At 58.3% G+C, this 167,527-nt stretch carries 161 protein-coding genes, 5 tRNA genes and 1 pseudogene; 81 read left to right on the forward strand and 86 right to left on the reverse strand.

Annotated elements, in window-relative coordinates; translation table 11 throughout:
* The first annotated feature begins 283 nt into the window (after positions 1 to 283).
* Positions 284 to 538 carry a hypothetical protein gene (locus Q1A75_RS06390; protein ID WP_299639263.1) on the forward strand — a complete coding sequence of 85 codons (255 nt, stop codon included), beginning with the start codon at positions 284 to 286 and terminating at the stop codon, positions 536 to 538.
* Here Q1A75_RS06390 and Q1A75_RS06395 read toward each other — a convergent pair.
* The 6 genes from Q1A75_RS06395 to Q1A75_RS06420 all read right to left on the reverse strand — a co-directional run bounded on the left by Q1A75_RS06395 (position 535) and on the right by Q1A75_RS06420 (position 7,720).
* Positions 535 to 1,965, reverse strand: coding sequence for a terminase family protein (locus Q1A75_RS06395; protein WP_299545821.1), 1,431 nt, complete (start codon positions 1,963 to 1,965; stop codon positions 535 to 537). The genes Q1A75_RS06390 and Q1A75_RS06395 overlap by 4 nt on opposite strands.
* On the reverse strand, positions 1,962 to 2,426 hold the full coding sequence (locus tag Q1A75_RS06400; protein ID WP_299545823.1) for a hypothetical protein: 465 nt from the start codon (positions 2,424 to 2,426) through the stop codon (positions 1,962 to 1,964). The genes Q1A75_RS06395 and Q1A75_RS06400 overlap by 4 nt, the downstream gene beginning before the upstream one ends.
* A 1-nt stretch (position 2,427) precedes the next feature.
* Positions 2,428 to 2,709, reverse strand: coding sequence for a transposase (locus Q1A75_RS24270; RefSeq protein WP_366142183.1), 282 nt, complete (start codon positions 2,707 to 2,709; stop codon positions 2,428 to 2,430).
* 511 nt (positions 2,710 to 3,220) lie between these two features.
* Complete coding sequence (locus Q1A75_RS06410; RefSeq protein WP_299545827.1) at positions 3,221 to 3,673, reverse strand: hypothetical protein; 453 nt, start codon at positions 3,671 to 3,673, stop codon at positions 3,221 to 3,223.
* Positions 3,674 to 3,986: 313 nt separating this feature from the next.
* Positions 3,987 to 5,936, reverse strand: a complete 1,950-nt coding sequence (locus Q1A75_RS06415) for an AAA family ATPase (RefSeq protein ID WP_299545829.1) — start codon at positions 5,934 to 5,936, stop codon at positions 3,987 to 3,989.
* Between the two features lie 545 nt (positions 5,937 to 6,481).
* Positions 6,482 to 7,720 carry an integrase family protein gene (locus tag Q1A75_RS06420; RefSeq protein ID WP_299545831.1) on the reverse strand — a complete coding sequence of 413 codons (1,239 nt, stop codon included), beginning with the start codon at positions 7,718 to 7,720 and terminating at the stop codon, positions 6,482 to 6,484.
* 363 nt (positions 7,721 to 8,083) lie between these two features.
* Here Q1A75_RS06420 and Q1A75_RS06425 point away from each other — a divergent pair, with 363 nt between their 5' ends.
* On the forward strand, positions 8,084 to 8,755 hold the full coding sequence (locus Q1A75_RS06425; protein WP_299545833.1) for a hypothetical protein: 672 nt from the start codon (positions 8,084 to 8,086) through the stop codon (positions 8,753 to 8,755).
* Between the two features lie 258 nt (positions 8,756 to 9,013).
* Here the strand turns inward: Q1A75_RS06425 and Q1A75_RS06430 are convergent.
* Positions 9,014 to 9,500 (reverse strand): annotated as a pseudogene (locus tag Q1A75_RS06430) (transposase); the annotation flags it as partial.
* A gap of 305 nt (positions 9,501 to 9,805) precedes the next feature.
* On the opposite strand from Q1A75_RS06430, the gene Q1A75_RS06435 reads away from it, so the two are divergent.
* Together Q1A75_RS06435 and Q1A75_RS06440 are read left to right on the forward strand one after the other, a co-directional pair.
* Complete coding sequence (locus Q1A75_RS06435; RefSeq protein WP_299545835.1) at positions 9,806 to 10,723, forward strand: galactose mutarotase; 918 nt, start codon at positions 9,806 to 9,808, stop codon at positions 10,721 to 10,723.
* A 218-nt stretch (positions 10,724 to 10,941) separates the two neighbouring features.
* Entirely contained in the window at positions 10,942 to 11,271 is a 330-nt protein-coding gene (locus Q1A75_RS06440) for a TfoX/Sxy family DNA transformation protein (protein ID WP_299545837.1), read from the forward strand.
* 297 nt (positions 11,272 to 11,568) lie between these two features.
* Here the strand turns inward: Q1A75_RS06440 and ndk are convergent, their stop codons facing one another.
* Both ndk and Q1A75_RS06450 read right to left on the reverse strand, forming a co-directional pair.
* A complete protein-coding gene (gene ndk, locus Q1A75_RS06445) occupies positions 11,569 to 11,991 on the reverse strand; it encodes a nucleoside-diphosphate kinase (RefSeq protein WP_299545839.1) in 423 nt (140 codons plus the stop codon).
* 59 nt (positions 11,992 to 12,050) lie between these two features.
* A complete protein-coding gene (locus tag Q1A75_RS06450) occupies positions 12,051 to 13,244 on the reverse strand; it encodes a multidrug effflux MFS transporter (protein WP_299545841.1) in 1,194 nt (397 codons plus the stop codon).
* 45 nt (positions 13,245 to 13,289) lie between these two features.
* On the opposite strand from Q1A75_RS06450, the gene Q1A75_RS06455 reads away from it, so the two are divergent.
* The 3 genes from Q1A75_RS06455 (at position 13,290) to Q1A75_RS06465 (ending at position 16,464) form a co-directional block, all read left to right on the forward strand.
* On the forward strand, positions 13,290 to 15,137 hold the full coding sequence (locus tag Q1A75_RS06455; RefSeq protein WP_299545843.1) for an ABC-F family ATP-binding cassette domain-containing protein: 1,848 nt from the start codon (positions 13,290 to 13,292) through the stop codon (positions 15,135 to 15,137).
* A gap of 93 nt (positions 15,138 to 15,230) precedes the next feature.
* Positions 15,231 to 15,851: a MarC family protein gene (locus tag Q1A75_RS06460; protein WP_299545845.1), complete on the forward strand. Its 621-nt coding sequence runs from the start codon at positions 15,231 to 15,233 to the stop codon at positions 15,849 to 15,851.
* A 31-nt stretch (positions 15,852 to 15,882) separates the two neighbouring features.
* Positions 15,883 to 16,464 carry a TIGR02281 family clan AA aspartic protease gene (locus Q1A75_RS06465; protein ID WP_299545847.1) on the forward strand — a complete coding sequence of 194 codons (582 nt, stop codon included), beginning with the start codon at positions 15,883 to 15,885 and terminating at the stop codon, positions 16,462 to 16,464.
* Between the two features lie 35 nt (positions 16,465 to 16,499).
* Here the strand turns inward: Q1A75_RS06465 and Q1A75_RS06470 are convergent, their stop codons facing one another.
* Both Q1A75_RS06470 and Q1A75_RS06475 read right to left on the reverse strand, forming a co-directional pair.
* Positions 16,500 to 16,955 (reverse strand): DNA polymerase III subunit chi, encoded by a 456-nt coding sequence (locus tag Q1A75_RS06470; RefSeq protein WP_299545968.1) that lies wholly within the window; start codon positions 16,953 to 16,955, stop codon positions 16,500 to 16,502.
* Between the two features lies 1 nt (position 16,956).
* Entirely contained in the window at positions 16,957 to 18,429 is a 1,473-nt protein-coding gene (locus tag Q1A75_RS06475) for a leucyl aminopeptidase (RefSeq protein ID WP_299545849.1), read from the reverse strand.
* Between the two features lie 184 nt (positions 18,430 to 18,613).
* Between Q1A75_RS06475 and lptF the strand changes: the two genes are divergently transcribed.
* From lptF to rsmA, 6 genes are read left to right on the forward strand one after another with little or no spacing between them, the layout of a single operon-like run.
* On the forward strand, positions 18,614 to 19,720 hold the full coding sequence (lptF, locus tag Q1A75_RS06480) for an LPS export ABC transporter permease LptF (protein WP_299545851.1): 1,107 nt from the start codon (positions 18,614 to 18,616) through the stop codon (positions 19,718 to 19,720).
* The gene (gene lptG, locus Q1A75_RS06485) at positions 19,717 to 20,814 is read left to right on the forward strand and encodes an LPS export ABC transporter permease LptG (RefSeq protein ID WP_299545853.1); all 1,098 of its coding nucleotides are present in this window, start codon (positions 19,717 to 19,719) and stop codon (positions 20,812 to 20,814) included. The genes lptF and lptG overlap by 4 nt, the downstream gene beginning before the upstream one ends.
* Before the next feature lie 7 nt (positions 20,815 to 20,821).
* On the forward strand, positions 20,822 to 22,999 hold the full coding sequence (gene lptD, locus Q1A75_RS06490; RefSeq protein WP_299545855.1) for an LPS assembly protein LptD: 2,178 nt from the start codon (positions 20,822 to 20,824) through the stop codon (positions 22,997 to 22,999).
* A complete protein-coding gene (locus Q1A75_RS06495; RefSeq protein WP_299545857.1) occupies positions 22,996 to 24,225 on the forward strand; it encodes a peptidylprolyl isomerase in 1,230 nt (409 codons plus the stop codon). Before lptD ends, Q1A75_RS06495 begins: the two co-directional genes overlap by 4 nt.
* Positions 24,222 to 25,184: a 4-hydroxythreonine-4-phosphate dehydrogenase PdxA gene (gene pdxA / locus Q1A75_RS06500; protein ID WP_299545859.1), complete on the forward strand. Its 963-nt coding sequence runs from the start codon at positions 24,222 to 24,224 to the stop codon at positions 25,182 to 25,184. Before Q1A75_RS06495 ends, pdxA begins: the two co-directional genes overlap by 4 nt.
* Entirely contained in the window at positions 25,181 to 26,023 is an 843-nt protein-coding gene (gene rsmA, locus Q1A75_RS06505; RefSeq protein WP_299545861.1) for a 16S rRNA (adenine(1518)-N(6)/adenine(1519)-N(6))-dimethyltransferase RsmA, read from the forward strand. The genes pdxA and rsmA overlap by 4 nt, the downstream gene beginning before the upstream one ends.
* A gap of 52 nt (positions 26,024 to 26,075) precedes the next feature.
* On the opposite strand, the gene Q1A75_RS06510 is transcribed toward rsmA, so the two are convergent.
* The 3 genes from Q1A75_RS06510 to prfA form a co-directional block, all read right to left on the reverse strand.
* The gene (locus tag Q1A75_RS06510) at positions 26,076 to 26,636 is read right to left on the reverse strand and encodes a DUF4167 domain-containing protein (RefSeq protein ID WP_299545863.1); all 561 of its coding nucleotides are present in this window, start codon (positions 26,634 to 26,636) and stop codon (positions 26,076 to 26,078) included.
* Between the two features lie 201 nt (positions 26,637 to 26,837).
* On the reverse strand, positions 26,838 to 27,653 hold the full coding sequence (gene prmC, locus Q1A75_RS06515) for a peptide chain release factor N(5)-glutamine methyltransferase (RefSeq protein ID WP_299545970.1): 816 nt from the start codon (positions 27,651 to 27,653) through the stop codon (positions 26,838 to 26,840).
* A 17-nt stretch (positions 27,654 to 27,670) separates the two neighbouring features.
* The gene (gene prfA / locus Q1A75_RS06520) at positions 27,671 to 28,720 is read right to left on the reverse strand and encodes a peptide chain release factor 1 (protein WP_299545865.1); all 1,050 of its coding nucleotides are present in this window, start codon (positions 28,718 to 28,720) and stop codon (positions 27,671 to 27,673) included.
* A gap of 65 nt (positions 28,721 to 28,785) precedes the next feature.
* Here prfA and Q1A75_RS06525 point away from each other — a divergent pair, with 65 nt between their 5' ends.
* Positions 28,786 to 29,073 (forward strand): hypothetical protein, encoded by a 288-nt coding sequence (locus Q1A75_RS06525; protein WP_299545972.1) that lies wholly within the window; start codon positions 28,786 to 28,788, stop codon positions 29,071 to 29,073.
* On the opposite strand, the gene Q1A75_RS06530 is transcribed toward Q1A75_RS06525, so the two are convergent.
* From Q1A75_RS06530 to Q1A75_RS06545, 4 genes are read right to left on the reverse strand one after another with little or no spacing between them, the layout of a single operon-like run.
* Positions 29,011 to 29,451 (reverse strand): DUF1499 domain-containing protein, encoded by a 441-nt coding sequence (locus Q1A75_RS06530; protein WP_299591946.1) that lies wholly within the window; start codon positions 29,449 to 29,451, stop codon positions 29,011 to 29,013. The two genes, Q1A75_RS06525 and Q1A75_RS06530, sit on opposite strands and share 63 nt — an antisense overlap.
* Before the next feature lie 24 nt (positions 29,452 to 29,475).
* On the reverse strand, positions 29,476 to 30,423 hold the full coding sequence (gene speB, locus Q1A75_RS06535; protein WP_299545869.1) for an agmatinase: 948 nt from the start codon (positions 30,421 to 30,423) through the stop codon (positions 29,476 to 29,478).
* The gene (gene speB, locus Q1A75_RS06540; RefSeq protein WP_299545871.1) at positions 30,413 to 31,381 is read right to left on the reverse strand and encodes an agmatinase; all 969 of its coding nucleotides are present in this window, start codon (positions 31,379 to 31,381) and stop codon (positions 30,413 to 30,415) included. Before speB (Q1A75_RS06540) ends, speB (Q1A75_RS06535) begins: the two co-directional genes overlap by 11 nt.
* Positions 31,381 to 32,547 (reverse strand): M20 aminoacylase family protein, encoded by a 1,167-nt coding sequence (locus tag Q1A75_RS06545; RefSeq protein WP_299545873.1) that lies wholly within the window; start codon positions 32,545 to 32,547, stop codon positions 31,381 to 31,383. The genes speB (Q1A75_RS06540) and Q1A75_RS06545 overlap by 1 nt, the downstream gene beginning before the upstream one ends.
* A gap of 63 nt (positions 32,548 to 32,610) precedes the next feature.
* On the opposite strand from Q1A75_RS06545, the gene mazG reads away from it, so the two are divergent.
* Positions 32,611 to 33,432 (forward strand): nucleoside triphosphate pyrophosphohydrolase, encoded by an 822-nt coding sequence (gene mazG, locus Q1A75_RS06550; RefSeq protein ID WP_299545875.1) that lies wholly within the window; start codon positions 32,611 to 32,613, stop codon positions 33,430 to 33,432.
* Here mazG and Q1A75_RS06555 read toward each other — a convergent pair.
* Positions 33,419 to 34,288 (reverse strand): hypothetical protein, encoded by an 870-nt coding sequence (locus tag Q1A75_RS06555; RefSeq protein WP_299545877.1) that lies wholly within the window; start codon positions 34,286 to 34,288, stop codon positions 33,419 to 33,421. The two genes, mazG and Q1A75_RS06555, sit on opposite strands and share 14 nt — an antisense overlap.
* A gap of 119 nt (positions 34,289 to 34,407) precedes the next feature.
* On the opposite strand from Q1A75_RS06555, the gene Q1A75_RS06560 reads away from it, so the two are divergent.
* From Q1A75_RS06560 to Q1A75_RS06570, 3 genes are read left to right on the forward strand one after another with little or no spacing between them, the layout of a single operon-like run.
* The gene (locus Q1A75_RS06560; RefSeq protein WP_299545879.1) at positions 34,408 to 35,349 is read left to right on the forward strand and encodes a nucleoside hydrolase; all 942 of its coding nucleotides are present in this window, start codon (positions 34,408 to 34,410) and stop codon (positions 35,347 to 35,349) included.
* On the forward strand, positions 35,346 to 35,795 hold the full coding sequence (locus tag Q1A75_RS06565) for a GNAT family N-acetyltransferase (RefSeq protein WP_299545881.1): 450 nt from the start codon (positions 35,346 to 35,348) through the stop codon (positions 35,793 to 35,795). The genes Q1A75_RS06560 and Q1A75_RS06565 overlap by 4 nt, the downstream gene beginning before the upstream one ends.
* Before the next feature lie 32 nt (positions 35,796 to 35,827).
* Positions 35,828 to 37,225 (forward strand): protein adenylyltransferase SelO, encoded by a 1,398-nt coding sequence (locus Q1A75_RS06570; protein ID WP_299545883.1) that lies wholly within the window; start codon positions 35,828 to 35,830, stop codon positions 37,223 to 37,225.
* Here the strand turns inward: Q1A75_RS06570 and Q1A75_RS06575 are convergent.
* Positions 37,222 to 38,097, reverse strand: coding sequence for a DMT family transporter (locus Q1A75_RS06575; protein WP_299545885.1), 876 nt, complete (start codon positions 38,095 to 38,097; stop codon positions 37,222 to 37,224). The genes Q1A75_RS06570 and Q1A75_RS06575 overlap by 4 nt on opposite strands.
* A gap of 120 nt (positions 38,098 to 38,217) precedes the next feature.
* Here Q1A75_RS06575 and Q1A75_RS06580 point away from each other — a divergent pair, with 120 nt between their 5' ends.
* Complete coding sequence (locus Q1A75_RS06580; RefSeq protein ID WP_299545887.1) at positions 38,218 to 39,033, forward strand: DUF533 domain-containing protein; 816 nt, start codon at positions 38,218 to 38,220, stop codon at positions 39,031 to 39,033.
* 19 nt (positions 39,034 to 39,052) lie between these two features.
* On the opposite strand, the gene Q1A75_RS06585 is transcribed toward Q1A75_RS06580, so the two are convergent.
* The gene (locus Q1A75_RS06585; protein ID WP_299545889.1) at positions 39,053 to 40,333 is read right to left on the reverse strand and encodes a DEAD/DEAH box helicase; all 1,281 of its coding nucleotides are present in this window, start codon (positions 40,331 to 40,333) and stop codon (positions 39,053 to 39,055) included.
* Positions 40,334 to 40,409: 76 nt separating this feature from the next.
* Between Q1A75_RS06585 and Q1A75_RS06590 the strand changes: the two genes are divergently transcribed.
* The 6 genes from Q1A75_RS06590 to Q1A75_RS06615 all read left to right on the forward strand — a co-directional run bounded on the left by Q1A75_RS06590 (position 40,410) and on the right by Q1A75_RS06615 (position 44,386).
* The gene (locus Q1A75_RS06590) at positions 40,410 to 40,832 is read left to right on the forward strand and encodes a Fur family transcriptional regulator (protein WP_299545891.1); all 423 of its coding nucleotides are present in this window, start codon (positions 40,410 to 40,412) and stop codon (positions 40,830 to 40,832) included.
* A gap of 90 nt (positions 40,833 to 40,922) precedes the next feature.
* Complete coding sequence (locus Q1A75_RS06595; RefSeq protein ID WP_299545893.1) at positions 40,923 to 41,798, forward strand: DMT family transporter; 876 nt, start codon at positions 40,923 to 40,925, stop codon at positions 41,796 to 41,798.
* Positions 41,799 to 41,865: 67 nt separating this feature from the next.
* A complete protein-coding gene (gene eno / locus Q1A75_RS06600; RefSeq protein WP_299545895.1) occupies positions 41,866 to 43,140 on the forward strand; it encodes a phosphopyruvate hydratase in 1,275 nt (424 codons plus the stop codon).
* Complete coding sequence (locus Q1A75_RS06605; protein ID WP_299545897.1) at positions 43,137 to 43,448, forward strand: hypothetical protein; 312 nt, start codon at positions 43,137 to 43,139, stop codon at positions 43,446 to 43,448. Before eno ends, Q1A75_RS06605 begins: the two co-directional genes overlap by 4 nt.
* A complete protein-coding gene (locus tag Q1A75_RS06610) occupies positions 43,439 to 43,954 on the forward strand; it encodes a GNAT family N-acetyltransferase (protein ID WP_299545899.1) in 516 nt (171 codons plus the stop codon). Before Q1A75_RS06605 ends, Q1A75_RS06610 begins: the two co-directional genes overlap by 10 nt.
* Positions 43,955 to 43,963: 9 nt before the next feature.
* Complete coding sequence (locus Q1A75_RS06615; RefSeq protein WP_299545901.1) at positions 43,964 to 44,386, forward strand: cupin domain-containing protein; 423 nt, start codon at positions 43,964 to 43,966, stop codon at positions 44,384 to 44,386.
* Here Q1A75_RS06615 and Q1A75_RS06620 read toward each other — a convergent pair.
* Positions 44,377 to 45,480: an anhydro-N-acetylmuramic acid kinase gene (locus Q1A75_RS06620; protein WP_299545903.1), complete on the reverse strand. Its 1,104-nt coding sequence runs from the start codon at positions 45,478 to 45,480 to the stop codon at positions 44,377 to 44,379. The two genes, Q1A75_RS06615 and Q1A75_RS06620, sit on opposite strands and share 10 nt — an antisense overlap.
* Before the next feature lie 64 nt (positions 45,481 to 45,544).
* Between Q1A75_RS06620 and tyrS the strand changes: the two genes are divergently transcribed.
* Entirely contained in the window at positions 45,545 to 46,786 is a 1,242-nt protein-coding gene (gene tyrS, locus Q1A75_RS06625; RefSeq protein WP_299545905.1) for a tyrosine--tRNA ligase, read from the forward strand.
* A gap of 40 nt (positions 46,787 to 46,826) precedes the next feature.
* On the opposite strand, the gene lpxB is transcribed toward tyrS, so the two are convergent.
* The 11 genes from lpxB to frr form a co-directional block, all read right to left on the reverse strand.
* A complete protein-coding gene (gene lpxB / locus Q1A75_RS06630; protein WP_299545907.1) occupies positions 46,827 to 47,993 on the reverse strand; it encodes a lipid-A-disaccharide synthase in 1,167 nt (388 codons plus the stop codon).
* Positions 47,981 to 48,880 (reverse strand): UDP-2,3-diacylglucosamine diphosphatase LpxI, encoded by a 900-nt coding sequence (gene lpxI / locus Q1A75_RS06635; RefSeq protein ID WP_299545909.1) that lies wholly within the window; start codon positions 48,878 to 48,880, stop codon positions 47,981 to 47,983. Before lpxI ends, lpxB begins: the two co-directional genes overlap by 13 nt.
* Positions 48,880 to 49,668, reverse strand: coding sequence for an acyl-ACP--UDP-N-acetylglucosamine O-acyltransferase (lpxA, locus tag Q1A75_RS06640; protein WP_299545910.1), 789 nt, complete (start codon positions 49,666 to 49,668; stop codon positions 48,880 to 48,882). The genes lpxI and lpxA overlap by 1 nt, the downstream gene beginning before the upstream one ends.
* The gene (gene fabZ, locus Q1A75_RS06645) at positions 49,665 to 50,129 is read right to left on the reverse strand and encodes a 3-hydroxyacyl-ACP dehydratase FabZ (RefSeq protein ID WP_299545912.1); all 465 of its coding nucleotides are present in this window, start codon (positions 50,127 to 50,129) and stop codon (positions 49,665 to 49,667) included. The genes lpxA and fabZ overlap by 4 nt, the downstream gene beginning before the upstream one ends.
* 78 nt (positions 50,130 to 50,207) lie before the next feature.
* Entirely contained in the window at positions 50,208 to 50,747 is a 540-nt protein-coding gene (locus Q1A75_RS06650) for an OmpH family outer membrane protein (protein WP_299591942.1), read from the reverse strand.
* Between the two features lie 4 nt (positions 50,748 to 50,751).
* Positions 50,752 to 52,998, reverse strand: a complete 2,247-nt coding sequence (gene bamA / locus Q1A75_RS06655) for an outer membrane protein assembly factor BamA (protein ID WP_299545916.1) — start codon at positions 52,996 to 52,998, stop codon at positions 50,752 to 50,754.
* A gap of 461 nt (positions 52,999 to 53,459) precedes the next feature.
* Entirely contained in the window at positions 53,460 to 54,809 is a 1,350-nt protein-coding gene (gene rseP, locus Q1A75_RS06660; RefSeq protein ID WP_299545918.1) for an RIP metalloprotease RseP, read from the reverse strand.
* Between the two features lie 4 nt (positions 54,810 to 54,813).
* Positions 54,814 to 55,980, reverse strand: a complete 1,167-nt coding sequence (gene dxr, locus Q1A75_RS06665; RefSeq protein WP_299545920.1) for a 1-deoxy-D-xylulose-5-phosphate reductoisomerase — start codon at positions 55,978 to 55,980, stop codon at positions 54,814 to 54,816.
* A 1-nt stretch (position 55,981) separates the two neighbouring features.
* A complete protein-coding gene (locus Q1A75_RS06670; protein ID WP_299545973.1) occupies positions 55,982 to 56,734 on the reverse strand; it encodes a phosphatidate cytidylyltransferase in 753 nt (250 codons plus the stop codon).
* A gap of 29 nt (positions 56,735 to 56,763) precedes the next feature.
* A complete protein-coding gene (gene uppS, locus Q1A75_RS06675) occupies positions 56,764 to 57,483 on the reverse strand; it encodes a polyprenyl diphosphate synthase (protein ID WP_299545975.1) in 720 nt (239 codons plus the stop codon).
* Between the two features lie 115 nt (positions 57,484 to 57,598).
* Positions 57,599 to 58,162, reverse strand: a complete 564-nt coding sequence (gene frr / locus Q1A75_RS06680) for a ribosome recycling factor (RefSeq protein WP_299545922.1) — start codon at positions 58,160 to 58,162, stop codon at positions 57,599 to 57,601.
* A 182-nt stretch (positions 58,163 to 58,344) separates the two neighbouring features.
* Between frr and Q1A75_RS06685 the strand changes: the two genes are divergently transcribed.
* Entirely contained in the window at positions 58,345 to 59,037 is a 693-nt protein-coding gene (locus Q1A75_RS06685) for a hypothetical protein (protein WP_299545924.1), read from the forward strand.
* On the opposite strand, the gene pyrH is transcribed toward Q1A75_RS06685, so the two are convergent.
* Positions 59,018 to 59,749, reverse strand: coding sequence for a UMP kinase (gene pyrH, locus Q1A75_RS06690; RefSeq protein ID WP_299545926.1), 732 nt, complete (start codon positions 59,747 to 59,749; stop codon positions 59,018 to 59,020). The two genes, Q1A75_RS06685 and pyrH, sit on opposite strands and share 20 nt — an antisense overlap.
* 72 nt (positions 59,750 to 59,821) lie before the next feature.
* On the opposite strand from pyrH, the gene miaA reads away from it, so the two are divergent.
* From miaA to Q1A75_RS06715, 5 genes are all read left to right on the forward strand, one after another.
* Positions 59,822 to 60,697 carry a tRNA (adenosine(37)-N6)-dimethylallyltransferase MiaA gene (gene miaA / locus Q1A75_RS06695; RefSeq protein WP_299545928.1) on the forward strand — a complete coding sequence of 292 codons (876 nt, stop codon included), beginning with the start codon at positions 59,822 to 59,824 and terminating at the stop codon, positions 60,695 to 60,697.
* A 79-nt stretch (positions 60,698 to 60,776) separates the two neighbouring features.
* Positions 60,777 to 61,565, forward strand: coding sequence for an AraC family transcriptional regulator (locus Q1A75_RS06700; RefSeq protein WP_299545931.1), 789 nt, complete (start codon positions 60,777 to 60,779; stop codon positions 61,563 to 61,565).
* A gap of 365 nt (positions 61,566 to 61,930) precedes the next feature.
* Complete coding sequence (locus Q1A75_RS06705) at positions 61,931 to 62,977, forward strand: ABC transporter permease (RefSeq protein ID WP_299545933.1); 1,047 nt, start codon at positions 61,931 to 61,933, stop codon at positions 62,975 to 62,977.
* Between the two features lie 12 nt (positions 62,978 to 62,989).
* Entirely contained in the window at positions 62,990 to 64,441 is a 1,452-nt protein-coding gene (locus Q1A75_RS06710) for an ABC transporter permease (protein ID WP_299545935.1), read from the forward strand.
* A 101-nt stretch (positions 64,442 to 64,542) separates the two neighbouring features.
* Positions 64,543 to 66,630, forward strand: a complete 2,088-nt coding sequence (locus Q1A75_RS06715; protein ID WP_299545937.1) for an ABC transporter ATP-binding protein — start codon at positions 64,543 to 64,545, stop codon at positions 66,628 to 66,630.
* Here Q1A75_RS06715 and Q1A75_RS06720 read toward each other — a convergent pair whose 3' ends face one another.
* Positions 66,631 to 67,116, reverse strand: a complete 486-nt coding sequence (locus Q1A75_RS06720) for a hypothetical protein (protein ID WP_299545938.1) — start codon at positions 67,114 to 67,116, stop codon at positions 66,631 to 66,633.
* Between the two features lie 126 nt (positions 67,117 to 67,242).
* On the reverse strand, positions 67,243 to 67,830 hold the full coding sequence (locus tag Q1A75_RS06725; RefSeq protein ID WP_299545977.1) for a lytic transglycosylase domain-containing protein: 588 nt from the start codon (positions 67,828 to 67,830) through the stop codon (positions 67,243 to 67,245).
* 172 nt (positions 67,831 to 68,002) lie between these two features.
* Between Q1A75_RS06725 and ssb the strand changes: the two genes are divergently transcribed.
* Entirely contained in the window at positions 68,003 to 68,509 is a 507-nt protein-coding gene (ssb, locus tag Q1A75_RS06730) for a single-stranded DNA-binding protein (protein ID WP_299545940.1), read from the forward strand.
* Between the two features lie 66 nt (positions 68,510 to 68,575).
* On the opposite strand, the gene Q1A75_RS06735 is transcribed toward ssb, so the two are convergent.
* Genes Q1A75_RS06735 through Q1A75_RS06745 form a run of 3 tightly spaced genes read right to left on the reverse strand, consistent with a single transcriptional unit; the run spans position 68,576 to position 70,889 of the window.
* On the reverse strand, positions 68,576 to 69,172 hold the full coding sequence (locus Q1A75_RS06735) for a pyridoxamine 5'-phosphate oxidase family protein (protein ID WP_299545942.1): 597 nt from the start codon (positions 69,170 to 69,172) through the stop codon (positions 68,576 to 68,578).
* 24 nt (positions 69,173 to 69,196) lie between these two features.
* Positions 69,197 to 70,309 carry a 3-dehydroquinate synthase gene (gene aroB / locus Q1A75_RS06740; RefSeq protein WP_299545944.1) on the reverse strand — a complete coding sequence of 371 codons (1,113 nt, stop codon included), beginning with the start codon at positions 70,307 to 70,309 and terminating at the stop codon, positions 69,197 to 69,199.
* Positions 70,302 to 70,889 carry a shikimate kinase gene (locus tag Q1A75_RS06745; protein WP_299545946.1) on the reverse strand — a complete coding sequence of 196 codons (588 nt, stop codon included), beginning with the start codon at positions 70,887 to 70,889 and terminating at the stop codon, positions 70,302 to 70,304. The genes aroB and Q1A75_RS06745 overlap by 8 nt, the downstream gene beginning before the upstream one ends.
* Before the next feature lie 93 nt (positions 70,890 to 70,982).
* On the opposite strand from Q1A75_RS06745, the gene Q1A75_RS06750 reads away from it, so the two are divergent.
* Genes Q1A75_RS06750 through Q1A75_RS06760 form a run of 3 tightly spaced genes read left to right on the forward strand, consistent with a single transcriptional unit; the run spans position 70,983 to position 73,619 of the window.
* Positions 70,983 to 71,132, forward strand: a complete 150-nt coding sequence (locus Q1A75_RS06750; RefSeq protein WP_299545948.1) for a hypothetical protein — start codon at positions 70,983 to 70,985, stop codon at positions 71,130 to 71,132.
* Positions 71,122 to 72,660: a hypothetical protein gene (locus Q1A75_RS06755; RefSeq protein WP_299639300.1), complete on the forward strand. Its 1,539-nt coding sequence runs from the start codon at positions 71,122 to 71,124 to the stop codon at positions 72,658 to 72,660. The genes Q1A75_RS06750 and Q1A75_RS06755 overlap by 11 nt, the downstream gene beginning before the upstream one ends.
* Positions 72,657 to 73,619, forward strand: a complete 963-nt coding sequence (locus Q1A75_RS06760) for a site-specific tyrosine recombinase XerD (protein ID WP_299545952.1) — start codon at positions 72,657 to 72,659, stop codon at positions 73,617 to 73,619. Before Q1A75_RS06755 ends, Q1A75_RS06760 begins: the two co-directional genes overlap by 4 nt.
* Here Q1A75_RS06760 and Q1A75_RS06765 read toward each other — a convergent pair.
* A complete protein-coding gene (locus tag Q1A75_RS06765) occupies positions 73,559 to 74,509 on the reverse strand; it encodes a metallophosphoesterase family protein (RefSeq protein WP_299545954.1) in 951 nt (316 codons plus the stop codon). The genes Q1A75_RS06760 and Q1A75_RS06765 overlap by 61 nt on opposite strands.
* Between Q1A75_RS06765 and Q1A75_RS06770 the strand changes: the two genes are divergently transcribed.
* Entirely contained in the window at positions 74,436 to 75,746 is a 1,311-nt protein-coding gene (locus Q1A75_RS06770; protein ID WP_299545956.1) for an HlyC/CorC family transporter, read from the forward strand. The genes Q1A75_RS06765 and Q1A75_RS06770 overlap by 74 nt on opposite strands.
* A gap of 6 nt (positions 75,747 to 75,752) precedes the next feature.
* Here Q1A75_RS06770 and Q1A75_RS06775 read toward each other — a convergent pair whose 3' ends face one another.
* Together Q1A75_RS06775 and Q1A75_RS06780 are read right to left on the reverse strand one after the other, a co-directional pair.
* Positions 75,753 to 76,583: a LytTR family DNA-binding domain-containing protein gene (locus Q1A75_RS06775; protein WP_299545958.1), complete on the reverse strand. Its 831-nt coding sequence runs from the start codon at positions 76,581 to 76,583 to the stop codon at positions 75,753 to 75,755.
* Between the two features lie 154 nt (positions 76,584 to 76,737).
* Positions 76,738 to 79,149 (reverse strand): FAD-dependent oxidoreductase, encoded by a 2,412-nt coding sequence (locus tag Q1A75_RS06780; RefSeq protein WP_299545960.1) that lies wholly within the window; start codon positions 79,147 to 79,149, stop codon positions 76,738 to 76,740.
* Positions 79,150 to 79,640: 491 nt separating this feature from the next.
* On the opposite strand from Q1A75_RS06780, the gene Q1A75_RS06785 reads away from it, so the two are divergent.
* Positions 79,641 to 82,049 (forward strand): FAD-dependent oxidoreductase, encoded by a 2,409-nt coding sequence (locus Q1A75_RS06785; RefSeq protein ID WP_299545962.1) that lies wholly within the window; start codon positions 79,641 to 79,643, stop codon positions 82,047 to 82,049.
* Between the two features lie 36 nt (positions 82,050 to 82,085).
* The gene (locus Q1A75_RS06790) at positions 82,086 to 82,685 is read left to right on the forward strand and encodes a nucleotidyltransferase family protein (protein ID WP_299545964.1); all 600 of its coding nucleotides are present in this window, start codon (positions 82,086 to 82,088) and stop codon (positions 82,683 to 82,685) included.
* Here Q1A75_RS06790 and Q1A75_RS06795 read toward each other — a convergent pair.
* The 4 genes from Q1A75_RS06795 to Q1A75_RS06810 form a co-directional block, all read right to left on the reverse strand.
* Positions 82,678 to 84,555, reverse strand: coding sequence for a Hint domain-containing protein (locus Q1A75_RS06795; protein ID WP_299591936.1), 1,878 nt, complete (start codon positions 84,553 to 84,555; stop codon positions 82,678 to 82,680). The two genes, Q1A75_RS06790 and Q1A75_RS06795, sit on opposite strands and share 8 nt — an antisense overlap.
* 312 nt (positions 84,556 to 84,867) lie before the next feature.
* A complete protein-coding gene (locus Q1A75_RS06800; RefSeq protein ID WP_299546271.1) occupies positions 84,868 to 90,750 on the reverse strand; it encodes a cadherin-like domain-containing protein in 5,883 nt (1,960 codons plus the stop codon).
* A gap of 377 nt (positions 90,751 to 91,127) precedes the next feature.
* Entirely contained in the window at positions 91,128 to 91,454 is a 327-nt protein-coding gene (locus tag Q1A75_RS06805) for a hypothetical protein (protein ID WP_299546269.1), read from the reverse strand.
* A gap of 270 nt (positions 91,455 to 91,724) precedes the next feature.
* Positions 91,725 to 91,810, reverse strand: a tRNA-Leu gene (locus Q1A75_RS06810).
* Between the two features lie 88 nt (positions 91,811 to 91,898).
* Between Q1A75_RS06810 and Q1A75_RS06815 the strand changes: the two genes are divergently transcribed.
* Both Q1A75_RS06815 and Q1A75_RS06820 read left to right on the forward strand, forming a co-directional pair.
* On the forward strand, positions 91,899 to 92,477 hold the full coding sequence (locus tag Q1A75_RS06815; RefSeq protein WP_299546268.1) for a YqaA family protein: 579 nt from the start codon (positions 91,899 to 91,901) through the stop codon (positions 92,475 to 92,477).
* Entirely contained in the window at positions 92,474 to 92,944 is a 471-nt protein-coding gene (locus Q1A75_RS06820; RefSeq protein WP_299546266.1) for a disulfide bond formation protein B, read from the forward strand. Before Q1A75_RS06815 ends, Q1A75_RS06820 begins: the two co-directional genes overlap by 4 nt.
* On the opposite strand, the gene Q1A75_RS06825 is transcribed toward Q1A75_RS06820, so the two are convergent.
* Positions 92,925 to 93,350 (reverse strand): Lrp/AsnC family transcriptional regulator, encoded by a 426-nt coding sequence (locus tag Q1A75_RS06825; RefSeq protein ID WP_299546264.1) that lies wholly within the window; start codon positions 93,348 to 93,350, stop codon positions 92,925 to 92,927. The genes Q1A75_RS06820 and Q1A75_RS06825 overlap by 20 nt on opposite strands.
* 104 nt (positions 93,351 to 93,454) lie before the next feature.
* On the opposite strand from Q1A75_RS06825, the gene rocF reads away from it, so the two are divergent.
* Together rocF and Q1A75_RS06835 are read left to right on the forward strand one after the other, a co-directional pair.
* Positions 93,455 to 94,375 (forward strand): arginase, encoded by a 921-nt coding sequence (gene rocF, locus Q1A75_RS06830; protein ID WP_299546262.1) that lies wholly within the window; start codon positions 93,455 to 93,457, stop codon positions 94,373 to 94,375.
* Between the two features lie 8 nt (positions 94,376 to 94,383).
* Complete coding sequence (locus tag Q1A75_RS06835; protein ID WP_299546260.1) at positions 94,384 to 95,430, forward strand: ornithine cyclodeaminase; 1,047 nt, start codon at positions 94,384 to 94,386, stop codon at positions 95,428 to 95,430.
* A gap of 284 nt (positions 95,431 to 95,714) precedes the next feature.
* Here the strand turns inward: Q1A75_RS06835 and dksA are convergent, their stop codons facing one another.
* Entirely contained in the window at positions 95,715 to 96,137 is a 423-nt protein-coding gene (dksA, locus tag Q1A75_RS06840) for an RNA polymerase-binding protein DksA (protein WP_299546275.1), read from the reverse strand.
* Between the two features lie 184 nt (positions 96,138 to 96,321).
* On the opposite strand from dksA, the gene Q1A75_RS06845 reads away from it, so the two are divergent.
* The 7 genes from Q1A75_RS06845 to Q1A75_RS06875 all read left to right on the forward strand — a co-directional run bounded on the left by Q1A75_RS06845 (position 96,322) and on the right by Q1A75_RS06875 (position 102,648).
* Complete coding sequence (locus Q1A75_RS06845; protein WP_299546258.1) at positions 96,322 to 97,161, forward strand: MoxR family ATPase; 840 nt, start codon at positions 96,322 to 96,324, stop codon at positions 97,159 to 97,161.
* 260 nt (positions 97,162 to 97,421) lie between these two features.
* Positions 97,422 to 97,877 carry a GNAT family N-acetyltransferase gene (locus Q1A75_RS06850; protein WP_299546256.1) on the forward strand — a complete coding sequence of 152 codons (456 nt, stop codon included), beginning with the start codon at positions 97,422 to 97,424 and terminating at the stop codon, positions 97,875 to 97,877.
* Positions 97,878 to 97,882: 5 nt separating this feature from the next.
* Positions 97,883 to 99,241: a DUF2927 domain-containing protein gene (locus Q1A75_RS06855; protein WP_299546254.1), complete on the forward strand. Its 1,359-nt coding sequence runs from the start codon at positions 97,883 to 97,885 to the stop codon at positions 99,239 to 99,241.
* 34 nt (positions 99,242 to 99,275) lie between these two features.
* Complete coding sequence (locus tag Q1A75_RS06860) at positions 99,276 to 99,446, forward strand: apolipoprotein acyltransferase (protein ID WP_299546252.1); 171 nt, start codon at positions 99,276 to 99,278, stop codon at positions 99,444 to 99,446.
* Position 99,447: 1 nt separating this feature from the next.
* Positions 99,448 to 100,635, forward strand: a complete 1,188-nt coding sequence (locus Q1A75_RS06865) for a VWA domain-containing protein (RefSeq protein ID WP_299546250.1) — start codon at positions 99,448 to 99,450, stop codon at positions 100,633 to 100,635.
* A 113-nt stretch (positions 100,636 to 100,748) separates the two neighbouring features.
* Entirely contained in the window at positions 100,749 to 101,912 is a 1,164-nt protein-coding gene (locus Q1A75_RS06870) for a cytochrome P450 (protein WP_299546248.1), read from the forward strand.
* A gap of 40 nt (positions 101,913 to 101,952) precedes the next feature.
* Positions 101,953 to 102,648: a M48 family metalloprotease gene (locus tag Q1A75_RS06875; protein WP_299546246.1), complete on the forward strand. Its 696-nt coding sequence runs from the start codon at positions 101,953 to 101,955 to the stop codon at positions 102,646 to 102,648.
* Between the two features lie 84 nt (positions 102,649 to 102,732).
* Here Q1A75_RS06875 and Q1A75_RS06880 read toward each other — a convergent pair whose 3' ends face one another.
* The 5 genes from Q1A75_RS06880 to Q1A75_RS06900 all read right to left on the reverse strand — a co-directional run bounded on the left by Q1A75_RS06880 (position 102,733) and on the right by Q1A75_RS06900 (position 108,352).
* Positions 102,733 to 103,281, reverse strand: coding sequence for an RSP_2648 family PIN domain-containing protein (locus tag Q1A75_RS06880; RefSeq protein WP_299546244.1), 549 nt, complete (start codon positions 103,279 to 103,281; stop codon positions 102,733 to 102,735).
* Positions 103,278 to 104,486, reverse strand: a complete 1,209-nt coding sequence (locus tag Q1A75_RS06885; protein WP_299546242.1) for an RSP_2647 family RNA methyltransferase — start codon at positions 104,484 to 104,486, stop codon at positions 103,278 to 103,280. The genes Q1A75_RS06880 and Q1A75_RS06885 overlap by 4 nt, the downstream gene beginning before the upstream one ends.
* A 39-nt stretch (positions 104,487 to 104,525) precedes the next feature.
* Entirely contained in the window at positions 104,526 to 105,197 is a 672-nt protein-coding gene (locus Q1A75_RS06890; RefSeq protein WP_299546240.1) for a DUF6778 family protein, read from the reverse strand.
* A gap of 126 nt (positions 105,198 to 105,323) precedes the next feature.
* Complete coding sequence (locus Q1A75_RS06895; protein ID WP_299546238.1) at positions 105,324 to 105,599, reverse strand: hypothetical protein; 276 nt, start codon at positions 105,597 to 105,599, stop codon at positions 105,324 to 105,326.
* Positions 105,599 to 108,352, reverse strand: coding sequence for a glutamine-synthetase adenylyltransferase (locus Q1A75_RS06900; protein WP_299546236.1), 2,754 nt, complete (start codon positions 108,350 to 108,352; stop codon positions 105,599 to 105,601). The genes Q1A75_RS06895 and Q1A75_RS06900 overlap by 1 nt, the downstream gene beginning before the upstream one ends.
* A gap of 78 nt (positions 108,353 to 108,430) precedes the next feature.
* Between Q1A75_RS06900 and Q1A75_RS06905 the strand changes: the two genes are divergently transcribed.
* The 4 genes from Q1A75_RS06905 to Q1A75_RS06920 all read left to right on the forward strand — a co-directional run bounded on the left by Q1A75_RS06905 (position 108,431) and on the right by Q1A75_RS06920 (position 110,823).
* A complete protein-coding gene (locus tag Q1A75_RS06905) occupies positions 108,431 to 108,901 on the forward strand; it encodes a YbaK/EbsC family protein (RefSeq protein WP_299546234.1) in 471 nt (156 codons plus the stop codon).
* Positions 108,902 to 109,036: 135 nt separating this feature from the next.
* Positions 109,037 to 109,444, forward strand: coding sequence for a DUF2852 domain-containing protein (locus Q1A75_RS06910; protein WP_299546233.1), 408 nt, complete (start codon positions 109,037 to 109,039; stop codon positions 109,442 to 109,444).
* Between the two features lie 57 nt (positions 109,445 to 109,501).
* Positions 109,502 to 109,936, forward strand: a complete 435-nt coding sequence (locus Q1A75_RS06915) for an RDD family protein (RefSeq protein ID WP_299546231.1) — start codon at positions 109,502 to 109,504, stop codon at positions 109,934 to 109,936.
* 68 nt (positions 109,937 to 110,004) lie between these two features.
* Positions 110,005 to 110,823, forward strand: coding sequence for an arginyltransferase (locus Q1A75_RS06920; RefSeq protein WP_299546229.1), 819 nt, complete (start codon positions 110,005 to 110,007; stop codon positions 110,821 to 110,823).
* Between the two features lie 157 nt (positions 110,824 to 110,980).
* Here the strand turns inward: Q1A75_RS06920 and Q1A75_RS06925 are convergent, their stop codons facing one another.
* The 3 genes from Q1A75_RS06925 to Q1A75_RS06935 all read right to left on the reverse strand — a co-directional run bounded on the left by Q1A75_RS06925 (position 110,981) and on the right by Q1A75_RS06935 (position 115,564).
* Entirely contained in the window at positions 110,981 to 113,335 is a 2,355-nt protein-coding gene (locus Q1A75_RS06925) for a TRAP transporter large permease subunit (RefSeq protein WP_299546227.1), read from the reverse strand.
* Between the two features lie 74 nt (positions 113,336 to 113,409).
* Positions 113,410 to 114,366, reverse strand: coding sequence for a TRAP transporter small permease subunit (locus Q1A75_RS06930; RefSeq protein WP_299546225.1), 957 nt, complete (start codon positions 114,364 to 114,366; stop codon positions 113,410 to 113,412).
* Between the two features lie 112 nt (positions 114,367 to 114,478).
* Positions 114,479 to 115,564 carry a TRAP transporter substrate-binding protein gene (locus Q1A75_RS06935; protein ID WP_299546223.1) on the reverse strand — a complete coding sequence of 362 codons (1,086 nt, stop codon included), beginning with the start codon at positions 115,562 to 115,564 and terminating at the stop codon, positions 114,479 to 114,481.
* 251 nt (positions 115,565 to 115,815) lie between these two features.
* Between Q1A75_RS06935 and Q1A75_RS06940 the strand changes: the two genes are divergently transcribed.
* The 5 genes from Q1A75_RS06940 (at position 115,816) to ilvN (ending at position 121,380) form a co-directional block, all read left to right on the forward strand.
* On the forward strand, positions 115,816 to 117,246 hold the full coding sequence (locus tag Q1A75_RS06940) for a cache domain-containing protein (RefSeq protein WP_299546221.1): 1,431 nt from the start codon (positions 115,816 to 115,818) through the stop codon (positions 117,244 to 117,246).
* Entirely contained in the window at positions 117,243 to 117,887 is a 645-nt protein-coding gene (locus Q1A75_RS06945; RefSeq protein WP_299546219.1) for a response regulator transcription factor, read from the forward strand. Before Q1A75_RS06940 ends, Q1A75_RS06945 begins: the two co-directional genes overlap by 4 nt.
* Positions 117,888 to 118,016: 129 nt before the next feature.
* Positions 118,017 to 118,754 (forward strand): methyl-accepting chemotaxis protein, encoded by a 738-nt coding sequence (locus tag Q1A75_RS06950; protein ID WP_299546217.1) that lies wholly within the window; start codon positions 118,017 to 118,019, stop codon positions 118,752 to 118,754.
* A gap of 242 nt (positions 118,755 to 118,996) precedes the next feature.
* Complete coding sequence (locus tag Q1A75_RS06955; protein WP_299546215.1) at positions 118,997 to 120,748, forward strand: acetolactate synthase 3 large subunit; 1,752 nt, start codon at positions 118,997 to 118,999, stop codon at positions 120,746 to 120,748.
* Positions 120,749 to 120,819: 71 nt separating this feature from the next.
* On the forward strand, positions 120,820 to 121,380 hold the full coding sequence (gene ilvN / locus Q1A75_RS06960; protein ID WP_299546213.1) for an acetolactate synthase small subunit: 561 nt from the start codon (positions 120,820 to 120,822) through the stop codon (positions 121,378 to 121,380).
* Here the strand turns inward: ilvN and Q1A75_RS06965 are convergent.
* The gene (locus Q1A75_RS06965) at positions 121,377 to 122,174 is read right to left on the reverse strand and encodes a helix-turn-helix transcriptional regulator (RefSeq protein WP_299546273.1); all 798 of its coding nucleotides are present in this window, start codon (positions 122,172 to 122,174) and stop codon (positions 121,377 to 121,379) included. The two genes, ilvN and Q1A75_RS06965, sit on opposite strands and share 4 nt — an antisense overlap.
* A gap of 142 nt (positions 122,175 to 122,316) precedes the next feature.
* Between Q1A75_RS06965 and Q1A75_RS06970 the strand changes: the two genes are divergently transcribed.
* The 3 genes from Q1A75_RS06970 (at position 122,317) to Q1A75_RS06980 (ending at position 124,239) form a co-directional block, all read left to right on the forward strand.
* Entirely contained in the window at positions 122,317 to 122,763 is a 447-nt protein-coding gene (locus tag Q1A75_RS06970) for a hypothetical protein (RefSeq protein ID WP_299591926.1), read from the forward strand.
* A 97-nt stretch (positions 122,764 to 122,860) separates the two neighbouring features.
* Positions 122,861 to 124,021 carry an aromatic ring-hydroxylating dioxygenase subunit alpha gene (locus Q1A75_RS06975; RefSeq protein WP_299546209.1) on the forward strand — a complete coding sequence of 387 codons (1,161 nt, stop codon included), beginning with the start codon at positions 122,861 to 122,863 and terminating at the stop codon, positions 124,019 to 124,021.
* Positions 124,018 to 124,239: a hypothetical protein gene (locus Q1A75_RS06980; RefSeq protein ID WP_299546207.1), complete on the forward strand. Its 222-nt coding sequence runs from the start codon at positions 124,018 to 124,020 to the stop codon at positions 124,237 to 124,239. Before Q1A75_RS06975 ends, Q1A75_RS06980 begins: the two co-directional genes overlap by 4 nt.
* Here Q1A75_RS06980 and Q1A75_RS06985 read toward each other — a convergent pair.
* From Q1A75_RS06985 to Q1A75_RS07015, 7 genes are all read right to left on the reverse strand, one after another.
* Positions 124,236 to 125,024 (reverse strand): DUF2189 domain-containing protein, encoded by a 789-nt coding sequence (locus Q1A75_RS06985; RefSeq protein ID WP_299546205.1) that lies wholly within the window; start codon positions 125,022 to 125,024, stop codon positions 124,236 to 124,238. The genes Q1A75_RS06980 and Q1A75_RS06985 overlap by 4 nt on opposite strands.
* Entirely contained in the window at positions 125,024 to 126,439 is a 1,416-nt protein-coding gene (locus tag Q1A75_RS06990; RefSeq protein ID WP_299546203.1) for an amidase, read from the reverse strand. The genes Q1A75_RS06985 and Q1A75_RS06990 overlap by 1 nt, the downstream gene beginning before the upstream one ends.
* A gap of 39 nt (positions 126,440 to 126,478) precedes the next feature.
* Positions 126,479 to 127,603 carry a peptide chain release factor 2 gene (gene prfB, locus Q1A75_RS06995; RefSeq protein ID WP_299546201.1) on the reverse strand — a complete coding sequence of 375 codons (1,125 nt, stop codon included), beginning with the start codon at positions 127,601 to 127,603 and terminating at the stop codon, positions 126,479 to 126,481.
* Positions 127,604 to 127,745: 142 nt separating this feature from the next.
* A complete protein-coding gene (locus Q1A75_RS07000; protein WP_299546200.1) occupies positions 127,746 to 128,018 on the reverse strand; it encodes a hypothetical protein in 273 nt (90 codons plus the stop codon).
* A gap of 114 nt (positions 128,019 to 128,132) precedes the next feature.
* Positions 128,133 to 130,643: a PBP1A family penicillin-binding protein gene (locus Q1A75_RS07005; RefSeq protein ID WP_299546198.1), complete on the reverse strand. Its 2,511-nt coding sequence runs from the start codon at positions 130,641 to 130,643 to the stop codon at positions 128,133 to 128,135.
* A gap of 102 nt (positions 130,644 to 130,745) precedes the next feature.
* Positions 130,746 to 131,954, reverse strand: a complete 1,209-nt coding sequence (locus tag Q1A75_RS07010; RefSeq protein ID WP_299546196.1) for an N-acetylmuramoyl-L-alanine amidase — start codon at positions 131,952 to 131,954, stop codon at positions 130,746 to 130,748.
* Positions 131,955 to 132,017: 63 nt separating this feature from the next.
* Positions 132,018 to 133,160, reverse strand: coding sequence for an aminotransferase class I/II-fold pyridoxal phosphate-dependent enzyme (locus Q1A75_RS07015; protein ID WP_299546194.1), 1,143 nt, complete (start codon positions 133,158 to 133,160; stop codon positions 132,018 to 132,020).
* A 21-nt stretch (positions 133,161 to 133,181) separates the two neighbouring features.
* On the opposite strand from Q1A75_RS07015, the gene Q1A75_RS07020 reads away from it, so the two are divergent.
* Positions 133,182 to 134,513 carry a M48 family metalloprotease gene (locus Q1A75_RS07020; protein WP_299546192.1) on the forward strand — a complete coding sequence of 444 codons (1,332 nt, stop codon included), beginning with the start codon at positions 133,182 to 133,184 and terminating at the stop codon, positions 134,511 to 134,513.
* A 3-nt stretch (positions 134,514 to 134,516) separates the two neighbouring features.
* Positions 134,517 to 135,263, forward strand: a complete 747-nt coding sequence (locus tag Q1A75_RS07025) for a DsbA family protein (protein WP_299546190.1) — start codon at positions 134,517 to 134,519, stop codon at positions 135,261 to 135,263.
* 52 nt (positions 135,264 to 135,315) lie between these two features.
* On the opposite strand, the gene ispG is transcribed toward Q1A75_RS07025, so the two are convergent.
* From ispG to hemA, 3 genes are all read right to left on the reverse strand, one after another.
* On the reverse strand, positions 135,316 to 136,449 hold the full coding sequence (gene ispG, locus Q1A75_RS07030; protein ID WP_299546188.1) for a flavodoxin-dependent (E)-4-hydroxy-3-methylbut-2-enyl-diphosphate synthase: 1,134 nt from the start codon (positions 136,447 to 136,449) through the stop codon (positions 135,316 to 135,318).
* A 73-nt stretch (positions 136,450 to 136,522) separates the two neighbouring features.
* Entirely contained in the window at positions 136,523 to 137,728 is a 1,206-nt protein-coding gene (locus tag Q1A75_RS07035) for a helix-turn-helix domain-containing protein (protein ID WP_299546186.1), read from the reverse strand.
* A 112-nt stretch (positions 137,729 to 137,840) separates the two neighbouring features.
* On the reverse strand, positions 137,841 to 139,064 hold the full coding sequence (hemA, locus tag Q1A75_RS07040) for a 5-aminolevulinate synthase (RefSeq protein WP_299546184.1): 1,224 nt from the start codon (positions 139,062 to 139,064) through the stop codon (positions 137,841 to 137,843).
* 219 nt (positions 139,065 to 139,283) lie between these two features.
* Between hemA and Q1A75_RS07045 the strand changes: the two genes are divergently transcribed.
* Positions 139,284 to 140,654, forward strand: coding sequence for a M20/M25/M40 family metallo-hydrolase (locus Q1A75_RS07045; protein WP_299546182.1), 1,371 nt, complete (start codon positions 139,284 to 139,286; stop codon positions 140,652 to 140,654).
* On the forward strand, positions 140,651 to 141,505 hold the full coding sequence (locus tag Q1A75_RS07050) for an alpha/beta hydrolase (protein ID WP_299546180.1): 855 nt from the start codon (positions 140,651 to 140,653) through the stop codon (positions 141,503 to 141,505). Before Q1A75_RS07045 ends, Q1A75_RS07050 begins: the two co-directional genes overlap by 4 nt.
* 27 nt (positions 141,506 to 141,532) lie before the next feature.
* On the opposite strand, the gene Q1A75_RS07055 is transcribed toward Q1A75_RS07050, so the two are convergent.
* On the reverse strand, positions 141,533 to 142,405 hold the full coding sequence (locus Q1A75_RS07055) for a hypothetical protein (protein WP_299546178.1): 873 nt from the start codon (positions 142,403 to 142,405) through the stop codon (positions 141,533 to 141,535).
* Between the two features lie 129 nt (positions 142,406 to 142,534).
* Here Q1A75_RS07055 and Q1A75_RS07060 point away from each other — a divergent pair, with 129 nt between their 5' ends.
* A complete protein-coding gene (locus tag Q1A75_RS07060; protein WP_299546176.1) occupies positions 142,535 to 143,248 on the forward strand; it encodes a hypothetical protein in 714 nt (237 codons plus the stop codon).
* Between the two features lie 112 nt (positions 143,249 to 143,360).
* On the opposite strand, the gene Q1A75_RS07065 is transcribed toward Q1A75_RS07060, so the two are convergent.
* The 4 genes from Q1A75_RS07065 to Q1A75_RS07080 all read right to left on the reverse strand — a co-directional run bounded on the left by Q1A75_RS07065 (position 143,361) and on the right by Q1A75_RS07080 (position 145,070).
* A tRNA-Asp gene (locus tag Q1A75_RS07065) sits at positions 143,361 to 143,437 on the reverse strand.
* Positions 143,438 to 143,484: 47 nt separating this feature from the next.
* Positions 143,485 to 143,561, reverse strand: a tRNA-Asp gene (locus tag Q1A75_RS07070).
* A gap of 40 nt (positions 143,562 to 143,601) precedes the next feature.
* Positions 143,602 to 144,135 (reverse strand): GNAT family N-acetyltransferase, encoded by a 534-nt coding sequence (locus Q1A75_RS07075; protein WP_299546174.1) that lies wholly within the window; start codon positions 144,133 to 144,135, stop codon positions 143,602 to 143,604.
* A complete protein-coding gene (locus Q1A75_RS07080) occupies positions 144,132 to 145,070 on the reverse strand; it encodes a pirin family protein (protein WP_299546172.1) in 939 nt (312 codons plus the stop codon). Before Q1A75_RS07080 ends, Q1A75_RS07075 begins: the two co-directional genes overlap by 4 nt.
* A 367-nt stretch (positions 145,071 to 145,437) precedes the next feature.
* Between Q1A75_RS07080 and Q1A75_RS07085 the strand changes: the two genes are divergently transcribed.
* Positions 145,438 to 146,355 carry a lipase family protein gene (locus Q1A75_RS07085; RefSeq protein WP_299546170.1) on the forward strand — a complete coding sequence of 306 codons (918 nt, stop codon included), beginning with the start codon at positions 145,438 to 145,440 and terminating at the stop codon, positions 146,353 to 146,355.
* A 101-nt stretch (positions 146,356 to 146,456) separates the two neighbouring features.
* On the opposite strand, the gene map is transcribed toward Q1A75_RS07085, so the two are convergent.
* Entirely contained in the window at positions 146,457 to 147,314 is an 858-nt protein-coding gene (map, locus tag Q1A75_RS07090) for a type I methionyl aminopeptidase (RefSeq protein ID WP_299546167.1), read from the reverse strand.
* A 111-nt stretch (positions 147,315 to 147,425) separates the two neighbouring features.
* On the opposite strand from map, the gene Q1A75_RS07095 reads away from it, so the two are divergent.
* Positions 147,426 to 147,632 carry a ParD-like family protein gene (locus tag Q1A75_RS07095; protein ID WP_299546165.1) on the forward strand — a complete coding sequence of 69 codons (207 nt, stop codon included), beginning with the start codon at positions 147,426 to 147,428 and terminating at the stop codon, positions 147,630 to 147,632.
* A 79-nt stretch (positions 147,633 to 147,711) separates the two neighbouring features.
* Here the strand turns inward: Q1A75_RS07095 and Q1A75_RS07100 are convergent.
* From Q1A75_RS07100 to Q1A75_RS07110, 3 genes are all read right to left on the reverse strand, one after another.
* A tRNA-Val gene (locus Q1A75_RS07100) sits at positions 147,712 to 147,787 on the reverse strand.
* A 35-nt stretch (positions 147,788 to 147,822) separates the two neighbouring features.
* Positions 147,823 to 148,404: a histidine phosphatase family protein gene (locus Q1A75_RS07105; protein WP_299546163.1), complete on the reverse strand. Its 582-nt coding sequence runs from the start codon at positions 148,402 to 148,404 to the stop codon at positions 147,823 to 147,825.
* 9 nt (positions 148,405 to 148,413) lie between these two features.
* Positions 148,414 to 149,220, reverse strand: a complete 807-nt coding sequence (locus tag Q1A75_RS07110; protein WP_299546161.1) for a LysR family transcriptional regulator — start codon at positions 149,218 to 149,220, stop codon at positions 148,414 to 148,416.
* Between the two features lie 85 nt (positions 149,221 to 149,305).
* Here Q1A75_RS07110 and Q1A75_RS07115 point away from each other — a divergent pair, with 85 nt between their 5' ends.
* A complete protein-coding gene (locus Q1A75_RS07115) occupies positions 149,306 to 149,608 on the forward strand; it encodes a YciI family protein (protein ID WP_299546159.1) in 303 nt (100 codons plus the stop codon).
* A gap of 72 nt (positions 149,609 to 149,680) precedes the next feature.
* Here Q1A75_RS07115 and Q1A75_RS07120 read toward each other — a convergent pair.
* The 3 genes from Q1A75_RS07120 to lon form a co-directional block, all read right to left on the reverse strand.
* Positions 149,681 to 149,755: transfer RNA gene (locus Q1A75_RS07120), tRNA-Val, on the reverse strand.
* A 59-nt stretch (positions 149,756 to 149,814) separates the two neighbouring features.
* Positions 149,815 to 150,315 carry an HU family DNA-binding protein gene (locus Q1A75_RS07125; protein ID WP_299546157.1) on the reverse strand — a complete coding sequence of 167 codons (501 nt, stop codon included), beginning with the start codon at positions 150,313 to 150,315 and terminating at the stop codon, positions 149,815 to 149,817.
* A gap of 199 nt (positions 150,316 to 150,514) precedes the next feature.
* Complete coding sequence (gene lon / locus Q1A75_RS07130; protein WP_299546155.1) at positions 150,515 to 152,923, reverse strand: endopeptidase La; 2,409 nt, start codon at positions 152,921 to 152,923, stop codon at positions 150,515 to 150,517.
* Positions 152,924 to 153,234: 311 nt separating this feature from the next.
* Here lon and Q1A75_RS07135 point away from each other — a divergent pair, with 311 nt between their 5' ends.
* Positions 153,235 to 153,627, forward strand: coding sequence for a DUF4149 domain-containing protein (locus Q1A75_RS07135; protein ID WP_299546153.1), 393 nt, complete (start codon positions 153,235 to 153,237; stop codon positions 153,625 to 153,627).
* Positions 153,628 to 153,856: 229 nt separating this feature from the next.
* On the opposite strand, the gene tgt is transcribed toward Q1A75_RS07135, so the two are convergent.
* Positions 153,857 to 154,984, reverse strand: a complete 1,128-nt coding sequence (tgt, locus tag Q1A75_RS07140) for a tRNA guanosine(34) transglycosylase Tgt (protein ID WP_299546151.1) — start codon at positions 154,982 to 154,984, stop codon at positions 153,857 to 153,859.
* Positions 154,985 to 155,169: 185 nt separating this feature from the next.
* Between tgt and Q1A75_RS07145 the strand changes: the two genes are divergently transcribed.
* Both Q1A75_RS07145 and rimK read left to right on the forward strand, forming a co-directional pair.
* Positions 155,170 to 156,081 carry a hypothetical protein gene (locus Q1A75_RS07145; protein ID WP_299546149.1) on the forward strand — a complete coding sequence of 304 codons (912 nt, stop codon included), beginning with the start codon at positions 155,170 to 155,172 and terminating at the stop codon, positions 156,079 to 156,081.
* 82 nt (positions 156,082 to 156,163) lie between these two features.
* Entirely contained in the window at positions 156,164 to 157,540 is a 1,377-nt protein-coding gene (rimK, locus tag Q1A75_RS07150; RefSeq protein ID WP_299546147.1) for a 30S ribosomal protein S6--L-glutamate ligase, read from the forward strand.
* A 50-nt stretch (positions 157,541 to 157,590) separates the two neighbouring features.
* Here the strand turns inward: rimK and Q1A75_RS07155 are convergent, their stop codons facing one another.
* Positions 157,591 to 158,037: a GNAT family N-acetyltransferase gene (locus tag Q1A75_RS07155; protein ID WP_299546145.1), complete on the reverse strand. Its 447-nt coding sequence runs from the start codon at positions 158,035 to 158,037 to the stop codon at positions 157,591 to 157,593.
* A 179-nt stretch (positions 158,038 to 158,216) separates the two neighbouring features.
* On the opposite strand from Q1A75_RS07155, the gene Q1A75_RS07160 reads away from it, so the two are divergent.
* A complete protein-coding gene (locus Q1A75_RS07160; RefSeq protein ID WP_299546143.1) occupies positions 158,217 to 158,579 on the forward strand; it encodes an SUF system Fe-S cluster assembly protein in 363 nt (120 codons plus the stop codon).
* 89 nt (positions 158,580 to 158,668) lie between these two features.
* On the forward strand, positions 158,669 to 159,874 hold the full coding sequence (locus Q1A75_RS07165; protein ID WP_299546141.1) for a glycerophosphodiester phosphodiesterase family protein: 1,206 nt from the start codon (positions 158,669 to 158,671) through the stop codon (positions 159,872 to 159,874).
* 83 nt (positions 159,875 to 159,957) lie between these two features.
* On the opposite strand, the gene Q1A75_RS07170 is transcribed toward Q1A75_RS07165, so the two are convergent.
* Positions 159,958 to 160,104 (reverse strand): hypothetical protein, encoded by a 147-nt coding sequence (locus Q1A75_RS07170; RefSeq protein ID WP_299546139.1) that lies wholly within the window; start codon positions 160,102 to 160,104, stop codon positions 159,958 to 159,960.
* 84 nt (positions 160,105 to 160,188) lie between these two features.
* On the opposite strand from Q1A75_RS07170, the gene Q1A75_RS07175 reads away from it, so the two are divergent.
* From Q1A75_RS07175 to Q1A75_RS07185, 3 genes are read left to right on the forward strand one after another with little or no spacing between them, the layout of a single operon-like run.
* Positions 160,189 to 161,058 carry a LysR family transcriptional regulator gene (locus tag Q1A75_RS07175; RefSeq protein WP_299546137.1) on the forward strand — a complete coding sequence of 290 codons (870 nt, stop codon included), beginning with the start codon at positions 160,189 to 160,191 and terminating at the stop codon, positions 161,056 to 161,058.
* 14 nt (positions 161,059 to 161,072) lie between these two features.
* Entirely contained in the window at positions 161,073 to 161,453 is a 381-nt protein-coding gene (locus Q1A75_RS07180) for an iron-sulfur cluster assembly accessory protein (protein WP_299546135.1), read from the forward strand.
* 1 nt (position 161,454) lies between these two features.
* A complete protein-coding gene (locus Q1A75_RS07185; protein WP_299546133.1) occupies positions 161,455 to 161,778 on the forward strand; it encodes a TfoX/Sxy family protein in 324 nt (107 codons plus the stop codon).
* A 23-nt stretch (positions 161,779 to 161,801) separates the two neighbouring features.
* Here the strand turns inward: Q1A75_RS07185 and Q1A75_RS07190 are convergent, their stop codons facing one another.
* Complete coding sequence (locus Q1A75_RS07190; RefSeq protein WP_299546131.1) at positions 161,802 to 162,434, reverse strand: HD domain-containing protein; 633 nt, start codon at positions 162,432 to 162,434, stop codon at positions 161,802 to 161,804.
* Entirely contained in the window at positions 162,431 to 163,336 is a 906-nt protein-coding gene (locus Q1A75_RS07195) for a 2-oxoglutarate and iron-dependent oxygenase domain-containing protein (RefSeq protein WP_299546129.1), read from the reverse strand. Before Q1A75_RS07195 ends, Q1A75_RS07190 begins: the two co-directional genes overlap by 4 nt.
* A gap of 86 nt (positions 163,337 to 163,422) precedes the next feature.
* On the opposite strand from Q1A75_RS07195, the gene tpiA reads away from it, so the two are divergent.
* Complete coding sequence (gene tpiA, locus Q1A75_RS07200; RefSeq protein ID WP_299546127.1) at positions 163,423 to 164,169, forward strand: triose-phosphate isomerase; 747 nt, start codon at positions 163,423 to 163,425, stop codon at positions 164,167 to 164,169.
* Between the two features lie 38 nt (positions 164,170 to 164,207).
* On the opposite strand, the gene Q1A75_RS07205 is transcribed toward tpiA, so the two are convergent.
* Both Q1A75_RS07205 and Q1A75_RS07210 read right to left on the reverse strand, forming a co-directional pair.
* A complete protein-coding gene (locus Q1A75_RS07205) occupies positions 164,208 to 164,393 on the reverse strand; it encodes a hypothetical protein (RefSeq protein WP_299639341.1) in 186 nt (61 codons plus the stop codon).
* A gap of 129 nt (positions 164,394 to 164,522) precedes the next feature.
* Positions 164,523 to 165,395 (reverse strand): DMT family transporter, encoded by an 873-nt coding sequence (locus Q1A75_RS07210; RefSeq protein ID WP_299639343.1) that lies wholly within the window; start codon positions 165,393 to 165,395, stop codon positions 164,523 to 164,525.
* A gap of 97 nt (positions 165,396 to 165,492) precedes the next feature.
* Between Q1A75_RS07210 and Q1A75_RS07215 the strand changes: the two genes are divergently transcribed.
* A complete protein-coding gene (locus tag Q1A75_RS07215; protein ID WP_299550206.1) occupies positions 165,493 to 166,167 on the forward strand; it encodes a YafY family protein in 675 nt (224 codons plus the stop codon).
* Between the two features lie 576 nt (positions 166,168 to 166,743).
* Positions 166,744 to 167,400, forward strand: coding sequence for a transglycosylase domain-containing protein (locus Q1A75_RS07220; protein ID WP_299639346.1), 657 nt, complete (start codon positions 166,744 to 166,746; stop codon positions 167,398 to 167,400).
* The last annotated feature ends 127 nt before the right edge of the window (positions 167,401 to 167,527 follow it).

Below are 167,527 nucleotides of genomic sequence, written 5' to 3' on the forward strand. Positions count from 1 at the left end.
TCCGACCAGCTTCGACGCTTCCGTCGCTTACCCATAAACCCGCCTCTAAGTGTCCACTTGTTTTAATGGACACTTAGCGCACACCGAATGGCACCGTTAGGTCGGGTTCAACGGACGCTCACGATGCCTGCGGTTTTGGCGTGCGTTGATCTGGTTCGCAGCCGTAGCGTGTAGCACCGTGGCCGCAAGCTCAATCGTCTCAGATTTCGGTTGGCCTGCCCCGGTGGTTGCTGGCCTAACTCTGGCGGGCGTACTATTACCCGCAGTTGTTAAGGCATTGAAATTGGATGAAACAATCGAAGCCTACTCGGAGCAAGCCGCAAAATTCAAGAACGTCGAAGGTCGGCTTGGACGCGCGGGCCGGGTTTGGAGCGAAGGTTCTCCAGAGTTGTTCGAAAAAGAGGCGCGGTCTGCGTTTGATGATCTGGATAAGGCTCGATTGGTTTCGCTGACGCCACCAGAATGGTGCTTCAAGCGTGCCCAAAAGAAAATTCAAACAGGAGACTATGATCCCGACCCAGTGGATCAAGAGTCCTAAACCCAAACGGCCCGTTCCACCCCTTCAATCTCTCGGGAATGGGCCGTGCGACCATAGTATGAGCCAATCTGCTTTTTCTCGACCGTGCCCGACCCAAGCAAGGCGTAGCGCACTGCGTCCGCCGCGTGGTCTGGCCCGTCGCTGCGCACATCATCGCTGCGGCGTGGATCGCGGGGCAGAAACGGGATTGTAGACAGCGCGTACCCGGCCAAGTCGGTGAAATACAGCCCCGGCTTGTCCGTCCCGGCGTTGCTGAGCATAGAGCGCATCAATTCCCAACCACCACGCCGGAACCCTTTGCCCGCTTTGTTGAACGTCACCCCGCAGTTTCGGAATTGATCAGCGACCGACGGCGCATTGCGACCACCGAACTTGGCAAAGATACCATCATCGCAAACGCCCTTGGGTCGCCCGGGCAAACCCCAAGACTCCCACATGCTCATAATGGGCACGGCGAACTCTTCGACCGTTGAGCCGTCGCCGCTATTCAGATCGTCACCGCTTTGCGTGTGGACCTCATCGACCAAGATAATTGACCCCTTGGCGATGTGCTGTGAACCCATCTGTATGGGCCTCAGAGCGCGGGCAAACAGGCCACAATAGGCTGGCTTGGACGTGCCCCAGTCAGCCCCCAGAAACGGCTTACAATAAGCTGGGAAAGCCTCTTCGCTGGGCACCACGTTGCGGGTTTCGTCGAAGGTGGACGAAAAGAACAGATCGGACAGGCCCGACTCCCAATCGCCATCCAGCCACGCCGCCAAACGCCCCTCATCCCCCGCACTAGATTGCCGCAGTTGGGTTTCGTATTCGGCACGGTTCAAGCGGGGATTGTCGCGGAACGTGCTGGGACAATGGATGATGCGTTCGGCAATCCCGGGCAAAGAACTGATTTTCCACGGCTCCAGTTTGCGCACATAGCGTTTGAGAATGCCGCTGTGGTTGGCCCCGTTTGGGTTGGCGGCAATGACCATTCGCGTGGGCACCCCCTTTGACGCACGCAGGTTGGATCGAAGCGTGTCCACCACAGAGAAATCCGGGTACAAGCCCAGCTCATCCACCATGACCATGCTGAAACTGCGGCCCTGCAATTTGCCGTAGCTCTGCGTGATCGTCGAACATTGGCTCATTTCGATGGTTGCACCGTTCGGGATGCGCCAGATCATGTCTTTCAGATTGTAGGTCGCATCCGGGTACGCGGCTTTGACCAGCTCCAAGAGCACCTTTTCAAAGTCGCGCAGCCCCGGCCATTCCTTCCGCACGTAGAGGATTGAGGCGCGTTGCTCATAGGCTTGGATGTGCTGCAACATGAGCCATGCCAGTGCCCAACTCTTGCCGCCACCCCGCCCGCCCAAGAGGGCAATGTCGCAATCCACAGGCACGCTCAGCACGCGCGTTTGAAACTCGGTTGGCCTATAGACGGTGCTCAAATCAAATCCTCCCCGTCCAACTGGGGCGGTTCACTCACCAACACCGCGTCTTCGATCACTTGTGTAGGTTCGATGTAGCTAGGCGGATTGATCAGCCGCGCAAATTCAGCGTCTGACTTGGCCGGGGGCGGCAACATCACCTGCACGTTGACCTTTGTTTCGGTCGGTTCCGGTTTGTGGTTGTCAACAAATCCGTGACGGCTCTTGGCCAAGAAAATGGCCCCAGTGACGGCGTGTTGCTTGCTGGTCTTGATGGTGTTCAAGAGCAATTCTTGCTCTTTGAGTGCCAGCATGTCCAACACGTCACGCAACGCCGCGTCGTTTTCCACGACAATTTCCCATTGTTTCACCGTCAGCTTTAATTCGCCCAAGACGAAGGAAAGCGGCTTTTCCTCTTTCAAGAGCCACTTTTCGACTTTGCGCAGCAAACGCGCATCCAGCTTTTTCCGGGGTCTGGCCATGTCAAATCATCCCCATTGCATCGGATTGGGCTTCCAGCTGGGCAACTCTGGTTTGCAGCGCCCGGTTTTCGGCCTTGATCGCGGCAAGGTGCCGGGAAATGGCTGGGGGTATCTGCCCAGATCGCTTGAGGCGCTGCCATTCGTCATGATCGCGCAACCACCCATGAATGGAAGCCCGAGTAATCCCGTGCTTTTCGGCAAGTGTGGTCACTGACACCCCGCGTTTGACTGCGGCGATTATTTTGCTGCGCTCTGACGCGGGATAGTGTTTGACGGTCGGCATTTTGCTTTTGTCCAGCTTGAAAACAACTTGGCTGGATCGTAACAAATCGACCTACTCGATAGCGAATCTGCGGTGATCGCGGGGCACATGACGGCCTAACGGGGCCGTTTGAGGCGTGCAAATCTGGACTTCGGAGGGTCTTTTAGGGCGTTTCGCGTTCAAAGATTGAAGGACCCTAGGCAAAATAGAGCTTGACAAATTTTTAGGGGTATACGCCTGTGATTCGACAAGATCGGGAACCCGAATTGAACCTCAATATCTATAACTTATTGATATTCAGAGATTAAACCTCAAAACCATTTAACTATAAATCATTCGTCTGATTCGACTTGACCGCAAGCGATTCGAAATAGCGTCAAGTAAATTGATACAATAAATATTATTAGGTGCAAAAATGTATCATTTTCAGATGTAAAGCTGATTCACATAAAACAGCTCCAACCTAGGTAAACCGACCCCGCCAGCAGAGAAAAGAACGCGCGGGCACAGGTGAGTTTACCTTTCGAATTGCTCAGCGCAACGGCTGGTACATGTTGCCACCCCACATGCGCCGCCCGAACCTCGATTGCTCTTCGTCTTCACGCTCTTCGATACGCTCCAGCAATGCCGGATCAGAAATGCCCTGAAACATTGGATCGTCAATCTTGTCGGCAGAACCAACCATCCCAAGCAATTCAACGGCGTCAGATATAGCGTTATTGACGCAAGCCCATGCGCCAATCGAATTGTCATTCAGTTCGGCGCACGCTTCCACCAATCGCCCGCCTGCCTCACCGTAGAGCTCTTCTGATTGGGTCGCAGCAAGCATCGTGATTGCAACGTCAGTAGCGGGCAAACAATCAGCGACACTGGTGAACCGACTGTTCGCAGCCTGACATTCGGCCAAAGCCTCATCAGAAACGGTTTGCCCAATGGCTGTGGACCCAATGACCGACAGCAACGCAACTGAGATGTAACGCCTCATTTGCCCCCCTCTGTTGATGACTTGCGGGGATAGAATGCCCTTTCCCGCCCAAAATCAAAATCCATAATTTTCACCCTGCTTTGAGTGTGCGGTGTGGCTTCTATGGAAGCCACACACTTCGCACACTTCAAGATTGCCTTGGGCGTAAGTGTGCGGGCTTGTTTCGCACACTTCCACACACTTGATCTGAGTATCTCGTAACATGTTGTTTAGGTTGAATTTAAGTGTGTGGCGAAGGGTTTGCACACTTCGCACACTTGCACGATCAAATCCCGAAACGGGGACAAAAAGTGTGTATCACCGCCCCGCACACTTAAATCATGGCCTCCAAGATAATTTTACAACCGCCCTTGTTCCCGGGGATAGATCGCAAAACGCAATCGTTCGACGTGAGCACGCCGCCTGCAAGTTCATCGGAATACACTGCATCGCGTACCGCCGAACTGGATGCCCCAAACGCCCGGGCATTGCCGCAGATCGCACGCGGACTCATCGGGCCTTCATCCCGCGCCAACATCCAATCCGCGAGCGCGTCATAGACACCTTGATGCTCCAAACGGCTTGGCTCTGCATCAACACCAGAAGTGACGACAACGCCCTGCACAAAGCGTTCTTCCCCCTCTTCGTCCACCCCGTCGGGAACAGTGACCAGCTCTGACGCGAAATGGTGCTGCACCCCGCTGACGCCGCGCAGTTTGTCCTTTTGAATTTCGACACAGCCGCGACCAGAAACAAAGAGCTGGTTATCGACGTTGCCTGTGAGCGCACCGCTACCCCGCGCGTCACGCGGGTTAGCCTTGGTCGGGTGGTGCAAAAAGATCGCGCAAAGGTCATTGTCATTTGCCAGCTTTGTGAGGGCGGACAGGAAGCCCACAGCGCCTTGGCCGTTTTCATCCTCCCCGCCAATAGCCTGAGACAGCGTGTCGATGATCACCACCTTAACGCCCAATGCCTTCACATGCTTGCCCAGCTTCTTCCAACCATCTGAATCGCGGGTGCGCAGGTCATAGTCGGTTCGTGGCAAGAACAGGGTTTCCGGCTGAGTGCCGAAATGGGTCGCGTGTGCGATATGGTGCTCATCCAGCAACGCCCGCCCTTCGAATGGAAGATACAGCACAGGCAAGGGGCCGTTGCCGCGCAAACGTTTACCCATGAACTCTTTGCGGCCCTCAGCAAGCGCCCATACCAGCGAGTAGACCCAAGTTGACTTCCCATCACCGGGCTTGCCGAACACGTTCACAACGCCTTGCGCAGGTATCATGTTGTCCAAGAGGTAGCGGGCACGCTTTCGGCCTTCGACAAAACGGTGATGCGGCTGCGGCAGATCGCTTTCGGTTTGGGCCTGTGTTTCCTCTTCGCCCTCCAATTCGGAAAAGTCGGAATCCAGATCGGGAAGCGGTATCAGGTCATCGCGCCGCACACGCTTCAATTGAGCAAACAGGTAGGAAGCCGTGACCGCCCCCGGCTTGTCCGACAGGCTGTCCCATCTCTGGCCAATGACTTCGCCTTGATCGCGGTATTCGGGGTCCGAGATTGACCACGCAATGAACTCTTCGCGGCCTGTCCCCGCTGTTGCATGGTGGCAAGCCTGCATCAACGGTAGCCAAGCGGGTTCGCCGTGCGCCGCGTCATGTGCTCGGAAACCTACGGGGTCCAGCCCGGTAAGCATGTCGCGCAGCTGGTCCGAGTTGTAATCGCCACCTTGGCCAGAGACGGCGTCAGTATCAGCGCGTTGCAGCGCCTTTAGGAGCTTTGCAGGGGTGTCGCCCGCGTCACACAGATCAACGGTGCTGGTCACGCGGTAAAGCTTGCCTGTGTTTGGATGTATCGACCCCGGGGCCACGCATTGGCCGGACCCGGATTTAATGTCAAAAGCAGGGTGTCCTTTCACCTTGCCGCACAGCTTCAAGCCAAGCGGAGTCCTGACATACCAGTGTTTGCCACCCGACCCCGTGGTGACTTCGAAATACTTGGCCGGATCAAATCCGAAATCATGGCAAAACGCCTTGAATGTCCGCTCTGCGTCATCCGCATTGCGCGGATCAAAGTCGATAACTGCCCAGCCCTCGGGCGGCTGAATCCCGACATTCTGGCCCGCATCCAAACGAGCCTTGGCCTCTTTGAGCGTCAGCCCTTTGGATGTGTTCCATTTCTTTGAAACGGGTCGCTTTCCGTCAAGCGGCACAAAGCGCCCCTCAAATTCGGGAAACTCGCCAAATGCCGCCAGCAATTTGGCTTGGTGATTTTGACGATCTATATTCATGGATGTCTTCCTTTGCAGGTTGTTTCAAGATCACTTCCTGTCTCGGGTTCTCCATTGTTCGCCCTCGCAGCCCTTGTCATAGCTGCGGGGGCTTTTCTTTGATCTGTCATTGCATACACCCGTTGAGCTTACGGCTTGCCCATGCCGCCACATGATCAGCGCGGTAAAAGTACCGACCACCAATCTTGATATGCTGCGGGCAATCAGCCTGCCCTTTGCGACCGCGTTGCAGGGTGCGCACACTGCGCAAAATGCCAAGCGCAGACAATCGCTCAGAGCATTCTGTTTCGTTCCAAAGCTGTGGGGGTGTCTGAGCACGTGACTCAGTTTTCAATGCTGTATCCAGCATTCTGCTTCCTTCTCACATTTGGCCCAGAGACCATTGACGATCTGGATTTGGGCCGGGTCATGGCAGGATTGCCTTGCCACGTCTCATCCGCAGCTTTTGACCGGAGAAGGAAACTTGAGATCGAAGAGCTTTAGCGTCGGTCGGCGACAGGATAACACGCCACGATCTGCCATAGCAAATCAGCGGTGATCGCCCCTTAGATCATCTGGTGGGCAAGCACGTCGTCTTGAGCAAAACGGTAGTCAGCGCCAAGCCCCGCTTGCTCTAGCAGGTAAGCCGACATTTTTTCTTGCTGGGCCACAAGGTAATCGTGGGCTGCATCGTCGGACTCATAGCCCGCGTGGGCGTCTTGCTGAATGCTATGATCGACCAAGCGTTTGCAGTCATCGCGGCCCACCCCAGCAGCGCGGGACAGCGAAATATAGGTGTCACGAAAGACGTGAGTGCCCACCTCTTTCGATTTGATGTCTCGGGATGCCCGATATTCAGCCATGCGCTTGCTCTGCGGCAACGGCATTCGCACGTCTTCGACGTGGCCCTCTTTCGTGAACGCCGGAAAGATGAACTGGGCATTGGCTGGCACCAGCTCTTTGCGCATGTCCAAAAATGACACCAGCGCGTCGGACAGCCTGACTGTGTGCGGCTTGCCCTTGTGGTTGGGCAGATAGAGCGTGCGCCCCTCGCGGTCATAGTTGTCCCATGTCGCTGATTTCAGAGCACCGCCACGACACCCGGTTAGGAATGCTAGCAAATGGACGTGAGCGCGGGTCTGGCGGCGTCCATCAATCTCAAGCAGGCTCTTGGCCACGTCCGGTAGTTCATCAGGGCTGTACGCCGCTTTCACAGGTTTGTCCTTGTGCCACTCAATCACGATGGTTGGGGCAACGGGTAAATTGGGATAGCGGCGCATGGCGTAGGTATAGACAGCGCGGAATACGCGCATGACGGCATTGGCCATGCTGGGGCCGCTGGTGTCAGTCACCTTGAAGAACCGTTGCTCGACCCGTGGGCGGTCATTGCCTAGCTCTATCAACGGCACATCCAGCCAGTCAGACAGGTGCTTTTTAGCATGGCTGCGATAGCCCTTGATCGTGACAGGTGAGCGGTTCTGTTGCTCGCAACGGACCAAGTACATTTCAAGCGCCGTGCCGAATGTCAGCGCATCGCCCTTAACTTGTTTGGTCGATTGCGGTTGAGACTTTAGCAACTCGCCAATCTTGATCTGTGCCGCCTTGCGGGCCTCATCAATGCCCATCTGGTCAGCCCGCCCAATGGTCGCGACCAACACCTTTTTGCCAATCGAGACTCGCACACGGTACGTGCTCCACTTCGCACCCGCCCGAACATGAAACCCGGTCAGATCGGTGTCGAACCAGTCACCGGACCCCGGCGCAATCTTGGACACGCTTGCTTTTGTCAGCTTCAATTTTGGCACGTCGAACCTCGCAATTGACTTTGCACAAAACGAAAGTTACCAATTAACTATCGTGAGTCAAGGTTCGACGTGATCGCCGAATTAGGTACGGGGAAAGGCCAAAATCAATACTCGCAACAATGGGGATAAGCGCAGCCAATATCCACATAAAATACTGATTTACCGTCGTTTTACTTGAAATTACGGGGATACCCACACAACCTATCCCCGCGCCTTTGGCTTTCTGTTAATCAATTGGTCGTAGGTTCGATCCCTACCGCCGGAGCCATTTTCCTCCATCTATCCCATTGAAAGCCGTAGAAACAAAGGCTTGCGGTGTCCCCGAGGGCCACATTGCGGGATACATTGGGGATACATCCAATCATGGCACTGCTGATGAAACTAGACAACGTAACGACCAACAAAGGGAAACTCGTCTACAACCGACGCATCCCTGTAGACCTAAAACACCTATACCCTTCGTCGAAAGAGCCGTATTTTCGCTGCCGTCTGCGAGTTCAGAAAGAGAGTGCCGCAATGGTTGCAGAGCACGGCGCCCTGCAGGCCGCCTTCGCGCGGTTGGTGGAAGATGCTCGTGATGGTTCGCCCGAGGCCTTTGGCGATAGTGGCATGGCACGCTACAAGCAAATGGCATGGTCTAGCATCGATGACCCACGCACTGAGCGTGAAAAATGGGAAGACATGCGGGCTGAGGCGGAAGACTTGATTAGGTCCGTGAGAGTTGCAGTTGTTGACCAACTTGGAGACGGTGGAGACGAAGAACGTAGACAGATCGCGGCGGAGCAGATCGAGCGCGATAAAGGCGAACCCCTTCTATATCGTGCCGTCTCACAGCCGCACGCCGCACCGCCCCCGGCAACACTAGCGGATGCCGCCAATGTGTATGAGAAAAGAGCGCCTCGGGGAGAACCCAAGCAAGTCCGCAAGAAACACCTTCAACAAGATCAAGCATCGGCTCGAAACCTCGTTGGGCCCACTAGCAAGTCTGCCTCTGATCGCTCTTACACGAGAGCATGCCCGGAAGGTTCGAGATGATCTTCTTTCCGCTCGCAAGGCCAGCGGCAAGGGTGTTCTCTCCCCGGCATCGGTTGCAAGAGAGATCAACAGCATTAAGGCGATGATCACCGTCGGCATCACGGAGTTCGACTTACGCGGCCAAGCATTCAATCCCTTTGAGAAACTCACGTTGCCCGCATCTGTCGTCAAAACTGCTCAGAGCGAATGGGAGGAGCACGACCCGCTGCCGGACAAAATTCTTTTGGCTGTTCGCCGTCGCGTGCTGACACGCATCCGTAAAGGTTCAAGAAGTGCCGTTGAACGGCCAACCCCATCGGCCATCGTGGAACGATCCAGATCAATGCCTTCACGGTCATAGATTTGGCTTTGGCGATAGAGCGCATGCAGCTTTGTGTTCATACCGCCTTTGGTCCGGCCAATCAGACGCCCGCGTGCCCATTTTTGACGCCCATGCTGGTCGCGGTGCGGTGTGCCTTCAAATAGGTAGCATCAATCATGACCGTCTTTTCCTCGCCGTGTTCAGCGGCCAGGCCCATCATGATCTGGGCAAAGACACCCTTCTCGTTCCATCGCTTCCAGCGATTGTAGCGGGTCTTATGAGGACCATATTCCTTGGGCGCACACCGGCATAAACCATTGCGATTGAAGAAAATAATCCCGCTGAGTACGCGTTGATCGTCGACGCGAGGTTTGCCATGGGACTTGGGAAAGTAGGGGTCAGGCGTGCCATCTGCGCGTCATTCAGCCAGTATAGGTCGCTCATATCACCGCTCGATTTTCGACCCGTGAATCACGCCGCACTAAGGAAATCAGTGGGTCCTGACCCCAAGTAAGGCATATTCCAGATCCACTCAGCTATAAGGAAGTGATAGAACTCATACGTTTTGTTTGGTGTCGACTTTCGGAAGCGGTCATTGGTGCGCCCACAGCGAAGGGGTGCTCCGTCCCGCAACGCCAACGATTGCAAACAAGCAAGGGTGTGCGTGATTTGCTGCCGTTGGACATGGCATCGCTCTGCAAACCCAAACCATATTTGCACCCCACCGCCCACTTTGCCATGGTGCGCGGATGAGCAGCACCTACACGATCCGGTCCAACCGCCTTATCGCCACCTTCGATCCCGATGGCGCGCGGATGCGCAACCTGTATTTCGACAAGGGGCCGAACCTTGTTCTTGATGTGGATGACGCAGTAACCCAGGATCTGCGCGATACCTATGGCGGCACCATCGTCGGCCCACTGGCAAATCGCGTGCGTGGTGGGCAGGTGCCCATCGGCGGTAAGGTGCACCATATGCCCTGCAACGAAAACGGAAGCACTGCGCTGCACAGCGGCCCGGACGGGCTGGACCGTGCCGTCTGGACGGTCGCAGCACAGGACCGTGCCGCCCTGCAGTTCACCCACCACCTGCCCGACGGACATGGCGGTTTGCCGGGAAACCGGGACATCGATCTGTGGTTCGAGGTGGCGGACAACACGCTGACGCTGCGGATCACGATGACGACCGATGCCCCCACGCCTGCCTCTATCGCGCATCACCCCTATTGGCGCGTCACGCCCGATCATCAGCTGCTCATCGACGCAACGCATTATCTGCCCACGGATGACGCCAACCTGCCGACCGGCACCATCGCGCCCGTTGCCGATACGCCCTTTGATCACCGCACGGCGCGGGCGATAAACGAAAACACTGACCACAACTTCTGCATTGCAAAGGAGCCGCGAGAGCGCCCCGTGCCCATCGCAATCCTGACAACGCCCTCTCACATTCTGCAGATCGCCAGTACCGAGCCGGGGCTGCAGGTCTATTCCGGGGCCTTTCTCCCGACGATCCCCGAGGCAGACATCGCACCGTTGACCGGCGTGGCGCTGGAACCGCAGGGTTGGCCCGATGCCGTCAACCATCCGGGTTTCCCGAATGTAATGTGCACGCCCGATCACCCTTATTCACAAACAACACAATACACGCTGCAACACGCCACATAATTGCCACATTTGAACCATCCCAGCGGCACAGTTCCGTGCTGGGCTGTGATGACCGCGCGCACGAACGCGGTGTGTTCAAATGTATGAGGTGTAAAATGTCGAGCAAAGAGCGTCCAAAGCCCCCCAAGAAGGGTCCCAAGCCGACCCCCTACTTCACGGACTACGCCAGTATCTGATCGCCGGGTGACAGGGCCCCGCGCTGCGGCTAACCTGCCGGCATGAGCGACCCTGTTTCCTCGATCCGCAACCTTGGACCTGCCATGGATGCCGCCTGTGCCAAGGCGGGCATACCGGATGCAGACACGTTGCGCACCCTTGGTGCCGACGAGGCCTATGCCCGCCTGTTACGGTCCGGCGTGCGCCCGCATTTCATCGGCTACTACGTGTTGGTCATGGGATTGCAGGGCCGTCCCTGGAACGACTGCAAGGGCGATGAGAAAAAGACGCTGCGCAAACGTTTCGATGCGATCAAGGCCCAAGCCTTCGACAAGGGCCTGAGCGATTTCGAGCGCACATTGAATGAAATCGGCGTCATTGCCAAAGCCTGACCCCGTGCTGCGTTGCGGGAAGCAGTGGCGTGACATAAGTCCGAACATCCAACAACTCTCGCACCGCCATATCTCGTGGTCTGGGCCGTCTTTCCCCCAAGACCGGTGTATGAGGTGCGCAAGAGAGGCTATAGAAGTACATTATCTGCAGACACTTACGAAGCTTAACTCATGTAATCCCTGACAAAGCAACAACCGTTGCGCGCACGCTGGATTGACCTTTGATCAGCCACAAAAAAACCGGCGCACCCGTGGGGTACGCCGGTGTCTTGTCTCTGCACGGCATGTGCGGGTGATTTAGCCCACCAGCTCCAGACCCGAGAAGAAATACGCGATCTCGACCGCGGCCGTCTCGGGCGCGTCGGAGCCGTGGACCGAGTTCTCGCCAACGCTCTCGGCAAAATCGGCACGGATGGTGCCGGGGGCCGCATCGGCAGGGTTGGTCGCGCCCATCACTTCACGGTTCTTGGCAATAGCGCCTTCGCCTTCCAGAACCTGCGCCACGATCGGGGCCGAGGCCATGAATTCGCACAGCTCGTCATAGAAGGGACGCTCGGCGTGCACCTTGTAGAACTCGCCCGCCTGCGCCTTGGTCAGGTGGATGCGCTTTTGCGCCACGATGCGCAGACCGGCGTCTTCGAACTTGGCATTGATCTTGCCCGTCAGGTTGCGGCGGGTTGCATCGGGTTTGATGATGGAAAAGGTGCGCTCGAGGGCCATGAGTGTCTCCTGTCAGCCGCAGCCGGGACCGTCCCGGCGCGAAATTCTGGGCCCCCGTATCATGGGGTTTTCGGCTTGGAAACCCCTGTCTCGTCCTGCTCCCAGACGGCGGCGGCGACCGCCATTGCCAACGCCAACCCAAGGGTCCCAAGCATCAACAACAGCAAGCCCTCGGGCGTGGCACCCTCGCCCAGCACGGCCGTTGTCAGCCAGCTCAGCCCGGCCCCAAGACCAAGTGCCACCGCCCCGCTCAGACCCGAAGCACTGCCCGCCAGGTCGGGCCGAACGGACAGCGCGCCCGCATTGGCATTGGCAAGCGACAGCCCGTTTCCAATGCCCACCGTCACAGTGCTGAGGAACAGCGGCAACACCAACGCGCCGCCATCGGCATAATAGAGAAATGCCGCACCCAACCCCAGGATCGGCAGCACCCGCCCGACAAGGATCAGGCGCATCGGCCCAAGTCGCTGAACCAGCCGCGCAGACACAGCAGCCCCCGCCATGAAACCCGCGGTCGTTGAGCCCAATGCGATCCCGATCTGCGCGGGCTCCAGACCAAATACATCCGCAGCGACGAATGGCGCCCCGGTCAGGAACATGTAGAACGTGCCGACACCAAGTGCCTGCACCCCGACATACGCCCAGAACAGCCGCGCGCGCAAAAGTGCGCCCACCTGCAGCCGCCGCCCCGGTCCCGGTGCATGCGTCTCACCGAGATCGCGCAGGCACCACAGCAGCAACCCTGCCCCAAGCAGCGCATAGGTCACGAATACCGACCGCCAGCCAAACGCCGCCTCGAGAAGCCCACCCAACATGGGGGCGAGCATCGGTGCGATGGCCATGGCAGACGCAATCAACGACAGCTTGGCCGCCGCCAGGCGGTCATCATACATGTCGCGCACGACGGCAGAGGCGAGGATGCCGCCGCCCACCGCCACCGCCTGCCCGGTCCGCGCGATGAGGAACAGCGTGATGTCCTGCGCCAACAGGCACAGCACCGACGCCAGCACATACAGTGTCAAAAGACCAAGGATCACAGGCCGCCGCCCAACACGGTCCGATAGCGGGCCAAGCAGCAGCTGCAAGACCGCCGCTGCCATCATGTATAGCGAAATGGACCGCCCGATCACCGCATCCGACACGCCAAAAGCTTCGCGCATCGCCGGCAACGCCGGCAGGAACATGTTCAGTGTCAGCACGCTCAGCGCCGTCAGCAAAACAAGGGTCAAGAGATGGGGCGCTGGCTTGGTCATCCGCAGGGGCTAGCACGGCCCGCAACGCTCTGCTAGAGCGCCGCCATGCTGCGAATATCAAACATCAACTACGCCATTGCCGGTCGCCCCCTGTTCGAAGGGGCCAGCGCCGTGATCCCCGAGGGACACAAGGTTGGCCTTGTGGGCCGCAACGGCACGGGCAAGACCACGCTTTTCCGCCTCATACGCGGCGAATTGGCGCTGGAATCGGGCGATATCGCCCTGCCCTCCGGCGCGCGGATCGGTGGCGTGGCACAGGAAGTGCCCGCGTCTGACACATCCCTCCTGGATACCGTGCTGGCCGCTGATACCGAGCGTGCCGCCCTTCTGACAGAAGAGACGGACGACGCCACACGCATCGCTGAAATCCAGACGCGGCTGGCGGACATCGACGCCTGGTCCGCCGAAGCGCGGGCCGCGACGATCCTGAAGGGCCTCGGCTTTGACGACGAAGATCAGCTGAAACCCTGCGCCGACTTCTCTGGCGGCTGGCGGATGCGCGTGGCCCTCGCCGCCGTGCTCTTTGCCCAACCCGACCTGCTGCTGCTCGACGAGCCCACCAACTATCTCGACCTCGAAGGGGCGCTGTGGCTTGAATCCTACCTTGCCAAATACCCGCACACGGTCGTCATCATCAGCCACGACCGTGGTTTGCTGAACCGGGCGGTGGGCGCGATCCTGCACCTCGAGGACCGCAAGCTGACCTACTACCAGGGCCCCTACGACCAGTTCGCGCGGCAACGGGCCGAAAAGCTGGCCAATGCCGCCGCGATGGCCAAGAAACAGGAAGCCCGGCGCGCGCACCTGCAATCCTATGTGGACCGCTTCCGCTACAAGGCCGACAAGGCGCGGCAGGCGCAGTCGCGGCTCAAGGCGCTGTCCAAGATGCAGCCGATTACAACGCCACAAGAGGCCGGGCTGAAACGGTTCGACTTCCCCAACCCCGAGGAACTGTCGCCGCCGATTATCCACCTTGACGGGTCCAGCACCGGCTACGGCGACACCACCGTGCTCAGCAAACTGAACCTGCGCATCGATCAGGATGATCGCATCGCGTTGCTGGGCAAAAACGGCCAAGGCAAATCCACCTTGTCCAAGCTGCTCAGCGATCGCCTGCCATCCATGTCCGGCAAGATGACCAAATCATCCAAGCTGCGGATCGGATACTTTGCGCAGCACCAGGTGGATGAGTTGCACATCGACGAAACCCCGCTCGATCACCTGCGCCGGGAACGACCAGCCGAGACACCTGCCAAATGGCGCGCGCGCCTGTCCGGCTTCGGACTGATGGCCGAGCAGGCAGACACAGTTGTCGGCAAGCTGTCAGGCGGCCAAAAGGCAAGGCTGTCGCTGCTCTTGGCGACGCTCGACGCCCCACACATGCTGATCCTCGACGAACCCACCAACCACCTCGACATCGAAAGCCGCGAAGCGTTGGTGGAGGCGTTGACCAACTACACGGGTGCCGTGATTTTGGTCAGCCATGACATGCACCTTCTGGAACTGGTGGCAGACCGCCTGTGGCTGGTGTCAAACGGCACAGTCAAACCGTTCGAGGATGATCTCGAGGCCTATCGCAAACTGCTGCTGAGTGACGGCAGACCGGCCAAGAGCACCAAACCCCAAACGCCCAAACCACAAAAACCCAGCCGTGACACGATCCTCACCCTTCGGTCGGAAGCACGTAAATCGGAAGCGCGGGTGGAAAAGCTGAACCAGATGCGCGACAAGCTCGCCAACAAGCTGGCGGACCCCGAGCTCTACGAGGACAGCAAGATCGGCGAAATGGAAGTCTGGCAAAAGAAATACGCCGAGGTCATGGATGCGCTCGACCGCGCAGAAAGCCTTTGGATGCAAGATATGCAAAAGCTGGAAACAGCCGAGCGCATGTAAACATCTTCATCTTGCCCGAAAAACTCCGGGGTTTGGGGCAGAGCCCCAATACCAAAAATCGAATGCGCCGAAGGCGCCCAATCTGAAAACATCATGATCGACACCGCCTTTCTTATCACCGCCTTTGTGACCATGTTCGTGGTGATCGACCCCATTGGCCTGGCGCCTCTGTTCGTGGCCCTGACCCAGGGTGTGCCCGAACGCCAGCGTCGCGCCATCGCCTTGCGGGCCTGCACCATCGGGATGATCATCCTGATCGTCTTTGCCCTCTTTGGCGAGGCTGTTTTGGGGTTTGTCGGCATCTCCATGCCCGCCTTTCGTGTCGCGGGCGGCGTTCTGCTGTTTCTCACTGCGCTCGACATGCTGTTCGAACGACGGACCAAACGGCGCGAGGATCAATCCGAAGAGAACGAGGATGACCCCTCGGTCTTCCCCCTCGCCATACCATTGATCGCCGGCCCCGGTGCGATCGCATCCGTCATCCTGCTTACCGGTCAGAAACCGGGGGTCGAAGGGTTGGCGCTGGTGCTGGCGATCACAGCACTGGTTCTGGGTGTATGCATGTTGCTGTTTCTTGCATCGGGCATGCTGGAACGCGCGTTGGGCAAGACGGGAATCACCGTGGTCACGCGCCTTCTTGGCATGTTGCTGGCAGCACTTTCGGTTCAGTTCGTTCTGGACGGTCTGCGTAATTTCGGGCTTATACCGGGCTGAAACATCTTCCAACTTGCCTTATATGAGCTTCATGAGCGGCGATAACATTGCACAACTGGTCTATCTGGGAACCTTCGCGCTGGTGCTGGGTGCCGGGTTTCTTCTGACCTCGAAACTCAAACTCGGGCAGACACTGCAAATGGCAGCGATCTGGGCACTGATCTTTATTGGCGCCGTTGCGGTTGTCGGCCTTTGGGGCGACATCCAGGACGACCTGATGGCCAACCAGACCCGGTTCGACGACAACGGCACCATCACGATCCCGCGCAGCTTTGACGGGCATTACTATATGACCCTCGACATCAACGGTCAGTCCACCGATTTCATCGTGGACACCGGGGCCACGGATATCGTGCTGAACCGCACCGATGCCGCCGCCGCCGGACTGGACCCGGCGAATTTGCATTTTCTGGGCCGCGCCGCCACGGCCAACGGTGAGGTGCGTACTGCCCCCGTACGTCTTGATACGGTGACGATCGGGGCCCACGAAGACACGAATGTCCCCGCCGTCGTCAATGATGGCGAGCTGGGTCAATCATTGCTGGGAATGGGGTACCTTCAACGCTGGGGCCGCATCGAAATCACGGGTGGAGAGATGAGGCTCAGCCGCTAGACGGCCAAGATTTTCTCAGGACAATCTCGCACCCATCAGGTCTCGGCCTTCTTCTCCCACCGACCGCTTTCTTCGGACCAGTATTGCGCGGACGCACCCGCATCCTTCAACGCCTTCCATTGCGCGCGGGCGACGTCCAACGCAGCCGGATCATTGCCATCGAACAAAACGCACACGCGATCCAGCTTTGCCACTTCCTCGGCCGTGATCTCGGCCCCATCAATGGTCATCACGCATGTGGCATCATTGGACGCAGGTCCGGTGGTCAGCAGGACCGGCTGATCTGCATCATGCGGACTGCCTGCCATGCCATGCGGCAGGAACCCTTCGTCCGCACCCAGCCACAGTTTCTCATCCAGCCACCCAAGACGCCCCGCATCCGGCCCCCGCACGGCAACGCGCCAACCCGCTTGCAGGGCCTTGCCCAGAAGCATGCTCAGCGTGTCCTCGAGCGGTCGACGCGTCAGATGATAGAAATAGGCAGCCCCCATATCACTCCGTCTCGTATCCATCGGCCACAAGGCGATTCAGTGCCATCACCCCCCAGCCCGTCGCACCCGCGGGTGCCAACGCCGTCGTCGACTTGACCGAGGCAACGCCCGCAATATCCAGGTGGATCCAGGGTGTGTCCGGTTTCACGAAACGCTGCAGGAACTGTGCCGCGGTCACCGACCCTGCAGGTCGACCACCAATGTTCTTCATGTCTGCGATCCGGGACTTCAACATCTCATCATAGGCTTTGCCCAATGGCATCCGCCATGCGCCTTCGTGCTCTTTTTGCGCCGCCTTCAGGAAGGCGTTGCAGAAGTCATCGTTGTTGGAAAATACACCCGCATTCTCGTGGCCCAGACCGATGATGATCGCCCCGGTCAACGTGGCCAGATCAACCATGCCTGCAGGCTCGAACCGCTCTTGCGCGTACCACATCACGTCACAGAGCACCAAACGCCCCTCGGCATCGGTATTGATGATCTCGACCGTGTCACCTTTCATCGAGGTCACCACATCTCCGGGCCGTGTCGCATTGCCCGACGGCATGTTCTCCACCAGCCCGACCAGCCCCACGACATTGGCCTTGGCCTTGCGTTTGGCCAGCGCGCGCATTGTGCCTGCGACCACGCCGGCACCGCCCATATCCATGGTCATGTCTTCCATGCCAGCCGCAGGTTTCAGACTGATACCGCCTGTGTCGAACACGACACCCTTGCCGACCAAAGCGAGTGGGGCGTCCCCCTTCGCGCCGCCATTCCACTGCATGACGACCACCTTTGACGGGCTGTCAGAGCCCTGCCCCACGGACAAGAGCGTGCGCATGCCCAGTTTCTCCAACGCGGCCTCGTCCAGAACTTCGACATCAAGTCCAAGATCCTTCATCTCGACCAGACGATTTGCGAACTCGGTCGTGGTCAGCACGTTGGCGGGTTCGTTGACCAGATCACGGGTCATGAATGTGCCTTCGGCAATCGCCATGAGAGGGCCTGCGGCCGCCTCGGCGTCATCCGGTTTCGAGCACATGACCGTGACGCCGGTATCGTTGCCCTCGGCGTCGGTCTTGTGGGCCGAAAAATCGTAGTCGCGCAGTGTCAGACCAAAGGCGATTTCTGCCACCCGCCGTGCGCCATCGGCAGCAAACAGTACGGCTTTGCCGCCCCGCACCTTGCCCAAGGCGGAACCGGCCTTGCGGGCCTCCTCAACGGAATGGTTGCGCGGCAGGCAGATCACATCAAGCGCCTCTGCCGCCAGCCCGACAGGCCAGCTGAACGTGGTGACCTGCCCCGCCTTGACCTTCTCAAAACCCGCACTGTCGACGAACCGCTGAACCGCCCCCTTGGTCAGCCGGTTTGCGCGGCGCGCGCTTTGCTCCAGCTTGCCTTCAGGCGTGACAATCACGGCCACCCGCCCTTCGTGGCCTGCAAGGGCGTCCAGATCTGTTGCGGTGAAGGTGACGGGGGTCAGGTCAGTCATCATGTGCTCCGGTGTTCTGTTTGGAACAGACGTAACCCGGCGTTGCCGGGCTGACCAGCACATTGGACAGTTTAGGAGTTTTCCCCGCCGATCCCTTGGGGTAGGTTCGCGGCACACGCTGCCGCGTCCAAATGCAACAAGAAGACACAACCGGGGGGGGCCCTTGGTCAGATTTGACCGCTATATGTTGTCACAGCTTCTGTGGCTCTTTGGCTTTTTCGCCCTTGTGCTGGTGGCCGTGTTCTGGATCAACCGGGCCGTACAACTGTTTGATCGCCTGATTGGCGACGGTCAAACGGCGCTTGTGTTTCTGGAATTCTCGGCCCTTGGCCTGCCACGCCTGATCACCACCGTTCTGCCCATCGCGACCTTTGCCGCCGCCGTCTACGTGACCAACCGGATGAACAATGAAAGCGAGCTGACGGTGATGCAGTCCACGGGATCATCCCCGTGGCGGCTGGCAAGGCCGGTTGCCGTCTTTGGACTGATTTCCGCACTGATGATGTCCGTACTCAGCCACGTGCTTGTACCCGCCGCCAGCGAACAGCTGTCCGAGCGCGAAATCGAAATTTCGCGCAATGTCACCTCGCGTCTGTTGACCGAAGGCGCATTTCTGAGCCCCACCGCAGGCGTTACGTTTTACACCCGTGCCATCAGTGAAGATGGCGTTCTGAAGGACGTCTTTCTCGCTGATCGCCGCGCTCCCAATGAGCGTGTGATCTATACCGCCGCCGAGGCATATCTGATACGAAATGGCGAGGGCACATCGCTGATCATGGTGGATGGTCTTGCCCAGCGTCTTGCGACCTCGGACAATCGCCTGTCGACGGCAAAGTTCCAGGATTTTTCCTTCGATATCTCCACGCTCATGAGCACGGACGAACAAATCGCCCCATCACTGCGATTCCTGCGGACCGACCTAATGATGACTGGCTGGGATTCGCTGGCGGATTCCCTTGGAACGACCCCTGGTTCCATCGCTGAGGAAGTGCACAACAGGTTCGCACGTGCTGCATTTTGCTTCGTGACAGCGATGATCGGGTTCGCGACACTTCTGGTGGGCGGCTATTCGCGCTTTGGCGTGTGGCGCGAGATTGTGATCGCCTTTCTGCTACTGATCGCACTCGATGGCATGCGCAGCACGCTGTCAGGTCCGGTGCTGGCGGATGCGCGCATGTGGCCAATTCTATACACACCGTCGGCCATTGGATTGGTTCTGATCATGGGACTGCTCTGGTTCACCGCGGGCGGTGGTGCTCGACTGCGCAGGAAGCGAGGTCGGGCCGCATGATCCTGCACCTTTATTTTGCGCGACGTTTCGCACTGGCCTTGCTGTCAATTGCTGCGGTTCTCATGGCCTTGGTTGTTCTGGTGGATCTGATCGAACAGACGCGCGACTTCGCGGGCTACGGCGTTGGGTTAGGACAACGCATTGGGCTTACCCTGCTCAACGTCCCCAAAACGCTCAATCAGATTTTACCGCTGATCATGATCCTTGGCACGGTCGCACTTTTTATTTCGCTGGCCCGATCATCCGAACTGGTGGTTACACGCGCTGCCGGAAGGTCGGCATTGCGCTCACTTCTGAGCCCTGTGGCCGTGTCCATCGTTATCGGCATTCTGGCGACCACGACGCTGGGTCCCATCGTGGCGGCCACGTCCAAGCAATATGCCACTCTCGCCGAAACTTACCGGTCAGGCGGCGTCTCGGCGGTATCGATCTCCAAAGAAGGGCTTTGGCTGCGGCAAGGGAGTGACATGGGCCAGACCGTCATCCGGGCCGCACGATCAAATGCCGACGCGTCAGTGCTTTATGATGTGACATTCGTTGCCTATGCGCGCGGCGGCGGCCCCATTCGCCGAATAGAGGCCGACAGCGCGGCGCTGCGGAACGGTGCGTGGTCGTTGCGCAATGCAAAGGCATGGCCGCTCGCAACCGGAATCAATCCCGAGGCAAATGCAGTTGAGCAGGCGGTCCTCGAAATTCCCTCGACGCTCACGCTTGAAGGCATACGTGAGCGTCTTGGCACACCGGCAGGCGTGTCAATCTGGGATATGCCTGAGTTTATCGCACAACTTGAGCAGGCCGGTTTTTCCGCACGCAAACATGTCGTGTGGATGCAATCCGAACTGGCCCGCCCATTCTTCCTCATGGGCATGGTTCTTGTTGCCGCAGCGTTCACGATGCGCCATACCCGATTTGGGGGCACCGGCACTGCTGTGCTGGCTGCGGTGTTGCTGGGGTTTGGTTTGTATTTCATCCGGAGCTTTGCACAGATACTGGGCGAAAACGGCCAGATACCAGTGCTTTTGGCAGCATGGGCACCACCCGTTGCTTCCATTCTGCTTGCGCTGGGCCTGCTCTTGCAGGCCGAAGATGGGTGACGTGCGGATGATCATCAGACATATCATCACCGTTGCACTTCTACTGCTCGGTGCAGCTGGATACGCCAACGCACAGGCGCAGCCAGATGCACCAACACCCCAGTCGGCGCCGGCTGTACTGGTTGCTGACGACATCGAAGTCACACGTGATCGCAGATTGATCGCCCGCGGCAATGTTGAGGCCTTTCAAGGCACCACACGGTTGAATGCCCAGTCGATCGAATACAACGCGGACACCGGGGCACTGACCATCACCGGGCCCATCGTGATCGACGATGGTGCGGGCATCGTCATATTGGCCAGCCAGGCGGAGTTGAGCGAAGACCTTCAGAACGGGCTGCTGACGGGCGCCCGGCTTGTCCTGAATGATCAGTTGCAATTGGCATCGGTGCAGATGAACCGTGTGGGCGGACGTTACACCCAACTTTACAAGACGGCCGTCACGTCCTGCCGAATTTGCGAGGATGACCCGCGCCCGCCCCTTTGGCAGATCAGAGCCAAGCGCGTTGTGCATGATAAGGAGGCGCGCCAGCTCTACTTTGATGGCGCGCAATTGCGTGTGCGGAACACGCCAATCATGTACCTACCGCGCCTGCGGCTTCCAGACCCGACGCTCGACCGGGCATCCGGCTTCCTGTTTCCCGAAATACGGTCGAATTCGCGCCTGGGCACCGGCCTGAGGGTTCCGTATTTCATCAAGATTGGCGATCAAAGGGATTTGACGCTGACACCCTACTTGGCGAGCAACACCCGAACGCTTGAATTCCGGTACCGTCAGGCATTCAAGCGCGGGCGGATCATCGTGCAGGGCGCATATTCGGACGACGAACTACAACCCGATGATCAGCGTGGATATCTGTTTGCAGCAGGTGAATTTGCCTTGAATCGTGGTTTCGTACTCGAATTCGACCTCGAATCCGTATCGGATGATTCCTACCTCAACGACTACGGCTTCTTTGGCAAAGACCGGCTGGATAGCACGATCCAAGTTTCCCGCACACGTCGGGATGAGTTCATCGAGCTCTCGTATGTCAATTTCAAGTCGCTGCGGGATGATGAGGATGACGATCTGCTGCCCTCGGATGTGGTTGATGTGCTCTATGAAAGACGCTTTCACCCAAGCCTTATTGGTGGCGAGATCCGCTTGTCAGCAGAAGCGCATGGGCACGAGCGACCCTCGAATGTGAACTTCGACGCCAACGGAGACGGCATCGTTGATGGGCGTGATGTCCTGCGTTTCAATTTCGAGGCGGAATGGCTGCGCACATATCAACTGGGCGGTTTGCAACTACAGACCGATCTTGGTGTTGCAGGCGACGTTATTCGGGTCACCGACGATGCCACCTTTGACGACGATAGTGGACTGGCCCCCAAAGTCGGTGTGACCCTGCGCTACCCGCTTGTGCGGCGCGGAAACAACGGGGTGCGCCAGTTCTTTGAGCCGCTCGTTCAGTTGTCATGGGTTGGTGGTGATGGCCTGAACGTTCCAAATGAAGAAAGTACCCGGGTTGAGTTCGACGAGGGCAACCTGCTGTCGCTCAGCCGCTTTCCAGCCCCGGACAGACGGGAACGCGGCTGGGCCGTCGCCTATGGCGGCACCTGGGCGCGGCTTGATCCGGATGGATGGTCTGCGTCCGTGACGGCAGCACAGGTGCTGCGGGAAGAGGCACAAGCCGATTTCAATGAAACCTCGGGGCTTTCCGGCACAACGTCTGACTTTCTGCTGGCCGGAAAACTGGAATTTGACGGCGGACTTGCGATGTCGGGTCGTACATTGTTCAACGAAAGCTTTGACGTGGCCAAAGCGGAGATCCGCGGCGATTGGAGCAGTGAGCGCTTGGACATCGGCGGCAGCTACGTGTGGATCTCGGAAGATGAGGACATCGACCTGCCCTCCCCGATTGGTGAAGTCACGTTTGACGGCGCGTACAAGATTGACCGGTTCTGGACCGCAAGTGCCAACTGGCGCTACGATTTGGATGAGGGGCGTGCCGCGACCGCGGGCGCTGGAATTGCCTATACAAATGAATGCGTACGCGTGGGGCTGTCAGTCAATCGCAGCTTCGCGGACTCGACAACTCTTGAGCCCTCGACCAGTCTGGGGTTATCAGTGTCCTTGCGCGGGTTTTCGGTGAACACCGGGGACCGGGTAGAAACACGATCATGCGGAAAGCGGGCGAAATGAGCGGTAAGAGAATTCGGCAATCGGTGATTGCTGCATGTGCCTTGGCACTGTGCACGGTGCAGGTGTCTGCACAGAACCTCTTTGCCCCGGTGGCGCAGGTTGATCAGCGCATAATCTCGGAATTTGAAGTGCAGCAACGTCAGCGATTTCTGCGGGTGCTGGGCGCAAGCGGCAGCAGTCGCGCCGAGGTCATCGAAGAATTGATCCGGGACCGCCTGCGAGAGACTGAAACGCGCCAGGCGGGTATCGTTCTTGGCCCGGAAGAGTTGGCACAGGGATTAAGCGACTTTGCGGCACGCGCCGAGCTTTCGACCGAGGAATTTGTGCAAGGCCTTGCGAGCGAGGGCATCGCCGAGGAAACCTTCCGCGACTTCGTGAACGTGTCTTTGGTCTGGCGCGACTACATCCGGGCCCGCTTTGGCAGTCGGGTGCAAATCGATGATCTTGAAATCGACCGCGCCGTTGCAACCGCACGCGGCAATTCCGGCATCGAGGTGTTGGTGTCCGAGATCATCATTCCTGCTCCGCCAGCCGAAGCCGAGCGCGTTCTTGAACAGGCGGAGTCCATTTCACAAACCACATCGGAAGCAGAGTTTTCGAACTTTGCACGCCGCTTTTCTGCAACCGCGTCACGTGGCGCCGGTGGCCATTTGCCTTGGACCCCGATCAGCGACCTTCCCTCGGTCCTGCGCCCCCTTCTTTTGGCATTGGGTCCAGGTCAGGTGACCGCGCCACTGCAGATCCCCAATGCAGTTGCGCTGTTCCAGTTGCGCGATATCCGCGAAACCGAAGCACCTCAGCGGACGTTTGCATCCATTGAATACGCGGCCTACTACATCAATGGCGGTCGGACGCCTGAGGGGCTGGCAAAGGCCCGTGCCATTTCTGCCCGCGTGGATCGTTGCGATGACCTTTATGGCATTGCGCAGGGCCAACCGGAAAACGTGCTGGACCGCGGCAGCCTGCCGCCCGAAGAGATTCCGGACGACATCGCCATCGAACTCGCCAAGCTTGACCCTGGCGAAGTATCGACAACGCTGACCCGTGCAGGTGGCAACACGCTGGTCTTCCTCATGCTCTGTGGCCGCACGCCGGCGCTGGAAGAGGATCAGGTCATCGACCGCAATGCCATCGCCACACAGTTGCGGAACCAGCGCCTGAACGCGTTTTCCGAAACGCTGCTGGCCGATCTGCGCGCCGAAGCAGACGTCCGCATCCTGGAATGACCCCCCCTCCCGTCGCCATCTGTTGCGGCGAACCTGCGGGTATCGGCCCCGAAGTCGCAGCCAAGGCGTGGGCAGCGCTCCGACATGATGTGCCCATGGTCTGGATCGGTGACCCGCGCCACTTGCCGGACGGCATCCGATGGACTGAGGTAACACAATGCGCGGAAGCGGGTAATGCCGAAGCGCTTCCAGTCCTGCGACATGATTTCCCGGCCACTTCCACGGCTGGTCAGCCCAATTTGGAAAACGCGCAAGGTGTCATTGACGTGATTGCGCGCGGTGTGGACCTTGTCACCAGCGGGATTGCTTCTGCCCTGTGCACGGCCCCCATCCACAAGAAAGTGCTGATGGACGGCGCTGGCTTCGCCTATCCCGGCCACACTGAATATCTAGAGGCGCTGACACAGGCGCCGCGCGCAGTCATGATGCTGGCCTCGGACGCATTGCGTGTCGTCCCGACCACGATTCACATCGCGCTGGAGGATGTGCCCGACGCCCTGACGCCCGACCTGCTGCGCACCACGATCTCGATCACCGCGCAGTCCCTGCGCGACCAATTCCACATTCACGATCCCCGCATTGCCGTCGCGGGCCTGAACCCTCATGCTGGCGAGGGCGGGAAAATGGGACGTCAGGAGCTGGACTGGATCGAAGCACTCGTTGCCGAGATCGCGTCTGAGGGTATCGCGGTTACCGGCCCATGGCCTGCCGACACGATGTTCCACACCGCAGTGCGCAGCAGGTATGACGCCGCCATCTGCATGTACCATGATCAAGCCCTGATCCCCATCAAGACACTGGACTTTGACCGCGGCGTGAACGTGACGCTGGGCCTCCCCATCATCCGCACCTCACCCGACCACGGCACGGCCTTTGACATCGCCGGGCGCGACATCGCCAATCCGACCAGTATGATCGAAGCAATCAAGCTGGCCCACCAGATGGCAGGTGGCACATGAGTGCGATTGATGATCTGCCCCCCCTGCGCGATGTGATTGCGACCCACGGGCTGAGCGCGCGCAAGTCGCTGGGGCAGAATTTCCTTCTGGACCTGAACCTGACAGCCAAGATCGCCCGGCAGGCTGGAGATCTGAGCGGATCAGACGTGCTCGAGATCGGTCCCGGCCCCGGCGGGCTGACCCGCGGTCTGCTGTCCGAAGGCGCACGCAAGGTGCTGGCCATTGAAAAGGACGCGCGGTGCCTGCCTGCATTGTCCGAGATCGCGGAACGCTATCCCGGGCAGTTGCAGGTGATCGAAGGCGACGCGCTTGACATTGACCCGTTGGCGCATCTGACACCACCGATCCGGGTGGCGGCAAACCTGCCCTATAATGTCGGCACCGAGCTTTTGGTACGTTGGCTGACACCCCCCACTTGGCCACCCTTTTGGCAGTCGCTCACGCTGATGTTTCAGCGCGAGGTGGCCGACCGGATCGTTGCGCAACCGGGTTCGAAAACCTATGGGCGCCTGGCTGTGCTGGCGCAGTGGCGGTCTGACGCACGGATCGTCATGTCGCTGCCGCCGGGTGCGTTTACACCACCGCCCAAGGTGTCCAGCGCCGTTGTGCATCTGACGGCCCTGCCCGCCCCGAGGTTCGAGGCAGATGCGGCCGTTCTGAGCCGTGTGGTCGCTGCCGCCTTCAATCAAAGGCGCAAAATGCTGCGTGCCGCGTTGAAGGGCACGGCACCGGACATCGAAGACCGGCTGATCACTGCCGGGATCAAGCCGACAGACCGGGCGGAGCAAGTGCCGCTTGAAGGGTTCTGCGCCCTTGCACGTGAAGTGGCCAAAGGCTGAAACAAGAAAGGGCGCGCCACTGGCACGCCCCGTTTCGAATATCTGGCAAGACTTACTCGGCAGCTTCCGGCGCTGGACCATCCGCGTCAGGTTGCGGTGTCTCAGGCTGCTCCGCCACTGGCTCAGCCTTGGGCTTGCGCGTGCGGCTGCGTGTGGATTTCGGTTTCGGTTTGGGCTGGCTTTCCGGTGTTTCCACCAGAGCGCTTTCGCCGTCTGCTTCGACAACGTCAGGCTGCGGCGCCTCTGCGGGATCAGCAACGTTCGATTCCTGTTCCTGCCGGGCGGCACGCTCGCGGTCACGTTCCGCCTGACGCTCGCGGTTCTGCCGCTCCTGTTCTTCTCGGCGGGTTTCAATTTCGCGTTGGGCTTCGGCCAGCATGCGCAGGTAATGTTCAGCGTGCTGCTGGAAGTTCTCGGTTGCGACGCGGTCACCGGCCAGTTGCGCATCGCGCGCCAACTGGTTGTACTTGTCGATGATTTGCTGCGGTGTACCGCGCACCTTGCCCTCGGGGCCGGAACTGTCGAACACGCGGTTAACGACGTTGCCGCCACCTCCACCGGAATTGCGGTTGCGGTTGCTCTTGGACCGGGACCGGGATCTCGAAGACTTCATGGATATATAGCTCTCTGGCATAACTCTTTATGATCGCCCGTGCCGCATCATCTTGGTTGCGTGTCACAGTCTCTTGGCGATCTTGTGGATGGGACGCTGTTGCAAGGCAGAAGCTCGTGCATCTGCGTCTGATAGATGAATAAGCACGGACATGGCCCGCCGACAAGGGTTAAAGCCGCATTTTCATTATTTTTGATCGTTTCATGCCGGATTCCGCGCAAGAATAACACGGTTGCGGCCATCAAGGTCCGGCAGTACGTCCACTGTGCCCCACCCGCTGCGTTCAAATATGCTGCGCACCTCCGCGCCTTGTTGCCAGCCGATCTCGCACAGAACACGGCCATTGGCTGTCAGATAGCTGCCCGCTTCATCCGCAATGGTCCTGTAGGCTGACAGCCCGTCGCCCTCATCCGTAAGCGCCATACGCGGTTCATGCTCGCGCAACTCGGGCGATGCCTCCTCCATCTCGAAGGCGGACAGGTAGGGCGGATTTGCCACGATCAGGTCAAAACGCCCCTCTGCTGGCGCGAACCAATCCCCCTGCATGATCTGCGCACGCGCCTCGACATTATGCAGCACGACATTTGTAGATGCTTGCAGACACGCGGCTTCGGACAGATCGACCCCCATACCGGTTGCGTCAACGCGCTCGGCCAGAAGAGTGACCAGCAAACACCCCGACCCGGTGCCAAGATCCAGCACGCGTTCAAAGTCTTCGCTCAACGCCGCTTCGACCAGCGTTTCGGTTTCAGGCCGGGGATCCAACACATCGGCACTGATCTTGAAACGGCGGCCATAGAATTCGCGCTCACCTATCAAATGACTTACCGGAACGCGCACAGCGCGCAGGGCGATCAGGTGGTCATATCGGGCAGCGATATCCGGCGCGATATCTTCGGGAGCAATGAGGGTAACCCGCGCAGCGTCAACCTGTGCCGCATGGGCCAACAACACGCGCGCATCACGTGCGGGGTCAGGCACCCCTGCTGCGCGCAGCCGCGCAGTAGCGGCCACCATGGCTTCTGCAGCGGTCGTCACGTCCCCATCTCGGCCATCTGTCGGGCCTGTGCATCGGCCGTGAGCGCGTCAATCACATCATCCAGATCACCCTGCATCACCTGATCCAGCTTGTAGAGCGTCAGGTTGATCCTGTGATCTGTCATGCGGCCCTGCGGGAAATTATAGGTCCGAATACGCTCTGATCGATCACCGGACCCAACTTGTGCCGCCCGGTCGGCAGAGCGTTCACTATCGACCCGGCTTCGTTCGAGATCATACAGGCGCGCGCGCAACACCTGCATGGCCTTGTCGCGGTTGCGGTGCTGGGATTTCTCGGAACTGGTGACAACGATACCAGTGGGCAGGTGCGTAATGCGCACAGCACTGTCGGTCGTATTCACGTGCTGCCCACCCGCACCTGAAGATCGCATGGTATCGATGCGGATATCCTGTGCCGCAATCTCGATGTCGACATCCTCGGCCTCTGGCAGAACAGCCACCGTTGCGGCCGACGTGTGGATGCGCCCGCCACTTTCAGTGGTTGGCACCCGTTGCACACGGTGCACACCGCTTTCATACTTCATACGGGCAAAGACATTGTCGCCGGTTATATGCGCCACAACCTCTTTGATACCACCAAGTTCAGTTGCCTGCTCTTCGACGATGTCGATCTTCCAGCCCCGTGTTTCGGCATAGCGTTGATACATGCGCAAAAGGTCACCGGCGAAAAGCGCGGCCTCATCCCCACCGGTGCCAGGGCGGATTTCCAACATCGCAGGTCGCGCATCGGCAGCGTCCTTGGGCAAGAGCGCCAATTGCAAGGCTGCCTCCGCATCAGGCAACGCTGCCTTGAGGCGGGGTAACTCCTCTTCTGCCAGTTCGGCCATATCGGGATCCGAAAGCATGGCCTCGGCCTCTTCCATGTCGGTCACGATCTGCTGATAGGCGGCAATCTGATCAACAACAGGCTTGAGGTCCGAATATTCCTTGGCCAGCGCAGCGATATCACCGGACCCATCGGCCATTGCTGCCTCAAGATACTGAAAGCGCTGGGTGATCTGCAAAAGGCGGTCGTAGGGGATCATAACGCCGGTTTGATCCAAGGCGGGGTATTGGTCAAGGGGCGCACCGTGCTATATTACCCGCCATGATGCGTAACGCCTTGATATTCCTTCTTATGACCGGCCCGGCGCTGGCGGATGTCACATCGCCTTCAGGCAAAACCGTCGAATGCTACTGTACTGACAAGTCTGGTGCCCGGATCGAACTTGGTCAGACCATCTGTTTGCAGGTCGACGGCCGTATGTTCATGGCTCAATGCCAAATGTCGCTCAACTCTCCGATGTGGCGCGAAGTACAGGAAGGGTGCCTCAGCTCATCCCTCTTGGGCGACGACAAGCAACCGCTCCAGTCTTTCCCTGTTGACGCCAAAATCTGATCGACCGAACCGCAGCCGTGCGTGCATTTTCAGCAGCCCGTCGGAGTACTCAATCGTCGTGTAATCCGGGAAACCGATCCATTTGGAACGCGTGACATAGGTAACGCGCCCGTCATCAACGGAACCCGCCAGCACGTCGGTGCGAGGCAATGCCCGTGCAGCAGCGTCAACACGCGCCAAAGCGGCCTCGCTCACTTCCGTAACGCGGATTGAACCACCCATCATATTCCGACTGTTCGTCTCTGTAATCGGCATATGCCATCGTGCAGGATCACTCGGTGCAAAACGCACGAAAGCAAGCAAGCCAACACCGATGATACAAATTAAAACAAGCAGATACATCGTGAACTTCATTTCACTTTCTTCATGTTGCCCCACGTATTTCCAAAGAAACTCTTCGTCTCAACGGTAGGTCACACCTGGAAGGATACACAACAGCTCATAAAGGATGTTTGCCCCGGTCAGCGCAGTATTGCCGGACGTATCGTAGGGAGGAGAAACCTCAACCAGATCACACCCGACGACATTCGCCCCTCTCAGCGCGCGGATCAACTGCAAAGCTTGCGGCGTCGTGAGCCCTGCGATCTCGGGCGTGCCCGTGCCGGGGGCATAGGCAGGATCAAGGCTGTCGATGTCATATGTGATATATGTTGGGACATCCCCGATATCGCGCCTGATCTCGGCACCCAACTGGCTCAGATCGCGGCCCCATAGCTCATGCCCGGGGAACTGCTGGAATCCCCAGCCTTGTGCCTCGGTAAAGTCTTCGGAGGTGTATCCGGTCCCGCGCAGCCCAACCTGATAGACTTTCGAAGGCTGGATCAACTCTTCTTCATAGGCGCGCCGAAACACCGTGCCATGCGTCTCGCGCTCCCCGAACATCTCGTCATTTACGTCGGCATGGGCATCCACATGAACCAGCGCCACAGGTCCATGTCGCTTGGCGATGGCACGCAAGATCGGCAGCGTAATCGAATGGTCACCGCCGATTGCCATTGGAATGGTATCAGAATTGAGGATCGTCTCGTAACTCTCTGCAATAATACGTAAACTATCACTGAGAGAGAATGTATTTATGGCCAGGTCACCGATGTCAGCCACATGCAGACTGTCGAACGGTGCCGCCCCTGTTTGCAGGTTGTACGGGCGGATCATGGCGGATTCGGATCGCACCTGCTTGGGGCCGAACCGCGTGCCCGAACGCCAGGATGTGCCAATGTCCATGGGCACCCCCAGAACAGCCACGTCCAGCTTGTGCAATTCATTCGAGAACGGCAGGCGCATGAATGTGTTGGGGCCCGAGAACCGAGCCAGGTCATTGCCGCTGAGCGGTTGATTCTTAGGCGCCACCGCGCATCCTCCATCCCAAAAGCTGGCAAATTTCGGTCGCGACATGCGCGCCTGCGATAGCGGTGGCCCCGGTTGTATCAAAAGGCGGGGACACCTCGACAACATCGCCGCCTTGAATGTTGATCCCGGCCAGCCCGCGCAGCAAGGCCGCTGCCTGCGCCGAACTCAGGCCACCCCACACAGGCGTGCCTGTACCGGGGGCAAATGCAGGGTCGAGACCGTCAATGTCAAAGCTCAGATAGACGGGCCTGTCGCCAACGATCTCACGCGCGCGCTTGGCCGCCGCAGCGGGTCCAATACGATGAAATTCGGGGGCGTCGATGATGTTGACGCCAAGCGTGTCTTCGTTCGTGGTGCGAATGCCGATCTGAACCGAGGTCGCAGGGTCCACGATGCCGGATTTCACAGCCTTGTAGAACATGGTGCCGTGATCCACCCGGCTCATGTCATCATCCGCCCATGTATCCGTGTGCGCGTCAATCTGGATCAGTGACATCGGACCGTGTTTTTCAGCATAGGCTTTGAGGATCGGGAACGAGATGTAGTGATCCCCCCCAAGCACCACGCTCGCTGCACCGGCGTCCAGAATACCGCGTATATGGGCGGTCAGAGTGTCCGGAAAGGCGGGGATGTTGGCGTAATCAAACGCCATGTCACCATAGTCGATGATCGTGCGTTCGCTGAGGACGTCAAAAGGCCAGCCATAGGGCGCATCCGGTGCCTGCAGGCTCGATGCCTCGCGGATCGCGCGAGGGCCTAACCGGGTACCCGGCCGGTTCGTAACCGCCTGATCAAACGGCACGCCGGTCACTGCGATGTCCACACCGGTCAAATCCTTGGTGTAACGCCTTCGCAAAAAGGATGTCGCCCCGCCAAAAGTCAGTTCAAACGACGGCCCGCGCGGATCATCACGTGTAAACGCATGATCCATCTGGTTCTTTGCATCTTCCAGAGCCATCAGCGCCCCACCGGCTGCGCTGTTTCGACAAGACGCGCAAAGAACGATGCGCCGATGGGCGCAATCTCGTCATTGAAATTGTATTTCGGGTGGTGAACGCCTGCGCCGTCACCCTGCCCCAGCATCAGATAAGCGCCAGGCCGCGCCTCCAGCATGTACGAAAAATCCTCGGCGCCCATGACGGGCTCGACATCTGGATCAACCCCCGGGTCGCCTGCCACATCGGCGGCGATGCGCGCCGCAAACTCTGCCTTGTCCGCATCGTTTACCGTGGGGGGATAGCCAAACTCGAACTCCAGCTTGGCCTCGCACCCGTAGGCTGCTGCGGTGCCTTCAACCACTGCTTCCATGCGACGTACAACCATGGCCTGCACCTCTTTGCTGAAGGTCCGCACCGTTCCGTTGATATAGGCGGTCTCGGGGATCACGTTGTCAGTGGTGCCGGTGTGGATCTGGGTGGTGGAAATCACCAGCTGCTCCAACGGTTTATGATTGCGGCTGACGATCGTCTGCAAGGCCGTGACAATCGCGCATGCCGCAACGACTGGATCGACCGTGTCATGGGGCCGTGCCGCATGCCCACCTTTGCCGGTGACATTGATATGAAACGTGTCCGCTGCGGCCATGATCGGCCCGCCACGGGTATGGAACTTACCAAAATCCTTTCCGGGGGCGTTGTGGATGGCATAGACTTCGCCGATCTCGAAACGCTCCATGATACCCTCCTGCACCATGACCTCTCCGCCGCCGCCATCTTCCTCGGCAGGTTGAAAGATCAGCGCGACCCGGCCCGAAAAGTTCCGCGTCTCGGTCAGGTACTTCGCTGTCCCAAGCAGCATCGCCGTATGTCCATCATGGCCACAGGCGTGCATCCTGCCTGGATGGGTCGAGGTATAGTCGACGCCGGTCTCTTCTTCGATCGGCAAGGCATCGAAATCAGCGCGCAAGCCAATCGTCGGACCATCCTCTTGGCCGTTGACAATGGCAACGATGCCTGTCTGCGCGATGCCTTCGTGCACTTCATCCACACCAATCTCGGCCAACCGTTCTTTGATGAAGGCTGACGTCTTGGGGCAATCAAAAGACAATTCCGGGATCGAATGCAGGTGTTGGCGCCACGCGGCCATGTCGGGCGCAAGATCGCCGATGCGGTTGATGATGGGCATGGGTGGACTCCGGTCCCTGAGATACGTCACATGTCAGCAAACCTGAAACCGCGGGGGGCTGCAATGGGTGACGATCTGATCCACGATCAAACAGCGGGTATTGAACGGCTTTTGGAAATCATGCGCCGCCTGCGCGACCCGGAAACGGGCTGCCCCTGGGACATTGAGCAGACCTTTCGCACCATTGCACCTTACACAATCGAAGAAGCTTATGAGGTTGCAGATGCGATTGAGCGGGGGGACTGGGCCGAACTTGAAGGCGAATTGGGCGATCTATTGCTCCAATCAGTCTACCACACCGCGATGGGTGAAGAGGCAGGACATTTCAGTTTCCAGTCAGTTGTGACCAACATTTCGAACAAGATGGTGGACCGTCATCCACATGTGTTCGGAGACGAATCTCGGGACAAATCCGCGGATCAACAGACCAGAGACTGGGAAGCCATCAAAGCCGCCGAACGCGCTGGCAAGGCGCAGCAAGGTGCGTTGGATGGTGTTGCGCAGAACCTGCCCGCGCTTTTGCGGGCTGTTAAGCTGCAAAAGCGCGCGGCCCGGGTTGGTTTTGATTGGCCCCAGACAGCGCAGGTTCTGGACAAGATTATCGAAGAGGCGGCCGAGCTCGTTGAAGCGCGCGACACGATGGGTCACGAGGAAATGGTGGATGAGATGGGCGACCTGTTGTTTGTCGTCGCCAATCTTGCACGTCACCTTGGGGTTGAGCCGGAAGAAGCCTTGCGGCGCACCAACGCCAAGTTCACACGTCGCTTCGCAGCGATCGAAACAGCACTATCCGCGCAAGGCAAAGCGCCACAGGACAGTTCGCTTGAGGAAATGGACGCCCTTTGGGACGCGGCAAAAGCCAACGAGCGGGTCAGGCAAAGCTGACGCTTGTCATCCACTCTATCTGCTTCAAGTCAGACTCATAACGCGCTGAAAGCTCTGCGATTTCGGTCTCGGAAAAGGCGGCAAACCCCTTTGGATCGGTATCGTCAGCATATTGCTTGATGACCGCCTGCCAATCATGACGCGACAGGTTTTCGCCGCGACGATAGCGCTTCTGCAAAGCCAGAAGCGCGGCATCGGTGGCGCTTTGGTTTACAAGCCGCTTCGGTTCAACCAGTGCCTCGGCCTCAAGATCGCGCACGAGCAGCTTGAGCAGATCCACATTTGTTCCCCGTGACGCATAGGGTACGACGGTCATGCATTCAGGCTGCAATATGTCTTGCATGAGGGTCACCAGGTCCGGCCACCCCCGATCCATGTTCATATAGCTGTCTCGCACGTCATCGAAATCACGCATCTCATTGTCTTCCGCCCGCTTGCGAAAAGATGAAACAAACAGCTGATCGTAGGGGCGCACCACAAGCATCACATGCGCGATGGGACCCGCCCAGGCCGATCTGAGCGCAGCACAGCGCACGTTCGCGAACGGATAAAACTGCCCCTGCATGAAGTGAAACATACGACCAGGTACATTCTCTTCCGCCAAAATGACTGGACGGCCATCGCGGTAGGCATCCAACCCCCTCGCGGCCTTTTTCGCAGCAGCTTCGGGGTCCACGCGGCGACCAGACGGCAGACGAAGAGCAAGATCGCCGGACGGTATTCCGTCACGACCAGGATAGGCTGTTGTCCACCCGCGCGCGTCCAGAACGTGCCGATTTTCATGCAGACACATCTGAAAAGAGGATGTTCCCGTGCGGTGCGCGCCAGCGTGAATATAGATCGGGGCGTCGGCCATGGTTACAGCCCATACGTCAGCCGCCCCCGGGCACGCAAGGATTTGCGCACATGTATCCGCGACTTCTGGACAAGAGTTGCCAAAGAGGCCACGTTGCGCCGAAATCGGCAGGAGACATCATGGCACCGCGCAAGATCATCATCGACACGGATCCTGGACAGGATGACGCGGTCGCCATCTTGTTGGCTTTGGGTAGTCCCGAGGATGTTGAAGTGTTGGGTATCACGGCCGTTGCTGGCAACGTACCTCTTGATCTGACTGCAAAAAATGCCTGTATTATATGCGAATTGGCGGGCAAAACCGATATTCCTGTCTTTGCCGGATGTGACCGACCGCTTGGTCGGGACTTGGTGACCGCAGAGCATGTTCATGGCAAGACCGGCCTTGATGGTCCAAGCCTGCCAGCCCCTGTAATGGCAGTGCAGGAACAACATGCGGTCGACTTCCTTATCGATACAGTCCGCGCCCATGATGCTGGCACGGTAACCGTGTGTCCGTTGGGTCCGCTAACAAACATTGCAACCGCCTTTCAGCACGCACCGGACATTGTCGAAAAGGTTCAGCAAATCGTGCTGATGGGCGGCGCGTACTTCGAAGTCGGCAACATAACGCCCGCCGCGGAATTCAACATATATGTCGACCCGGAAGCTGCTGATATCGTGTTTAAAAGTGGCGTTGATATCGTGGTGATGCCACTGGACGTCACACACAAGGCGCTTGTAACGCAGCCGCGCAATGACGCTTTTCGCGCCTTGGGCACTCCGGTCGGCATTGCTGTCGCAGAAATGACCGACTTCTTCGAACGGTTCGACAAGGAAAAGTATGGGTCGGCTGGTGCGCCGCTGCATGACCCCTGCGTCACTGCATATCTGATCCGTCCCGATCTGTTTACAGGGCGTCATATCAACGTCGAAATTGAAACCAGCTCTGATCTGACGATGGGCATGACGGTGGCCGATTGGTGGCGCGTCACCGACAGGTCCGCGAACGCCATGTTCATCGGCGACATTGATGCAGACGGTTTTTTTGACTTGTTGACCGAACGGCTGGCCCGGTTGTGAGCGCGGCGCTTACCCTTGCGACGACCGAGCATTTTGCACGGCTCGATGCGTTGGTTGCCGCCTTTCACGCGGAAGAGGGGATCGCCCTGTCCGACGAGGCGCGCGCCGCAGGACTGCAACCGTTGCTTGACGGCATACCGCACGGGGTTGCGTACCTGATTGGCCCACCCCGAGCGCCCATCGGGTATGTGGTTGTTACGTTTGGCTGGTCGATCGAATTCGGCGGCATGGACGGGTTCGTAGATGAGATTTACATCCGGCCCGGCGTGCGGGGCCGTGGCATTGCCACCGAAGTGCTGCTGGCCCTGCCCCGAGCTTTGGGCGATGCCGGGGTCAAGGCCCTGCATCTTGAAGTCGGGTCAGAGAACGCAACCGCGCAGCGGCTATATGCCCGCGCGGGCTTTCGTCTGCGCGACGGATATCACTTGATGACACGGATGCTCTAGTCACACAGGGCTTCTCCACCTATCTGAAGACCATGAGCCTGCACATTCCCTTCGACAACAGCTATGCGACATTGCCCAACGGGTTTTACAGCCGCTTGGACCCCACGCCCGTCAAGGACGCCCAAATGCTGGCGTGGAACACGGCACTGGCGACAGAACTGGGCATCAAGGGCACCGATCCAACCGTGTTCGCCGGATCCCGGGTCCCCGATGGCGCTACACCTCTGGCGCAACTTTATGCCGGTCATCAGTTCGGCAGCTATAACCCGCAACTGGGCGATGGGCGCGCCATCCTTCTCGGCGAAGTAATCGACGCAAATGGTCGGCGACGCGACATACAGCTCAAGGGGTCGGGCCCGACACCGTATTCCCGCATGGGCGACGGGCGCGCCTGGTTGGGCCCGGTTCTGCGCGAATACGTCGTCAGTGAGGCGATGCACGGCCTCGGCATACCGACCACACGCGCCCTTGCCGCCGTGGCGACAGGTGAGCCTGTGTACCGCGAGCAAGGCGCGCTGCCCGGTGCCGTCCTTACCCGCATAGCGGCAAGCCATCTGCGCGTTGGCACGTTTCAGATCTTTGCACACCGAGGGCAGATCGACGATTTGCGCGTTTTGACAGACTACGCCATTGCCCGCCATTATCCGGAGGCCGATGGCCCGATGGGTCTGCTCAGCGCTGTGTGCGCTGCCCAAGCCGAACTGGTCTCTGCGTGGATGTCCGTCGGCTTTATTCACGGCGTCATGAACACCGACAATTGCACCATCTCGGGCGAGACCATCGATTATGGACCTTGCGCGTTCATGGATGCTCATCACGAAGGCCGCGTTTTTTCGTCCATCGACCAGATGGGCCGTTATGCCTTTGGCAACCAGCCACGGATTGCAGTGTGGAACATGGCACAGCTGGCGACCGCGTTGATTCAGTTGTTCGACGACAAGGACAAGGCAGTCAAGGACGCCACGGCGATTGTCCATGCGATGCCGGAGCAATTGCAAGCGGCATGGCTGCGCCGTTTCGGGGCCAAGTTAGGTCTGGCAAATGCCACACCCGATGATCAGCCGTTGATCGAAGATCTGCTAACCCTCATGCAAGCAGACGGTGCCGACTTCACCAACAGCTTTGCTGCCCTGAACACCGATACGGCGCATGATCAGTTTACCAACCGCGCTGCATTTGACGCCTGGGCACAGCGTTGGGCGCAACGTGCTCCGGACATCGACCTGATGAAACGCACCAACCCGCAGATCATCCCCCGCAACCATCGGATCGAGGCGATGATCGAAGCCGCCGTTGCCGACGACATGGTGCCTTTTGAACGGCTCATGAACGCGCTGACGACACCGTATGATGTAGGGAGCGACTTTGACGACCTCCGCCGACCGCCGACGCAAACCGAAATCGTACCAGCCACATTCTGTGGCACTTAACGTCGGTTGATTAGAACCAAACCAATTGCCACCAACCCCAGCGCAATCCAGATCGTGATCGAGATGTCTTCGCCCAGTATCAGCCAGCCAAGAACCACCGCAAAGACCGGCGACAGAAAGCTGAACGATGCGACGCCCGAAGCCGGATAGACCTTCATCAGGAAAAACCAGAACAGGAAGCCGAAGCTCGCGATGAACACGATCTGGTAGGCGAGGCCCACAATGTGGATCACGTCCAGATCACGCAGAAGCGGACCAAAGGCGGGGGCAAGGATCAGCAACACGGGGGCCGAAATCAGCAGCTGCCAGAACAGCTGTTGTTCTGCTGGAATGCGGCTTAGCGGTGTGACGCGTACGCACAAAGCGATGCCAGCCCAGCACAAGGCCGCCCCGAGTGCAAAGACATCGCCCAACAGGTTCCCCTGCCCTGCATCACGATCCGCAAGCGCCAGCACCACACCCGCCATGGCAAAGGCAAGGCCGATAACACGCGCACCGTTCAACCGTTCGCCGGGGATCAAAACGTGCGCACCGAGGGCCAGCCAGACCGGCATCGAGTAGAACAGGATCGATGTGCGCGCGACGCTGGTCAGGTCCAGCGCGATGAACAGGCAGATGAATTCCACCGCAAACAGCACGCCAGCAATAATTCCACCCGTCCGACCTTCGACCGGCAAGCGCAAGGGAATCCCCCGCGCCCGCATCCAAAGGCTCAACAGCACAAGTGCACCGAGCGAGCGCAGACCGGCAAGGAAGACCGGCTGAAACCCCGCGTTAGACACTTTGATCACCACCTGGTTGAAGCCCAGGTTCAAAGAAAACAGGGTCAGTGCCATGGCACCGATCACGTCTATATGTGGCTTCCGGATCATCGGCGCAGAACGGCTGGTTTAATGGTCAATGTCAATCGCGCACCAACATTCCCCCCCGTTTGGTTCCAAAACTATGCAAGACTGCTTCCCGACGATTCCCCGGGGAGATGGAGAACCAACATGAGCTTGATGAAAACACTGGCGAAAGTAGCGATTGGTGTCGCGGTCGCGAAGGGCGCGAGCGCGATGATGAAAAACCGTGGCAGTGCTGGTGGCGCGTCGGCTGGTGGCGGCCTTGATGGGTTGCTCGGCGGGCTGGCTGGTGGGCAAGCACAGAGTGGTGCAGGCCTGCAGAACATGCTGGGCGGTCTCATGGGAGGCGCGCAGGGTGCCGGATCTACAGGGGGCGTAGGTGGCCTTGGCGGCTTGCTTGAAGGGCTTGGCAGCGCAGGCGGTCAAACCCAGGGATTGCAGGGCATGCTCGGCGGTTTGGCAGGTGCTGCGGGCGCTGGTGGCCTTCTTGGCGCCTTGGGCGGTGGTATGGCGGCAAGGCCAGCAGACAATGACGCCAGTTTCGGCCAGGTCCTGAACTCGAACTTCGACCAAACACCCGAAGATCCGATCGAACCCACTGCGGATCAGGAAGCCGCCGCGGCCCTCATGCTGCGCGCGATGATCCAGGCGGCAAAGTCCGACGGTCAGTTGGACGACGCCGAGCAGGAAAAATTGATGGGTCAATTGGGCGGAGATGTGGATGCGGAAGAAGCCGCATTTCTTCGGTCCGAGATGCAGCGGGACGTGGACGCAAACGCACTGGCACAAGAGGTTCCGAACGGGATGGGGCCGCAGGTCTATGCCATGTCGGTCATTGCCATCGACCTCGATTCACAGGCCGAGGCGAAGTATCTGCATAGTCTGGCCCAAGCCCTTGGCATGGACGCGGGCGCAGTAAACGATATCCATGCACAACTTGGCGTGCCGTCGCTTTACGCCTGAACGAAAAACCGGGCCGTGGTTATGTCCGCGGCCCCTTTGGCTTGGGTTTGCGCCGCCGTCGGTTCGAAGGCTTTGAATGCCCGGGTGCGCCGGGACGTCCACCGCCAGGATTGCCACCGGGGCGGCCCCGGCCGCGCCCGCGCCCACCGGACGGTTTCGCATCCGGATCTTGCACCGGCTCCCATGCGCGACCCGAAAGGATTGGAATGGTCATCTTCATGACCTTCTGAATGTCCTTGAGGTGGTCCATCTCTTCCGGCGCGCAGAACGCCACCGCAGAACCATCCTTGCCTGCACGCGCCGTACGGCCGATGCGATGCACATAGGCCTCTGGCACGTTGGGCAGCTCGTAATTGTATACGAACTTGACGTCCGGAATATCCAACCCGCGCGCCGCAACATCTGTCGCCACCAAAACGCGCACCTCGCGCGCCTTGAATGCGGCAAGCGCGCGTTCCCGCTGGCCCTGCCGCTTGTCACCATGAATGGCGGCAACGGCAAATCCCTTGCGCTCAAGTGCGCGCGCCAAACGGTCCGCTCCATGCTTGGTGCGGGTAAAGACCAAAGCCCGGTTTTCCCGGTGCTTGTCGAGCAGCTCAATCAGAAACGCCGACTTTTCGGCCTTGGCGATGAAGTGCACCCCTTGGGTGACTTTATCAGCCGCCTTGCCGGGTGGGTTCACCTCGATCCGCATGGGCTCGTGCAGATAGGATTGTGCAATCTCGTTCATCTGCTTTGGCATCGTGGCCGAAAACAGCATGGTCTGCCGGTCATCTCCCATCAATGACGAGATCTTGCGTAGGGCATGAACAAAACCCAGATCCAGCATCTGGTCCGCCTCGTCGAGAACGAGGAAGCCCGTGTGCTCAAGCTTGATCGCCTTGCGCTCGACCAGGTCCAGCAAACGGCCCGGCGTTGCCACAAGAATGTCAGCGCCTTTTGCAAGCCGCTGAATCTGTGGATTGATGGACACCCCACCAACGACGATCTGGACACGCATCTGGGTCATGGCGCGCAACACTTGCGCGATCTGACCGGCCAATTCCCGCGTCGGAGCTAGGATTAGACCGCGCGCAGTCTTGGGGACGGCACGCCCGCCCTCCTCCATCAACCGTGCAATCAACGGAATACCAAAGGCGGCAGTCTTGCCAGTGCCGGTCTGCGCCAAGCCCATCACGTCGCGCCCGTTCAGCGCGTGCGGAATCGCCTGCGCCTGAATAGGGGTCGGTTGGGTCAAGCCCATCTCTGCCACGCGCTTTGCAAGCTCCGCGGGCAGGTTCATCATGTCAAAATCGCTCATGACCCCCAGTGGACCCATACCATGCCAGCGTCAACCGCAATTGCCCCTGCCTGCAACCTTCGTTAAACCCCGGGACATGACCGCAAATCGTGCCAGCATCCGCGACCGAAGCGAAGCCAAGGGGCTGCGTATGACCCATCCTCGCAGGGTCATTGCCCAGGTGCTTGAGGAGTCGGACGATCACCCGGATGTAGAAGAACTATACAATCGGGCCAGCGCGGTCGATCCGGGCATTTCCATTGCAACGGTATACCGGACCGTAAAGCTGTTCGAAGAGGCCGGTATCCTCGACAAGCTGGAATTTGGCGACGGTCGTGCCCGCTATGAGGACGCAGAGCGCGAACATCATGACCACCTGATCGATATGAACTCTGGCGAAGTCATTGAATTCGTCGATGCAGAGATCGAAGCCCTGCAGGAAAAGATTGCCGAAAAGCTGGGATACGAATTGCGCGGCCACCGGCTGGAACTCTATGGCGTGCCGCGCAAACGTCCGTAAACCAGCGCATTTTTCTTCGTCTTGGTCGCGTGCCTCCACGCCACTCGCATAAACCCGGCACATTTGCCAAAAGACTAAGGGCTCCACCATATGGAAAACTTGCGTGGCGCCGGGTTGATGGTTTTGGCGATGCTGTGCTTCGCCATCGAAGACATGTTCATCAAGCTGCTGGGCGGCGTGATCCCGGTTGGTCAATTGCTGGCCCTTCTGGGCGCGGGTGGCGCCGCGATCATGGCGTGCGCCTGCGTGTGGAAAGGACAACCACTGGTCAGCCGTGCGCTGCTGGGCCGTGCCATGTTGATCCGCAACGCGGGCGAAGTGATTGGGTCATTGGGTTTTGTGACCGCCCTGGTGTTGGTGCCATTAGCCACCGCCTCAGCGATCTTGCAAACCACCCCGCTGATGGTCACGCTGGGTGCTGCCGTCTTTCTGGCAGAGCCGGTCGGCTGGCGACGGTGGGCGGCTATTGTCGTTGGTTTATGCGGCGTTCTGTTGATCGTGCGTCCCGGGCTTGATGGGTTTGATTGGAACGTCTTGTTTGCAGTTCAGGGCATGATCGGCTTGTCCATCCGCGATCTGGCAACACGTCGCGTGCCAGCGACACTGTCGGCACTCCAACTGAGTTTTGTCGCCTTTGCATTACTTGTACCGGCGGGACTGGGGCTCATGGTGGTCTCGGGCGTACCTTTTGTTGTGCCCACTCTCAACGAATGGGGTCTGCTTGCCATTGCTGCGGTCATCGGCGCCATTTCCTATCGTTTCATTGTCATGGCCATGCGGATGGGCGACGTCAGTTTCGTGACACCGTTTCGCTATACACGCATGGTGTTTGCACTGATCATCGGCATCCTGATCTTTTTCGAAATGCCAGACAGTCTGACGCTGATCGGCGTGGCAATTGTCATAATGTCAGGCCTTTTCACCCTATGGCGCGAACATATCAGGAAAACGCCGGATGCGGCGTAAAGCCTCTTGTTGTTAGCGCCACCATCACGTTAGACGCTGGATAACTTTCTGCTACAGGAGCCATCCAATGAGCACCATTATCGACATTCATGCCCGCGAAATCCTCGACAGCCGGGGCAACCCCACCGTCGAGGTCGACGTGACACTTGAGGATGGCACCATGGGCCGCGCCGCCGTTCCTTCCGGCGCATCGACCGGTGCGTATGAAGCGGTTGAAAAGCGCGACGGCGACAAGGCGCGTTACAAGGGCAAGGGTGTACTGGAAGCTGTCACGGCTGTGAATGGCGAAATTGCCGAGGCACTGGTCGGTATCGATGCCACCGAACAGGTCGAGCTGGACCAGGCCATGATCGAACTCGACGGCACGGACAACAAAAGCCGCTTGGGCGCCAATGCCATCCTCGGCGTGTCGCTCGCGGCTGCCAAGGCTGCCGCTGACTGGACGTCGCAACCGCTTTATCGCTACGTCGGCGGCACATCGGCTCGCATTCTGCCCGTCCCGATGATGAACATCATCAATGGCGGCGAACATGCCGACAACCCCATCGACATCCAGGAATTCATGATCATGCCGGTGGCCGCCACAAACATCCGCGAGGCTGTGCGTATGGGTTCGGAAGTCTTCCACACGCTGAAAAAGGAACTCAGCGACGCGGGCCTGTCGACCGGTATCGGCGACGAAGGCGGCTTTGCCCCCAACATCAGCTCGACCCGGGACGCATTGGATTTCATCCTGAAATCGGTTGAGAAAGCAGGGTATACCCCAGGTGAAGACATTCACCTTGCCCTTGACTGCGCCGCGACAGAATACTTCAAGGATGGCGCCTATGTCCTTTCAGGGGAAGGAAAAACACTTTCGTTGGATGAGAATGCTGCCTATCTGGAAGCACTTGTGAATGACTATCCCATCATCTCGATCGAGGATGGGATGGGCGAAGACGATTGGGACGGCTGGAAGGCCTTGACCGATGCAATCGGCGACAAGGTTCAATTGGTCGGCGATGACCTGTTTGTCACCAACCCTGCGCGTCTGGCCGATGGTATCGCCAAGGGCTGCGCCAACTCTATGTTGGTAAAAGTCAATCAAATAGGCACCTTGACCGAAACACTTCAAGCTGTCGATATGGCGCATCGCGCACGCTACACCAATGTCATGTCACATCGGTCCGGCGAGACGGAGGACGCAACCATCGCCGACCTCGCCGTCGCCACGAATTGTGGTCAGATCAAAACCGGATCACTGGCCCGCTCGGACCGGCTCGCCAAGTACAACCAGTTGATCCGTATCGAGGAGATGCTGGGCGAAAGCGCTGAGTTCGCCGGCCGCTCCATCCTCAAATGATCCGGTGGACTGTTCCAATTGTGCTGAGCGCCATAGCGCTTGGCACGCAAGTGCACGCACAGGACGCCCTGCAAACCTGTTCGAAAATGCAGGCCGAGGGTCGTTTGGGTCCCCTGACACTGCTGCAGTGCCAGTGCAACTACGCCGTTGCGGAACAGGAGCTGGACCCGGACATTCGCGCACTGTTGTTTGATGCGTGGCACACCGGGAACAACAACATGGCCAAGGTTGAGGCCCTCAAACCCCGATCACGCGTGGAAAAACAATTCAAAGCCATGGAACGCGCCCTGCGGAAGACATGTCAGTGACGCTCACGATACGCTCCGCCCACCCCGCCGACATGGAGGATGTCGCCCGCTTGTGCTGGGCCTACCGCGACCTTCTGATCGAACGATCCGTTGATCTACCCCAGATGGTCGAAGCCTACTATGCCAAGGACAGCTACGCTGCCCTCATTGCAGACCTGCCACGCATCCATGCGCGTCCCAAGGGTGATATTCTGGTTGCGACACTTGGCGATCAGACCGTTGGCTGTGCCATGTACTACCCATTGCCCGCACCCGCCACGACAGAAATCAAACGCGTCTACGTCGCCCCGTCAGCACGTGGCACAGGCGCGGGTAGAGCCCTGATGCAAGACGCCATGTCACGCGCCAAAAGCGATGGCTACGGCCGGGTCGTTCTGGATACAATGAGCAGACTGACAGAAGCCATCGCACTGTATGAACGGCTCGGCTTCCGGCCTTGCACGCCATATTATGAAGCTGACCCGGCCTTCATCCCACATCTCCGCTTTTTCGAGCACCCATTGTGAGCCACGCACATGACCGCTGACGAAATCATTGCCCACCTGAACCTGCAACCGCATCCCGAAGGCGGGCATTACCGCCAGACCTGGGTTGCCGAAAACAACGGGCGACCGACGGGGACCTGCATCTACTTCCTGCTGGCGGCGGGTGGACAAAGCCACTGGCATAGAGTCGATGCAACGGAAATATGGCTGTACCACGCAGGCGCGCCATTGATCCTGTCCATGAGCAGCAGTGACGATGGACCAGCAAAGGATCACGTGTTGTCCCCCGATCTGAACCGAGGTGCGCCGCAGATCATCGTGCCCGAGCAGTATTGGCAAGCCGCACGCAGCACCGGTGACTACACGCTGGTCAGCTGCACTGTCTCACCGGGGTTCCAGTTCGAAGGGTTCACGCTTGCGGAACCCGGCTTTGACATTCCTCGTCAGGGATAGCTTACGGTCCCACCGCCCACAGCGGCCCTGACACCCGTCGTGCCGGGGCAAGATGTCGGCAAACCGCGGGCAACACGAACAGCCAGATAGGCAAACGCCTGCGCCTCCAGCATGTCACCGTTCAGCCCCACGTCTTCGACCGGAAGCACGGGACAATCCAGAGACACGTCAAGCATCTTCATCAGAACCGGGTTATGCCGTCCGCCCCCGGTTACCAAAACCCTCGAAGGTGGACGTGGACAGTGCTGCATCCCTTCTGCCACCCCTGCGGCACACATGGCGGTCAGAGTGGCGGCCGCATCCGCATCACTGAGTTCGCCGACCAGTTCCACCATCTCGGCAAAGTCGTTCCGGTCGAGTGATTTTGGAGGGATGCGGGCAAAGTAGGGTTCCGCCAGAAACAGCTCAAGCGCGCCAGTCTCAACCGTTCCAGATGCGGCGACACGGCCACCTTTGTCGAAAGACAGACCAAGCCGTGCCTGCATCAAGTCGTTGACAGGCGCGTTGGCAGGCCCGGTGTCAAAGGCCAAGAGCGCGCCGTCGGCCTCGGGCACATCCGCGCTCGGGTCGACCCAGGTCAGATTGCCAACGCCACCAAGGTTCAAAAACGCAACCGGGTCATCAGCCCCCATCCACTTGGCGCAGGCGAAGTGAAAGAACGGCGCAAGGGGCGCTCCTTCTCCGCCAAGTTCAACGTCGGCCGATCGAAAATCCCAGACGACGGGCGTGCCAAGCGATCGGGCCAGTGCGGCACCGTCGCCAAGCTGGAGCGTTCCGCGGGCGCGCGGCGCATGCGCCACGGTCTGACCATGAAACCCAACCAGATCGACACCATGGAAGCCACTCAAAAGCGCCTGATGTACAGACATCACGACATCCGTCGCCGGGTCCAGCGTTGCTCCGGACCAATGCCCAAGGGCTGCGCGCAAGACGGTCTGCTCCTCGGCCGTGTATGCACGGTAGTCGTCCGCACCAAAGCTATCAATCACTACGCCATCGGTCCGTAAATCGGCTGCATCAACCCCGTCCAGAGACGTCCCAGACATCGCACCCAGAGCGGTAATGACCGCTCCCTTTTCTCTGACCTTATGCATGGTCTTTTCCTTTGCCCGTCCCCCGCTTATAGACTGCGACGGAGCCGATCCAAGGACAAGCCAAATGACTTACACACCCCGATCCGATTTTTTGCACGTGATGCAAAGCCGCGGGTTTCTGGCCGACTGCACAGACATGCAGGCGCTGGACGACGCATTGCTGGTTCCGGGGCAGACCGCCTATATCGGCTTTGACGCGACAGCCAAATCGCTGCACGTCGGTTCGCTTATCCAAATCATGATGCTGCGCTGGTTCCAGAAAACCGGGCACAGGCCCATTACCCTGATGGGCGGTGGCACGACCAAGGTGGGCGACCCGTCCTTCCGCGCCGATGAACGCCCCCTGCTCGACGCTGCCGCGATTGATGCGAATATCGCCGGGATCAAACAGGTGTTCTCGGCCTACATCGACTATGACGATGGCGCGCAGATGTTGAACAATGCCGAGTGGCTGGACGACCTGAACTACCTTGATTTCCTGCGGGACATCGGGCGGCATTTCTCGATCAACCGGATGCTGTCGTTCGAAAGCGTGAAATCTCGGCTAGACCGCGAACAGTCGCTGTCGTTCCTCGAATTCAACTACATGATCTTGCAAGCCTATGACTTCATGGAGTTGAACCGCCGCTATGGGTGCATCCTGCAGATGGGCGGCAGTGATCAGTGGGGCAATATCGTCAACGGCATCGACCTGACCCGCCGGGTCATTCAGAAAGAGGTGTTTGGTCTGACCTCACCGCTTCTGGAAACCTCGGACGGCAAGAAGATGGGCAAGTCACAATCAGGCGCGGTCTGGCTGAATGCGGACATGCTGTCGCCCTATGAGTTCTGGCAGTTCTGGCGGAACACGACGGACGCGGATGTGGGTCGGTTCCTGAAACTCTACACCGAACTGCCACTTGACGAATGCAACCGTTTGGGTGCCCTAGAAGGGCCCGAGATCAACGAGGCCAAAGCTCTTCTTGCAACCGAGGTGACAACCATTCTGCACGGTGCTGAAGCGGCAGCGGCAGCGGCGCAGACGGCGAAAGAAGTCTTTGAAAAAGGTGGCGTCGGTGATGACCTCCCTACCCTGACGCTCAGCGCGGCGGACGTAGGCGACGGTATATCCATCGTGCAGCTGATCGTGAAGTCCGGTCTTGCCGGGTCCGGGAAAGAAGCAAAACGTCTGATCGCGGAGGGCGGAGCACGCCTGAACGACGCGCCGCTGACCGAAGCAGGCACGATGATTGATCAGGCCGCTCTGGCTGCACCGATCAAGTTGTCAGCGGGCAAAAAGCGCCACGCGCTGGTCCAAATTGGTTAAGGTTTGACCGTACGGTAAACTCTGTCCCCGCGGGGACAGACTACCCCATCCGCGCCAGAACGGCCCGCGCGGCACGCAAGCCGGGATCATCGCCACCGCGTCCGAGCTGATCCATCGTGAGTTCCATGGCCGCACGTTGATCCTCCGAACCCGCGAGCAGGTTCTCCATAGCCGACACAACGTTCTCAACGTTGAAGTCTTTGCCAACCACTTCCGGTACAACGCGCGTATCTGTTACGTGATTGATCAAGCTACCCGTATCCGTGGTCACCATTCGACTGATGATGGCGCGACTGAGCCAATGCAGATCATACGCACTGACCATGGGTGTGCCTGCTGCAGCCAATTCCAGCGACACGGTCCCCGAGGTCGCCAGAGCTACATCCGCCGCTGCAAAAGCGGTCCGTTTTTCAGCCAGAGCCGCGTCCTGATTCTGTCCCGTGGGATCAAGAACAAGGGGGGCGACCGGCCAGCGTGCCACCTCTTCACGCACCAGACCGGCAACCGATCCAGCAGCGGGTAGAACCATCTTCAAATCTGGCCGCGTGGCTGCAAGCCGCCCCAGCGCTTCCCCGAAAACCGGGCTCATTCGCGTGATCTCCCCCCGGCGCGAACCGGGTAAGACAAGCACCAATGGATCCGCATCGTCCAATCCATGGCGCGATCGGAAGTCAGCCTGCTCGGCAACCGTGGCGCGCGGAACCGTGGCCGCAGGATGCCCCACGAAGTCGCACGCCATCCCTTCCGCTTCCATGTATGGGGGTTCGAACGGGAAAAGCGCCAGAACATGATCAATCATCTTGGCCATTTTCTTGGCCCGGCCCGGCCGCCATGCCCACACGGTCGGAGCAACGTAATGCACGGTCCGAATATCTGAGCCTGCCTTGACCAACTTGGCAACTCGCAAGGAAAAATCTGGGCTGTCGATGGTGATCAGCACGTCGGGCTGGATATCGATAACGGCCTGCGCAGTCTCCGCTATGCGCCGTTTCAGATGACGGTACTTCGGCAGCACCTCAGCAATGCCCATGACTGTCAGTTCGGACATGTCGAACCGGCTTACCAACCCTTGCGCCTGCATGAGTGGCCCGCCTATGCCATCGAAGGTCACGCCCGGCGCTTCCTCGTTCAGACCCGCCATCAATGCGCCACCCAAGGCATCACCCGAAGGCTCGCCCGCAAGGATAAAGATCTTTAACGCACCCAAAGGAACAGCCCCGCTTCGTCCAGAAGGTGCAAGACCTCTTCCCTCTCAAGTACCATCACACCGTCCGCCGCAACAACCATTCCATCAAGGCGGGCGTCAATCACCGCCCGGGCAGTATCTGGTCCGATAGTCGGCAAATCAATCCTTCGATCCTGTCCGGGCTTGGGCGCCTTGAAAAATACTCCACCGGAATGCTTCGCACGCGCTTCGGCCACCGGGCCAGAAAGCCAATCAGCGGCGCCATCCAGCACATCCCCCACAAAGTCCATCGCCGCACCAAAAGGATCTTCATCCGGTACGGGCATCGGTTTTGCCGGGCGGTCTTGCAGACCGCGCAACATCGCATCCGTACCACGCGCGTCCTCGCGTGCGATGACTTGACCATCACGGATGACACAGGACTGACCCTCATCTGCTCGACCTTGTTCGATCGAGACTTTCTCGGCCGCAGTTACGTGCGCATCAATCCCGTCTGGCACGTCAGCTCGCGTCAGAACCCCTGAGGGAGGAAGTAGCTCTGGCACAAGCGCGTGCGCCCCTTGGACCTTCATGCCTCGTTTCTCGAATAGACCAAGGATCGCCCGCAGCGCTGCATCCTCACCGTCCTTGACCGCCCTTGCCAGCGTCGGAACCAGCGGCATCGTTCGCGCATCCAGCTTCAGAGGGTTAAAGCCGGGGCGTTGAATGGCGCCGCAGAAACAGACATCCGTCACGCCTTGCGCGACCAATTTGTGCAACAAGGTGCCTATGGTTTCGAGCCGGAACCAAACGTCCACCTCCAGCCCCACGGGCTTGTGCCCATCCAGTGCACATATGATTGGCGATGTCCGCTGATGCGCTGCAACAACAGCCGGTAAGGCACCAGTTCCGGTGATCAGGGCCAACATCAGGTCGGGGTCAAGAACGACCGATCACTGTCGCCCATGACGAAATCGACAATTTCGCGGACGTAGTCACTATCGGTTTCGCTACCCAATCGTTCAGCCCGACTGTGGAACGTGCCTTCACCTTGCGCCAACATCTGGAAAGCCGCGCGTAGTGCAGTGATGTCACTGCGATTGACGCCGCGGCGCTTCAGGCCAACCAGGTTCAAGCCATCAAGCTCTCCCCTCGGTGCCTGAACCAGCCCGTATGGGATCACGTCATTTGTGACCATCGTCACGGCGCCTATGATTGCACCTCGACCAATACGCACGAACTGGTGAATGCCCGACAGGCCCCCGACGATCACATCGTCCTCAAGTACACAATGCCCAGCCACGGCGGCTGAATTCACAACAATGACCCCGTCGCCGACACTGGCGTCGTGGGCAATATGGCAGCCCGCCATAAACAGTCCATCGTCACCGATCCGCGTGACGCCGCCGCCGCCCTCAGTGCCACAGTTCATGGTCACGTGTTCACGGATGCGGTTGCGCTTGCCAATGACCAGGCGGCTTGTCTCACCTTTGAACTTGAGATCCTGAGGCACCTCGCCAATGACAGCGAAAGGAAACACGATTGTGCCCTCACCCACTTCGGTGTGTCCGGTAACCACCACGTGGCTTTTCAAAACAACGTCCGGGCCGATGACCACACGTGGACCGACGACACAAAACGGCCCGATGAACGCGGTCGGGTCGATCTGCGCACCGGGTTCTATGACAGCCGAAGGATGAATGCCTGCATCGCTCATGTGGTTGGCAAATCCATCATTGCGGTGAACTCGACCTCGCAGGCCATTTCACCATCGACCTCCGCAACACCGGCGAATTTCCAAACTTTCCCCCCCGGTTTGCCGCGGGTTGTTTTGAGGTTCAGTTTCAAAACATCGCCTGGAACAACCATCCGGCGGAATTTGCATTTGTCGATGGCCATAAAGTAAACAAGCAGGTTCTTGTCAGCCAGATCAAGGGCAACGCCGACCATGACAGCCGCGGTCTGCGCCATCGCTTCGACAATCGTCACGCCGGGCATGATGGGCCGTCCGGGAAAGTGTCCCTGGAAATGCGGCTCATTCATCGTGACATTCTTGATGCCTGTTGCAGACTGGTAGCCGTCAATGTCCTCAACCCTATCGACCAGCAGGAACGGATAACGGTGCGGGATCAGCCGTTGTATCATCCCGATATCCGCGGATTTCAAATCTGTAGTCATGGAATGCCCCAGCCCCTGCTTTTGGTCTTTTCATCGAAACTTGCCTAGCAAGACAGGCGCTGCCTCGCAAGCGCGCGCCTACTGCGGCTCGGTTCCATCTCCCAACGCTGAGTCCATCCGGGAAATCGCCAGATCGGTTATGTCGATCGCATTTGCACTTACAAACACGCTGCGCTGCTCGAGAATAACACCCGCGCCTGCTTCACGCATGATAACTTCAAGAACCGGTGCAGCAGACACCAGAAAACGATCGCGGTTTTCCTCCAGCAGGTCTGCAATGCTGCGACTTCTGGCCTCACGTTCGCGCCGTATGACCTCCACCCGCGCATCAAACGCATCTGCCAGCGCGCGAAAGGCCTCTGGTTCCATATCTGGGCGTTGATCCGTCAACGCCTGCTCTTCCGATTCAAGCTCTGCTTCGATGCGTCGGTTGTCTTCTGCAAGTATCGTTGTCTGTTCCTCAATGTCGGCGAGCACACGCTGCCCGAAGGCACTGTCACGATAAAAACGCTCGCTATCGATCGTCAGGATCGGACTGCGGACATCCTGAGAGAAAGTTGACGTGGCCCAAAGTAGGGCCACGACCAGCACTGCAACGGCTTTGGCAAGCCTGCCCATCACATCAGAAGGTGGTCGAGATGGTCAGGTCGAAGGACTGTTCCTCGTCGAAGTCTTCTTTGCGCAAAGCATTCGAGAAGTTCAGACGCAACGGGCCAATAGCTGTATCCCAGAAGATGGAGAAGCCAATCACGTGGCGGAAGGACCCGCTTTCACCCACGACGTTGCCACCAGACAGGTCTACAGAGTCCAGATCCCACAGGTTACCGATATCATAGAAGAGACCCCCGCGAATACCGAGTTCCTCCGGCAGTCCCAATGGGAATTCTGCCTCAAATCGAGCTGCAAGAAAGAGATTGCCGCCAAGCGGATCGGAGTCGTTGCCCTCCGTATCCAAGTCACGCGGGCCAATGCCTCCGGGTTCAAACCCCCGTATGATACTTGGGCCTAGTAGAAACCTGTCCACCGTCCTGTTTGTGCCGCCATTCCACGCAAGATATCCACCTTCAAGCGTTGCACGGAGTGTTACTTCCTCATTGAAGGCCAATCGCTGGCCAACAATTCGACCACGCGTCCGGATGAACTCCGAGTCACCGCCGATACCTGCAAAGTCCTGAGAAATCTCGAACAAGACACCAGCAGTTGGATTCAATCCGCCTTCGCGCGTATCATATACGTAGGTGTAACCGATAGACGAAGCGACTTGTTCACCAGCGTCAATCTCACGTTGGACGATCGCACCATTGGCCACCGTATCGCGCGCCAGCATTTCATTTTCCAAGTAGCTATAGTTCAGCGACAACCTGGACCGTTCACCAAAGGGAAAAGTAAGACTGGGGCGGAACAAGAGTGACTCGGTGTCGTAGTTGGCAAAGCTGGAGTCAGTCTCACTGTACTGTAAGTTCAGGCCAAATGCGACATCTCGACCCAAGAATGACGGCTCGATGAAGTTGATACCATATTGCTCAGACTCTTCTGCAGTTGAGAAATTGAATCCAAGCGTCTGGCCGCGACCCAGGAAGTTGCGTTCGGTAAAGCTGACAATCAGACCAAACCCGTCATCCTGCGAAAACGCCCCGCCAAAGTTTAAGGAGCCGGTTGGACGCTCTTCGACGTCCACATCGATGACCACCTGATCGGGGCTTGATCCCTCCCGCGCATTTACGTCGGCAGATTCAAAATACTCAAGTGCACGAATGCGTTCTGCCGCATCTCGGATTTCCCTCGGATTGAAGGGATCGCCCTCAGCCAACTTGAACTGGCGACGGATCACGCGGTCGAGTGTCGTCGTGTTACCCTCGATATCGATACGTTCAACAAACACGCGTTGACCGCGGCTGAGAACAAATTCGACATCCAGCGTGAGATCACGATCGTTTCGAGTGATACGGGGTTCAACACGCAGAAAATCGACGCCTTCCCGTTGCCCTTGTCGTTCAAGACGGGAAATCTCGGCTTCGACCAAGGTTGGTGAATAAATTACTCCTGGGCGAACCTTGATAAGCTCCTGGTATGCGTCTCCATCGACGTTCGGAAGCTCACTTTCGACAGTTACTTCGCCAAAGGAAAACTGTTGTCCTTCCTGAACGTTGAACGTCAGGAAAAAGCCGTCGCGTTCTTCGGTCAATTCGGCATTCGAACTCACAACACGAAAATCGACATACCCACGTGAACTGTAGAAGTCTGTAAGAACCTGCTTATCAAACTCAATACGGTCTTCAACCAACGTGTCAGTCTGGATCAAAAAGCGCAACAAACCAGCTTGTTTTGTCTCCAGAACGCGGCGCAATCGCCGGTCAGAATAGACCCTGTTGCCAACAAAGCTGATGCGTTCAACTTCGACAACATCACCTTCGAATATCTCAAAAATCAAATCGACGCGATTGTCTGAACGACGGATAATACGTGGGCTTACCCGCGCGGCGACGCGGCCCTGCGTACTGTACGCCTCAGCGATAGCACCGGCGTCCCGTTCCGCCTGTGCGGGCGAGAACACGCGCCTTTCCTGACTTTGAATGATCGCGGACAGCGCCTCGTCATCAACACGTCTGTTACCCTCGAAAGTCAGTCGGTTGATTGTCGGGAATTCGGTGACCGTGATGACAAGTGTGTTGCCTTGTGGGTCGACCGACACCGTTTCAAACAATCCACTTGTTTCCAGATTGCGACGTGCGTCGTTCACTTGCCCCGCTGACAACGTCTGGCCAGAGGCGATTCCAGCCCGTGCCAGCACAGCGGCGTCGCCCACGCGTGTGTTTCCATCAATAACAATGCGGCTGAATTGAAAATTCTGCGCCTGTGCTGGAACCATTGTTCCAACCCAAGACACTGATATCAGTGCAAAAGCTGCTGCTACATTAAGCGCCATACGCCAGCACATCTGTGCTTGCAATGCCGCGCCCCTCATCCCCAGTCCCATGGTTTTGCCCCACGTGTTCAGACATCCAGTGACCACGTGAGTAACTGCATTGCGAGGTGTTGTCAAAAGCGCAAAACCCCGTGGATCAACACGGGGTCATTGGCACATCTTGTGGATAATTTCGCAGAATTACAGGCTACCGAGCCACGCTCCGACGGCAAGAGCGCCTGCCAGAGTTGTGCAGTAAAGGACCCTATCCGAATTCAGCACCATCAAAAGGCTCAAGCCACGGTATCCAGTTTGAATCATCTGCATCGGTTTGTCCTCTCTTTCGCTGAAACGCTACAGCGCCAATACGGCGAGACATTGGACGAAACGTGGCAAGAATAAGGCGTTTGGTCTTGTGCCCCAAATCAGGGGCAGAAAATATCATTTCCCAAGGCAAACAACATGAGTGACAACACCAGTGTCAGACCAACGGTCATCAGGACACGCAGCGCGCCATCACTTGGCGGCTTACCCGTGACCGCTTCGTAGGCATAGAAAACGAGATGACCGCCATCCAATGCCGGTATGGGAAACAAGTTCAGAAGACCAACTGCCGTAGACAAAACAGCGATGAACCAGATAAAATCGCCCAGACTGTGGCTGGCGGTGGTACCCGCCACCTGTGCTATTCCGATGGGACCAGACAGGTTGCAAGAGCTTATCGCGCCAGTGATCAAGTGCCCCAGCCCGTTGATGGAGCCGCTGATGACGCCAATCATGCGGTCATACCCGCCAGATACAGCCTCCCATGGCGCGGGCGACTCCCGGCCCATGTCGAAAGCTTGACCGCCGCCAAGCCCGATACGCCATTTCTTGTCAAAGCCACCCTGTCCATCGGGTTCGTCAACCAATTTGGGGGATAGCTCGAACTGCAATTCGTCACCGGAACGCCAAACAGCGAGTTGCACAGGTTCTCCGTCAGAGTTTTCAATGACTTCAGGCAGTTGCCCAAATCGAAACACCGGCGCACCATTGACTGCCGTGATGACGTCGCCCGCTTCGAAGCCGGCCGCAAGTCCAGCGCTGCGGGGGACAACACGCGTCACCAGTGGCGGGAACAGGTACGGACCTGTTACGGTCATTACGTCGCCCCCACGCTCCACAAGATATTCAAGCTGTGGCTTCTCAGGGATCGTGTCGACAAACGACGCGTAATCTTCAGAATTGATGCTTGGGACCGGTTGACCCTCGATTTCGCGAACGATGTCTCCCTCGCGCAGTTCGTATGCACCACCGGGCAGCGGTCTGATTTCACCAACCATGAGCGGATCACGCGGAACTCCGGTGAAAAAGATCACAGCGGCAAAAACCATGATCGAAAGCACGAAGTTGAAGGCAGGACCTGCTGCCACCGTTGCGGCACGCGCCCAAAGTGGGGCACCATGCATCGTTCGGCGCAAAGCGACAGGGTCGTCGGCAGCCTCTTCCATTGCACTGGTATCCTTGCCGGAGGCTGCATTCGCATCTCCGGCAAACTTCACATACCCGCCAAACGGCAGCGCAGCGATCTGCCAGCGCGTGCCCCGCTTGTCCACACGGCTCCAGATCACGGGACCGAAACCGATCGAGAATACATCTGCGTGGATGCCCGACCAACGCCCGACGATGTAGTGGCCATATTCATGAATGGCGACGATGACACTCAGCGCCACAACAAAAAAGAATATGGTCCAGGCGAAACCGCCAAAGGCGGGAATCAGGGCCGAAATATCCAAGGTTTTATCCTGCTCTTTGCTCGATCACGTCGCGGGAGGCTTGTCGTGCCATTTGGTCCGCTGCGTGCACATTATCAAGGGTCATTGGGGCATCAATATGGCTTGACGCCGTGTCGTTCAGCACTTCTTCGACCACCTCTGCCATGGTTGGAAAGCCGATCTCTCCGGCAATGAAAGCGTCAAGCGCCGTTTCCTTGGCAGCGTTGAAAACTGCACCAGACAGCCCCCCCCGCTCCATCACTTCGCGCGCAAGGCGCAAGGCGGGCCAGCGCCGCTCGTCCGGGGCACGAAACGTCAGCGCACCAATCTGAGCGAGATCCAGTCGATCGACGGGAAGGCCACGGCGGTCGGGCCAATGCAGCGCATATCCGATGGCATGACGCATATCAGGCGGGCCAACATGCGCCATCAATGCCCCGTCGTTGAAACCAACCATGGCATGGATCATGGATTCGGGATGGACAAGCACCTCGATCTGATCTGGCGTCACTCCGAAATATTCCCGCGTTTCAATCAGTTCCAGGGCCTTGTTAAACATCGATGCGCTGTCGATGGTGATGCGTTGGCCCATGTCCCAGTTGGGATGCGAAGACGCCTCGGCCAAGGTGGCCCGCGCCAATTTTTCAAGCGGCCAGTCGCGGAATGCACCCCCGCTGGCCGTGATGATGATACGTTCGACCGCCGCCATGTCTTCGCCCACGAGAGCCTGGAACACCGCCGAGTGTTCGCTATCGACGGGCAACAGGCGTGCGTCATGCGCCTTGGCCGTGGAGAGGATCAATTGACCGGCACAAACCAGCGATTCCTTGTTCGCCAAGGCAAGCGTTGCCCCCTGCTTAAGCGCGCAAAGCCCCGGAGCAAGCCCCGCGGCACCGACAATGGCGGACATGACCCAATCGCTTGGGCGGCAGGCGGCTTCGACAAGGGCGGCCTGCCCCGCTGCCGCTTTGATATCGTGCCCCCTCAGAGCGGCGCGCAGATCCTCAAGCCGTGTCTCATCTGCCGTCACCGCAACATCAGCGCGCAGACGGATCGCATCCGACGCAAGTTGTTCGATGTTCGATGCCCCGGTCAACGCCACCACATCGTAGGCCTCCGGGTCTCGGGCGATCAGGTCGATGGTGTTTTGCCCAATCGATCCGGTAGCGCCGAAGATCGAAACCCGGCGCATTCTAGCTGAGCCCCCATGGGAACGCAGTGATCTGGCCAAACATCAAGAAGAACACCGAAGCGCCAAGCATGCCGTCAAACCGGTCCAATACTCCACCATGACCTGGAATCAGAGACGAGCTGTCTTTCACACCCATCCGCCGCTTCATCGCACTTTCTGCAATGTCGCCCATCTGGCTGGCCATGGAAACCGCGATGGAAACACCAATCAACTGCAGCGACGCGCCGGTGTTTATTGCAAAGACCGCACCGACAATTCCCGCACCGATCCAGCCCGATACAGTGCCAGCCCACGTTTTCTTCGGGCTCACACGTGGCCAGAATTTGGGCCCGCCAATCATGCGACCTGCAAAGTAACCAACCACATCAGTGACAACGACAACCATTACAAGCCAGACCATCCAGCCAAAACCCAGATCATCGCGGACGTTCATCATCCCGAAACCGGCCATCAGGACCAGCAGCGTAAAAATCATGAAGACGGACCGGTTCTGCTGCAGTTGGCCAAGACCGGCCATGCAAGGGGCCAAAAGCAACGGCAGAGCAAAACCTATTGGCAAATACACGGCAACAAGCGTCGCAACACCACAGATCGCACCCAGCTGCATCGCAAGCGACCGTTGATCAGGTGAAATGATGCGCACCAGTTCCCACACCATAAGTCCACAGATCAATGCGACCAATACATGAAAAATGTCGCCACCAGCCCAGATCCCCCAAACGCCGACCAGGACCATCACCAGCCCCGACGCCATGCGGGCGGCAAGATCGGACCACCGTTCCGTCACTGCTTTACCCCGCCGAACCGCCGGTCACGTCCCCCATAAGACGCACACAGGCGCGTGAATTCTTCACGGCTGAAGTCAGGCCATAGGGTATCGATAAATTCATATTCCGCGTAGGCCGATTGCCACAGCAGGAAGTTGGAAATCCGGGCCTCACCACTGGTGCGGATCACCAGGTCGGGGTCTGGCAATACGTACGTGTCCAGGTATTTCGGCAGCGTCTCTTCGTCCACATCCTGGGGGAGCAGAGTTCCCTCGGCAACGTCTTGCGCCAACCGTTTGGTTGCCCGCGCGACTTCGTCCCGCCCTCCGTAGTTAAGGGCAATCGTCAGGTTTACAGTATTGTTGGAGGCTGTCAGTGTCTCTAGCTCGTCCATGAGCGAGATAAGCTTGGCGTCCAGACGCACGCGGTCCCCGATGAACCGCACGCGCGCCCCAAATTCATTGAGCGCACGGGTCTCCTTGGAGATGTAACGGCGAAACAGACTCATCAACCCAGCAACCTCGACCTGCGTGCGCTTCCAGTTCTCGGTCGAGAACGCAAAAATCGTCAGGTACTCGACGCCGATATCAGGGCATGTTTGAACGACCTCGCGGACCCGCCGTGCACCGGCATGATGACCAAACAGGCGCGGGCGCCCCCTTTGTGTTGCCCAACGTCCATTTCCATCCATTATGATGGCAACATGGCGCGGTCCGGTATGTGCGGGGTTAGCGATGACAAGGTCCTTGGGCGAAAGTCCGGCGTGCTGCCCCAAACGTTGGGGCCACGCCCTTTGACAAACCAAACGCCCCCCCGGAGCGTTTGCCGGACCACTCGGCCCGGTCACTTTGTCAAACCTGCATGATCTCAGATTGCTTGGTTTCAAGTGCGGTATCAACGGACTTGATGAAATTGTCCGTCATTTCCTGCACCTCGTCCTCCCAGAGCTTCTGATCGTCTTCGGACATACCGTCAGCCTTGGCTTTCTTGATCTGGTCCATGCCGTCGCGGCGCACGTTGCGTATCGACACGCGCGCATTCTCGGCATAGCTGCCCGCAACCTTGCCCAACTCACGACGACGTTCCTCGTTCAGCTCGGGGATCGGCAGCATTATGATTGTACCGTTGAGCTGGGGATTGATGCCGAGCCCGCTTTCGCGGATCGCCTTTTCCACTTTCCCAACCAGCCCCTTGTCCCAGACATTCACGGTCACCATTCGCGGCTCGGGTACGTTCACGGTACCCACCTGGTTAATTGGCGTCATTGACCCATAGGCATCGACCATCACCGGTTCCAGCATCGAGGCCGAAGCCCGTCCCGTGCGCAGTGACGCAAATTCGGTCTTGAGGTTGGCCATGGCACCTTCCATCCGGCGCTCAAGGTCATCAGTGTCGAGCATGAAGTCGTCAGACATCGCATTCCCCGTATTCGTTTTGGGTCCCATAGACCTATTTCGATTGGGTATAGATCAAGGGGTGGGCGAAACGCCAGAGGGGTTTGGTTTCCACGGCGGTTTAGCGTCCTGCCATCAGACCGCGTCAAGCTTTTAACACAATCTAGGGTTACGCTTGCGAAGCTTCAGCTCAGGATTCGAATATGATCACCCCCCTGCAAACCATCACACGTATCGCAAGTGGCATCCTGAACGAACCGGCGGAAACGTTAGATATTGATCTGCCAGTCGTTGATCTTAGGCTGGACGACGATGAATGGCGCGACATGATGGAAGAAGCGGCCGAGATTCACGACGTTCCGATCATCGACATCATCAACACAGCACCCATCTACCGTATCAAACGGGGTGACATGGCGATGGCAAGCTTGTCCGATTTCGCGGCGTTTTCGCCGCGCGCATCCGCCATGCTTGCAGAATTCACGACGCAGTTGCACTTGGACACGCTACGCAGCTGCGCTGCATCAATTGAAGCTGGCCGTTATGTTGCAAGTGGCCTGAGATCCGATGATATGCACCGGCCCAAAGCACCTGTTACTGTCATTGCAAAAGGTGTTGGCATCTGGGGGGCTGCGATCGGCTTGCCTCTCATCAACGCCTTTGGTCCTTGCAATCCAATTTGCAGAAACTGCTTTGCGCCACCCGCGACAAAGTTCTGGGAAATAGCGGTGTATTCGCTGCCCCTCGCCATCGGGGTTTTTGCGCTATGGCTTGGCCCTGGGCTTTACGAAATTTGGGACGATGTCCGCAAACAAACCAAGCGCAGCAAAACGCGTTCGGGAAATGCTGGCGGGCCTGAGCATATGACAGGCCGTCTTATCCCTGAACCCGAGTGAAGGTTCCCTTACCTTCGAGGATCGACTTGAAGCCACCGGGTGTATCAAGCGGGAACACGATCAGCGGCAAGTTGTTGTCACGCGCCAGCGCAATGGCCGACGCGTCCATGACGCCCAGCCGTTTGGCCAGAACCTCGTCATAGGTGACGATGTCGTACCGCTTGGCGTCATCGTGTTCGGCCGGGTCCTTGTCATAGACGCCATCGACACCGTTCTTGCCCATGAAGATTGCTTCGCAAGACATCTCGTTCGCGCGCAGTGTCGCGGCTGTATCAGTCGTAAAGTACGGATTGCCCGTGCCCGCGGCAAAAATACAGACCCGCTTTTTCTCAAGGTGGCGCACGGCGCGGCGGCGGATGTAGGGCTCTGCCACTTCGTTCATGGTAATGGCGCTTATGACCCGGGTGAACACGCCCAAACCTTCCAGCGCAGACTGCATCGCCAGGGCATTCATAACCGTGGCAAGCATGCCCATGTAATCGGCCGTTGTGCGTTCCATCCCCTGGGCGGACCCTTGCAGACCACGGAACACGTTGCCGCCTCCGATCACCATGCAGATCTCGACCCCCATGTCGTGCACGGCTTTCACTTCCTGCGCGACGCGTTCAACCGTTGGTGGGTGGAGACCATAGCCTTGATCGCCCATCAGTGCCTCGCCCGAGATCTTTAGCATCACCCGTTTGAATGTGGTTGGTGTCTCTGTCTCGGTCATCGTGCGCCCCCGCTCTTTCAAATTGCGCGCAACCTGTCCTAAATGCGATGGGTTTTCAATGGACGACACCACATGATCCGCGATGTAATCGCATCTTTGCCAAGTGACCTTCCCATACTGATTGCCGGACCTACGGCTTCAGGGAAATCAGCGCTCGCTCTGGCGATTGCAGAAGCGCATGGCGGGATCATCGTGAACGCTGATGCAAGCCAAGTTTATGACTGCTGGCGGGTTCTGAGCGCACGACCATCGGCACAGGAAGAATCACGCGCGCCACACAAGCTTTATGGTCATGTGCCCTACAATGCACCCTACTCCACAGGTCATTGGCTGCGCGAGGTGACACCGCTTTTGTCGGGCGAAAGGCCGATCATTGTGGGTGGCACCGGACTGTACTTCGCGGCCCTGACACATGGCCTGGCTGATATACCGGCGACGCCGCCGGATTTGCGTAAACTCGCAGACGGCATGGAAACTGACACCATGCTCGCGGATCTGGACCCAGAAACCTTGCGCCGGATCGACACGGCAAATCGCGCGCGAATCCAACGCGCGTGGGAAGTGCAGACATCCACAGGGCGCGGACTGTCCCATTGGCAGGACAGCACTGCGCCGCCATTGCTGAAGGCGGGCGCATATTCCGGAATAGTAATGGACAGCCCGAAAGAGTGGCTGACGCCCCGCATCGCAACCCGCTTCGACGAAATGTTACGCGGCGGAGCGCTGGAGGAAGCACGCATCATGCAGGACCGCTTTGACCCTGCTCTGCCGTCCTGCAGGGCCATCGGCGTGACCGAGGCGATGGCCGTCCTACGCGGTGAAATGGATCACGGCGCAGCGGTCGAGAGCGCAACGATTGCAACCCGACAATACGCGAAACGGCAGCGCACCTGGTTTCGCGCCAGAATGGCAAATTGGCGCTGGATCGCATCAACTGATTTGGCTTAAATTTGACTTTTTTTGCATTTTGGCTGACAAGATACACTAACGGAAGCACATCTTATTGTCGAAAGCGGACAAGTAGCCCATGTCATTGCCTCCGATCGAAATCAAGCCGCTGGCGCAACTGACCGCTGGTCAGGATTGGCGTGTATCGCTTGCTCATGACCGACCACACCACATCATCATATGGATCACGCGCGGCCAAGGAAGGCTGTTATTGAACGGCACGCGGCGGGGCGTGGGTACACACAACGCGCTGACCATTCCACCACATACGCTGTTTTCGCTCGAATTGGGCCGCCAAGGTAGCGGAATGGTTGCTGTGATCCCGGATGGAACGGAAATTCGATGGCCAAACCGCGCTCGACAATTGCGTGTCAGGGAGGTGGACAGCATCACCGAGATGACCGGCATCTTCGAGGCCGCCCACCGCGAAGTGACCCAAGCGCGCGCCTTGGCCCAAGACGCAATTGATGCACACATGGCGCTGATGTCCGTTTGGCTGCGGCGACAGATCACCCTGCCCGATCATTTGCCCATCAAGATGAACGCAGCGGCGCGGCTCAGTGCGAAATTCTGTGAGCGCGTCACTCAACACTATGCCCAAGGCTTGACGATGGCAGACCATGCTGCGGCCTTGGATGTCACATCCACGCACCTGACCCGCGCATGCAAGGCCGCTACCGGTCGTACCGCCGCCGATTTGCTGACGGAACGGACGCTCTATGCCGCACGCATAACCCTGACGGAAACCACCATCCCGGCGCAGGACATCGCGCGGCATCTTGGCTTTGGGTCCGCGGCGTATTTTACGCGCTTCATGCAACAACACACCGGGCAGACACCAACCGCGTTACGAAAGGCGGCTCGATAGGTTCCATTGCCCTTGACGTGCCGTTACGCGCCGAATGTCGCAAACGGAACAGGCAAATGTCGCAAACGTGTAACTATTTTGAAACCGCACCGTTGACCTGTTTGTTCTTCTGTTGCCTCATGCGCCCAGGGAAGAAAAACGGCCGCACGCGCGCAGCAGCATACCTCACCTTCGTTGAGGACGCAGCGCACATGCCCCACTCAACGGGGAACGCGGACACAGGGGGCGTAGGTGTAAGCAGAATCAGGAAACGACAAAAATCGGCTCAAGAGAGCCACACCCGAGGCGTATCATAATAAAATCCGCGCCCGGCATAAAACAAAGGCGGCACGCACCCGCCTCAAGCCACCCAACAGGGGCACAAAATGGGACTTTTCATACTCAGACGACTGGGCGTGATGCTGCTGACGGCACTTTGCCTGACGTTCATCGTATTCTTTCTGACCAATCTTTATCCAAATCTCGAGAAACTGGCCAAGACCCAGGGCAACTTCCGCATGACGGATGAAGCCGTGGCGAGCTGGCTGGATGACCGGGGGTACGTCGACAATACCTTTGTCAAATACGGTCGCTGGCTGGGTGTCGCCCCCGGATGGGTGACCGAGAAAGAGGACGGCACTGTTACCGGCCAATGCTTTGCGGAAAATGCGCCGGTGGATGAACGGTCTACATTCTGCGGTGTTTTGCAGGGCGACTGGGGCTTTTCGCTGGTCTTCAAGGATGACGTGAGCAGTCTTGTCGCGACCCGGCTCGGGGCCACGGGCAAACTGATGGGCTTTGTTCTGCTCGTCATGGTCCCGATGTCGCTCATCGTGGGCGTGCTGGCGGGCATGCGTGAAGGATCGGGGCTGGACCGATCGCTTTCGACCTTCTCGATCGCGACAACGGCAACACCCGAATACGTGTCAGGCGTTATTTTTATCGCGGTGTTTGCTTCCTCCGCATTTGGGCTGAAGTGGTTCAAAGGCTCGGCAACGCAGGCCATTGAGAACGCGACCTTTGAAAACTTCACCCTGCCGGTGCTGACCATCGCCCTGTATGGCATGGGCTATATCGCGCGGATGACGCGCGCGAGCATGACAGAGGTGATGACGGCACAGTACATCCGAACCGCGCGCCTCAAGGGCGTGAGCTTCGGCAACATTGTCCTGAAACACGCGCTTAGGAACGCGCTGATCGCACCCTTCACCGTCATCATGCTGCAGATCCCATGGCTTCTGAACGGTGTGGTGATTGTCGAGACGCTGTTTAACTACAAGGGTTTCGGCTGGTTGCTGGTGCAAGCGGCAGGCAACAACGACATCGAATTGCTATTGGCCGTTTCCGTTGTCTCGGTCGTGGTGGTGCTGATCACCCAGCTGATCTCCGACATCGGCTACGTGTTTCTCAACCCACGCATTCGCATTTCTTAAGGGAGGCTAACCATGGAACCTTTGACATGGACCGGCCCTCTTGGGCAATTTTTGGACCCGGTATTGTATGTACTGTCCGCAATCTTTCTGGTCGCTATCGCCGTGCAGATCATGCTGGGTGTTACCAGTGGTGGATCACGCGTGGTCACCAACCCAGATGGTACACTCAGTTCGTCCGGCGGGGCATATGACCTGTCTACGACAGCCACAAAGTGGCTTGGTCTGGGGCTCTTCCTCGTGGTTTTGGCATACGCGATCGTCGGTATCTTTGCAGGTCCGCAGGTCGCTGGAATCATTGGCGGGATGAGCCAGCAGCTCACACCTGTTTGGATTGCACTGATCCTGACGTTCGTTGTGTCCATCAAATTCAAGCGCAAGCTGGGTCTCTACGGCAAACTCTTCGACTCCACCGTGGGCATGATCGGCTTCGCACTTGTGATGTTCTGGGTCTACGCCGGTGTCATGGCGGGCCTGTTCGACTGGATCACAACCCATGATAGCCTGAGCCAGGTTTCAGGCATGAAGAACAAGGTGCCCGGCACGCCGATGCGTGGTGCGGAAGATGGCGAATATGCATGGTACTTGCTGGGCGGTGACAACCTGGCCCGGGATGTATTCAGCCGCTTGTTCAAAGGCGGGTGGGTGGTGGTGCAGATTGCACCGCTGGCAACCGTGTTTGCCTTCATGGTCGGCATTACGCTGGGTCTGCCTGCTGGGTACTACGGCGGGCGTCTTGATACGTTCCTGTCGTTCCTTGCGAACCTGATCCTCGCTTTCCCGGTCATCCTTCTGTTCTACTTGCTGGTGACGCCAGAAATCGTTGCAACGGGCATTCCAAACTACATGGCAACGGTGCTGTTCGTCTTCCCGCTGATCTTTGTCGGCGTCCTGCTGAATTCGCGCTACTACACGCAGCCCAGTTTCCGGACGCCACTGCTGATCATCGTCATGGGCGTGATGGGATGGATCTATTTGTCCCTCATCTCGGACGGTGGCAGCAAAGTGGCCGTACTTCCGGAGTTTCTGGACCTCTTTGACATCGATCCCGGCATTCTTGTCGTGTTCGTCTCGGTCGTTTTTGTGAACGCACCCACCGTTTTCCGGATCGTGCGTGGCCTCGCCATGGACATCAAGACGCGGGATTACGTGGCGGCGGCCCAGACCCGTGGTGAGGGTCCCTGGTACATCATGCTGTGGGAAATCTTGCCCAACGCGCGCGGGCCCCTGATCGTCGATTTCTGTCTGCGGATTGGATACACCACGATCCTTCTGGGCACTTTGGGCTTCTTTGGGTTGGGCTTGCAAAGCGAGAGCCCGGATTGGGGCACAACGATCAACGCCGGTCGGCGCTTGTTGTCCGCCTACCCGCACCCGGCGATCGCACCTGCCCTGTCCCTGCTGACCATGGTTCTGGGATTGAACCTGTTGGCTGACGGGCTGCGGGAAGAAAGCCTGAAAGACTGAATTGAGAGAGCGGGACCGAGGGCCAGCCCCCGGTCCCCTCCGGAGTTTACTTGGCAAGATGAAGAGCAGGACATCTTCGCGGCCAGACGGGAGAAATGAAGATGACAAAACAGGACTATGACGGCCCGATCCTCGAGATCGACAAGCTGAGTATTTCCTTCTTCACGCGCCTGCGGGAGATCCCCGCTGTGATGGACTTTTCGGTTACTGTGAAGCCTGGCGAGGCTGTAGGACTGGTCGGCGAGTCGGGATGCGGCAAGTCGACAGTGGCCCTTGGGGTCATGCAGGATCTTGGCAAGAACGGACGCATCGTCGGTGGTTCAATCAAGTTCAAGGGCCGGGATCTGCAGGAAATGAGCGCCGAGGAACTGCGCGACATTCGCGGGTCCGAGATTGCCATGATCTACCAGGAGCCAATGGCGTCACTGAACCCGGCCATGAAAATCGGCAAGCAGCTCATGGAAGTGCCGATGATCCATCAGGGCATGTCGGAAAAAGACGCCCGCGCGCGTGCGCTGCAGGTGGTCACAGACGTCAAGCTGCCCGACCCCAAGCGTATATTGAACAGTTTTCCGCACCAGCTGTCTGGCGGGCAGCAGCAGCGCATCGTGATCGCAATGGCACTGATGTCCGAGCCATCGCTTCTGATCCTTGATGAACCGACGACGGCGCTTGACGTGACGGTCGAGGCCGCCGTGGTCGAATTGGTCAAGGATCTGGGCAAGAAATACGGCACCTCGATGCTGTTCATCTCGCATAACCTCGGCCTTGTGCTCGAAACCTGCGATCGTATTTGCGTGATGTACTCTGGCGAAGCGGTGGAACGCGGATCAATCAAACAGGTGTTTGACGAGATGCAGCACCCGTATACCCAAGCGCTGTTCCGTTCGATCCCCCTGCCCGGCGCAGACAAGAACGCGCGCCCGCTGGTGGCCATCCCCGGCAACTTCCCCCTGCCGCACGAACGTCCCCCAGGTTGCAACTTTGGCCCGCGCTGCGACTACTTCAAAGATGGGTTGTGTAACCAAGACACGGCGATCCCGATGGCCCCTGCGAACGAGGATGCCAGCCACGAAACCCGCTGCCTTCGCTTCCAGGAGATCGACTGGAACGCCCCCATCACCGCGGGTGAACAGAAAGAAAAAGGTGAAGTCGGTGATGTTGTCCTGAAGATGGACAACCTGAAAAAATACTACGAAGTGGCGGCTTCAGTCCTATTTGGCGGCGGCGACAAGAAGGTGGTCAAGGCCAATGAGACGCTCAGTTTCGAGGCACGGGAGTCCGAGACGCTCGCCATCGTGGGCGAATCCGGCTGCGGCAAATCCACCTTTGCCAAGGTGCTGATGGGCCTTGAGACAGCCACCGAAGGAACCATCACACTCGGCAACAAGACGATCCAGGATGTGCCAATCGAGGGCCGCGACACGCAGACTGTCGCCGATGTGCAAATGGTCTTCCAGAACCCATTTGACACACTGAACCCCTCAATGACCGTCGGGCGCCAAATCATCCGCGCACTTGAGATTTTCAAAGTCGGCAAGAACGAAGCAGAGCGTCGGCAGCGCATGCTCGAGCTTCTGGACCTGGTGAAACTTCCACGCGCCTTTGCCGAACGCATGCCGCGTCAGCTGTCGGGGGGGCAAAAGCAACGCGTGGGTATTGCCCGCGCCTTCGCTGGCGACGCCAGGATCGTCGTTGCGGACGAACCAGTTTCGGCGCTCGACGTGTCAGTTCAGGCAGCCGTGACCGACCTTCTGATGGAAATTCAACGCGAGCAGAAAACCACGTTGTTGTTCATCTCCCACGATCTGTCGATCGTTCGCTATCTCAGTGACCGGGTGATGGTTATGTATCTGGGTCACGTGGTCGAGCTTGGCACGACCGAGCAGGTCTTTGCCCCACCCTATCACCCGTATACCGAGGCGTTGCTGTCAGCAGTTCCGATCGCGGACACATCAATCGAAAAACAGCACATCGTGCTTGAAGGTGATATTCCATCAGCCATGAACCCACCCTCGGGCTGCCCGTTCCAGACACGCTGCCGTTGGAAATCGGACGTGCCTGGCGGGCTCTGTGAGAAAGAAGTACCGCCCGTGCGTCACCTGGCCGAGGGACATCAGGTCAAATGCCATCTTGCAGAGGACATCCTTGCGCGGATGGAACCGGTCATCAAGGTCGCGGCTGAATGATCAGAGGTATTGCGACGCAGTTGTGTAGTTCGTCACGAACTGCCAGAAGGCCGGGATCGCAACTGTTTCAACCCAATACCGCAGATCCGTGAAATTGGCGGCCAACACACCAATCATGTAGGCCGTCCAGAACTGCCATGCCCGCGGCGCAGTTCTGGCAAAGATCAAGGTCGCCAAAAAGCCCAAGGGCGCGATGACAACAGCAGCAATGTATGCCGCAATTTTGAAGTCGGCGAGGACCAGGCCATAGAGCGTCAGGTAATCAAGCGTGATAATGAATAAAAAACCGATATTGCTGGCAAAGAGGATGCCCGCAATCGCACCTGCAATCGCGCCCGCAACCAGCACATCAAGATGGAACCGGCGTTCCTTGTAGTTTTCGTGAACCAGCTTTGCCTTGGGGGACACGACATCGCTGGCGTTCAGCGCTTGCCCTCTGTTGATGCGGCTTAGCCGTTCTTCGAATGTGGATTGACCAGGTTTCATGCGTGCCCCTCTCGCTACTGCTCGATTCCCGGGCTACGTGCATAGAATGGCGTATTTAGGGCAAAATCAGTGCAATGGAGGGGCACCGGAGCTTGGCGTGCAAGAACAATGCGCGCAAAACGCGGACTAGCTGCCCCAGATGACTTTTACATAATTGCGGGTTTCGCGAAACGGCGGGACGCCATTGTACTTTTTCACAGCACCCGGCCCGGCATTATAGGCCGCCAGCGCGAGGCGCCAACTTCCAAAGGCCCGGTACTGCGCCTTGAGATAGCGTGCGCCGCCTTCAAGGTTTTCAGCCGGATCGTTTCGGTCGACGCCAAGGCTGCGCGCCGTCGCCGGCATCAGTTGCGCAAGACCATACGCCCCCTTGTGCGACTTTGCCTTGGCGTTCCAGCCGCTTTCTTGTTGAACAAGACGCAAGAACAGATCTTCGGGCACGCCATGTCGTCGCGCGGCATCCTTGGCCATTGTCAGATATGGCCCGCGATACTTGCCCTGATACCTCTTTGTTTCAGTGTCCCACTTGGTGGGTGTCACCACTTTGCGCGGTTGCAAACGGACAGAATTTGAATACTGAGTAGCAGCGCGGCTGTCCAACACGTCGGTTTGGGATGAGAACAGTGAGTTACGGCTTTTGGACGACAGGTTTTGCGCCGCCCCAGCCTCAGCCACGAAGGCAGCGATAATCGCCCCAGCCCAGAGTGCTCGCATCTTACCCATTCCCCAGATCGTACACTGCCACCATTTCTTGACGCGCAATATACGGCTTTTTTGCCATCGCGCCACCCTCCGCGATTTAAGTCTGCGTTAAGCATGTGTAGTCTAGCCAGAACGCAAGGCCGTGGCACGGAATCAGCCCGGCATGGGACAAAAGGGGAAGAACATGGCAGGGTCCGTAAACAAGGTCATTCTGATCGGCAATCTGGGGCGTGATCCCGAGGTTCGGACGTTCCAGAACGGTGGCAAGGTGTGCAATCTGCGCATCGCAACGTCAGAGACATGGAAAGACCGCAACACCGGTGAACGCAAGGAGCGTACGGAATGGCATTCCGTTGCTATTTTCTCCGAACCGCTGGCACGGGTGGCCGAGCAATATTTGCGCAAGGGCTCGAAAGTATATCTGGAAGGTCAGCTTGAGACGCGCAAATGGCAGGATCAGTCGGGTCAGGACCGGTATTCAACCGAAGTGGTGCTGCGCCCCTATACCTCGACCCTGACCATGCTGGACGGCCGTGGCGAAGGTGGCGGCGGCGGTAACGTTGGCGGCGGCGGTGGCGGCGGTCAAATGGGCTATGATGATCGTGACGGCGGCTATGGCAGCGGTGGCGGTGGCAGCAGCCAACCCAGCCCGGCCCCAAGCCGCGATCTGGATGACGAAATTCCGTTCTAAGCAACTCAGTCAAAAACAAAGGGCCCGTGTTGAAGACGCGGGCCCTTTGCTATTCAAACGCCGCATTTAGTACAGCGTGTCTCGATACATTTTTTCGACCGCATCCTGACCCGTTCTTTCGTCCGGAAGCGAGGTGTTATCCCTGAGCATCTCAAGCAAGGTCGCAACCGGGCGGTTCGACGGCCAGCTGTCGGGTTTCCAAAGACCACCGCGCATCGGGGCCTTGCCGCAATGGGTATAGATTTCGTCTGCCGTGATGCGCAGCACTGTCTTGGGGCTGCGACCGTTCACCTGGAACCGATCACACAGCGCAGGGTCATCGCTGATCTCTGCCGTCCCATTCACGCGCAAGGTTTCATCAACGGTCGGGATCAGAAACAGCAGCGCCACTTTCGGATGCGCCAGAATGTTCAATAAGCTGTCGATCCGGTTGTTGCCGGGACGATCAGGCAGCAGCAGCGTGGTGTCCGATTCAACCGTGACGAACCCGGCCGGATCTCCTTTGGGTGAAATGTCGAGGTTTTGCCCATCAGACGTAGCCAGTACGAGAAAAGTGGCATGTTCGATGAATTGTCTGCAATGCTGATCAAAGGACGTGATGACTTTTGCCGCGGCTCTTTGATGAACCTCACCGTACAGTTCGCGCAATCTTTCCGGTGTCATCTTCAAATCTCCTTGCTGAAATGGTCACCTGCCCCGCAGTGCATCCTCCAACACGGCCATCACAGTGTCCCGAGGAACATCCGATGTGACAAAGGCATGACCTATGCCGCGCGCGAGGATAAAGTTCAGCGTGCCAGCGACGACCTTCTTGTCCTGCCCCATCAAGTCCAAGAGCCCACCGGCATCCGGCAGATCACCCGGAATGTCAGCAATGTCCGCTTTCATCCCCATCGCCTTGATATGCGCACGCACCCGACTGGGATCTTCCTGTGAACAAAGCCCCAAACGCGCCGACAACTCGAAGGCAAGACCGCAGCCGATGGCCACGCCCTCGCCGTGCAACAAACGATCCGAATACCCCGTGGCAGCTTCCAGCGCGTGACAGAACGTATGGCCAAGGTTCAAAAGTGCCCGATCGCCTTGTTCCGTTTCGTCCCGCGTCACGATCTCGGCCTTCATTTCAACGGATCGTTTGACGGCAGCCACGCGCAGCGCCATGTCACCGGCCGCCATTGCAGCGGCATTGTCTTCAAGCCAAGCGAAGAACGCGGCATCGCCCAGCAGACCGTACTTCATAACCTCGCCATATCCCGCGAGGAAATCGCGTTCGGACAACGAGGCCAATACATCCGTGTCGGCCAACACGAGGCTGGGTTGGTGAAACGCCCCAGCCAGGTTCTTGCCCTGAGCCGTGTTGATACCGGTCTTGCCGCCCACTGAACTGTCGACCTGTGCCAGCAGCGACGTTGGCACCTGCACGAACCGCACACCGCGGCGCAGGATGGCACAGGCAAAGCCCACCAAGTCGCCAATGACGCCTCCGCCAAGGGCCACAACAACATCGCGACGCTCAATCTTCTGATCCAGCAACCACTCGGTCACCTGCCCCAGATGGGCCCAGCCCTTGGTTGCCTCACCGGGTGGCAACTCCAGTGCAACCGCCTCAATCCCCGCATCGGCCAGGCCCGCGCGCAAAGCGTCAAGATGCAGCGCAGCGACGCGGGTTTCCGTCACAATGGCAACCCGGCGGCGCGGCAGCAGCGGCGCGATCAATGCGCCCGCCTCGGCCAGCAAGCCCGGCCCGATCAGCACATCATAAGCCCGGTCCCCCAGGGGCACATGAACAGTTTCACGCATCCGCGGTCTCCAAAACATCGGGGCGTTCAGCGAGCAAAGCGCCAATCACCCGATCCACCATTTCTTCGATACTCAGGTTGGGCAAAGACACCACTGTCACATCCGCGAGCGCATAAAGCGGTACGCGCGCGTCATAGATTTCACAAAGCGTCGCACGCGGGTCAGCGGTGCGTAACAACGGGCGCGTATCCTTATGGCGAACCCGTTGCCAGAGCAGATCAAGGTCTGCGTTCAACCAGACCGACACACCACGGGCCGTGATATTGGTCCGGTTTTCTTCCGCCAAAAAAGCCCCGCCACCGGTTGAAAGAATGCCCCGTTCTTCGTCCAGCAGACGGGAAATCACTTGTGTTTCCTTGTTTCGAAAGAACGGCTCGCCATCCCGCTCGAAAATCTCCGGGACGGTCATGTTGGCCGCACTTTCGATCTCTGCATCGCTGTCCAGAAACGGCACACCCAGCCGAAGGGCCAAGGCGCGGCCTACAGCCGTCTTGCCCGCCCCCATCATGCCAACCATGACCACGGTCTTCTTCAGTCGAAAGCCTGCCCCAACAACATTATTATGCTGATTTTCGCTCATATGGCTGTCAATGACGTGATTTTGCGAAAAAGGCCATATATGCTTTGTGCAAAACAAAGAACCACAAACAAGAATTCTGGGGCAGGCTGACACATGATCCGTCTTTTTAAGCTGTTGATCTTTCTTGCGATCATCGGATTTGTCGGACTTGTAGGCTATGCCTATGTGGGCGAGTATTTTGGCGCCAACTTCTCGCCCCCGCAAAATGAAACACGCATGCCTGTCACATTGGATGCGGAGTAGTTTTGGTCCTCTCCTTGCCGCGCTCGTCAGCGCAGGCACAGTCTTGGCTGCGCAGGAACAGGCAACAGCACCGCTAAGCGTGATTGAGTGGCTTGATACCCAGGACGCCGTTCAAGCTACACAGCCGGTGCAGCCGGAACCAAGTATCGCATCAAGCAGTATTGTGCCGCGCGTCACAGTAAAACCGCTGGGCGACGTGGCTGCACAACGTGTTGGGCTGGCGCCCTCAGCAGTCACCGGGCTTCCCGAGACAATTTGGTCTGCAAGCAACGGATCCAGCCTGGCCGAGGCAGTAAAAGACCTGCCTGACGCCCCTCTGCCAGCGCTTCAGGCACTCATCACGACCCTGTTGCTCGCCGAAGCAAATCCGCCCAACGGCGACGCATCGGCTTTTGACTTGGCAAGAGTTGATGCGCTTGTGCGATTGGGGGCGTTGGACCCCGCACTGGCACTTCTTGAACAGACCGCCGTTAACCGTGATTCAGCGCATCTGAGGCGTTATCTGGACTTGTCCTTGATTGCAGGAACCGAAGGCGGAGCCTGCACTCTGGCCATGCAGAACCCGATCCTTTCGCCTGCGAAGGCTTACGAGGTGTTTTGCGCCGCAAGGGCTGGCGATTGGGACAACGCTGTGCTGGTTCTGGGCACGTCCCGCGCCCTGGGATTGATTGAACCAGCGATGGCAGACGCGTTGGAGCGGTTCCTGGATCCTGAACTGTTTGAAGGCGAGCCGCCGTTGCCGGTCCCAACCGCACCGGACCCGCTTGCATTTCGTCTGTTCGAAGCGATTGGCACGCCGATCCCGACGCGCGGATGGCCTGTTGCCTATGCCAATGCGGACCTGTCGCCGAATGCTGGTTGGAAGGCACAATTGGAGGCGGCAGAGCGCCTGGCGCAACGCGGAGCCCTTGGCGACAATCGTCTTCTGGGGCTCTATACACAACGTCGACCCGCGGCCTCGGGCGGCGTATGGGACAGGGCCGCCGCTGTTCAACGCTTCGAAACAGCGCTTACGACGGGCAGCCCGGCAGCGGTGTCGAAGACGCTTCCCGGCGCATGGCGCGCGATGGGTGATGCCGGCTTGCAGACGGTCTTTGCAGGGCTATTCGCCGACAAGCTATCTGAGCTCGTTCTGAGTGGTGCCGCAGCTGATCGAGCATTTGAAATGCTTTTATTATCCCCCGCCTACGAAACGGCAGCCACACAGTTCCCGGCGCGGGCAATGCGCCGTCCGGTGTTAAGCGCCATTGCTGCAGGTGTTGTGCCGCCCGGCCTCAGCGCGGATGGGATAGAAGGAGCGGTGATTGCAGCATTCTCGGATGCAACACCGGACGCTCAAATCGTACAATTGGCGCAGTCAGATGCTCTTGGAGACGCGCTGCTGCAAAATATTGCACTTGCTCACGAGGGCAGTTCAGGCGACGTGGCGCAATTGACCACTGGTCTTGCCACGTTACGCGCACTTGGTCTCGAAGATGTGGCGCGGCGCACCGCCCTGCAAGTTCTCTTGCTGAAAGGGACAGGATGAGCGACCGCTGGATCTCTACCTTTCTGGAAGCGCAGGCGGCCGAACTGGGCGCAGCCCGCAACACGTTGCTCGCCTATGGTCGTGACCTCAAGGATGTTGCGGCTTGGCTGACCAAACGAAGCGTTGACTTTGAAACGGCAACGACAGCGCAGATCGAAGCCTATTTGATCTATTGCGACGCGCAGGGCCTTGCAAAATCTACCCGTGCTCGACGTCTGTCGGCCATCAAGCAGCTCTACCGCTTCGCTTTTGAAGAAGGATGGCGCAGCGACAATCCAGCCATTCAGATCGCAAGCCCCGGTCAGGACAAGCGTCTGCCAAAGACATTGGACGAGGAAGAGGTGGAACGGCTGCTGACAGCCGCGCGCGGCTATGGGCGTGGTGATCACGACAGGCTGCGAGACACCTGCCTGATGGAGCTGCTGTATGCCACGGGCATGCGGGTCAGCGAGCTGGTCAGCCTGCCCGTTTCAGCCGCGCGTGGCGATCCGCAAATGCTGCTGATCCTGGGCAAGGGCGGAAAGGAACGCATGGTTCCACTGTCATCTTCGGCCCGCTTGGCGCTGGCGGCGTGGATCAAGCTGCGGGACACCAAGCAACAACAGCTGGAAGGCAAAGGCGCCGCGCCGTCTCGTTTCCTTTTTCCATCGCGCGGTGCATCAGGCTATTTGACTCGACACTGGTTCTACGCCCGGATCAAATCCCTGGCCGTGCATGCAGGCGTTGAACCGGGCAAAGTCACCCCTCATACGCTGCGCCACGCCTTTGCAACACATCTGCTGGCGGGCGGCGCTGACCTTCGGGCAATTCAGACGATGCTTGGCCACGCTGATGTTGCAACGACCGAGATTTACACGCACGTGGTAGACGAACGATTGACGCAGCTTGTGCTGGATCATCACCCGCTGGCCAAGGACAGCCGCAAATCGGGGGGCAACACATCCTCCGAAGGCCAGTGACCCGAGCGCAGAGCCTCGTGATACCCGTGCGTCAAACCGGCGGCCTCCATGTCTCTGACAGCACCGCCCACATCATATTTCAGACGATGCAGGCTGAGCTGCCCAGATGTCAGCGTTGCATAGGCCGTGTCACAGCTGCCGTCATGCGGAGGCATGCCAACGACGCCCGCATTGATCCATTCACCCGTGCCAACCGGACGCCGAAACGGAATGCCCGAATGACCAGCGACCACATGATCCAGCGGACCAATGATGACCTCCAAAGCCCGGTACTCGACCTCGAATGCATCTGCGGGTGAGGTTGACCACAAAAAGCGGGCCACATCCGTCACCCCGCCGTGAATGACCCCATAGCGCGCGCCGCAATGTGAAAAGGTTATGATGTCGGGCAAGGCCCGCATCCAGTTGCGGTCCTCAGCACCGACCTGACCGTCGGCAAACCGATACCATCCAACAGACAGCAGGTCGCATGAGCTTCCCTCTTCAAACCCGCACCCGCAATCAGCGGCCCACTCTGCCAACTGTATCTCGCAATTGCCCGCAACGACCGCGCAGCCAGCCGCGCGGATTGCGACAACGGTTTCGGCAGGTCGCCCGCAATAGGCAACCACGTCGCCCGTGCAGATGGGATATGCACCTTGCGCCCGGGCCTCGGCCAAAACGGCTTCGGTGGCCTGAAGGTTCGAATATGGTCCACCAAAGAACAACACATGGCCTTCAATTGCACCCAGATCCAACACGCGCATCCTGTCGCATCCCTTGATTGCATCGTCTGGCACCCCCATAACCGATCCAAGATCAAAGGATAAATCACGAATGGACGACCCCTCATCGACGCTTGATGCAGCGTTCTGGATCACATGCGCTGTGATCCTGGGCTTGCTGGTCATGTCCGGCTTCTTCTCCGGCTCGGAAACAGCGCTGACCGCTGCATCACGGGGCAAGCTGCGGGCCAAGGCCGACAAGGGATCGCGGGGGGCTGAACGGGCGCTCCAGATCACGGAAGACAACGAACGGCTGATCGGCTCGGTTCTTCTGGGCAACAACCTGGTCAACATCCTGGCCACATCGCTGGCCACGGCGATCTTCACGCGGGCCTTCGGGGAATCCGGCGTGGCACTGGCCACGCTGGTCATGACAGTGCTGGTTCTGGTCTTTGCAGAGGTGTTGCCAAAGACCTATGCCATTACGAACTCCGAAACCGCCGCATCGCTTGTCTCGCGCCCAATCTCCCTGGTGGTAACCGTCTTTTCACCGATCGTTTCGGCGGTTCGCCTCTTGGTGCGCGGCGTGCTGCGGGTGTTTGGGGTCACGATTGATCCCGACAGCCACATCATGGCCGTGCGCGAGGAAATCGCGGGCGCCCTGCAACTGGGTCACTCCGAAGGCGTTGTCGAAAAGGAAGACCGCGACCGCATCCTCGGCGCGCTGGATCTGGGCGACCGGGTGGTGGAAGAAATCATGTTGCACCGCTCAGGGATCGAAATGATTGATGCAGAGGATGATCCGCAGGCCATCCTCGAACAGTGCCTTAAATCGAACCACACACGCTTGCCCGTGTATCGCGGAGAGCAGGAAAACATCACCAGTGTAATCCACGCCAAGGACCTGTTGCGCGCGATGTACCAGGTGATCGGTGGACCCGAGGGCGATGCCGCTGCGCTGAAATCATTCGACATCAGCCAGGTTGCCATGTCCCCTTACTTTGTCCCTGAAACCACCACGCTTGATGACCAGATGCGGCAATTTCTGCGGATGCGCACGCATTTTGCGCTTGTGGTAGACGAATACGGTTCACTTCAAGGGCTGATCACGCTCGAAGACATCCTCGAAGAGATCGTCGGTGAAATCACGGATGAATTCGATCCGGATGGCGAGCATGCTGTGCAACGTGCAGAAGACGGGCATTTTCACATTGATGGTGCGATGACGATTCGTGACCTCAATCGTGCAACCGATTGGAACCTCCCGGATGACGAGGCGAACACCATTGCAGGTCTCGTGATCCACGAGGCCCAGACCATTCCCACGGTTGGTCAAGTCTTTAGCTTTCATGGGTTCCGGTTTGAGGTAACCGCCCGCGATGGGAACCGGATCACCGCATTGCGAATCCAAGTGTTGGATTAGCGTGGTTTAGGCAAGCTCTCCGGTGTCTGCATGCTCGCTGATCCATGTGCGGACATCCTCCAATCGACCACGCGCAATTGGAATTTTCTCGCCATCGGTCAAGCTAAGCTTCGATCCGGCAAGGGAATGCGCGGTTTGCCGTGCGACCCAATGTGACCGGTGCGTTTGGATGCCGTCCTCCGGGCGGACTTGATCAAGGAAAGTCGCCATACGTTCGCGAATAATTTCGACCCTATCCGACATGTGGATCTCCAAATAGTGCTCGGCTGCCTTGACCCGCACAATTTGAGCCAAGCCAACCTTGCGCCCCGCCAGAGTGATATCGCGCCCAGCACTCACTTTCGCCTTGCGCGCACGCTGCGCAGGCAGCAACCAAAGCAACGCTACGGTTTCAAAGACATGCGCGACAAACACGTTCCGAACGTTCATCTGCCAAGTCATGGTACCAAAGGCGGGTTTACCGGGCTCAAACAAGACCGTGAGCATGCCAGCCGTCAGGTACGTGGATGCAAGCACCAAAGGAAACGACAGAAGAATCAACGGGATAGGACCGCCAAAAATAGAACGCCAGATCCTGCAAGTGGTCAGCGCATAAACCATCGACAAAACCAGGTAGAAAAATAGCGCAATGAACCAAAAGGACAAACGCGCCCAGAAACTGTCGAATTGCGGCAAGGTCACTGGGTGGCCTGTCGCCATCACGAAGAAGCCGACCAGCACCAATACCCACATCTGCCAAGACGCATAAAGCTCATGCATTTCACGTATCGTGAAGTGTGCCCGGCTGCCATTTGAGACAAAAACCTGCACTTCGTGATCATATACCTTGGCCAACATGAAAGCTGCCTACCATGTGACGCTAATTAGAGTAAATGCGCGTCCAAGGCCTAATTGGAGGTGTGGGCGGGGGCAATTCGGTGTCAGTTACAGGCCTGTTTAGATCGGTGCGCTCCTACGCTTACACCTCCGTCACAACCATGGGCCGACCCGCTCATGATCGCAGGCGCGTTCCATCCGGGTCAAAGGGGGGCGCTTCAAGTATTGTTGCCTTGTGCGCCCTGCCCAGAACCATGATCTCTACCTCGTCTCCAGGTTCCGCCTCTCTGACAAACCCCAACGCGAGGCTCATTCCGACGCTGTAGCCATACGCGCCCGATGTGACCCGGCCGATGCCGACACCATCACGGAAAATCGGCTCTCCTCCCGTGGCATCAGCGCCAGACGCCATCGTATCCGTCTCATCCAAATGCAACAGAACCAACGTTTCGCGGGTGCCTTGGGCCATGCTTTCCGCCACGGCATCCTTGTTAAGAAAATTCTTGTCCATTTTCACCAAGCGGTCCAATCCAACTTCCTGTGGCCAATATTCAGGACTGTATTCCCTGCTCCAGGAGCCGTACCCTTTCTCAATCCGCAGGCTCATGAGAGCCTGGCTGCCCACCGGACCGATGCCCATATCGGACCCGGCCTCGATCAACGCGGAATACAGGCGCAGCTGATCCTCGGCCCGGCAATGCAATTCCCACCCAAGATCACCGGTAAACGAGACGCGCAGTGCCAGAACATCCACACCAGCCAGCTCGATCCTCTGTGATCGCATGAACGGGAACGCGTCGGCTGCAAGTGACGCGTTGGTCATCCGTTGCAACAGCGTGCGGCTGTCCGGGCCTGCCACGTTAAAACCGCACATTGTCTCAGTCCGGCTTTCAAAGTTCGTGCCCATGGGCAGCGGCACCGCCTTGAACAAACGCTGGTGATAACGCTCGGCCATCCCCGATCCGATTATCCAGAACTCGTCTTCCGCCAGCCGGGTCACCGTGAAATCCCCCGCTATCCCACCGCGTTTACCGATCAGAGGGGTCAAACACGACCGGCCGACGGCCCTCGGCATCCGGTTGGCAAAGACGGCGTTCAGCCAGTCCTCTGCCCCGGGCCCCTTGCACACATATTTGGCAAAGTTCGAGATATCGATGATCCCGGCCCGGTCGCGCAACATGCGTGCCTCAGCGCCCACGACATCCCACCACGGCTGGCGCGTGAACCCGGCAGTATCCTCCACATCACCAAAATACAGCGGATGCTCCCATCCATAGTTCAGGCCCATCCTGGCACCCATGTCGCACTGCATCTGGTACACGGGACGGGTGCGTACAGGCCGCCCGGCCTCACGTTCTTCTCCCGGGAAATGGATCTTGAACCGATGGGCGTATTGATCACCCACACGCGCCTTTGTGAACGCCTTGCCCGCCCATGGACCGAACCGGGCCATGTCCCATGCGAACATGTCGTATTTCGTCTCACCTTCGATCATCCATTGTGCCGCCAAAAGCCCCATGCCGCCCGACTGGGAAAAACCCGGGATGATGCCGTTACAGCAGAAATAGCCTGTAAGCTCCGGCACGGGTCCAAACAGCACATTCGCATCAGGCGACCAGATCATGGGCCCGTTGATCACCCGCTTGATCCCGGCAGTACCCACCACCGGCACCCGATCGATTGCACGCATCATATTGTCTTCGATACGCTCCAGATCGTCCGCGAATAGCTCGTGACCGAAACCCTGTGGCGTGCCGTCCTCTGCCCAGAACCGAACGTCTTTCTCATAGGCGCCAACAAGCAGCCCTTGCCCCTCCTGCCGCAGGTAATACTCGCCATCCCGATCCGCAACAGACGGCAAACGGCGATCAAGGGTCGCAATTTCTGCAATGGTTTCAGTGACAAAATACTGGTGCTCTGTTGGCTGAAGCGGCAGATCGATCCCCGCCAGCGCCGCCACTTCCCGTCCCCACAACCCGGCGGCATTCACGACCCACCGCGTGGCAATATCACCCTGTTCCGTTCGGACGATCCACGTTCCGTCGGCTTGCTGGTCCGTCCCGATCACAGGACAAAAGCGGATGATTTCCGCACCGTTCTGACGCGCACCAGTGGCATAGGCATTGGTCACGCCGGACGGGTCCACATTGCCGCCATCCGGCTCCCACATGATACAACGCACACCGTCGTAGTCGACCAGCGGGTGCAGCCGCTCGGCCTCATCGCGGCTCACTTCGTGGAAGTTCATCCCGTACAGCTTGGCCTTGGCCGCTTGCAGCCTCAGCTGATGCTCACGTGCCTCCGTCTGCGCAAGATAGAGAGAACCCGGCTGGAAGACGCCACAGCCCTGCCCCGTTTCCTGCTCCAGCTCCTTATAAAGCCCCATCGTATAGTGCTGAATACGGCTGATGTTGGTGCTGTCGTGCAGTCCGTGAATATTTGCTGCCGCGTGCCAGGTCGACCCACTCGTCAGCTCATCCCGTTCCAACAGAACAACATCGGTCCACCCCAGTTTCGTCAGGTGATAGAGGATCGAACAACCGATGACGCCGCCGCCAATGACGACGGCCTGTGCGTGGGTGCGCATGAAATTGCCTTTGCCAGTGTTTCGCTGACGCTCAACCTGCGCCCGGGTGCACACCCCTGATTGCCCGGACGCGACATGTTGCGTCGCTGCCGGATAAGGATGCGCGATTAGTCGTGGATGCGCCGCGCCACCGTGGCAACCGGCATGGCACTGGCAATCAGGTTCAACAGTCGATCCGCAGCCGGCCCAGGCAAACTCGTGGCTACTTTTGCAGGTACCAGCGGCTCGATCACCTGGCCCAATCCATGGGCAAAAAGGCAAACATGCCCGTTGCGGCCACCCGCACCCACAACTTCCACGCATAGTGACGGATCAGCGCCCAGGCGGTTTCGGGAAAGCGTTTCAAGACGTCCACGCTGCGCAACCGCCCTCTTGATCCAAGCGGCTCCCATTACCGACAGAACATGTCGCAGATGGCCACTCCGCGTCGTAGGTTTGGCAAATAAACTCTACTGACAAGGCAACACCTGCCCAAACAAAGGGTCCACACCATGCAAACCACCACCCGCGTCGCCGTAATCGGCGGTGGCGTCGTTGGCGCCTCTGTCCTCTATCACCTGACGAAACTCGGCTGGTCCGACGTGATGCTACTTGAACGATCAGAGCTGACATCTGGCAGCACGTGGCATGCTGCAGGCGGTTTCCACACGCTCAATGGCGACACCAACATGGCCGCGCTGCAGGGATACACGATCAGGCTCTACAAAGAGCTGGAAGAGATCACCGGCATGTCCTGCGGCCTGCACCACGTGGGCGGAGTGACACTGGCAGACAACCAGGACCGGTTCGACATGCTGCTGGCGGAACGGGCCAAGCACCGTTTCATGGGGCTTGAGACCGAAATCGTTGGCCCCGAAGAGATCAAGCAGATCGCCCCCATCACCAACACCAACGGCATTCTCGGCGCGCTCTACGATCCGCTTGACGGGCACCTCGACCCTTCGGGCACCACCCATGCCTACGCCAAAGCCGCGCGCATGGGCGGTGCCACGATCCACACGCACACCATGGTACAGGAAACCAACCAGCGCCCCGACGGCACATGGGATGTGGTGACGGACAAAGGTTCCATTCACGCCGAACACGTGGTCAATGCGGGCGGCCTCTGGGCACGCGAGGTGGGGGCGATGGCAGGCGTCTACCTGCCACTGCACCCGATGGAACACCAGTACATTGTCACCGACGATATCACCCAAATTTACGAACGGGGCGAAGAACACCCTCACGTCATGGACCCCGCTGGCGAAAGTTACCTGAGGCAAGAGGGGCGCGGCCTGTGCATTGGCTTTTATGAACAACCATGTCGGCCATGGGCGGTCGACGGTACGCCATGGAATTTCGGCCATGAACTCCTGCCCGATGATTTCGACAAGATCGAAGACAGTATCGCCTTCGCCTACAAACGCTTCCCCGTGCTGGAAACCGCAGGGATCAAATCCGTCATCCACGGTCCATTCACCTTCGCCCCCGACGGCAATCCGCTCGTCGGCCCCGTCCCAGGCCTGCGCAACTACTGGTCGGCTTGCGGCGTCATGGCAGGCTTTTCACAAGGTGGCGGTGTGGGTCTCATGCTCGCGCAATGGATGGTCGAGGGCGAATGCGAGCGGGACGTCACAGCCATGGACGCGGCCCGGTTCGGGGACTGGATCAGCCCCGGCTATACACGACCAAAAGTCATCGAAAACTATCAGAAACGGTTCTCCGTCGCTTACCCGAACGAAGAACTGCCCGCGGCACGGCCCAATCGCACCACGCCGATGTACGACATCTTCACGGACATGGGTGCCGTCTGGGGGCAACAATACGGGCTCGAGGTCGCCAACTACTTCGCGCAAGAAGGTGAACCCACCTACGAAACCCCTTCCTTCCGACGCTCCGACGCGTTCCAGGCAACAGCACGCGAAGTCACGGCCGTCCGCTCAGGCGTTGGCATCAACGAGGTGCACAATTTCGGCAAGTACCGCGTCACCGGCCCGAATGCCCGCGCGTGGCTCGACTGCATCATGGCAGGCCGCGTGCCGCAGCCGGGTCGGGTTTCGCTCACCCCCATGCTGAGCGCGCAGGGCAAGCTGATCGGTGATTTCACCATGTCCTGCATCGCCGAGGGCGACTTTCAACTCACTGCCAGCTATGGCGCGCAAGCTGTGCATATGCGCCACTTCAAGAAACATGAAGAACGCGGCGCAACCATCGAAAATATAAGTGATAAATGCAACGGCTTCCAACTCGCGGGCCCTTGCGCCCGCGACGTCCTGCAAACCTGCACACGGCAAGACATCTCGGACATGGCATTCCTCGACGTCCGCCCGGTCACCGTCGGCATGACGGACTGCATCGTGCAACGGGTCAGTTACACCGGCGACCTCGGCTTCGAAATCTATTGCGACCCCATGGCCCAACGCCAGCTTTGGTGGGCACTCTGGGACGCAGGCCAAGCCTACAACATCACCCCTTTCGGAATGCGGGCCATGATGTCTCTACGCCTCGACAAGTTTTTTGGGTCATGGCTCTCTGAATACTCCCCTGACTACACGGCGGCGGAAACTGGTCTCGATCGATTCATCTCGTGGAAAAAGAATGCGAACTTCATCGGTCGCGCCGCCGCGGAAGCCGAACGTGAAAAGGGTCCCGCACGTCGGCTTCGTGCCTTTATCGTAGACGCTGACGACGCTGACGCGCATGGCTATGAACCAATATGGCTGGATGGCACGGTTGTCGGCTTTTGCACTTCGGGCGGTTACTCGCATCACACCAGCACATCCGTGGCGTTAGGGTTTGTGCCAGCAAACCGTATTGAGGAAGGGCTCCGGGTCGAGATCGAAATACTCGGACAGATGCGTGAAGCCACCCTGACAACCAAAGCATTGTTTGATGCGGACGGGACACGCATGCGGGGTTGAGTTGCAGTGCCCCACTGCCAGGCCTAGAGTTTGGGCATGATGCCGATCCTCATCCTTGCAGCAGGTGCTGCGTCGCGCATGCGTGGCGCAGATAAGCTCATGGAAAACGTGGATGGTCAGCCACTACTGGCACGACAAATTGAAACTGCGCAAGCGGTCAGTGACGATGTGCGCGTCGCCCTGCCTCCCGGGCCGCACCCCAGACAGTCTATCGTCGAGCGCGCTGGGGCGCGTTCGGTTATCGTGACAGATGCGGTCGAAGGGATGGGAGCCAGCTTGCGCACGATCTTTGCGACGCTGGGGCCCGACGATTTCCACGCCATGTTACTGCTCGGCGATTTGCCCGACATCACCGAAAGCGACTTACGTGCGGTACAACGCGCAACGCAATCCCATCCCGATGCCGTGGTCTGGCGAGGCGCCACAGAGGATGGGAAAGGCGGACACCCGATCATATTCAGTAGAAAACTTTTTCCTGCCTTTTCAAAGCTTTGCGGCGATGACGGAGGACGTGAGATAGTTATACGTGCAGGCACACGCGTTCATCTGGTCCCATTGCCCGGACAGCGCGCGCGGACTGATCTGGACACACCGGAGGAGTGGGCCGCGTGGCGCGCGGCCCGTCACGTCACTTGAGACGATCTACCAGTGTATGTGCTTCATGCTTCTTCAAAGAGAGGCGGGCCGAGCTGTATGTATCCAGCCCAGCCAACGTGTCGAGCTCCGGAAAAAGCTCCAGGATCTCGGTCCGTTGGTTCACACCGATGCCACGCAGTGACTGATCACCCGGCTGGAAGCTTTCGGACCACGCACCCTCAGCCAAAACAACCTCGTGCTGATCAAACATCAGGTGCAGATAGCTGACCGCACCCGTCTGGACTTGATCCACACCGTCGAGCCCGGTCAGGTGCTTGGCAGCGACCAATACTTCACGTTCCTCGAACATCACTTCGGCAAGGTCTGAGTTTATCAGCATCCGGTGCTGTGGCGATACCAGCAGGTCACGGTCAGGCAGGCCTTTTCCCAGCGCTCCTTCACGGATCAGGATTGGCTGAAAAGCGTCGTTCGCTCGCATTTCGTCCGGCGTCAGATCGCGGCGGCCAACCCAACGCAAGGTCTGTGCACCGTTGTCCCGGGTAATAACCTTGTCACCCGCGTTGAGTCTTTCAACGGGAATTTCACCCCTCGGCGTCGCAATACGCGTGCCCGGCGTAAAGCAAATGATGATTTGTTCGATTTCGGAATACGTCACGCGCCGGGCGACGTTTCCACTGTCATCAAGCAACTCGACGGTGCCGGATTCTGACCCGGGACCATCGGGAAGAACATTCGCCCGAACGCCCGACAGGTCCAGAACGTCGATATCGGTCCCATCAGCGTCTTCACCGCCGACAATGTTGTGATTGCCAAGACCGTCAAAGGTGAACCGGTCCGACCCCGTTCCGCCCTGCGCCTGATCGTTGTCGGGGCCAAGGGTGATCAGGTCCTCGCCATCGCCGCCCAAAAGCGTGTCATCGCCGGTGCCGCCGACCAATGTGTCGTTGCCGGCACCACCGATCAGCTCGTCCTGGCCCTGACCGCCATCCAGCACATCATTGCCTTCGCCACCATCTATGTCGTCATCACCCTGGCCACCGGACAGGCTATCGTCGCCACCCTGGCCAAAGATCACGTCCTGACCCGCGCCACCCTCAATGGTGTCATCCCCGGCTTCGATCGGCGTCACAACGATATCGTCAATCAGGTCGCCCGAGAATGAGAAACCGGAGTTGGTGTTTCGCGCCTCAAGTGTGAACTCGATGAACTCGCGGTTCTCGAATGAGGCCGAGAACCAGGCGTCCTGATCACTTGGGTTGTTCTGTTCGCCCCCTGCAGCCGTAACGCTGCCGCCATCGGTCGTCACATTCAATGACGTGTTTGCGTCGGTCGCAAAGGACGTGAAGCTGCTGGCATCAATGGTAACGGCTTCCTGGTCACCCGGACTGTTGCGATCCAGATCGTTGACGGTCGCGGTCGAATTCAGTGCGACAGGCGTACCCGTCGTGGCATTCGGGCTGTCGGGAATGAAGAATTCCATACGGAAGCTGGCAGTGTCGCCAGTTCCGTTACCGTTCATCAGGATTTCCGCCCCGCCTCTACCGGACAAGTCGACGCGCAGGTTGGGGTCTGACTTGGACACCAGAACAAGACGGGCCGAAACCTGTGTTCCATCCTCAAGCTGGGCAACATTGCGGTACACCGCAGACGTCCCTGCCTGGGCATTGTTGTCTGCGTTGTCACGCGTCACCAAATTGTTAATGTCGATTACAAGAGGGGTCGCATCATTGCCGGGTGCGGTGCCTTCACCGACGTCCCCAAACAACGTATCGTTGCCACCGCCACCCAGAATACTGTCGTCACCGCCCTCGCCAGACACAAGGTCCTGACCACCAAAGCCTTGGATCGTATCGTCTTCGTTGGTTCCCTGGAGGGTGTCGTTGTTCGAAGTACCGTTGATATTGGCCATGGCAGCTGCCCTTATGCACGCAAAAATTGAATGGTCATTGCACTGCCCCCACAGTTTCAACAGCCGAGCTTCAGTTTTAATTCAAAGTGCAGCTAAGTTCAGGGGGAAAAATCGAAAGAAAGTAAACCTTGCCACATTTGGTGCACAAAGATGCCGCAATGCGGCGCCGTACGGGCCCTTAGAAGAAACAATTCGGCACTATTACCCGGATTGAACACAAAAAACGGGTGCACCCCCCAATGCCCCGTTTTTTGCGCCCTCGCGAATCATGGCGAGAGGCTGCGCGCCTTTTTCCGGCTTTTGGTCAGGCGTTTAATGCGTAAGAAGTTGCGCCTCGTGCTTCTTCAGACTTCTACGCGCTGACGTGTAAGCCATGGTTCCCTCTCCGGTTTCCAATTCAGGGAACAGTTCGAGGATTTCGGTCCGTTGTGCCTCCGTCATGGCATTGAGCGTCATGTCACCAGGCTGGAAACTTTCCGTCCACGCGCCATCGGACAAGATCACTTCGTGCTGATCAAACATAACGTGGATGTACGTCGTGGCAGACACATCAACCACGTCGATACCATCCATGAACGTCAAATGCTTGGCGGCCACCAGTACTTCGCTCTCATCGAAATACAGAGCTGTCTTGTCGGTCGCCATCAGCACACGGTGCTGAGGCGAGACGAGCATGTCACGCTCTGGCAACCCGTTGCCAAGGGCGCCCTTCTGGATCAGTACCGGACGCAGATGTTGGGCTCGGGCCAATTCTTCTCCGGACATTGCGCGGCTGCCGACCCAGCGGATTTCCTGGATGCCGTTGTCGCGGGTAATAACCCGATCACCAACTTCAAGATCTTCGATACGACGCTCACCCGTCGGGGTCGCAATAAGCGTACCGGGGGTGAAGCATGGGATCACGTCCTCGATATCGGTAAAGGTCAACTGCCCCGCAGGATCACCGTTCTGGTCGAAGTAATTGACCACGCCGTCAAAGCCGTTGCCGTTGGCATCCGGATTGGTAAAGACAACCTGCAACGAGCCGTTGTTCGGCGCAGACCCACGCAGATCGAGCGTGTCAAAGTCATCGCCACCGCCGCCGCCATCGACATCTTCACCGGCGTCGACATTGACGAAGGTGTCGCGATCATCACCGCCGCGCATGATGTCGGCGCCACCATTGCCGCCGTCGATCGTGTCATTGCCGGTGCCACCGTCAATGACATCGTCGCCGGTCGAGCCAAGGATCGAGTCGTTGCCAGCATCGCCGCGCAACGTGTCGTCGCCGGTGCCGCCATCAATGAAGTCGTCACCATCACCACCCGACAAGAGGTCGGCGCCATTGTCACCCAGAATGGTGTCGTTGCCGTCGCCACCTTCAACCGTGTCAGCCTGACGGCCCCCATCGATGAAGTCGTTGCCGTCACCACCGAGGATAGTGTCGTTGCCTTGACCGCCCAGCAGGCTGTCATCGCCGACACCACCGTCGATCAGGTCGTCATCGATCTCACCATCAATGGTGTCGTTGCCTTCCTCACCGAACAGTTCGTCATTGTCGTCCGCACCAAAGATGACATCGTTGCCTTCGCCGCCAAAGACAGTGTCGATGCCATTGTCGGGGCGTGGATCCGCGGGGAAGATCGGGTTAGAGCCGTCATCCTCGATATTCAGTTGGTCCAGACCCAGATCAGGGTCGTTACCGGCGAAAATGGTGTCGTCACCAACGCCGCCTTCGATAAGGTCGTTGCCTTCACCGCCGACAATCCGATCAGCGCCTTCATCACCCGAGATTTCGTCATCGTCGATACCACCGTCAATGACATCGTTGCCTTCGCCGCCGACGATGGTGTCTGCGTCGTCGCCGGTGCTGATTGTATCATCGCCGGTGCCACCATCCACAAAGTCGAGGTCGTTGTTCGGGTCATCATCGGCAGGGAAGCCGAAGGGGAAGCCCGGAACAGGCGTACCATCGTCGTTGGGGAAGCCAAGGTCAGGTGCCAGATCGCCATTGCCAGTCTCGATCAGGTCGTTACCGGCCCCGCCATCCACAACATCGTCGCCCTGGCCCGCGATCACCGTGTCGTCACCACCACCCGCTTCGATGATGTCGTCATCCGCATCGTCCGGGTCGTTCGAGAAGATGTTGTCGCCGTTGTCGACCATGTCGCCTTCGGGGTCGCCCGTGTAATCCTCGTCGATCACCTCACCGTCATCGGTGCCTTTCACGATGCCATCCAGCGGGTTCGGTTCGACCGTCACGGTGACCTGGGCGCTGTCAAAGCCGCCATTGTCGTCGGTAATGGTATAGTCAATGACCGCGTCGCCTTCGAACCCGTCATTCGGCGTGAAGGTCAACGTGCCGTCACCATTGAGGGTGACGTCGCCGTCAGGTGACGTGGCCTCGGTCACGCGCAGTGCGTCCCCATCCACATCCGTGTCGTTGTCGAGCACGGGGATCGTGACAGCCGTGTTGAACGGCGTGGTGTCTGCATCATCGCTGGCGTCCGGCGCGTCATTTACCGGTGTGACATCAATCACCAGCTCGGCGGTATCCGTGCCACCGTTCCCATCCGCAATGGTGTAGGTGATCGTCGCTTCACCGTTGAAATTCTCGGCGGGGGTAAAGGTGATTGTGTTGTCGGGATTGATAACCGCTGCACCCTGATCCGACGGGACAACCGCCGAAATCACGGTCAGATCGTCGCCATCAGCATCGCTGTCATTGCCAAGCACATCGACGGTGACCGGCGTGTCTTCCTCGGTTGTGTCCGTATCATCCTCAGCCACCGGACCGTCATTCACAGCGCCCACGGACACGATGGCCTCGCCTGTGTCTTCGCCGCCATTGCCGTCTGTCACGGTGTAGGTGATGGTCGCCGGGCCGTTGAAGTTCGGCGCGGGGGTAAAGGTGACGGTGCCGTCACCGTTATCGACGACCGAACCCTGGTCCGCAGGGACCGACACGTCACCCAGTGTCAGCGTATCGCCGTCCACATCCGTGTCGTTGCCCAGCAGATCGACCACGACGGCCACGTCTTCGTCCGTTGTTTCAATGTCATCCACGGCCAGCGGATCATCATTGACCGGGGTCACCGTCACCGCGACTTCGGCGGTGTCAGTGCCACCGCTATTGTCGGTGATGGAATAAGTGATTGTGGCATCGCCATTGAAATTCTCGGCCGGGGTGAACAGCAATTCGTTGTTCACGATCTCGACGGTCCCCTGATCCGCAGGCACGGACGCACCCGTGATCTCAAGGGTGTCCCCATCCGGATCAGTGTCGTTGCCCACCACGTCGATGGTGACCGGAGTGTCCTCATCCGTCGTTGCCGCATCATCGACGGCGGTCGGGCCATCATTGACCGCACCGACATTGACAATGGCCTGCCCCGCGTCGGACCCACCGTTGCCATCGACAACGGTGTAGTCGATGGTCGCCGGGCCGTTGAAGTTCGGCGCGGGGGTAAAGGTGACCGTGCCGTCGCCGTTGTCCACGACAGTCCCTTGATCAGCCGGGACCGACACCGCACCAAGCGTCAGATCGTCGCCATCCACATCCGTGTCATTGCCCAGCAGATCAATCACGACGGGTTCGTCTTCCATCGTGTCAGCCAGATCATCCACGGCAACGGGATCGTCATTGACCGGGGTCACGTTGACCACGACCTCGGCCGTGTCAGTGCCCCCATTCCCGTCCGAAATGGCATAGGAGATGGTCGCATCCCCGTTGAAGTCCGGGGCGGGAGTGAACAACAACTCGTTGTTGACGATCTCGACCGTCCCCTGATCAGCCGGAACCGAGGCTCCGGTGATGGTCAGATCATCACCATCCACATCAGTGTCGTTGCCAAGCGCATCGATCGTGACGGGCGTGTCTTCGTCCGTCGTCGCCGTATCATTAACCGCATCCGGCGCATCGTTGACCGGGTTCACCGTAACATTCACGGTCGCCGTATCTTCGCCACCGTTATCGTCAGTCACAGTGTAGGTAATCGTGGTGGGGCCGTTGAAGTTCTCGGCAGGCTCAAAAGTGATCGTGCCATCCGGGTTGATGGTCACGTCCCCGTCGGGCGACGTCGCTTCGGTCACGCGCAGCGGGTCGCTGTCGGGGTCCGTATCATTGCCCAGCACATCGACGACAACACTGCCGTCTTCGTCCACCTCGGCCGTATCATCCACAGCATCGGGGCCTCGGTTGATCTCATCCCCGATGACCTCTTCGATCTCGGTAAAGGTCAGGGTCAGACCGTTCGGATTCCCCGCATCATCAACAAACACCACAGTGCCGTTAATACCGTTGTCATTGCCGTCAGGCGTCACATTATCAAGGAAGAACGGCCCCTGCCCCGTCAGGTCCAGAACATCGAGGTCTGTGTTGTTCGCCGGGTTGGTGCTGAAACCACCCGCACCGCCGTCAACCTCGTCGCCCGCGCCACCAAAGATAGTGTCGGCATCATCGCCACCGCTCAACAGATCAGCGCCGGCACCGCCAGAGATGACGTCGTCACCCGCTTCGCCAAAGACCATGTCGTTGCCGTCTTCGCCGTTCAGCGTGTCGTTGCCGGCCTGACCATGGATCCAATCGTTGTCGGCACCACCGTCGACCGAGTCATTGCCGGATCCCACCCATATCTCGTCGTTGCCGTCGCCACCCAGGGCGGTGTCGTCGCCAGACCCACCAAGCAGGACGTCGCGGCCAGCACCGCCATCCAGCAGGTCATCGCCCTTGCCACCTTCAAGGCGGTCACCACCCTCGCCACCGAAAAGCGAGTCGTTGCCGTCTTCACCCTTGAGCGTGTCGTCGCCACCTTCGCCAAAGATGGTGTCGTCACCGATACCACCATGCAGTGTGTCATTTCCATCTGCGCCATCGTCGATGATCGGCGCATCAAAATAGACATCCGTGATGTTGATGCCCGAATTGTCGCCGCCGTCCTGATCATGCTCGATCACGATGCGCGCGACGGGCCCCGGGATGCTGACAAGCAGCGAATACTCTTCGGACGTGTCGTTCAGATAACCGCCATTGCTGTCCGCCGTGTCGTTGCCCGCAACGCCATCCGCGTCCAGCAGCGTCAGATTGCTGCCGCCCTCAAGATTGACGATGATCTGTTGGCCAGCTGCGTTGTATGCCTTGACGCGCACCACGCCATCGCCGTCGATATCATTGATGCGGAAGGATACATCCTCAACCGGGTCCGAAAATTCCAGCTGATAATCTGCTGAATTGCCATGCCCGTTCAGAACGTTGTCAAGCGAGCTGTTGTCGTCGATCCGGTTTCCGTCACCATCGATGTTCTGGATGTTCTGATCGTCATTCGACTGGATCGTGCGGGATGCAGCGGACTGACTGAGGACCGAGAATGACACTTCGACATTGCCGGTGTCCTGGGTGAAGTTGCCCAGATTGTTGCCGTCGCCAAAGGGGGATTTTTCCCACTCGAACACTTCGCGCTCGGACACACCAGCGCCGGGACCCGCATAGTTGCTGTCGCCATAAATGACGTCGTCGCCGTCGCCGCCAAGCACGCTGTCATTCCCGGACCCGGCATAGACTTCGTCGTCGGTATCGCCCGACTTGATGGTGTCGTCACCACCAAGTGCATCCACAATATCGTCATTGGGCGCTTCGCCCGGCAGCAATGCGTCGCCCGCATCGATCATGTCGCCTTCGGGATCGCCTTCGTAATCTGCGTCGATCAGAGTCCCATCGTTGCCGTCTTCGACGATACCGTCACCGGTCGTGTCGAATACCAGGTTGTCGATAGCGCCAGAGCCGCCAGGGATGACGTCCATGCGCGCGACGTTATCCACATCGAAATCGACGATCTTTTGTCCATTGTTCCCCACGCCATGTACATCGATGGTTTGGATCAGGTGCCCGTCGACGTCATAAAACTTCACCCACGCACTTTCCTCGGTGTCGAGGAAAGTGAGACGGTTGATCGTCGATGGCTCATCGAACACAAAACGCAGCGTGCCGCCGTCAGCTTCGTCATCGGGATCGCGGCGATCACCGTCTTCCGAGATGATCAGCGCCTTGTTAAGGTTGGTTGTCTCGAGATCATGGTCGCCGCCCGTCGGATTGGCCGTATCGAAAATCATGGCTTTGTTCGAACCACCGATGGCCGAAATCGTCACACCCTCGGCTGAAAACTCGTTATCTACGACAGTACCGGCTGTGAGGGTATTGAAATCAATGAATTTTGTCATGCGGTCGATCTCCTAGGCCAGGTTGCGCGCAGCACGCAACGCGACCGGAAAAATTGCAAAATGAACGGGGAACACGGGCCCAGTGGGTGTAGCGGCAGTCAACCTGGTTGCCTTGGTTTCAAGCACCGTTTGGCGCGTCATATGCCACATGGGTTCAGTCTCCATTCGTTACTCACTCTTCACCCAAACGAAGCGATACAGCCGGTGACCGGGCGACCCGCATGCACGCCTGAACAAATGGAGGGAAATCTTGGTTCGCGCTGATACGCGTACCGGTAACCACCCGGCACTCGCATGTTTCAGCGGTTGCTCAGCAACGCAGCGAACACACAATCCCGCATTTACCAATGCGTCTCGTGCGGTCGCCCCCATGACCTTCAGATATCGCCCCCCAGTTGGGCAAGAATGTTCTTACGATCACGTTTGAAGCAAAAAAAGGGAAAAATGTCTGAAAAGTGGCGCATTTTGCGCAGGCCAGACCACAGAAGTGGCGGAATATCGAACAATATCGCCACCACAGATTGTACTGGCATTTTCAACATACAGCAGCGCATGGGCACATTGCCGCCTAAGCCACTGTACAGCAACATTTTAAGCGGATTCCCGCCTATGGTGTAATACACCATTAAGTTCCTTCGGGTGAAACGGTTAACGACTGATAACAATGCCGTATTTTTGCCCCGTTTGACGTTTTCGACGTTCACGAAAAGCGACCAATGGCCAAAAAAATACCATAATGATGCAGCGTGACTGACAAGCTGGCTTCACCTCACGAATCGCTTGGCACCGCTTTGTCCGATAACAGGGCCTCGCATGCCCTTCCGGCGTTGATGACATCAATAGGTTCGGGTCGTGGATGACGGTTCATATTGCAAGGCCGGTGCCCTTGTCGAACAACGAACGGCACGAAACGCCAGCGCGGCGCCGCGATCAACGCACGTTCGCATCGCTTCATCTTATCGCGCTTTTGAGGCTGGTACCCAAGGCCGGACTCGAACCGGCACGCCCGCAAAGGCGGGGGATTTTGAATCCCCTGCGTCTACCATTCCGCCACTTGGGCCTCAGGACTGCCGGATACCGAAGTGCTGCGTCAGGGGCAAGTGCAAAGCGACTTGACCTCCCTTCCCGCCCATGGTCTGCCGCCTCGCATGATTAAGCGACTGTACGACTGGACCATGGGATGGGCCAATCACCCGAGAGCGCTCTGGGTATTGGCCGTTGTTGCATTTGTGGAAAGCTCGGTTTTTCCGATCCCACCCGACGTCCTTATGATCCCGATGATCCTTGCTGCGCCACACCGTGCATGGCTCATTGCCGGTGTCGCACTTGTCGCCTCTGTTCTGGGTGGCCTGCTGGGGTACACCATCGGCGCGCTCGCCTTCGAAACGATCGGGCAACCCATTCTGGCCGCCCTCGGAAAAGCGGACGCGATGGAAGCGTTCAACACGCGCTTCAACGATTTTGGCTTCTGGGCTGTCCTGACAGCGGGTGTGACCCCCTTCCCTTACAAGGTGATCACAATCATGTCCGGCTGGACAGGCATGCCGCTTGCGACCTTCATGGCCACATCCGTTCTGGCCCGCGGGCTGCGCTTCTTCATCGTTGCAGGACTGCTTTGGAAGTTCGGCGCACCCATTCGTGACTTCATCGAGCGCCGCCTTGGGTTGATGTTTACCCTGTTCATCGTGATCCTTGTGGGCGGATTCCTGGCTGTGGGGGCACTATGAAACGGCAAAACCTTGTCGCATTGGCCGCAGGTGGCTCGGTCGCGCTGCTTTTGGGGGCGTTTGCCTTCCAGCACCTCGGCGGGCTGCCGCCCTGCAAACTGTGCATCTGGCAACGCTACCCGCACGTGGCGGCAATCGCCCTCGGTGCGTTGGCCCTGTTTGTCCCTCTCCCCGCTCTCATCGCGTTGGGCGCGATCGCCGCCCTCAGCACGGCGGGGGTCGGGGCATATCACGTCGGGGTCGAACAAGGCTGGTGGGAAGGTCCGGCCAGCTGCTCGTCATCAGCAATTGGCGGCCTTGATCCCGACGCTCTCTTTGACCAGATCATGGCCGCCCCGCTGATCCGCTGTGACGAGGTCGCCTGGCAGTTCGCGGGCCTGAGCATGGCGGGATGGAACATGGTTCTTTCAGTCCTGATCGCGGGATGCTGGATCGCGGCCCTGCGCATCAAGCCGACTTCCGCGTAGAGAGCAGCAGAGACGTCTCGCTCGCCACCACGCCATCCAGCTTTCGAATACGGAACAACACCTCGTCAAACTGTTCGAGTGTGTCAGTCCCGATCTCGACAATCACATCCCAGCGGCCATTGGTCGAATGGACAGCGCGCACCTCGACCATGCCCTGCAACTGGCGGATGATGCGTTCGGTCCCCCGTCCCTCGATGCCAATCATCATCAGCCCGCGCACAGGATCCCGTGCCGCGTCAGAGCGCAGCACAACGGTGAATCCCAATATATCGCCGCGTGCCTGCAACTTCTCGATCCGCGACCGCACCGTTGTGCGCGACAGCCCCAAACGGACGGACAGATCTGACAGTGACGCCCGCGCATCATGGCGGAGGGCGGCAATCAACCGGTTGTCAGTATCATCCATTTCGACCTCCATTTTGATCAATCATGTTTCGATACGGACAAAATGATTGCTTGTCTACGACGCGAATTGCGCAAATCTCTGTGGCAACAGCGACAAGGTGCAGAATGGAAGCCAGAACAATAGAATTGATCGGTGTGCCGATGGATAGCGGCAAGCGCCGCCAAGGCTGCCTGATGGGCCCGGATGCCTTGCGGACGGCAGGACTGCTCCAGGCCCTGGTTGATCTCGGCCACTCGGCTTCAGACCGCGGCAACGTATCGCCTGCCCCCTTCACCGAAGACACCAACGAACGGCTACACGCGCTGCAAGAGACCATCGCGTGGACCCATGCATTGTCCGATGTGGCCCAGAGCGCGTCCACTACATCTGTACCGATTTTCATGGGGGGTGATCACGCATTGGCGCTTGGAACGGTCCGCGGGATGGCGAATGCGGCGGCTCAACGCGGTCGCCCCATATTTGTCTTGTGGCTGGACGCACATACCGACTACCACACCCCTGCGACAACAGCCTCGGGCAATCTGCACGGCACCCCCATGGGGTATGTAACCGGGCGGTCCGGGTTTGACGGTTTTCCCGACATCACACATCCAATCCAACACGAAAACATCGCCATGCTTGGATTGCGGTCCGTCGATGCGGAAGAGCGCGCGGCACTCGAGCAAAGCGACGTCACCTATGTCGACATGCGCCACATTGACGAACATGGCATTGCCAAGCCTCTTGCCGCATTTCTCGACCGTGTGACCAAGGCAAACGGCTTGCTGCATGTCTCGCTCGACGTCGACTTCCTGGACCCTTCGGTTGCCCCGGCCGTCGGAACAACAGTGCCAGGTGGCGCCACGATTCGCGAAGCGCACCTGGTGATGGAGATGATCTGCGACAGCGGGCTCATGACCTCGCTCGATATCGTGGAACTCAACCCGTTTCTGGATGAACGCGGACGCACCGCGCAATTGATGGTCGACCTCGTCGCCTCGGCTTTTGGCCGCCGCATCTTCGACCGCCCCACCCGCGCCTATTGAAAGGACTTATGATGAAACCTTCGGACAAGGCCCTCGTGCCCTTTGTATCGGTCGACCACATGATGCAGCTGATCCATCACATCGGCGTGCAAGACATGCTGCGAGGGTTGGCAGGCTATATCGAGGACGATTTCAAACGATGGGAGCGGTTCGACAAAACACCGCGCATCGCCAGCCACTCTGCCGAGGGGGTCATCGAACTGATGCCGACCTCGGATGGCGAAACCTATGGGTTCAAATACGTCAACGGCCACCCCAAGAACATGGCGGAAGGGTTGCAAACCGTGACCGCATTCGGGCTCTTGGCCGATGTGGATACAGGTTATCCCGTGCTTTTGACCGAGATGACGATGCTGACGGCCCTGCGTACGGCAGCGACATCCGCCGTGGTGGCGCGCGCACTTGCCCCCAAGGGGGCCAAAACGATGGCGATGATCGGGAACGGGGCTCAATCTGAATTCCAGTCCATCGCCATGCAGGCCATTGCCGGCGTCAGCGAAGTTCGGCTCTACGACATCGATCCGGCCGCCACCGCGAAATGCGCTGCCAACCTCGCAGGATCGGGCCTCAAGGTCACGGCTTGCAAAACGGCAGAAGATGCAATTGAAGGTGCACAAATTTTGACCACCTGCACGGCGGACAAGGCCTATGCCACCATCTTGACGGACAACATGGTGGGCGCGGGTGTGCATATCAACGCCATCGGGGGCGACTGCCCCGGCAAGACGGAAATCGCGCCAGCCATCCTGAAACGCGGTGACATCTTCGTCGAATACCCGCCCCAAACCCGGATCGAAGGCGACATTCAACAGTTGGCGGATGACCATCCGGTGACCGAGATCTGGCAGGTCCTGAGCGGTCAGGCGCAGGGCCGCACATCGGACAAGCAGATCACGATCTTCGACAGCGTCGGCTTTGCAATCGAGGATTTCTCGGCCCTGCGCTTCGTGCGCGACCGGATCGAGGGAACGCCGTATTTCCATCCGCTCGACCTGCTGGCCGACCCGAACGATCCGCGCGACCTCTATGGCATGCTGAACCGCGCTCACCCCTGAAGGGCGTTCGACGCATACCGGCAAATATGAACCAATAGTTACCGCGCGCGGGCAAACGTTAACGCGCGGGACTTCGTGGACAGAAGGTTAAGGGGCACAGGTTGCGAAAAGGCGCAGTTTCCGCGTCAAAATATGCAGTTTTTCAGAAAAGGCCCCCAATCGGAGGTTTTTGGCCCTCTCAAAATACGCAGTTTTCAGGCCAAAAAATGCTGTTTGGGGCGAAAGACGCCCCAACCCCTCACCGAACGCACCGTTAACGGATCACATGTGTGATCCGTCGCCGCTCAGTCGTCGCGGTGGACTTTTTCGCGGCGCTCGTGGCGTTCTTGCGCCTCAAGGCTCATGGTCGCAATCGGACGTGCATCCAGACGTTTCAGCGAAATCGGCTCGCCCGTTACGATGCAGTACCCGTACTCTCCTTCATCGATCCGGCGCAGCGCGCTATCGATCTTGGCCACCAGCTTGCGCTGACGGTCACGGGTGCGCAGCTCAAGCGCGCGGTCCGTCTCTTCGGACGCACGGTCAGCCACATCAGGGATGTTGCGTGTCCCGTCCTGCAGCCCTTCAATTGTATCCTTGCTGCCTGCCAGCAGCTCAGACTTCCAGTTCAGCAACTTGCGACGAAAATACTCGACTTGCCGGTCATTCATGAACGGCTCGCCTTCTGCCGGGCGATAATCATCCGGCAGGAACACTTCCTGTTTCATTAGCTTCCCCTCGATACGACTGACGTTGGCCATCAACGGTTCCCCAGTTGGTCCAGTGTTTTGCCCCGATCAGCTCCCTGCCGCAGCGTCTATCCGAGGGACCAAGGATTGTCACTACCCATTCCCGCACCAGATTGGCTAAAAGCAGCTTGATCAACACAATGCCGCAACAGGATGAACAAACATGAAATTCCAAGGCACTGATGCCTACGTCGCAACCGATGATCTGACAATTGCGGTAAACGCTGCTGTTACTCTGGAGCGGCCACTGCTGGTCAAGGGCGAGCCGGGCACCGGCAAAACGGAGCTGGCCAAGCAAGTTGCCCGAGGCTTGGGTTTGCGGTTGATCGAATGGAACATCAAATCCACGACACGCGCTCAGCAGGGGCTGTACGAGTACGATGCCGTCAGCCGCCTGCGCGACAGTCAGTTGGGCGAGGACAAGGTCCACGACGTCTCGAACTACATCAAGAAAGGCAAGTTGTGGGAGGCGTTTGAGGCCGATGAAAAGGTCGTTCTGCTGATCGATGAAATCGACAAGGCAGACATCGAATTCCCCAACGACTTGCTGCAGGAACTCGATAAGATGGAGTTCTTTGTCTATGAGACGGGCAACACGATAAAGGCGCGCCAGCGCCCTGTCGTGATCATCACCTCGAACAATGAAAAGGAACTGCCAGACGCCTTCCTGCGCCGCTGTTTTTTCCATTACATCCGCTTTCCGGACATGGACACGCTGAAACAGATCGTGGCGGTACACCACCCGGGTATCAAGGAAAGCCTTCTGACCACAGCACTCACCCAGTTCTTCGAAATCCGCGATCAACAAGGGTTGAAAAAGAAACCCTCAACTTCCGAAGTGCTGGATTGGCTCAAGCTGCTTTTGGCTGAAGACATGAGCGCCGAAGACCTCAAATCCGACGGGGCCAGCGCCCTGCCCAAGCTGCACGGTGCCTTGCTGAAAAACGAACAGGACGTGCATCTGTTCGAGCGATTGGCGTTCATGGCACGGGGGCAGCGGTAGACCAAAACGTCCTCCGATGCGCAACCCAAATGAATGCGCGGTGCCACCCGCGACGCGCACCCGGCATTACGCATCCGCCAGAAGCTGCTTGGGACACGTTAAGCGAGTCTTTTCCGCCACAGAAAACCACAAGTCCTGCCCAACGCAGAGCTTGTGGATAAAAAGTCTTTCTTTTGCCTGAATTGCTCCATACCTTGACCGCGATGAGAGGCGAAAACGCCCGCATCCAAAAAATGCTAAAAGGCAGGCAGGCAGTTATAATGACCGGTTCCGACGCACTTACTGTGCGCCCACTCACCTTGTCGGATCGCCCAGCATGGAGCGACCTCTGGACAGCTTATCTTGCCTTCTACAAAACCAGCCGCCCGCCCGAGATTTACGATACCTATTTCGCACGCCTGTTGGGTGACGACCCACAGGACTACAGCTGCCTGGTTGCAGAGCTTGACGGCACACTGGTCGGTCTGGCTCACTATCTGTTCCACCGCCACGGCTGGAAAGTTGAAAACGTCTGCTATCTGCAGGATCTTTATGCGGATCCGGCCGTTCGTGGCCGTGGCATCGGCCGTGCGCTGATCGAAGGTGTCTACGAGGCTGCCGATGCTGCAGGCGCACCGTCCGTCTACTGGCTGACGCAGGACTTCAACACCGAGGCGCGCAAGCTATATGATCGCATTGGCAAGCTGTCACCTTTAATCAAGTATGATCGGGGATGAGCATGATGCGTCGATTTGTTCTGCCCTTTGTTCTTGCGCTCAATGCATGTGTGCCCGTCACACCTGGTGATACGCCCACACGTGCCCTTCCGCACAGCACAGACCTGCCTGCAATGAAGACATTCGGGGCGCCCCGCCCGGACAAACCAACCCGGTCAAACAACGATCTGGCCCTGGATTTCATCGAACTGAGTTTCCAACTTGAGTCCGGTCGGGCACTGCCCGTGCTCACGCGGTTCGAGGGCCCGATTTCGGTCCGCGTGACGGGCAAGCCACCCGCCTCGCTGGGCACGGACCTTCGCCGGCTGATGCACCGTCTGCGCACCGAGGCGGATATCGACATCTACGAAGCGGCACCGGGCAACGCGGCGAACATCACGATCGAAGCCGTATCGCGCAAGGACATCCGCAAAGCCCTGCCCCACGCGGCCTGCTTTGTTGTGCCGAACATCAAGACAATATCGGAATACAAGTCGAATCGTCGCACGCCGCGCACCAGCTGGAGCAATCTGCGGACACGCAAACAACTGGCCATTTTCCTGCCCAACGATGCAAGCCCACAAGAAGTGCGCGATTGTCTGCACGAAGAACTGGCGCAGGCTATTGGACCTCTGAATGACCTCTACCGCCTGCCGGATAGCGTATTCAACGACGACAATGTGCACACCGTTCTAACCGGCTTCGACATGCTGATGCTCAAGGCGTATTACGATCCTGAACTGAGATCAGGCATGACCCGTGGCCAAGTGGCTCAGCGCCTGCCTCGGATCTTTGCCCGCATAAATCCTGCCGGTGAAAACCTGCCTGCGAAATTCGCGACCCGCACACCCCGCGCCTGGAGCCAGGCCGTACAAACGGCCCTTGGACCCGGCGCGACAACGGCCCAACGCAAGGAGGCCGCAGAGCGCGCTCTGGAGATTGCACGCGCCATGGGCTGGCGTGATCACCGTCGCGCCTTTGCCCACTACGCCAACGGACGCTTGCTCTTGTCGAGTGACCCAAAGGCTGCGCAGTCGCATTTCCGTGCAGCAGACCAGTTTTATGCCGCAACTCCCGGCGCCAACCTGCACCGCGCCTACGTCGCAACCCAGCTGGCGGCTTATGCGATCAGTCGCGGCGAAGGGGATGCTGCCCTTGTGACGCTTGCTCCGCACATCGACCTGGCCGCACGCAACGAAAACGCCGCACTCTTGTCGACCCTTCTTCTATTGCGTGCCGAAGCGCTTGATCTGCAAGGTCGCACAGCAGAAGCACGTGCCGTCAGGCTGGACAGCTTGGGGTGGGCGCGCTACGGATTCGGCTCTGACTGGGCGGTGCGGGCCAAACTGCGAGAGATTTCTTCGCTGAGCCCGCTAAAGGGGTGAACTTTTGGCCCCAACACATTGAGGGGCAATACAAATGATCGTTATCACAGCAGCTCTGCTGGGCGCTTTGATAGGCGGGTTCACCGCAAGAAAACGTAACGGTAACAGATTGGATATTCTTCAATACGCAGCAGGTTACGCGCTGGCCTTTGTCATCGTTGGCATGATCGCGACTGTTCTGATCGACCGCGCGATGAGAGGCTGACATGTTCCTGCCCTTCTTCGAAAGTCTGCGAAAGAATGGCGTGCCCGTCTCCTTGCGCGAATTCCTTGTGTTCCTTGAAGGAATGAAAGCAGGCCTTGCGACATACGATGTTGAGGCGTTCTACTATCTTGCCCGCGTCGCAATGGTGAAGGACGAGCGCAACATCGACAAATTCGACCGCGCTTTTGCCGCCGCTTTTGAGGGGCTGGAACAGATCAGTATTGATCAGGTGCTGGAGGCTGTGGATATCCCGCAGAACTGGCTTGAGAAGTTGGCAGAAAAGCATCTGTCCGAAGAAGAGCGTAAAGAGATCGAAGCCATGGGTGGTTTCGACAAGCTCATGGACACGCTCAAGAAACGCCTCGAAGAACAAAAGGGACGGCACCAAGGTGGCAACAAGTGGGTTGGCACGGCGGGAACCTCGCCCTTTGGCGCATACGGCTACAACCCGGAAGGTGTTCGGGTTGGTCAGAAGGAAAGCCGTCACCAACGGGCGGTCAAGGTTTGGGACAAGCGTGAATTCAAGAATTTGGATGACACAGTTGAACTTGGCACCCGCAACATAAAGGTTGCTCTAAAGCGGCTGCGTCGCTGGGCCCGCGATGGCGCTGCCGAAGAGCTGGACCTGAACGGCACGATCCGGGCTACGGCCGAACACGGGTATCTAGATGTCAAAACCCGACCCGAACGACGCAATGCCGTCAAAGTGCTCTTGTTTCTCGATATCGGCGGATCAATGGATCCGCATGTAAAGATCGTGGAAGAGTTGTTTTCGGCGGCGAAATCCGAGTTCAAGCATCTCGAGCATTTCTACTTCCACAACTGTCTGTATGAAGGTGTGTGGCGTGACAACCGCCGCCGTTGGGACGCGCAAACACCGACACATGAGGTGCTGCGTACATATGGTCCCGACTACAAATGCATTTTCGTTGGCGACGCGAGCATGTCACCCTACGAGATCGCCTACCCCGGCGGTGCGAACGAACACTGGAACCAAGAAGCTGGACAGGTCTGGTTGGCGCGTGCCCGCGATCAATGGGCTTCACATCTTTGGATCAACCCGGTGCCCGAGAAATACTGGCCTTACACCCACTCGATCAGCATGATCCAGGAAATCTTCGGGGTCGACGCCATGGTGCCGATGACGCTCGAAGGGCTCAGCCGCGGCATGCGCGCCCTCACCCACTAGGTTGTGACGCAACAGATCTGGGCATGTCGGGATCGAACGGCGGGTTTGCTTTGCCGATTTCGACGATGCGGCAAGACTTTCCTCGGCACGGTCCTGGCCGTACTGTTCAGTACATGTCAAATGCCCCGGTTGTCTCGATCGATCTTTCGGCATTCCATGCCGATCCATATCCGACGCTGGCACGCATGCGTGAGACTGCGCCTGTGTGCTTTGTACCCGAACTGGGTGCGACACTGTTCACGCGGCGGGACGATGTATTTCGTGAAGAAAAGCGTGTTGATCTCTTTTCCAGCCATCAGCCAAACGGTTTGCTGACCAAGGTGATGGGGTCGAACATGATGCGTAAAGACGGTGATGCGCATATGCGAGAACGCAAGGCCCTGTGTCCTGCATTGAGTCCCCGGTCTGTGCGAGACGTTTTGGCACCGCGGTTCAAGGACCTTGTTAAGGGCCATATCGATCGTATCAAACTTCACGGGCGCTGCGATCTGGTGACCGACTTCGCGATGCCCGTTGCAGCAGATGCTTTGCGCCTGATGACAGGCCTGACTAATATGGATGCCGCCGAAATGGATGCCGCGAGCCAGGCGATGCTGGATGCGGCGGCGAACTATCGGCGCGACCCAGAGGTGGACAAGCGCGGCTACGGCTATGCAGACCGCGTGCGGTCATTGATCGAGGCCCGCCTACCGGAGTTGCGGACGAAACCGGATCGATCCATCATTTCGGTCCTTGATCAAGCGGGACTGACACTGAACGAAATTACAGGCAATATCCGCATCATCATCGGCGGAGGCCAAAACGAGCCTCGCGACGCAATTGCAGGAACCGTCTGGGCGTTGCTGACCCATGCCGAACAATACAAACGCATCACTGATGGTACGGCGACCTGGGACAATGCCTTTGACGAGTATGTGCGTCTTGTTGCACCGATCAGCATGTCACCCCGTCGTGTTGCACGCAACGGAACGGCCTGTGATGTCGATTTTGAAGAAAACGAGCTGATCTTCTTTATGTTTGGTTCTGCCTGTCGGGATGCTGGACATTTTCAGCAGCCTGACCGCTTTGATCTGGGGCGCAACACAGGACCTGCCATCCCCTTCGGCGCGGGTCCGCACTTTTGTGCCGGTGCGGCAGCATCACGCAGCCTTATTGCAGGCCATGCTATTCCCATGCTGTTCGCCGAGCTGCCCAACTTGCGCTTGGAGGGTGATGTCACCTTTGCTGGGTGGGCATTTCGCGGACCGCTTACAGTTCCCGTCACTTGGGACACATAGGCAACTTGCCGACACCCTAGAACAGCCCCATATCTTCAACATGATCAAATTCCTGCCGATCCTTTTGGCCCTCGTGTACGGGCTGGCGATGTACCGGTTTTCCGTCTGGCGCACCGCACGTGAGCTGGACGAGAAGTCCACCGAACTCGCAGATCCAATACTGCGCCAAATGTGCGACCAGATGGCCGCTGCGCTCGATCTGGACCGGATCAGGGTCCACATTTATGAAATTGAACCGGTGAATGGCCTGGCGGCACCGGATGGGCGGATATTCATCACGCGGGGTTTCTACAATAAATTTAGGCACGGTTCCGTTTCAGCCTCCGAAATGGCGAGCGTAATTGCGCACGAACTGGGCCACGTTGCGCTTGGGCACAGCCGCCGTCGGATGATTGACTTTTCTGGGCAGAACGCATTGCGCACGGCGCTGGCCATGGTGTTGTCCCGACTTATTCCCGGTATAGGCGTTCTTATTGCCAACGCGTTGACCACGCTTCTTGCAGCACGCTTGTCACGCAGCGATGAATACGAGGCAGATGCCTATGCGGCGGCCTTGCTGACAAAAGCCGGGATCGGCATTGGACCTCAAATCTCGCTTTTCGAAAAGCTCGAGGTGTTAACCAAATCCAATTCAGGCGCTGTCCCAGCCTGGCTGATGAGCCACCCGAAAACCCAGGAACGGATCAAGGCGCTCGAAGCGCTGGATGCCAAGTGGAAAAGCGTGCCCGCACCGTAGGCCGCACTTAGCCTCCAGACCTACTATCAAACGCTTAGCCATACTTTGGTTTGATGTTGCATTTCTAGGTCGGTCGCATCGGCTTTAGGGCAACCGCTCCAACGCTTTACCCAAACGTGGCAGGCGCGCCTTTTTCATCAGGCTGCGCATCTGCCAATCGTCACCGGACAGTCGTCGCGCCTCGGACAGCACACTTTTAGCAGCCCCCCGCACCGCAACTGGCTGCGCTTCGAAACAACCAAGGAGAAATCCATCAGGATCGGCACGCGACAAACCTTCCTCAGCCAGGATATGACGCGGAAAATCCTTGGCATTCGACGTCATAATAATGTCCGACGATCCGGAAATTGCTGCGGCCAATACATGTATGTCTGCCGGGTCTGGCAGCCATAAACGATGCTCCAACTCAGGCGGATACTTCACATTTGCGCCTGGCCAGCGCGCAGAGAGCATTGCAATCTCTCCCCGTGCCTGTGCCTCACCTTCGGGGCCCAGCCGTGCAGCCGCTCTGGCCCATTCCTCAAGAAGACGATCAGACCATTGTGGCGTGAATATACCTGCTGCAGCCACACCCAACACAACTTCACGCATGACAGTGGGATAAAGTACATTTGCGTCAATAAGGACTTTCATAGACGAAAAAACAGAGCCTTCAGATAACCACTCTCAGCCAATTGGGGCAGCTGCGGGTGATCCGGCCCTGCAAATCCGGTGTGAAGAAGCACAGGCGACCGCCCGGCCCGCCCGATACCTCGTACAGAGGCTGTGCGGAACCTGGTCAAATCGGCAGCGTGCGAACAGCTGCACAGACCCAGTATGCCCCCTTCGGCTACCAATGGAGTGGCGAGACGCGCGACCCTTTCGTAGGCGCGCAGCCCCGCATCAAGGGCTTTTTTGGATGGGGCGAATGCAGGTGGGTCACAAATTACCACATCAAACTGTGCGCCTTCGTCCCGCAGGGCCGCCAACACGTCAAATGCATCGCCTTGCCGTGCTTCAAACCTTTCATCTGCATTCATTGCGACGGCACCATCGGCGGCGAGAGACAGTGCAGGCGCAGACCCATCAACACACAGAGCGGACCCCGCGCCGCCCGCCAGCGCCGCCAACCCAAACCCACCGACATGTGAAAAGACGTCCAGCACGCGTGCGCCGGCTGCGACCGACTTGGCAAAGGCATGGTTATGGCGCTGATCGTAAAACAATCCCGTCTTCTGCCCAGTCGCAACATCAGCCATATATGTCGCGCCATTCATAGGCACCGGAATGGGGTTCTCGGGCATCTGACCAGTAAGAACGGCGTTCTGGTCATCCAGCCCTTCCAGGGCGCGTGTCCGCCCACCGGCATTCTTGATCAGGTTGGAGATTTGCGTCACGCTTTGCATCGCGGCAACCAGATCGTTCAACCGCGCATCGGCCCAAGCGGCGTTTGGCTGAATTACCGCCGTATCGCCAAAACGATCGATGATCACACCCGGAAGTCCATCTGCCTCGGCATGGATCAGGCCGTAGTAAGGCGCATCGAACAGAGTTTCACGCAATGACAGAGCGCGGGAAATGCGCGCCTCAAACCACGCCTGATCGACAATCGCATTCGGATCGCGGTCCAGCATTCGCCCCACAATCTTTGACAGCGGATTTACAGCCACAAGACCCAGCGGCGCGCGGTCCTCGTCTTCGAGCACAGCCAAGGTACCGGGTGTAAGTGCCTTGGTTCGTCGGTCCAAAACCGCCTCGTTGCCATAGACCCAGGGAAACCCATACCGGATGCGACGCGCATCCATTTTGGGACGCATACGAAGTTTGGGGCGATCGGACGAAAAAGAGGGCGCTGTCATGGCGCCCTCCTCTAATCCCATCGACCGTCGCGGGAAAGGTCAGATTTGGTTCATTGCCTGAATGAACCCCAGTTGCGGGTTCTGGTACCCGTCAATGGTCGTCAGTTCCTGACGAATAACTTCAGCCAAATGGTTGGTGATCCGCACCTTCTGGGTGAGACCGCGTGCCTCGGCTTGCAGGGCCTGCTGACCACCGAAGCCATCCAGATCTGCACGCACCATGCGGGGTTCTGCCAACAACGCGCCGGTTTCAGGATCGCGGAGTGTCAGCTCAAAATTGATGTTGTGCACGCCACCCACAGTGTAACGTGCCTTTTCCGTCAGCGCATGGAAGCGCAGAACTTTGACATCAAGCGCAACCGGTACAGCGCCGGCAAGCGGTTCAGTACCGCGGCGCATGGCCGTGTCGAAAATGGCGGCGACTTGCGCGTGGCGGTCACCGATTGCATCGCCGCGCCAGACGATGTCGGCCTTCGGCAGGTAACGGTTTGCCTCGGAAACAGACAAAGCACGAGGCACACGCACGGTGAGGTTCTCCACCCGAACATCCGTCAGCGGCGCCACTAGGGGTGTCGTTTCAACTGCGGCGACGGGCACGGTTGGCAGCGCGGGGGCTTCGAAGGGAACGTTGCGCGTTGCCACATTTGTGTTCGCACAGGCCGAAACAAGGCCCCCCATCACCAACAGCAATACCAGTTTCATGCGTTTCATCTTGGTCTCCAGTCGGGGCAGATGCACTGCGCCCTTTTGTTCTGAAGATCAATCTGCGGGCCAAATTGGGCAGAAATTGGACAAATTTGGTTCAAATCCGCGATTGTTTAGCGACACAGAACAGTGTCAGGCATCACGTTTCCGGCTGCGCCAACCGCCCCGTCGCCGCGGTTGTGCAATCCGTTCCTGTCCGTCGCGCAGGGTCTGCGTCATTGGGTGATCCGGGTGCTCGTTGCCGTACCGAACCAACAGGCTTGCAAGCAAATCGGCCGGAACATGCGTCCCCGGAACACTAAGCGCCCAATCCAGAAAGATGGTCCTGCATTCGGCGGCCGTTATCCCGTCAATGCGGTAAGCCTCAAAAATGAGCCCCTTGGGATCCAGCTCGTCGCCCTTTCTCATCACTCACGTTCCTTGCCTTGTGTGGCAATATCAATAATCGCCGCAGCTTGTTCGGTCATTGCGGTCAATCGATCCTCTGCCGCGGTCCTTGTCTCCACCCCTACAGCCCGCAGCAAGACCTCGTGCCCCCCTGCCCCAAGACTATCAAGATCAACCGCGTTTGTGCTGAGCAAACGCGACGCAATCTGCACGCGCCAAAGTATCGCGTGGGTTTGCGCAAGATGTTGTGCATCGGCGTCATTCAAAATGCTCACTGCGACACACGCATTCAGACCATCCCGAACTCCGGATCTAACCTCGCCTATCAGAACGGCGCCGGTTTGCGCCAAAAGTTCAATGTCCTGCAACCGTCCGGCCCCAATCTTGGCATCCCAGATTGAAGCAGGCTGCCTCGCTGCCGCAATGCGCGCGCGCATCTCGGCCAGTTCAGCAACGACGCTGTCAGGATCGCGTGCCCGACCAATAACCGCCCTTCGAAACAGCTCCACATCCTCGGCAACATCCGCAGGCCCCGCCACGACCGTTGCGCGAACCAAGGCAAGGTGTTCCCAAAGCCATGCATCTTCGCGCTGATAGCGCTGGAACGCAGGCCAGCTTGTTGCGACAGGACCTTGATTGCCGGACGGACGCAAGCGCATGTCCGCTTCGTAAAGACGTCCCTGTGCGGTTTGCGTCGTGATCGCGGTAATCATGGCTTGCGTGAGGCGCGCATAGTAACTGCGTGTCAGCAGCGGGCGTGGCCCATCCGATTGGTCGACATCATCCGGGTCATAGACGACGATTAGATCAAGGTCTGATTGCGGTGTCAGGTGCCCGGCTCCCAAACTGCCCATACCGAGGATGACGCCCCCGCGTCCCGGTGGCGGACCATGCCGCTGCGCGAAATGCGTCTGCACTTCCGGCCACAGCGCCGCGATACTCGCGCGTGCAAGGTCGCTATATTGCCGACCTGCTTCGGTCGCAGTGGTCAATTGGCGCAAATGGTGTACGCCAATGCGAAAGTGCCACTCCTTGGCCCAGGCACGTATGGCATCCAGCTTGCCCTCGTAATCCGGTTCCGCCACCAGCCTTGCTACCGCCAGATCCGTGAGCACTGCACAACCCGGCCATGCGTCAAAAAAACTGCCGCCAATCACTGCATCGAGAACACCCGCGTTGCGGGACAAGTACTGCGCCAAAGCAGGTGAGGTTCCCACAATATCGACCAGCAGGTCTATGAGTTGCGGGTTCGCCTCGAACAGGGAAAAGAGCTGCACACCAGCGGGAAGGCCCGCAAGAAAACCGTCAAACGCGGCCAGTGCTTCCTGCGGCTTTGTTGCAGACGACAGGCGTTCCAATAGAACAGGTTCGATGCGATCAAACAAAGCTGCACCACGTGCACTGCGGAGCGCGGGATAGCTGCGCCAGCGCGATTGCATCGCATCGTCCAACGCAATGCTGGGCTTTGGTGCGCGGGCATCTGGGGCAAAGAAGCCCTCGGTCTCTGCATGCACTGACGATAAGCGTTCTTTCAACTCAGTTTCGAGGGCCGAGCGCTCTACGCCCATCATGGCGGCAAGTCGCTCGAACCCTTCTTCCCGGGCCGGCAGCTTATGAGTTTGTGCGTCTCTTTGCATCTGAACGCGATGTTCAACTGTGCGGGCAAAGCGGTAATGATCGGTAAGTATGTCTGTCGTCGCTTGCGAAACCCATCCCTTAGCCGCAAGACGGGTCAGTCCCGTGACCGTATCACGGACACGTAAATCTGGGTCGCGCCCTCCGGCGATCAGTTGCCGGGTTTGCGTAAAAAACTCGATTTCGCGAATGCCGCCCCGTCCCAATTTCATGTCATGCCCGGGTAAAGTGATGGGTCCGCCCGTACCCTTGTGCGCCCGGATAGCCAGACGCATGTCATGCGCATCCTGCACCGCTGCAAAATCAAGGTGCCGACGCCACACGAAAGGGCGCAGATCATCCAAAAACGCCTCGCCAGCTGCCAGATCACCTGCGCAGGGGCGCGCCTTGATGTAGGCCGCCCGCTCCCACGTCCGGCCAAGGCTTTCGTAGTAACGCTCTGCAGCACCAATCGAGAGAACGACAGGTGTCACAGACGGATCAGGTCGCAATCGCAGATCAGTGCGGAAAACATACCCATCCTCGGTTAGATCGCTGAGAAGCTTGCACATCTCCTGCACCGCACGCACGCACCCTTTGCGCACACTCGCATAGTCGGACGGATCATGGCGCGTCTCATCAAAAAGGCAGATGAGATCAATGTCGGATGAGTAATTCAGTTCAAACGCGCCCATCTTGCCCATGGCCAGCACAAACAGACCAACTTCACCGGTCGGCAAACGACCCCTACGGACCTGTTCTTCAATGGCTGCGGACAAGGCGACGTCACAAGCCATATCTGCAAGACGCGTCAACGCGCCTGTAACGTCCTCGAGCGACCAGACTCCGGACAGGTCTGCCAAGGCCGCCAACAAGGCAACATGGCGCTTTGATTGTCTCAGGGCCGGTTTCAAAGCGGTCAAGTCCAAGCCAGGAAGCAAAAGCGCTTGCTCAAGCGCAGTGTCGATATCATCCAATGCCGCCGGCAGCCAATCCGCCTCTTTCTCGATGAGACCTGCCAGGTAGGGACTGCACCCCGCCGCTCCGACAATCAGGTCCCGCAATTCTCCGGTCAACCCGGGGACTTCTGAAGCCGCCGCCTGTCCCCGTTCGAGGTCAAACGGGCGTGGCATCCGGGTGATATGATCAGCTAAGCCCATGGCCGCACCATCAAAGGCAGACCGGGCGCCGTCAATGGCTCTTGCGCATGGTCACGCGCTGAACGACAACATCAGATTATGAGCAAGAGCCTGAAACGTGTACGCGCTGCGCTGGACGCAGCAAAGATCGAAACCCAGATCATCGAAACGCCGCTGGCCCGTACGGCTGCCGATGCCGCAAACGCCATCGGTTGCGAAATTGACCAGATCGCGAAGTCGATTGTTTTCCAGGGACAAGATAGCGGCAAGGCCATCCTATTCATCACGGCAGGCGGCAATACCGTAGATGCAGCCAAGGCCGCGGTCGTCGCGGGTGAGGCGTTGGGCAAGGCTGATGCCGCTCTGATCCGTGCCCAGACCGGGTTTGCCATCGGTGGTGTCTCTCCTGTGGGACATCTGAACCCGATACACACATATCTGGATCCGCGTCTCTTGGAATTCGACGTCGTTTGGGCTGCAGCAGGCACACCACACCACGTTTTCAGCGCCCAACCGGATGACTTACGCCAAATATCTGACGCACAACCATCTGATTTTACATCACAATAACACTTTATGTGAAAAAGATTTACATCGACCCTTGCAACACGAACCCGTGATCCCAATCTTAGAGATGTGAAACGGCTTCACATACAGTCACACATCTTCGGGGCGCCGACCCCGCATCACGCGAAAGGTTCGAAAATGACGTCCATGTCCACCACTGCCCCCGCCCAGCACAGCGCAGGCGGTTGGTTTTCCAAAACCGAACGCTGGCTTGACGACCGCGGCAAAGGTGCCTGGATCGCGGCGATGGTCCTCGGTTTCATCTTCTTCTGGCCCGTCGGCCTTGCCATTCTGGCCTATATGATCTGGAGTAAACGTATGTTCTCTAAATCCTGCACGACGCGCCGCATGGGCGGTGCAATGACCACGATGCGCTCGACCGGCAACTCGGCATTTGACGCCTACAAGGCCGATACACTGCGTCGGTTGGAGGAAGAACAGCACAATTTCGAAGCCTTCCTTGAGCGTCTGCGCGAAGCCAAGGACAAGTCCGAGTTCGACCAGTTCATGGATGAACGCGCCAAAGCAGCAAAGTCCGAAGACTAAGCATATCGGCCCCGGCACCGCCTGGGGCCCATACAATTCCACTCTTCGGAGCACATGATGCACCTCGCTGACCCCATCACGCAGCCGCAGTTCTACCGCGACGTGGCCGGCAAACGGTTCATGGCCTGGATCGTCGACACGGTCATTATTGGGCTCATCTGCGCGTTAATCGTCCCGTTCACAGCGTTTCTCGCTCTATTCTTCTGGGTCGGTCTCTATGCAGTGGTCGGCTTCATGTATCGGACAATCACCTTGGCCATTGGATCAGGCACATGGGGCATGCGCCTGATGGCAATCGAAATCCGCGACTCATCTGGCGCGCGGCTCGATCTGGGTCAGGCATTCCTGCACACGTTAGGCTACACGATCAGCTGGGCCGTGGTCCCACTGCAACTGATCTCGATCATGCTGATGGCGACATCGAACCGCGGTCAGGGTTTAACCGATATCGTGATGGGAAGCGCCGCACTAAATCGGCGCGCGCGCGCCTGACAACACGTTACACACTTGCCAGCAATGCGTGCACTGATATCATTTGCGCGAACTTTTGCCGGATCACAATGCGCCACACGCTTCCCCTTGCACCGCAGTTCTACGTGACTGCACCTCAACCCTGCCCTTATCTGGACGGGCGGATGGAGCGTAAGCTGTTCACGGCGCTGCAAGGTGAAAACGCTGAAAAACTGAATGACAGCCTAAGCCAGCAGGGTTTTCGTCGCTCGCAAAACGTGCTGTACCGTCCATCTTGTGCAGACTGCTCAGCCTGCTTGTCCGCACGGATCGACGTTTCGGCATTTAGCCCGTCCAAAAGTCAAAAACGAACCATCAAGCGCAACGAAAGCCTTGAACGTCGCGCCACGTCACCTTGGGCAACCGAAGAACAATACGCGCTCTTTCGCGACTACCTGGACAGTCGTCACGCCGACGGCGGCATGGCCGATATGGATGTGTTCGAATTTGCCGCCATGATCGAGGAAACGCCGATCCGCAGCCGCGTGATCGAATATGCCGACAAGCGTTCAAACGATCTGACCGGGGTCAGCCTGACGGATGTGCTGACCGATGGGCTCAGCATGGTCTACAGCTTCTATGCACCGGGCATGCAACGCCAGTCTCTGGGCACATACATGATCCTGGATCACGTTCGGATCGCGCAAGAAGCCAATTTGCCATATGTCTACCTGGGCTACTGGGTGCCAGGTAGCCAAAAGATGGGATACAAATCCAAGTTCTCGGGACTTGAGGTTTACATCGGCGGTCGCTGGCAAAAGATGCGCAACCCTGACTCTTTCAGCCCGGACATGCATCCGCTTTCGACCGATCCGATTGCCGAACAGGTGGCAAACATATCACTGCCTGACACGCGCCCGACGCGGTAAACGTCAAAAGATTTCGCAGATCGCATACTCCCCTCCCTCTGAGGGCCAGAGTACTCTGAGTATCGGACATCCTAACATAAACGCTTCGTTGCTGGTTTTCTGGCAGAAGAAACAAGGGCGGCCCGATGGCCGCCCTTCTCGTTGGATCAAGATATTATCAGTTCGGGATCAGGTCCGGGACCAATGTCACAATCCCCGGGAAGGTCCAGAGCAAGGCCAGCCCAGCAACCTGGATCAACACGAACGGGATGATACCGCGATAAATATGCCCGGTCGTCACTTCCTTCGGCGCGACGCCCCTCAGATAGAACAGGGCGAACCCGAAGGGCGGTGTCAGGAAAGACGTTTGCAAGTTCACCGCAATCATGATCGTCACCCATTTCGGATCAAACGTGCCGCCGTAAATGACCGGCCCCACAATCGGGATAACGATGTAGATGATCTCGAGGAAGTCGAGCACGAAGCCCAGCACGAACAACACCAGCATCACGATCAGGAACACCGTGAACTCGTTGTCAAAGGACTTGAGGAATTGCTGGATGTAGTGCTCGCCGCCAAAGGAGATCACGACAAGGTTCAGCAGCTGCGAGCCGATCAGGATCGTGAACACCATGGATGTTACCTTCGCCGTCTCCCGCACGACCGGGCTAAGCACACCCGAAGTGTAAAGGATCCAGCAGGAGAACAGCAGGCCGAACAGGGCATACAGATACGCGCCGTAGGCCACGAAGAAAGCAAACCAACTTTGCGCCGACACTCCGGACTGGTTGATGCGCAGATCAAAGTTCACACCTACGAGGATACAGACAATGATCGCCAGCGTAGACCAGATGATGATCTTGGGGCTGCGGTCCATATCCGTCAGTTTGCGGTAGGCCGCGAGCATGATCGCACCGCCCGCCCCCAAGGCCGCAGCAGGCGTCGGGTTGGTGATGCCACCCAGGATCGAACCCAGAACGGCGACAATCAGCACCAGCGGCGGGAAGACCACGCGGATCAGCTCGTTCTTGGCGCAGCGTTTCACCCCTTCGATCACCCCGTATATGATCAGTGCGAAGGGAATGACCATCACGAAGACATAGTAGCCTGCGCTATTGAGCGGTCCGATCAGGATGATATCGGCAAGCAACGCCAGCACGACACCAGTTCCGCCAATGATCAATGGCCGGTTTTCCTTACTCGGAGCGATGCCTTTGGCCGTGGTCAGGATCAGCCCCAGGAGGATCAGCAGGATCGCGGTGCCGGTGCCGATGGGGGCCGCAGAGGCGACCTTGGCCTCGATAGCTGCGGCGAGATCTTCTTCGCTCAGGCGCTCGGATTGCTGAACACCACCTGCAGCGTCGATCTCTTCTTGTTGCGTGATGGCAGCATCCCATGCATTTTGCCCATGCAACTCGATCATTGACGCTTTGCAATCGTCGCCGACATTGGTCCGCAGACTGGCCGATTGCCCAATGTCCGAGAAGGCGGACACAGTGCTGGACTGGCTGCCCACAACGTTCAGATTGCCCAAAAGGATCGTTCCCACGATGATCAGAATAGGCGCACCCAAGAACCAGGTGAAGGCTTCGTTGCGCGTTATTGGCTCTGCGTTGGTTGCGCCCATTTCAACAGCGGGCGCTTTCTCCGGGTTCAGAAGCGCATAACCAAAGGCATAAAGTGCATAGAGCAGCGCCAGCATGATCCCTGGCAGAAGCGCGGCCTGAAACAGCGTGCCCACCGATACAACTGCGGGCTCGCCCAGATAGGTCAGCGCGTCCGTACATCCCGCCGTCTGCGCCCGCGCCTCTTGCGCGGCAGAGTACAAGTCACCTGCAAGCGTGCCCAACAGAACGATCACGATAGATGGCGGAATGATCTGCCCCAAGGTGCCAGAGGCAGCGATCACGCCGGTCGCAATCTCGGGCGAGTAGTTGTTGCGCAACATGGTCGGCAAGGCCAGCAGACCCATGGTAACGACCGTTGCGCCCACAATCCCGGTCGAGGCCGCAAGGAATGCACCCACGACCACGATTGACACCGCCAGACCACCGGGCAACGGGCCAAAGACGCGCGCCATGGTTGTCAGCAGATCGTTGGCGATCTTGGACCTTTCCAGCGTGATGCCCATGAGAACGAACATCAGGACCGCCAGCAGCGTCTCGATTGATTGACCGGCCAGTACACGTTCGTTCATCCGGTTCACAACAAAGGACACGTTCCGGTCCAAAGCCACTTCCCAACCGCTGGGGAACACGGGCTCACCAATCCGGGGCAGTTCCGGGTATCGGAATACACTGATCGTATCGGGCTTCACCCCAGAGTTTACCAGATCACGGTACGCTTGCGCACTTTCGTCGATCGCCTGGTGGATCAAGAGACCGGCACTGTCCAAAGACGCGATGATCCCGAAGGAAATAACCCCTGCCCCCGCGATAGCGAACGCCACGGGAAAGCCGGAAAGAATGCCGCCAAAGAGGCAGACAAAGACGATGATCAGGCCAACTTCGACGCCATCTAGTCCAAACAACATGTTCTGCCCTTACTTCGGTTCGTGTGCGTGCAGCGCACGCGTATTCGGTGTGTCGAGGCGCAACAAACAAATCATCAGTGTGTTCCCTCGTAAGCTTCCTCACCCTCGCCCAGCGTGTCGCGGTCAAGGTACTTGCCTTCGCTCTCTTCGCCTTCTTTCCACTCCAGATAAGAGCGGTAGAAGAAGGCGATCGCATGCAGGAATACGAGCCCCGCAAAGGCGACCAGCAGGATTTTGAACAGGAAGTAGCCGTTGAAGCCGTTGGGGCTGAACCCTATGGTTTCAACGTTCCAGCGGACTGCGCGGGCCGACCGCTCAGCGCGTTCGATGTCCCAGCTGGCGGCCGGTTTCGGTGTGACAAGGTGGCGCCACAGGAAGTACCAACCATACATCCAGATCAGCGTGGCCGAGGGCAGCATGAACACCAGCGAGCCGAACATGTCGATTACACGCTTGGTGCGGAACTTCACCGCGGAATAGAACAAGTCCACGCGCACATGCCCGCCCTGCACAAACGTGTAGGTGACGCACATGCAAACAACGAGCGCGTTATAAAGCTTCAACTCTTCTGCAAACCACGAGATGTCGAACTGCAACGGAATACCGAACCCAATCGAGATGTCAGGCCGGGTAAAAATCCGCTGCATGAACACGATGATGATCTGCTGCAGCACCATCAAAAGGCCAGCCCAAGCAAAAAGACGTCCTGAGGTGTTGGCAATGCCTTCCATCACACGGACGCAGCCCCACATGAACTCGCGTTTCCACAGGCCCACGGCTGTAACGACAAGGATCACGGCAAGGACAGCAAAGAAAAACTGCGTCGACCCGCCGTAGTAGACAAATTTCATCAGGGACAGCTTGTCCTCGGGGGTGTTGGCCCAGGTCACCCAGTCCAGCCACGCCGACGGATGCGTGATGGCGTAGGCGATGTTGTAGAAGGCAAGGCCCAGGTTCTGAAAGAACCACAAAACGCCATCTATAAGCGTTGCAAAGGTGCCTGCGGCTTCAGCGCCGTTATCGTTTTCCATGAATGTGCCCCCTACGATCTGGTCAGAGTGTGACCATCTGATCGCCTCAGTTCCTCACGTGAACCAAGGGCCCCGATCATCGGAGCCCTTGGTGTTTTCAGAAAGTGTCGGCTTAGCCGCCCAGCACGCGCACGCGCTGTTGGACATAGTAGCCGTCCGATTTGTTGATCCAGCTGGCAGATGTGGCGAGGCTTTCTTCGAACGACTTGCGTGTTTTTGCAAACAGCTCGTCGCCCATGTTCTCGTCCATCACTTCTGCAGAGGCAGTACCGAACGCATCCCAGACATCGTCGGAGAATTGCAATGTTTTCACACCCTGCTGCTGCAGGCGGGCCAGCGCGGCACCGTTGTTGGCCAGTGTTTCAGCCAATTGATAGTGTGTCACAGCACGCGACGCGTTCTGAAGGATTGCCTGGTGTTGCGGTGTCAGGTCGTTCCAGACGTCCAGGTTAACGTTTGCGGCCAGAGCCGAACCCGGTTCGTGGAAACCGGCGGTGTAGTAGACCTTTGCCACTTCCTGGAAACCAGCGCGTTCGTCAGCCATCGGGCCAACCCACTCCAGACCGTCCAGAGCGCCGGACGACAGCGCCTGATACAGCTCACCGCCGGGGATGTTCTGAACGGATGCGCCCAGTTTACCCAGCACTTTGCCACCCAGACCGGGCATACGGAACTTCAGACCGTTGAAGTCAGCAGCCGAGTTGATCTCGTTGCGGAACCAACCGCCGGATTGCGAACCGGAGTTACCGGCAAGCAGGCCCTTGAGGTTGAAGATCTCGCCCAGCTCGTCGTGCAGCTCTTGGCCGCCGCCGTGCTCGTACCAGTTGGTGACTTCCTGCGCGGTGCCGCCAAACGGCACAGCCGTATAGTAGGCGTATGCGGGGTGCTGACCGATGAAGTAGTAGTCAGCCGAGTGATACATGTCCGCCTGGCCCGACGACACGGCGTCGAACACTTCGAACGCGCCAACCAGCTCGCCCGGGGCTTTCTTGTCGATGGTCAGCTGACCGTCCGACATCTCGCCCACGAATTGCTCGAGGTAGCTTGCCGCATCATCCAGAACGGCAAAGCCACGGGGCCACGATGTAACCATTGTCAGGGTGCGCTTGCCTTGTGCGTACGCCGGTGCGGCCAGCGTCGTTGCTGCGGCGGCAGACCCACCAAGTGCAGACGTCTTCAGAAAAGAACGACGATCCATAGAGATACTCCTCCCAATTATGATGCCCTTCCCCTCCCAGGGGGGCGGATCGTTTCGAGTGCCGACACACTAGCGATGGCGGCGACGATGAAAATACCTAGTACTGCGTAGAAAGTCGGCGATTCTACGCATCTGGTCAGTTTTTTTTCACCAATTTCGCCCGCGCTTCATTCTAACGTGATCCCGTTAGCGCCTGTAATTTTCTACGTTCCTCTTTGATTCGAGCGGTAATCCGCGTATCGAATCGGGTTGTGCGACGTGCCCTTTCTCATCTGCGCCTCAGCTATGCGCAAAAGCTATCTCTCGTGGCTGCAGTCCCGCTTATCCTTGCGGTTGCTGCCATCGCTGTTTTGGTTGCCATACAGTCCCGCGCGTTGGCCGAGCGGGAAATACAAGCGCTGGAAACCCAACTGATCGAGGCCAAGAAACGGGAGTTGCGCAATTACGTCACGCAGGCACGTAACGGGTTTTACTTTATCTACGGATCCGCTGCTCCCAACGACCAGCAGGCAAAGGATCAGGTCGCGCAGATCCTGTCCGCCATGATCTACGGAGATGAAGGTTTCTTTTTCGTCTACGACTACGATGGAAACAACCTGGTCAGTCCGCGCCAAACCGAGATGATCAACAACAACCATCTTGCCCTCACCGACAGTCGAGGCACGCATGTCGTCGCCAACTTGATCGACATCGCGCGTCAAGGCGACGGGTATCTGACCCACCTTTGGCCCAAGCCGTCGAATGGTCGGGAAGCCGAGATGATCACCTACGTTACCTCGTTCCCCTCATGGCGATGGGCCGTGGGCACCGGTGTGTTCATCGACGATGTGTTGACCTCGGTCGCAGAAGCACGCGCCGACGTGGAAACCCGGGTACAGCGCACCTTCTATTACATATCAGGTATCACGTTGGCCGCCCTGCTTATGGTTTTCGGATCAGGTATGGCGCTTAACATTCGTGAACGTCGCTTGGCCGATGCAAAGCTGAAGAAGCTGACGCAACGGGTTTTCGACGCGCAGGAGGAAGAACGCAGCCGTGTCGCGCGCGAATTGCATGACGGTATCAGCCAGATCCTCGTCGGTGTCCGCTATGCGCTCGACAGCGCAAGGCGGCGTTTGGACAAGGGCAGCGGGGATGCCACCGCGCCGTTGACCCAAGGGATCGAGAACCTTGGTACGGCCATTGCTGAAGTGCGGCGTATCAGCCGTGATCTACGACCTGGTGCGTTGGATGACCTGGGTCTTGGGCCTGCACTTAAGGCGTTGGTTGAAGATTTTGCGGATCGCACCGGAATAGAGACCGATTTTCAGACCTTTGTATTCCGCAACCGGCTGGACCAAGATGCCAAGATCGCACTCTATCGGATTGCCCAAGAGGCGCTCACAAACATTGAACGGCACGCAGCGGCCACAACCGTATCCGTCGATCTGCGCGGCCATAAACGCGGGGCCACGCTGCGTATCTCGGACAATGGGGTCGGCCTCGACCGCTCGCTTAGCCGAAGATCTACGGGAATTGGCCTGCGCAACATGCAGGAACGCGTGGAGCAGTTGGATGGCACCTTGCGTATCTTATCCGGTGCAGGCAACCAAGGTGGCACTGTGATCGAAGCAACTGTTCCATTGACCCACCTGCTACCACCAGAAAGCTCGACCCCCGGTAAGGAGCGCGTGCGCGCATGACTGACTCGATACGTGTTCTGATTGTTGACGATCACCCAATGGTCGCACAGGGTATCCAGTCGGTACTCGAGGACCATGAGGGTATTTCCGTGGTCGGAACGCTTGGCACCGGTCGCGCAGTTATCGACCAGCTTGATTCGTTTGATCCGGACGTCATCCTGATGGACCTCAACATGCCCGAGATGGGGGGCCTTACCGCAACCGAGCTCTTACTTGAAAAACGCCCAGGTACACGCATCCTGATTCTTTCCATGCATGACAGCCCCGAATACATCTCATCAGCCCTCAGCCACGGAGCGATGGGATATGTGCTAAAGGACGTACCAACCGAAGAGATCGCCAAGGCGGTAGAGACGGTGATGAAGGGTGAAAGATATCTCTGCATCGGCGCAGAAGGCGCAATTGCACCCAAACGCGCTGATGGCGCGGGGGCTTTAACCGGTCGTGAACAAACGATCTTGTTGCAATTGGCGCAAGGGCTATCGAACAAGGAAGTGGCAAATGCCTTGGACATCTCGGTGCGTACCGTCGAAACCCACCGCAAGAATATAAAGCGCAAACTTGGCATATCATCGACCGCAGGCCTAACCCGCTACGCACTGGAACACGGTGTGCTTCAGGGAACCGGCAACGCGCTTTGACCATTCATCACTAACGATTTCTAAATTGATCAATGGCAATGGTGACGCATGTCACAGCCTTCTCTCCAAAACGGGTTTGCGCCTGAAACGGACACTCAACGCTTTGCGCAACGCAGGGCGGCGATCGACTTGATCGCAACAACCCGCGCGCGGGCGATCCGCTCGGCATTGTTTGGTTCTTACCTTTTTCGCGTGAATCCACTCGGAACGGAAACAGCCGAGATGCGGGCACAATGGCGGGCAATCCTGAAAGAGCAATACGATGCGATTGCGCGTTCAGCAGCTTTGGTACAAGGAACTGACCCTCAGCGGGTCGTTCCAGACTGGGTATGCGACTGGATTGGGCAACACGGTTCCGAAAATCCGAAGGCAGTTGCCTCATTTGTTCAAATGCGCGACCTAACCCACGCTGTCACCCTTGCTGCAGATGCGGATGATGTCCGGCAGCTCCGTGATGCTCTGAGTGTCCATCTACGGGTCGGAAGGGGCGGTTTTTTCGAGTGTGTGACGGGATTTTGTGACGGCTTGTGGGCCAAGTTGGACGTAAATCGTCACGAGGAAGTCGAACGAGCAAGCGCAGCCGGCGACGCGATCTCCAAAACTCTGATGCGGCTAGAGCAGATCGGCAAGCATGTGCGCCTTGTTTCCCTCAATGCGTCGGTCGAGGCAGCGCGCGTCGGCGATGCGGGACGTGGCTTGGGCGTGATCGCAGTCGAATTCAAAACGCTTGCCGAAGAAATTCAGATGCTGGCGACCACCGCACGCACCGAAATCGCCACAATGGCCGGTGAAAAGAACAACAGCAACGTCGCCACCAGCACCAAAAATTTACCGTTAATGTCTGTTACGGCCCATCAGACGCAATAAAGTTTCTATTTTTTTCCGCTGGGAGACAGATTTTTCTGAATTTGGGCTGTTGACCCTCCCTCGGACGGCGCATAATGTTCGCACACGCAGAAAAGGACCTCAGGGTTAATGACTGATCTAGTCGTCATCGTAGTGGACATGCGCATGGGCCGGTAACGGAATTCCAGACTGACACCCATGCGCCCCCGAAACCCGGGGGTTTTTTTATGCGCAATGATAAACCGCAGACGGAGCACGCGGATATGACACGTCAAATGACCGGAGCGAAAATGGTCGTCCAAGCCCTCATCGATCAGGGTGTGGACACGGTATTCGGATATCCCGGTGGCGCTGTGCTACCGATTTACGACGAAATCTTTCAGCAGAACTCGATCAAGCACATCTTGGTGCGCCATGAGCAAGGTGCGGTGCATGCCGCCGAAGGCTACGCGCGCGCGACAGGCAAACCCGGCGTGTGCCTCGTCACCTCTGGCCCGGGTGCCACAAACGCCGTGACCGGTTTGACGGACGCATTGATGGATTCAATCCCGATCATCGTTCTGACAGGCCAGGTTCCTACATTCATGATCGGATCGGATGCGTTTCAGGAAGCGGATACGGTTGGCATCACCCGTCCCTGCACGAAACACAACTGGTTGGTGAAAGAAACCGACAGCCTGTCGGGCGTTATTCACGAAGCGTTTCATGTTGCGACTGCGGGCCGTCCAGGTCCGGTGTTGATCGACATTCCCAAGGATGTGCAATTTGCCACCGGCACCTACACCCCGCCCAAACCGTCGACCTCGCACTACCAACCGCAGGTCAAGGGCGACATGGAAGCGATCACTGAACTGGTTGCCGCCATCGAAACAGCCAAACGGCCAATTTTCTATACAGGCGGCGGGGTTATCAACTCTGGCCCCGGCGCCAGCCAATTGCTGCGTGAACTTGTGGATGCAACGGGTTTTCCGATCACATCAACCCTGATGGGGCTGGGATCCTACCCCGCCAGCGGCAAGCACTGGACAGGAATGCTTGGCATGCACGGCCTGTATGAAGCCAACATGGCGATGCACGATTGCGATCTGATGATCAACATCGGCGCACGTTTCGACGACAGGATTACCGGGCGCATCGATGCATTCAGCCCAAAGTCGAAGAAGGCGCATATCGATATCGATCCATCGTCGATCAACAAAGTGATCAAGGCGGACATCCCGATTGTCGGAGATGTAGGGCACGTGTTGGAAGACATCCTGAAAGTATGGAAGTCGCGCGGCCGCAAGACCAATCAGGCCGCCATGGCCCAGTGGTGGTCCAAGATTGACGAATGGAAAGCGGTCGATTGCCTGAAGTTCAAACAAGAAGGCAAGACCATCAGGCCACAATACGCCCTTGCCCGGTTGGAAGCGCTTACGAAAGACCATGATCGCTACATCTGCACCGAGGTGGGCCAACATCAAATGTGGGCCGCGCAGTACCTGGGCTTCGAAGACCCAAACCGTTGGATGACATCCGGTGGGCTGGGCACAATGGGTTACGGCTTCCCGGCGTCGATTGGCGTACAGATGGGCCATCCGGAGGCATTGGTGATCAACGTTGCGGGTGAAGCATCCTGGCTGATGAACATGCAAGAGCTGGGCACCGCCATGCAATTCAATCTGCCGGTCAAGCAGTTCATCCTGAACAATGAACGCCTCGGTATGGTGCGCCAATGGCAAGAATTGCTTCACGGTGAACGCTATTCCCATTCATGGTCCGAGAGTCTGCCCGATTTCGTCAAACTGGCCGAAGCATTCGGAGCCAAGGGTATTATCTGTTCTGATCCTGACGATCTGGACGATGCGATCATGGAGATGATCACCCATGATGGACCCGTGCTTTTTGACTGTCTGGTTGAGAAACACGAGAACTGTTTCCCCATGATCCCGTCGGGCAAGGCGCACAATGAGATGCTGTTGGGAGAAGCCGAAACCCAGGGTGTGATCGATGCAAAAGGCTCCGTGCTGGTGTAACGCGCCGTTTCTTTAAAAGAGAACGGGACGGAACTTCCCAAGTTTCGGCTGACGACAAGGAAAAGACTGACATGTCCGCACTCAAAATCAAAAAAGGCTCCACCAGCCACTCCGCTTATAACCTACGTCCTACCTTTTCGGACGTGGAAGAGCGGCACACCCTCGCGGTACTGGTCGAAAACGAACCGGGGGTTCTAGCCCGTGTCATCGGTTTGTTTTCTGGTCGTGGCTACAACATCGAAAGCCTGACGGTCGCAGAAGTGGATCATACCGGCCATCTGTCCCGCATCACCATCGTGACTGCAGGCACGCCGCAAGTGATAGAACAGATCAAGGCGCAGCTGGGCCGGATCGTGTCCGTGCACGAAGTGCACGACCTTACGGTTGAGGGACCATCGGTAGAGCGTGAGCTCGCCATGTTCAAAGTCGCCGGTCAAGGCGACAAACGTGTCGAGGCGTTGCGTCTGGCCGATATTTTCCGTGCCAACGTTGTCGACAGCACTCTAGAAAGCTTTATTTTCGAGATTACGGGCGCGCCGGACAAGATTGATGCCTTTGCCGACCTGATGCACCCGCTCGGACTGGTTGAAGTCGCGCGAACCGGGGTTGCCGCCCTACCCCGCGGCGACTAGGCAAAGGGTTCGCCCACTTTCAACAATCGCTTCTGATAAGGCGTCAGATCGTCAACCGTGCAATACCCCGATGCACGTGCTGCGGCTTTTGCAGTGCCAAAGTCACGGCCAAGATGTTCGTAGATCATGCGTACGACGCGGTCGTTGCTCAGCGTCTCTTGCGTGGTACGCGCGACATAGCCAACCCATACATTGTTTTCAAAAGATGTCACCCGACTTAGGTAGTTAAACGACGCGGTATGAGATCCGCGACGGGAAATCAGAGCGCTTACACCGTCTTCTTGACGCAAAACTAAACCACGAAATTCGCGCGCTTGCCTGGTCACAGGCATACCCTGAACACTCAGCGCTGCGCGGGTCTCGTAACCGCGCACTATGGTCGCACCGTTATCTCTGAATACCCGCACAAGTCCCGTAACGTACCTATCGGGATCCAGAAAACTGGCTCTGACGAAACGATAAAATCCGCTTGGAAAGATCAGTTCATCAATCAACCCGACCCCCGCTCCGACAAAATCCTTGAGAGAGGGGCCGGTGAGTGGATCAGATCCAGACATGATGTTTTGAACGGGCTCAAGCAGAACACGAGCGTCAACGTCAAAGAAGTCGCAAATCCGCGCCAAAACATCCGGTCGCGGGAAGCTTTCCCCAGACAGATAGCGATTGAATTGAGTTCGGTTGATGCCCAGTTGACGCGATAGTTCGGAAATGGATGGATAGCCTTCGGCAAGAATCCGCAGATTTTGACCGAACATACTGCGCAATTCCGCCGGTGATCTACGCATTTCTGGCATATTCGTCTCTTCGTTCAATGCTCGGATCGAAATACAAATCGTTAACCCGACGCCAATCAGAGCCGCCCGCCCAGATAATGACGCCACTTCGCATCAACAGTGACGCAAAACCGCACCTGCACGATACCGCTGCAGACACAAAATGCAAGCGAACGTTACCGACTTAGTCATGTCGCAAATGTCTAGAATTGAGTTTGATAAAAGATGTCTAACTCTGGGTACAGCAATGATTGGTGTCATACTTTGGAGCGATCCAAAAACTGAGAAGGCGGTCATCTGGTGCGAGGATCACGGCGACCTCGCGTATTTGTCGCGAAACGACTGCACTACAATACCTGACGTCTTTTTTGATGTCGGAGACATGGTTGAATTCGACGCCTTCGCGGAACGCAATCTACGCAAAGTAAGCAGTGCGCGCTTGTTGCGCCAAAGCCTTGGCACCACCCTACCCGATAGCCTGCATCAAGTCCGAAGTGAGAAACGCGCACTTGTTGATGTCGCCGACTCGGCTGAGATCATTCCATTCCGCCTCAATGCCAAGGCCCGCACCATTCCGGCCGGGATGTCCCAACAACTGCGCCGAGGCTGAGCCGCAGGCAACATGTCGGGTACGGCAAAAATCTGTCGAAAATCCACGCACCCATTTGGCTACGACCAATACCCTTGCGTCATAAGACATATGAGGAATGCGAATGGACGCTACAGACCTGAACGCAGTGCGCCGTCCGATTTCGTCTGCGCACGGCCTGCCGAATGAACACTACATCGATCAAGCGGTGTTCGAGGAAGAGCGCCACGCACTGTTAATGACAGGCTGGTCTGGTTTGGCCGTTGCGGCCGATATTCCAACCACCGGAGACGCGGTACCGGTCACATTTCTGGATATGCCACTGCTTTTGATCAGGGACAAGGCAGGTGCTGTTCGCGTGTTTCACAACATCTGCCGTCATCGTGGGATGATCCTGGTCGACGCGGCGCGCAAGATCGAGGGTGCCATTCGCTGCCCCTACCACAGCTGGTGCTACTCGACGGAAGGTCGTTTGGTTTCAACGCCACATGTTGGCGGACCGGGTCAGAATACCGCTGACGGTATCGACAAATCGCTGCTCGGGCTCATAGAAGTGCGCAGCTATGTTTGGATGGATGTCATCTGGATCAATCTGTCCGGCGAAGCGCAACCCTTTGAAGAGGCCAACGCAGACTTGCTGGCACGCTGGGCTGAGTTCGACAAACCCTTGTATCACGGCGGCGCAGACAGCCATTTTCAACTCTCCGTAAACTGCAACTGGAAGCTTGCAGTCGAGAACTATTGCGAGAGCTATCACCTGCCTTGGGTGCACCCGGACTTGAACGTGTACTCGCGGCTCGAGGATCACTACCACATCGAAGCACCAAGCCGATATTCTGGCCAGGGCACGCTCGTTTACCGGCAATTGAAAGGGGACGACGGCCATACCTTCCCCGATTTCGCGGGGTTGAGCGACAAGTGGGACACCGCAGCCGAATACATCACAGCCTACCCAAACGTGCTGCTGGGTGTGCATCGTGATCACGCCTTTGCCATCATATTGGTCCCGCAAGCACCGGGCCGAACAGTCGAGAACATTCACCTCTACTACGCGCAACCTGATACCGATCCTGCTTTGCGCGCCCGCAATACGAAGCTGTGGAAGCAAGTGTTCGAAGAAGACATTTTTGTTGTGGAAGGCATGCAACATGGGCGCCAAACGCCAATGTTTGACGGCGGCCGTTTCTCGCCTGCCATGGATGGACCAACGCACCTGTTCCACAGTTGGGTCGCCGAACAGATGATGGCCCACCGCGCGGTCGTCGACGCTGCTGAATGAACAACGATCTGGAGCAGCGCGTTCTCGCAGCACATATCGAAGGGAAACGCTCAGATCTGGTCAGTCTGTATCAAGAGGCGGCAGCAGCGGCACCGTCCAAGGATGAGTACGCCTTCTTCCTGACGCAAGCATACGTCTTTGCCTTGGAAACAGCACATCCCGATGCACCTGTTTTGCGGGACCTTCTGGTTCAGATGGAACGCGAAACGCCGCTTTAGCGAGCGCCTGCCGCCATCTGCGCATAGACGTGCCAGGATGCATGGCCCAGCCACGGCAGCACGATCACAAGCCCCAGCAAGCCAGGCAGCATCGCCAGACAAAGCAAAACCACGATCACGACCGCCCACGAAAGCATCGGGACCATGTGGGCTTGGACATGACCCCAACTGGCGAGGATAGCCGTCATGTAATCAACCTCACGCGCGAGCAGAAGCGGCAAACCCAACACGCACATCGCAAAGAAGATAAATGCAAAAAACCCGCCCACGACGGTCCCAAGCGCTATCATCATCAAGCCGTCAGGGCTCAGGAACACATTAAGCGACGTGGTCACGTTCACCATCGGTTTAAGCCCCAGAAACAATGCAAAAATCATGTGACCCAGAAAGAACCAGAACAGCAACGCAACCACCATCAGCATCGACAACCAGGGCAGTTGTCGGCCACGCTCAGCGCGCAGTTGCCCAAGGATAGAACCGATGCCAGCGGGCTGGTCCATCCCGATCCGGCGCGAGACTTCGTAGGTTCCAAGTGCGCAAAATGGAGCGACCAGCGGAAATCCAAAAACCGCTAGGATCAGCCAAAAGGTGTGACCGGCCCACAGGGTTAGGCCAATCAATCCCCACCCCGCCAAGACAGAGGCACACCCCGTCAAAAGGCCGAAGCCCGGTGCCGTGCGAAAATCTGCCCAGCCTGATGACAGCGCGTGACGAATGAAGTCGGAGCGCGGCGCGTTAAAAGGTGGAACACCCGCAGGGAGGCTCGGATACGGGTTCGCTTCCATCAGGTTAGACCCTCCATTCCGGGACGGCGCGCAGGCCAATCAGTCATAAGGTGCCACGCCTGTGCCAATCGCAACAAGAGTGCATCACTGCCCCGCCGTCCAATAAGCTGCACCCCCATGGGCAGATCGTGCGGACCGCCGAAACCAGCAGGCACGCACACAACAGGAAGACCCAATAAACTTGCGGGCACCACAACCTCCATCCAGCGGTGATACGTATCCATCTTTGTGCCAGCCAACTCTCGCGGCCAGTCAATGGCCACGTCGAACGGCCACATCTGCGCTGACGGCAGCGCAAGCACATCATATTGCTCGAACAATGTCGTGGCAGTCTTGAACCACTCCGATCTTACCGCACTCGCCCGATGTACCTCCATCGCAGACATGGCAAGGCCGCGTTCGACCTCCCATATGGCTGCCGCTTTCAACTGATCGCGCTTGGCCGGGTCTGCATGCAGAGTACCGAGGCTGCCCGACACGGCCCAACTGCGCAGCGTGATCCAAGACAACCAGATTGCGTCACGATCGAAGGGGGCAGGCAGAAGGTCGACAGTGATCCCCAGCCCTTCCATCTGCGTCAGCGCGGCAGTGCACAGGTCCAGCACGCCGGCTTCCATCGGCAGCGCGCCGTCCCAAGCGCCAAGCCAGCCAATCCGAAGCCCGTCCGCACCACCACCGATTTGCGGCAAGGTAGGCGGGGCATCCATGCCATGTGGCTGGCGTGGATCGGACCCCGCCATGGTATCAAGCAGAGCCGCCAGATCAGACGGGGTCCGCGCCATCGGCCCGTTGGTCGCCAGTTGGTGCAGAAAACTGTCCCCCATAGGCTCCGATGGAACGAACCCCCAGCTGGGCCTCATCCCGTACACATTGTTCCATCCCGCCGGGTTGCGCAGGGATCCCATCATATCAGAGCCGTCAGCGACACTCAGCATTCCGGTCGCCAAGGCGGCGCCTGCCCCTCCGGACGACCCGCCAGCACTGCGCCCTGTATCGTAAGGATTTCGTGTGGCGCCAAAGACAGGATTGATGCTGTGTGACCCCAAACCAAACTCAGGCGTATTGGTCTTTCCGATGATGATGGCACCTGCAGCGCGCAAGCGGGCAACCATGATATCGTCAGTTTGCGCGACTTGCCCGGCAAAAAGGGGCGATCCCATCGACGTAGGCAAACCTTTAGCGTTTGCCAAATCCTTGATTGCCATCGGAATACCGTGCAACCAGCCCGTTTTGGGCGCTGCATCCGCCGCGCGCGCCTCGGCCATCAAGGTATCGGCATCGCGCAGCGACACGATGGCATTCACGGAGGGGTTCACTGCAGCGATGCCGTCCAGCGTGTGTGCCATGACCGTCTCGGCCGTGACCTCACCTGCATCTAGCTGCGCTCGCAGTATCAGCGCACTTTGCTCGATCATTTTGCTGGCCTCCCTTCGTGATGGCAGGCCGGGTGCGGATCAGTCCGCTTGCGCCTCTGCCCGGGACTTGCCCGATACATCCAAGGCTAACGTGGCGGCCATCAAACCATCAAGGTCGCCGTCCAGAACACCCTTGGTGTCGGAGGTTTCGAAATTGGTGCGCAGGTCTTTCACCATCTGGTAGGGCTGCAAGACGTATGACCGTATCTGGTTGCCCCAGCCCGCATCGCCCTTGTTCTCGTGCATCTCGTTCACGGCAGCGTTCCGGCGATCCAACTCCAACTGGTAAAGCCGCGACTTCAGCGCCTTCATGGCGATGTCACGGTTCTGGTGCTGGGATTTTTCCGAGCTTGTCACGACAATGCCCGTGGGCGCGTGGGTGATACGCACCGCCGAGTCGGTTGTGTTTACGTGCTGTCCACCAGCCCCCGAGGATCGATATGTGTCGATACGGATATCGGCAGGGTTCACCTCGATCTCGATATTGTCATCCACCACCGGATACACGCCGACAGAGGTAAAGCTTGTGTGGCGTTTGGCAGCACTGTCAAACGGGCTGATGCGCACAAGCCGGTGCACGCCGCTTTCCGACTTCAACCAACCATAGGCGTTCTGGCCGCTGATCTTGTAAGTGGCTGATTTAATGCCCGCCTCTTCGCCCGCGCTCTCGGACTGAAGCTCAACCTTGTAGCCCTTCTTTTCGGCCCAGCGAACGTACATCCGCGCCAACATTGCCGCCCAGTCACAGGATTCAGTCCCACCTGCGCCCGAGTTGATCTCAAGGAATGTGTCGTTACCGTCCGCCTCGCCATCCAGCAGCGCCTCAAGCTCTTTCTGGGCTGCCGTTTCCGCAAGGGCCTTGATTGCAGCTTCTGCGTCAGAGACGACCTCCTCATCCTCTTCCATCTCGCCCAATTCAATAAGCTCGATGTTGTCCGACAGATCTTGCTTGATGCGGTCATGTGTTTCCATGGCATCCACCAGCATCTGGCGGTCACGCATCAACTTCTGTGCAGCCTCGGGATCGTCCCACAGATTGGGATCCTCAACACGCGCGTTGAACTCCTCCAGCCGGTGCTGAGCCGTGTCGACATCCAGTCGTTGAGCCAGCAAAGCCACCGACTTTTCAATCTCTTCGACGACATTCTGAATTTCTGCGCGCATACCGGACCCAAGTCGCTCCCTTACGGCGTGGTCATACGCCACGCCGCATTGGTCTACTGTGTGTACCGATGCTCCGCAAGCGATGCTCAGACGAAGATGAAGTCGCCCATGTCCAACTCGTCGTCTTCAACGCCTGAGATCGTTACGGTGTCGTCGCCCCATCCACCTTGATCAAGCTTGAGCCATTCAAGCTCAGCGCAGCGGCCTGGAAATCCACAAAGAAAGAGATGTTCGCAATGGCACTGAAGTCGATGACATCGGAGCCACGGACAAAGCCTTTGATCGTGTTGTTTCCAATGGCACCCGAGAACACGAACACGTCGGCTCTTGCGCTATCGGAATCAATCCTGAGAGACACAACCGCGTCACCATCCAAGCCCACGACAGTCAGGTAGGTGTTTCCGTCAACCGTCACTATTTAGAGTTCTGTTGGACCATTCGGATCGATCAAAGTGGCATCGAAAAAGGACGAAACGACCTCCAGCCACGGAACAACTGTTAATGCAGCTGTGCCACTGTTTGGGCGTATCTAGTACAGACCACCCGAGCTAAGCGTACCGAAGTTCGCTTTGGGTCCAACGACGGCCTTTTTACCCGTAGACGTGGTTACCTGACGGCCACCGCCACCGACTTCCTCGAACAACGGCAGGTCAGCGCCCATGGCAAAACCACCATCGAACGCAATGCCGAACGTCGGCTCAAACCCATCGCGGAAGCATTCGCTGACGACATTGTCACCTGCAGCCGCGTCGCTCAGGCGCGAGCCTGTAAAGCGATCGATCTTGATGAACACGCATTCCTCGGGAACATCAAAGGTCCCACCACCGTACTTCGCGATCGCCTCTTGCATGAATGCATTGAACACAGGGCCGCACATACCCCCGCCGGATGCACCCTTGCCAAGACTACGCGGCTGGTCATAGCCAATGTAACAGCCCGCAACGATGTCGCTGGAAAAGCCAATAAACCATACGTCCTTGGCATCGTTAGTGGTACCGGTCTTGCCCGCAATCGGCACCGGCAAGTTCACGCTCCGCGATGCGGTACCACGGTCGACCACGCCTTTCATCATCGATGTCAGCTGGTAGGCTGTAACCGGGTCCATGACTCGCTCACGATTAGATACCACCTGAGGTGCAAGGCCCGGATCAAGGCTGGCCAATTGTGTGCAATCCCGGCACTCACTTTCGTCGTGACGATACACGGTGCGACCAAACCGGTCCTGCACCCTGTCGATCAGCGTCGGCTGCACCCGCTCGCCACCATTGGCAAACATCGCATAGGCCGACACCATCTGGTACAACGTCGTCTCTTCCGAGCCGAGCGAGTTGGCAAGGAACAGACCCATGCTGTCATAGACGCCGAACCGCTCTGCGTAGTCCGCGACAATGTCCATACCGACCTCTTCCGCCAGACGTATGGTCATCAGGTTTCTCGACCGTTCAATGCCCGTACGCAGCGGCGTGGGACCATAGAACTTGTTGGACGAGTTGCGCGGGCGCCAAAGGCCCTGCGGCGTATTGATCTCGATCGGGGCGTCCACCACGATGGTTGCCGGGGAATATCCGCTATCGAGCGCGGCAGCATAAACAAATGGCTTGAAAGACGACCCCGGTTGCCGCTTGGCCTGTGTGGCACGGTTGAACACCGAATTCTGGTAGCTGAACCCGCCCTGCATCGCGATCACGCGGCCCGTGTTCACGTCCATCGCGACAAAGCCGCCCTGCACGCGCGGCACCTGACGCAATGTCCAGCGTATGAAGGATCCGTCGTCATCAGCGGTCATCGCGCGAACATGCACAACATCGCCAACTTCGAAATTGTCGAAAAAGTTGCCTTGTATCCACTTGATATCGTCACGCGGAACAACGGCGGCCGGTTCGCTGTCTGTCCAACCCTCAATACCAACGCGCAGCTGCTGGTCTTCAACTTCCAAGACAACGGCAGGCCGCCATACCCCGTTCAGGTCGATGTCACGTGCAACCGGAACATTCTTAAGCGCCTCTTCCCAGTTCCCAAGCTGATCAGCCTCAATGCTCTCGCCCGAGCCGCGCCAGACGCCCTGCCCCCGGTCGTAGCTTTCAAGTTGGCGCCGCAGTACGTAAGCCGCAATGGGCTGCATTTCGGCATCAATAGTCGCCCGCACTGTATAGCCACCGGTAAAGAACTCGGCCTTGCCGAAATCTTCACTCAACTGGCGGCGAATTTCGTCGGTGAAATAGTGGCGCGGGGGCAGTTCAGCCTTGAAGCTTTCGAAGTCACCATTCTGCACCGACCGCAATGGCATCGCCACTTCGGTTTCATACGTGGCGGTATCTATGTACCCGTTCTCCATCATCTCTTTCAGAACGAAGTTCCGACGAGAAAGCAGACGATCCGCCCGACGCACCGGATGAAAGTCCGACGGTGCCTTGGGCAAGGACGCCAGAAAAGCCGCCTCGTGTGGCGCCAGTTCAGTGAGCGTCTTGTTGAAATAGGTCTGGCTGGCCGCGGCCACCCCATAGGAGTTCTGGCCGAGGAAAATCTCGTTCAAATACAGTTCAAGGATCTTTTCCTTGTTCAGCGCTCCTTCCACGCGGGCCGCAAGGATGATCTCCTTGATTTTGCGTTCGGCCTGGCGGTCACCGGACAGCAAGAAGTTCTTCATCACCTGCTGCGTGATCGTAGATGCACCGCGCACATCACGCCCGCGGCTTCGCACGGCATCATATGCCGCGGCACCAATACCGCGCAGGTCATAGCCGTCATGCGTATAAAAGTTCTTGTCCTCGGCCGAGATGAACGCTTGCTTCACAAGGTCCGGGATCGTCTCGGCCGGGGCAAACAACCGACGTTCCTGTGCGAACTCGTCGATGATCTGGCCCTCGCCCGAGTAAATACGGCTGATCGTGGCAGGCTGGTACTGGGCCAGCGACTCGTGGCTGGGCAAGTCCCGGCCATACATCCAGAATATGGCCCCGATCGACAGCGCGACCATCGCAACGCCCATCGTCACCGTGGTGAAAATGCCGCCCAAGAAGGAAAGAATGAACCGAAACATAACCGCCCGCACCTGTTTTTCACGGTTGCTTTTGTTTCGGTATACGCCAGCGCGCGGACGGGGTCAAAAGCCAACTACAGCGCGATACCGCCGATGTGAAAGCTATTGCCGGATCAGTGGTTGCATTGCCAGATCATCATCCCGCCATTGTAGGATGCCGGACGCCAATGCTTCGACCATCACCGCGCGCCAGACGGGATCACGCAAGTTGGAAAGGTCGCGTTGATCGGACAGAAATCCGACTTCGACCAGGACGGACGGGATGTCAGCGCTTTTCAGAACCGAAAACGCAGCTTCGCGCCGGGGGCGCTTGTTCATCGGGCCGCCGGCCGTTGCCATGTTGTCGATCAACGCCGTGGCCAAAGTGTCCGTACGTGGCATCGTCTCTGTCCGGGCCAGGTCCATCAGAACCGATGCCACCTGATCATCCGTGCCGCTCAGGTCGACGCCCGCCAAAATATCTGCGCGGTCGTGCTGTGCAGCCAGTTGGGCCGAGGCCGCGTCGCTCGCCTCTTCAGACAATGTATAAACCGTCGCACCCCGAGCCTGCCCCTGGCTCAAGGCATCTGCATGCAACGACACGAAAGCATCCGCACCGACCTGATGCGCCAGCGCAACCCGGCCCGTCAGGGACACGAACGTATCCGTGTCGCGGGTCAAAACAACCTCCACACCACCCGCCCTTCGGAGCGCATCGCGCAGGGCCAATCCAATACCCAGCATCAGTTCCTTTTCACTCGTCGTGTCACGCACAGCGCCCGGATCAATACCCCCGTGCCCGGGATCGATCACAACAACGAAACCGTCAGGTGCCGGTTCGGGTGGTTGGTCTGCGGCCTGCACCCCCCAATCCGCATCCACCGGCGGCCCCGCCCGTTCCGCGAATTCCTCTTTAGACACCTCATTCAAAGTGATGCTTAGAACAGCGCGGCCAGACGATGAATCGACAGGCATCACAATCTGCTTGGGAAGCATTGGCAGGTCCAGATCCAGCACCAATCGCGACCAACCCGGCTTGAACGCCCCGAAACGGACAGCCGATATGCGACCGGGCTTGGGCAGCAAGCTGTCTGGCGACACGCCGGAAAAATCCACTTCCCGAAAATCCACCACCAACCGCGCCGGATCGGACAGGGAAAAGACACGATACGGCACACCTTGGCTCAACGTCAAAGTCAGATCAGATGAGCCAAACCAGCCATCGGAAATCTCGCTATTGGTAACGTCCACACGGGCCAGACCGGACAAATCCTGAGCCTGTGTGGAGACCGCATAGACCCATACCATCAACGCGACAAAGATCGCCCGCATAATTGCTGCCCTTTTCGTTTTGCGCGCAGCATACCGGGTCCCGCGTCCCGCGGGAATCCCCCATCAACGCCGATCCATGAAATCCTTCAGTCGGCGTAAGCCCTCGGCGACATCCTCTGTCGTGCGGGCATAGGAAAAGCGCAACGTTTGGTGGCCACGCATCGGGTCGAAATCAAGGCCCGGCGTGACGGCGACCCCCACCTCGTCCAGGATACAGGCAGCAAATGCACGGCTGTCATCGGTCAGCTCCGACACGTCCGTGTAGACGTAGAAGGCCCCGTCGGGGGGCGCGATCCGGGTAAACCCTGCCTTGGGCAGCCCCTCCAGCATCAAGGCGCGGTTGCTGCGGTAAACATCCAGGTTTGCCTTCAATTCATCGGTTGCATCCATCGCCGCAAGCGCGGCCACCTGGCTGGCGTGCGGCGGGCATATGAACATGTTTTGGGCCAGACGTTCGACCACACGCACATGATCCTCGGGCACCACCATCCATCCCGCCCGCCATCCTGTCATCGAGAAGTATTTAGAAAACGAATTGATGACGTAGACATCGTCACTGACATTCAAAGCACTGACGGCCTTGGCTTCGTATTCGATACCGTGGTAAATTTCGTCGCTGATGAAACTGGCGCCTGCCTTTTGCGTGGCACCGATCAGGTCTGACATCGCCGCATGATCCAGCATTGTCCCGGTCGGATTGGCTGGGGAAGCAACCAGCAGGCCTTGCAGATCATGTCCTGCAAAATCCTCGGGCACAGGTTGGTAGCGGTTGGCAGCCTCGGTGGGCAAGTCCACTGGCGTAAGGCCCAGCCCCGAAAGGATCTGCCGGTAGCTCGGGTAACCGGGCGCTCCGATGCCCACCCTATCGCCGCTGTCGAAAAGCGCGTTGAACGCAAGGATGAAACCACCTGATGCGCCCGAAGTGACGATCACACGATCCGGATTAAGATCAACGTCATACCACTCACCATATAGCTGTGCGATGCGCGCCCGCAACGCAGGCAGGCCCAGGGCAACAGTGTATCCCAACGGCCCGTCATTCATCGCCTGTTCCAATGCGCGGATCGCCGCCTGCGGTGCGCCGGTTCCGGGTTGCCCGACTTCCATATGGATTACATGACGGCCAGCGGCTTCGGCAGCACGCGCGGCCTCCATCACATCCATCACAATGAAGGGATCGACATCGCTGCGTCTTGAGGTTCGCATGGCGTCTCCTATGATCGAACCATGACCTTTCATACCGTGGCGCGAGTGGCGTCAATCCTGATCGTGTCGCTTGCGCTTGCCTTGCCTGCGCGCGCGGTATCCCTATTGCGTGACGCGGACATGGAATATGCACTGGCACAAGTCGCGGCCCCCGTACTCAAAGCGGCCGGATTAAGCGCATCGCGCACCAAGATCCTTGTCGTCAACGACAGCTCCCTCAACGCTTTTGTGATCAGCAATGATGCTATCTACATCCATTCCGGCCTGATCAGCCGAATGGACAGTGCAGCAATGTTGCAAGCTGTGATCGCACACGAAGCCGCGCATATCTCAAACGGACACATCACCCGGCGGATCACCAATCTGGGCAACGCCCGCACCGCTGCCACGCTGGGTCAAGCGCTGGCAATCCTTGCCGCTGCAGCAGGTGCAGGCGAAGGGGCCGTAGCCATCGGCATTGGGGCGCAAAGCGCTGCGCAACGCAATTTTCTAAGCCACACCCGAGCAGAAGAGACTGCCGCGGACCAATCCGGCGCAAGGTACCTGCGCAGCGCAGGTATCGATCTGGGTGGCATGCTGGACGTCTTTCGCCTTTTCCGCGGCCAAGAGGTCCTGAGCGCAAGCAGGCAGGACCCCTATGTCCGCTCTCACCCGCTGAGCCGTGACCGCCTGCGCACAATCGAAGGATTTGCAGCAGCGTACGGCAACTCTGCCACTGCCACATGGGATTATTGGTTTACACGCGCAAAGGGCAAGCTGACATCCTTTACACGTCGCCCCAGCTGGACACTGAACCGGTTGGGCGAAAGCGGTTACCGCGACATCGCCCTGATGCGCGAGGCCGCAGCACGGCACAAGAACTCGCAAACCCGTCGCGCGATTAATGCCATAGACAAGGCAATTGCCCTGCGCCCACAGGATCCGTTTCTATACGATCTCAAGGGACAGATATTGATGGAGACACGGCAGTTTGCAGCAGCGGCGAATACACATGGTCGCGCGGTGCAACTGCGGCCCAACGACGGGTTGCTACAAGCGGGCTATGGCCGGGCGCTGTTGGCGAGCGGAAATGTCAGCGCCGCCCTTCCCGCGCTGGAACAGGCCCGTCGCATCGATTTCCGCGACGGATCAATGCTGCGCGACCTTAGTGTGGCTTACGCCAAATCCGGTCAACGTGGGATGGCCTCTCTGATTACGGCTGAGCGCTACGCCCTGCGCGGCAGGCTGGAAGATGCCGGCATTCACGCCAAACGCGCCACCGGCCTGTTGCCAGAGGGCTCAGGCCCTTGGCAACGAGCCCAGGATGTACTCCTTGCCTCTGAACGCGCAGAAAAGCGCAAGAAACGGAGATAGACGATGTTCTTCCGCCCCCTCACTGCCGCCGCCTTTGCAATGTCTCTTGCGTTACCTGCCCAAGCGCTCGACCTGAGCCAGATGACCGACGAAGAGCGGCAGATCTTTCGCGAAGAAGTGCGGGCGTACCTGATGGACAACCCACAGGTCATCATGGATGCAGTGCAGGTTCTGGAACAGCGGCAAGCCGTCGCACAGGCGCAGGCCGATCTGTCTCTTGTGTCGGACAACGCCGATGATCTCTTCAACGACGGTTTCAGCTTCGTGGGGGGCAATCCAGACGGTGATGTTACGCTGGTCGAGTTCCTCGACTACCGCTGCGGGTTCTGCAAGCGGGCCCATGGTGAAGTGGCCAAGCTTCTGGAAACAGACGGTAATATTCGCCTGATCGTCAAGGAGTTCCCGATCTTGGGCGAGCAGTCTCTTCTCGCATCACGGTTTACGATCGCGACCAAGCAGGTCGCTGGCCCGGACGCTTACAAAGATATCAGCGACGCTGTGATGGAGATGTCAGGCGACGTTTCGATGCGGACACTGCGGCGCATGGCATCAACCTTTGGCCTCGATGCCACTGCGATCGAAGCCCATATGGAAAGCGAAGCGGTGACGGATGAAATTCGTCGCACCCGTGCCCTGGCACAAAGGTTGCAGATCACCGGAACGCCGACATTCGTTCTGCAGGACGAGCTTTTGCGTGGTTTCCTTCCGTTTGACGAGATGCAGGCGCTGGTGGACGAAAAGCGTGGCTAGGCCGTCGAACAATCAGGAAATGTTCGTACCGTTTTCTTGTTAGGATAGCTGGCTATTCAGCGGCCTGCGCATCTGCTGCTTCGGCTGCATCGAGCTCGGCGGCCTTCTTCTCGACCTCTTCCACGATATGATCGACCATCGCGTCGTTGTTCATCCGGTGGCTCTGTTTGCCAGCAAGGTAGACCATGCCATGCCCTGCCCCGCCGCCGGTAAATCCGACATCGGTCATCAGCGCTTCGCCCGGTCCGTTCACAACACAGCCAATGATGGATAAGCTCATGGGTGTCTTGATGTGCGCCAGACGCTCTTCCAGAAGTTCAACGGTCTTGATCACGTCAAAGCCCTGACGCGCGCAAGACGGGCAGGAAATGATGTTCACGCCACGATGACGCAGGCCCAACGACTTGAGGATTTCATAGCCGACCTTCACCTCTTCGACAGGATCGGCAGACAATGAGACGCGGATCGTGTCGCCAATACCCATCCACAGCAGATTGCCAAGGCCGATCGCCGATTTGATAGTCCCCGACGTCAAGCCACCCGCTTCCGTGATCCCGAGGTGAATGGGGGCATCCGTGGCTTCGGCCAGCTTCTGGTAGGCGGTGGCAGCCATGAAGACATCCGACGCCTTGCAACTGATCTTGAACTCGTGAAAGTCGTTGTCCTGCAAGATCTTGATATGATCAAGGCCGCTCTCCACCATCGCGTCGGGCGTCGGCTCTCCGTACTTCTCAAGCAAATGCTTTTCGAGCGAGCCCGCATTCACGCCAATGCGGATCGAACAATTGTGGTCGCGTGCGGCCTTGATGACTTCCTTAACCCGATCCTCGGACCCGATATTGCCTGGATTGATGCGCAGACAGGCCGCACCGGCCTCAGCCGCTTCGATCCCGCGTTTGTAGTGAAAGTGGATATCCGCGACGATTGGCACGGGGCTTTCCGCCACGATCTCTCTCAACGCTTTCGACGACGCCTGATCCGGAACCGAGATCCGGACGATATCCGCGCCAGCCTCGGCCGCGGCCTGCACCTGCGCCACTGTCGCCGCGACGTCGGTCGTCAAAGTGTTGGTCATAGTCTGAACGGTGATCGGTGCATCACCACCAACGGGTACGGACCCCACCATAATCTGGCGGCTTTCCCGACGGTAGATGTTACGCCACGGACGAATATGGTTAAGCGACATGAAACACCCTGTTCAGCATCGGCAGTTGTCATGGAAGATAGACAGGTGACGCCACACCGGCAATGGGGCGCGACTATTCGCTGACCTGTGTGGATGCCGCCCGCGCCTCAGCATAACGCGTCAGACCTTCGTCCGTGCTGACATCAACGGGCAGATAAGTCTCTTTGAGCCCTGCGATTTCCAGTGGCAGGTTCGACGTCACGGCCCCTGTTGGGCCCACAGGACCATAGAATTTGTCGTTCATGGCAAAATAGATTGCGCCACTTTCACCGGTGCGCAATGTGGGTGCCTCTTCGGTCAGCGGTGCTTCCCACGTGTCACCGGCCTGCATCGTCGCCTCGTAGATCACGGTGCCATCGGCGGCCCTGACACGTACCCAGGATGGGCGTACGGCAACCATTGTAAGTGCAGGCGCAGTTTCTTCGACGACCTGCGGCACGGTAGGTGCGATCGCTTCGGCCAAGGCACGATCTACAGCGCCAATGAGCGGCGCAGTGTCCGCCGGTGCAGGTGCGGCAAATGTTCCGATCTCGCGGGGATCCAAGGTAGCGATGGGCGCATCGCGCGCCACCAGCACGGGCACATCCAACGCCTGCGGTCGATACAGACGGTCCAATGCATCCGCGCGGGGCGTATCTATGGCTGGTCCTTGTTCGGCCTGAACAACGTTCGAACCGGCCAATGGATCAAGATCGGACAAAACCACCGGTGTTTGGTCAACTGGTGCAACCTGCACACGCTGCACTTCCTGCAGTACCGAGTAGCCGCCAAACCCAATACCGCCAATCAAGGCAAGCAACACAAGGGACGAACCAACCGCGCGCGGCTCTATGCGCGACCAGACGGCCTCGCCCGCCGGTAAAAACGGTGTCGCAGGCGCGGCAAAGATATCAGCGCCATGTGGCTTTTGCAGCCGGTCCTCGCGTGCGGCCTTTTTGACAACGGACGCCTCTGCCGACATGCCATGCGCAACTGCGAAACCGCTTTCCCCGCAAAAAGTATTAAATGCCCGGTCGGGGTCCATATTCAGATATCGGGCATAGGATCTGACGTAACCGGCAATAAAGCCCGGTGTGTCAAACGCATCTGGGTCGCAGGCTTCGATTGCGGCAATGTAGCTGGCTTTGATGCGCAATTCGCGCTGCACATCCAAAAGGGACTTGCCCATCGTCGCGCGCTCACCGCGCATGATGTCGCCAAGGCGCAGTTCGAAATCGTCAAAGCCCTTTGGCTCGACGTCTTCTTCGATTCTGGTGCTGTCGGATTTACGCCCGATCATACCGCTGCCCCATTGTCCCAAGTGATAACAAATCGATCCCACTCGATTCGCCCCACCCCTGTTGTTTAACAGACGGTAACATATGGCAACGATATTTGCGAATATTAGTGAATTATCCGGCGCTCTCGGCGCGATTTAGCGCACAGTGCGACCACAGTTTATCCATTGCTTTTACAAGCGCATCGATCTCTTCCGGACCGTGCACCGGCGACGGAGTGAATCGCAACCGTTCGGTGCCGCGTGGAACCGTGGGAAAGTTGATAGGCTGCACGTATATCCCGTGATCTTCCAGCAGCATGTCGCTGAGCAGTTTGGTATGCACCGGGTTGCCGACCATAACAGGCACAATGTGACTGCCGTGGTCGATGATGGGCAATCCCATACCTTTAAGCCGCAATTTCAACGCCTTGGCCTGTGCCTGATGATCGGCCCGCAGGTTTTCAGCAGTTTTCAGGAAAGCGACAGATGCCGCTGCCCCTGCCGCAACAGCCGGCGGCAGCGAAGTCGTGAAAATGAAACCAGGCGCATATGATCGGATGGCATCGCACATCTTGGCCGATGCAGCGATGTAGCCGCCCATCACACCGTATGCCTTCGCCAAGGTGCCATTGATGATATCCATGCGATGCATCAGGCCATCGCGCTCTGCAACGCCAGCACCGCGTGGGCCGTACATACCAACGGCATGCACCTCGTCGATATAGGTTAACGCACCGAACTCATCAGCAAGTTCGCAGATCTCTGAGATCGGGCCAAAGTCACCGTCCATCGAATAGATCGATTCGAAGGCAATCAATTTGGGCGCGTCCGGATCGTCCGCCGCCAACAGTTCCCGCAGATGCTCAACATCGTTGTGGCGGAAAACACGCTTGGCGCCACCGTTGCGACGCACCCCTTCAATCATCGAGGCGTGGTTCAGCGCATCCGAGTAAATGATAAGCCCAGGAAAGAGTTTAGGCAGCGTACTTAATGTTGCGTCATTGGCGATATATGCACTTGTAAACAGCAGTGCCGCGTCCTTGCCATGCAGATCCGCAAGCTCGGCCTCAAGCCGTTTGTGATAGACTGTCGTGCCTGAAATGTTGCGCGTCCCGCCCGAACCCGCACCCGTCGCGTCAATCGCCTCGTGCATTGCCTTCAGCACAATCGGGTTTTGCCCCATGCCAAGATAGTCGTTGCCGCACCAAACGGTGATGGGTGCCTTGGTGCCATCGGGCCGCGTCCATTCCGCATGCGGGAACTGCCCCTTCTGGCGCTCGATGTCGATGAAGGTCCGGTAGCGACCTTCGTCATGCAGGCGTTGCAGTGCGGTGTCCAATTTGGCGGTGTAGTCCACGCGAGGCTCCATTTTGGTCTTTGCGGCTGTGCCATAGCACTGACGCGCTAGTTAGAACGAATATAGACTGCAAGATTGGGCTTCAATGCTAATCAAATGCGCGTCATGTCGCAGGTCCGGTATTCCCCACCCCTGTGCGCTTCGCTTTGACCCAGATCAACCACTGGACACTGCGTCGGCGCTCCTTAGTGTTGCGACACACTCAGAAAAGGAAGCCCAATGACCCTCGACGCCGTCCTGTCCCGCATTGATGCTGATTTGCCCCAAGCAACCGACAGGTTGCTGGAGTTACTGCGCATCCCGTCGATCTCGACCGATCCGGCATTTGCGGATCACTGCCAGACCGCGGCGGACTGGCTGGTCGCGGACTTGCAAAGCATTGGTATTGATGCCGAAAAACGGGATACCCCCGGTCACCCAATGGTTGTTGGGCATGTTGATGGCGACGGCCCGCACCTTCTGTTTTATGGGCATTATGACGTGCAGCCGGTTGATCCGCTCGAACTATGGGACCGCGATCCGTTCGATCCGCAAATCGAAGAGACGCCAAAGGGCACAGTCATCCGCGGGCGCGGCTCCTCGGATGACAAGGGGCAGTTGATGACGTTTGTCGAAGCCTGCCGCGCGTGGAGATCAGAACATGGCACTTTTCCATGCCGCATCACCTTCTTCTTTGAAGGCGAAGAGGAATCAGGCTCGCCCTCCCTTGTCCCGTTCATGCAGCAGAATGCGGAAGAACTGAAATCCGATCTCGCCCTGATCTGTGACACCGGCATGTTTGAATCCCGTGTACCTTCGATCGTCACTATGCTGCGCGGCTTGCTCGGCGAAGAGCTCACGATTACCGCCCCGGACAAAGATCTACATTCGGGTATGTATGGCGGGGTCGCGATGAACCCGATCCGCGTGCTCAGCCGTATCCTTGCCGGTCTGCACGATGATCAGGGCCGTGTGACGGTCCCTGGCTTTTATGACGGCGTGCCTGAATTGCCCGACGACATTCGCAGCCAATGGCAGGGTCTTGCCTTCGATCACGGCGCCTTCCTTGGCGATGTCGGCTTGTCCGAGCCCGCGGGTGAACAGGACCGCACCCCGATTGAAATGATCTGGTCTCGACCGACCTGCGACGTGAACGGCATCTGGGGCGGCTACACAGGCAGTGGGTTCAAAACCGTGCTGCCGTCCAAGGCAAGTGCAAAGGTCAGTTTCCGCCTTGTCGGCGATCAGGACCCGCACAAGATCCGCGACAGCTTTCGTCAGATGGTGCGGGACGCCCTGCCGACCGATTGCGAGGTTGAATTCTCAGGTCACGGCGCCGGCCAGGCCTCCACGACCGAAACCACCGATCCCGCATTCGAGGCCGCGCGCGTTGCTCTTACAAACGAATGGAACATCCCCGCAGCCTACGTTGGCTGCGGCGGGTCGATCCCGATCGCAGGTCACTTCCAGGACATCCTCGGCACCACGCCCATGCTTGTGGGTTTTGGCAAGGACGATGATCAGATCCATTCGCCCAACGAAAAGTATGACATGGAGAGCTTTCACAAGGGCATCCGCAGCTGGGCGCGCATCCTTGATGCCCTGACATGACAACATTCACGACCGCCGATGGCATCGCCATCGCCCATGACATACAGGGCCATGGGCCTCCTGTTCTGCTGCTGCATGGCTTTCCGCAAACACGTGCCATGTGGCACGCTATTGCGCCACAACTGGCCAAACATTTCACCGTTGTCACAGCAGATTTGCGTGGTTACGGGGCCAGTACAAAACCCGCCCAGATGCAGGACATGAGTTTTCGCTACATGGCGGCTGACCAGCGAGCGTTGATGAGGCATCTGGGGTTTGATCAATTTCACCTTGTCGGCCATGACCGGGGCGCACGCACGGCACACCGTATGGCGTTGGACAATCCCGAAAGTATTCTGTCCCTCACCTTGATGGACATTGTGCCGACACATCTGTTGTTGGACAGGCTAACCCAACAGGTTGCGCGCGCTTACTATCACTGGTTCTTCCTAGCTCAGCCCTCGCTTTTGCCTGAAACGATGATCGGTCACGATCCAGATGCATACTTTGAAAGCTGTCTGGCGGGTTGGGGCGGCGGCATGGACGGGTTCGAAAAAGATGCACTTGCCGCGTATCGCACCTCATGGCGCGATCCTCAGTGCATCCACACCATGTGCAACGACTACCGGGCGGCCATCGATGTTGATTTCGACCTGGATGCTGCAGATCTTGCGCGGTCTGTCGATTGCCCGGCTCTTGTGCTTTATGGTGCGGACGGGATCATGGCGCGCGCATATGACGTGGCTGCGACCTGGGCTGACCGGCTCACCGACATGCAAGCAAGGGGCCTGCCCGGCGGCCATTTCTTTCCAGACACGCATCCCGAAGAGACGGTGAAAGCCCTCACCGCTTTTTTGAGGGCCCAACCGTAAGGCGCACCTGTCCGTGCGCCCCGCATGTCAAATCACCCCGAAAAATCGTTCCGGCAGGACATATTGTGTGCCGTAGTCCGGTCGGTCGAAGTGATAATACCCGGTGTCGCGACGCGGCTTGAAACTGCGCTGCATCCTGCGACGCAACGGCCGCATGTCAAAACCGTCAACCATTTCAAGCTTCGAGAATGCCTCGAACACGGCGCGGTCTTCTCCTCTGGCCTCAGCAAACCAGTGACGCCCAATCGAGGCGTCCTTGACGGATACGTTTACCTCATCCGTAACGGCGTTGCGGTGGTCCATCACACCAACGTAAGCTCCAAAGTCGCAGAACTTCAGATGCATCAGGTACAGATCATCCGGCGTGAACAACTTGTCGGCCTGGGTGAAATGCCCGCCCCGCGCAATCTTCACCGGGGCCGAGATAACGCAGGGTTTCGAGTAGTGCGGCGCCGGTCGCACGTGGCGGCGCGGGCCGAGGATGTGGTCCGTGATCACGTCTTCTTCGATATCCACACGGTGGATCACCTCAAGGCCAAGGGGCGTCAGCACACGGCCCTCGGGTGCGTCTTTCAGAAAGTCCAGCAAGGTCCCGCCGGCCTCCGGATCTCGCACCACCAATTCGTCCACATCCCCCACGATCACTTGGCGGTAGTAGCGCCGCAATCCGCCAACCAGATTGTTCAGCAGGCCCCAGCGCTTGATGTCAAAATTCTTGTGTGGATCGCCCGGAATGCCGATGATGTTGCACCCTGCGGCCAGTTCGGCCACCTCGGCCCCACGGCCGTGGTTGACCACATAGCAGTTCTCGCGACCAAACATCTCACCGTAGTGGCGCAGCCACGCTTTCAGGAAAAACGCGTCATCGCGCACCATGGTCACGGCGGCCACTGTCTGCATCTGCTAAGGTCCTGCTCAAAGGGTTGTTTTTGCGCACCCTACCGTAAGGGTCCTGACAAGAGAATCGTTATTTTGCAGCAAAGATCGCCCATCTCCCTGCCCCCAGACTTTGCCCAGAGCGGCTTGCACGTGATACGCACAGGCACAACGCCCATCACGCGTTACCAGGTCATTGGCGAACGGTCATCTGGTACGAACTTCGTCAAGCGGCTGCTGGGTCGGAACACTGACCTCAAACCGACCGAAGATCTGGGTTGGAAACACGGCTTTCCGCACATGATGGCGGTCCCGTCGGATATGGCCGTAATCATCGCCGTGCGACGGGCCGACACGTGGGCGCGGTCCATGTTCTCGAAACCGTGGCACGCAACCCCGACACTGCAGGCAATGCCCTTTTCAGAGTTCATCCGCGCGCCATGGGATACGATCATCGATCGGCCGCGGTACTTTGAAGGGTTGGTGCCCGACAACAGTATCGGGCAGCCCTTGCAACACGACAGGCATCCCGTCACCGGATCACGCTTTGAAACGCTCTTTGCCCTACGCACAGCCAAATTGCAGGCCATGCTGTCTCTGCTCAACCGCGACTGCACCTGCGCCGTTGTTCGGATGGAGGATGCGCAGGCCCAGCCACAGGCCACACTCGCCGCTTTGACATCTGCACTGGATGCCGCGCGACCGCATTCGGAATATCGTCCCGTGGTCAAACGGCTGGGCTCAAAATTCAAAGCTGCGCTCCCAGATCGCCCGGCATTGCCTAACGATTGGAACGATGAAGACATGGCACACCTGTGCGCCAGTATCGACGTCGATCTCGAAACGCAGCTCGGTTACAGCTACTGATCCCTCTTGATTTCGAAAAAAAATGTAAAAAGCGCGCGGGGCTGGCCAGCCGCTCGGGACGTGCGCATGGCGCGGCACTATCCAAATCAAAAGATGACATTTCAGTCGAAAGTGGCGCGGTTGACGGGGCTCGAACCCGCGACCCCCGGCGTGACAGGCCGGTACTCTAACCAGCTGAGCTACAACCGCGCATTGGCCTTTCGGCGTGCCCATTTCTCCGGGACCAGAGGCAGCAGTGGCGCGGTTGACGGGGCTCGAACCCGCGACCCCCGGCGTGACAGGCCGGTACTCTAACCAACTGAGCTACAACCGCCCGCTGCGTTTGGTGGGTTTATGACCAGCCCCTCCGCCCGTCAAGCGTCTTTTCCGGCCGCAACAGCGAATTCTTGAACCAATGCAGCAAAGGCAGGCGCGGACCATTGCACCGGCAACATCGCCACCGAGTGACCAAGCAATATGTCGGTATGCGAAGCGCCCTCAACCCCGCCAAGCAGCCGGTAAAATCGACGCGCACCGGTATTGCCTTCCAGCACCTCAAGACGGAGCGCTTGTGCACCATCTGTGTGCAACCGCTTTACCATGGCCGCAAACAGCTTTTGCCCGATACCGCCACCCCGAATGCGCGGATCAACATGCAGGTTGTCCATCAACGGCACGTCACCTGGCACCACGGCAGCAAACCCCACCACAGCACCTGCGCGTTCGGCCAGAAGGATCAACCGATCAGCTGGCCATGTTCCCCACCGTGCTTCCATATTGGCATCAAGCGGCGCGCCAAGGGCTTCTGGCGGTACGAAAGGGGCATAGGCTGATCGCCAACTTGCCGCGTGCAGCACCGCCGGCGCCAAACGGTCGGCAGGTTTTGCCTCGCGTATGATAAAGGTCATTTGTTCGGCAACGGGATGAACTCGCTGTCGTCACCGGGCGGCAATCGGAAGCGCCCATGCGCCCAATCGCCTGCACGCCATGCTTCCTTGGCCGCGTCGATGCGGTCCCGCGATGAAGCGACAAAGTTCCACCAGATATACCGTGATCCCTCCAACGTCGCCCCCCCAAGCAACATCAATCTCGCGCCCCGATCACCTGCGGCCAGTGAAATCGCGTCCCCCGGACGGAACACCATCATCTGACCTGCTTCGTAAACATCTCCGGCCACATCCACCGACCCGTGCACGACATACACGCCGCGATCCTCGTGATTGTCGAGCAAAGGAATGCGGGCACCCGCTTCCAGCACCGCGTCGGCATAAAACATCTCGGAAAAGGTCTGCACCGGGGCCCTCTCACCCCACGCATCCCCAAGGATCAGGCGCACCTCTTTACCCTCTCCTTCCAGAAACGGCAGCGTTTCCCTTGGCGCATGCTGAAAATCGGCCGGATCATCTTCGGCATCCTTGGGCAGCGCCACCCAAGTCTGGATACCGAACAGGTTGTGCGGTTTCTTGCGGACCTCTCCATCAGTACGCTCGGAATGGGTAATGCCGTGACCCGCAACCATCCAGTTCACTGCACCCGGCTCGATCCATTGATCGGTGCCCAGGCTATCGCGGTGATGGATCTTGCCCTTGTAAAGATAGGTGACGGTTGCCAGTCCGATATGCGGATGCGGACGGACATCTATGCCCTTTCCCGTGACGAACTCGGCCGGCCCCATCTGATCAAAGAAGATGAACGGCCCGACCATCTGGCGCTTGGGCGCGGGCAAAGCCCGGCGCACCTCAAACCCGCCCAGATCACGGGCGCGTGGAACGATCACAGTTTCAATAGCGTCGACGGCGTCACCTTTGGGACAATCGGGATCAAGGGCTGGGTTCCAGCTCATGGCGTGTCTCCTTACACGTGATGAGATGAAGATAACCGGAGCACGCGCAGCAGCAAGCACCCCATCCACACGACGCCTGTGCGCCGAAACACCGTTGACCCGGCCGAAACCACAGTGGCCCCTCGACACAAAACCGCGCCTTTTTCATTGATGCAGTCCGTAGGGACGCCCTTGTCGCGGGACCCTGCGCCAGCATCGATCATGACAGGCGCCCACCTCGCAGCTCGTGGGCCGCTGCAACATGAAGCACCTTCATCCAAAGACGCAAGCAAACCCGTTTCCGAAACCAGTGCACTGTCACAGATTTTTCCTTGGCGGAGCAGATCAGCGTTCCTATGCTCATTCCATTTATTAGTAAGGACGAATTATGCTTCAATATTTTCGCGAAACCGCCACCGCGCATTCCATGACCAATGCCTATCTTTTGTCGGTCCTCAGTTTTTACGCCTATCATCAACCATCCGTTGTAAACGGTGATTGGTCTGACGTCCTGCGTGGACAGGTGCGCGCGCTGAGCGATCCGGACGACAAGGCCAAACTCGAGACTGTGGAGTCCAGCGGGTCGGTTACATCGCTTTCCGATGTCGAAGTCGCCATCATCGCAAACAGCCGTGTGATCTTTGTCGTCTTTCGCGGCAGCGAAAGCAGCCCCCATGACTGGATCAACAACATCAACCACCGCATGGTTGACGCGCCTGGGCATTTGGGCGGGACAACCAATATCCGTGTCCACCTTGGATTTTGGGCGTCCCTCGATTCACGCTACCCCGAGATCGCTGCCAAGGTGAAATCACGGCGCAACAACAACCAAAAAGTCTTTCTTTCAGGACACAGTTTGGGCGGCGCACTGGCCACCCTCTGTGCGTACAGATTTGCCCGCGCGGAACCCATACCGGTCGATGGCGTGTATACGTTTGGCGGACCCCGCGTCGGAAATCACAAGTTTCGCGAGGCGTACGAACACCACGTTGAGGGTCCGACATTCCGCTGGGTAAACAATAAGGAATTCGCAGCCTACCTGCCGATATCCGACAATTTCGGCGTGGACGAAGTGTACTACCACGTTGGTCAGCTCAATTTCATTGAACCAGACGAATCCGTCACACTGGATCGGGATGAACAGATCCTCGATGCGGTCCCGAGCCTCACATTCGCCAAGGACCACGAGCTGCAAAGAACATGCCAGATTCTGCGAAAGCACCTGAGCAAACAAACACGCGCCACGGCCACCGATCCCGCTTATCTTGTCTACAAGGACCCTGCGCGCGCCTTGTCGATCGTGTAGAGACCTTTTGGCTTCTTTACATTTTTCGGTTGCTACCGGTGTCTGGCCAGGCAATGCACTTTGTCTGGTCACACCCTGACGTGTAAGTCGAGCGACGCCGTTTAGGCGTGCATCCTCAAATCCAACTCGAACCCCGGCATGGCAAGACCTGCTGGGGAAGACGTGAACACTTCGCAACCTTCTACCGTGACACCCACAGAGTGCACGAACTGGGCTGACGGCTTCTTGTCACGTGTGACCACAGTCCAACCATCGCCAAGCATCTTCACCCCGGGGCGCCCGAGATTAACCATCGGCTCAATTGTGAACATCATCCCTTCGCGCAACTTCAAACCGGTGCCGGGGCGCCCGAAGTTCAAAATGTTCGGGGAATCGTGAAAGACCTGGCCAATGCCGTGCCCGCAATAGTCGCGCACGATCGAACATTGCTGACGTTCAGCACAAGACTGGATGGCATGGCCGATGTCGCCAAGTGTTGCGCCTGGTCGTACGACGCCAATTCCGGACATCATCGCCTGATACGCAACGCACACAAGCCGTGCGACTGCCCGACGCGGGGTTCCAACAGCATACATCCGGCTCGAATCTCCGAACCAGCCGTCACGAACCAGCGTCACATCGACATTGACGATATCACCGTCTCGCAGCTTCTTCGCATTTGGTAAACCGTGGTAGACGACATGATTGACCGATATGCAGCACGCATATTGATAGCCTTTGAATCCTAAGGTTGCCGACCTCGCGCCATGCGCCACGGCAAAGTCGCGAACATAGGCGTCGATCTCGGCCAAGGATGTCCCGGGGCGCACAAGCTCCGAAATCTCGTCAAGACATTGTGCAGTCAGCTGACCGGCCTGTCGCATACCGACAAAGGCATCAGGGCCGTACAACTTGACGCTCTCCGTCCGGCGCGCCGTACCGGGTGGCGGAGCGGATGGAACATTGATGTACGTATTCATGATGCGTCCCCAATGTTGGGCCGTCGCGCCGCAACAGAGTTGCGCGCACAACAGCCCGGTGACATACGAATCGTATATAAAACGTATAATATGCGACCAAAGGAGACGTCCATGGGTATTGTAAAGATCGCCGATGAACTGCACGAAGACGTGCGCCGTGCCAGCGGAGCGATGTGCCGCTCGATCAACGCGCAGGCCGAGTTCTGGATGAAGATGGGTATGCTTGCCGAAGCCAACCCAACGCTTTCGTTCAACCAGCTTGTTACGATGCAGTTGAAAGAGGCAGACGTGCGTGTGGCGGAAGTCGAAGCGGCCTGAACAGATTCGGACACCAAAACCAGCGCTGCTTCAAGACGTGAAACGTCATCGCCACACGTGCAGACAAAGGTTGATGAAATGGTGGGTCGTGAGAGGCTCGAACTCCCGACATCTTCGGTGTAAACGAAGCGCTCTACCAACTGAGCTAACGACCCGATAGACGCCTCTTAGCGCAAGGTTGTCGGGGCCTTCAACCCCCTTCTGCAAGACAGGTCTGTGTCCCGTTCGACATGTGATAGATCACACCCTGCCCGCCCGGCAGATCGGCAAAGGCTGCAGGCTCCAGACCCAGGTAATGGCAACGCAACATGCGTGACGTAATACCGTGGGTAACGATGACCGCGGGCGTGTTCAATTCTGACAGAAACGCACCCGTGCGGGCATAAAGCCCCTCCAACCCTTCGCCGCCTGGGGCGTGGTCATACCAGTCCATACCTTCACCCTGATCGAACAGGTACGGCACCTCAGCAGCGATCTCGGTCCGCATTTTTCCGGTCCAATCCCCCAACGTGATCTCGACCAGCCGCGAATCCTCCCGGGCACCCTCGATATTGCGGCCCAACGCAATCCGCGCCGTTTCACGACACCGCCCCAACGGGCTAACGCGATACCCCCATCCGGTCAGATCACGCTTGGCCAACAACCGTCCCTGCGCTTTGGCCTGCGTACGGCCAAGGCCGGTCAAAGGGCTGTCTGCCGCGCCCTGCATACGCCCAATACGGTTCCACTCGGTTTCGCCGTGGCGCAGGATCAGAAGATCGGGATACATCATGCCACTCGGCTACCCCTGCAAACGGGTCTTCACAAGGGGCAACAACCCCTCCACAACCGCGCGGATTGCGGGCGCATGTCTGCTGCGCGGGTGCAGAATGCACCACAAGGGGCGCGCACGCCGTTTGGCATCGGTCACATGCAGACCTTCCGTCTTGCACAATGGCAACCACGCCTTGCCCAAACCCTGGCGCACAGCTGCATGTGCCGCATCCACATCCGAAACACGCAGACAGACAGCCCCGGGTTCAGCCTCTGACCATTGGGCTTGGGGCAAATGCGCCATCTCTTCCACATAACCCACCCAATCGCCGCAACCCGCGACCACAAACGGCACGTCACAGATCTTGCGCGCGACAGCATCCCCCTCGTCACGCGGCTCGGCCATCCGCAATGCAATATCTGCTTCACCGTGCATCAGGCGAAGATTTGAGTGATCCGACAACAGGGACAGCCGGATATTGGAGGCCTTTTCGGACCAGTGCCGCACAACCGGCAATACAGCGCTTTCAACAATCCACGGCACGGCGGTGATACACACCGAACCAGTCGGCCAACCCTGCCCCGACAACGCATGCGCCGCGGCTGCAGCTTCGGCCCGCATCCGGTCGATGTGAGCCAAGAGCAGTGCCCCCTCTGCCGTGGCGCCTGCTTCCGCGCCGCGCCACAGGATATGGCCCGTGACCTGTTCCAGCCTGCGCACACGACGCGCAACGGTGGTTTCGTGCTGTCCTGTTTCCTCGGCTGCCTTCGCAAAACTGCCGGCGCGCGCAACAGCCTGAAGTGTTCGAAGATCGTCCCAGTCCCAATCCTGCATTTTTGCAACCCATTACCTTGAAGATATCCATTCACACAGGATTTTCGCAGGTCGATACAGGTACTGACAACAGTGGAGCGGATAAATGGCCTACCTTATCCTTTTTGAAGATGCGCCAGACCACGATCACGTGCGGGCGCAGTACATGCCGGATCACTTGGCATTCCTGACAGCGCACGCAGATGCAATTCAATCTGCAGGCCCGTTATTTGATGGTGATATCGCAGCTGGCGGCGCATGGATTGTGAATGTCGGATCCATGGACAAAGCACGTGCACTGGTCGAAGCGGACCCATTCTGGCCGACCGGCTTGCGCAAATCTGTTCGCATCCTGCGGTGGAACCACGTGTTCGCCAACGGTGTGGCCATGCCGCCGAAGGCAACATAGGCAGCCCATCCACCGCACTGCCTGCTCACTCACAAGATGATGTAAGGCACATGGAAGCCAATAAAGGAGGGGTGGTGGGTGATAACAGATTCGAACTGCTGACATCTTCGATGTGAACGAAGCGCTCTACCACTGAGCTAATCACCCAAAGTCCGCGCGTCTTAGCCAACTGCACCAAACCATGCAAGGCCCCGGAGGGCAAAATCCTACTCGGCTGCGGCCTTGTCTGACGTATCGGTTGTCTTCGTGACTGTCGTGGTCTCGTCCGTTTGCGTGGCAGCCGGGGTGTCGTTCTGACGAATGCGCGCAACAAACATGCGGCCTGACGCTAACTTTTTCTCGCGATTGATCTTGACCTTGCCCATCGGATGCAGATTGAGCGCGCGCCCGTCTTGCAGAGCCTCGCCGAGAACTGCCAAAGTGGCTTCAACCGCCGGTTTGACATCTTTCTTTTTCATGCCGCTGCGCGCAACAACCGCATCAATCAACTCTTTCTTACGCATCATCGGACCTGCCACCACCGGAGTGGGTGCATCCACAACAACGGGTGCCGCCGTGGGCGCCTTTGTGGTGGCCGTTGACGGCTTGACCGTGGTCTCGGGTTTTGTGGCCACTGTCTTGGACTTGGTCGTTGTCGTCTTCGGCTTTGTTGCTGAGCTGCGCGTCGACGTGGTCTTGGTTGTGGTCTTTGTTGTGCGGGTTGCCATTTTGGCCTCTTCCGTTCTGGACTGCTTGATCCCTGCATAGCGCGGAACGATGACTCAATCCATAAGTTAGCAACAAAACAATAAAAGGAACTTCGATTGTCGCGGTTTTGGCAACAGAATTGACTAAGCACAGCGGTTAGATAGACACAAAAAAGGCGCGCAAACAAAAGCTTGCGCGCCGGTCTTCATTTCAGACTGATCAGTGGGCAGTTGCGCCCGCACCAGTATCGCGGGCGGCGGCAGCCGCGGCCGCGGCTGCTTCTTCGGCTGCCTCATCCCATTCAATGGCGTCCGGTTTTGATACCAACGCACGTTTCAACACCTCGGTCACGTGGGTGACGGGAATGATCTCAAGCCCCTCTTTCACGTTGTCCGGAATTTCGGCCAGATCCTTCTCGTTCTCCTCAGGAATGAGAACGGTCTTGATCCCGCCCCGTAGGGCCGCCAGCAGCTTCTCTTTCAAGCCGCCGATAGGCATCGCATTGCCGCGCAGACTGACTTCGCCGGTCATTGCAATGTCCCTGCGCACAGGAATACCAGTTAGGACAGACACGATCGAGGTCACCATCGCCAGACCCGCAGACGGGCCATCCTTGGGGGTCGCACCATCCGGTACGTGTACGTGGATATCGGTCTTGTCGAACAGCGGCGGCTTCACCCCGATATCGGGGCTGATGGACCGCACATACGAACTTGCCGCGTCGATCGACTCCTTCATCACGTCACCGAGTTTGCCCGTGGTCTTCATCCGGCCTTTGCCCGGCAGCTTGAGCGCCTCGATGTGCAGCAGGTCGCCCCCCACCGACGTCCAGGCAAGCCCGGTGACAACACCGATCTGATCATCCTGTTCGGCCAGACCGTAACGATGCTTGCGCACGCCGAGTAAATCGTCGAGATTTTCGGAGGTTACAACAATCTCTTCAACCTCTTTCTTGACGATCTTGGTTAGCGATTTCCGCGCCACCTTGGCGATCTCGCGCTCCAGGTTCCGCACGCCCGCCTCGCGGGTGTAGTAACGGATGATGTCGCTCAGCGCCTCATCGGTCAGTTCAAACTCCTTGGTCTTCAGACCATGGTTCTTGATCTGCTTGGCGATCAGGTGTTGCTTGGCAATCTCGCGCTTTTCGTCCTCGGTGTAGCCTGCCAGCGGAATGATCTCCATCCGGTCCAGCAGCGGCCCAGGCATGTTGTAGCTGTTCGACGTGGTCAGGAACATCACGTTCGACAGGTCATATTCGACCTCGAGATAGTGGTCGACAAACGTACTGTTCTGTTCCGGATCCAGCACCTCAAGCATGGCCGACGCCGGATCACCGCGGAAGTCCTGCCCCATCTTGTCGATTTCATCGAGCAGGATCAGCGGGTTCGTCGTCTTGGCCTTTTTCAACGCCTGGATAATCTTGCCGGGCATCGAGCCAATGTAAGTCCGACGGTGACCGCGAATTTCGCTTTCGTCACGTACACCACCAAGCGAGATGCGGATGAACTCGCGCCCCGTCGCCTTGGCAACCGACTTACCGAGCGAGGTTTTGCCCACACCCGGAGGACCAACCAGACACATGATCGGGCCCTTCATCTTTTTCGAGCGCTGCTGCACGGCCAGATACTCGACGATCCGTTCCTTGACCTTCTCAAGGCCATAGTGATCGGCGTCCAGAATGGCTTCGGCCTTGCCCAGATCTTTCTTCACGCGGGATTTCACGCCCCACGGGATCGACAGCATCCAGTCCAGATAGTTGCGCACAACCGTCGCCTCTGCTGACATGGGCGACATGTTCTTGAGCTTCTTCAGCTCAGCCTCGGCCTTGTCCTTGGCCTCTTTCGACAGCTTGGTCTCGGCAATTTTCTCTTCGAGTTCAGCGACTTCATTCTTGCCGTCCTCGCCATCGCCCAGCTCCTGCTGGATCGCTTTCATCTGTTCGTTCAGATAATACTCACGCTGAGTCCGCTCCATCTGGGACTTCACGCGGGTCTTAATCTTTTTCTCAACCTGCAGAACCGACATCTCGCCCTGCATCAGGCCATAGACCTTCTCAAGCCGCTCGCTCACCGCAAGCGTTTCAAGCAGGTCCTGCTTCTGATCAACCTCGATGCCCAGATGCCCGGCCACCAGATCAGCCAGTTTCGCGGGCTCAGTCGTTTCTCCAACAGCGGCCAGCGCCTCTTCGGGGATGTTTTTCTTCACCTTGGCATAGCGCTCGAACTCGTCCGCAACAGACCGCAGCAGCGCTTCGGTGGTGGCGATATCGCCCGGCATCTCGGTCAGATAGTCGGCGCGCGCCTCAAAGAAGTTGTCATTTTCCAGATATTCAGTGATGCGCACACGCGCCTGCCCCTCGACCAGCACCTTGACGGTGCCATCGGGCAGCTTCAACAGCTGCAGCACATTGGCCAGGACCCCGGCCTTGTAGATACCGCTGGCTTCCGGATCGTCAACGGACGGGTCAATCTGGCTCGACAGCAGGATTCGCTTGTCGTCGGCCATGACCTCTTCCAGCGCGCGGACCGATTTGTCCCGGCCCACGAATAGCGGCACGATCATATGGGGGAAGACCACGATATCGCGCAGTGGCAGCACCGGGTAAGAGGCGTTCAGAGGCTCTTGCATGCTCTTTTCCTTATCATTGGCAAGACAGCGTGGCCCCGCTTTGCGGCAACCTTGTGCTGTCTCCGTGTGTCGGACTGTTTGATCTGTGATCCCAGCCCATCGGTTTCAAGGTGTATCCTGACGTGCGCGGGCCAAGGGTGCAATGGGGCCAGACAAACTGTCCCCAGTTTTTTGCCACAATTTGTCGTGGTGCGATGGCTACCAACCCCAAGATAAAGCACAAAACTGACGGCCTGCGGCAATCCGCACCAACACAATCGCTTGATCTTCGACCAGTGCCGCTACGTCGCACGCCTGACGGAGGCACTTTCATGTCCACACTCACATTGCTCTTGGCCGGTCTTCTTTTTGGCGGGATGACATTGTTTTCATTCGGCTTTGCGGCCGTTCTCTTTGCCATCTACGGCCCCGACGCCGCCCGCAGGGGAATTCGCGGGGCATTTCCGCACTACCACCTGTGGGTTATCGCGACATCTGCTTTGACCGGCGTGGTTTCATTTTCCACGAACACCCTTGCCGCTTGGATCATGATCGGCATCGCGTTCAGCACGGTTTACGCCAGACAAATACTCATGTTTCAGATCAACACAGCCACGGACGGCGGCAATACAGGACGTTTCAAGATGCTGCACGGAAGCAGCGTACTGATTCAGATTGTTCAGATCGGACTGGCAGGCTGGGCGCTGGCTCTGATCGCGGCTTGAACATCGCCGGGGATGGTGGGCGGGGCGTCGTGGCGCGGTAGGCGACACGCGCGCCGCTCAACATCAGTCACACCAGAGTCAGGACCGCCAAAACAGATACCGAGAACCATACAAACGAAAACACAACAAATGGCATGGCGGTCCCTCCCCAGGGTGCGTGACTGGAATCAACATACGCCACAAATACTATCCGGGCGATGGGGGAATTCCTGACCATCGCTCCCCCTGATTACACGGGATCGATATCGCCCTCAGCACGCATGGCATGGAACTCTGCCTGCCAGGTGTCAAAACTGCCTGTCGCAATCGCATCACGCATGCCCTGCATCAGTTCCTGATAATAGTGCAGGTTATGCCAGGTCAGCAGCATGCCCGAGATCATCTCCTGCGCCCGGAACACATGGTGCAGGTACGCACGCGAATACCCACGACATGCGGGGCAACCACAATCCTCATCCAAGGGGCGCGAGTCGTCGGCATGGCGGGCGTTCTTGATGTTGACCACCCCCCGGCGGGTAAAGACCTGCCCGGTCCGGCCCGACCGCGAGGGCAGCACGCAATCCATCATGTCGATGCCGCGGGCGACGGCGCCCACGATATCATCGGGCTTGCCCACCCCCATCAGGTAACGCGGCTTGTGCTGCGGCAACTGTTCGGCGGCATGGTCCAGACAGCCAAACATGGCCTCCTGCCCCTCGCCAACGGCCAAACCACCCACGGCATAGCCTTCGAACCCGATCTCCTTGAGAGCGTCGGCACTCTCGGCCCGCAGATCTTCCTCAAGCCCGCCCTGCTGAATGCCAAAGAGCGCATGACCAGGCCGGTCGCCAAACGCATCGCGGGACCGCCGCGCCCAGCGCATCGACAAACGCATGCTCTCGGCAATCCGGTCTCGGTCCGCTGGCAAGGCCGGGCATTCATCGAAACACATCACGATATCTGACCCCAGCAGGCGCTGGATCTCCATTGACCGCTCCGGCGTGAGCGCATGTTTTGATCCGTCGATATGGGATTTGAACGTCACCCCCTCTTCGGTCAGCTTGCGCAACCCGGCAAGGCTCATCACCTGAAAGCCGCCGCTGTCCGTCAGAATGGGTCGCTCCCAGTTCATGAACTTGTGCAGCCCGCCCAAACGATCGATGCGCTCAGCCGTGGGGCGCAGCATCAGGTGGTACGTGTTGCCCAACAAGATATCGGCTCCCGTGGCACGGACGCTCTCGGGCAGCATCGCCTTCACGGTGGCCGCGGTGCCCACGGGCATGAAGGCGGGGGTGCGGATCTCGCCCCTGGGGGTCGTGATGGTGCCGGTACGCGCACCACCATCGGTGGCGTGCAGATCAAAGGAAAATCGGGTCATAGCCCCTCATGACGCGCGGAACCGCAAATGCCAAGACCCCGCGCATGAGACGCAGAATGGCCTCGTTATCGCCCAACCTGTGTACGATTTATGAACAAGTTAGGACAAATTGCTGCGATATGCCTCTGGGTCAATTCTATTCCCAATGAGGGAAATGATCAGTCAACAAGACACAAGGCCTTGTCATGCCCACCCCAGAAGAAACCTTCACGACCACCACGGTCGAAGACGTCGACAACACCCAGGGTTGGACCAGTATCACAACCAGCGTGGACAGCTCTGGCCTTTTTATGATCAGAACAACGCTCATGGACAGTGGCAGCACGGTTTTCGAGGCGTTCCTTGGACCGCAACGGCTTAGCCAAACGGTCACGGACACTGCAGCCAATGACGCCGATTGGAACAGCCGCTCAACCGAGTGGAACTGGTTGGGTCAGAAAACCGCCCGAACCATCAACTATGACAATGGTGACCAACGGATCGAACGGTTCGACGACGCCACCGGCGCACGCACACAGCGCATCGAGATAGACGGGAACGACGACAAGCCGTGGGCCTCCGTTACAACAAGCTATGATGCCGCGAACGGTGCCCGCATCGGCTCGGAAAAGGTGCTGGACAATGGCCGCATCGAGACGCTGACGTTCGACGCAGATACCGGCGCACGCACCAGCCGCACCATCACTGACGGCGGCGATGACAATCCCTGGCACTCCAAGGCGTTGACTTATGACGCAGACACCGGGCGGCTGACGGCGCGGGAAATCGTCTATGACGACGGTCGCAGCGACACCATCACCTACCAGAATGGCCGAAAAGCCTCTCAGGTTCTTACGGATGACGACGCCGACACGTTCGATTGGGTGACTTTCGAAACCACCTACGATGCCAACGGGCGCATCGCCCTCACTCAGGAAACCCGCGACGACGGCGACCTGATCGTGTCGTCCCATGTGGGCGGGCAGCTGACCGGACAGACGACCTATGACAATTCCGGCGACGAAGCCTGGCATGTCCGGGACATCTCCTTCGATGCGGCCGGCGATGTTGTCGACACGACCTATTACGACGAAACAGGCAATGTCCTGATGCTCTGATCCCGTCCCGCGCGCCTTCGCGTTGTGAGCGACCGTTGCGCTTGTTACGCTGACCCCAAAATACGGGGACAGGACTGACAAGATGGACACGCTGAATTTCGGCTGGGAAGAATGGGTGGCGATGCCCGAACTGAGGCTGCCGGCCCTAAAAGCCAAGATCGACACGGGCGCGCGCACCTCGGCGCTCCATGCCCATGATATTGAGGTGTTTGGCCCCGCCAAGCAGCCCAAGGTCCGCTTTAACGTGCACCCCATCGCGGGCAAGGACCACGTGTCGATCACCTGCTCGGCGCCCATACTCGACCGACGCGAGGTCACGTCATCGAATGGTGAGGCGGAACTGCGCTACGTGATCGAAACCCGGCTCGATGTGGGCGGACAAAGCTGGCCGATTGAGGTCACGCTGACCGACCGCTCCGGCATGACGTCTCGCATGCTGTTGGGGCGACAGGCATTGCAGGATCACATCACGATCACCGCTTCGGAAAAGCGCCTGCAACCAGAGCTCAGCTACGACGTCTACCACTCGTCCGCCATGCGCAAGGTGGCGCCCGCACGCTCTCTGCGCATTGCCGTGCTCAGCCGTGAAAACAACTACTCCACCCGGCGCCTGGTCGAAGTGGGCGAAGCCCGTGGCCACACGGTCGAGGTCATCGACACCACCCGCTGCTACATGGCCATCAACGCCAAGGCGCCCGAGGTGCACTACGATGGCATGCGCCTGCCCCGCTACGACGCCGTGATCCCGCGCATCGGGGCGTCCATCACCGCCTACGGCACCGCCGTCATCCGCCAGTTCGAGACGACGGGCACCTATTGCGTGAACGGCAGTGCAGGCATTACCGCCAGCCGGGACAAGCTGCACGCACACCAGATCCTCGCGTCAAAAAAGATCGGAATGCCCACCACCGCCTTCGCCGCGTCGCCCAAGGACACAGCCAACATCATGGGGCTGGTGGGCACGGCCCCGGTGATTGTGAAGCTGCTGGAATCGACACAAGGCAAGGGCGTTGTGCTGGCTGAAACCAAGAAGGCGGCGGAATCCGTGATCGACGCCTTTCGCGGCCTGCGCGCCAATTTCCTCGTGCAGGACTTCGTGAAAGAGGCCGCGGGCGAAGACATCCGCTGCCTCGTTGTCGAAGGCAAGGTCGTGGCGTCAATAAAACGCACCGGGGCCGACGGCGATTTTCGCTCGAACCTGCACCGGGGCGGCAGCGCAAAGTCCGTGCGGATTTCCAAGGAAGAACGCGAAACAGCCGTCCGCGCCGCCCGCGCCTTCGGGCTGGGCAAGGCGGGCGTGGACCTTCTGCGCTCTGAAACCGGCCCAAAGGTGCTGGAAGTGAACTCAAGCCCCGGCTTCGAAGGGATCGAGAACGCCACGGGCAAAGACATCGTGGGCAAAGTCTACGACATGATCGAAGCGCGGGTAAAACCACGTCCCGTGCGGCGGCGCGGCTGACCGAGTTCCTTTTCGTGGTGGCCCGGGATGCGCAGCGACAGCGCCGACCCCTAGCCTTTCAACTGATATGTGATCCAATTGCTCTTGGTGGCGTGCCGGTCATAGACCGCACGCGCCCGATAATTGGTATCGGACGTCATCCAGCGCAGGACATCCCAGCCCTGTTCTTTCGCATAGGCGCCCACACTCTCGATCATCAGGTCAACAATCCCTTGCCCGCGGGCCACCGGTGCGACGAACATGTCGTCGATATACCCACCCATGGCTGCATCCATAGGGCGCTCATACGAGCGAAAATGTACAAAGCCGACCAATGCACCGGGCCTACTCTCCACCACGAAACACAGCGTCTGCGCGGATGGGTCATGTATCCAGCCCCACACAGTGTCTCTCATCTCGGGCGTCTGTTCGGCCCCGCCGGATGCGCAATACGCCTCGAACAAAGCGCCCCATTGTTCGCGATCACCCGCTTCCGCCCACCGGATTGTCGATGCCATTTCAAAACCCACTGCTCAACGCACATCCCAGCCTCTGACAATTCGCAGTGGGCGACAAGCCATTGGCGCGTATATTATGACCACGGCCCTGCCAAAGCATAGACACGCCAAGCCACACGCCCTTTACCGCCCCTGCCCTGTTCCCTATATAAACTGTCAGGAACAATACCGGGGATCCCATGAACCAGCCCACCGAACAGATGGAAGGCACGCCGCTGATCGCGCCCTCCTCCACCGACCATCCCCTGCACGAGGCTGTGGTCGAAGCCTGTCGCACGGTCTATGACCCTGAAATCCCGGTTAACATATTTGAGCTGGGCCTGATCTACACCATCGACATCAATCCCGAGAATGAAGTGAAGGTGATCATGACGCTTACAGCGCCCGGTTGCCCCGTGGCAGGCGAAATGCCGGGCTGGGTGGCCGATGCAGTCGAACCGCTGCCCGGCGTCAAGCAGGTGGATGTGGAACTGACGTGGGAGCCACCCTGGGGCATGGAAATGATGTCGGACGAGGCGCGGCTCGAACTGGGCTTCATGTAAGCCGTCACAAAACTATCACGAGCACATTGGGAAACCGTCACATCGACGGGGCATTCAACACGGGTTAACTTACGTTGAAGGATTCTCAAATGCGCCTTACCGCTGCTTGCATTCTGCTTGCCACGGCCCCTGCCACCCTATTGGCAGACACAATCGCGATCGACTATGGCCCCCGCCCCGCCTACCTGATCGACAAACTGCCCGAGGGCGATCTGAAGACCAAGCTGCAAAGCTGCCAGGGCCAGACACCCGCCAGGTCCGATTTCTCCATCGGCCACCGGGGCGCGCCCATGATGTTCCCTGAACATACCGTGGAATCGAATGTGGCTGCCGCACGCATGGGCGCAGGTATCCTTGAATGCGATGTGACGTTTACCAAGGATCACGAGTTGGTCTGCCGCCACGCGCAGAATGACCTGCACACGACCACCGACATCCTGTTGACGGATCTGGCCAGCACATGCGCCACCCCGTTCTCAGCTGCTAGTGGCGACACCGAGGCAACTGCCGAATGCCGCACATCTGACCTCACGCTGGCCGAGTTCGAGACGCTGACGCCCAAGATGGACAGCGAGGACAAGGCCGCCGCCACCACCGAAGAATACCAGGGCGGCGTCTCAGGCTGGCGCACCGACCTCTACGCAGACGGCGCGCAACTGATGACGCATGCCGAGTCCATCGCGCTGTTTAAGTCCTTCGGGACCAAGTTCACGCCCGAACTGAAATCACCCTCGGTCGACATGCCGCATAACGGCTTCTCCCAAGCCGATTATGCGCAAAAAATGGTCGACGAATACAAGGCAGCCGGCATCCCCGCCTCGGATGTCTGGGTGCAAAGTTTTGACCTCAACGACGTACTCTACTGGATTGAAAACGAACCGGAATTTGGCGCACAAGCCGTCTATCTTGATGACAGCTACGATATTGACGGGTTCGACCACAATGATCCAACGACCTACCCCGACAGCATGGACAGCCTCTATGACCGTGGCGTGCGCTACATCGCGCCACCCATGTGGATGCTGGTTACGATGGAAAACGGTGAGATTGCGCCCTCTGCCTATGCCAACGAAGCCAAAGCCGCCGGTCTGAAGATCATCACCTGGACGCTCGAACGCTCCGGTCCGTTGGCCTCGGGTGGCGGCTGGTACTTCCAGTCGATCAGCGACGCGGCCACGCATGACGGCGTGTATTACGAACTGCTGGATGTGCTTGCACAGGATGTGAGCGTTGTCGGCGTCTTCTCGGACTGGCCTGCCACAGTCACGTACTACGCCAACTGCATGGGCCTGTAACCCGTACCCAGCGCCATCCCCGCGCGTTTGTACAGGCCTGTAAAGGGCCGCCGATCCCCCGGCGGCCCTTTTTTTTCGTGGCCTCACAAACGGCGCAAGATCCATATCAGTACCCGGCGACGACGCTGACTGCGCTTGCGAATTCGTTCCTGCTCTTGCAATTTTGCAAACAGAGTTTGCTCCTGCGCATAAAGGCCATTCATTTCCAGTGACTTGTAAGGGTGCTGCATAACCACTCCTTTCGTTGATAGTGACTATATGGCAGCCGCACTGCCGCATTGTCAGACCCCGGATTCGCACCTACATTTGCAATCATGCAAATCACTGACTGGACAGATTACGGACTATTCGCCGCCGTCGCCCGCCACGGCTCGCTCGCACGCGCCGCCAGGGAGACCGGGCTGAGCCAGGCCACCCTGTCACGGCGAATGACGGCTCTGGAGCAACGCACAGGTCGTAGGCTTTTTGCCCACGGCGCTGCGGGCTACACCTCCACGACCGAAGGGCGCGCCCTTCTCGAACGGGCAAAGAAGATGGAGGCCGCTGCCCGTTGCATCGCCCACTGGTCCGCGGAACAATCCGGTGCCCCGCGCGTGCGCGTCTCTGCTGGCACCTGGACCACGCTCTACCTCAGCCGGAACCTGTCCACCTACTGGGCCCGCAGCGACCGCTGGACGCCCGAATTTGTCTCCTGCAATCTCGACATGGATATCGAGCGGCGCGAGGTGGATATCGGTATCCGCAACCGCCGTCCCGATCACGACTGGCTCGCCGGGCGGCGCACAGGCCACGTCGAACACGCCGTCTACGCAGTATCCGAAGACGTAACAGGATGGATCGGCCCGAGCGACGATACAGCCACCCTGCCCTCCGAGGCCTGGACAGTCGCCAATCACGGCTCTGAACTGGTTGCCGTCTCGAACGATCCACAGGTCCGCATGGCACTGGCTCAAAGCGGCGTAGGCCGGGTCGTCCTACCCACCTTTGCTGCCGACACAGCCCCCGGTCTTACCCGCGTCTCAGGCATCATCGAGGCCCTCACATCGGAGGAATGGCTGGTCTGCCACCAGGACACCCGCCACGATCCAGCCATCCGCGCAGCACTCGACGCAATCGCCGGCATGCTGGCTCGCCCACGCCCCTTGCGGGACGACGCCGAAAGCCCTACCTTAAACGTCGGATAAGCAAAGAGGCGCCCATGTTCTCGATCCCCGGCAAAAACGCCGTCAGCATCACCCCCCGCGCCGCCGCGCAAATCTCCAAATTGATGGAGAAAGAGGGCCATTCAGGCCTGCGCATCGGCGTGAAAAAGGGCGGCTGTGCAGGCATGGAATACACCATGGAATACGTGGACGACGCCGACCCGAACGACGAAACGGTCGAACAGGACGGCGCACGGGTGATGATCGCGCCCATGGCGCAGATGTTCCTTTTCGGCACCGAAATCGACTACGAAACATCACTTCTGGAATCCGGGTTCAAGTTCAACAACCCCAACGTGACCGACGCTTGCGGCTGTGGCGAAAGCATCTCGTTCAAGGACGTGGACGCGCTCGCCGCCGAGCAAAACGCACAATAGAATGGCCGTCAGCGCCGAAGAGATCGACCACGCGCTCGACCTCTTCTCCGGCCTCGGCCCTATCAGCACCCGCAAGATGTTCGGCGGCCTGTCAATCTACTGTGACGGCATCATTTTTGCCATCCTGATGTCAGACGGGCGGCTCCTGCTCAAAGGTCAGGGCAAGATGCAGGACAGGTTTGAGGCCATGGGCCTCGACCGTTGGGACTACAAACGCAAGGACGGCGGCGACACGCATATGCCGTATTGGTTCCTCCCTGACAGCGCCCAGGATGACACCGACGAAGCAACAGACCTCGCCCGTGAAGCCCTGACGTATCTATAAGACGCGCGCGTTCATCGCGCACCCTACACACGCGCCTCCCGCGCCAGCGTTTCTTGAAAGACCCGCATGAACGCCACGCGTTCCGTCGCCATCCCGCGCGCCGGCGCGGTATTGAGTGTATCGGCCACGCCAAACAATTTCACCCTGAAATGGTCGAGGGCAAAGGCGGCATCGTCCAACGCCCGCGTCTCTGCCAAAGGATCATTCCCTTCCACCAATCCGGCTCCCATCTGACCGGCCACACTGAAACAACGGGCAATGCCAATGGCGCCCAAGGCCTCCAACCGGTCAGCATCCTGCAAAACCTGCGCCTCCAGCGTCTCGCAAGGATGACCGGCCGAATAGCTGTGCCCCAGAATGGCATGAGCAACTGCATCCTGCCGCGGCAATCCACGCGCCGCCATCCAGGCAACGGCATGCTCGGCAGAAAGGGCCGCAGCTTGCGTCCGGCGCGGATCATCTTTCGTGACATTGACGATGTCGTGCAAATGGGCGGCAATCAAAAGAACCTGACGATCTGACGGCGTGTCCAAGGCCTCTGCAATCCGCTGGCAATTCGCCCAAACTCGCCGCACATGCCAGATGTCATGCGCCCCGTCCGTCTGCTCTTTCCACTGTGCCGCAACCTCAGCTTCAAGTTCAGCCTGTAAACTCATGATTTTCCCTGAAGGTGCACATAGGTCTCTTCAAATCGCGCACTCAGATGATCCCCCGCCAACATCACCTCATCCGACCCGTCGGGGGCCACATTGGTGTCATAGGTCGGATTGAAGAACAGTGGGATCGAGATACGCTCGGCCAACCCACCCACAACCCGGTGCGGCGTCGCCTTCACACGGCCTCCGGTCCAGAACTCCAGCATTTCACCAAAGTTGATGATAAACTCCCCGGGCGGCGCGCTGACGGGAATCCACCCGCCGCCGCGCTTGCGCACCTCCAACCCCGGCGATCCATCCGTCGCCAACAGGGTCAGACAGCCATAATCTGTATGGGTCGCAATCCCAAAATCCTTGGCCCCTGCCCAATCTGGCCGCGCGGGATAGAAATTACCCCTCAACAACGCCATGGGCGTCTTGAACGCCCCGTCAAAATGGGCCGGATCGGCGCCGATGGATCGCGCAATAGCCGTCAACAGCCCCTTCGCCACGCTCAAGGCGTCGCCGTAATAGCCTGAAATCACTGCCTTAAATGCCGGAGCATCCGGCCACAGGTTCGGCGCATAGAACCGCTTGTCCCCAAGGGGATGCCCCTCGGGCAGCTGAAACCCCACATCAAAAAACTGTTTGTAGTCCGGATTGGCGTCAGGATCGACTTGTTCCGATCCCGCCGCGCCCCACCCCCGGTTCGACCCGGTGCGTGCCATATCCACCGCCAGCTTCTGCGCCTCGGGCAAGTGAAAGAACGCGCGATAGGTCTCGATTGCCTCTTCCACACGTACTGCCGAAAGACCCGTGTTGTACACAGTGGCAAAGCCCACCCCGGTCGCCGCCTCACCCAAGGCGGCCAAGCTCTCTGCATCTCCGGCAGCCAATGCTGCTGCGTCCAAACGTGGGATCATCTCACACCCTCCATGCTGCGCGCGCAGCCCTAGCGCAGGCACACCCGCGATGCTAGGACCAAGACAACAAAACCGGAGAGAGACATATGCGGCGCACATTGGCAGCAGGCAACTGGAAGATGAACGGCACCCCCGAGATGTTGGCAGACCTGGCCACGCTCACCGGCGGTGCGTCGGACAACGCACCACAGATCATCATCTGCCCGCCCGCGCCTCTTCTCACCCGCGCTGCCGACGCGACAGAAAACGGCCCGGTCGAAATCGGCGGCCAGGACTGCCATACCAATGCCAAGGGCGCCCATACCGGTGACGTGGCCGCAACCATGCTCAAGAATGCTGGTGCAAGTGCCGTGATCGTCGGCCACTCAGAACGTCGCGCCGATCATGCTGAAACAAACGCTCAGGTCCGGGCCAAGGCCGAAGCGGCCTATGCCGCGGACCTGACCGCCATCATCTGCATCGGCGAAAGCGAAGAAGAACGGCTGGGCCCTGACTGCCTCGACATCATCGCCGCCCAACTGGATGGCTCAACGCCGGACGGAGCCACGGCCGACAACACGGTGATTGCCTACGAACCCATCTGGGCCATCGGCACCGGACGCGTGCCAACGATGGAACAAATCATCGAAACCCATGACATGCTGCGCACCAAGCTCACCGCCCGCTTCGGCGACACAGGCGCGCAAATGCGTATCCTCTACGGCGGCTCAGTCAAGCCCACAAATGCAGCCGAGATCTTCAAGGCAGAAAATGTCGACGGTGCCCTTGTCGGCGGTGCCTCCCTCAAGGCGTCGGACTTCCAGCCCATCATCGACGCACTGGCGGCCTCATAGCCCTCTTCTGGCTGAAAATATCTACCGTGGACGTTCGGTCAACATCTGAGAGCAACGGTAGCAAGGGCATTGAGCGTGGAGAACTCAAATTTCGGAACGCTCAATGCCCTTGCGGATTCTACGAAGCGGCCGTTCAAACAAAGCGCGGCGAAGGTCTCAAATGAGCCCAGACCGGAAGTGCCGGATTTGTGCTGCGCGCGCTCGCAGCGCGGATTGCGCTGCATCTGCTAACTCTTTCGCGCTGCGTGGCAGCGGGAAGACCGGCCATTGGTGCGCAGTGCAGCGAGGATTGAGCGTCCAAGGATCAAGTCGCGGGACTTTGCTGCCCTTTACAGATGGTGGAGGAAGGTCCGCTATTGCAAGAACCGATGTTTTTCTTGTCGATGGTCAAGCAAAGCGTGCCACAATACCGCTGACATGATCACAGCCCCGCCCATTATTGCCGCAAGAGGTGGAAGCTCACTCAAAACGATCCAGGCGAGCAACGTGGCACAGGGGATCTCGACTGTGCCAAGTAGCGCAGATTGCGCCGATGGAATGAGGCGAGTCCCTTCCGTCCATAGAATTACCGCGCTGGCAAATGCGACACCAAAGAAGATCAGCAAAACTGCATCCTCGACCGTTACTTCAAGCGGCGCACCTAAGAATGCCCCGACAACGAATAGCTGCAAGGCAGATGCGCCACCCGCCCAGACAACTGGCACGTCTGAGAACTTGCGGATCAGAACGATGTAAGCCGCGTTTCCCAATGTCATCGCAACCGCCAACACATCACCGGGCAGTTTCCCGGTGCCCAAACCGCCAGACACGATGATGACGACACCAGCGAAGGACAACACCCCTGCGATCAGGGTTCGGCCTTTCACCGTCTCACGCATCGCCAACCATGCCAGACCTGCTGCAAAGAACGGGGCCGTCGCGTAGATTACGGCAACATTCGCTACGTATGTCAGCTTAAACGCATAGATAAACGTGACGCTGGCAACGCTTCCGACACTGGCCAGGAACCAACCACGCGGACCCAGCCGGAACGCTTTGCTGCGGGACGTGTCACCGCGACGGGCTTCGACATAAGCAATAACGGCCAATCCACCGATCACCCCACGCCAGCAGGCGATGGTCCATCCATCAGCCTCAATCATCTTGGTCAGAACGCCGGACATGCTGAATATGACGGCCGATAGCACCACCAAGGCGACGCCTTTCATATGTTGTGAGTGCTCCATCGTTCGGACTTTCGATTTCTCGCGCAAGCATATACCGGCCCTGTTGCCAACTGAGTGTCAGCAGTCTTTGATTGCGGTGCATTATTCAGGGGTGCTGATGGCCAAAACCAGCTGCTTTTTCGAAATCATTCAAATCCTTCGCGCGGCGGATACGCCCGTTATGGCAAAAGAAATTGCCCGGGAACTCGAAGTCTCCAAGCGCACGATCTATCGCGATATTGCCACCTTGCAGGCAATGCGAACGCCGATCCACGGAGAAGCCGGCGTCGGGTACATCATTCGCGAAGGATATGACCTACCCCCGATCAACTTCGATCAGGAAGAGGCTGAAGCGATCACCGTAGGTCTGAGCATGGTTGCAAGAACCGGCGATGCCGATCTGTTGAAGGCTGCAAAACGCGCCGCCCGCAAGCTACACGATGCGGCCCCTGCGGTCGATCATCTGCTCACGTCATCTTGGGGGGTGCAGCCTTCGGATGCAGTGAACATGAAGGCGTTGCGCCTCGCGATACGGGAAGAGCAAAAGCTCGACATCCGCTACCGAGCCAAGACCGGGGTGGACAGCACAAGAATTGTTCTGCCCCTCGCGCTGATCTTCTATTTTGACAACGTACTACTGGTCGCATGGTGCGAGTTGCGCAGGGCATTCCGGCATTTTCGCATTGATCGCATGACGAGCTGTCGTGCGACCGGCGATACTTTTGTTGGAGAGGGCAAAGCTCTTCGAGAAGAATGGGACGCCACCCAGCGATCATCGACAGTCCAGACATGATGGCCTTTGCTGGGCGATCCTAAAGCCGCCGTTCATTCAAATCGCAGGTTCGGTCACTTTGGGCTCAGAGCCGCCTAATGCTGACGCGGCAATGCCGGTGCGGCAGGCCGACCAACACCGGCCATTTGATCGTTTGACCAAGCCACTGAAATCGCAGCTGGTCCTGCGAAGAGCGCTCGTTGGCAGACCAGCGGCTGTCGTTCGCGCTCTGAGCGGCGAAACCGCCCTGCGAGCCGATTGTGTTGAAAAACTCCGGTTTTTGCTAGAATGAGTGAAAAACTGGCGCATAGAACGCCTCTTCGAAAATTCATCGAGGGGGTCGGCCCAGGACCGGTGCCGGCGACGTCGGATGCGCTCAGAGGCTCCAGCGGGCACTAGGTATCAAGTCTATGGCTGCAACGGATTCTGGCAGAAAACTGCAGCTGTCAGATTTTCGAGTTTTTCAACACAATCAGCCCAAATCACCGGATGCTGCACAACACACGAAGGGCCGCTGACCGAAGTTTCGGCGTTTCAACTAGTCCACGACTACAGTAGTCTGTGAAAGACCTGTTCAATCTATGGTGACGCGGAAGCATGAGGCGGATGTTTGGAATTGCATTGTGCTTGTTGGTTCTCGTTTTTGCTGGATTGTTTGGCTACGGCGCTCTTGGATATTGGGATGCCGTTCGTCAGGCAGATACTTACGCAGCACGCGCAGACGCGTTAATCGCTGACGGTCGGGGGCCGGATGATCTGGGCATTGAACGACTCAGGCAACTCATCTTGGTGCAAGACCCGGGCTTTCTTGACCATGCCGGCGTTGATCTCTCCACGGCGGGAGCGGGTCTAACTACAATCTCTCAGTCACTATCCAAGAGACTGGGTTTCGAAGAGTTTCGCCCGGGAGTTGGGAAGATACGCCAGACTGGCTTTGCGATGGGTCTCGAACACCAACTCGCCAAAGACCAAATACTCGCGCTCTGGCTCGATACCGTTGAGATGGGACGCGGTCCTGAGGGGTGGATGACAGGTTTCTTTGAGGCCAGTGATAGCATCTATGGCCGAGCACCTGCTAAGCTCGCCGATCAAGAGTATTATCGTCTATTGGCTGTGCTAATCGCACCCGGCCAATTCCGGCTTCTTGAAGAAGATGTGGAGCTGAATGATCGCGCTTCACGTATCGCAAAACTCGCATCCGGTGATTGCAGTCCGGAAAGTCAAAGTGACGTTTGGCTCGACGGCTGCGCGTAGATTTCGTTCGCCAAACAGGCGCTTCTAACTTGAACTCTTAACTCGATAGAGCCGATGGGGTGGATGGCTCCCGCTCCCCCGGCGTCGCAATGCGCCATAGTGCAGGTGTCATTATCTGCGATAGAGA

It is taken from the genome of uncultured Tateyamaria sp., assembly GCF_947504105.1.
Taxonomy (GTDB): Bacteria; Pseudomonadota; Alphaproteobacteria; order Rhodobacterales; family Rhodobacteraceae; genus Tateyamaria.

Excerpts from the sequence above, each read along its gene's own strand:
- frr (WP_299545922.1), bottom strand. The coding sequence starts at position 58,162 with ATGTCTGACGACTTCATGCTCGACACTGATGACCTTGAGCGCCGGATG.
- aroB (WP_299545944.1), bottom strand. The coding sequence starts at position 70,309 with ATGCGTGAAACTGTTCATGTGCCCCTGGGGGACCGGGCTTATGATGTG.
- Q1A75_RS06475 (WP_299545849.1), bottom strand. The coding sequence starts at position 18,429 with ATGACTGACCTGACCCCCGTCACCTTCACCGCAACAGATCTGGACGCC.
- Q1A75_RS07165 (WP_299546141.1), top strand. The coding sequence starts at position 158,669 with ATGCGCCTTACCGCTGCTTGCATTCTGCTTGCCACGGCCCCTGCCACC.
- Q1A75_RS06895 (WP_299546238.1), bottom strand. The coding sequence starts at position 105,599 with ATGAGAAAGGGCGACGAGCTGGATCCCAAGGGGCTCATTTTTGAGGCT.
- Q1A75_RS07025 (WP_299546190.1), top strand. The coding sequence starts at position 134,517 with ATGTTCTTCCGCCCCCTCACTGCCGCCGCCTTTGCAATGTCTCTTGCG.
- Q1A75_RS06440 (WP_299545837.1), top strand. The coding sequence starts at position 10,942 with ATGAGCGACCCTGTTTCCTCGATCCGCAACCTTGGACCTGCCATGGAT.
- Q1A75_RS06915 (WP_299546231.1), top strand. The coding sequence starts at position 109,502 with ATGCACCTCGCTGACCCCATCACGCAGCCGCAGTTCTACCGCGACGTG.
- Q1A75_RS06865 (WP_299546250.1), top strand. The coding sequence starts at position 99,448 with ATGTTCCTGCCCTTCTTCGAAAGTCTGCGAAAGAATGGCGTGCCCGTC.
- Q1A75_RS06770 (WP_299545956.1), top strand. The coding sequence starts at position 74,436 with ATGGACGACCCCTCATCGACGCTTGATGCAGCGTTCTGGATCACATGC.
- Q1A75_RS06455 (WP_299545843.1), top strand. The coding sequence starts at position 13,290 with ATGCTGCGAATATCAAACATCAACTACGCCATTGCCGGTCGCCCCCTG.
- Q1A75_RS07015 (WP_299546194.1), bottom strand. The coding sequence starts at position 133,160 with ATGCGAACCTCAAGACGCAGCGATGTCGATCCCTTCATTGTGATGGAT.
- Q1A75_RS06415 (WP_299545829.1), bottom strand. The coding sequence starts at position 5,936 with ATGAATATAGATCGTCAAAATCACCAAGCCAAATTGCTGGCGGCATTT.
- Q1A75_RS07205 (WP_299639341.1), bottom strand. The coding sequence starts at position 164,393 with ATGCAGCGCAATCCGCGCTGCGAGCGCGCGCAGCACAAATCCGGCACT.
- Q1A75_RS07110 (WP_299546161.1), bottom strand. The coding sequence starts at position 149,220 with ATGCAGGATTGGGACTGGGACGATCTTCGAACACTTCAGGCTGTTGCG.
- Q1A75_RS06450 (WP_299545841.1), bottom strand. The coding sequence starts at position 13,244 with ATGACCAAGCCAGCGCCCCATCTCTTGACCCTTGTTTTGCTGACGGCG.
- Q1A75_RS06795 (WP_299591936.1), bottom strand. The coding sequence starts at position 84,555 with ATGGCCAATATCAACGGTACTTCGAACAACGACACCCTCCAGGGAACC.
- Q1A75_RS07190 (WP_299546131.1), bottom strand. The coding sequence starts at position 162,434 with ATGAGTTTACAGGCTGAACTTGAAGCTGAGGTTGCGGCACAGTGGAAA.
- Q1A75_RS06425 (WP_299545833.1), top strand. The coding sequence starts at position 8,084 with ATGGCACTGCTGATGAAACTAGACAACGTAACGACCAACAAAGGGAAA.
- Q1A75_RS07175 (WP_299546137.1), top strand. The coding sequence starts at position 160,189 with ATGCAAATCACTGACTGGACAGATTACGGACTATTCGCCGCCGTCGCC.
- Q1A75_RS07155 (WP_299546145.1), bottom strand. The coding sequence starts at position 158,037 with ATGGCATCGACAATCCGGTGGGCGGAAGCGGGTGATCGCGAACAATGG.
- Q1A75_RS07080 (WP_299546172.1), bottom strand. The coding sequence starts at position 145,070 with ATGAGCTGGAACCCAGCCCTTGATCCCGATTGTCCCAAAGGTGACGCC.
- Q1A75_RS06870 (WP_299546248.1), top strand. The coding sequence starts at position 100,749 with ATGTCAAATGCCCCGGTTGTCTCGATCGATCTTTCGGCATTCCATGCC.
- Q1A75_RS06750 (WP_299545948.1), top strand. The coding sequence starts at position 70,983 with ATGATCCGTCTTTTTAAGCTGTTGATCTTTCTTGCGATCATCGGATTT.
- lpxA (WP_299545910.1), bottom strand. The coding sequence starts at position 49,668 with ATGAGCGATGCAGGCATTCATCCTTCGGCTGTCATAGAACCCGGTGCG.
- tpiA (WP_299546127.1), top strand. The coding sequence starts at position 163,423 with ATGCGGCGCACATTGGCAGCAGGCAACTGGAAGATGAACGGCACCCCC.
- Q1A75_RS07125 (WP_299546157.1), bottom strand. The coding sequence starts at position 150,315 with ATGGCAACCCGCACAACAAAGACCACAACCAAGACCACGTCGACGCGC.
- Q1A75_RS06570 (WP_299545883.1), top strand. The coding sequence starts at position 35,828 with ATGAGCCTGCACATTCCCTTCGACAACAGCTATGCGACATTGCCCAAC.
- Q1A75_RS06710 (WP_299545935.1), top strand. The coding sequence starts at position 62,990 with ATGGAACCTTTGACATGGACCGGCCCTCTTGGGCAATTTTTGGACCCG.
- Q1A75_RS06435 (WP_299545835.1), top strand. The coding sequence starts at position 9,806 with ATGAGCAGCACCTACACGATCCGGTCCAACCGCCTTATCGCCACCTTC.
- Q1A75_RS06610 (WP_299545899.1), top strand. The coding sequence starts at position 43,439 with ATGTCAGTGACGCTCACGATACGCTCCGCCCACCCCGCCGACATGGAG.
- Q1A75_RS06705 (WP_299545933.1), top strand. The coding sequence starts at position 61,931 with ATGGGACTTTTCATACTCAGACGACTGGGCGTGATGCTGCTGACGGCA.
- Q1A75_RS06460 (WP_299545845.1), top strand. The coding sequence starts at position 15,231 with ATGATCGACACCGCCTTTCTTATCACCGCCTTTGTGACCATGTTCGTG.
- Q1A75_RS06685 (WP_299545924.1), top strand. The coding sequence starts at position 58,345 with ATGATCACCCCCCTGCAAACCATCACACGTATCGCAAGTGGCATCCTG.
- Q1A75_RS06990 (WP_299546203.1), bottom strand. The coding sequence starts at position 126,439 with ATGATCGAGCAAAGTGCGCTGATACTGCGAGCGCAGCTAGATGCAGGT.
- Q1A75_RS06860 (WP_299546252.1), top strand. The coding sequence starts at position 99,276 with ATGATCGTTATCACAGCAGCTCTGCTGGGCGCTTTGATAGGCGGGTTC.
- Q1A75_RS06560 (WP_299545879.1), top strand. The coding sequence starts at position 34,408 with ATGGCACCGCGCAAGATCATCATCGACACGGATCCTGGACAGGATGAC.
- Q1A75_RS07185 (WP_299546133.1), top strand. The coding sequence starts at position 161,455 with ATGGCCGTCAGCGCCGAAGAGATCGACCACGCGCTCGACCTCTTCTCC.
- Q1A75_RS06590 (WP_299545891.1), top strand. The coding sequence starts at position 40,410 with ATGACCGCAAATCGTGCCAGCATCCGCGACCGAAGCGAAGCCAAGGGG.
- Q1A75_RS06905 (WP_299546234.1), top strand. The coding sequence starts at position 108,431 with ATGAGCAAGAGCCTGAAACGTGTACGCGCTGCGCTGGACGCAGCAAAG.
- Q1A75_RS06715 (WP_299545937.1), top strand. The coding sequence starts at position 64,543 with ATGACAAAACAGGACTATGACGGCCCGATCCTCGAGATCGACAAGCTG.
- Q1A75_RS06920 (WP_299546229.1), top strand. The coding sequence starts at position 110,005 with ATGCGCCACACGCTTCCCCTTGCACCGCAGTTCTACGTGACTGCACCT.
- ssb (WP_299545940.1), top strand. The coding sequence starts at position 68,003 with ATGGCAGGGTCCGTAAACAAGGTCATTCTGATCGGCAATCTGGGGCGT.
- Q1A75_RS06985 (WP_299546205.1), bottom strand. The coding sequence starts at position 125,024 with ATGGAAGCGAACCCGTATCCGAGCCTCCCTGCGGGTGTTCCACCTTTT.
- Q1A75_RS07050 (WP_299546180.1), top strand. The coding sequence starts at position 140,651 with ATGACAACATTCACGACCGCCGATGGCATCGCCATCGCCCATGACATA.
- Q1A75_RS06890 (WP_299546240.1), bottom strand. The coding sequence starts at position 105,197 with ATGAAACGCATGAAACTGGTATTGCTGTTGGTGATGGGGGGCCTTGTT.
- Q1A75_RS06925 (WP_299546227.1), bottom strand. The coding sequence starts at position 113,335 with ATGTTGTTTGGACTAGATGGCGTCGAAGTTGGCCTGATCATCGTCTTT.
- Q1A75_RS06780 (WP_299545960.1), bottom strand. The coding sequence starts at position 79,149 with ATGCGCACCCACGCACAGGCCGTCGTCATTGGCGGCGGCGTCATCGGT.
- Q1A75_RS07170 (WP_299546139.1), bottom strand. The coding sequence starts at position 160,104 with ATGCAGCACCCTTACAAGTCACTGGAAATGAATGGCCTTTATGCGCAG.
- Q1A75_RS07220 (WP_299639346.1), top strand. The coding sequence starts at position 166,744 with ATGAGGCGGATGTTTGGAATTGCATTGTGCTTGTTGGTTCTCGTTTTT.
- Q1A75_RS07045 (WP_299546182.1), top strand. The coding sequence starts at position 139,284 with ATGACCCTCGACGCCGTCCTGTCCCGCATTGATGCTGATTTGCCCCAA.
- dksA (WP_299546275.1), bottom strand. The coding sequence starts at position 96,137 with ATGAAACAGGAAGTGTTCCTGCCGGATGATTATCGCCCGGCAGAAGGC.
- tyrS (WP_299545905.1), top strand. The coding sequence starts at position 45,545 with ATGACTTACACACCCCGATCCGATTTTTTGCACGTGATGCAAAGCCGC.
- Q1A75_RS06765 (WP_299545954.1), bottom strand. The coding sequence starts at position 74,509 with ATGACCAGCAAGCCCAGGATCACAGCGCATGTGATCCAGAACGCTGCA.
- tgt (WP_299546151.1), bottom strand. The coding sequence starts at position 154,984 with ATGACCCGATTTTCCTTTGATCTGCACGCCACCGATGGTGGTGCGCGT.
- dxr (WP_299545920.1), bottom strand. The coding sequence starts at position 55,980 with ATGCGCCGGGTTTCGATCTTCGGCGCTACCGGATCGATTGGGCAAAAC.
- Q1A75_RS06900 (WP_299546236.1), bottom strand. The coding sequence starts at position 108,352 with ATGGGCTTAGCTGATCATATCACCCGGATGCCACGCCCGTTTGACCTC.
- Q1A75_RS06545 (WP_299545873.1), bottom strand. The coding sequence starts at position 32,547 with ATGCCCATCATCAACCGCATCGGCGATCTTGCGCCCGACATGGCCGCG.
- Q1A75_RS06510 (WP_299545863.1), bottom strand. The coding sequence starts at position 26,636 with ATGAAGTCTTCGAGATCCCGGTCCCGGTCCAAGAGCAACCGCAACCGC.
- Q1A75_RS06595 (WP_299545893.1), top strand. The coding sequence starts at position 40,923 with ATGGAAAACTTGCGTGGCGCCGGGTTGATGGTTTTGGCGATGCTGTGC.
- Q1A75_RS07020 (WP_299546192.1), top strand. The coding sequence starts at position 133,182 with ATGACCTTTCATACCGTGGCGCGAGTGGCGTCAATCCTGATCGTGTCG.
- Q1A75_RS06835 (WP_299546260.1), top strand. The coding sequence starts at position 94,384 with ATGATGAAACCTTCGGACAAGGCCCTCGTGCCCTTTGTATCGGTCGAC.
- Q1A75_RS06495 (WP_299545857.1), top strand. The coding sequence starts at position 22,996 with ATGAGCGGTAAGAGAATTCGGCAATCGGTGATTGCTGCATGTGCCTTG.
- Q1A75_RS06955 (WP_299546215.1), top strand. The coding sequence starts at position 118,997 with ATGACACGTCAAATGACCGGAGCGAAAATGGTCGTCCAAGCCCTCATC.
- Q1A75_RS06935 (WP_299546223.1), bottom strand. The coding sequence starts at position 115,564 with ATGGATCGTCGTTCTTTTCTGAAGACGTCTGCACTTGGTGGGTCTGCC.
- Q1A75_RS06525 (WP_299545972.1), top strand. The coding sequence starts at position 28,786 with ATGCGTAACGCCTTGATATTCCTTCTTATGACCGGCCCGGCGCTGGCG.
- lpxI (WP_299545909.1), bottom strand. The coding sequence starts at position 48,880 with ATGTTGGCCCTGATCACCGGAACTGGTGCCTTACCGGCTGTTGTTGCA.
- mazG (WP_299545875.1), top strand. The coding sequence starts at position 32,611 with ATGGGTGACGATCTGATCCACGATCAAACAGCGGGTATTGAACGGCTT.
- bamA (WP_299545916.1), bottom strand. The coding sequence starts at position 52,998 with ATGGTTCCAGCACAGGCGCAGAATTTTCAATTCAGCCGCATTGTTATT.
- Q1A75_RS07105 (WP_299546163.1), bottom strand. The coding sequence starts at position 148,404 with ATGATGTATCCCGATCTTCTGATCCTGCGCCACGGCGAAACCGAGTGG.
- pdxA (WP_299545859.1), top strand. The coding sequence starts at position 24,222 with ATGACCCCCCCTCCCGTCGCCATCTGTTGCGGCGAACCTGCGGGTATC.
- Q1A75_RS06850 (WP_299546256.1), top strand. The coding sequence starts at position 97,422 with ATGACCGGTTCCGACGCACTTACTGTGCGCCCACTCACCTTGTCGGAT.
- Q1A75_RS06760 (WP_299545952.1), top strand. The coding sequence starts at position 72,657 with ATGAGCGACCGCTGGATCTCTACCTTTCTGGAAGCGCAGGCGGCCGAA.
- Q1A75_RS07055 (WP_299546178.1), bottom strand. The coding sequence starts at position 142,405 with ATGCAGACAGTGGCCGCCGTGACCATGGTGCGCGATGACGCGTTTTTC.
- Q1A75_RS06970 (WP_299591926.1), top strand. The coding sequence starts at position 122,317 with ATGCAAGCGAACGTTACCGACTTAGTCATGTCGCAAATGTCTAGAATT.
- Q1A75_RS07075 (WP_299546174.1), bottom strand. The coding sequence starts at position 144,135 with ATGACCTTTATCATACGCGAGGCAAAACCTGCCGACCGTTTGGCGCCG.
- Q1A75_RS06575 (WP_299545885.1), bottom strand. The coding sequence starts at position 38,097 with ATGATCCGGAAGCCACATATAGACGTGATCGGTGCCATGGCACTGACC.
- Q1A75_RS06815 (WP_299546268.1), top strand. The coding sequence starts at position 91,899 with ATGATTAAGCGACTGTACGACTGGACCATGGGATGGGCCAATCACCCG.
- Q1A75_RS06880 (WP_299546244.1), bottom strand. The coding sequence starts at position 103,281 with ATGAAAGTCCTTATTGACGCAAATGTACTTTATCCCACTGTCATGCGT.
- Q1A75_RS06930 (WP_299546225.1), bottom strand. The coding sequence starts at position 114,366 with ATGGAAAACGATAACGGCGCTGAAGCCGCAGGCACCTTTGCAACGCTT.
- lptD (WP_299545855.1), top strand. The coding sequence starts at position 20,822 with ATGATCATCAGACATATCATCACCGTTGCACTTCTACTGCTCGGTGCA.
- Q1A75_RS07210 (WP_299639343.1), bottom strand. The coding sequence starts at position 165,395 with ATGGAGCACTCACAACATATGAAAGGCGTCGCCTTGGTGGTGCTATCG.
- Q1A75_RS06615 (WP_299545901.1), top strand. The coding sequence starts at position 43,964 with ATGACCGCTGACGAAATCATTGCCCACCTGAACCTGCAACCGCATCCC.
- Q1A75_RS06820 (WP_299546266.1), top strand. The coding sequence starts at position 92,474 with ATGAAACGGCAAAACCTTGTCGCATTGGCCGCAGGTGGCTCGGTCGCG.
- Q1A75_RS06735 (WP_299545942.1), bottom strand. The coding sequence starts at position 69,172 with ATGACACCGGAAAGATTGCGCGAACTGTACGGTGAGGTTCATCAAAGA.
- lon (WP_299546155.1), bottom strand. The coding sequence starts at position 152,923 with ATGCAAGAGCCTCTGAACGCCTCTTACCCGGTGCTGCCACTGCGCGAT.
- Q1A75_RS06800 (WP_299546271.1), bottom strand. The coding sequence starts at position 90,750 with ATGACAAAATTCATTGATTTCAATACCCTCACAGCCGGTACTGTCGTA.
- Q1A75_RS07145 (WP_299546149.1), top strand. The coding sequence starts at position 155,170 with ATGCCCACCCCAGAAGAAACCTTCACGACCACCACGGTCGAAGACGTC.
- ndk (WP_299545839.1), bottom strand. The coding sequence starts at position 11,991 with ATGGCCCTCGAGCGCACCTTTTCCATCATCAAACCCGATGCAACCCGC.
- fabZ (WP_299545912.1), bottom strand. The coding sequence starts at position 50,129 with ATGACTACAGATTTGAAATCCGCGGATATCGGGATGATACAACGGCTG.
- Q1A75_RS07010 (WP_299546196.1), bottom strand. The coding sequence starts at position 131,954 with ATGCGGGCGATCTTTGTCGCGTTGATGGTATGGGTCTATGCGGTCTCC.
- Q1A75_RS06825 (WP_299546264.1), bottom strand. The coding sequence starts at position 93,350 with ATGGATGATACTGACAACCGGTTGATTGCCGCCCTCCGCCATGATGCG.
- eno (WP_299545895.1), top strand. The coding sequence starts at position 41,866 with ATGAGCACCATTATCGACATTCATGCCCGCGAAATCCTCGACAGCCGG.
- prfB (WP_299546201.1), bottom strand. The coding sequence starts at position 127,603 with ATGCGCGCAGAAATTCAGAATGTCGTCGAAGAGATTGAAAAGTCGGTG.
- Q1A75_RS06720 (WP_299545938.1), bottom strand. The coding sequence starts at position 67,116 with ATGAAACCTGGTCAATCCACATTCGAAGAACGGCTAAGCCGCATCAAC.
- Q1A75_RS06585 (WP_299545889.1), bottom strand. The coding sequence starts at position 40,333 with ATGAGCGATTTTGACATGATGAACCTGCCCGCGGAGCTTGCAAAGCGC.
- Q1A75_RS06785 (WP_299545962.1), top strand. The coding sequence starts at position 79,641 with ATGCAAACCACCACCCGCGTCGCCGTAATCGGCGGTGGCGTCGTTGGC.
- Q1A75_RS07180 (WP_299546135.1), top strand. The coding sequence starts at position 161,073 with ATGTTCTCGATCCCCGGCAAAAACGCCGTCAGCATCACCCCCCGCGCC.
- lptG (WP_299545853.1), top strand. The coding sequence starts at position 19,717 with ATGATCCTGCACCTTTATTTTGCGCGACGTTTCGCACTGGCCTTGCTG.
- Q1A75_RS06775 (WP_299545958.1), bottom strand. The coding sequence starts at position 76,583 with ATGTTGGCCAAGGTATATGATCACGAAGTGCAGGTTTTTGTCTCAAAT.
- Q1A75_RS06945 (WP_299546219.1), top strand. The coding sequence starts at position 117,243 with ATGACTGACTCGATACGTGTTCTGATTGTTGACGATCACCCAATGGTC.
- Q1A75_RS06580 (WP_299545887.1), top strand. The coding sequence starts at position 38,218 with ATGAGCTTGATGAAAACACTGGCGAAAGTAGCGATTGGTGTCGCGGTC.
- Q1A75_RS06855 (WP_299546254.1), top strand. The coding sequence starts at position 97,883 with ATGCGTCGATTTGTTCTGCCCTTTGTTCTTGCGCTCAATGCATGTGTG.
- Q1A75_RS07115 (WP_299546159.1), top strand. The coding sequence starts at position 149,306 with ATGGCCTACCTTATCCTTTTTGAAGATGCGCCAGACCACGATCACGTG.
- Q1A75_RS07160 (WP_299546143.1), top strand. The coding sequence starts at position 158,217 with ATGAACCAGCCCACCGAACAGATGGAAGGCACGCCGCTGATCGCGCCC.
- rsmA (WP_299545861.1), top strand. The coding sequence starts at position 25,181 with ATGAGTGCGATTGATGATCTGCCCCCCCTGCGCGATGTGATTGCGACC.
- Q1A75_RS07215 (WP_299550206.1), top strand. The coding sequence starts at position 165,493 with ATGGCCAAAACCAGCTGCTTTTTCGAAATCATTCAAATCCTTCGCGCG.
- Q1A75_RS07035 (WP_299546186.1), bottom strand. The coding sequence starts at position 137,728 with ATGATCGGGCGTAAATCCGACAGCACCAGAATCGAAGAAGACGTCGAG.
- Q1A75_RS07005 (WP_299546198.1), bottom strand. The coding sequence starts at position 130,643 with ATGTTTCGGTTCATTCTTTCCTTCTTGGGCGGCATTTTCACCACGGTG.
- ispG (WP_299546188.1), bottom strand. The coding sequence starts at position 136,449 with ATGTCGCTTAACCATATTCGTCCGTGGCGTAACATCTACCGTCGGGAA.
- Q1A75_RS06910 (WP_299546233.1), top strand. The coding sequence starts at position 109,037 with ATGACGTCCATGTCCACCACTGCCCCCGCCCAGCACAGCGCAGGCGGT.
- Q1A75_RS06470 (WP_299545968.1), bottom strand. The coding sequence starts at position 16,955 with ATGGGGGCTGCCTATTTCTATCATCTGACGCGTCGACCGCTCGAGGAC.
- Q1A75_RS07135 (WP_299546153.1), top strand. The coding sequence starts at position 153,235 with ATGTCCACACTCACATTGCTCTTGGCCGGTCTTCTTTTTGGCGGGATG.
- lptF (WP_299545851.1), top strand. The coding sequence starts at position 18,614 with ATGTTGTCACAGCTTCTGTGGCTCTTTGGCTTTTTCGCCCTTGTGCTG.
- Q1A75_RS06555 (WP_299545877.1), bottom strand. The coding sequence starts at position 34,288 with ATGGCCGACGCCCCGATCTATATTCACGCTGGCGCGCACCGCACGGGA.
- map (WP_299546167.1), bottom strand. The coding sequence starts at position 147,314 with ATGAATACGTACATCAATGTTCCATCCGCTCCGCCACCCGGTACGGCG.
- Q1A75_RS06400 (WP_299545823.1), bottom strand. The coding sequence starts at position 2,426 with ATGGCCAGACCCCGGAAAAAGCTGGATGCGCGTTTGCTGCGCAAAGTC.
- Q1A75_RS06700 (WP_299545931.1), top strand. The coding sequence starts at position 60,777 with ATGTCATTGCCTCCGATCGAAATCAAGCCGCTGGCGCAACTGACCGCT.
- Q1A75_RS06980 (WP_299546207.1), top strand. The coding sequence starts at position 124,018 with ATGAACAACGATCTGGAGCAGCGCGTTCTCGCAGCACATATCGAAGGG.
- Q1A75_RS24270 (WP_366142183.1), bottom strand. The coding sequence starts at position 2,709 with ATGCCGACCGTCAAACACTATCCCGCGTCAGAGCGCAGCAAAATAATC.
- Q1A75_RS06790 (WP_299545964.1), top strand. The coding sequence starts at position 82,086 with ATGATGCCGATCCTCATCCTTGCAGCAGGTGCTGCGTCGCGCATGCGT.
- prfA (WP_299545865.1), bottom strand. The coding sequence starts at position 28,720 with ATGATCCCCTACGACCGCCTTTTGCAGATCACCCAGCGCTTTCAGTAT.
- Q1A75_RS06745 (WP_299545946.1), bottom strand. The coding sequence starts at position 70,889 with ATGAGCGAAAATCAGCATAATAATGTTGTTGGGGCAGGCTTTCGACTG.
- Q1A75_RS06975 (WP_299546209.1), top strand. The coding sequence starts at position 122,861 with ATGCGAATGGACGCTACAGACCTGAACGCAGTGCGCCGTCCGATTTCG.
- pyrH (WP_299545926.1), bottom strand. The coding sequence starts at position 59,749 with ATGACCGAGACAGAGACACCAACCACATTCAAACGGGTGATGCTAAAG.
- Q1A75_RS06755 (WP_299639300.1), top strand. The coding sequence starts at position 71,122 with ATGCGGAGTAGTTTTGGTCCTCTCCTTGCCGCGCTCGTCAGCGCAGGC.
- Q1A75_RS06725 (WP_299545977.1), bottom strand. The coding sequence starts at position 67,830 with ATGCGAGCACTCTGGGCTGGGGCGATTATCGCTGCCTTCGTGGCTGAG.
- prmC (WP_299545970.1), bottom strand. The coding sequence starts at position 27,653 with ATGGTGGCCGCTACTGCGCGGCTGCGCGCAGCAGGGGTGCCTGACCCC.
- Q1A75_RS06965 (WP_299546273.1), bottom strand. The coding sequence starts at position 122,174 with ATGCCAGAAATGCGTAGATCACCGGCGGAATTGCGCAGTATGTTCGGT.
- Q1A75_RS06650 (WP_299591942.1), bottom strand. The coding sequence starts at position 50,747 with ATGGGCAGGCTTGCCAAAGCCGTTGCAGTGCTGGTCGTGGCCCTACTT.
- Q1A75_RS06885 (WP_299546242.1), bottom strand. The coding sequence starts at position 104,486 with ATGACAGCGCCCTCTTTTTCGTCCGATCGCCCCAAACTTCGTATGCGT.
- speB (WP_299545871.1), bottom strand. The coding sequence starts at position 31,381 with ATGGCTCTGGAAGATGCAAAGAACCAGATGGATCATGCGTTTACACGT.
- Q1A75_RS07095 (WP_299546165.1), top strand. The coding sequence starts at position 147,426 with ATGGGTATTGTAAAGATCGCCGATGAACTGCACGAAGACGTGCGCCGT.
- Q1A75_RS06410 (WP_299545827.1), bottom strand. The coding sequence starts at position 3,673 with ATGAGGCGTTACATCTCAGTTGCGTTGCTGTCGGTCATTGGGTCCACA.
- ilvN (WP_299546213.1), top strand. The coding sequence starts at position 120,820 with ATGTCCGCACTCAAAATCAAAAAAGGCTCCACCAGCCACTCCGCTTAT.
- miaA (WP_299545928.1), top strand. The coding sequence starts at position 59,822 with ATGATCCGCGATGTAATCGCATCTTTGCCAAGTGACCTTCCCATACTG.
- Q1A75_RS06845 (WP_299546258.1), top strand. The coding sequence starts at position 96,322 with ATGAAATTCCAAGGCACTGATGCCTACGTCGCAACCGATGATCTGACA.
- rocF (WP_299546262.1), top strand. The coding sequence starts at position 93,455 with ATGGAAGCCAGAACAATAGAATTGATCGGTGTGCCGATGGATAGCGGC.
- Q1A75_RS06620 (WP_299545903.1), bottom strand. The coding sequence starts at position 45,480 with ATGCATAAGGTCAGAGAAAAGGGAGCGGTCATTACCGCTCTGGGTGCG.
- Q1A75_RS07195 (WP_299546129.1), bottom strand. The coding sequence starts at position 163,336 with ATGATCCCACGTTTGGACGCAGCAGCATTGGCTGCCGGAGATGCAGAG.
- Q1A75_RS06605 (WP_299545897.1), top strand. The coding sequence starts at position 43,137 with ATGATCCGGTGGACTGTTCCAATTGTGCTGAGCGCCATAGCGCTTGGC.
- Q1A75_RS06670 (WP_299545973.1), bottom strand. The coding sequence starts at position 56,734 with ATGGCGTCGGGGCTGGTGATGGTCCTGGTCGGCGTTTGGGGGATCTGG.
- Q1A75_RS07085 (WP_299546170.1), top strand. The coding sequence starts at position 145,438 with ATGCTTCAATATTTTCGCGAAACCGCCACCGCGCATTCCATGACCAAT.
- Q1A75_RS06465 (WP_299545847.1), top strand. The coding sequence starts at position 15,883 with ATGAGCGGCGATAACATTGCACAACTGGTCTATCTGGGAACCTTCGCG.
- Q1A75_RS06875 (WP_299546246.1), top strand. The coding sequence starts at position 101,953 with ATGATCAAATTCCTGCCGATCCTTTTGGCCCTCGTGTACGGGCTGGCG.
- rimK (WP_299546147.1), top strand. The coding sequence starts at position 156,164 with ATGGACACGCTGAATTTCGGCTGGGAAGAATGGGTGGCGATGCCCGAA.